The following is a 228,586-nucleotide window of genomic DNA, read 5'->3' as shown; positions in this document are numbered from 1 at the left end:
GCGGGCCTTGGTGCGCGAGGCCATGGCGCGTACGAGGGGGTCGTCGGCGTTGAGCACCGCGACGCCGTCCTCGGGCAGGGACTCGACCAGTTCGCCCTTGGCCTCGGCGATGCGCTCCCGGCCGCCGAACTCGCCGATGTGGGCGCTGCCGACGTTGAGGACGAGTCCGATCCTGGGCGGCACCAGGCCGGTGAGGTAGCGGATGTCGCCGACGTAGCGGGCGCCCATTTCGAGGACGAGGTGTTCGGTGGTGTCGTCGGCGCGCAGGGCGGTCAGCGGCAGGCCGATCTCGTTGTTGAGATTGCCCGCCGGGTAGACCGTGGGTCCCTTGCGCTGGAGGAGCTGGGCGATCAGGTCCTTGGTGCTGGTCTTTCCGGCGGAGCCGGTGAGCGCGACGGTGGTGGCGCCGAGGCGTTCGACCACCTCGCGGGCGAGGGCCCCGAGGGCGGCGGTGACGTCGTCGACGACGATCGCGGGCACGCCGACGGGCCGGGTGGCCAGCACGGCTACGGCGCCGTCCGCGACGGCGCGTACGGCGAAGTCGTGTCCGTCGGCGTGTTCGCCGGCGAAGGCGGTGAACAGCGCGCCGGGGCGGACCTCGCGGGAGTCGGTGACGACGGGTCCGGTGACGCGCAGTTCCGGATCCGGTATGTCGTGGGACTGCCCGCCGACGATTTCGGCGATCTCGGCGAGGGAGAGGGCGATCACTGGGTCATCCCTGGGTTTTCGGGTGAAGGGAGGCGCGGATGGCTTCGCGCAGCACCTGGCGGTCGTCGAACGGGCGGACGACTCCGGCGATGTCCTGGCCCTGCTCGTGGCCCTTTCCGGCGATGAGCACGGTGTCGCCGGGCCGGGCGCGGGCGACGGCGGTGGCGACGGCGGCGGCCCGGTCGGCCTCGACCAGGACGTCGCCGCGCTCGTGGATCGGCACCTCGGCGGCGCCGGCGAGCATGGCGGCGAGGATGGCGAGCGGGTCCTCGGAGCGGGGGTTGTCGGAGGTCAGTACGGCGGTGTCGGCGAGCCGGGCGGCGGCGGCGCCCATCGGGCCGCGCTTGGTGGTGTCGCGGTCGCCGCCGCAGCCGAGGACGATGTGGACGCTGCCCTCGGTGACCTTGCGCAGGGAGCGCAGCACCGATTCGACGGCGTCGGTCTTGTGGGCGTAGTCGACCACGGCGAGATAGGGCTGGCCCTCGTCGATCCGCTCCAGCCGGCCCGGGACGCCGGGGACGGCGGCGATGCCGTCGGCGGCGGTCTTCGGGTCGATTCCGGCGACGGCCAGGGCGACGACGGCGGCCAGGGTGTTGGCGACGTTGAAGGGCCCGGGGAGCGGGGCCCGGGCGGGGATCCGCTCGCCGCCGGGGCCGACGACGGTGAAGACGGATCCCTGGGAGCCGACCTCGACGTCCTCGGCGCGCCAGTCGGCGTCCGGGTGGCCCTCGGTGGAGAAGGTGGTGATGGGCACGGACGCCTCGCGGGCGAGCCTGCGGCCGTACTCGTCGTCGAAATTGACCACCCCGCGCCGGCTGCGGGCCGGGGTGAAGAGCTGGGCCTTGGCCTGGAAGTAGTCCTCCATGCCGGAGTGGAACTCCATGTGCTCCGGGCTGAGGTTGTTGAAGACGGCGACGTCGAAGACGCAGCCGTCGACCCGGCCGAGCACGAGGGCGTGGCTGGAGACCTCCATGCCGACGGCCTCGACGCCGCGTTCGCCCATCACGGCGAAGAGGGCCTGAAGGTCGGTGGCCTCGGGGGTGGTGCGCTCGGACTTGATGCGCTCGTCGCCGATCCGCGTCTCGACCGTGCCGATCAGGCCGGTGGTGCGGCCGGCCGCCCGCAGGCCGCCCTCCATGAGGTAGACCGTGGTGGTCTTGCCGGAGGTGCCGGTGATGCCGATCTGGAGCAGCCGCTCGCCGGGGTGTCCGTAGATCTCGGCGGCGAGTTCGCCCATGCGGCCTCTCGGGTCCTCGGTGACCAGGACGGGCAGTCCGGTCGCGGCGGCGCGCTCGGCGCCCGCGGGGTCGGTGAGGACGGCGGCGGCCCCGAGGTCCGCGGCCTGGGCCACGAAGTCGGCGCCGTGGAGCCGGGCGCCGGGGAGGGCCGCGTACACATCGCCGGGGCGCACGGCGCGGGAGTCATGGGTGATGCCCGTGACCGCCGTGTCCGCCGCCGCGGGGTTCTTCACCCCCAGCCGGGCGGCCAGATCCCCCAGGGGGGTCGGGTGGGGCCTCTCCGGACGGGGCGCTCCGGGCTGCCGCGCGGGGGCGTCCTGCTGGGCGGTTCGGTACTGATCAGCGTGTGGCACGGCGGTGAGCGTACCGGGCCCACCCGGCCCGGAGCCAAAAGAGGGGGTGGCGTCCGGGGCGGGTTCCGACGGCTGAGCGGGAGGTCGGCGGGAGGGTGAGGCCCGGGTGGGGCCGTGGTTCCCGGAATCGGGGGTGATCGTTGTCACTGGTGGTTCCTCGGGTCGTTCTCAGACGGGCGGTGCTCCGGCCGGGGTCGCGCGCCCGCCGGTCCCCGCCGGGCGGGCCGTCCGGCGGGGAGGGGGCTCGCGGGAGGTCATGAGCCGGGCTTGAAGGTGACGGGGAGCCTGGCCGGGTCGTTGCCGGTCGGCGGGACCTGGAGGGCCTTCAGGGCGAACTGCATGACCTGCTGGTAGACGGGGCCGCAGATCTGGCCGCCGAAATAGCTGCCTTTGGTCGGGTTCTGGATCGCGCAGTAGACGGCGATCCGGGGCTCGTCGGAGGGGGCGAATCCGGCGAAGGAGGCGGTGTAGCCGCGGTAGCGGCCGAGTTCCGGGTCGACCCGGTTGGCCGTGCCGGTCTTGCCCGCGACCCGGTAGCCGGGGATCCGCGCCTTGGTGCCGGTGCCCTCCTCGCTGCCGACGACCGACTCCAGCATGGTGGAGAGGGTCTTGGCGGTCTCCTCGCTGACCACCCGGGTCTTCTTGGGCTCGGGGGCGGCGGCGAACTTCCCGTCGGGCCCCTTGGTGCCCCGGACCAGGGTCGGCTCGATGCGTACGCCGCCGTTGGCGATGGTCTGGTAGACGGAGGCGGCCTGCATGGCGTTGATGGACAGGCCCTGGCCGAAGGGGATCGTGTACTGCTGCGAGGTGGACCATTTGGCGGGCGGGGCGAGGATCCCGGGCGTCTCCCCGGGATAGCCGAGCCCGCTGGGGCTGCCGATGCCGAACTTCCGCAGATAGGAGTGGAGCACCTTGTTCGCCTCCGGCTGGGTCCTGCCCAGCTGTCCGGTGGCGAGGATGGTGCCGATGTTGCTGGACTTGGCGAGGACGCCGTTGAGCGTCAGGTACCAGGTCGGGTGGTCGATGTCGTCCTTGAAGAGCCGGTCGCCGCGGTGCAGCCGGTTGGGGACGACGACATGGGTGCCCGGGTTGGCGGCCTTCTCCTCCAGCACGGCGGCCATCGACATCACCTTGGCGGTGGAGCCCGGCTCGAACGCGTCCTGGAGGGCCGCGTTGCCCATGGCGGTCGCGTCGGCGCGGGAGATGTCGTTGGGGTCGAAGCCGGGGGCGTTGGCCATGGCGAGCACCTCGCCGGTGCGGGTGTCCTGGACTATCACGTAGCCGCGGTCGGCCTTGGACTTGCCGACCTGCTCGCTGATGGCGCGCTGGGCGGCCCACTGGATGTCGCGGTCGATGGTCAGCTCGACGTCGGAGCCGGGCACGGCCGGGGTCTCCCGGGTGCCGTCGGCGGTGGGGACGCGGCGGCCGCCGGACTGGGCGTAGGTGATCTCGCCGTCCTTGCCCGCGAGCGTCTTGTCGAGCATGGACTCGACACCGCCGCCGCCCCGGCCCTCGGCGTTGACGTAGCCCAGTATCCCGGCCGCGAGATCCGCGTTCGGGTAGACGCGCTTGCTGCTGGACTCCTGGAGGACGCCGGCGAGGACGTTGGCGCCGGGGCCGCCCTTGGCCCGGTCGGTCCTGGCCTTCTCGGCGAAGACGCCCTTGAGGTCCTTGATCTGCTTCCAGACCTGCGGGGTCTGGCGGCGGGCGAGGACGGTGTAGCGGGAGTTCGGGGTCCTCAGCTGCTCGGCGATGCCGTCGGCGTCCTTGCCGAGGATCGGCGCGAGGAGGGCGGCCGCCTGTTCGGGCGCGTTCGGGGACTTGCTCTCGTCCGGGGTGAACAGCTTGGGGTCGGCGGTGATGTCGTACGCGTCGACGCTGGTGGCCAGCGCGGTCCCGGCGCGGTCGGTGATCTCGCCCCGCTCGGCGGCCAGCACCACGCTCATGTAGCGGTGCTTCTGCGCCTTGGCGGCGTAGGCGTCGGCGTCGACGGCCTGCACCTGGAGCAGGCGTACGACGAAGGCCAGCATCACCAGGGTCAGGCCGAGGCTGACCAGGCGCAGCCGGGGGCGGGGGCTGCCGAGCCGCAGCGGCTGGGGTTTGGCGCCCCGGGCCGCGGGGCGGGCCGGGGGGCGGCGGGCGGGGCCCGGTACCCGGCCCCGGGGCGGGGCGGACCGTCCCGAGGGCCGCGCGGATCGTTCCTTGGGTGGCACAGGGTCACCTGCCGGTGGGCGTCGGGGACTGGTCGGGCGCGGGGACGGATCCGGGCACGCCGGTTCCCGGTACGCCGGAGCCGGTGGTCGTGGAGCCGGTGGTCGTGGAGCCGGTCGTACCGGTGCCGGTGGTGGTCGAGGAGGCGGCGGCGCCGGGGGCGGCCGTGCCGGTGCCGGTGGTCGCGGAACCCAGCGTTCCGGCGTCGGCCGCGCCGGTCGTCGCCGCTGTTCCCGCTGCTCCCGCTGCTCCTGTCGCTGCGGCGTTCGGCGTCGGGAGGCCGGCGGAGGCGGCGGACTGGGGGGCCACGGCCGCCGAGGGCGTCGCGGAGGCCTCGCCGGGCTCTCCGCGTACGGTGCCGTCCGGTTCGATGAAGACGGGGCTGCCGCCCGGGACCATCCCCAGCTCACGGGCGCGCCGCTCCAGCGCGTCGGGGGCCAGCCGGCTGTCGACGTCCCGCTGGAGCGCCTGCTGCTCGTCCGTCAGCTCGGTGGTCTCGCGCTTCAGCTCGCTCAGCTCGAAGGAGCCCTCGTTGAGCGAGGAGTTCAGCAGCAGCAGGGTGATCAGCCCGCCGCCGAGCAGGACCACGACCAGCAGGACGAAGGGGGTGCGGGCGGCCGAGCTCGGGCCCGCCGGCATCAGCCGGGCGAGTCGGGCGGCACGTCCCTTGAGCTGCTTGGCCGCGGGTGTCACCGCACGTCCTCCCGGATGCGCTGTGCTCCCCTCAGGCGGGCTGGGGCGGCACGGCGGTTCTGGGCGACCTCTTCCTCGGTCGGGAGTTCGGCGCCCCTGGTCAGCAGTTTCAGCCGCGGCTGGTACTCCTCCGGAACGACCGGGAGCCCGGGCGGGGCGGTGACGGCCGCGCCCGCCGCGAAGACCTGCTTGACCAGCCGGTCCTCCAGCGACTGATACGACAGCACGGCGATCCGGCCGTCGAGCGCGAGCGCGCCCACCGCCGCCGGGATCGCCTTCTCCAGCACGCTCAGCTCGCCGTTGACCTCGATGCGCAGCGCCTGGAAGGTGCGCTTGGCGGGGTTGCCGCCGGTGCGCTTGGCGGCCTGGGGCAGCGCGTCGCGGATCAGCTCGACCAGCCGGGCGCTGTTGGTGAAGGGCTCCTTCTCCCGTTCGCGCACCACGGCGGAGACGATCCGCTTGGCCTGCTTCTCCTCGCCGTACATCCGCAGGATCCGCACCAGCTCGCCCGGCGGGTAGGTGTTGAGCACCTCCGCCGCGCCGATGCCCGAGCTCTGGTCCATCCGCATGTCGAGGGGGGCGTCCTGGGCGTACGCGAATCCGCGGTCGGCCTCGTCCAGCTGCATCGAGGAGACGCCGAGGTCGAACAGAACGCCCTGGACGCGCGGAACGCCGAGCCGGGCGAGGACCTCGGGCAGTTCGTCGTAGACCGCGTGGACCAGGGTGGCCCGGTCGCCGAAGGGGGCGAGCCGTTCGGCGGAGAGCCGCAGGGCCTCCTTGTCGCGGTCCAGGGCGATCAGCCGGGCGTCGGGGAACCGCGTGAGCAGGGCCTCGCTGTGTCCGCCGAGTCCGAGGGTGCAGTCGACGACGACCGATCCGGGGGATTCCAGCGCAGGGGCCAAGAGGTCCAGGCACCGCTGGAGCATCACCGGGACGTGTCGGGTATTGCTCAAAGGGCCCTCTCAGGTCCGGCGCGCGGGCCCGGCCGACGGAAGCGGGACCGTGCCGTGCGTACGCCGCACACGCGGTGCGTACCGCCGCACACGCGGGGAAATCTTGGAAACGTGCAGGATGATTCAGCGAACTGCGCGTCACTTTAGTCCACCGGCCTTTCCGGTCAATCAACCGGCCGACGGCGTGGCGGGGCGGCCGGGAGAGCGCGCACTTCACTCGAACGGACGTCATGGCAACACCCTTGTGGGTTACCTCACAACAAGCCGAGTTGATGTTCTTTGTGCCCTCTCACAGCAGGCCCGCCGGGGCCGGGCGCATTAACGTCGTCACCATGACGACTTCCGCGCAACACTCCGCCGACGCTGCGCGTACGGACGGAACGGTCACCGATCGTCTCGTTGAGGCGAATCAGCGTTACGCCGAGGGGTTCAAGGACCCGGGCATGGACGCCCGCCCCGTGCTGCGGGTGGCCGTGGTCGCCTGCATGGACGCGCGCCTCGACCTCCACGACGCGCTCGGCCTGGAACTGGGCGACTGCCACACCATCCGCAACGCCGGAGGCGTGGTCACGGACGATGTGATCCGCTCGCTCACCATCAGCCAGCGGGCGCTCGGCACCCGCAGCGTGATCCTCATCCACCACACCGGCTGCGGCCTGGAGTCGCTGACCGAGGACTTCCGCCATGAGCTGGAGGACGAGGTGGGACAGCGTCCGCCGTGGGCGGTGGAGGCGTTCCGCGACGTCGACCAGGACGTACGGCAGTCCATGCAGCGGGTGCGCACCTCGCCGTTCCTGCTCAGCACCGACGATGTGCGCGGCTTCGTCTTCGATGTGAAGCGGGGAGCGCTGCGGGAGATCGACCCCGCGGGGCCCGTCGCCTGATCACGGCGACCGTCGCCCGGGTCGGGGCGTCTTGAGGGTCTGTACGTCTTGGGCCCGGACGTCCTGAGGGTCCGGGCGTCTTGGGCCCGGACGTCCTGAGGGCCCTGACGTCTTGGGCCCGGACCACGCCCGCCCAGCGCCCGACCAGCGAGATCCGATGGGGCGAATCTCCTGGTGTTCGATCGGAGTGACTGATCGAACACCGGGAGAAAGCACCACCAGCCCGGCATATCCCACCCACTTATCCACAGGCGAGTGACACGGCACGGTAACGCCAACAAGAATGCGAGGACACGGCGCCGTTCCGGAACTTCCCGGGGTCGGTGTGCGTGATTCGGGGTGGGCCGAGCCGTTCGGAGACTCGGCCCGTGGGAACGGGCCGAGGAGGGCCGGGTGACGACCTATGACGATCGAGCGAGCCTCACAGATCTGACCACCACTGCGGATCGTGTTCGCAGATCGGTGGAGAGCGTGATCGAGGGCAAGCCGGAGGTCGTACGGCTTTCGCTGACCGTGCTCCTCGCCGAGGGACATCTGCTCATCGAGGATGTCCCCGGCGTGGGAAAGACCATGCTGGCCAAGGCGCTGGCGCGATCCATCGACTGCTCGGTGCGGCGCATCCAGTTCACACCGGATCTGCTGCCGTCCGACATCACCGGTGTGTCGATCTTCGATCAGCAGCGGCGCGAGTTCGAGTTCAAACCGGGCGCGATCTTCGCCCAGATCGTGATCGGCGACGAGATCAACCGCGCCTCGCCCAAGACCCAGTCGGCGCTGCTGGAGTCGATGGAGGAGCGCCAGGTCACCATCGACGGCCACACCTATGAGCTGCCCAGCCCCTTCATGGTGGTGGCGACGCAGAACCCGGTGGAGATGGAGGGCACCTATCCGCTGCCGGAGGCGCAGCGCGACCGCTTCATGGCCCGGGTCTCCATCGGCTATCCGAGCGCTGAGGCCGAGCTGCAGATGCTCGATGTGCACGGCGGGGTCTCCCCGCTCGACGACCTCGAACCGGTGGCGCACGCCGATGACATGGTCAAGCTGATCGACGCGGTGCGCGATGTCCATGTCGCCGAGCCCGTGCGGCGGTACGCGGTGCAGCTGGTGGCCGCGACCCGTACCCACCCCGATCTGAGGCTGGGCGCGTCTCCCCGGGCCACGCTGCATCTGCTGCGCGCCGCGAAGGCGACCGCCGCGCTGGCCGGGCGGGACTACGCGCTGCCGGACGATGTGCAGTCGCTGGTCGTGCAGGTGCTGGCGCACCGGCTGCTGCCCACGGCGCAGGCCCAGCTGAACCGGCGCACGGCCGAGCAGGTGGTGACGGAGATCCTGCGGAGCACCCCGGTGCCGACGGCCGAGGGATCCCAGTCGCCCTACGGGGCGGGGGCCCCGCCCCAGCCGCCCTACAGCCCGCAGCCCGGCGCACGGCGGCTGTGATGTCCGCCGGCGATCCGGCCGCGGGGGACGGCCGGGAGGGCGGGGACCGGGGCGGGGACCGGGGCGCGGATCGGGGCGCCGACCGGGGCGGGCTGCGGGCGGCCCTCGGCGGGCTGACCACTCGGGGCCGCTCCTTCCTCGCCGCCGGGGTGGCTGCCGCGGTGTGCGCCTATGTGCTGGGGCAGAGCGATCTGCTGAGGGTGGGGCTGCTGCTCTCGATGCTCCCCCTGATCAGCGTCGCCCTGCTGTACCGCACCCGTTACCGGGTCGCGGGCAGCAGACGGCTCGCCCCCGTGCGGGTCCCGGCCGGGTCCGAGGCGCGGGTGCACCTGCGGATGGACAATGTCTCGCGGCTGCCCACCGGTCTGCTGATGCTCCAGGACCATGTCCCCTATGTGCTGGGGCCCCGGCCCCGGTTCGTGCTCGACCGGATGGAGCCGGGCGGGCGGCGCGAGGTCTCCTACCGGGTCCGCTCCGATCTGCGCGGAAGCTATCCGCTCGGGCCGCTCCAGCTGCGGCTGACCGATCCGTTCGGCATGTGCGAGCTGACCCGCTCGTTCAGCGCGTTCGACACCCTCACCGTGATACCGCGGACCGAGTCGCTGCCGCCCGTCCGGCTGACCGGCGACGCCTCGGGGTACGGGGAGGGCCGCCGCCGCTCGCTGGCGCTGGCCGGGGACGACGACGTGATCCCGCGCGCCTATCGCTACGGCGACGATCTGCGCCGGGTGCACTGGCGCTCCACCGCGCGCTACGGCGAGCTGATGGTGCGGCGCGAGGAGCAGCCGCAGCGGGCCCGGTGCACCGTGCTCCTCGACACCCGGGCCATCGCCTATCACGGCGTGGGCCCCGACTCGGCCTTCGAGTGGGCGGTCTCCGGGGCCGCTTCCTCGCTGATCCACATACTGGAGCGGGGCTTCGCGGTCCGGCTCCTCACCGACACCGGCGACTGTGTGCCCGGCGCGGGCGGCGACGGATTCGCCGCGACGCCCCAGGACTCCGCGGACTCCGCCGGGCTGATGATGGACACCCTCGCGGTGGTCGACCACTCCGAGGGCGACGGGCTCGCGCGCGCCCACGATCTGCTGCGCGGCGGGGACGAGGGGCTGCTGATCGCCTTCTTCGGCGATCTGGACGAGAAGCAGGCGGAGCTGGTCGCGCGGATGCGGCGGCGCAGCGGCGCGGCGGTCGCCTTCGTGATGGACAGTGAGGCCTGGGCGAGCGGCGGGGCGTCGGCCGGGCCGGTCGAGGAGCGGCTGAGACTGCTGCGCGAGGCGGGCTGGACGGCGCTGGCCGTACCGCCGGGGGCGTCGCTGTCCGCGCTGTGGCGGCTGGCCGACACGGCGCGCGGCGAGCCCTCGGGCGACGGCCCCGGCGGCTACGGGGGATGGTCATGAACGGTGGGGATGGGTCATGAGCGGTCGTGGGCGGCTTGCCCTGTGCGCGTACGCGGCCACGATGATGGCGGCCTGCGCGATGCTGCCGCTGCTCAGCGGTGTCGGGTGGCTGGTGCAGGCGGCGTTCCTGCTGGCGGTCCAGAGCGGCGCGGGCGCGCTGGCGCGGCGGGTCCCGCTGGCCGGGGCGCTGACGGTGCTGGTGCAGGCCGTGGTCGGCCTGGCCCTGCTGACCTGGGTCTTCGCCCGGGATTACGCGGTGCTGGGGCTGATTCCGGGACCGGAGACCTTCCAGCGGTTCGCCGAGCTGTTCGCCGCGGGCGGCGAGGACATCGGGCGGTACGCCATACCGGCCCCGGCGTCGGACGGGATCTCGCTGATGGTGATCAGCGGGGTGCTGGTGATCGGGCTCTCGGTGGACGCGATCGCGGTGACCTTCCGCAGCGCGGCCCCGGCCGGTCTGCCGCTGCTCGCGCTGTACTCGGTGGCCGCCGGGCTGGCGGGCGGAGAGGCGAACTGGCTCTGGTTCCTCCTCGCCGCCTGCGGTTTTCTGCTGCTTCTGCTGGCGGAGGGCCGGGACCGGGTCTCCCGCTGGGGCAGGGTCTTCGGCTCTCCCTCCGCCCAGGCGCGCGGCGCGAAGGCGCTGGAGCCGGGCGGCGGTCTTCCGCTCGCCCCGCTCCGTCTGGGGCGGCGCATCGGCGTTCTGGCGCTGGGGGTGGCGCTCGCGGTGCCCGCCGCGCTGCCGGCGCTGGACGGCGGTCTGCTGGAGGAGGTGGGCGCGGGCGGAGGCTCCGGCGCGGGCGGCGGGGGCACGATCTCCGCGGTGAATCCGCTGGTCTCCCTCCAGGACAGCCTGAAGCAGCCCGACAATCGGGAAGTCCTGCGCTATCGCACCGACGCGAAGGAGACCGACGATCTCTATCTGCGGATCGTCGCGCTGGACGAGTTCGACGGGACGACCTGGAAGTCGTCCGGCCGCGAGATCACGGAGGTGCCGGACCGGCTCCCCCAGCCGCCGGGGCTGAGCCCCTCGGTGGCCACCACGACGGTCCGGACGAACATCACGGCCGCCGACTACTACCGGCAGAGCTGGCTGCCGCTGCCGTATCCGGCGACGCAGGTGCGGATCGGCGGGCGCTGGCAGTTCGAGCCGGCCGGGCGGACCCTGGTCGGCGATCGGGGCGAGGACACCCGGGGCGCTCAGTACACCGTCTCCTCGCTGGCGGTGAATCCGACGCCGAAGCAGCTGGCGGAGGCGCCGCCCGCCGCCGCGGAGGTGATGCGCGAGTACACCCGGGTGCCGGACCGCCTCCCCGACGTGGTGCGTCGGACGGCCGAGGAGGTCACCAGGGGCGCGAAGAACGACCATGAGCGCGCGGTGATGCTCCAGAGGTGGTTCACCGAGGACGGGAACTTCGTCTACGACACCGATGTGGACTCCGGTACGGGGATCAACGCGATCACCCGGTTCCTCCGGCAGAAGCAGGGCTTCTGCATCCACTTCTCGTTCTCGATGGCGGCGATGGCCCGGACGCTGGGGATACCGGCGCGGGTGGCGATCGGCTTCACACCGGGCACCGAGCGATCCGACGGCAGTATGTCGGTGAGCACGAAGGACGCGCACGCCTGGCCGGAGCTGTACTTCGAGGGCGTGGGGTGGACCCGTTTCGAGCCGACCCCGAGCCGGGGCACCGCTCCGGACCACACGCTGGAGGACATCGCGCCCGGCGGGCCGAGCAGCCCGGCGGAGCCCACCCCGGCGGACTCGGACGAGCCCTCGGCGGCACCCAGGCCGTCGGATACGTGCCCGGCGGAGCTGCGGCGGCTGGGTGAGTGCGGTGCGGCGGCCCCCGAGGAGGTCATCACGACCACCGGCTCGGGCGGCTCGGCGGGGACGGTGACGCTGATCGCGCTGGCAGGGGCGGCCGCGGTGCTGGTGCCGCTGCTGCCGCTGCTCTGGCGGCGGCGGGCCACCGCCCGCAGGCTGGGCTCCCGGGGCCGTGGCCCGGAGGATGTTCGGGCACGGGTGCCCGCTATCTGGCGGGAGGTGCAGGACACGGCCTGGGACCACGGCATCCCGCCGGACGCCTCGCTGACGCCGCGCGGCACCGCCGACCGGATCGTCCGGCTGGGCGACCTGGAGGGGGCGGCGGCGGACTCGGTGCACCGGCTCGCCGGAGCGGTGGAGCAGGTGCTCTACGCGCCGCGGGTCGACCCGGTCGCGGGCCTCGCCGACGACGCCCGGCGGGTCCGGAGCGGTCTGCGGGCCGGCGCGAGCCGCGGCGCCCGGCTGCGGGCGCTGCTGCTGCCGCGTTCGGCCGTCCGGGTGGTCTGGGCGGGATCGGCCCGTTGGGCGTCCCTCACGGAACGCTGGAGCCGCGTCGGCCGGGACCGATGGGACGCGCTGCTGCGCCGCCCGTCCCGCCGGCAGGGCTGACCGGGACCGGCCCCCGACAGCGCGGGCGGCACGGGCAGTGACAGGGGGACAGTGGGGCCGGTGCTTGAGGCGTCGGCCCCGCTGCCGGGTCCGGGGACTGCCGGGTCCGGGGCTGCTGCCGGGGGCGGGGCTGCCGTGTACGGGCCGCGGGGGCGGGGCTGGGGGGCGGCGCGCGGCGCGGGTCCGGTGACGGCCGGACCGGGGCCGCGCGGGCGGCGGGCGGGCACTCCGGTCGGGAGCGTCGCGCCGGTGATGGTGCGGCGGCGGCAAAGGGCCGGGGCAGCCGGAGGGGACTCGCTGAGCCATTCCGGGGCGGCCCCGGGGCCGCCGCGCGGGAAAGCGCGGCCGGAGGACATGAACGCGGCCCGGACCGTCGGGGTGACCCGGGGTGCCGGGCCGGTGAGACCGCGGTGTTTCAGTGGCCCTGTTCGTCGCGGCGGCGCTGCCACCGCTGCTCGATCCGGGTCATCATCGACCTGCGCTGACGGGACTGACGGGGCTGTTGACGAGCGGCGCCCGCCGTGTCCCCCAGGGTCTGCTGCTCACCCGGCTTGGGCGCCTTGCGCCATCCGGTGACCGCGAGGACCGCACAGCCCAGCATGACGAGAAACCCCACCACGCTGATCCAGATCATCTGCGCGACCATTCCGGCCATGAGGAGCGCGATACCCACCAGGAAGCCTGCAACCGCCTGGTAGACCCGTCGCCGGGTGTACGTACGCAGCCCGCTTCCCTCAAGCGCTGTCGCGAATTTGGGATCTTCGGCGTACAGCGCTCGCTCCATCTGCTCGAGCATTCGCTGCTCGTGCTCCGAGAGCGGCACGGAGTCCTCCTAGTCGTCGGCCGCGGGGGCGACCGTATGCGGCCCTTTCAGGATAGGCAGGGAATCGCCCCCGTGAAACCCGCCCTCTACGCCACTTCGACAGTTCGGGCCGCCACGGCGGCTTTGGCTGCTGAGGCGTAGATTCCCCAACCTCCGATCCGTCATGCCGGATGGTGTCCCTCGATCATACGGGGCGATGGACACGATCGGGGGGTCTGTGGCGTACTCCATCTGCGGCTGCGCCGCTGATCAGCCCCGCTTCTCGCCCAGTACGTGCAGCTGGGTGGCGACCGAGTGGAAGGCGGGCAGCTCGGCCGCGGCGGCCTCCAGCTTGAGCAGCGCGTCCAGCGCGCCCGGCTCGGTGTCCACCAGAGCGCCGGGGACCAGATCGGCGAAGACCCGCACGCCGTGCACGGCGCCGACCTCGGCCCCGGCCTGTCCGACGAGTTCCGCGAGCTGGTCGGCGGTGAAGCGCCGCGGCATCGGGTCCGCGTCGCCCCAGCGTCCGGCGGGGTCCGTCAGCGCCTGCCGGGCCTCGGCGAAGTGCCCGGCGAGCGCGCGGGCGAGGACGGCGCCGCCGAGCCCGGCGGCGAGCAGGCTCAGGGCGCCGTGCGGCCGGAGCGCGGCCACGGCATTGCGCACGCCTTCGGCGGGGTCGTCGACGAACTCCAGGACGCCGTGGCAGAGCACCACGTCGTGGCCGCCGCGCTCGACGACGTCGAAGAGGCCGTGGACATCGCCCTGGACTCCCCGGACACGGTCGGCGACCGACTCCTCGGCGGCCCTGCGCTCCAGCGCGAAGAGCGCGTTGGGGCTGGGGTCGACGACGGTGACGCGGTGACCGAGCTGGGCCACGGGCACCGCGAAGGACCCGCTGCCGCCGCCGGTGTCGAGGACGTCCAGGGTCTCCCTCCCGGTGGCCGCGACCCTGCGGTCGAGGGCGTCCTTCAGGACCTCCCAGACCACGGAGGTGCGCAGGGAGGCGCGGGGCGGGCGCGGCGGGTTTGCCCCGCGGGGGGACGGGTCCGGCACGGCAGTTGACTCCTCGGGCGGTGGCGCCCCGGGCCGCGCGGACGCGGACGGGGCGGGCGGCGAGCGACGGCCGGGGGCGGTGGGCCGCCGGTCGAAGGGCTCTCGCGGTGGACGGTGGGCTCTCGTCGGAAGCCTCTCGCGAGGGAGGCTCTCCTGGTGGCGGAGGACATCGCCCAGCTTATTGCCTCTGTCGCGGGAGCCGCCGCCGCGTCCCACTCCGCGGCGGCGACGGCCCCCGGCCGCTCCCCCGCGGCGCGGACGCGCCCCGCGTTCATCCGCTCTCCCCGCCGTCCGGCGCCGGGGACCGGGGCCGGGGCGGCTCGGGGCGGAGCACCAGCATCCGCTCCACCAGCCGGAGGAACATCGCCGCGTCCCGCAGCAGATCGTCGGCGTCGCGGCTGCTGGCCGCGTCGCGTATACCGGCCTCGGCGCGGGCCCTGCGCGGGGCGCCGGAGGCGAAATGGGCGCTCCACTCCGCCAGTTCGGGAGCGGATTCGGGCAGCAGCTCCCAGGCGCTGCGGATGCCCGCCCGGCGGCCGCGCCGCACCGGGGCCGCGCCGCGGGCGGCCGGCTGCGGGCCGTCGGGATACCCCCGGGCGGCGAGGACGGCGGCGGCGGTGCGCAGGGCGGCCAGATGCGCGAGGGCGTACCGCTCGTTGGGGGTGGCGAGGGCGGCGGCCTCTTCGAGGCAGGCGCGGGCACGGGCGAGCAGATCGAGGGCGGCCGGCGGTGCGGTGGCACGCCGCTGGACGGGGTGCACATCGCTCGCGGGCCCGGTCGGCGAGGGGGCAGGGCCGGTGGCACGGCGCCGGTGCGCGGCTGCCGTGTGGTGGCTGGCCATGACGAGCCTCCTGTCGTCGTGTGACGGCGCTGTGGCCGTATGTGTCCATCGTGAAGCCCGCCACTGACAATCGGCCCTGACCTGCGCTTTTGCCTCAACTGTCGATCCGGCGATAACTTTTGCACTGACCGGTCAGTACAAAAAAGGGGGAGGGTACGTGGACAGCCCGCACGGGGCGGCCGTCTTCGCCGAGGGGTTCGGCCTCAAGGGACCGCGCGGCTGGGCGTTCCGCTCGGTCGGCGTCGACGCCGGACCCGGCTCGCTCATCGCGATCGAGGGCCCCTCCGGTTCCGGCCGGACCGCTCTGCTGCTCGCGCTCACCGGCCGGATGCGGCCCGCCGAGGGGCGGGCCGAGGTCGGCGGGCTGGCCCTGCCGCGCAAGATGGCCTCGGTCCGCCGGATCAGCGCGCTCGGCCCCGTGCCGTCCGTGAGCGAACTCGACCCGGCCCTGACCGTCGACGAGCATCTGCGCGAGCGCGCCCTGCTCCAGCGGCGGTTCGACGGCTCGCTGCGCGCCCTGCTGCGGCCGCGCGCCGAGCGCATAGCGGAGGGCCGGGCCAGGATCTCGGAGGCGCTGGCCGCCGCCGGGCTCGACCCGGACGCGCTCGCCGGGCGGGGACGTACGCCCGTACGCGATCTGGAGCGTCTGGAGGCGCTGCGGCTCTCCGTCGCGCTGGCGCTCATCGGCCGGCCCCGGCTGCTCGCCGTGGACGACGCCGATCTGAAGCTCTCCGACGCCGACCGGGTCCACGCCTGGCGGCTGCTGCGCTCGATCGCGGAGGCGGGCACGACCGTGCTGACGGTGTGCAGCCAGGCCCCCGAGGGGGCCGTGGTGGTCCGCGCGGGCTGCCCCGACGCCCTCGACACGGCCCCCGCGGACCCGGCACACGTTCCGGCGCACGACCCGCAGGACGACCCGGCGTACGACCCGCGGGACGACCCGGCGCAGGACCCGGCACAAGACGCGGCGTACGACCCGATCGACAGCCCGGCCCACGACCGGGCGGGCAGCCCGGCGTACGAAGCGACCGAAGGCCCGGCGTACCACCAGGCGCACGACCAGGCACACGACCCGGCGTACCGACCGACAGGCGGCCCGGCGCACAGCCCGGCCGGCGAGGACCAGCACACCCACGCCCGCGTGAACGGCGGCGTGCACCACGGGGAGGGGACGGCCGATGCGTTCGCCGAGACTGGCCGCGCTTGAGCTGAAGCGATTCGGCAGGGGCAGGCTGCCCCGGGCCGCTGTGGTCGCCGTCGTGCTGCTGCCGCTGCTGTACGGCGCGCTGTACCTGTGGTCCTTCTGGGATCCCTACGGGCAGCTCGACCGCATCCCGGTCGCCCTGGTCAACGACGACAAGGGATCCACCGCCGACGGCGAGAAGATCGAGGCCGGTGACGAGATCGCCGGGAACCTCCGCGACAGCGAGGTCTTCGACTGGCACGAGGTGAGCGAGAAGCAGGCCCGCGAGGGCGTCGAGGACGGCACCTACTACCTCTCGCTGAGCATGCCCGAGGACTTCAGCGAGCGCATCGCGTCCGGCTCCGGCGACACGCCGGAGACCGGGGCGCTCCAGGTCCGCACCAACGACGCCAACAACTACATCGTCGGACAGGTCTCCCGCACGGTCTTCGCCGAGGTGCGGACGGCCGCGTCGACCAAGGCGTCCCGTTCGTTCCTGGACCGCATCTTCATCTCCTTCTCGGACATCCACGGCGCGACCGAGGACGCGGCGAAGGGGGCCGACGATCTGACGGGCGGGATCGGGGAGGCGAAGGAGAACTCCAAGAAGCTCGCCGACGGCCTGAAGAACGCCAAGGACAACACCGGGAAGCTGGCGGGCGGGCTGATCGAGCTGAACAAGGGCGCGGGCGAGCTTTCCACCGGCGCCAAGCAGCTCGCGAACGGCACCCGGGCGCTGACCGAGCGGGTCGGCGGACTCGCGGACGGCATCCGTCCGTATGTCCGGAACGACGGAACCTCCATCGCCGACTCGGCCCGGCTGGTCGGCGGCGCGGCCCGGACGATCCGCGACGGACTCGACGAGCTGAAGGATTCCGCCCCCGCCGCCGCGACCCGCGCCCAGAAGGCGTCCGACGAGCTGGCGGCCGTCCACCGCGAGCAGTGCGTGGACGCGGCCGAGCCCGATCCCGCCGTCTGCCCGGCCCTGGAGCGCGCCACGGGCCCGGCCGCCGAGACCGCCGCGGCGGCGGCCGGCGTCAGCGCCCTGGTCAAGGAGAACCAGGGCGATCTGACGAAGCTCGACACCCGTGTCGCGGATCTGGAGAAGAAGGCCACGGCCCTCGCCGAGCGCGCGCCGGGCCTGGAGAAGGATCTGAACACCGCCCTGGAGAAGGTCGGCACGCTCAACACGGGCGCGCAGAGCGTCTCCCGGGGTCTGGCCGAGCTGCACACCGGTCTGACCGGCGCGCAGTCGGGCTCCAGCGAGATCGACAGCGGCGTCGGCAAGCTCAAGCAGGGCGCCGGGGCCCTGGACGGCGGTCTCTTCAAGCTCGCCGACGGCTCCGCCGATCTGGCCGGCGGACTGCACGACGGCGTGGCGAAGATCCCCGACTACGACGAGAAGGACCGCGACCGGCGTACGGAGGTGATGGCCGACCCCGTACAGCTGGCGAACCAGACCCTGAACCAGGCGCCCAACTACGGCACCGGATTCGCCCCGTACTTCATCCCGCTCTCCCTCTGGGTCGGCGCGATGGTCGCGTACATGATCATCCAGCCGATGAACCGGCGGGCGCTCGCGGCCGGCGGCTCCGCCTGGCGGATCGCGCTGGCGGGCTGGCTGCCGGTGGTGGCCATCGGGCTGGTGCAGGTCGGCGCGCTGATGGCGGTGCTGCACTGGTCGCTGGGGCTCCGGATGGCGCACGCGGCCGGGACGGTCGCCTTCCTCGCGCTCGTCGTCTGCTGCTTCTCCTCGATCGTGCAGTGGCTGAACGCCCGCTTCGGCGCGGCCGGGCGGATCCTCGTCCTCGCGGCGCTGATGCTCCAGCTGACCTCGGCGGGCGGCACCTATCCCGTCCAGACCAGCCCGGCGTTCTTCAACGCGATCCATCCGTTCCTGCCGATGAGTTACGTGGTGGAGGCGCTGCGCAGGCTGATCACGGGCGGCGGTCTGGAACCGGTGTGGCAGGCGAGCGCGGTGCTGCTCGCCTTCACGGCGGGCGCGCTGGCGCTCACCGCGCTCACCGCCCGGCGCAAGCAGGTGTGGACGCTCGACCGGCTCCATCCCGAGCTGAGCCTGTGAGGACGCCGTGCGACGGTGGGACCGAGCCCGTGAACCCTCCGGCACCTGTGAGAATCGGCGCCATGGACGCGACCGACAGCAGCAGCACCAGACGCCGGGCCACCCGGGCGAAGCTCTACGAGGCCGCGGTGACCCTCATCGCCGAGCAGGGTTTCTCCGCGACCACGGTGGACGAGATCGCCGAGCGCGCGGGAGTCGCCAAGGGCACGGTCTACTACAACTTCAAGAGCAAGACCGAACTGTTCGAGGAACTGCTGCGGTACGGCGTCGGTCTGCTGACCGCGTCCCTGCAGTCCGCCGCGGACGAGACCGCGGCGCGCGGCGGCACCAAGGTCGAGGCGCTGGACGAGATGATCCGGGCCGGGCTGTCCTTCATCGACCGCTATCCGGCCTTCACCCAGCTGTTCGTCGCCGAGCTGTGGCGGACCAACCGGGCCTGGCAGTCGACCCTGCTGGTGGTGCGTCAGCAGGCGGTCGCGGTGGTGGAGACGGTGCTGCGGGAGGCCGTCGAGAACGGCGAGCTGAGCGAGGAGATCGACATTCCGCTCACCGCGGCGGCGCTGGTCGGGATGGTGCTGGTGGCGGCCCTGGACTGGCAGTCCTTCCAGCGGGAGCGCTCGCTGGACGATGTGCACTCGGCGCTGTCGCGGCTGCTGCACGGACGGGTGAGCGGACGCTGACCCCGGGCTGAGGCCCATGCCCCGGGCCGTTCCCGCACGTCCGGCCGGACGTGCGGGGCCCGGGCGGCACAAAAAGACGCCGGTCCGGCGGGACTCCCCCGAGTCTCCCGCCGGACCGGCGTACCGTGTCCCCCCGTTTCCCCCGTTCTCCTCCCCCGTGCTTTCCCCCGCTTTCCCCCGTGGTCCCGCGTTTCCCCCGTGGTCCCCCGTGGTCCCGGAGACCTCCCGTGCGGGAGGCGCCCCGTCCTGCTTCCCCCTCGCCTTCGGGGGAGCCGCGCCGTTCCGCCGCCCCGTGTCGGCGGTGTCGGCGCCGCGTCCCCCTCGGCGAGCTCCACTCTTCCGTTCGGGCCGGTCCCCGCCCATCCGCGCGCGTACTCATCTCGGCCACTAGGTATCCGTACTCAGCCATGGGCGCTGCGGCCCATCCCCCGGGCCGCCGACTGGTTACGATCGCCCCCGTGTCCGTACTCCCCCTTGTCTTCACCAGCGGCTGGGCCAGCGGAATCAACGCCTACGCGGCGGTTCTGCTGCTGGGGCTCCTCGGGGCGGCCGGAGTCACCGACGAGGTGCCCGAGGCGCTCCAGCGCACGGACGTCCTGGTCGCCGCCGGGGTGCTCTTCCTCTGCGAGGCGGTGGCGGACAAGATCCCGTACGTGGACTCGGTGTGGGACTCGGTCCACACCGTGATCCGGCCGGTGGCGGGCGCGGTCGTGGCCGCGCTGCTGGCCGGTGAGAGCGGTTCGCTGCCGGAGATCACCGCCGGGGCGGTGGGCGGTACGACCGCCCTGATGAGCCATCTCGTCAAGGCCGGCACCAGGATGGCGGTCAACACCTCGCCGGAGCCGTTCAGCAACGCCGCCGTGAGCACGGCGGAGGACGTGGGCGCCACCGGGATCCTCGCCTTCGCCCTCTTCCATCCGCTCGCGGCGGCGATCATCGCCGCGACGCTGCTGGCGCTGGGAATCGTCGCCCTGTTCCTCCTGGCTTCCCGGATCCGGCGGTTCCGCCGACGGCGGGCGCAGCGCCGGGAGGAACGGCGGCTGGCGGAGACGGTCCGCCCCCCGTCCCGGCCGCCGACCCGGCCGCCGGAATGAGCCGGTTCGTCCACCCGGACCGGCGGCCGGACGAGGCCGGTCCGCCCGCCGGAGCAGCCCGTCAGACCGCCGGAGCAGCCGGTCACACCGCCGGAGCGAGCCCGTCCGTACGTCCGCGCGGGCGTCCCGGCCGACCCGTGGGCGACCGGCGGCGACCGGCCCGCGGCGGGAGTGTCAGAGGCGCTCGGTAGAGTCGGCGGCATGGCACGGATTGCGGTGATCGGCGCTGGGATGGGCGCGATGGCGGCGGCTGCCCGGCTGGCCGTGGCGGGCCACCGGGTGACGGTGTACGAGCGCTCGGCGACGTACGGCGGCGCGGTGGGCTCCTTCGAGCGGGACGGTTTCGTCTTCGACACCGGCCCCGGTCTGCTGCATCTGCCCGCGGTCTGGCGGGATCTGTTCCTGAAGACGGGCCGGGAGCCGCTGGAGCGGTGCGTCTCGCTGACGCAGGTCGACCCGTCGAGCAGACATCTCTTCGCCGACGGCTCCGAGGTCTCGCTGCCGAACGCCTCGCGGGCCGGGGTGGTCTCCGCGCTGGAGTCCGCGCTGGGCGGGGGCGCGGGCGAGCGGTGGGGCGGATTCCTGGACCGCGCCAGGGACGCCTGGGACCGCTCCCGGCGGCCGCTGCTGGAGGAGCCCCTCTGGTCCGACTGGCGGATCCTGGAGCGCGATCCCTATCCGGCGCTCCGGGTCCGCCGGCTGCTGCGCGCCCGGCAGGCGGCCACGGTCGCCGAGGTCGGCGCCTGGGAGCTGGCCGATCCCCGGCTCGCCGCGCTCTTCGAGGGCTGTGCGCTGGGGTATGGGTTGGATCCCCGGCACGCCCCGGCGAGCGCCTCGCTGCTGCCGTACATGGAGCAGACGTTCGGCAGCTGGTATGTGGCGGGCGGGCTGCGGGAGCTGGCGCGCGCGGTGTACGAGCGGTGCGCGGCCCGGCGGGTGGAGTTCGTCTTCGGGGCCGAGGTGACCTCGGTCGTGGAGCGGGACGGCCGGGCGGCGGGCATCGGGCTGGCGGACGGCTCGGTCGTGGAGGCCGACCATGTGGTGGCGGGCGCGGAGCCGCCCCCGGCGGGCCGGGAGCTGTGGGGGGACGGGGACGTCCGCCCGCCGGAGGAGTCGGGCGGCGGGCCGCCGCCCGGCCGGCTCTCGGTGCTGCTGGCCCTGCGGGGCGTCCGGCCCCCGGCGGCCGCGCACCGCAGTGTGGTGCACGCGCCGGACACGGGCGAGGAGGCCGGGATGGTGTTCGGCGGCCGGATCGCCGAGCGGCCCACCGTGACCGTGCTGCGGCCGGACGATCCGGCCGGCCGGCCGGACGACGGCCATGAGGCGGTCACCGTCTCGGCGACGGTCGCCGGGCCCGGCGGCGGTGTGGACTGGACGGACAAGGCGCTGCGGGAGCGGTCGGCGGAGACGCTGATCGACGCGGCGGCGCGGGCCATGGGCGAGAGCGCGGCGGGGATCCGTGAGCGGCTGCTGTGGCACGAGATCCTGACGCCCGCCGAGACCGGTGGGATACCCGCGCCCGCGCTGGCCGGGCCGGGCGGACGCCATCTGCGTCCGGCGAACACCACCCGGCTCCCCGGGCTGCTGCTCGCGGGCGGGCGGGCCCATCCGGGCGGCGGTCTGGCGCATGCCGGGATGTCCGGCGCGCTGGTGGCGGGGCTGATCGTGGAGGGAGCGGGCTTCCGGGGCTCGCGGTGACCGATGGGCCGGGCGGCGGGGCGGCCTCGGCCGGCCCCGCGCCAGGCGGGCTTCAGTAGCGGTACTGCTGCTCGTTGTACTCGGGGTCGTACCCCGGGGCGGCGGGCCGGTCCTGCGCCGGCGGCTCCTCGGTGTCCCGCTGCTGCGGCACCCAGACACCGCCCGGCGGGGTGTCCGTGTACGACTGCTGCGCGTAGTACGGGTCCGCGGGGTACTGCTGGGGATTGCCGAAGCTGTCGTAGCCCTCGAAGGCGTTGTACTGCTGGCCGCCGCCCACATAGGGATCGGAGTAGGCCGCGTACTGCTGCTGGTCGGCGGCGAACTCGTCCTGCCGGGGGGCGGGCGGCGGCTGGTCGCCGAAGTACGGGTCGTACGAGCCGTAGCCGTCGGGGCGGCCGCCCTGGTCCTGCGCGGGGGCTTCGGGGCCGGGGCCCGGTCCGGTGTAGACGCCGTAGCCGTTGGTGTCGTCGGGCATCGGCTGCGGTTCGTAGACCGGCTCGGGGCCGAAGCCGGCCGAGCCGAAGTCCGCGGGGCCGAAGTCGTCGGGCGCGGGCGCCGGGACGGAGGGGACGACGGCGGTCTCCTCCAGTCCGGAGACCTGGAGGGCGGGTTCGCGGTTGTCGTCGTGCTCGTCGGCCTTGCGGCGGCGGCTCGCGCCGGGGCGGCCGCCGATCGCCCAGCCGGTGGAGAAACCCCGGCGGAAGGAGAGCGTCACACAGGTCTGTCCGGTGGCGAAGGCGATCGCGCCGATCCCGATCACCACCACGGAGGGGATCAGCACGCCCAGGACCACGCCCAGGAAGCCGCCGAAGGCCAGGAGCCGCCATCGCAGCCGCGCCTTGTACTGCAACAGCACTTCGCCGAGCAGCCACAGCGCGACCACGCCGAAGGCGATGTAGAGGACCGTCCAGCCCATGTCCGCCCCTCTCCCTCGGCCCCCGCCCCGGAGCGGGGCGGGTCGGGCCGATCAGGGCTGCCGGTGCAGCCCGAGATTCTCGTATATCTCCAGTGTCGCCGTGGAGTTGTTGAGCGTGATGAAGTGCAGCCCGGGAACACCCTCGGAGAGCAGCTCCGCACAGAACTCGGTGGCGAACTCTATTCCCATGGAGCGTACAGCGGCGGGATCGTCCTTGACGCTGAGGATCCTGTCTTTCAACCCGTCGGGGATGGCGGCGTTGCTCAACTGGGCGAAGCGTTCCAGCTGTTTGACGCTGGTGATGGGCATGATCTCCGGGATGATCGGAGTCTCGCAGCCCGCGGCCTCGACCCGGTCGCGCAGCCGCAGATAGTCCTGGGGCCGGAAGAACATCTGGGTGATGGCGTAGTCCGCGCCGGCACGGCACTTGTCGATGAAGTACCGGATGTCCGTGTCCCAGTCCTGGGAGCGCGGATGCATCTCGGGGAAGGCCGCGACGCCGACGCAGAAGTCGCCGGACTCCTTGATGAGCCGGACCAGTTCGGCCGCGTACCGAACGCCCTGGGGGTGCTCGACCCAATCGCCCATCGGGTCGCCGGGCGGGTCGCCCCGGACGGCGAGGATGTTGCGGATGCCCACATCGGCGTACTGGCCGATCATATTGCGCAGTTCGGCGATGGAGTGGTTGACCGCGGTGAGGTGGGCGACGGGGGTGAGCGTGGTGTCGGCGGCGATCTGCTCGGTGGCCCTGACCGTGCCGGCGCGGGTGGAGCCGCCTGCGCCGTACGTCACGGAGACGAAGCTGGGGGCCACCGCCTCGACGCGCCGGAGGGCGTTCCAGAGGTTGCGCTCGCCCTTCTCGGTCTTGGGCGCCCAGAACTCGAAGGAGTAGGAGGTCTTGCCGGTCGCGAGCAGCTCACGCACGGTACGGGCGTGATCCGTCCTGGTCGAAGAAGTTCCGAGGGCCATACCCGCAGGTTATCGAGGGCCCGGGAAGGGCCCAACAGGAGTCCGCCAATCGGACACGGATCCCAGCGGAAACGGCTTGATCGTTACGCCCTGCTACAGCGGGTATCAGAGGGTATGCGGCGATGGGCGGCGCGCACTCGTCGGCCTGCGCGGGCCCGGACCCCGCCGACTGGCGGGCGGCCGGCCCGGGCCTGCCGGGTCGCCCCGGTCGCCCGGGGCCGACCCGGCACGGGCGGTCAGTTCAGGGGGCGGGCACGGATCCGGGCGGACAGCGCGGCGGTGGCCGCGGCCGGGTCGGCCGCCTCGGTGATGGCGCGGACGACGACGATCCGGCGGGCGCCCGCGTCGAGCACCTGGTCGAGATTGCCCTCGTCGATGCCGCCGATGGCGAACCAGGGACGGTCGGTCCGCAGCGCGGCGGTGCTGCGGACGAGGTCCAGTCCGGGGGCGTGCCGGCCGGGCTTGGTCGGGGTGGGCCAGCAGGGGCCGGTGCAGAAGTAGTCCACGCCGGGCTCGACGGCGGCCGCCGCGGCCTCGGCCCCGGAGTGGGTGGAGCGGCCGATCAGCGGCCCCTCGCCGAGGATCGCGCGGGCGGCCGGCACCGGGAGGTCGCCCTGCCCGAGATGGAGCACATCGGCCCCGGCGGCGTGGGCGACGTCCGCGCGGTCGTTCACCGCGAGGAGGACGCCGTGCCGCCGGCAGGCGTCGGCGACGATCCGCAGCCGCTCCAGCTCCTCGGCGGCCTCCATGCCCTTGTCGCGGAGCTGCACGATGTCGACTCCGGCGGGCAGGACGGCGTCGAGGAAGTCGGCGAGGTCGCCCTGCCGGCGGCGGGCGTCCGTGCAGAGATAGAGCCGGGCGTCGGCGAGCGACGGGCGCGGCGTGGGCATGGCGGAGTCCCCCCGGGGTGGTCGGCGGGATGCGGGCGGGAGCGCGCCGCGCGGGGCGGCGGCTCCCGCCCGCACACCGCTCGGGCGTGCGGCATCACGGCGGACGGCCGTGGTGTCGTCCGGGCGTCCTCGGTCGGACGCCCGGGCTGGGGCCCAGGCCCTCAGACGGCGAGGGCCTGGGCCCGGCGCTTCACTTCCGTGCCGCGGTTCTCGCCGAGCGCCTGCGCGGGGGTGCCCGGCAGGCTCGGGTCGGGAGTGAAGAGCCACTCCAGCATTTCCTCGTCGGCGAAGCCGTCGTCCTTCAGGAGCGTCAGGGTCCCCGCGAGGCCCTTGACCACCTTGTCGCCGTCGATGAAGGCGGCGGGCACCTGAAGCGCCCGGTTCTCCCCGCGGCGCACGGCGATCAGCTGGCCCTCCTTGACCAGCTGGCGCACGCGTGTCACCTCGACACCGAGGAGTTCCGCGATGTCGGGGAGGGTGAGCCAGGCAGGTACGAGAGCATCGATCTTTGCGTCAATCTCGGTCACGGGACAAGCCTGCCATCTGGGACTGACAGCCGGTAGCCGGGCCCCGCCGGGATCTGCGGACGCCACGCCGAAGCCCTGGCATCGTACCTGGTCAGAGGCGTTTCTCCGGCATTCGTCCGGTTCAGCCGGACGCGGCCTTCAGAGGTACGGCCGGGTCGGCGGCCCGCCCGGGGTCGAGCCGGGCGCCCGAGAGGATGAGCTTGCGCCCCTGGGCCAGGTCCCGGGGGCGGTCGACGGCGAGCACCGCCACGAGGGCCCCCTCGCGCAGCCACAGGACCGTCCAGGCCGGCTCCTCGGGCCGGCCCCGCCAGACGGTGGTGTCGGCGTCCGCGTGGTCGCCCGCGTACTGCACGAACCGGCCGAACTGCTCGGACCAGAAGTAGGGCACCGGGTCGTAGCGCGGCGGCTCGCCGCCGTCCCCGGCGAGCACCCCGGCCGCGACGGTGCGGGGGCCCTGGACGGCGTTGTCCCAGTGGTGGACGAGGAGCCGCCGGCCGTAGCGCGCGGACGGGAAGGAGGCGCAGTCGCCGACGGCGTACACATCGGGCAGCGAGGTGCGCAGTCGCTCGTCGGCGGTGATCGCGCCGTCCGGGCCGGTGGCGATTCCGGAGCCCGCGAGCCAGCCGGTGGCGGGCCGGGCGCCGATGCCGACGACCACGGCTCCCGCCGGGAGCCGGCGGACCGCGCCCGGGTCGCCGGCCGGGCCCGGGCCCGTCTCGACGAGGACCGCGCCGGGCTCGACGCCGGTGACCCGCGCACCGGTGATCAGCTCGATGCCCCGCTCGGCGTACCAGCCGGCCATGGGGGCGGTGACCTCGGCGGGGAGCGCGCCGGCGAGGGGCCGGTCGGCCGCCTCCACCACGGTGACCGCGCAGCCGGCCGCCCGCGCGGCGGTGGCGAACTCCGCGCCGATCCAGCCCGCGCCGACCACCACGATGTCGTGGCGCTCGGCGAGGACGGGCCGCAGCCGGGCGGCGTCGTCGAGAGTGCGCAGCAGATGGACGCCGGGGACGGCGTCGGCGCCGGGCAGCCGGAGGGGTTCCGCGCCGGTGGCGATGACGAGGACGTCGTACGGAACGGGTCCGGCCTCGGTGTCCAGTTCATGGTCCCCGGCGCGCAGGCCGGTCACCGCGCAGCCGAGCCGCAGACCGACGCCGAGGGTCTCGAAGTCCACGTCGAAGGCCGATCCCTCGGACGCGCCGAGGAGGACCGCCTTGGAGAGCGGCGGTCTGTCGTAGGGCTGGTGGGGCTCGGCCCCGATCAGGGTGACGGGGCCGGTGAAGCCCTGTTCCCGCAGGGCGACGGCGGTCTGCACCCCGGCCATGCCCGCGCCGACGACGACCACGCTCCGGCCCTGCTGCTGCTCACTCCGCTGCTCGTTCACGCGTCAACCCTACGCAACTGACATATCGTCAGACACCGGTCCGTCGCCCGCGCCCCGGGACGGCTCCTCCACCACGCTGACCCCGCTGCCCTCCCGGGACTCCCACTCCCAGGTCTCCTCCAGCCGCACCCGGCCGTCGGGGAGGTCGAGCACGGTCGAGACGCAGTGGCCGGAGGAGGTCGTTCCGTCGGTGGTGAGCTGTACGTAGCGGAAGTCGAGCCGGTCGCCCTCGCGGGTGCCCACCAGATGGCCTCGGACCACGTCACCGCCCTCGTACTCGGCCCAGATCCGGCCCTCGCTCTCGTGGTAGCGGAAGCGGGTGCCGGTGCCCACCTGGCCGGGCGCCTGGTCCGCGACCGGTGCGAGGAGAAGCCCGTCGAGCGACCTTGCCATTGCCGTGTCTCCCTCACGCCGAAGTCCGACCGGCTCCCGCCGCGTCTTTCTGCGGACCGAGCCCTGGGGTTAGGGTGGCCACCGTAAAGCACTCGCGGGAGCCCGGACGCACCGGGCTGAGAGGGAGGCTGGACGGCCTCCGACCGTACGAACCTGATCCGGGTCATGCCGGCGAAGGGAGGAGCTGACCGCCCATGTCGTCCGTCCCCGGCACACGGAGCGCGGAGAACCCACCGGCCCTCGACGCGGAGCGCCCACCGGCCCTCGGCGCACGGAGCCCCCGGCAGACCGGGCAGACCGGCGCGCGGAGCGCGGAGCACCCGCCGCAGGACGTCCTCGTCATCGGGGGCGGAATCATCGGACTGGTCACGGCCTGGCGGGCCGCGCAGCGCGGGCTGCGGGTCGCGGTCGTCGATCCGCAGCCGGGCGGCGGGGCCGCGCAGGTCGCCGCCGGGATGCTGGCCGCCGTCACCGAACTGCACTACGGCGAGGAGACGCTGCTCGCCCTCAATCTCGAATCCGCCCGCCGCTACCCCGCGTTCGCCGCCGAACTGGCGGAGGCGTCCGGCCAGGACATCGGCCACCGCGCCTGCGGGACCCTCGCCGTCGCCCTCGACGCCGACGACCGCGCCCATCTGCGGGAGCTGCACGCCCTGCATCTGCGGTCCGGGCTGGAGTCGCAGTGGCTCAGCGGCCGCGAGTGCCGCCGGCTGGAGCCGATGCTCGCGCCGGGCGTACGCGGCGGTCTGCGCGTGGACGGCGACCATCAGGTCGATCCCCGGCGGCTGGCGTCGGCCCTGGTCATCGCCTGCGAGCGGGCCGGGGTGCGCTTCCGTCGCGCCTGGGCCGAGCGGCTGTCGGTGGCCGGCGACCGGGCCGTCGGGGCCGTGCTGGACGACGGGACGGAGGCGGCCGCCGAGCAGGTGGTGCTCGCCGGGGGCAGTCTGAGCGGACGCCTCGGCGGTGTGCCGCCCCGGGTGCTGCCTCCGGTGCGCCCGGTGAAGGGCCAGGTGGTGCGGCTGACCGTGCCCGCCTCGCACGCCCCGTTCCTCTCCCGGACGGTGCGGGCCATGGTCCGCGGCAGCCATGTCTATCTCGTGCCCCGGCGCAGCGGCGAACTCGTGGTCGGCGCGACCAGCGAGGAGATGGGCTGGGACACCACCGTCACCGCCGGCGGGGTGTACGAGCTGCTGCGCGACGCCCATGAGCTGGTGCCGGGCATCACCGAGCTGCCGCTGACCGAGACGCGCGCCGGGCTGCGCCCCTGCTCCCCCGACAACGCGCCGCTGCTCGGCCCGACCGATCTGCCGGGGCTGCTGCTGGCCACCGGGCACCACCGCAACGGGGTGCTGCTGGCCCCGCTCACCGGCGATGTGATGGCGACGGCGCTGACCTGCGGCGTCCTTCCGGAGGAAGCCGGTCCTTTCACCCCCCGCCGCTTCTCTTCCCTCTCTCAGGAGCAGCCCGTATGAGCCCTGTGCCCGTAGCCGTCTCCGTCAACGGGGAACGGCGTGAACTCGGTCCGGGAACCACCCTGGACACCCTGGTCGCGGAGCTGACCGGCGCGCGGACCGGGGTCGCCGCGGCCGTCAACGAGACGGTCGTCCCGCGCAGCCGCTGGTCCCGCACCCCGCTCGGCGACGGCGACCGGGTGGAAGTCCTCACCGCGGTCCAGGGAGGCTGAGCGGAATGTCCGACGACCGGTTCGTCATCGCCGACACCGCCTTCGACTCCCGGCTGATCATGGGCACCGGCGGCGCGCCCAGCCTTCAGCTGCTGGAGCGGTCCCTGATCGCGAGCGGCACCGCGCTCACCACCGTCGCCATGCGCCGGGTCGACCCGACCGTTCGAGGCTCGGTGCTGTCGGTCCTGGAGCGGCTCGGGATCCGGGTGCTGCCCAACACCGCGGGGTGTTTCACCGCGGGCGAGGCCGTGCTGACCGCCCGGCTCGCGCGCGAGGCGCTGGGCACCGACTGGGTCAAGCTGGAGGTCGTCGCCGACGAGCGGACCCTGCTGCCGGATCCGATCGAGCTGCTGGACGCGGCGGAGACGCTGGTGGACGACGGTTTCACGGTGCTGCCGTACACCAACGACGATCCGGTGCTGGCCCGGAAGCTGGAGGATGTGGGCTGCGCCGCGATCATGCCGCTGGGTTCGCCGATCGGCTCGGGGCTCGGGATCCGCAATCCGCACAATTTCTCGCTGATCGTGGAGCGGGCCCGGGTGCCGGTGATCCTGGACGCGGGCGCGGGCACGGCGTCCGACGCCGCGTTCGCGATGGAGCTGGGGTGCGCGGCGGTGATGCTGGCCTCGGCCGTCACCCGGGCGCAGGAGCCGGTGCTGATGGCGGAGGCGATGCGGTACGCCGTCGAGGCGGGCCGGCTCGCGCACCGGGCGGGCCGTATCCCGCGCCGGCACTTCGCCGAGGCGTCGTCCCCGGTCACGGGCATGGCGGCGCTGGATCCGGAGCGCCCGGCCTTCTGAGGCGCGCCGGGGCCGGGCCGGGGCGTCCCGCGCACGGTGCGGGCCCGTGCCCCGCTGTCACAGCTCGGCTGCAGTACGGGCCGCTCCCGCCCGCCACGACGGGGGCGCGGGCGGCGGCTCGTAGAATCGTCGGGTGGACACGACCCTCCAGGACCCTCTCGTCGGGCAGGTGCTCGACGGCCGCTACCGCGTCGACGAGCGCATCGCCGTCGGCGGGATGGCCACGGTCTACCGGGCCGTCGACACCCGCCTCGACCGTGAGCTGGCGCTCAAGGTGATGCATCCGGCGCTCGCCGTCGACGTCTCCTTCGTGGAGCGCTTCATCCGCGAGGCGAAGTCCGTGGCCCGGCTCGCGCACCCCAATGTGGTGGGCCTCTTCGACCAGGGCGCGGACGGCGCGTATGTCTATCTGGCGATGGAGTACGTGGCCGGCTGCACCCTGCGGGACGTGCTGCGGGAGCGGGGCGCCCTCCGGCCCAGGGCCGCGCTCGACATCCTGGAGCCGGTGCTCGCGGCGCTGGGCGCGGCGCACCGGGCCGGTTTCGTCCACCGGGACATCAAGCCGGAGAACGTGCTGATAGGGGACGACGGCCGGGTCAAGGTCGCCGACTTCGGGCTCGTCCGGGCCGTCGGCTCGGTCACCAGCACCTCCGGGTCCGTGCTGGGCACGGTCTCCTATCTCGCCCCCGAGCAGATCGAGGACGGCGGATCCGACACCCGTACCGACGTGTACGCCTGCGGCGTCGTGCTGTACGAGATGCTCACCGGGGTCAAGCCGCACTCCGGGGACACCCCCGCCCAGGTGCTGCACCGGCATCTGAACGAGGACGTCCCGGCCCCCTCCGGGGCGGCGCCGGGCTTGGCCGTGGGGCTGGACGAGCTGGTGGCGGCGGCCACCGCCCGCAATCCGGAGATCCGTCCGCACGACGCGGTGGAGCTGCTGGCGCGGGCGCGCGAGGCGCGCGCCGAGCTGGCCGACGAACAGCTGGACCTGCTTCCGCCGCGCGCCCTGGACGGGGGCGATCCGGCGCCCGGCGAGGAGACCACGGGGATCGTCGCCCGCGCCCTTCCCCGGGAGGAGCCCGCGGGCGGCGGCCGTACGGCACGGCTGCCGCTGCCCCTGCCGCCGGCCGCCGCGCCGGACGCCGGGCCGGCCCCGCGCCGCGGGATCGCGCTCCCCCGGCGCGGGGTGCTCGCGATCGTGCTGGCCGTGCTGCTGGTGCTGGGCGCGGGCACCGGGGTCTGGTACATCAACGCGGGCCAGTTCACCCGGGTTCCGGCCGTGATCGGCAAGACCGAGGGCGACGCGCGCGAGCGGCTGGAGGGCGCGGGGCTCGACGTCCGCGAGGTGCGGCGGCAGTTCAGCGAGACCGTCCGGCGCGGCGAGGTGATCGCCAGCGATCCGGCGACCGGCGAGCGGATCCGGGGCAACGGCTCGGTGCGGCTGATCGTCTCGCGCGGACCGGAGATCATCCGGATCCCCTCGGTGAAGGGCGACTCCCACGCGACGGCGGAGCGCCGGCTGAAGGAAGCCGGTCTCGCGCCCGGGGCGGTCTCCCGGGAGTTCAGCGAGACGGTCCCGCGAGGCTCGGTCATCCGCACGGAGCCGGAGGCCGGGGCGCGGCGCGGACCCGACTCGGCGGTGGCCGTCGTGGTCAGCAAGGGCGCTCCGATCGAGGTCCCCGAGGTGATCGGCGACCGGGTGGCGGAGGCGACCGAGAAGCTGGAGGGCGCCGGGTTCGAGGTGGAGGTCGCCGAGGGCCGGGTGAACGCGCCGCAGGAGGCGGGGAGCGTGGCCCGGCAGTCGGCCGCCGGGGGCGCGCGCCTGGCGGGCGGCGACACGGTCACCCTGACGGTCTCCAAGGGCCCGCGCATGGTCGCCGTCCCCGAGGTGACCGGCGAGAGCGAGGACGACGCCAGGAGCGCGCTGGAGTCGGCGGGCTTCGAGGTCAGGGCCGAGAAGAGCTTCCCGTATCTCGGCGACACCGTGTCGGGCCAGTCGCCGAAGGGCGGCGGCCGGGCCCCCGAGGGCAGCACCGTCACCATCAGGATCAAGGGTCTGTGAGCCCCGCGAAGGGGCGCGCGGACCACCGTGAACATGATCGAAGGACTGCGACGACCGCTATGCGCAACCCCGTCGGCGGACATGTGCCCGTGGCGGGCGGCCTCGCCACGACCGGCCTCGGCTACGCCCATGAACTGAAGGCGGAGACCCTCCAGGTCTTCGTGGCCAATCCGCGCGGCTGGGCCACGCCCCCGGGGAATCCGGCGCAGGACGAGGCGTTCCGCTCCGGATGCGCCGAGGCGGGGCTGTCGGTCTATGTCCACGCCCCCTATCTGATCAATTTCGGCTCGCACACCGAGGCGACCGCCGAGCGGTCGGTGGAGTCCCTGCGGCACTCGCTGCGCCGGGGCCGGGAGATCGGGGCGCTGGGGGTGGTCGTCCACACCGGTTCCGCGACCGGGGGCCGTACCCGCGCGGTCGCGCTGGCCCAGGCGCGGGAGCTGATGCTGCCGCTGCTGGACGAGCTGACCCATGACGACGATCCGTTTCTGCTGCTGGAGTCGACGGCCGGGCAGGGCTTCTCGCTCTGCTCGCGGGCGGAGGACTTCGGGCCGTACTTCGAGGCGCTGGACGCCCATCCCCGGCTGGGCGTCTGTCTGGACACCTGCCACATCCACGCGGCCGGTCACGATCTGGCGGCCCCGGGCGGTGTGAAGGACACCCTGGATCTCCTGGTGGCGACGGTCGGCGCGGGGCGGCTGAAGCTGATCCACGCCAATGACTCCAAGGAGGCGGCGGGCGCGCACAAGGACCGTCACGCCAATATCGGCGCGGGGCACATCGGCGAGGAGCCCTTCGCGGAGCTGATGCGCCATCCGGCGACCGAGGGCGTGCCGCTGGTCATCGAGACGCCCGGGGGGCCGGAGGGCCATGCGGCGGACGTGGCGCGACTCAAGGTGCTGCGCGGGTGAGTCTCCGGCAGTGATACCTAGGGGGGTATAGGGTCGCCGCATCGGCAGGACCACATACCGGACTTTGGGGATCTTTGATGCGGCACGACACCCACGGCGGGCCCGAGGGACCCGACGGGCCCGAGGAACCCGACGGGCACGAGGGCCAGGAGGCCCATGGCGGGCACGGCCGGCCCGGCGGGCACACGGCGGCGCGGGAGGCCCATGGGCACGGGGGCGACCGGGGCGAGGGCGTCAGCTGGGGCACAGCCGCGCGGGCGACCCTGCACTGTCTGATCGGCTGTGCGATCGGCGAGGTGCTCGGCATGGCGATCGGCACCGCGCTGGGCTGGCACAACGTCCCCACGATGGCTCTGGCGATCTTCCTCGCCTTCATCTTCGGCTACTCGTTCACCATGACCACGGTCCTGCGGGCCGGGCTGAGCTTCAAGGCCGCCGTGAAGGTGGCGCTCGCCGCCGACACCATCTCCATCACGGTCATGGAGATCACCGACAACAGCGTTCTCGCGCTGTGGCCCGGCGCGCTGCACGCGGAGCTGTCGGACGCGCTCTTCTGGTACGCCCTCGCCATCGCCTTCGCGGTCGCCTTCGTGATCACCGCGCCGGTCAACAAATGGCTGATCGGCCGGGGCAAGGGCCACGCGGTGATGCACGGATTCCACTGACGCGCGAAACCCGCGCCGACGGGGGCCCGGACCCTACAGCTCGGGGCCGTCCCCCGGCTCCTCCTGGTACGAGTACCGCTGCTCCCGCCAGGGATCGCCGAGGTTGTGATACCCCCGCTCCTCCCAGAATCCCCGCCGGTCGGCGGTCATGTATTCCACGCCCCGGACCCATTTGGGCCCCTTCCAGGCATACAGATGGGGCACGATGAGCCGGAGCGGAAAACCGTGCTCGGCGGTGAGCGGTTCGCCGTCCTTGTGGGTGGCGAACATCGCGCGTTCGACGGTGAAGTCGGAGAGCCGCATATTCGCGCTGAAACCGTACTCGGCCCAGACCATGACATGGGTGACCTGCGGCGCGGGCGGCGCGAGCGCCACGATCGCGCCGGCGGGAACACCGCCCCATTCGGCTCCCAGCATGCTGAATTTCGTCACGCAGTGCAGATCGGCGACGACCGTGGAAAAGGGCAGCGCCGAGAATTCCTCGTGATTCCAGCAGTGCTTCTCGCCGTCGGCCGTCGCGCCGAAGACGCGGAATTCCCAGCGGTCCGGCTTGAACTTGGGCACGGGACCGTAGTGGGTGACCGGCCAGCCGCGTTGCAGTCGCTGCCCGGGGGGAAGCGCGGACTCCTCTGGTGCGCGGTATTCCCGGCTCTCCGGCTGACCCATGACTCAATGGTGACAGACCGGGAGGGGTGGTCATGACCAGGTCTGGCCCGATTCGGGCAACTCCTACTAAGGAGGCACTTACTGGACGGCTCCCGACGGCGGTGCGAGGATGCGGCCACCTGCCCCCGAGGCCTTACGCGTGGAAGGAGCACCCGCGATGCAGGGCGACCCCGAGGTCATCGAGTTCCTCAATGAGCAGCTGACCGGCGAGCTGACGGCGATCAACCAGTACTGGCTCCACTATCGCATCCAGGAGAACAAGGGCTGGACCAAGCTGGCCAAGTACACCCGTGCCGAGTCCATCGACGAGATGAAGCACGCGGACGTCCTGACGGAACGCATTCTGTTCCTCGACGGGCTGCCGAACTACCAGCGGCTCTTCCATGTGCGGGTGGGCCAGACGGTGACCGAGATGTTCCAGGCCGACCGGCAGGTCGAGGTGGAGGCCATCGACCGCCTGAAGCGCGGCATCGATGTCATGCGCGCCAAGGGGGATGTGACCTCGGCGAACATCTTCGAGTCGATCCTCGAGGACGAGGAGCACCACATCGACTACCTGGACACCCAGCTGGAGCTGATCCAGTCGCTGGGAGAGCCGCTCTACCTGGCGCAGCAGATCGAGCAGCCGGAGAGCTGAGGCGCGGTCCCCCGGGCCGGCCCGGGAGTCCCTGAGCGCCGGAGCGTCAGGCGGCCTCGTCCAGCCGTCCGGCATCGGCGACGCCGACCGCGTCCGCGATGTCCGTCCCGGCGACGGTGAGCGCCGGCTTGCCCCGGTCGAGCAGCTCACGGCGGGGGCAGTTGCCCCGGCCGAGCAGTGACTGGATCGTGCGTACACAGGAACCGCAGTCCGTGCCCGCCTTGGAGGCGGAGGCGATCTGGCGGGGCGTACAGGCCCCGGCCGCCGCGTGTTCCCTCACCTGCTTCTCGGTGATGCCGAAGCATGAGCAGACGTACACGCGGTTCACCTCCCGAGGGGACTGTTCGGTCTCAACCTCTCCCGATGATCTGGTGAGGCTAACCTAACCTTACCCGTCCGGAGGGCGGCGTAAAAGCACCGGAACGAGAGGTGGGGCACGGATCACATGGATCCGTGCCCCACCTCTTCCGCTCGGAAGATCATCCGGCCGGGCGGTGCGCCGGGCCGGCGGAGATCACTGGTCGCGGTACATCTCGGCGACCAGGAAGGCCAGGTCCAGGGACTGGCTGCGGTTGAGCCGCGGGTCACAGGCGGTCTCGTAGCGCTGGTGGAGATCGTCGACGAAGATCTCGTCGCCGCCGCCCACGCACTCGGTGACATCGTCGCCGGTCAGCTCCACGTGGATGCCGCCCGGGTGGGTGCCGAGGGCCTTGTGGACCTCGAAGAAGCCCTTGACCTCGTCGAGCACGTCGTCGAAGCGCCGGGTCTTGTGACCGGAGGCGGCCTCGAAGGTGTTGCCGTGCATCGGGTCGGTGACCCACGCCACGGTCGCGCCGGAGGCGGTGACCTTCTCGACCAGCTCCGGAAGCTTGTCCCGGACCTTGTCGGCGCCCATCCGGACGACGAAGGTCAGCCGGCCCGGCTCACGGTCCGGGTCCAGCCGGTCGATGTACGTCAGCGCCTCGTCCACCGTGGTGGTCGGGCCCAGCTTGATGCCGATCGGATTCCGGATCCGCGCCGCGAACTCGATGTGCGCCCCGTCCAGCTGGCGGGTGCGCTCGCCGATCCAGACCATGTGGCCCGAGACGTCGTACAGCTGCCCGGTCCGGGAGTCGACCCGGGTGAGGGCCGACTCGTAGTCCAGCAGCAGCGCCTCGTGCGAGGCGTAGAACTCGACCGTGCGGAACTCCGCCGGGTCGGTGCCGCAGGCCTCCATGAAGTTCAGCGCGTTGTCGATCTCGCGGGCGAGCTGCTCGTAGCGCTGGCCGGAGGGCGAAGACTTCACGAAGTCCTGGTTCCAGGCGTGCACCTGGCGCAGGTCGGCGTAGCCGCCGGTGGTGAAGGCGCGGACCAGGTTGAGCGTCGCCGCGGAGGCGTTGTACATCCGCTTCAGCCGCTCGGGGTCCGGGATCCGGGCCGCCTCGGTGAAGTCGAAGCCGTTGACGGAGTCGCCCCGGTACGTGGGGAGCGTCACGCCGTCGCGGGTCTCGGTCGGCTTGGAGCGCGGCTTCGAGTACTGGCCGGCGATCCGGCCGACCTTCACCACGGGCACGGAGGCCGCGTAGGTGAGCACCGCGCCCATCTGGAGGAGGGTCTTGAGCTTGGCCCTGATCTGGTCGGCGCCGACGGCGTCGAAGGACTCGGCGCAGTCGCCGCCCTGGAGCAGGAACGCCTCGCCCCTGGCGACGGCTCCCATCCGGGCGCGCAGCTGGTCGCACTCGCCCGCGAAGACGAGCGGGGGATAGCTCTCGAGCTCGGCGATCACATCGCGCAGAGCCTCGGCATCCGGGTACTCGGGCTGCTGCGCCGCGGGCAGGTCTCGCCAGGTGTTGCCACCCACAGGGGTGGTCTTAGCGTTCACGGTCACACCGCCAACAGTACGTGGTCGCACCGCCCGCACCGGAGTCCGCCCAGTAAATGAGACACACAGCCCATCATCCCGCGCGCTGTGCGACGGACGGGGTCCCGCGCGCCCGGTGGGGTATGGTTCGCCGCATGCACGCGCAGCAGAGCCCGACCGGGCTCAACCAAAACTGGTGGTGGACCGCTCATCCGGCGGCCCACTGATCGCGCGTACACGATCCGCATTCGCGAAGGCCGCCCGAGGGGCGGCCTTCGGTGTTTCCGCGGGAAACCGGCCGTTCCTCCCTCCACGCACCGTGGACCACCGGAAGGAACACCCGGATGTCTCTCACCCCCCTGTCCCGGGCCGGCGACGCCGTCGCCCGGCTGCTCGCGGACGACCGCCCCTTCGCCCTGCTGCACCGGCGCACCCCCGGGCACGACCAGGACACCGTCGAGCTGCTGACCGGCCCGGTCCAGGAGTACGCGACGCTCGCCGAGATCCCCGTCGGCGAGCGTCCCGCCCTCGCCCTGGTCCCGTTCCGGCAGATCAGGGAGCGCGGCTTCGACGTCCGCGACGACGGGACCCCGCTGAGCGTGCTGCTGGCGGCCGAGACCGCCGTCCTGCCGCTGTCCGAGACGCTGACGGCCCTGCCCGCGCACCGGGTCGAGGTCGCCGACGGCGCGTTCGACGTCGCCGACGGGGAGTACGAGGAGATCGTCCGGCGGGTGGTCCGGGACGAGATCGGCCGGGGCGAGGGCGCGAACTTCGTCATCCGGCGCACCTTCACCGGCCGGATCGACGGCTTCGGCCGGGCCGACGCCCTGGCGCTGTTCCGGCGGCTGCTCGCCGGGGAGAGCGGGGCGTACTGGACGTTCGTCGTCCACACCGGGGAGCGGACGCTGGTCGGCGCGAGCCCCGAGGTGCATGTGCGGATGAGCGGCGGGGGCGGGGCGTCCGGGGCCGGCGGGACGGTCGTGATGAACCCGATCAGCGGCACCTTCCGCCATCCCGACGGAGGCCCGACCGCCGAGGCGCTGCTCCGCTTCCTCGACGATCCCAAGGAGCGGGACGAGCTGTCCATGGTGGTGGACGAGGAGCTGAAGATGATGTGCACGGTCGGCGACATGGGCGGGGTGGTCGTCGGGCCCCGGCTCAAGGAGATGGCCCATCTCACCCACACCGAGTACGAGCTGCGGGGCCGCTCCTCGCTCGATGTGCGCGAGGTGCTCAGGGAGACCATGTTCGCGGCGACCGTCACCGGCTCGCCGGTGCGGAACGCCTGCCGGGTCATCGAGCGCCACGAGGTCGGCGGACGGGGCTACTACGCGGGCGCGCTCGCGCTGATCGGGCTGGACGCGAACGGCGGGCAGACCCTGGACTCGCCGATCCTGATCCGTACCGCCGACGTCGACGCCCGGGGGAATCTGCGGGTGCCGGTCGGGGCGACGCTGGTGCGCCACTCGGATCCGGCGGGCGAGGTCGCCGAGACGCACGCCAAGGCGGCCGGGGTGCTGGCCGCGCTGGGGGTGCGGCCCGGTCCGTCCCGCCGGCGGCCGAAGCCGCCCCGGCCGGCGGACGATCCCCGGGTGCGGGCGGCGCTGGACGGGCGACGGGCGGGGCTCGCGCCGTTCTGGCTGCGGATGCAGGAGCGCGCCGGCGGAGCGCGCGGACACGCGCTGGTGATCGACGCCGAGGACGCCTTCACCGCGATGCTGGCGCATCTGCTGCGGTCGACGGGGCTGGAGGTGACGGTGCGGCCGTACGACGAGCCGGGGCTGCGCCGGGCGGCGCTCGCGCACACCGGTCCGGTGGTGCTGGGGCCCGGTCCGGGCGACCCCGGTGCCGCGGACGATCCCAAGATGCGTTTTCTGCGCGAGCTGACCGCCGAGCTGCTGCGCGGCCACCGCCACGGTCTGCTGGGGGTGTGTCTGGGCCATGAGCTGATCGCCGCCGAGCTGGGGCTGCCGATCGTGCGCAAGGAGTCCCCGTACCAGGGGGCGCAGGAGCGCATCGCGTTCTTCGGGCGCGAGGAGACGGTGGGCTTCTACAACAGCTTCGCCGCGCGCTGCGGGGAGGCGGAGGCGGCGGCGCTGGCGGCCCGGGGGGTGGAGGCGGCGTGCGATCCGGCGACCGGGGAGGTGCACGCGCTGCGGGCGGCCGGTTTCGCCTCGGTGCAGTTCCATCCCGAGTCGGTGCTCACGCTGGACGGGCCCCGGGTGGTCTCCGAGCTGCTCGCCCGCTCGCCGCTGACCCGGTCATGAGGACGGTCCGGCCGCCGGCACCAGGAAGTTCCCGGTGCGGCGGCCGGCCGCGTAGTCCGTCACATTGCGGACGGTCGCCTCGACGATCTGGCCGACCGCGTCCTCGGTGTAGTACGCCTGGTGCGAGGTGACCAGCACATTGGGGAAGGTCATCAGCCGGGCCAGGGTGTCGTCCTGGATCGCCTCCAGGGACTTGTCGAGGAAGAAGAGCCCGGCCTCCGCCTCGTACACGTCGAGGCCCACTCCGGTGAACCGGCCCCGGCGCAGCTCGGCCACGAGCGCGTCGGTGTCGATGAGTCCGCCGCGGCTGGAGTTGATCAGGATGGCGTCGTCCTTCATCGCGCGGAGCGCGTCGGCGTCGATGAGGTGGTGGGTGGCGGGCAGCAGCGGGACATGGAGGCTGATCAGGTCGGCGGCGGCGAGCAGCTCGTCCTTGTCGGTGTAGGTCATGCCGAGGGCGGCGCAGGCGGGGTTCTCGGCGACGTCCCAGCCGAGCAGCCGCATGCCGAGGCCGTGGGCGATACGGGCGAAGGCCTCGCCGATCCTGCCGGTGCCGAGCACTCCGGCGGTGCGGCCGTGCAGGTCCCGGCCCATGAGTCCGTCGAGGCGGAAGTCGAAGTCGCGGGTGCGGGCGGAGGCCCGGACGACCCGGCGGTTCACGGCCATCGCCAGGGTCCAGGCGAACTCGGCGACCGAGTACGGCGAGTAGGACGAGACCCGGGCGACGGCGATGCCGAGCCGTTCGGCGACGTCGAGGTCGATGTTGTTGAAGCCGGTGGAGCGCTGGGCGATCAGCTGGGTGCCGCCGACGGCGAGGGTCTGGAGCACGGGTGCGCTCAGATTGGCGTTGACGCTGGTGGAGATGGCTTCGTGGCCGGCGGCGATGGGGGCGGTGTCCTGGTTGAGGAAGACGTCGACGCAGTGGACCTCGTGGAGTCCGGCGAACGCCTGCTCGATCAGCGGCCGCTCGTCGGCCTGCACCCCGAAGGCAAGGATCTCCACGACGGCGTCTCCCGTTCCGGCTCGCTCGTTCCCGCTGTTCTCCCGCCGGCTGCCCGATGTTTCCCGGCGGCTGCCCGCTGGTGCGGGCTCGGGCTCGCGGCGGGCCGCCGGCCGCTGTCGCGCGGGCTGTGCGGCATATCCGGACAGCCATGGAGCTGGATGTCCGGATATTCGCGAATATACGGCCACAGCTGCGGCGTACGGGCCGGGCCGCGCCGGTCGTGGGAGAGAGCGGGGAGGGAGCTGAGAGGGGGCGGGGAGGGGCGGGGCGGGGACAAGAAGAGGGAGAGCGGACGGGAGGGGGACGCTTCAGCCGAAGAAGATCTCGGCCTCGGCGTAGAGCGCGGGATCGACGGTCTTGAGCCGGGAGGTGGCGTCGGCGATCGGGACCCGCACGATGTCGGTGCCCTGGAGCGCGACCATCTTGCCGAAGTCCCCGTCCCGCACCGCGTCGATGGCGTGCAGTCCGAAGCGGGTGGCCAGCCAGCGGTCGAAGGCGCTCGGCGTGCCGCCGCGCTGGACATGGCCGAGGACGGTGGTGCGGGCCTCCTTGCCGGTGCGCTTCTCGATCTCCTTCGCCAGCCACTCACCGACGCCGGAGAGCCGGACGTGTCCGAAGGAGTCGAGCGTGCCGTCCTTGAGGACCGCGTCGCCGTCCTGGGGCATCGCGCCCTCGGCGACGACGACGATCGGGGCGTAGGTGGCCTTGAAGCGCGAGTTCACCCACGAGCAGACCTTGGCGATGTCGAAGCGCTGCTCGGGGATGAGGATGACATTGGCCCCGCCGGCCAGCCCGGAGTGCAGCGCGATCCACCCCGCGTGCCGCCCCATCACCTCCACCACCAGGACGCGCATGTGCGACTCGGCGGTGGTGTGCAGCCGGTCGATCGCCTCGGTGGCGATGGAGACGGCGGTGTCGAAGCCGAAGGTGTAGTCGGTGGCGGACAGATCGTTGTCGATGGTCTTGGGGACGCCGACGCAGCGGACGCCGTACTCGTCGTGGAGCCGGGCGGCGACGCCGAGGGTGTCCTCGCCGCCGATCGCGATCAGCGCGTCGACCTCGGCCTTGGCGAGGTTGTCCTTGATCCGGCGGATGCCGTTCTCCGCCTTGAGCGGGTTGGTGCGGGAGGAGCCGAGGATGGTGCCGCCTCGGGGCAGGATGCCGCGGACGGTCTGGATGCCGAGCGGGATCGTGTCGGCTTCGAGCGGCCCGCGCCACCCGTCGCGATAGCCGACGAACTCGTACGCGTACTCCTGGACGCCTTTGCGGACGGCTCCGCGGATGACGGCGTTGAGACCGGGGCAGTCGCCGCCCCCGGTCAGCACTCCGACGCGCATGAATACTCCCTTCGCCTGGTGGGCCCTATGACCGTCACGCTAATGGTGATCCAGGTCACTCCGGGATGGCGCGGGAGGTCAATTTCTGTCCCGGACGCGGTGTTTGCGGCCCGGGACCCGCCCCGGACCAGTCCGGGAGCCGCTGAGGGGGCCAAGGCGAATTCAGCCGAACGGAGGATGGCGCTCAGCACGCCGTACACCCGAACGAGTGGTCAGACGTCGACGTCGTCCAGTCCGCGCTCTATCGCGTAGCGCACCAGTTCCACACGGTTGTGCAACTGGAGTTTTCCGAGGGTGTTCTGTACGTGGTTCTGGACGGTGCGGTGGGAGATCACCAGCCGTTCCGCGATCTGCTTGTACGAGAGCCCCTTGGCGACCAGCCGCAGCACCTCGGTCTCCCGGTCGGTCAGCCGGGGGGCCTTGGGCTCGTCGGCCCCGGCGGCGGGGACGGGCTCCGAGGCGAGCCTGCGGTACTCGCCGAGGACCAGACCGGCCAGCCCCGGGGTGAAGACCGCGTCGCCGACGGCGGTCCGCCGCACGGCGTCGACCAGCTCCTCCGTACTCGCCGACTTCAGCAGATAGCCGGTCGCCCCCGACTTCACCGCCTCCAGCACGTCCGCGTGCTCGCCGCTGGCGGAGAGCACCAGGACGCGCAACGCGGGCAGCGCGCCGACCAGCTCCTTGCAGACCCGCACCCCGGGCAGCTCGGGCAGATTGAGATCGAGGACGAGCACCTCGGGCACGGCGGCCCTGGCCCGGCGCACCGCCTGCCGTCCGTCGCCCGCCGTCGCCACCACGTCGAAGCCGGCCGCGGCGAGATCGCGGGCGACCGCGTCCCGCCACATCGGATGGTCGTCCACGACCATCACTCTGACCGTCCGGCCGTCCGTCTGGTCCGTCATCTCTCGTCCGCCTTCCCCCGGGGAGACTGTGCAGCCTTCGCTTGGTTCTTGGGAGCCTTCGCGGGTCGCGGGACCCGCAGCTCGACCTCGGCGCCCTGGCCCGCCACCGAGATCAGTTCGGCCGAGCCGCCCAGCTCCCGCAGCCGTCCGCGGATCGAGAGGGCGACGCCGAGCCGCCCCTCCCCCTCCGCCTGGGCGAGCCGGCCCTCCGGAATGCCCGGACCGTCGTCACGGACCGTGACGATCACCTCGTCCGACCAGTCCTCGACCAGGATCCAGGCCCGTGCGCCGTCGCCCGCGTGCCGTTCGACGTTGTCCAGCGCGGCCCCGACGGCGGCTGCCAGCTCCCGCGCGGCGGCGGCCGGCAGCATCACGGGCGCGCCCGGCTCGGCGACGGTGACCGCCGGACCCGCGCAGTGCGCGAGGAGCGAGCGCAGATCGCAGTCGCCGGAGCCGCCGTCCGCGCCGGGCTCCTCGTTCACCAGGACCGTACGGGCCGTCCCGGCCGTGTCGTCGGCGGCGGTACGGGCGGCGGGCACCGGCCCCGAGGAGACCAGGGCGCGCAGCGCGATCTCCTGCTCCCCCGCCATCCGGCCCAGCTCGGCCGCCTCCCCGCCGATCGCCGTACCGCGCCGCTGCACCATCGCCAGCACCTGGAGCACGCTGTCGTGGATGTCCCGGGCGAGCCGCTCCCGCTCGCGGGTGGCGGCCTCGATCTCCAGGGCGCGGGCGAGGGTGCGCTCCGAGGCGCGGGCCACCTCGACCACGTATCCGATGGCGATGGAGGCGATCCAGACCAGCAGCACATTGTGGACGGTGTCCCGGCTGGGCTCGCCGCGCTGGACGATGTTGGCGACGGCGACGAAGGACGAGGCGAAGCCCGCCCACCGCCAGCCGCCCTTGAGCGCGAAGGCCAGCACCGAGCCGGCCGTCCAGATCGACGGCAGCGTCGGGCCGTCGGCCTGCTGGGCGTGGGCGTCGGCGAGCGGGGTGAGCAGGATGCCGGTGAGCGCGACGGCGAGGTCCGCGCCGAGGAAGCGCTTGGTGCAGCGGTCGGCGCCGAGCACCCGGGGCAGGGTGGCCAGCGTCCATCCGGCCATCACCGCCAGAAAGCCCGCCGCGATCCAGGGGCGCTCGAAGCGCTCCTGGTGGAAGGCGAAGAGCAGCACCGCGTAGCTCATGGTCAGTACGCGGTAGGCGGCGAGCGCGCGCCACAGCGGCAGCTCGACCGACATCCGTACGACCCGCTCGCGCTTGGCCGGTTTCCCCACGTGTCCGTCCCCCCAGACCGAACGCCGCCGTTACGCGGCCGGGCGGTCCGTCGCTCCCGCGCCGCCGCCGTCCCCCTCGCCGGGGGTGTGCCCCCGGCCTTCGCTCTCCGGCCCGGCTGTCGCCTCGGTTTCCTCCGGACCGTCCGCCGACTCGGCCTTCTCGCCCTTCTCGGCCTTCTCCGCCTTGGCCGCCGCCTTCGCCGCCTTCTCCGCGTCGGCGAGCTGACGCTTGGCGACGGTGGCGTAGATGTCGACGTACTCCTGGCCGGAGAGCTTCATGATCTCGTACATGACCTCGTCGGTCACCGAGCGCAGGATGTAACGGTCCTCCTCCATGCCGTGATAGCGGCTGAAGTCGAGGGGCTTGCCGATCCGGATGCCCGGGCGCATCAGCTTGGGGATCACCTTGCCGGGGGGCTGGATCTTCTCGGTGTCGATCATCGCGATCGGGATCACCGGAGCCCCCGTGGCCAGCGCGACCCGGCCGAGGCCGCCCGGCTTGCCCCGGTAGAGCCGGCCGTCCGGCGAACGGGTGCCCTCCGGGTAGATGCCGAAGAGTCCGCCGCCCCGCACGACCTCGATACCGGCCTTGATCGCCGCCTCGGCCGCGCCGCGCGCGCCCGAGCGGTCGACGGGGAGCTGCCCCACGCCCTTGAAGAAGGCGGCGGTGAGCCTGCCCTTGACCCCGGGGGAGGTGAAGTACTCCGCCTTGGCCACGAAGGTGACCTTGCGGTCCAGGACCGCGGGCAGGAAGAAGGAGTCCGAGAACGAGAGATGGTTGCTCGCGAGGATCGCCGGGCCATCGGCGGGAATGTTCTCCAGACCCTCCACCCAGGGCCTGAAGGCAAGCTTCAGCGAGCCTCCAAGAGAGAACTTCATTGCGCCGTAGATCAACTCGAATGCCTCCTATTGCTGTCGAACAGACCTTAACCCGAGGTGGGCGGGTATCCCCGCGCCGGAGGGGCTGCGGATCTGGTCGGTGTCAGCCCCGTCGCGTACGGTGAGATACACCCTGGAGCTTTCCGTCCCCCGCTTCACGCCACAGAACAGGAGACCCCGGTGCCGGTCCTTCCCGGAGCCGAGCCGTACCGCCATGAGGGCGGAGAGGTCGGCGTCCTTCTCTGTCACGGATTCACCGGCTCCCCGCAGTCCCTGCGCCCCTGGGCCGAATATCTGGCGGAGCGCGGGCTGACCGTCTCCCTGCCGCTGCTCCCCGGACACGGCACCCGCTGGCAGGACATGCAGCTCACCGGCTGGCAGGACTGGTACGCGGAGGTGGACCGGGAGCTGCGGGAGCTGCTGGCGCGCTGTTCGGCGGTCTTCGTCTTCGGGCTCTCCATGGGCGGGGCGCTCACGCTGCGGCTGGCCGCCAAGCACGGGGACGCGGTGCGCGGTGTGGTCGTGGTCAATCCGGCGAACAAGGTGCACGGCGCGGCCGCGGCCGCGCTCCCGGTGCTCCGGCACCTCGTCCGCTCGACGGCGGGGGTGGCGAACGACATCGCCAAGCCCGGCGCGAGGGAGGTCGGCTATGAGCGGGTGCCGGTGCGGGCCGCGCACTCGCTGCGGAATCTGCTGCGGCTGGTCGACGCCGAGCTGCCCCAGGTGACCCAGCCGATGCTGCTGCTGCACAGCCCGCAGGACCATGTGGTGCCGCCGGCCGACTCGGCCCGGGTCCTCGGCAGGGTCTCCTCGACGGATGTCAAGGAGGTTCTGCTGGAACAGAGCTACCACGTCGCGACGTTGGACCACGATGCGGAGCGGATTTTCGAGGAGAGTTACGCGTTCGTCGGCCGGTTCGCTCCAAGTGTCGGGACGAAGGGGAGCAGCGCCGGTGGCTGAGCAGCATGACGCGGACCGTGAGCCGCAGCCCATTGACGAGGAGGCGGCCTGGGCCGCCATCGTCGCGGGTTACGGCGAGGAGCCGGCGGACCCGCCGGGCGCCAAGCCGTTCAAGTCGGTGGAGGATCTCGCTCTTCTCGAGGGCGAGGTGAACAAGACGCCGAAGGACGGGCCCGAGCCGGAGGGGAAGTCCGGCCCCGAGGCGAAGCCGGAGCCCAAGCCCGAGCCGGAGTCCTCCGGTGAGGACCGGCCCGCGCTCGGCAGCTCGATCACCTTCGCGCCCGGGGTCGGGGGCGGCGGTCCCCGGGACTTCAAGCTCGCCGAGCCGAGCGACGACGATCTGGACGAGAGCGACGAGGGGCATTTCGTGCCGCCGGAGCCGCCGCCGCTGCCGGAGGCGGATGTGACGGCGAAGTTCGCCTGGCTGGGGGTGATCGGCGGGCCGGTGCTGATGCTGGTCGCCGTGTTGTTCCGCTGGGAGATGACCTGGTGGCTGACGTCGCTGTGCGTCGGCGGGTTCCTGGGCGGGTTCGTCACGCTGGTGGCCCGGATGTCGACCGGGGACGACGAGGAGCATGACGATCCGGGCCGGGGTGCGGTGGTCTGAGGCGGCGGCCGGGCTGAGGCTGCCGGGGGCGCGGGCCGTTCGGCCGGCGCCGCTCCGGGGCTGGGTCAGCGCGGCTCGGCCGGCACGGTCAGCGCGGCCAGGACCGGGAGATGGTCCGTGGCCGCGCCGAAGTCCGCCGGGGTGATGCCCGGGAGGTCCGTCGGGACGCCGCAGCCCAGCACCTCGACGCCCTTGCTCGCGAAGACCGCGTCGATCCGGCGGCTCGGGGCGGCGGGCGGGAAGGTGTGCTCCCCGCCCCAGGGGGCGACGGCCCAGCAGTCCTGGAGTTCGGCGGCGAGGCGGCGGAAGCCCCGGCCGGTGGGGGGTTCGTTGATGTCCCCGGCCGCGATGGCGTGCGGGACGTCCATGGCGGCGAGCCGGTCCAGCAGCAGGCCCGCCTGAGTGTCGCGCTCGTCCTCCCGCAGGCTCAAATGACAGCTGAGGACCCCGACGCGCGCGCCGCCGAAGCGGACGACGGCGGTGGCGAAGCCCCGGCGGGGCAGGCCCGGGGTGAGGGGCAGCAGGAAGTCCTCGGTGCGCTCGACGGTGGCGCGCAGTGAGCAGAGCAGCAGGGGACCGGCCGCGGTGGCTCCGCCGCCGAGGACGACGAGCCCGGTGTTGGCCGCGAGGCGGGCGGCGTGCTTGCGCCAGCGGAAGAAGCGGGGGGCTTCCTGGATGAGGAGGAGGTCGGGGGCGCAGGCGCGGATGATGCGGGTGAGGGTGGGTTCGTCGTCGCGGAGCGAGCGGATGTTGTAGGTGAGGACGCGGAGGGTGGGGGAACCGTCCGGGGCGGTGCGGGAGTTGGGCAGCGCGGTGACCATGCGTGCACCTTACGTCGGTGGGCCCGCGCGCCCCCGGGGCCCGGGGCCCGGAGCCCGGGGCTCGCCGTCCGCACCGGGCCGTTGTCGGGGGCGCCGCCCCCGAACCCCTGCGCCTCAAACGCCGGCGAGGCTGGATTTCACGCGACTGCGGGCCGTCGTCGGGGGCGCCGCCCCCGAGCCCCCGCGCCTCAAACGCCGGCGGGGCTGAGTGGGCAAGGTCAGCCGGCGGGAGTCGGCCTTGGGCAGCGGGCAAAGTGACGGCCCGTTGTCGGGGGCGCTGCCCCCGAGCCCCCGCACCTCAAACGCCGGCGAGGCTGAGTGGGCAAGGTCAGCCGGCGGGGCTGAGTGGGGCAGGGTCAGCCGGCGGGGCTGAGTGGGGCAGGGTCAGCCGGCAAGGCTGGGGTTGGCTGGGATGGGGGCAAGGGCCTGCCTGTTGGATCAGGCAGGATCAGGGAGCGGGGTCTGGTGACGTGCGTCGCAAGGCGGAGGAATGAGTCCATGCGGTGGGGGCGCCTCCCGCGTCGTCAGGCGCAGGGGGAGGGTGGCGCCAGGGCCCGCGAGGGCCCTAGCCCTGGCGGGCCAGGTCCGCGGCGCCGACGAGGCCGGCTTGGTTGCCGAGGCGGGCGGCGAGGACTTGGGCGTGGGGGCGCCATTGGGCGCCGATGAGCCAGCGGCGGAAGGATTTGCGGATGGGTTCGAGGACGAGTTCGCCCTCGTCGGAGACGCCGCCGCCGACGATGAAGGCGGACGGGTCGAAGAGGGAGGCGAGGTCCGCGAGCCCGGCGCCCGCCCAGCGGGCCAGTTCGCGGAAGGAGTCGATGGCGACCGGGTCGCCCTGGCGGGCCGCAGCGCTGATGTGCTTGCCCTGGATGCCGTCGACGGTGCCGTCGCCGAGGCCGAGAAGGACCTGCGCGTTCTCGGGGGTGGCGTGGGCGCGCTGCCGGGCGTAGCGGACGAGGGCGCGGCCCGAGGCGTACTGCTCCCAGCAGCCCTGGCTGCCGCAGCCGCAGAGGAGGCCGTCCGGGACCACCCGGATGTGTCCGAACTCGGCGGCGACGCCGAAGCGGCCCCGGCGCAGCTTGTTGCCGATGATGATGCCGCCGCCCAGGCCGGTGCCGAGGGTGATGCAGATGACGTCCTCGTGGCCCTGGCCCGCGCCGAAGCGGTACTCGCCCCACGCGGCCGCGTTCGCGTCGTTCTCGACGACGACGGGGAGGCCGACGCGCTGCTCGACCTTGTCCTTGAGGGGCTCGTGCCGCCAGTCGATGTTCGGTGCGAACAGCACGGTGGCGCGCTTGTCGTCCACATAGCCCGCCGCGCCGATGCCGACGGCCTCGATGTCGTGTCCCCGGCTCGCTCCGCCGACGGCCGCGCAGATCGCGTCGACGATGCCGTCCGGGGTGGACGGTGTGGGCACCGTGTGTGTCTCCAGGATGGCGCCCTCTTCGTCGACCACCCCCGCCGCGATCTTCGTTCCGCCGATGTCGACGCCGATGGTGAGTCCCATGAGTCCCTCAGTTCCCGGTCGAGCCCCGCTGCGGCCAACCGTACCCGAGTGCGACGACTCCCCTGGTCGGCGGAGGGTCAGTCGAGATCGATCTGTTCGCCGGGGCCGGGGTCCTGGTCGCGCGGGTCGCGGGAGTCCTTGGCCGCGCCGCCCTCGGGGCCTTCCGGGCCCTCGGGTCCGGCGGAGCCGTTCGTACGGCCCGCGCCCTGGGTCCAGCGGGTCTCGTGCCCCTCGACGGCGGAGCGGTAGGCGGCGAGCAGCTCGCCCCCGGCGGCGGCGAGGTGGTCGAAGACCTGGGGGTTGCGCTCGATGACCGGTTCGACGGCGGACTTGGCCTGGGTCACCAGCTGCTGTACGGCGGTCTGCGCCGCCATCCCGGGCAGCGAGGTCTGGAACTCGGAGACCTTGTCGGCGACCGTGCCCAGCAGCTTGCGCAGCTCGTCGGCGGCCGAGCCGGGCGGGCGGCCGTACTCGGCGCGGCGGCGCGCCTTCTCGGCGGCGAGGTCTTCGGCGCACGCCTCGGCCCAGGCGTCGGCGTCGACGTCGGGACGCTCGGTGGCATCGCTCATGGCGTACTCCTGCACAGAGGGTCGGCTGTGGTCTCTCGTACGCTCGACGGTACCCGAATGGGCGCGGACCGTTCAGCGCCCTCGGGGCCGCCGGTTCAGGGGGTGCGGGGCCACAGCCCCGGGTCGGGGGTGAAGCGGACTCTCAGCTCTCCGTCGGCGAGGGCCGCGCCGGAGACGGTGCAGCGGCGCAGCGCGGACGGAAGCGGAACGATCCTGCGGAACGGTCCGACGCGCAGCAGCAGTTCGTCGCCCCGGCGGACGAGGCCGAGGTCCTTCTTCTCCGCGCCGGGCAGCGGGAGCGTCCAGACGAGGGTGCCGTCCTCGGCGCGCCGGTCCTCGACCCGTCGCGGAGTGTCACCGGGCTGTTCCGCTCCGGGGTCCGGGACCTGGTCCGGGCGGTCCTGGTCCGGATGGTCCTGGTCGCGGGCGGCGAGGAGTGCCGCGAGGTCGTCCGGGCCCCTCGGGTCGCGGCCCAGGTGCGGGATCTCGCGCACCCGGCCGGGCCCGGTCCACTCCCCCTGCCACTCCTGGAGGGTCTTCTCCTGCTGGGCGGCGAGCGCGGCGAGCCAGGTGTCGGCGGAGTGCCGGGGCAGGACCCGGTTGGCGATCAGGGCGGTGACGCGCAGCCCGTGCAGGGCGAGCCCGGGGCGGGCGGCGGCCAGGGCGCGCGCGGCGGCCGGTCCCGGCTCGGCGACCAGGTGCAGGACGGTGTCGGGCGAGGCGATGAGGGTTTCCACGGCGGCCAGCTCGGCGTCCCAGCGGCTCGCCGTCTCGTACAGCATGCGCGCGGGCATCGGGACGCCGGCGAGCTGGGCGAGGACCGGGCGCAGCGCGCGGGCGGCCTGGCGTTCGGGCGGGAGGAGGCGGCGCAGATAGCGGCGCAGCTGTTCGGGGAGGGCGAGCAGGGCGATCGTCTCGCGGACCGGGGGCAGATCGAGGACGATCAGGTCCCAGTCGCCGTTCCCGGCGGCGGCGAGGGCGCGCAGCAGGGCGAACTGGTCGCTGCCGGGGAGTTCGGTCAGCTCTTCCTCGGTGAGCCTGGCGGTGCCGAGGAGATCGAGGCCGGCGGCGGCGCGTTCCTGGAGGGCGAGGAATTCGGCGCGGAAGCCCGCTCCGGCGTCGACGCGGTCGGCCCAGAGCCCTTCGGCGATCCGGTCGGGCCCGCCGGTGAGACCGTCTCCGCCGGTGACGGAGGCGTCCCGGCCGGTGACGGGGGCGTCCTCGCCGGTGACGGGGGCGCCGAGGATGTCGCCGGGGTCGGCGGCGGAGAGCAGCAGCACACGTCTGCCGGGTCCGGCCTCGGCGAGTGCGGTCGCCGCGGCGACGGTGGTGCGGCCCGCGCCTCCGAGGCCGGTGACGAGGACCTTGCGCATCAGGCGGCGGGTCCGCTCTCGACGCGCTTCTTCAGGCCGTCGAGGGCGCGGTCGATGATGACCTTCTCGGCCTTGCGCTTGATCATGCCGAGCATGGGGATCTTGACGTCGACGGTCAGCCGGTAGGTGACCTCGGTGCGGTCGCCGCCGCCGACGGGGGTGAGGGTGTAGGAGCCGTCGATGGCGCGGAGCATCTGGGACTTCACCAGGGTCCAGCTGACCTGGTCGGCGCCGTTCCAGGTGTACGCGAGGGTGTGGTCGTCCTTGATCGCTCCGGCGTCCAGCACGAGGCGGACCTGTTCGGCGCGGCCCTGGGCGTCGCGGGAGATCACCTCGGCCTGCTTCACCTCGCCGGTCCACTCGGGGTAGCGGTCGAAGTCGGAGATCACTCCCATGACGTCGGCCGGCGCCGCTTCGATGGTGATGCTCGAGCTGGTGTGTTCCGCCATCGCTGCGGCTCCTCAACAGTGCGGTACGGCCCTGGGGATGAAGGGTGTGATGTGCAGGCTATCGCGCCGCGTCCGGCCGTCCGTCCACCGCCCTGAGCCCCGCGTCCCGGCCGTGTCCGGCCCTCGGGAGCGGGTCCGCCGGGGGCCGGGGATCACCAGGCGAGGGTCCAGGGGCGGCCGGTGGAGGCGAAGTGGCCGACGTTCACGCACTCGGTCGCGCCGACCCGCTTCCGGGCGGCGAGGGGCTGGTGGACATGGCCGAAAAGGGCGTAGCGGGGCCTGGTGCGGCGGATGGCGTCGAGCAGGGCGGCGCTGCCGCGTTCGAAGCGGCGGGCGACGGTGTCGTAGGTCAGCTCGGGGACGTCGGGCGGTATGTGGGAGCAGAGGACGTCGACCTCGCCGAGGGCCTCGACCTTGGCGGCGTACTCCTCGTCGGAGATCTCGTACGGGGTGCGCATGGGGGTGCGCAGTCCGCCGCCGACGAAGCCGAAGACCAGGCCGCCGATCTCGGCCCGCTCGCCGTCGAGGACGGTGGTGCCGGGGCGGGCGTACTCGGGCCAGAGGCCGGGGATGTCGACATTGCCGTAGGTGGCGTACGTCGGGGTGGGGAAGGCGGCGAAGAGTTCGGCGTACTGCTTGCGTACGGCGGACTCGATGGCGGTGTCGCGGTCGACGCCGAGTTCGGTCCAGAGCCGGCGGGCCAGCTCGCGGGCCTCGTCGAAGCGGCGGGCGGTGCGCAGGGAGACGATCAGATCGGCGTTGGCGACGCCGAAGAGGTCGGGGAAGATGCCGCGCGAGTGGTCGGCGTAGTCCAGGAACAGCACCAGGTCGCCGAGGCAGATCAGGGCGTCGGCGCCTTCCCCGGCGATGGCCAGATCTCGGGCGTTGCCGTGTACGTCGCTGACCACATTCACTCGGGTGCCTCGCATGACGATCACCCTAGGACGGGCGGCGGGCCGCTGGACAGAGGGTGCGGGCCGGTCGTTCTTCCTGCGGAGCGGGGGTGTGGACTACCCTGCGCGAGTACCTGTCATACCCGTGTGACGCAGAGAACATCTGGCCGGAACCCCCTATCCGGAAGCGGTACTGGTGGGTAACGTCCGGGCAGTCCCGCCGTGCTCACCGCCCGGATGAGCATCTGCCCGATCTTGGACCGCAACCGGTGCTCCGCCCACGGAGTCGTGGCGCCGGCGCCCGACGAGGAGCAGCAGTCTTGCGCGAGTTCAGCCTTCCGGCCCTTTACGAGGTCCCTTCGGACGGCAATCTGACGGATCTGATCCGCCGCAACGCCGCCCAGCACCCCGATGTGGCCGTGGTGGGCAGAAAGGCGGGGGACGTCTGGGAGGACGTCACCTCGACCGAGTTCCTCGCCGAGGTGCGCGCGGCGGCCAAGGGTCTGATCGCGGCGGGGGTGTCGCCGGGCGACCGGGTGGCCCTGATGTCGCGCACCCGCTACGAGTGGGTGCTGCTGGACTTCGCGATCTGGAGCGCCGGCGCGGTGACCGTGCCGGTGTACGAGACCAGTTCCGCCGAGCAGATCGCCTGGATCCTCTCCGACTCGGGCGCGGTCGCGGCGATCGTGGAGAGCGAGGCGCACGCCGAGTCCGTGGCGTCCGTGCGGGAGGGGCTGCCCGCCCTGCGCGAGGTCTGGCGGATCGAGGCGGGCGCGGTGGACCATCTGGTCGCCACGGGCGCGGAGGTCTCGGACGCCACGGTCGACGAGCGGAGCGCGGTCGCCAAGGCGGACGATCCGGCGACGATCGTCTACACCTCGGGCACCACCGGCCGCCCCAAGGGCTGTGTGCTGACCCACCGGAGCTTCTTCGCGGAGTGCGGCAACGCGGTGGAGCGGCTCAAGCCCCTCTTCCGTACCGGCGAGTGCTCGGTGCTGCTCTTCCTGCCCGCCGCCCATGTCTTCGGCCGGCTGGTCGAGGTGGCCGCGATCATGGCGCCGATCAGGCTGGGCTGTGTCGCCGACATCCGCAATCTCACCGATGAGCTGGCCACTTTCCGGCCGACGCTGATCCTGGGCGTGCCGCGGGTCTTCGAGAAGGTCTACAACGGGGCGCGGTCCAAGGCGCAGGCGGACGGCAAGGGCAAGATCTTCGACAAGGCCGCCCAGACGGCGATCGACTACAGCCGGGCGCTGGACACGGCGCGGGGCCCGTCGCTGGGGCTGCGGATCAAGCACCGGATCTTCGACAAGCTGGTGTTCAGCAAGATGCGGGCGGTGCTCGGCGGCCGTATCGAGCACGCGATCTCGGGCGGCGCGCCGCTGGGCGAGCGGCTGGGGCACTTCTTCCGGGGCGTCGGCTTCACGGTGCTGGAGGGGTACGGCCTGACCGAGTCGTGCGCGGCGACCGCGTTCAATCCGCCGGACCGGCAGAAGATCGGCACGGTCGGGCAGCCGCTGCCGGGTTCCGTGGTGCGGATCGCGGACGACGGCGAGGTGCTGCTGCACGGGGAGCATCTCTTCACGGGGTACTGGAACAACCCGGAGGCGACCGCCGAGGCGCTGGCCGACGGCTGGTTCCACACCGGGGACATCGGCACCCTGGACGAGGACGGCTATCTCGCGATCACCGGCCGGAAGAAGGAGATCCTGGTGACCGCGGGCGGCAAGAACGTCGCTCCGGCGGTGATCGAGGACCGGATCCGGGCGCACGCGCTGGTCGCGGAGTGCATGGTCGTGGGCGACGGACGGCCGTTCGTGGGCGCGCTGATCACCCTGGACGAGGAGTTCCTCGGCCGGTGGGCGGCCGGGCACGGCAAGCCGGCCGACTCGACGGCGGCGACGCTGCGCGAGGACCCGGAGCTGCTGGCCGAGGTGCAGCGGGCGGTGGACGACGGGAACGCGGCGGTCTCCAAGGCGGAGTCGGTGCGCAAGTTCCGGCTGCTGGGCTCGCAGTTCACGGAGGAGGCGGGCCACATCACGCCGTCGATGAAGCTGAAGCGCAATGTGGTCGCCAAGGACTTCGCCGACGAGATCGAGGCGATCTACCGGACGGACTCCTCCGCGGGCCGCTGACCGGCGAGGACGCCTCCGAGCCGCCGCGTACACCCGGCGTGCGGTACGGGACCGTCCCGTACCGCACGGTCCGGTACGCGCCGGTCCCGTGATCCCGTACGGGCCCGTCCCGCGCCCTCGGCCGTCAGGCGGCGGCCAGGTCCTGCTGGATGATCCGCTCCATGTTGCGCTCGGCGAGCGCGGTGATGGTGACGAACGGATTGACGCCGATGGATCCGGGCACCAGCGAGCCGTCCACCACGTACAGACCGGGGTGTCCTTTCGCGCGCCCGTAGGCGTCGGTGGCCCGGCCGAGCACGCAGCCGCCCAGCGGGTGGTAGGTGAAGTCGTCGGCGAAGGCCCGGTTGCCGCCGAAGAGATCGTGGCGGTAGACGGTGGCGTTGGTCCGGTTGAGGCGGTCGAAGAGGGACTTGGCGGCGCTGACCGAGGGCTGGTTCTGCGACCGGGTCCAGTTGAGCCGGGCGGCGTCGGTCGCCGCGTCGTAGGTGAAGTGGCCGCGCTCCGGGTTCTTGGTGATCGCCAGATAGAGGCTGATCCAGTGTTCGAGGCCCATCGGCAGCGGGGCTATCTCGGCGAAGACGGGATGGGCCGGGTTGTTCCAGTCGTTGATGCCCATCACGGGCATGGTGGACTGCCGGGCGCCCACGGTGTCCCAGAGGTGGTTGGCGCGGGCCGTCATCACATTGCCGTTGTGGCCCCAGCCGCGTCCGACCTCGGCGTCGAGATCGGGCAGGGCGCCGGTCTCCCGGGCCCGGAGCAGGAGTTCGGTGGTGCCGAGGCTGCCCGCGCCGAGGAAGAGACTGGCGCAGGCGATCTCCTTGGTCTCGATCACCTTTCCGGTGACGTCGGAGCGGTCGACGGTGAGGACGTAGCCCTGCCCGTCGCGGTGCACGGCGCGGGCCCGGCTCATCGTCTCGATGGTGACGTTGCCGGTGGCGAGGGCGGCGGCGAGATAGGTCTTGTCGAGGCTGCGCTTGCCGTGGTTGTTGCCGTAGAGGACCTCGCCGGCCAGGGCCGACTTCGGGGCCTCGCCCGACGCCTCGCGCCGCATGTGGTCGAAGTCGTACACATTGGGCACGAAGACGGTGTCCAGGCCGGCCCGGTGGGCGTGGGCGCGCGAGACCCGGGAGTAGCGGTACCACTCGGTCGACTCGAACCAGGCCGGGTCGATGTCGTTGACGCCCAGCATCCGGCGGGCGCGCGGGAAGTAGGTGGCGTACATGCCCGCCGCGTCGACCTGCGGGAGGACCTCGGAGAAGTAGTCGCGGGGCGGGGTGACGGCCATCCCGCCGTTGACGAGGGAGCCGCCGCCGACGCCCCGGCCGACGTAGACGGACATGTCGCCGTGGTCGACCCGGTCCAGGACGCCGGGGTACGGGTCGATGTTCCGGTTGACCACGTCCAGCCAGAGGAAGGACGCGAGCGGGGCCTCGGTGCGGGTGCGGAACCACATCGAGCGCCGGTCGGGGGAGATGGTGGGACAGAAGATCTTTCCGTCGGGTCCCGGGGTGTCCCAGAGCCGGCCCATCTCCAGGACGACGGTGCGCACGCCGGCCTGTCCGAGGCGGAGCGCGGCGACGGCCGCGCCGTAGCCGGATCCGATGACGACGGCGGGGGCCCGGCCGGCGGCCGGCGGCTCCACGGCGGAGGCGGAGGAGAGGCCGATCCGGGTGAAGCCGAGGACGGCGGCGGTCTGGAGGGCGGCGGCGCCCAGGAGGTGACGGCGCGTCAGATGTGAGGTCATGGAAGGATCATGAGCGAGATGCCGGCATCTGCCCATAGCCGGAGCGGCGGACGCTGAATTTCCGTCAGAAAATGGCTTTACGCAGCTCAGCGATCTGTCATGTACAGATGATCTTGCCGCGCTCAGAGCAGCGCGCGCAGCTTCTCGGCCAGCAGGTCCCAGCGCCACCGCTCCTCGACCCAGCTCCGGCCGCGCTCGCCCATCCGGCGGCGCAGCTCCGGGTCCTCCAGGAGGGCCGTGATCCGCTCCGCCGACTCCCCCGCCGAGCCGCCGCGGACCACCCAGCCGGTCTCGCCGTCCAGCACCGCGTCCGGGGCGCCGCCGGAGTCGCCCGCGACGACCGGCAGACCCGTCGCGGAGGCCTCCAGATAGACGATGCCCAGCCCCTCGACGTCCAGCCCGCCCCGGCGGGTGCGGCAGGGCATCGCGAAGACGTCGCCCGCGCCGTAGTGCGCGGGCAGCTCCGCCCAGGGCACCGGGCCGGTGAAGCGCACGGAGGCGTCGACCCCGGTCTCCCGGGCGAGCCGGCGCAGATCGCTCTCGTACGGTCCGCCGCCCACGATCAGCAGCACCGCGTCCGGGACCTTCGCCAGGATCTCGGGCATCGCGAGGATCAGGGTGTCCTGGCCCTTGCGCGGCACCAGCCGGGAGACGCAGACGACCACGGGCCGGTCGCTCAGCCCGAGCCGCTCGCGCACCGCGTCGCCGCCCGAGCCGGGGTGGAAGGTCCCCTCGTCGACGCCCGGCGGCAGCCGCACCATGCGGGAGGCCGCCTCCGGGGTGAGCGCGGCGGCGATCCGGGAGCGGGTGTACTCCCCCAGATAGGTGATCGTGTCCGTGCCCTCGCCGATCCGGCGCAGCAGCTGCCGGGAGGCGGGCAGCTGCGCCCAGCCGGCCTCGTGGCCGTGCGAGGTGGCGACGAGCCGGCGCGCTCCGGCCCGGCGCAGGGCCGGGCCCATCAGCCCCAGCGGGGCGGCGGCGCCGAACCACACCGACTCACAGCCGTGCTCGCGCAGCAGGGCGGCCGCCGTGCGGGTGACGCGCGGGGTGGGGAGCAGCATCGTCGTACGGTCGCGGACGACGGTGAACGGCTGCTCGGCGTCGAACGCGGCGGTCGCGGCCTCGCCCTCGCGTCCGCGCTTCCAGGTGGAGGCGTAGACCACGAGCTGCTCCGGGTCGAGCCGGAGGGCCATATTGTGCAGAAACGCCTGGATTCCACCGGGGCGGGGCGGGAAGTCGTTGGTCACGATCAAGGTCTTGTGCATGGTCCGCCGACATTATCGAAGTCCGGGGAGCCCTCCGAACGGCCCTGTCTGATCGCGGCGGCCGCGAGGGGCGCTGCACGATGGACACCTCGCGATTCCGTACGGATACGAAGGGGACGGGCTGCTCATGGCGGACGCCTCCGGTCGTACGCGGCTCGCGGTGTGGGTCCTCACCAGGGCGGCGCTGCTGCTGTGCGTCTTCAAGGCGATCCCCTACCCGGGGCCCGATGTCACCGCCGACGTGTCGGTGATCTACCGCGGCTGGTACGAGACGCTGCGCACCGGGGTCTTTCCGCTGTCGGACGTCACCTGGCAGTACCCGCCCGGCGCGGCGCTCGCGATCCTGGCCCCGGCGGCGGTGCCGCTGCCCTTCCTCGGCTACGCGGGGTCGTTCTATCTGGTGGTGCTGGTCTGTGACGCGCTGGTGTACGGACTGCTGCGGTACGCGGGCGGGCGGCCCGGGCGGCGGCCGCGCGGGGTGTGGGTGTGGACGGCGGGGGTGCCGCTGCTCGGGCCCACGGTGTACGCGCGTTACGACCTGATGGTGACGGCGGTCGCGGTGGCGGCGCTGCTGGCCGGGGTGCGGCGGCCGCGGGCGCTGGGGGCGCTCGCCGGGTTCGGGGCGCTGCTGAAGGTCTGGCCGGTGCTGCTGCTGGCGGGGGTGGCGCGCGGCCGGGCGACCCGGCGCGCGGCAGGCGCGGCGGCGGCGACGGCGGGCGGGCTCACGCTGCTGTTCCTGCTCACCATGCCGGGGGCGCTGGCCTTCGCGGCCTTCCAGCGGGACCGGGGGACGGAGGTGGAGTCGCTGGGGGCGATGGTGTTCCACATCGGCCGGCATCTGGGGTGGGAGGGGCGGGCGACGCTGCACTACGGCTCGGTGGAGTTCCTCGGGCCGTATGTGCCGCTGGTGTCGGCGCTGGCGCTGGCGCTCTCGGCGGGGGCGCTCGGGTGGCTGCTGGTGTGGCGGTGGCGGGCGCGGGTGTTCGGGCCGGTGGTGCTGTGCGACGCGGCGTTCACGGGGGTGCTGCTGTTCACGGCGACGAGCCGGGTGATCAGTCCGCAGTACATGGTGTGGCTGGTGGGGGTGGGGGCGGTGTGCATGACGTTTCGGGGGAGCCGGATGACGCTGCCGGTGGGGATGGTGGTGGGGGCGACGGGGGTGACGGGGGTGGAGTTTCCGATCTGGTTCTCGCATGTGGTGGGGAGCGATGGGGTGGGGGTGGGGGTGCTGGGGCTTCGGAACGGGTTGCTGGTGGGGGCGGCGGTGGTCGCGTGCTCCCGGCTCTGGGCGAGCGCCCGCGGCCCGGCCGCGCAGGCTCCCCGGCCCGCCGGCGCGGTACCGCCAGGGGCCCTTGTCGGGGGCGCCGCCCCCGAACCCCCGCGCCTCAAACGCCGGCGAGGCTGAAATCTGTCGCGGCCGCACCCGCCCGGCCGGCGGGGCTGAAATCTGGCCCGGCCGCGCCCGCCCAGCCGACGAGGGTGAAATCTGATCCCGGCCAGCGGGGCTGAAATGTGCTCCGGGCCGGCGAGGGTGAAATCTGGTCCGGTGGGGCTGATTCCGGAAGTCAGTGGTCGAGGCGTTTGAGGAGGTGTTCGCGCCAGAGGGCGGTGAAGTCGTGGGGGGTGGTGGAGAGGATGTCGGCGAGGGCGGTTTCGAGGGCGGTGGTGGGTTCGGAGGTCTGGCTGACGGCGCGGTAGAAGTCGGTGAGGTGGTCCTCGCTCCAGCGGTCGGCGATGAGTTCGCAGGCGAGCCAGCCGCCCTCGTAGGCGCGGGAGAGGGTCTGGGGGGAGCCGCCGAAGGCGAAGTCGTCGTCGGCGGGGAGGGCGGGCGGGAGGTCGCCGCGGCGGACGGCGCGGCTGAGTTCGGGGGCGGTCTGGGGGGCGGTGCGCCCGGTGTCGCGGTAGGCGACCCAGTCGGCGAAGCCCTCGGAGAGCCACATGGGGGTGGCGGGCGAGGTGTGGGCGCGGGTGGCCACATGGGTGGTCTCGTGGGTGATCACGACGTCCTTGCCGAACTCGCCGAGGACCCCGTAGGCGGACGGGTTGACGATCACCCGGTCCGCGGGGGCGTCCCCGGCGGCGCCGGTCTCGCCGGTGGTGACGGCGGCGATGCCCCGGTATCCGGCCGCGGGCGCGCCCAGCAGGGCGCCCATGGACTCCAGCGAGTCGGGGGCGAGCACCACGACCCGCTCGGCCCAGCGGGAGGGCCAGGCGTCCGAGACGGCCGGGACGGAGCGGTCGGCGGTCCGGGCGAGCGCCTTGAGCCGGGCGGTGTCCTGGCCGACGCCGAGGATCAGGCTGCGTTCGCCGCGTACCGCCCGTACCTCGCCCTGGTGCCAGAGCTGCTCGGCCGCGCCCTCCGCCGCGCGGTCGGCGCTCACGTACCAGCGGCCGTCGCGGCGGGCCAGCTCCAGGGTGCGGGGGGCCGTGACGGGGCCGGAGTCGTAGCCGTCGACGCGGTAGCGCAGCTCCGCGTGGGCGACGGCGCGCTCGCCGTGCTCCTCCACCTCGCCGAGCCGGTACTCCCAGGACGCGAAGGGCATCTCGGCCAGATTGCGGAAGTACCGCAGCTCCTGGGCGCGCAGCCCGGCCGTCCCGGGGTCCAGCGCGGCCAGATAGGCGCTCTCGTCGCCGCCGAGCACCGCCCGGGCCCGGGCGTCCAGCGTGTGCCGGATGTCCGCCACATCGGCGCCGGAAGCCTTCGGGGTCGCGCAGCCCGCCAGGAGCGAGGGGGCCAGCACGGCCGCGACGAGCGCGAGCCCCGCGCCCGCCCGTGCCCTCGCGCGCCGTGCGCGCCTGTGATCCGCCACCTGTCGATCGTACGGAACGCGGACGCGGTCAGACGCGGGTCACCGAGGAGACGGGCATCATCCCGACGGGGTCGTAGCGGACCGAGGCGCCGGGGTAGGGCGCGTGGACGACCTGGCCGCCTCCCACGTACATGCCGATATGGCTGGCGTCGTCGCGGTAGACGACCAGATCGCCCGGCCGGGCCTCGGAGAGGGAGACCCGGCGGCCGGCGTCGCGCTGCGCCTGGGAGGTGCGCGGGAGGGCGACGCCCGCCTGGGCGTAGGACCACTGGACGAGGCCCGAACAGTCGAAGCCGGAGGGTCCGTTGGCGCCCCACACGTAGGGGCGGCCGATCGCGCCGCGGATCGCGCCCAGCGCGGCGGCGGCGCGGGAGGAGGCGGCCCCCGCGCCGGAGGTTCCGGGCGGCGCGGCGCGGCCGGAGCGCGAGGAGCGGTCGTACTTCCCGCGCTCCCTGGCCGAGAGCGAGTCGAGCAGCCGCCGCGCCGCGGCGAGCTTGCGTTCGACGGTCCGCTTGCTGCGGGCGACCGAGGCCCGGGTGCGTTCCAGTTCGGCGAGGGCCCCGGCGGCCGCGGTCCGCTCCTGGCCGAGTTCGCGCTGCACCCGGCGGAAGTCCCGCAGCACCGCGTTCTGGCGCGCGCCGAGCCGCTCCAGGGCCTCGGCGCGGAAGAGATAGGTGTCGGGGTCGGAGGAGAGCAGCAGATCGAGCACCGGGTCCACTCCGCCGGAGCGGTACTGCGCGCCCGCGACCGATCCGAGCGCCTGGCGCATCCGGTTGATCCGCTCCTGCCCGCGCGCCACCGCGTCCTGGGTGCGCGCCAGCCGTGCGCGCACCTTCCGCACCTGCTCGCCCGCGGCGTTGAAGCGCTCGGTGGCCCGCTCGGCCTCCTCGAACAGCCGGTCCACCGCGCCCCGCGCGCTCCGCGGGGAGTCGTGCGGATCCGCGTTCGCCGGTACGGCCCCGAACGCCGCCGCGGCCGTCGCGGCCGCGGCGGCGGAGGCGACGGTGACCTTGGCACTGTGAGTGAGACCGGGCTGTGAGGGCCGTCGATGGGACGTCACGGACCGCGCTCCCTTCCGCATGTGCGAGGAATGCGTACGGGCGCGGCACTTCCGTGCGCGGAGATGACGCCGCCGCCGTACGAGGGCTGTTGCGCGGCAGACAGTAGCCGGGCGAACACACGGCGGCCAAAGACCTCGCGGGGCGCGCACGGCCGCGCCCCGCCGGGAGACCACAGGTCACCGGCGGGGCGCGGCGTCAGCGAGCGGGCGGGGAATTCCCCCGATTGGGCGGCATGACCGGGCCGCGCGGGCGGCCCGGGCCGATCGGGTCAGCCGACGCGGACCCCGAACTGGTACGGCATGTTGTCGATCGACTCGTAGCGGACGACGGTGCCGGTGCGCGGGGCGTGCAGGACCTGGCCGTTGCCCGCGTAGAAGCCGACGTGGTGCAGGTCCGAGTAGAAGAAGACCAGATCGCCGACCTGGAGATCGCTCTGCGAGTTGATCCGGGCGCCGGCGCCGGTCTGCGCCTGGGAGGTGCGCGGGATGGAGATGTTGGCCTGGGCGAAGGCCCAGGAGGTGAGGCCCGAGCAGTCGAAGGAGTTGGGGCCGGAGGTGCCGTAGATGTAGGGCTTGCCGAGCACGCTCTGCGCGGCCGCGTACGCGGAGCTGGCGCGGCCCGAGCTGGGCTTGGACTCGCTCACGTCGGCGCGGTCGGTGTCGCGGCTGGCCCGGTCGTCGCCGCCGTTGGTGGAGGCGGCCTTCTCGGCGGTGTCGGCGGCGCGGTCGGCCGCCTTCTTGGCCTTCTCGGCCTCGCGGGCCTCCTCGGCCTTGAGGGCCGCGCGCTCCTGCGCGGTGAGGGAGTTGAGCAGCTTCTGCGCGTCGCCGAGCTTGGTCTGCACCTCGCGCTTCTTGGAGCCGAGCACCTCGCGGGTGTCGGCGAGGTCGCCCAGCTTCTCCTGGGCCTCCTTGCGCTGCTGAGCGAGGGCCCGCTGCTTGCCCTGGATCTCGTTGATCGCCTCGGTCTGCTTGGTGCCGATCTGGTCCAGCGCGGACGCCTTGTCGAGGTAGTCGTCCGGGTCCGAGGAGAGGAAGAGCTGGAGGGCCGGGTCCATGCCGCCGGAGCGGTACTGGGCGCTGGCCACCGAACCGAGGTCGTCGCGCAGGTCGTTCAGCTCGTCCTGGCCCCGGGCGACCTTGTCCTGGAGGTTGTCGACCTGCTTCTGGAGCTTGCCCTGCTGCTCCTTGGCGCCGTTGAGCTTCTCGGTGGCCTTCTCGGCCTCTTCGTAGAGCTTGTCGACCTTCGCCTTGACATCGGTCTTGCTCGGCTTGGGGTCGGCCTGAGCGGTCTGGGAGGTCAGGGCCACGGCGGCGGCCGCGGTCGCGGTGAGCACGGTCACTCGGGCGCGGCTCGGCTGCTTGGGACGACGGTGGGACGCCACGAAGGACGGCTCCTTCTTCCTCGAGCCGCCTACCGGGAGGGAGGGCGATTCCCCGGCTCCGCGCCCACAGCTTCCGGGGACATGGCTGAGACGCGCGGACTCGGCGGGCCTCCGCCGCCACCCCGGATGGGTGATCAACCGCGCGAAGGTTCGACGCCTGACCTTAGTGACCCACTTGTGATCACTTCAAATCCTGCCGGGAAAAAACTTGACCGGACACGCATTCTTTACGTACTTCACAGCCGTGATGATGACTATGTGACGCTACGTCCCGTTCTTTTATGTCCGAATCGGGTCATGAGGTGCGCAAGTTGACATTGAGCCCGTTCGGTTGCGGGAGTTGACGTAGCTCCCGCCGATCCCGCGGTGAAGAACGGGCGGGAGACAGCACGGGAGAACGGGCGGGACGCCGGGGCGGGCGTGGCCGGGCGGTCGCGGCGCGAGCGACGGAACGCCGGATGCGGCGGAAGCGCGACGGAAGGCGGCCGGACGGGCCCGTCAGACCCGGGAGAGCCGCTTCAGCAGCAGCGCCGAGGCCACCGGACGCGCGCCCGCCTTGGCCACCCCGTCGGCGACCTCCCGGTCGGTGGAGACCACCACCACCGGCCGCCCCGGCGGCTCCGCCCGCACCAGCTGACGGATCAGCTCGTCCGCCGTCACCCCCGGCTTGGAGAAGAGCACCCGCACCCCGCGCGGCGGCGCGAGCAGCACCGGGGCCGCCAGCTCCGCGCCGTCGAAGACACAGGTGATCTCCGCGCCGGTCTGGGCGGCGAGCACCGAGAGCCCGCCGAGCAGCCGCAGCCGCTGCTTCTCCAGCGGCATCGTGGGATAGCCGGTCTTGGTCACGTTGTAGCCGTCGACCACCAGATGGGCCTGGGGCAGCGCCAGCAGCTGGTCGAGCAGGGCCGGATCGGTCTCGGAGAGCGCGCGGGCGGCGATGTCCTTGGGGGACATCCGGCCCGGCTCGACGGCGTCGACGGTGTCGGCGGGATGCACCGAGACGGGCGGCAGGGCCAGTTCGCGGCGCAGCCCCTGGGCCGCGTCCAGCACGGTGTCCAGCAGCAGCCGCAGTCTCATGTCCTCGATCGACCGGCCCTCGCGGGCGGCGCGGCGGCCCGCCTCCACGGCGGCCTCCGCCTCGCCGAGACGGGCCTTGAGCCGCCGGCTCTCGCTCTCGGCCGCCGACACCTGGGCCGAGGTCTCCGCCCGTACGGTCTCCAGCTCGGCGGTGGCCCGGCGCAGCGCGGCCTCGCCGCGCTTGATGTCGCTCTGGAAGCTGCGCACCTTGCGGCGCAGCGATTCGGCCTCCTTGCGGGAGGTCTCCAGCTCGGTGCGGAGCCGCTCGGTCTCGCTCTTGGTCAGCCCGCGCGCCTCGGTCAGCTCCTCGCGGAGCCGGTCCAGCTCGCGCCGGCCGGCCTCGTCGGCGCGCTCGGCGTCCGCGCGCTGGGCCTCCTCGCCCGCGGCGGCGACGAGTTTCACCCATCCGGCGGGCCGCAGCACATAGGCGGCGGCGGCCACGTCGAGGGGATCGGCCGCGGCGGGCGGGGAGCCGGCCGCCAGCGCGGCGCACAGCTCGGTCTGGACCTGGGTGAGCCGCTCGGCGATGCGCTGCCGGAAGACGGGGTCGCTCTCCAGCGCCGCCGCCATCGCGTTGCCCGCGAACTTGGCCCGCCGGGAGGGGGTGAAGCGGGCGTACTGCCGCAACTGGGCCGGGAGTTCTCCGACGGTGAGCCCGCCGAAGGCGTCCGAGACCAGTGCCACCACCCGGCGCCGGACGCCTTCCGGCAACGGCCGGTCGAGCGCCTCGGCGGCGTCACCGGCCGCACCGGCCGGTTCGGCGCCGCTGTCAGGCTGCTCCACGATCCGTCACCCCACTACCCTTCGCGCGGGCCCCGTCAGGAGTCCGCGCCCGGCCTGTCCACCAACTCGATCTTGTCCACGGCGTTGCACCAGCGGCAGCGCACGGACTCGATGGTCTCACTGAGCACCTCGCGCTCCTCGACCTTGGGCTCTCCGGCCAGGTCCAGATGGACGTATTCGACGACCTTCGACGAGCGGGTGACATCGAAACGGGTGAGATTGCCGCAGAGTGTGCAGCGCCAGCGGGTGTCAGCTGTCGGCGAGGGAACCGTCGTCATTTCGCGTTCTCTTCCGTTGTACGGATTTCCGGTTGCCGCGGTGCGCCGTCGAACTGCGGGTGTACTCCCCGTAACTCTATGGCCTCGCGGCTCTCCGGGGACACGGCGAGGCACTCTGTACCGTTCCATTCCGCTACGCCATGATCTGTCCATGGTTGATTGGCGGAACGTGGCCCTGGGCGCGATCCGGGGTGCGGCGACGGGTCCCACCGTGACGTACGGCCTGATCTCCCTGTGCTGCGCGGTCTTCCTCGTGAGTCCGGTGTCGGGCCTCAACCCCTCGTACGGGACCGGCGACGCGCTGTTGTCGGCCCAGAGCGCGTACTTCGAACGGTGGGGAGTGATCCCCGCCGAACTGATGAGCGGCGACCCCGGCACCCTGCTGACGCCGTTCACCGCACTCTTCGTCAGCGGGAACTGGCTGCATCTGCTCGGCAACATGCTCTTTCTCTACGTCTTCGGCGCGATGGCCGAGGAGCGCCTCGGGCAGATCGAGTTCCTGCTCTTCTACACCGCCACGGGATACCTCGCCCTCTGCGCCTACGCGGCGGCCAACGCCGGATCGGACCAGACGCTGGTGGGCGCCTCGGGGGCGATCTCGGGCGTGCTCGGGGCCTTCCTCTTCCTCTTCCCCCGCGCCAGGGTCACCAGTCTCTTCCCCTTCCTGTTCTTCCTGCCGCTGCGCTTCCCCGCCTGGATCGTGCTGATCTTCTGGTTCGCGCTCCAGTGGCTGGCGGCCTCGGGCGCGGGCAGCGGCGGGCCCGGGGTGGCGTATCTGGCGCATCTGGTGGGCTTCGGGGCCGGTTTTCTCTACGCATGGGGACGTTTTGGACGTAGGGCTAGAGTGAACTCCTCAGCAGCGGCCACCGAGGGAGAAAGCAAGCCGTGATCACCGCGATCGTGCTCATCAAGACCAGCGTGGACCGCATCCCCGAGATCGCGGAGTCGATCGCGTCCCTGGACAGCGTCAGCGAGGTCTTCTCCGTCACCGGGACCTATGACCTGATCGCGATGGTCCGGGTGGCCCGGCACGACGATCTCGCCGAGGTGATCCCGGGCAGCATCAGCAAGATCGCCGGAGTGGAGGCGACCGACACGCATGTGGCGTTCCGCACCTACTCACAGCACGATCTCGAGGCCGCGTTCGCGATTGGACTGGATTCCTGACCCCGGAACCCTCAAGATGAGGACTTCTTCATCTTCGTCTCATCCAGCGTCTCCCGTGGTCTGGCCACTATCGAACACATGGTCTTCTCTCATCGCATAGCGGCACTCGCCGCGGTCGTCGCGATCCCCCTGGGGATCGCGGTGACCAGCTACGCCCTCACCGACAGCCCCGACGACCGCAAGGTTCCCCCCAAGGTGGAACTGCAGACGAGCACGCCCGCGGGCTCGTCCGGCTCGCCGGGCGCGCCCCAGTCCCCGGAGCCCGGCTCCCCGGAGTCCTCCGCCGGGCCCTCCTCCCCCCGCCCCGTCCCCAGCGACGAGACGGTCACCACCCAGCAGCCGAGCACCCCCTCGCAGCCGGTGGACGAGACCGTGTCCGGGCCTCCGGTACGCGAGAACCCCCCGGGCGGCGGCGACGACAATGACGACGACGGCAACGGACAGGGCGACGACGGCCCGGGCGGCGACGACTTCGGTGACGACGGCTGACCCCGTACGCCGCTGGGTCTCCGCACGGCTGCGCATCATGCTCTGGCTGCTGCTCGTCATGACAGTGGCCCTGGGAGCGGTGGCCACGGCGACCCGCTCCGTACTGCTACGCGATGTTGACCACAGGATCAACGGCCTCCTGGTCCAGGAGGCCGCCGAGTTCGCCAACTTCGTCGCCCAGGGAGTGGACCCCAGCGACGGCAAGAAGTTCACCGACCCCAACCCGCTGCTCCGCGTCTTCCTGGCCCGGCAGTACGCCGACCCGGACGAGGAGCTGCTCGGCCTGGTCGGCGTCCCCGGCATGGCCCCCGCCAGCAAGGCCCAGGAGCGGGAGGCCAGGGCCTACCACCCGCTCGCCGACGACACCGCCTCGCGGACCGCGGTCTTCAACTCGCCGCACGCCACCGGCACCCTGAACCGCCCGCAGGGCGAGGTCCGCTGGGCCAAGGTCGAGATCGACTCCGGTCCCTCCCACGAACCGGCCGCCTTCGTCGTCGCCATCCACCCCAAGGGCGAACAGGACAAGGCCAACGACATCTTCCTGATGCTGCTCGCCATCTCCGGGGTCGCCCTGCTGATGACGACCGGCGTCGGCTGGGCCGTCGCCGGGCGCATCCTCCAGCCCGTACGGCTGGTCCGCACCACCGCCGCCCAGCTCACCGAGCAGGATCTGACCCGGCGCATCCCCGTCCAGGGCCGCGACGACATAGCCGCGCTCGCCGAGACGTTCAACGCCATGCTGGACCGGCTGGAGCGCGCGTTCGCCGCCCAGCGGGAGTTCGTCGACGACGCCGGCCACGAGCTGCGCACCCCCATCACCATCGTCCGCGGCCATCTGGAGCTGATGGGCGACGATCCGGGAGAACGGGAGGAGACCGTACGGATCGTCATGGAGGAGCTGGACCGGATGAGCCGCATCGTCGAGGACCTGCTGCTGCTCGCCAAGGCCGAGCGCCCCGACTTCGTCACCCCCGAGCCCGTGCAGCTCGGCGAGCTGACCGCCGACGTCTACGTCAAGGCGCGGGCGCTCGGCGAACGCGAGTGGAAGCTCGCCGGGGTCGCCGACGCCGAGGTCCATGTGGACGCGCAGCGCATCACCCAGGCCATGGTCCAGCTCGCCCAGAACGCCGTCCAGCACACCGTCCCCGGCCAGCGCGTCTCCATCGGCTCCCGCAGCCACGAGGACGGCATCGAGCTGTTCGTCGCCGACACCGGGCCCGGAGTGCAGCCGCAGGACGCCGACGTCATCTTCGAACGGTTCCGGCGCGGGACCGCCCGGCGCGGCGCGCGGGCCACCGGCGCGGGCCTCGGACTCGCCATCGTGAAGGCCATAGCCGAAGGTCACGGCGGGCGGGTCGAGCTGCGCCCCACCGACGGCGGCGGCGCCACCTTCGTCCTCGTACTCCAGAAGGAAGCGACCCTGTGAACCGGATACTCATCGTCGAGGACGAGGAGCGCATCGCCTCCTTCGTGGAGAAGGGGCTGCGCGCCAACGGCTTCACCACCACCGTCGTCGGAGACGGCGAGGCCGCCTACGACTACGCCGTGACCGGCGGCTTCGACCTGATCGTGCTCGACATCGGACTGCCCGGCAAGGACGGCTTCACCGTGCTGCGCCAGCTGCGCGAGGCCCGGGTCTCGGTGCCGGTGATCGTGCTCACCGCACGGGACTCCGTACGGGACACCGTCGCCGGGCTGGAGGGCGGCGCGGACGACTGGATGACCAAGCCGTTCCGCTTCGAGGAGCTGCTCGCCCGGGTCCGGCTGCGGCTGCGCACCGCGGCGCGCGCCCCCGAGGTGACGGTGCTGCGCAACGGCGAGCTGACGCTGGACCTGCGCACCCGCCGGGCCCGCTCCGGCGAGCGGACCGTCGATCTGACCGCACGCGAGTTCGTCCTGCTGGAGCTGTTTCTGCGCCATCCGGGACAGGTCCTCTCCCGCGAACAGATCCTGTCGCACGTCTGGGGCTACGACTTCGACCCCGGCTCCAACATCGTCGACGTCTACGTCCGCGCCCTGCGGAAGAAGCTGGGGGCCGGACGGGTGGAGACCGTTCGGGGGATGGGGTATCGGCTGCCCGAGTGAGACCGCCGGCCCGGGTCCGAGGACTCCGGGACCGCCCTCGCTCGGCCGTGCCCGGGGCCCATGGCCCCGGGCCCTCTTTTCGCCCGCTCCACGGGCCGCGCCGCGTGAAGTTCCTTTCATGAAGTGCTCATGGAGCGCTCACCGCCCGGGTGAAACCTTTCTCATGTGACCTTGAACCTGCGACAAGCGGCGACCCTGTGCGTGGCCCTGAGCATCTGCGCGCTCCTCATCGTCCCGGGGAACTTCCCGGGACTGAGCGGGGACGCCCGGATCACCCTCGCCGTATTCGCCCTGGCGACCTGCGCCTGGATCGGTACGCCGATCGACGACACCTACATCGCCCTCGGCGCCGGGCTCGCTCTCACCGCGACCGGGGTGATCAGCAGCGACGAGCTGTTCGGCACCCTCGGCGACGACACCGTGTGGCTGCTGATCTGCGCCTTCGTACTGGCCGCCGCGGTGGCGCGGACCGGGCTCGCCGGACGGGCGGCCGCCTTCCTCGTCGGCGGGGCCCGCACGGTGCGGCAGCTGGTTCATCTCACGACCGCGGCGCTCGTGGTCACCGCCTTCGCGGTGCCCGCCACCTCCGGCCGGGCCGCCCTCGCCATGCCGGTCTTCCTCGCGCTGGCGAAGGCCCTGTCGGACCGCAAGCGGCTGGTGGTGATGCTGGCGCTGCTCTTCCCCACCGTCATCCTGCTCTCCGCGGTCGCCACCCTGATCGGCGCCGGAGCCCACCTCATCACCGTGTCGGTGCTCTGGGAGGCGGCCGGGGAGCGCATCGGGTTCACCGAGTGGCTGATGATCGGTCTGCCGCTGGCGGTGGTCTCCTCCCATCTGGCCGCGGAGGCCGTGCTCTTCACCACCACCCGCCGCGCGGACCGCCTGGGCCCCGTCCACATCACCGCCGAGGAGATCCAGGAGCACAGCGAGAAGCCCGTCACCGGGCCCTGGGAGCCCGCCGAGACCCGCTGCGCCCTGCTGCTGGCCACCGTGGTCGCCCTGTGGTGCAGCGAACCGCTGCACCGGGTGCCGCCCGCCGTGGTGGCGCTGATCGGCGCCATAGTCGCGGCGTCGCCGGCCCTGGGCACCGTACGGCTCAAGGACGCGCTCAAGACCGTGCCCTGGTCCCTGCTGCTGTTCATGGCGGCGACCATGGCGATGGGCGTCGCGCTCGCCGACTCGGGGGCCGCGAAGTGGCTGGTCGGCGGGGTGCCGCTGGATCTGCCGCCGTGGCTCTTCCTGACGGTGGTGGTGGCGATCTCCACCGTGGCGCATCTGGTGCTCCAGTCCCGGTCGGCGAGATCGTCCGTCCTGGTGCCGCTGGTGGTCGCCGCGGCCGTCGGCGCCGGGGTCAATCCGGTGGCCGCCGCCCTCGCCTCCACCGCCGCCGCGGGCTTCTGCCACACCCTGCCCGCCTCCGCGAAGCCGGTGACCCTCTTCGCCGACATCCCCGGCACCCCCACCTACACCCCGCGCGATCTGCTCAGGCTCTCCGCCGTGCTGGCTCCGATGACCGCGGCGCTGGTGCTGCTGTTCGCGGTCGCCGTCTGGCCGCTGCTCGGTGTGCCGCTCCGCTGACGCGGACAACCCTCCCCTCTGTCAGGAGTACAAACGATGCTGAACCGATTCGCCGTAGCCCCCAGCGGTTTCAAGGAGTCCCTGTCCGCCCAGTCCGCCGCCGAGGCGATCGCCGAGGGCGTGCGCAGGGTGGTGCCCCACGCCGAGATCGATCTGATCCCCCTGGTCGACGGCGGCGAGGGCACCGCCCAGGCGCTGGCCACCGCGTCCGGCGGACGGCTGGTCCGGCTGCGGGCCACCGGGCCGACGGGCGAGCGCATCGGCACCCACTTCGCGCTCCTCGGGGACCGGGAGGAGACCGCCGTGGTGGAGATGGCGGCGGTCGCCGGGCTCTCCCTCGTCCCGCGCGATCTGCGCGACCCGGGCGCGACCACGACCCATGGCGTCGGCGAGCTGATCTCCGCCGCGCTCGACACCGGCGTCCGGCGGATCCTGGTGGGCTGCGGCGACTCGGGGACCTCCGACGGCGGGGCCGGCGCGCTCCAGGCGCTGGGCGCGCGGCTGCTGGACGCGGACGGCCGGGAACTGCCGTACGGCGGCCGGGAGCTGGGCCGGCTGGCCCGGATCGACGCCTCGGGGCTCGATCCCCGGCTGGCCGGGACCGAGATCCGGGTGGCCTGCAACCCCTTCAACGTGCTGTGCGGCGAACGCGGGGTGGCCAGGGTCTTCGGTCCGCAGAAGGGCGCGACGCCCGCGCAGGTGGAGCAGCTCGCGGCGGGCCTGGAGCACTGGGCCGACGTCCTCACCCGGGATCTGGACGTCCGGACCGATCTGTACGGCGGGCCCGGTACGGGGGCCTCCGGCGGTCTGGGCGCGGGGCTCGCGGCGCTCGGCGCGCAGCTGCTCCCCCGCTTCGACGTGCTGCTGGACCATCTGGACCTGGACGCCCGGCTGGCCCGCGCCGATCTGGTGCTGACCGCCGAGGGCGCGCTCGACCACCAGACCCCGCGCGGCAAGGTGCCGGCGGAGGTGGCGCGGCGCGCCAAGCTGTACGGGCGTGAGGTGCTGGCGCTGGCCGGGACCATCGGGGAGGGCGCGCATCTGGTGCGCTCGACCGGGGTGGACGCGTACAGCTCGATCCTGCCCGCGCCGGTCACGCTCACGGAGGCGCTCGGCCGCGGCGGGGAGTTCCTCACCGACGCCACCGAGCGCGCCCTGCGGATGATCCTGATCGGGACGCGGCTACCGGTTCACGCGGAGGCGGTGTCGGGGACGCAGCGGCCGTCCTCGGTGCGGTAGTTCCAGCGCGCGCCCTGGGAGACCAGCTCCCGCACGGCGCGTACGAAGCGCTCGACGTGCTCGTCGGGGGTGCCGGCGCCGAAGCTGACGCGGATCGCGTTGAGGGACTTCTCCCCCGGCTCGCTCTCCGGGGCGCCGCACTCGCCCGGATCCTGCGGCTCGCTGCCGAGCAGGGTGCGGACCAGCGGGTGGGCGCAGAAGAGCCCGTCGCGGACGCCGATGCCGTACTCGGCGGAGAGGGCGGCGGCGAAGTGGGAGCTGTTCCAGCCCTCGACCACGAAGGAGATCACTCCCACCCGGGGGGCGTCGTCGCCGAACAGCGAGAGCACCTTGACCTGCGGGACCTCGGCGAGACCGGCGCGGACCTCGGCGACCAGCCGCTGTTCGCGGGCGACGAGCGTGTCGAAGCCGGCCTCGGTGAGGGCCTTGCAGGCCGAGGCGATGGCGTAGACGCCGATGACATTGGGCGAGCCGGCCTCGTGGCGGGCGGCGGTGGAGTGCCACTCCACCTCGACGCCGCCGTCGGCGCGGCGGGCGACCTTGCGGGAGGCCCCGCCGCCCGCGAGGTACGGCTCGGCGCTCCGCAGCCAGTCGGCGCGGCCGGCGAGCACGCCGGAGCCGAACGGGGCGTACAGCTTGTGCCCGGAGAACGCGACCCAGTCGACGTCCAGTTCGCGCACCGAGAGCGGGTGGTGGGGCGCGAGCTGGGCGGCGTCCAGGACGATCCGGGCGCCGTGGGCGTGGGCGGCGGCGGCGAGTTCCCTCACGGGCCACAGCTCGCCGGTCACATTGGACGCGCCCGTGACACAGACCAGGGCGGGGCCGTAGGGGTCGCGGTCCGCGAGGGCGCGCTCCAGCGTGGTGACGGCCTCGGCCGGGGTGCGCGGGGCGTTGAGGTAGGTGACCTGGGCGTCGCGCCACGGCAGGAGCGAGGCGTGGTGCTCGGTCTCGAAGACGAAGACCTGGCAGTCGGCGGGGAGCGCCGCGGCCAGCAGGTTCAGCGAGTCGGTGGTGGACCGGGTGAAGACGAGCTGGTCGTCCTCGCGGCAGTCGAGGAATTCGGCGACGGTCCGGCGGCTGTTCTCGAAGAGGTCCGTGGAGAGCTGGGAGAGATAGCCCGCGCCGCGGTGGACGCTGCCGTAGTACGGGGCGTACGCGGCGACGTCGTCCCAGACCCGCTGGAGGGCGGGGGCGCTCGCGGCGTAGTCCAGGGCCGCGTAGGTGACCTCGCCGCCGGTGACCAGCGGGACGGTGACCTCGCGGCCGAGGACGGGGAGGGGGGCGCTGAGGGCGGTGTCGACGGCGGTGCTGGGGCGTGCGGACATGGCGGAATCTCCCGGCGGGACAGGCTGAATGGCTTCATGGACCCGGACGCGGGCGTGCGTCACCGCAGGGCGGCGTGCCGGGGGGTGCCTCGGGCGCGGCGGTCGCCGCGCGTGGAGGGTGTGCTGAAGAAGGGGCGTTCAGCCCTATCGCATTCGCTTGCTCACGAGACTGCTCCCTTGAGGACCAGGACCCCAGGGCGTGCAGGGGTCCGCGCTTGCCGCAGACCTCGCTGCCTACGGCCTGGTCTTCACCCGGGGCACCCCGCCACGGACGGAGGGTTGCCGGACAGCGGGCCGGGGCCGTAGTCGCTGTCGCTCATGACCTGCAAGGACGGTATGCCAACGACACTTGGCCGCGCAACCCTGTCCCGCATCCCGGAATCCGGCGCCCGCCCCGCGCCGACGCCGCCGTGACGCCCCGGCGGGGTGTCACGGCGGGGTGTCACGGCGGCGCGGCGGGCTCGGTCAGGCGTTGGTCGCGGCGACCCAGCGGTCGAGGGCGGCGGCGGCGGCGCCGGAGTCGATGGAGTGGGCGGCCCGGGTGACGCCGGCGGCGAGCTGGTCCTCCAGGGGGGCGTCGGCGGGGTCGAGGGCGACCAGCGCCGCCGCCGAGTTCAGCAGGACCGCGTCCCGCACCGGCCCCTTCTCGCCGGCGAGGACCCGCCGCGCCACCTCCGCGTTGTAGGAGGCGTCCGCGCCCCGCAGCGCCTCCACCGGGACCAGCGGGATCCCGATGTCCCGCGGGTCGAAGGCCTGCTCCCGCACCGAGCCGTCCCGTACCGCCCACACCCGCGACGTCGCCGTCGTCGTCAGCTCGTCCAGCCCGTCGTCGCCGCGGAAGACCAGCGCCGAGGAGCCGCGCTCCGCGAGCACGCCCGCGAGGATGGGGGCCATTCTGGCGTCGGCGACCCCGGTGGCCTGGGCCTTCACCCGGGCCGGGTTGGTCAGCGGACCGAGGAAGTTGAAGGTCGTACGGATCCCCAGCTCCTTGCGGGCCGCCGCCACATGCCGCAGCGCCGGATGGAACTTCACCGCGAAGCAGAAGGTGATCCCCGCCTCCTCCGCGACCTCGGCCACCCGCTCCGGGGTCAGCTCCAGATTGACCCCGAGCTTCTCCAGCACGTCGGACGCGCCCGAGGCGCTCGACGCCGCCCGGTTGCCGTGCTTGACGACCTTCGCCCCGGCGCCCGCGACGACGATCGCGGACATCGTGGAGATGTTCACCGTCTTCGCGCCGTCGCCGCCCGTGCCCACGATGTCCACGCTCGGCCCCGGCACCTCGATGAGCCGCGCGTGCGCGTACATCGTCCGCACCAGTCCGGAGATCTCTTCCACCGTCTCGCCCTTGGCCCGCAGCGCCACCGCGAATCCGGCGATCTGCGCGTCGGTGGCCGCGCCGCTGAGGATCCGGTCCATCGCCCAGGCGGTGGCGTCCGCGCTCTGGTCGCGCTGGTCGAGGAGCGAGTTCAGCACGCCGGGCCAGGAGAGGTCCGCCACGCTGTCGCCGCCTACCGGGGTCACAACGTTCATGGTCCGCTCCAGGGTCCAGCTGGGAATAAGGGTTAAGACTCCACCCTATCCAGCCCCGGGGACGGCGAAGAGCCCCGTCCAGTGCCTGGACGGGGCTCTCGCTGTGGCGATCGCGACGATCGGTTCAGGTGATCAGTGGTGGCCGTGGCCGCTGGTGATCTCCTTGTACTCCTCGGCGGTGGGCTTGGCGATCTGGTTCCCCTCGCCGTAGAAGCCCTGGCTCAGCTTGGCCTGGGTCTTCTTGACGAGCGACACCTTCCGCTCGACGCCGTTCTCGTCCACGGTCGGGCCGATCTCGATCGGCCGGTACTGCTCGTGGGCCGTGAGGCGGTACAGCTCACCCTGGCTGAGCGGCTCGTGCACCTCGACGAACTCACCGTGCGGCAGGCGCTTGATGATGCCGGACTCGCGTCCGTGCAGCACCTTCTCCCGGTCGCGGCGCTGAAGGCCGAGGCAGATCCGCTTCGTGATGATGAAGGCGATGACCGGTCCGGCGAAGAAGAAGATCCGGACGAACCAGGTGATCGCGTTGATCGACAGATTGAAGTGGGTCGCGGCGATGTCGTTACCGCCGCCGAGCAGCATGATGAAGTACGCGAACAGCCACGCCACACCGAAGGCGGTACGGGTCGGGGCGTTGCGCGGACGGTCCAGGATGTGGTGCTCGCGCTTGTCCCCGGTGACCCAGGACTCGATGAACGGATAGACCGCGATCGCGCCCAGCACCAGCGGGAAGACCAGCAGCGGGATGAACACGCCCAGGGCGAGGGTGTGGCCCCAGGCGTTGATCTCCCAGCCTGGCATCACACGGATCAGACCCTCGGCGAAGCCCATGTACCAGTCGGGTTGCGCGCCGGTGGAGACCTGGTCGATCCGGTAGGGACCGAGTGCCCAGATCGGGTTCAGCGTGGCGACCGCGGCGACCACCGAGATGATGCCGAAGACCAGGAAGAAGAAGCCACCCGCCTTGGCCATGTAGACCGGCAGCAGCGGCATGCCGACGACGTTCTTCTCGGTCCGGCCGGGACCCGGGTACTGCGTGTGCTTGTGGTACACGACGAGGATCAGATGGCCCACCAGCAGTCCGAGCATGATGCCCGGCAACAGCAGGATGTGGATCGAGTAGAACCGGCCGACGAAATCGTGGCCCGGGAACTCTCCGCCGAACAGGAACATCGAGATGTACGTGCCGATGATGGGCACGGACAGGATCGCGCCCTGCACGAAGCGGACACCGGTGCCGGAGAGCAGATCGTCCGGGAGCGAGTAACCGGTGAAGCCGGTGAACATGCCCAGGACGAGCAGCAGGAAGCCGAACAGCCAGTTGACCTCGCGCGGCTTGCGGAACGCGCCCGTGAAGAAGACGCGCATCATGTGGACCATCATCGCGGCGACGAAGATCAGCGCGGCCCAGTGGTGGATCTGCCGGATGAGCAGACCGCCGCGGACGTCGAAGCTGATGTCCAGGGTCGAGGCGTACGCCTCCGACATGCGCACGCCCTGCATGGGGACGTAGCTGCCGTGGTAGACGATCTCGTTCATCGACGGGCTGAAGAACAGCGTCAGATACACACCCGTGAGGATGATGATCACGAAGCTGTAGAGGCAGATCTCGCCCAGCATGAAGGACCAGTGGTCCGGGAAGATCTTCCGCATGTTGGCCTTGGCCAGGCTGTAGATGCCCAGCCGGCCGTCCGCCCAGTCCGCGACCCGTTCACCCGCGGGTGCTTTGCGCTCGGGGCGCTTGGTGTCAGTGGCAGTAGTACTCATCCGCGCTCCCAGAAGGACGCACCGACAGGCTCGTCGAAGTCGCCGAGCGCTTCGAGGTTGCCCTCCGCGTTCACACCGATCCGCAGCTGCGGAAGGGGGTGACCGGCGGGGCCGAAGATGACCCGGGCTCCGTCGGAGAGGTCGAAGGTGGACTGATGACACGGGCAGAGCACGTGGTGTGTCTGCTGCTCGTACAGGCTGATCGGGCAGCCGACGTGGGTGCAGATCTTGGAGAAGGCCACGATTCCCTCGTGGGACCACTCCAGCTCGCGCTTGTCCTTGATGTCGTCCGGACGGATCCGGACGATCATCAGGGCGGCCTTGCCGATCTGGATCTGGAAGTCGTGGGCGTCGTCCTTCAGGCCCTCGGGCATGGCGAAGACGAGCGAGCCGACGGTGATGTCCTCGGGACGCAGCGGCTCATGCGTGTTCATGTTGATGAGCTGCTTGCCCTTGGCCCAGAGCGTCTCGCGGAGCTTGCGCTCCGGCAGCGGGCCCAGGTCGCGCAGCAGCACCACACCGGTGAGCGGCACCAGCGCCAGCGCGCCGAACATCGTGTTCCGGATCAGCTTCCGGCGGCCGAAGCCCGACTCCTCGTTGCCGGCCGCGAAGTCGGCCAGCACCTGGGCCTTCACCTCGGGCGACGCCTCGATGGGGTGCCGGTCGTCGGCGACCTCCACGTCGGACATCAGCGTGCGGGCCCAGTGGACCGCGCCCGCGCCGATGAAGAAGAGGGCCGCGCCGAGCGTCCAGCCCAGCGAGAAGTTCAGCGCGCTCACCCGGCCGAAGGGCCAGATGTAGACGAGCTTGTCGACCGGGAAGGCGACGAAGCTGGCGATGAACGCGACCGTGGAGAGCATGGAGAGCGTGAACAGGAGCGCGACGGTGCGCTCGGACCGCTTGGCGGCCCGCTCGTCGATGTCCTGGATGCGCGGCTTGTGAGCCGGCAGCCCCGGGTCGTGGAACGGGTCCTCGTCCACACGCTGGGCCACGGCGGTGCCGCCGTGCCCTGCCGCGCCGTGCGCGGCGCCCTGCTCGACCGGCAGGTTCTCTTCTGGAATGTCTTGGCTACTCATGACTTCTTGGCCTTAGCGGTGTGGGCCGCGACCCAGACGGCGGTTGCGATCAGCGCACCCAGACCGAAGATCCAGGCGAACAGACCCTCACTGACGGGACCGAGCCCGCCCAGCGTCAGACCGCCGGGGCTCGATGCCTTGTTCGGGTCGTTCATGGTCTCGACGTAGGCGATGATCTCCTTCTTCTCCTTCTCCGGCATCACGCCGTCGGGGAAGGAGGGCATGTTCTGCGGGCCGGTCTGCATGGCCTCGTAGAGATGCTTGTTGCTGACGCCCTCAAGGGTGGGGGCGTACTTGCCTTCGGTCAGCGCGCCGCCCTTGCCGGTGAAGTTGTGGCACTGGGCGCAGTTGGTGCGGAAGAGGTCGCCGCCCCGGGCGACATCGGCGCCCTTCGGGCTGTACTGATCCTCGGTCGGCGTGATCGGACCGGCGCCCAGCGAGGCGACGTACGCCGCGAGCTGGTCGATCTCGGCCTGGGAGTAGATGACCTTCTTCTTCGGCACCTGTGCGCCGCGCTGCTGCGCCGGCATACGTCCGGTGCCGACCTGGAAGTCGACGGAGGCAGAGCCGACACCGACGAGGGACGGGCCGTCAGTGGTGCCCTCGCCGCCGGTTCCGTGGCAGCTCGCGCAGCCCACGGTGTACAGCTTCTTGCCCTCCTCGATGGCGAGGGACTGGGAGGTTTCATCGGCCTGTGCCTTGTCCGCAGGCGCGAACGCGGCGTACAGCCCCCCGGTGGCCGCCAGCGCGAGGAGTAGGACGACGACCGCCGCCAGCGGATGGCGTCGTCGTGCGGAGAGCTTTTTCACGGATTACCCCGGTGTCAGGATTTTCTGCGTCGATGCTTCTGGACTGTGTCTGCTTCGGGCGCGAGCGCCCACGCCCGTTACTTGATCATGTAGATCGTGGCGAAGAGGCCGATCCAGACGACATCGACGAAGTGCCAGTAATAGGACACGACGATGGCGGAGGTTGCCTGCTCATGGGTGAATCTCCTGGCCGCGTAGGTCCGGCCCAGGACCAGCAGGAAGGCGATCAGGCCGCCTGTCACATGCAGTCCGTGGAAGCCGGTGGTCAGGTAGAACACCGAGCCGTACGGGTCCGACGAGAGTGAGATCCCGTGCTGGACCAGCTCGGTGTACTCGTACACCTGACCGCCGATGAAGATCGATCCCATGATGAACGTGATGATGAACCACGTGCGCAGCTTCTTCACATCGCCGCGCTCGGCGGCGAATACGCCGAGCTGGCAGGTGAGGGAGGAGAGCACCAGGATCGTGGTGTTCGTCGCCGAGAACGGGAAGTTCAGAAGGTCGGCCTTCGAGGACCAGAACTCGGCACCCGTAACCGAGCGCAGAGTGAAGTACATCGCAAAGAGGGCCGCGAAGAACATCAGCTCGGAACTCAACCAGATGATGGTTCCGACGCTGACGAGGTTCGGCCGATTGACCGACGGGTGCGCGTGCCCGGTTTCTACTGTCGTTGCTGTCGCCACGACCGACATTATGTCGGTCGCTTATCCCGCCCTCACTCCGGGGGGTGCCGTTCGGTGTGTCAGTGGCCGCTGTGCTGCCCGAACGGCCCATCGGCAGGGTGTCCGAACCGCTGTTTACGAACAGGGGGAGCGAGTAGCATCCGGCCCACCGGTACCTGATCCAGAGGGCCCCGACGACGCGGAGGAACAATGCAGCCGACCGCCACCGTGCTGGTCTACAGCGATGACGCCAACACCCGTGAGCAGGTGCGGCTGGCCACCGGTCGCAGGCCCGCGGCCGATGTCCCCCCGGTCGAGTTCATCGAGTGCGCGACCCTGCCGGCCGTGCTCAAGCAGCTGGACGAGGGCGGGGTCGACGTCTGTGTGCTGGACGGCGAGACCGTGCCCGCGGGCGGCATGGGCGTCTGCCGGCAGATCAAGGACGAGATTTTCAACTGCCCGCCCGTGTTGCTCCTGATCGGACGCCCCCAGGACGCCTGGCTGGCCACCTGGAGCCGCGCTGAGGCCGCTGTGACGCTTCCGGTGGACCCGGTGGAGTTCGCGGACGCGCTGGCCGCGCTGTTGCGCGAGAGGCTCGGCGTGGGGGCCTGACGGCCCGTTCCCCGGGGGCGGGCCGGCCCCGGGCCGCTTCCGGGCGGCCCGCGGCCGCCCCCGGGGCGGGAATCCGCCCGGTCCAGGGGCGGTTCTCCGCCTGATCCGGGCGCGGTCCGGGCGCGGGCGCGCCGGACCCGGCGGGCGGGAGCCTCTGATCCCGGTGTGGGCCGGGGCCCGGGCCGGGCGCTAGATCCGGGGCCTGAGCCGGGCCACGTCGGTGGTGCTGCTGCCGTCCCTGGTCGCGCCGACGAGGGCGCTGCCCTTGCGCCAGTCGGCCCAGGAGAGGTTCCAGTCGCCGTAGCCGTTGCCGAAGGTGTCCATGTCGTCCCCGATGCTGTTGACGACGTGGACGAGGTCGCCCTCGCGCACGGTCTCGTAGAACCAGGCGGCGTTGCCGGTGGACATGCCCGTACAGCCGTGGCTGACGTTGGCGTATCCGTGGGATCCGATGGACCAGGGCGCGGCGTGGACGTACTCGCCGCTCCAGGTGACCCGGGTGGCGTAGTAGACCGGCAGGTCGTACGCCTCGGAGCCGCCGATGCCGACGCTGGAGCCGCGCATCCGGACGAAGTACTCCTTGCCGAGGACCACCTTGACGCCGTTGCGGGTGGAGAATCCGGGCTTGCCGGTGGTGATCGGAATGGTGTTGATCACTTCTCCGTTGCGGAGCACGGTCATGTAGTGCGAGGAGGCGTCGGTGATGGCCTCGACCCGGTCGCCGATGGTGAGCTTGAGCGCTTCGGAGGCCCCGCCGTAGAGCTGGTGGGAGACCTTGACGCCCTGGAGGTTGCTGGAGGCGGTGACCTTGGCGCCGGCCGGCCAGTAGTCCTTGGGCCGGAAGTGGAGATTCTGGTCGTCCACCCAGTGCCAGGCGCCCTCGACCGACGGCTTTGAGTCGACTTTGAGGCCGCGTTCGATGACGGCCCGCGCCTCGCGGTCCTTGACGGGCAGGCTCAGCTCGGCGATGAGCGGCTGGCCGACGCCGTAGGTGCCCGCCTCCGGGCCGAAACCCACCGTCAGGCGGCGTTTGGCCGGGGAGGTCTCGAAACCGAGCGTACGGGTGCCGGGAGCGCCCTTCTTGTCCTCGGTGGCGACCCGGGCGGTGTACTTCGCGCCGGCCGACAGGGCTCCCGTGGACCGCCAGCGGCTGCCGTCGGCGGCCAGCTCGCCCGCCAGGTGGTGACCGGAGTCGTCGACGACCGTCACATCGGTGATCCGGCCCTCCGTGCCCTTCACGGTGACCTCGAAGGGCTTGTCCGGGCTGGCCTTCGCGGCCCCGGCGGGGGTGTTGAAGGCGATCTGCCGGGCCGCGTCGAAGGGCTTGGCGGAGAGCGGGTGGCTCTTCGTCTCGCCGCACGCGGTCGCGGCCGCCCCCAGGGCCAGGACCAGCAGGGTGCAGCGGAGAACGGAGCTGAGGCGCGGCGTCTGGTTCATAGCCTCACGGTATGAATGCCGCATCGCGACGGCGCGTTGAACGCGTACAAACGGGCGGGCCCGGCTCCCCCGCACGAGTGAGGGGGAGCCGGGCCCGGACCGTCTGTCCGTCCGCGCGAGGTGGTCGCGCGGGCGGTACGGCGATCGCCGGAATCAGCGGGTCACTGGTTCTGGCTCTCACCGCGGTAGTACTCGAACACCCATCCGAAGATGCCGATGAGGATGAGCGGCGCCGAGAAGTACATCAGCCACCAGCCCACGGCCACGGCGAGGAAGGCGAACGCCGAACCGATGGCCAGCGAGAGCGGCTGCCAGCTGTGCGGGGAGAAGAACCCCACCTCGCCGGCCTCGTCCGCGACATCGGCCTCCTGGTCGTCCTGCGCCATGTCGTCCACGCGCCGGGCCGTGAAGGCCAGGTAGTAGCCGACCATGAGGCTCAGGGCGAACGCCATGAAGAGCGCCGTGGTGCCGGCCGGCTCCTTCGACCACACGCCGTACAGGATGGCGACGGCGAGGATGAAGACGCTCAGCCACAGGAACATCTTTCCCTGGATCTTCACTTGGCCGCCTCCTTCCCGGCGGTGAGGGCCTTGTCGACCTCGCCGCGATTCTCGAGCTGGTCGACGATCGCGATCTCAGGGTGATGCAGATCGAAGGCCGGCGATTCGGAACGGATCCGCGGAAGGGTGAGGAAGTTGTGCCGCGGGGGCGGGCAGGACGTCGCCCATTCGAGCGAACGGCCATATCCCCACGGGTCGTCCACCTCCACCTTTTTCCCGTACTTCGCCGTCTTCCAGACGTTGTACATGAAGGGGAGGACCGAGGCGCCGAGCACAAACGAACTGATGGTCGAAATGGTGTTCAGCGCGGTGAACCCGTCGGCCGCCAGATAGTCCGCGTACCGCCGCGGCATTCCCTCCGCGCCCAGCCAGTGCTGGACCAGGAAGGTGCCGTGGAATCCGATGAACAGCGTCCAGAAGGTGATCTTGCCCAGACGCTCGTCCAGCATCTTGCCCGTGAACTTCGGCCACCAGAAATGGAAACCGGCGAACATCGCGAAGACCACGGTGCCGAAGACGACGTAGTGGAAGTGCGCGACGACGAAGTACGAGTCGGAGACGTGGAAGTCCAGCGGCGGCGAGGCCAGGATGACACCGGTCAGACCACCGAAGGTGAAGGTGATCAAGAAGCCGATCGTCCAGAGCATCGGCGTCTCGAAGGACAGCGAGCCCTTCCACATGGTGCCGATCCAGTTGAAGAACTTCACGCCGGTGGGCACCGCGATCAGGAAGGTCATGAACGAGAAGAACGGTAGGAGTACGCCGCCCGTCACATACATGTGGTGCGCCCACACCGTCACCGACAGACCGGCGATGGCGATGGTGGCGGCCACCAGGCCCGAGTAGCCGAACATCGGCTTGCGGCTGAAGACCGGGATGATCTCCGAGACGATGCCGAAGAACGGCAGCGCGATGATGTACACCTCTGGATGGCCGAAGAACCAGAAGAGGTGTTGCCACAGCAACGCGCCGCCATTGGCCGCGTCGAAGATGTGTGCGCCGAATTTCCGATCCGCCTCCAGCGCGAAGAGCGCGGCGGCGAGCACGGGGAAGGCGAGCAGGACCAGAACACCGGTCAGCAGCACGTTCCAGGTGAAGATCGGCATACGGAACATCGTCATGCCGGGAGCGCGCATGCAGATGATCGTGGTGATGAAGTTGACCGAGCCGAGGATGGTGCCGAAGCCCGAGAGGGCGAGGCCCATGATCCACATATCGGCGCCGACGCCCGGCGAGCGGACCGCGTCCGACAGCGGGGAGTAGGCGAACCAGCCGAAGTCGGCCGCACCCTGGGGGGTGAGGAAGCCGCCGACCGCGATGAGCGAGCCGAAGAGGTAGAGCCAGTAGGCGAACATGTTCAGCCGCGGGAACGCCACGTCGGGCGCGCCGATCTGCAGCGGCATGATCCAGTTCGCGAATCCGGCGAACAGCGGGGTGGCGAACATCAGCAGCATGATCGTGCCATGCATGGTGAACGCCTGGTTGAACTGCTCGTTCGACATGATCTGCGTGCCGGGACGAGCCAGCTCGGCGCGCATGACGAGCGCCATCAGTCCGCCGACGCAGAAGAAGACGAACGACGTGACCAGGTAGAGCGTACCGATGGTCTTGTGGTCGGTGGTGGTCAGCCACTTCACCACCACATTGCCCGGCTGCTTGCGCCGTACCGGCAGCTCGTTCTCGTATGAGTCGTCAGCTGCTGCGGCGGCACCCTGGGATTCGTTGAGGATGCTCACAGTTGCTTCTTCTCCGCGTCCTTGGCCGGGTCCGTCTGGGCGATGCCGGACGGGATGTAGCCGGTCTGCCCCTTCTCGGCCAGCTCCTTCAGATGCTGCTGGTAGCGCTCCGGGGAGACGACCTTGACGTTGAACAGCATGCGGGAGTGGTCGGCGCCGCAGAGCTCGGCGCACTTGCCCATGAAGGTGCCCTCCTTCGTGGGCGTCACCTCGAAGGCATTGGTGTGCCCGGGGAAGACGTCCTGCTTGAAGAGGAAGGGGACCACCCAGAAGGAGTGGATCACATCACGGGAGGTCAGGATGAAACGGACCTTCTCTCCCTTGGGGAGCCACAGGGTCGGGCCCGGGTTGCCGTTCTGAGGATTCCGGGTGCCGGGGATGCCGTAGTCGTACACACCGCCGGCGTTGGCCGGGAAGTCCTTCAGATACTTGTTCGGGACCGCGTTGAGGTTCTTGTCGGTCCGGGCGTCGCCCTTGGAGCCTTCGACGTCCTCGACGTAGTTGAAGCCCCAGCTCCACTGGTAGCCGACCACATTGATGTTGTGGACGGGTCCCTTGGAGAGGGAGAGCAGCTTGGACTCGTCACGCGCGGTGAAGTAGAAGAACACCGAGACGATGATGAGTGGGACCACGGTGTACAGCGTTTCGATCGGCACGTTGTACCGGGTCTGCGGTGGTACCTCCACCTTGCTGCGGCTGCGTCGATGGAAAATGACGCTCCACAGGATCAGACCCCACACCAGAACGCCCGTGACGAGCGCCGCAGCCCATGATCCCTGCCAGAGGGAGAGGATGATCGGCGCCTCTTCCGTGACCGGGGTGGGCATGCCGAGGCGTGGGAAGTCTTCCCATGTGTATTCGCAGCCGGTGGCGGTAACCAGGATCAGGCCCGCAGTCAGCGCCTGCGGCAGCTTCCGCCGCATCGGGCGCCGCGACGAGCGGTCGGAGCCGTTGGGACTCACGTAGCGCCTTCCCGAGAGTCTCGGCCCGCGCGACGGGTTGCGGCCGTCTCGCTGGTCGGTCGCCGGCCCTGACGCGGGCAGGGGTTTGGATGTTTATGCGGACCAAACCCTACTGGACGCTATTTGGGGTCGCGCGGGGAGGGTGCCCAACGCGCCGTCCGCCCCCCCGAAGGGGTGGAATCCCCCTGGATAACGTGCGCTTTTCCACGGGAATCGCTCGGGTATTCGCCAGGGTTTTCGGTGCGGGGCACCGGCATCTGACGCTCCCTCGGCGCGGGAGGGTTAGCGTGGCGCGGTGTCCTACTTCGATGCCGCGTCCTCCGCTCCCCTGCACCCGGTGGCCCGCCAGGCCCTCGTCGCCTCCCTCGACGAGGGGTGGGCGGACCCGGCCCGGCTCCATCGCGAGGGCCGGCGGGCGAGGCTGCTGCTGGACGCCGCGCGGGAGGCGGCGGCCGAGGCGGTGGGGTGCCGCCCCGACGAGCTGGTCTTCACCCCGTCGGGGACGCACGCGGTCCACCTCGGCGTGTCGGGGGCCCTGGCGGGCCGCCGGCGGGCCGGGCGGCGGGCGGTGGTGTCGGCGGTGGAGCACTCCGCGGTGCTCCACGCGGCGGGCGAGGACGCGGTCCTGGTCCCGGTGGACCGGCTCGGCCGGGTGGCGGTGTCCGACTGGGCCGGGGCGCTGGCGGGGCCGACCGCCCTGGCGTGCCTCCAGTCGGCCAATCACGAGGTCGGCACGGAGCAGCCGGTGGCCGAGGCGGCCGACGCCTGCCGGGCCGCCGGGGTGCCGCTGCTGGTGGACGCCGCCCAGTCGCTGGGGTGGGGGCCGGTCGGCGGCGACTGGTCGCTGCTGACCGCGAGCGCGCACAAGTGGGGCGGTCCGGCGGGGGTGGGGCTGCTCGTGGTGCGCAAGGGGGTGCGGTTCGCGCCGCAAGGACCGTCGGACGAGCGCGAGTCGGGTCGTACGCCGGGCTTCGAGAACATTCCGGCGATCGTGGCGGCGGCGGCCTCGCTGCGGGCGGTGCGGGCCGGGGCGGACGCCGAGGCGGTACGGCTGCGGGCCCTGGTGGACCGGATCCGCGCCCGGGTGCCGGAGCTGGTGCCGGATGTGGAGGTGGTGGGCGACCCGGTGGGAAGGCTCCCCCACCTCGTCACCTTCTCCTGTCTCTATGTCGACGGGGAGGCGCTGCTGCACGAGCTGGACCGGGAGGGGTTCTCGGTGTCGTCGGGCTCCTCGTGCACCTCCGGCACGCTGGAGCCGAGCCATGTGCTGCGGGCGATGGGGGTGCTGAGCGAGGGGAACGTGCGGGTGTCGCTGCCCCCGGGCGTCCCGGCGGAGGAGGTCGACCGGTTTCTGTCGGTGCTGCCCCGGGCGGTGGCCTCGGTGCGGGAGCGCCTCGGCGCGCCGGCGGCCGGGCAGGGCGGCGGGGGCCCGGAGTCCCTGGTCGTGGACGCGCTCGGGAAGCGGTGCCCGATTCCGGTGATCGAGCTGGCGAAGGTGATCGGCCGGGTGCCGGTGGGCGGGACGGTCACCGTGCTCTCGGACGACGCGGCGGCGCGGCTGGACATCCCGGCGTGGTGCGCGATGCGGGGGCAGGAGTACGTGGGCGAGGAGGAGCGGGAGCGGGGGGCGGCGTACGTGGTGCGCCGGGCGGGCTAGGACGCGGGACACGCGGGCGGCGCGGCGGGATCCGGAAGAGGGTCCTGGGGCACGCGGGCCCGGCGGAACCGGGGAGAACGGCCCCGGGGCACTCGGGCGCGGCGGGGTCCGGGAGAAGGGCTCCGGAGGTGCGCGCGCCCGGGGCGTCCCGGGCGCGCGGCGGCGTGCGTCAGCTCAGGTACTGCTCGATCTCGGCGCCGGCCTCGTGGCCGTAGGCCTTCTTGAAGCGGTCCATGAAGTGGGCCCGGCGCAGGGTGTACTCCTGGGTGCCGAGGGTCTCGATGACGAGGGTGGCGACCATGCAGCCGACCTGGGCGGCCCGCTCGTGGCCGACGCCCCAGGAGAGACCGGAGAGGAAGCCCGCGCGGAAGGCGTCGCCGACTCCGGTGGGGTCGACCTTGGCCTCCTCGTCCGGGCAGCCGACCTCGACGGGCTCGACGCCGACGGCCTCGATGCGGACGCCGCGCGAGCCGAGCGTGGTCACCCGGTGGCCGACCCGGGAGAGGATCTCCTCGTTGGTCCAGCCGGTCTTGGACTCGATGAGTCCCTTCTCGTACTCGTTGGAGAAGAGATAGGTCGCGCCGTCCAGCAGGGTGCGGATCTCGTCCCCGCTCATCCGGGCGATCTGCTGGGAGAAGTCCGCGGCGAACGGGATCTGCCGCGAGCGGCACTCCTCGGTGTGGCGCATCATCGCCTCGGGGTCGTCCGCGCCGATGAGCACCAGGTCCAGCGGTCCGACGCGCTCGGCGACGGACTGGAGTTCGATGAGCCGGGCCTCGCTCATCGCGCCCGTGTAGAAGGAGCCGATCTGATTGTGGTCGGCGTCCGTGGTGCAGACGAAGCGCGCGGTGTGGAGCACTTCGGAGATCCGTACGGATTCGGTGTCCACGCCGTGGCGGTCCAGCCAGGCGCGGTACTCGTCGAAGTCCGCGCCGGCGGCGCCGACCAGGATGGGTGCGGTGCCCAGCTGGCCCATGCCGAAGCAGATGTTCGCCGCGACACCGCCCCTGCGCACATCGAGGGTGTCGACAAGGAAGGACAGGGAGACCGTGTGTAGCTGGTCCGCGACGAGCTGATCGGCGAAACGACCGGGAAAGGTCATGAGGTGGTCGGTTGCGATGGAGCCGGTGACTGCGATTCGCACGGCGATGCGCTCCTGTGGCGGGGTGTGGATGACGCTTAACGCTACCCGGTCGGGGGCGGCCTGGCCGATGGTGCGAAACTACCCGATAGTAGGTCTTTTTTACCGTGCCTCCTGGTGCGTACGGTGCGGATATGACAGAGCCGTTCACATCCCGTATCGCACACCAGTCCGATATCACCCTCGCCGAGCTGCGCGGTGACTGCGTCCGGATGGCACCCCACTGGGTGGTTCCCGCGACGGCCGCGGCGGTGCCCGTGCCTCCGTCCCGTATCCGTGGTGTAGTCGTCTCGGCGGCCTCGGCGCGGCTGGTCGACGCCATGTCCGAGTACGGCGACTGACGGAGTTCCGCGCGCGAACCGTGCCGAAACGGCGTCCGGGGAACCGGGCGCGCCTTTGCTCCGTCCCATCAGGGCCCCGGGCCGCCGGGACGGTAGGAGAAGGAGCGATGCGGTGAGCAGTACGGAGAGCACGCACGACAGGCCACCTCGCCGGCGTACCCCGCTCATCGCCGCGGTGGCGGCGGTGGTTCTGATCGCGGGAGGCGGCAGCGCCTACTTCGCCACGGCGGGTTTCGGCGCGAACGGGGACGGCGGTGACCGGGCGGACGCCAAGAGCGGCGCGGCCGGGAAGACCCCGCCCCGGCTCGCGATCGACCCGGGACAGGGACAGCGAGAATCGGCCAGAATCGCGCCGGGTGAGCCGGATCCCTCCGGCAGGGTGCTCTACGAGGCCTCGGGCGAGCTGCCCGCGGGCCCGGAGCGGGCCCCGGTCTACCGGGCGACGGGCACGGTCTCGGCGGACGAGGCGGCCCGGCTCGCCGAGGCGCTGAAGCTGCCGGGCGCGCCGCGCTCGGCGGGCCAGGAGTGGACGATCGGGTCCGGCGGGGACGGTACGGAGCCCCTGCTGCGGATCACCGAGGCCGCGCCGGGCGCCTGGACGTACGTCCTCTCCCCCCGGGGCGACGACTGCCACCGAGGCAAGGACTGCCCGGAGGGCGACGGCGGCGCGAGCGACACCGGCGCCCCGCCGAGCGAGCGGGCCGCGAAGGAGGCCGCCGCCCCGGTGCTCAAGGCGCTCGGCCAGGCCGACGCCCGTCTCGACGCGCGGCAGACGATCGGTTCGGTACGGGTGGTCAACGCCGACCCGGTGGTCGGCGGGCTGCCGACGTACGGCTGGTCCACCGATCTGCAGATCGGCGCGGACGGGCGGGTGGTGCGCGCCGCCGGGAATCTGAAGCAGCCGGAGAAGGGCGACGAGTACCCGGTGCTCTCGGCGGCCGACACGCTCGACCGGCTGAACGCGGGCCCCGGCGGCGACGGCGACAGCACGGCCCACACCCCCGGCTGCGCGCCCCGGCTGCCCGGGGCCGGCGACTCCGGGGCCCAGGTCCCCTGCGGGCCCGAGGCGTGCGCCTCGGCGGCGCCGCTGAAGGGCGCGGAGCAGAGCACGGAGCGGACCGCGGAGCAGAGCAACGGGCAGAGCACGGGGCAGAACACCGGGCGGAACGCGAAGGCCGAGGCGAATCCGTGCCGTGGCGGGACCTCCCCGGTCCCGCCCTCCGCGCGGAAGAAGGTCGAGGTCACCGAGGCGTCCTTCGCGCTCTCCAGCCAGTTCTCGGACGGGCGGCAGACGCTGGTGCCGTCCTGGCTGTTCCGGGCCGAGCCGCGCGGCGGGATGCCGGCGTACACGGTGGTCGAGCCCGCGGTGGAGCCCTCGTACCTCCGGGAGCCGTCGGTGCCGCCGAAGGAGCCGACCGTCCCGCAGGACCCGCCGCCCTCGGAGACCCCGTCGTCCGGGGACAGCCGGATCCTGTCGTACAGCGCGGAGGGCCGGTCGCTGACGGTCGCCTTCTGGGGCGGGGTCTGCGGCGAGTACCGGGCGACCGCGTCGGAGAGCGGTGACCGGGTGACGGTGCGGATCGTCGAGCCGGAGCTGAAGCCCGGTGAGAACTGCATCGCGCTGGCGAAGGAGATCAAGAAGACGGTGACGCTGGCGAAGCCGCTGGGCAACCGCGAGGTCGTGGACGCGGACAGCGGGAAGCGGGTCGCCCCGGCGGGCGGCTGAGACGGGCGGCCCGGGCCCCGGGCGCGGCCCTCCCGACCGGGGGGCGGCCCGGCCCGACCGGTGAGCGGCGAAAGGCGGCGGCCCCTCCGAGGGAGGGACCGCCGCCTTTCGTCGCGGCCGGGGCGAGCCCGGCGACCGGCTAGCTGAAGGAGTCTCCACAGGCGCAGGATCCCGTGGCGTTGGGGTTGTCGATGGTGAAGCCCTGCTTCTCGATGGTGTCCACGAAGTCGATGGAGGCGCCGCCGAGGTAGGGCGCGCTCATCCGGTCGGTGACGACCTTGACGCCGTCGAAGTCCTTGAGGACGTCGCCGTCGAGCGAACGCTCGTCGAAGAACAGCTGATAGCGCAGGCCCGAGCAGCCACCGGGCTGAACGGCGACGCGCAGCGCCAGATCGTCCCGGCCTTCCTGGTCCAGCAGGGCCTTCACCTTGGCCGCGGCGGCGTCGGACAGGAGGATGCCGTCGCTCACGGTGGTGGTCTCGTCCGATACGGACATCTGCTTCATCACTCCCGGGATGGGGTCTCCCCAGCGGAGGCAGGGGAAGTACGGAGACTGCTTGCCGACGATTGCAACCGGCGCGATCGCGGATTCATTCCGGACCGTGGTGCGTTCTTTCCCTTTCATGCTCGCACACACCCCCGCCCGGGCACACGGTCCGGCGGCCCGGGGGTGCGTCACATCGACGCTATGGCCATCGTCAAAGTGACGTGAACCGGTTATGATAGATAACGTCAAATAGACGAAAAGGTCTGCGCAGAAAAAGAAAGGGTGTGTGTCGTGACCACCGCCCAGCCCCGTACGGAGCAGCAGGACGTGCTCGATGTACAGCCGACGCCGCTCGCCCTGCTGCTGCTCGGCCGCGAGGCCGACCCCAGGAGCGAGCGCGGGGTGGAGTGCCCGGGCGATCTGCCCTCCCCCTCCGACCCGGATCTGGTGGAGCGCGCCCGCGCGGCCAAGGAGAAGCTCGGGAGCAAGGTCTTCGTCCTGGGCCATCACTACCAGCGTGACGAGGTCATCCAGTTCGCCGATGTCACGGGCGACTCCTTCAAGCTGGCGAAGGACGCGGCGGCGCGGCCGGAGGCCGAGTACATCGTCTTCTGCGGCGTCCACTTCATGGCGGAGTCCGCGGACATCCTCACCTCGGACGCGCAGAAGGTCGTGCTGCCGGACCTGGCCGCCGGCTGTTCCATGGCGGACATGGCGACGGCCGAGCAGGTCGCGGAGTGCTGGGACGTGCTGACCGACGCGGGGGTGGCCGAGCAGGTCGTACCCGTGTCGTACATGAACTCCTCGGCGGACATCAAGGCGTTCACCGGCAAGCACGGCGGCACCATCTGCACCTCCTCCAACGCCAAGCGGGCCCTGGACTGGGCCTTCGAGCAGGGCGAGAAGGTGCTCTTCCTGCCCGATCAGCACCTCGGGCGGAACACCGCCGTCCGGGACATGGGCCTCTCGCTCGACGACTGCGTCCTCTACAACCCGCACAAGCCGAACGGCGGGCTGACCGTCGAGCAGCTGCGCGCGGCCAAGATGATCCTCTGGCGCGGGCACTGCTCGGTGCACGGCCGGTTCTCGCTGGAGTCGGTCGAGGACGTCCGCGCCCGGATACCGGGGGTACGGGTCCTGGTGCACCCGGAGTGCAAGCACGAGGTCGTGGCGGCGGCGGACGAGGTCGGCTCGACCGAGTACATCATCAAGGCGCTGGACGCGGCCCCGGCCGGCTCCAAGTGGGCGATCGGCACCGAGCTGAATCTGGTGCGGAGGCTGGCGAAGGCGCACCCCGACAAGGAGGTCGTCTTCCTCGACAAGACGGTCTGCTTCTGCTCGACCATGAACCGGATCGATCTGCCGCATCTGGTCTGGGCGCTGGAGTCGCTCGCGGAGGGCACGCTCGTCAACCGGATCCAGGTGGACCGGGAGACGGAGAGCTTCGCGAAGCTGGCGCTGGAGCGGATGCTGGCGCTGCCGTAGCGCCGCTTCCCCGGCGACCTCGGGCGCCCCGGCCGATTCCGGCCGGGGCGCCCTTGGCTTTCCCGGGGGCGGCGGTTAGCGTTCCGTGTCACGGGCTCTCGGCGCGGCGTCCCCGGGACGCGGGCGCGGAGCGCCGTCCGGGCGTTCTCGACCGGGGCCTCTCCCGTCCCGCTCCGCCCTCCGCCCCTCTTCCGGGCGCCTCTCCCCCACCGGCCTTCCGCTGTCGTCCTGTCGTCCCGTCCCTGGGTGGGGGTTCACTCCGTCATGCCGTCGTTGACCGGCGCGCTCGCGCTGTTGTGTGTGATCGGTCCGCTGTCGACCGACATGTATCTGCCGGCCCTGCCCCGGATGGCCCGGGAGCTGGGGACCGACGCGTCCGGGGCGCAGCTCACCCTGACCGCCTTCCTGGTGGGGATGACACTCGGGCATCTGGTGTTCGGCCCGCTCTCCGACCGGTACGGGCGGCGGCGGCCGCTGCTGGCCGGGGCCGTCGGATGCGCCGGGGCCACCGCGCTCTGCGCCGTCGCGCCGACCCTGGAGTGGCTGGTCGCCGGGCGGTTCGCCGCCGGGTTCGGCGGGGCCGCCGGGATCGTGGTGGGGCGGGCCGTGGTCTCCGACGTCGCCCAGGGGGCCTCGGCCGCCCGGCTGCTGGCCCTGCTGATGACGCTCGGGGCCGTCGCCCCGGTCGTCGCCCCGCTCGCGGGCGGCGCGGTCGCCGGGGCCCTCGGCTGGCGCGGGGTGTTCTGGGCGCTGACCGCCGTGGCCTCGGCGGTGGCGGTCGCGGTCGCCCTCGGCGTACCGGAGAGCCTGCCCCCGGAACGGCGGCGGGCCGGGGGGCTCCGGCGGCTCGCGGCCTCCGCGCGGGAGGTGGCGCGCGACCGGCCGTACGTCGGCTACACCCTGGCGTTCGCCTTCTCGTTCGGGGCGCTGTTCTGCTACGTCGCCGGCTCGCCCTTCCTGTTCCAGAACGAGCTGGGGCTCGGCGTCGGCGAGTCGGCCGCGGCCTTCGGCGGCGGGGGCGCGGCGACGGCGGCGGCGGGCGCGGTGGGCGCGCGGCTGGTGGTACGGGTGGGGGCGCGGGCGCTGCTGCTCACCGGGGTGTGGGCGCTGCTGGCGGCGAGCGTGTCGCTGCTGCTCGCGACGGTGGGCGGGGTGCTGTCGACGGCGCTGTGCCTGGCGCTGCTGGGGGTGGCGTGCGCGGGCGTCGGCCTCGCGTTCGCCAACGCGGCCGCGCTGGCGATCGGCCGGGTGCCGGGGGCGGCGGGGGTCGGGTCTGCGCTGCTGGGGACGGTGCAGAGCGCGGTGGGCGCGGGGGTGGCGCCGCTGGCGGGGGATGAGGCGGGGGTGACGTTCGGGGTGATGACGGTGTGCGCGGTGACGGGGCTCCTGGGGGTGGGGTTCGGTGACGGGCCCCCGGGGCCCGGGGCCGGGTTCCGCGCGGGAGCCCGGGGCCGGGGTGGTCCTCAGGCGCCGGACGGGCTGGGTTTGCTGCCCACGGCGGGGGAGATGACGAGCCGCGCGGGTTGGAGGGGCCCGCACAGGGCGAGGAGACGGTCCATGCCGGGCGGCCCGGGCACAGGTCCGTCCTCAATCGCCGGACGGGCTGGGTTTGCTCGGGTTTGCCGTCCCTCGGGCTGTTGAGATTCAGCCCCTCCGGCGATTGAGGAGCCGGGTACGGGGCGGAGCCCCGCAGTGGGCCGGACTCGAGTGTCCCGTGCGGGCAGCCGTGGGAATCTCAGCCCCTCCGGCGATTGAGGAGCCGGGTACGGGGCGGAGCCCCGGGGCGGGCCGGACTCGAGTGTCCCGTGCGGGCAGCCGTGGGAATCTCAGCCCCTCCGGCGATTGAGGAGCCGGGTACGGGGCGGAGCCCCGGGGTGGGCTGGACTTGAGTGTCTGGTGCGGGCGGCCCGGGGCGCGGGGCCGGTCCTCAAACGCCGGACGGGCTGGGGTGGTCCCCGGATGGGCTGGGGGTGGTGGGGGTGGTGCCTCCGGTGGGGCGGAGGGCGTGGCTTGGGGGAGGGGATATAGGGCGGACGCCCGGCGTGGCCCCTTGGGTGGGGGTGGGCCGGGCGTCCTGGGGCGGGTGGGGGAGGGTCAGGCGTTGGCGGGGGTGGGGTGGGGGGAGTCGGTCGAGGTGTCGGGGGCGGTCGGGTCGTCCGGCTTTCCGGCGCGCTTGGCGGCCTTCTTGCCGGCGCGGCGCTCCTTGCGCAGCTCGACCATCGCGTACAGCGTCGGCACCAGCAGCAGCGTCAGCAGCGTGGAGCTGATCAGACCGCCGATCACGACGATCGCCAGCGGCTTGGCGATGAAGCCGCCCTCGCCGGTGACGCCGAGCGCCATCGGGAGCAGGGCGAAGATCGTCGCCAGGGCCGTCATCAGGATCGGGCGCAGCCGGTGCCGCCCGCCCTCGACGACCGCCTCGACCACTCCGTACCCCTGGGCGCGGTACTGGTTGATCAGGTCGATCAGGACGATCGCGTTGGTGACCACGATGCCGATGAGCATCAGCATGCCGATCAGCGCCGGGACGCCCATCGGGGTGCCGGTCGCGATCAGCAGGCCGATCGCGCCGGTCGCCGCGAACGGGATGGAGACCAGCAGGATCAGGGGCTGGATCAGCGAGCGGAAGGTGGCGACCAGCAGCATGAAGACGATCGCGATCGCGGCGAGCATCGCCAGTCCGAGCGAGGCGAAGGCCTCGTCCTGGTCCTCGGAGACACCGCCGATGGAGGCGGTCGCGCCCTCCGGCAGATCGAGGGACTTCAGCTTCGACTGGAGCGCGGTGGAGACCGCGCCCGTGTTGTCGCCGGTCGGCTTGGCGGTGACGGTCGCGGCGCGGGCGCCGTCGATACGGGTCATCGAGACCGGGCCGGGCGCCAGCTCGACCGTGGCGATCTGGCCGAGCTTGACCGGGCCGAGGGGCAGCTCGCGCAGCTGGGCGAGGGTCTTGGCGGGCTTGGCCGAGGTGATGACGACATCGCGCTCGGTGTCGCCGAGGACGGCCTTGCCGGCCGGGGTCCCGCGGACCGCCTGGCCGACGGCCATGCCGAGGGCGCTCTCGGTGAAGCCCGCCTCGGCGGCCTTGGCGTTGCCCTTGACCGAGATCCTGGGGATGCTCTGCGCCAGGTCGCTCTGGACGTCGGTGACGTCGTCGAGTCCGGCGACCTCCTTGCGGACGGCCTCGGAGGCCTCCTTGAGGGTGCCCGGGTCGGCGGCCTTGACCACGACGCTCAGATCCTGGCTGCCGAAGCCGTCGCCGGCCGCGATCGTGGTGTCGCCGACGCCCTTCAGCTTCGCCAGCTCGGCCTCGATGCGATCGCGGGTCCGCTCGTAGTCGCCCGCGCCCTTGAGCGTCATCTGGTACGAGGCCTGATTGGCGCCGGTGCCGCCGCCGAAGGCGGCCATGAAGCCCGAGGAGCCGACGGTGACCTGGTAGTTCTCGATCTCGTCGACCCCGGCGAGGACCTTCTCGACCTTCGCGGCGGCCGCGTCGGCGGCGTCCAGGGAGGTGCCCGGGGGCAGCTCCTGCTTGATGGACATGACCTCCTGCTCGCCCTGGTCGAAGAAGTTCGTCTTGAGCAGTCCGGCCATGCCGAAGGTGCCGACGAGGATGACGGCGGCGAGGACGACGCTGGTGATCCGGCGGCGGGTCGCGAAGCGGAGCACGGGGATGTAGGCGCGCTGGAGCTTGCTGCGCTCCTCCTTCTCCTCCGCGATACGGCGGGCCTCGTCCGGGTCCATCCCGCGGACGGCCTTGGGGGCGCGCAGGAACCAGAAGGAGAGCACCGGCACCACGGTCAGCGAGACCAGCAGCGAGGCCAGCAGGGCGGCGGAGACGGTGAGCGAGAACGAGCCGAACAGCTCGCCGATCATGCCGCCGGAGAGGCCGATCGGCAGGAAGACGGCGACGGTGGTCAGGGTGGAGGCGGTGACCGCTCCGGCGACCTCCTTGACGGCGGTGACGATCGCGCCGTGGCGCTCCTCGCCGTAGCCGAGGTGGCGCTTGATGTTCTCCAGGACCACGATCGAGTCGTCGACGACCCGGCCGATGGCGATGGTGAGCGCGCCGAGGGTGAGCATGTTGAGCGAGAGGTCGCGCGTCCACAGCACGATCAGCGCGAGGACGACGGAGAGCGGGATGGAGACCGCGGTGACCAGGGTCGAGCGCAGGGAGGCGAGGAAGACCAGGATCACCAGTACGGCGAAGACCAGGCCGAGCGCGCCCTCGGTGGTGAGGCCGGAGATCGACTTGGAGACCGCGGGTCCCTGGTCGGAGACGACGGCGATCTCGGCGCCGTCGCCGAGGTCGTCGCTGAGGCCGGGGAGCTTGTCCCGGACGGCGTCGGAGATGGCGACGGCGCTGCCGTCGTTGTCCATGGTGGCGAGGACGGCGAGGCTCTCGTCGCCGTTGGTGCGGGTGAGGGAGACGGCGGTGGACGGCGTCTGCTTCACGGTGGCGACGGAGCCGAGGCGCACCGGCTTGCCCTTGGCGGGCGGCGCGGGGGCGATCCTCAGGTCCTCGATCTGCTTCAGATCGGTGAAGCCGCCGCCGACCTGGACGGTGCGGCTCTCGCCGTCCTCGGAGAAGGAGCCGGCGGGGACGGTCGCGCCGCCCGCGCGCAGCGCCTCGGCGAGGGCGGCGGTGTTCAGGCCCGCCCGGGCGAGGGCCGCGTCGTCGGGGGTGACGGAGACCTGGAGGTCCCGGACGCCGTCGATGGAGACCTGGCCGACGCCCTCGATGTCCTCCAGGGCGGGGACGACGGTGCGCTCCAGCTGGTCGGCGAGGGCCTGCTGGTCCTTCTGGGAGGTGATGGCGAGGACGACGGTGGGGATGTCGTCGGTGGATCCGGCGACGACCTGCGGGTCGACGTCGCCGGGGAGCTGGGCGCGGGCTCGGTTCACCGCCTGCTGGACGTCGGCGACGAGCTGCTTGGCCCCGTCCCCGTACTCGAAGCTGGCCATGATCACGGCGCTGCCCTCGCTGGCCGTGGAGGTGATGCCCTTGATGCCGTCGACGGCTTCGAGGGTGCTTTCGAGGGGTTCGACGACCTGCTTCTCGACCACATCGGGAGAGGCGCCCTCATAGGGGGCGATCACAGAGACCATCGGAAGCTCGATGGAGGGCAGGAGCTGCTGCTTCAGCTGGGGGATGGCGATCGCTCCGAAGGCGATCGCCACCAGCGAGATCAGTCCTATGAGGGCACGTTGCGACAGGCTGAATTTGGACAGCCAGGACATGGGGTCTCTCTTCTGTGGCGTGCGCGGCAGGCAGGGCGGGCGGGGTCGGAGGCCCGCGCTTATACGATCTGCCATGAGAAGGGCTCGCCCCTCGGCCCCAGGTCCCGTTTCTTTATCTCGGCCATACCGCAGCCGCAGTACACCGCGCCGGGGATTCACTCCACCCTTGGACGGACCAGGCCCGATTCATAGGCTATGACGACCAGTTGGGCCCGGTCCCGGGCGCTCAATTTGGCCATCGCCCGGTTCACATGGGTTTTGACGGTGAGCGGACTGACCTGGAGCCTCTCGGCGATCTCGTCGTTGGAGAGGCCGCCGGCGACGAGGACGAGCACCTCGCGTTCGCGGACGGTGAGGGCGCTCAGCCGCTGGGAGTACGCCTCGGCCCGCTCGGCCTCGTCGTGGCGGCCGCCCTGGGCGAGGAATCTGGCGATGAGGCCCTTGGTCGCGACCGGGGAGAGCAGGGCGTCGCCGGCGGCGGCTATGCGTATGGCGTTGAGCAGTTCCTCCGGTTCGGCGCCCTTGCCGAGGAAGCCGGAGGCCCCGGCGCGCAGGGACTGGACCACGTACTCGTCCACCTCGAAGGTGGTGAGCATGACCACGCGGACCCGGGAGAGTCCGGGGTCGGCGGTGATCATGCGGGTGGCGGCGAGTCCGTCGGTGCCGGGCATCCGGATGTCCATCAGGACGACGTCGGCCCGTTCGGTGCGGGCGAGTTCGACGGCCTGCGCGCCGTCGGCCGCCTCCGCGACGACCTCCATGTCGGGTTCCGAGTCGACCAGGATCCGGAACGCGCTGCGCAGCAGTGTCTGGTCGTCGGCGAGCAGCACCCTGATCGTCATGCGTCCTCCCCCGTCCGGGCCGTGAGGGGCAGTATCGCCTGCACCCGGAAGCCGCCGCCGTACCGGGGTCCCGCGCTGAGCCGGCCGCCGAGCGCGCCGACGCGTTCGCGCATGCCGAGGAGGCCGTGGCCGCCCTCGGCGTCCTCGTCGCCCAGGGGCGCGGGGCCGTCGGGCTCCTGGGGTCTGCCGTCGTCGAGGACGGTGACCTCCAGGGTGTGTCCGACCCGGATGACGCTCACCTCGGCGCGGGCGCCCTGGCCGGCGTGTTTGCGCACATTGGTCAGCGCCTCCTGGATGATCCGGTACGCGGCGAGGTCGACGGCGGCGGGCGGACGGATGCCGTCGTCGGCGCGGGCGACTTCGACGGGCAGTCCGGCCTGGCGGAAGGTGAGCACCAGTTCGTCGAGGACGCCGAGGCCGGGGGCCGGTTCGGTGGGGGCCTCCGGGTCGCCGGACTGGCGGAGCAGTCCGACGGTGGCGCGCAGTTCGTTGAGGGCGGAGCGGCTGGCCTCGCGGACGTGGGAGAGCGCTTCCTTGGCCTGGTCGGGGCGTTTGTCCATGACATGGGCGGCCACGCCCGCCTGCACATTGACCAGGGCTATGTGGTGGGCGACGACGTCGTGGAGGTCGCGGGCGATCCGGAGCCGTTCCTCGGCGACCCGGCGGCGGGCCTCCTCCTCGCGGGTGCGTTCGGCGCGTTCGGCGCGTTCGCGGATGGCGTCGACGAAGGCCCGGCGGCTGCGGACGGCGTCTCCGGCGGCTGCGGCCATGCCGGTCCAGGCGAAGATGCCGAGGTTCTCCTGGGTGTACCAGGGGCTGGGGCCGAAGAACATGGCGGTGCCGGTGAGCCCGGTCATGGTGAGCAGCCCGACCCGCCAGGTGGTGGGCCGGTCGGTGCGGGAGGCGACGGTGTAGAGCGCGATCACGGCGCCCATGGTGACCGGGGCCGACGGGTCGCCGAAGCTCAGTTCGACGACGGACAGCACGCTGGTGAAGACCAGGACGCCCATGGGATTGCGCCGGCGCGCCACCAGGGCGGCGGAGACGAGCACCATCAGGACCACACTGCGCAGGGCGGGGGTGCGGTTGCCGAACTCGGGTCCGTGCACTCCGCTGACGGCGAGGGAGCCGATGATCATGGCGACCAGGACGACGGCGGCGAGCGCGCCGTCGAGCGCCATCGGGTGGACGCGGAGCCATCGCTGGGTGCGGGCGAGCCCGGTGGCGAGTGAGGTCACGTCGGGCAACGTTACGGCGTGTCGGCGGCCGGGCCCCGGCCGGTACGCGCACCGCCCCGCCGCCGGGCCCTGGGGCCGGGAGACGGGGCGGTGCGGTGGAGTGCGGGGCTTCCCCGGGCGGGCCCGGGGGGGGTGTTCCGGGCGGGCCGCAGTACGTACCGGGCGGGCCCGGGGGGCGTACGGCCGGCTGTACGGGCCCGGGGGCGTACGGCCGTACGGGAGCCGTCAACCGGTCGGCGGGAGCCTCCGGCCGGGTACGGGAAACGTCAGCCGGGGATGCCGGGGATCAGCCCTTCGTCGCCGAGCAGCTCCCTGACGTCCTCCAGGGTCGCGTCCGGACCCGGGAGGATCAGCCCGGAGGGCTCCAGGGCGTCGTCCGGAAGCGGCTCGCCGAGGTCGTGGACCTTGTCCAGGAGCGCGGCGAGCGTCCGGCGGAATCCCGGACCGTCCCCGCGCTCCATCTCGGCGAGCAGCTCGTCGTCGAGCTTGTCGAGTTCGGCGAGATGGCTGTCCGCCAGTCTCACCTGACCCTCCCCCATGATCCGAACGATCATGACGAGTCCCTACTGCTTGTCGAAGTTGGGCCTGGTGCCGCTCTGCTGCCCGGGGGCGTCCTGCGGAGTGGCGCCGCCGCCCTCGATGGCCTGCTTCGAGGAGCCGGAGCCGCCCGCCAGCTCGGCCTTCATCCGCTGGAGCTCCAGCTCTACATCAGTACCACCGGAGATGCGGTCCAGCTCGGCGGCGATGTCGTCCTTGGCCATCCCGGACGGGTCGTCCAGGGCGCCGGAGGCCAGCAGCTCGTCGATCGCCCCGGCCCTGGCCTGCAGCTGGGCGGTCTTGTCCTCGGCCCGCTGGATCGCCAGGCCCACATCGCCCATCTCCTCGGAGATGCCGGAGAAGGCCTCGCCGATCCGGGTCTGCGCCTGGGCGGCGGTGTAGGTGGCCTTGATCGTCTCCTTCTTGGTGCGGAAGGCGTCGACCTTGGCCTGGAGCCGCTGGGCGGCCAGGGTGAGCTTCTCCTCCTCGCCCTGGAGGGTCTGGTGCTGGGTCTCCAGATCGCTGACCTGCTGCTGGAGGGCGGCGCGGCGGGAGAGCGCCTCACGCGCCAGGTCCTCCCGGCCGAGCGCCAGCGCCTTGCGGCCCTGGTCCTCCAGCTTGGAGGACTGGCCCTGCAGCTGGTTGAGCTGGAGCTCCAGGCGCTTGCGGGAGGTCGCCACGTCGGCGACCCCGCGGCGCACCTTCTGGAGCAGCTCCAATTGCTTCTGGTAGGAGTAATCAAGGGTCTCGCGCGGATCCTCGGCCCGGTCAAGGGCCTTGTTCGCCTTCGCGCGGAAGATCATCCCCATACGCTTCATGACACCGCTCATGGGCTTCGCGCGCCCCCTTCTGACGGACTACAGCTTCAGCACTCCAGAACCCACAGTACGGGCCCTGCATCCATTACCGCACTGTTCGGGCGCGGATGCGCTCATCCCCAAGGACGACTGCGCAGCGCCGTTGATCCGGCGCAAGGAGTAGACGACCGTCAGGGAATCCCTCAGGCGAGGCCGCGAAACCGCCGGCGCCGGGGCCCGCTCCCGGCCCTTCGCGCCGCCGGTTCCGGTCCTTCGCGCCGCTGATCCAGGGCCCTCGCGCCGCCGGTCCCCGCCCCACCGGCCCTCTCGCCCGCCCGTCCCGTGCACCGGTGAGGACGCGGGGCGTTGCCGGATCGTTCCCCTCCGGCGTTGGGTCCCCGCGTCCCACCCCGTACCCTTGGGCTTTGTGTTCCGTAGCCGTGCCAAGACAGAGAAGGTCCCCACCGACAAGGTGACGGCCGACCTCTCCCAGCAGCCCCGCGACCCCGAGGCCCCGAAGGGCCGCCCCACTCCCAAGCGGAGTGAGGCCCAGACCCAGCGCCGCCGTGCCGCCACGCAGCCGCTCGACCGCAAGGCGGCCATGCGCCGTCAGCGGGAGGCGCGGCGGGCGGACCTGGCGCGCCAGCGAGAGGCGCTCGCCAGCGGTGACGAGCGCTATCTGCCGGCCCGTGACCGGGGTCCGGTGCGGCGATTCGCCCGTGACTTCGTGGACTCCCGCTTCTGTGTGGCGGAGTTCTTCCTGCCGCTCGCGGTGCTGATCTTGATCATGAGCATGATCCAGGTGGGCCAGCTGCAGAACATCGCGCTGCTGGTCTGGCTCGGCGTCATCGTGATGATCGTCGTGGACTCGATCGGCCTGGGCATCCGGCTGAAGAAGCAGCTGAAGCTGCGCTTCCCGGACGAGCCCAAGCGCGGCGCGGTCGCCTACGCCCTGATGCGTACGCTCCAGATGCGCCGGCTCCGGCTGCCGAAGCCGCAGGTCAAGCGCGGAGAGCGACCCTGAGTACGGAGGCCCTGGGCGCCGCGGAAGCGCTGCCCGACGGCCCGGAGGACCCGGGCCCGGCCGAAGGACTGCGGGAGATCGTCCGGCAGGAGCTGCTGGCCCGTCGGCTCGACGAGCAGATAGCGGCCCGCTTCCCGGTGGGACAGCGGCTGCGGATCCTCGACGTCGGCATGGGCCGGGGCGTGCAGGCGCTGCGGCTGGCCCGGGCCGGGCACGAGGTCACCGGGCTGGAGGCGGACGCCGCGCTGCTGCACATCGCGCGCGAGACGCTGGCCACCGAGCCCGAGGGGATCCGTGAGCGGGTCCGGCTGGTCGAGGGCGACTGCCGGGAGACCGGGGTGCACTTCCTCCCCGGCGCGTTCGACGTGGTCCTCTGCCACCGGGTGCTCATGGAGTCGCAGGAGCCGGACGCGACGCTCGCCGGACTGGCCCGGATGCTGGCCCCGCGCGGCCTGCTCTCCCTGCTGGTGCGGAACGCGGACGCGCTGGCGCTGGGGCCCGGCCTCGCGGGCGACTGGGACGGCGCGCTCGACGCGCTCGACCCCGGCGCCGACCGGCGCGGCACGGGCGTACGCGCCGACCGGCTGGAGGCGCTCACCGCGACCCTGGCGGGCATCGCCGCCCCGCTGCACGCCTGGTACGGCATACAGGTCTTCACCGGCTGGGGCGCCGACGCCCCGCCGCCGGCCGCCGAGGCGCTGGAGCGGCTGCTGACGGCGGAGGACCGGGCCGGGCGCACCGATCCGTATCGCCGGGTGGCCGCGCTGCTGCATCTGTGCGGGGCCCGGGACTCCTGAGCCCCCGCGCCTCCCCCGGGGGGCCTTCGTACGCCTTCGAGAGGCCCCTGTCCGGCTCCCCGTCCTGCCGATGTCATCGCATGTGGCCACTGAGTCAGGCAGGGGCCGTTTCGCCGCGTCCTTACTCAAGTGACTACGGCAGAAACCACCGAAAAGAATGAACCGACCACGGCCAGACTCTCCGCCGGGGAGACCTGGCGCGCGCTCTACACGCACTTCCGCCCGCACCGCTGGCAGGTCGCGCTGGGCGCGGGCTTCGCCCTCGTCGGCGCCGTCACGGGACTGCTCCAGCCGCTGGCCGCGAAGGTGCTGGTCGAACGGCTCGGCGGCGACGAATCGATCACCGGGATCCTGATCGCGCTCACCGCGCTGGTGGTGCTCGGCACGGCGATCGACGCGACCGGCGGCTACATCCTGAGCCGTACCGCCGAATCCGTGGTGCTGGCCGCCCGCCGGACCCTGATCGGACGGCTGCTGCGGCTGCGGCTGCCGGAGATGGAACGGTCCCAGCCGGGCGATCTGATGTCCCGGATCTCCTCGGACACCACCCTGCTGCGCGCGGTCACCACCCAGTCGATCGTCGCGGCCGGCACCGGCGGCCTCACCGCCGTCGCCACCATCGTGCTGATGGGCATGATGGACATGGTGCTGCTCGGGGTCACCCTCGGGGTGATCGTGCTGATCGGCGGGTGCGTCTCCCTGGTCATGCCGAAGATCGCCGAGGCCACCGCCCGCTCGCAGGAGGCGGTGGGCGAGATCTCCACCCGGCTGGAGCGGGCCTTCGGGGCCTACCGCACGGTCAAGGCGTCCGGCGCGGAGCAGCGCGAGACGGCGGTCATCTCGGCGGCGGCCGAGGAGGCGTGGCGGCACGGCGTCCGGTCCGCGAAGTGGGAGTCCGTGGCCTGGTCGTCGGTGGGGCTCGCGGTACAGGTGTCCTTCCTGGCGGTCCTCGGCATCGGCGGGGCCCGGGTGGCCTCCGGCGCGATCTCCGTCTCCACGCTGGTGGCGTTCCTGCTCTTCCTCTTCTATCTGATCGACCCGGTGTCGAAGCTGGTGGAGGCGGCGACCCAGTACCAGGAGGGCTCGGCGGCCATCGCGCGGATCGTCGAGGCGGAGCGGCTGGCCGTGGAGGACACGGAGGAGCCGGCGGAAGGCGCCGAAGGCGCGAAGGGTACGAAGAGCGCGGCGGGCGGCGGCGTCCGCGAGGCCGGTTCCGGAGCCTCGGTCACCTTCGAGAATGTCTCGTTCAGCTATCGCGACGATCTTCCGCCGGTCCATCACGGGGTCTCCTTCGAGGTGCCGGGGGCCGGGATGACGGCGTTCGTGGGGCCGTCGGGAGCGGGGAAGACGACTGTCTTCGGCCTGATCGAGCGGTTCTACGAGGCGGACGGCGGGCGGATCCTGATCGACGGCCGGGATGTGCGCGACTGGCCGACCGCCCGGCTGCGGGGGGCCATCGGCTATGTCGAGCAGGACGCCCCGGTGCTGGCGGGGACGCTGCGGGAGAATCTGGTCTTCGCCGCGCCGGACGCCACGGACGAGCAGATCCGCGAGGTGCTCGTCCGGGCCCGGCTCGACGCGCTGGTCGACCGGCTGCCGGAGGGGCTGGACACGGTGGTGGGCCACCGGGGCTCCAAGCTGTCGGGCGGCGAGCGCCAGCGGGTGGCGATAGCCCGGGCGCTGCTGCGGCGGCCCCGGCTGCTGCTCCTGGACGAGGCGACCTCGCAGCTGGACGCGGTGAACGAGATGGCGCTGCGGGACGTGGTCGCGGAGGTGTCGCGCGAGGTGACGGTGCTGGTGGTGGCGCACCGGCTGTCGACGGTGACGCTGGCGGACCGGATCGTGGTGATGGACGCGGGCCGGGTGCGCGCGGTGGGCACGCACGCGGAGCTGGTGGCGGCCGATCCGCTGTACGGGGAGCTGGCGGCGACGCAGTTCCTGGCGACGGTGGAGCACGGCGCGGTGGAGCAGGGCGCGATCTGATCCGGGCGGTCTGATCCGGGCGGGCGGCGGAAGCAGGGCGCGGTCTGATCCGGGCGGGCGGCGGAAGCAGGGCGCGGTCTGATCCGGCCGGGCGGCGCGGTCACCGGTTCGGCGGCGTATGACATGCCGACAGATCGGGGCGAAAGAGATACTCCGGGCATGGACATATCTCCTGGGTCTCGCTCGCACGGCCCCGCCCGCCGCCCCCGGCGGCGCACGCCGCTGTCGCTGGCGGCCGGGGTCTGCGCGGCCGTCCTCCTCGGCGGCTGCTCGGGGACTCCGGCCGGCGAGCGGACCGAGTCGTCCTCGTGGCGGCAGCCGGAGAACTCGACGCGCGCCGCGCCGCCGCGCGCGGTGAACGAGCTGCAGACCGACTACGAGACCGTGATCAAGGACGTACTGCCGTCCGTCGTGCAGATCGAGGCCGGGAACAGTCTGGGCTCGGGCATCGTCTACGACAGCAGGGGCCATGTGATCACCAATGCCCATGTGGTGGGCGAGGGACGGTCGTTCCTGGTCACCGTGGCGACGGGCGAGGAGCCGCTGACCGCGAAACTGGTCTCCTCCTACCCGGAGCAGGATCTGGCCGTCATCAAGCTGGAGCGGGTCCCCGCCGGGCTGAAGGCGGCCCGGTTCGGCGACTCGTCGAAGGTCGCCGTGGGCCAGATCGTGCTGGCGATGGGATCGCCGCTCGGGCTGTCCAGCAGCGTCACCCAGGGGATCGTCTCCGGCATCGGCCGCACGGTGAGCGAGAGCGCCACGGACGGCGGGACCGGGGCGACGATCGGGAACATGGTGCAGACGTCGGCGGCGATCAACCCGGGCAACAGCGGGGGCGCGCTGGTCAATCTGGACAGCGAGGTGATCGGGATCCCGACGCTGGCGGCGACCGATCCGGACCTCGGCGAGGGGGCCGCTCCGGGCATCGGGTTCGCGATCCCGGTGTCGATGGTGACGACGGTGGCGGACCAGATCATCGAGACCGGGAAGGTCGAGCACTCGGGCCGGGCGGCGCTGGAGATCACGGCGCGGACCGTGCTGGACGACAGCTATCAGCCCGCCGGGGCGGCGGTGGTGGAGGTGGTGAGGGGCGGGGCGGCGGACAAGGCGGGCCTGCGGGCGGGGGACATCATCACCAAGGTGGGGTCGCAGGAGATCACGTCGATCACCTCGCTCGCGGAGGCGCTCGCGTCGGACGAGCCGGGCGAGAAGGTGGTGGTGGGGTATGTGCGGGACGGGGAGGAGAGAACGGCGGAGGTGACGCTCGGGGAGGTCTGACGCCCGCCCGGGGACCACGCCGGACAACGCCCGAAGACACCCGGCGCGCCCGCCACCCGGCGAAACCCGGCACCCGGCACCGGCCACCCGGCGAAACCCGGCACCCGGCACCGGCCACCCGGCGAAACCCGCCACCCGGCGCTCGCGTCCGGGGCCGACCGCGTCCGGGACCCACCGCGTCCCGGGCCGCCCGCGGGCCCCGCGCCCTCAGAAACCGCAGAAACCTCACAACCCGCGCCCCCGGTCCGGCCCCGCGGGCGCGGCGCCGGACCGGGGCGACGGCGCCGCTACTCGGCGGCCTGGAGGCTCATGGGGCCGTAGATCTTGGTGGCGTCCTCGGAGAGGGTCACCTGCTCGGCGCCGCCCTCCAGGAGATCCTTCCAGTGCTCGCCGATCCAGGACTCGGCGTCACCCTGGGTCGTGAACTCCTCCGGCTCCACCGCGGGCCGGACCTCCGTGCCGTCGGACTTCTCGAACCGCCACGTCCATGCCATGTCCGCCTCCTTGAGGTCTGAAGCGATCTCTGTCCTGCCCGCAGCGTAGCCGGGCGCGCACGGGTCGCGCGGACGCGGGAGGATCGTGGGTGTGGAACTGACACTGCTCGGCACCGGCGCCCCGTCCGGTCTCCCCCGGCCCGACTGCCCCTGCGCCGTCTGCGCCGCCGCCCGAGGGGCCCGCGCGCGGGCCGCCACCGCGCTGCTCGTGGACGGGGCGCTGCTGCTCGACCTCACGCCCGGGGCCGCCCTCGCCGCCGCGCGGGCCGGACATTCGCTCGTCGGCGTACGCCAGGTGCTGCTGACGCACCCGCACAACGGGCCCGCCGTGGACGTGCCCGCCGGGCTGCCGTCGGCCGGGCGCGTGCCCGACGGGCGCGTACTGACGCTGATCAGCGGACACCGGGTGCGGGCCGTGCCGATGGACCACCCCGGGACCGGGTACGAGGTCACCTCGCCCGAGGGCGACCGGCTGCTGTACCTCCCGCCGGGCGGCGCGCCCGCCGGTCTGGCGGAGGGACTGGCGGCGTACGAGATGGTCGTCGGCGACGTCGTCGGGCGGCCGGACGCGATCGCCCGGCTGCGCGCGGCGGGGGCGATCGGCGCGACCACCGATGTGATCGCGGTCCATCTGGACCACGATGTGACCGGCGGGCCCGAGCTGGACCGCAGGCTGGCCGCGGCGGGCGCGCGCGCCGTGCCGGACGGCACCACGCTGATCGTCGGCGAGTACCACGCCGTACCGGACGTGCCGCGCCGCACCCTGATCACCGGAGGGGCCCGCTCCGGGAAGTCGGTGGAGGCCGAACGCCGGCTGGAGACCTTCCCCGACGTGGTGTACGCGGCCACGGGCGGCCGCCGCGAGGGCGACGCCGAGTGGGCGGACCGGGTCGATCTGCACCGGGAGCGCCGCCCCGCCTCCTGGCGTACGGACGAGACCTGCGAACTGGCCCCGCTGCTCGCCGAGGACGGCCCCCCGCTGCTGATCGACTGTCTCTCGCTCTGGCTGACGGACGCGATGGACCGGGCGGAGGCGTGGGACGACGAGGTCTGGCGCTCCCGGGGCGAGCGCGCGCTGCGCGAGCGGGTCGCCGAGCTGATCGACGCCGTACGGCAGACCCCGCGCACGGTCGTCGCGGTGACCAACGAGGCCGGCTCGGGGGTGGTCCCCGCGACCGCCTCCGGCCGGCGCTTCCGCGACGAGCTGGGCCGGCTCAACGCGGCCTTCGCCGCCGAGTGCGAGCAGGTGCTGCTGGTGGTCGCCGGGCAGGCTCTGGTGCTCCGGAGCTGAGCCGGCCCGCACCCGGTACTGTTCGGCGAATGACCAGGCTGAATCTCGATGACTTCTCCGATCTGATCGAGCGTCCCGACAGCGGTGTCCGGCGTGACGCCGAGGAACGCAGGGAGCGGCTGATCGTCCCGCCCGGCGCGCTCGGCCGGCTCGACGAGCTGGGCGAGTGGCTGGCGGCCGCCCAGGGGGCCGTGCCGGTGAAGCCCGTCGGGCGGCCGCGCGCGGTGCTCTTCGCCGGTGATCACGGGGTGGCCTCGCTGGGCGTCTCGGGGCGGCCGGCCGGCACGGCGCACGAGCTGGTGCGCGCGGTGCTGGAGGGCGCGAGCCCGGTCGCGGTGCTCGCCCGCGCCTCGGGGGTGCCGGTGCGGATCGTGGACGCCGGGCTGGACTGCGATCCGGCCCTGCTGCCCGAGGACGTCGTCCGCCGCCGGGTGCGGCGCGGCAGCGGGCGGATCGACGTCGAGGACGCGCTCACCGCCGAGGAGACCGAGCGGGCGGTACGGCTGGGCATGGCCGTCGCCGACGAGGAGGCCGACTCCGGCACCGATCTGGTCGTCCTCGGCGATCTGAGCGTCGGCGGGACCACCGCGGCCTCGACGCTGATCGCCGCGCTCTGCGGCACCGACGCCTCGGTGGTCACCGGGCGCGGCGGCGCGGGCATCGACGATCTGGCGTGGATGCGCAAGTGCGCGGCGATCAGGGACGCGCTGCGCAGGGCCCGGCCGGTCCTCGGCGATCAGCTGGAACTCCTGGCGGCGGCCGGCGGCGCGGACCTGGCGGCCATGACCGGCTTCCTGCTCCAGAGCGCGGTGCGCCGGATGCCGGTGATCCTGGACGGGGTGGTCTCGGCGGCGTGCGCGCTGGTCGCGCAGCGGGCGGCGTTCCGGGCCCCGGACTGGTGGCTGGCGGGTCAGGTCAGCGGCGAACCGGCGCAGGCCAAGGCGCTGGACCGGATGGCGCTCAACCCGCTGCTCGATCACGGCGTCACTGTGGGGGAAGGAACCGGGGCATTGCTCGCCCTCCCCCTCGTCCGGGCGGCGGCCGCGTTCGCGGCGGAGCTGCCGGAGCGTACGGAGCCGGAGCCGGACGCCGATCCGGACGCCGATCCGGGCACGGACGCGGGTCCGGGCACGGACGCGGATCCGAGCACGGGCGCGAACACGGACGCGGGTCCTGGTACGAAGCCCGGGACGGGTCCGGAGCCGGAAGCGGCGTCCGTACCGGAGGGCGGGTCGGAGTCCGTACCGGAGTCGGCGGCTCCGGCGGGGAAGGACACGGACTGACGGACACGTCGGTACGGCCGCCGCCGATCGGGCGGGGCCGCACCGGCCTCCCCCGGCCAGCGATGCCCCATATCATCGCATTTCATGGGAGAGGTCCGTTTGTCCAGCACCCCGCATTCCCCGTCCGGCCCCGCCCCCGGCGGCGCGGCGGGCCGGAGCACGGTCCGCTCCCGGCGCGCCGCCTCCTTCGCCGTCCAGTACCTGCGGGCGGCGGCGTTCCTCAACGTCCTCAGCGCCGTCTGGGTCTCGCTCGGCCAGGACCTGCGACGCCACAACGTGGACCACCTCTTCACCCCGTACCTGCTCACCGCCGGATTCGCCTCCGGGCTCCTCGCCCTCTTCCTCGCCATCACCCTGCGCCGCCGCAAGCGGGCCTCCTGGATCCTCAATCTGGCCCTCGGCGGGCTCTTCCTGCTGCTCTTCGCCTTCGCGCTGGGCGCCGAACCGGGCTTTCGACAGCACCCCCAGAACTGGGTCTCGCTCACTCTGACCGCCGCCTTCGTCCTCGCCCTGCTGCTGGGACGGCGGGAGTTCTACGCGGTGGGCGACCGCTCCAACCCCAAGCTGGCGGCGGCCGTCGCCGCCGGCGGGCTGCTCGTCACCTCCCTGCTGGCGGCGCTGCTGGTGACGGCCACGAACACCGCCCCCGGCGGCTCCTCCTTCCTGGAGCGCTGGCGGTACGGCGTGATGCGGCTGGTCTCCCTCGCCGCCGACGACGCCCGCTTCCCCGGCATCGCGACCCCGGGCTGGGTCGACGTCCTCATCAACGCGGCCTCCACCGCGCTGCTGCTCGCCGTCCTCTACGCGGCCTTCCGCTCCCGGCGCACCGTCGACCCGCTCACCGAGGACGACGAGGAGCGGCTGCGCGCCCTGCTCGCCCGGCACGGCGAGCGCGACTCGCTGGGCTACTTCGCGCTGCGCCGCGAGAAGAGCGTGGTGTGGTCCCCCACCGGGAAGGCCGCCGTCGCCTACCGGGTGGTCGGCGGGGTGAGCCTCGCCTCCGGCGACCCGATCGGCGACCCGGAGGCCTGGCCCGGCGCGATCGAGCCCTGGCTCGCCGAGGCCCGTGAACACGGCTGGTGCCCGGCCGTGGTGGGCGCGAGCGAGGAGGCCGGGACGATCTACGCCCGGCACGGTCTGGACGCGCTGGAACTGGGCGACGAGGCGATCGTCGAGACCGCCGAGTTCACCCTCGACGGGCGGGCGATGCGGACCGTGCGCCAGGCGTACAACCGGGTCCGGCGGGCCGGGTACGAGGTGCGCGTCCGCCGCCACGAGGAGATCCCGCCCGAGGAGATGGAGACCCTGCTCGCCCGCGCCGACGACTGGCGCGACGGGGCGACCGAACGCGGTTTCTCGATGGCGCTGGGAAGGCTCGGCGACCCCGCGGACGGCCGCTGCGTGATGCTCGAATGCACCGACGGCGAAGGGGCGTTGCGGGCCGTGCTGAGCTTCGTGCCCTGGGGGCCGCACGGGCTCTCGCTCGATCTGATGCGCCGCGACCGGGACTCCGAGAACGGGCTCATGGAGTTCATGGTCATCGAACTCCTCCAGCGGGCGGAGGCGATCGGGATCACCCAGGTGTCGCTGAACTTCGCGATGTTCCGCTCGGTCTTCGAGCGCGGCTCACGGCTCGGCGCGGGGCCGGTGCTGCGGCTCTGGCGCTCGCTGCTCGGCTTCTTCTCCCGCTGGTGGCAGATCGAGTCGCTGTACCGCGCCAACGCGAAGTACCGGCCGATCTGGGAACCTCGCTTCCTGCTCTTCGAGAAGAGCGCCGATCTGCTGCGCATCGGGCTCGCGGCGGGCCGCGCCGAGGGCTTCCTGGAGGCCCCCGGGCTGCCGAAGTGGCTGCACCGCAGACATCTGGAGTCCCGGCGCCGGACGCCCTAGGAGCCGGGCCCTGGTCCCACGCCGGGGGGCCGGGACCCGGCGGGCGGGTCGGGCGTGCCGCCGATCAGGTCCTGGAACCGTCGCCGGGGGCCGTCCCAGCGGCGGTCGTGCCGGTAGGCGCGCAGCAGGGAACGGGCGCGGGCCCGCGGTCTGCGCCGGTAGCAGCGGCGGGCCCACGGGGAGACGGGCCGGGCCAGGCGCAGCGCGCCGTAGAGCGCGACGAAGGGGACGAGGACGCCGATGAGCGCCGTCTTCGGTCTGCCCTTGGCCAGGGTGACCAGGACGAGCAGGAAGTTCAGCAGCAGCGAGCCGACGAAGGTCACCCGGTCCTGGCGCTCCTGAGGGGTGAGCGAGTCGACGTCGAGCGGTGAGAATCCGGCGAGCACCAGCAGGGCGAGGGCGGTGGCGAGGACGACGACCTCCACACTCTGCCGGCCCTGCTCGGTCCAGTAGACGTCGTCGATGTGGACGATGAGCGCGAACTCGTCCAGGACCAGGCCCACCCCGATCCCGAAGAGGATCGCGCAGACCGCGGCGGCCGGGCCGTGCCTTCCGCTGCCGACCGCGCCGAATCCGCCGACGACGGTGAGCACCACCCCGGGGACCACATGGTGGATGTGGGTGCCTCCCGCGGCGATGTTCCGGAAGGGTCCGCGGCCCGCCCGGATCAGCCGGGTGATGGTGCGCGTGATCACGAAGGTGAGGACGAAGGAGGCGAGGGCGAGCAGGGTGGGGAGCTTCCCGGGCTCGGTGATGTTCTCGTAGAACCAGCGCCCCATAGTGAATTGCTCCCCTTCGAACGGTATGCGCAATTTACCGCTTGTGGGGTGAGACGGGCGGGCTAGGCTTCTGCGGTGGTGGGCCGGATGGGCGGTCGGCAGCGGGCGTGGCGAGTGGTGAGTTCGGAGTGAGTGAAGTGAGCGGTGTGGGCAGTGCGGCCGGGATACGTTTCGCCTTCGGCACCCTGACCGCGCTGCCGGTCCGCGTCACCCGCTGGGACCGGGACGCCGCGCGCGCCGGGATGCTCTGCGCACCGCTGGCGGGTCTGGTGGCGGGACTGGGCGCGGCGGCCGCGGGCGGACTGCTCCTGCTGCTGGGGTCCGGGCCCGCGCTCGCCGCCGTGGCGGCCGTCTCGGTCCCCGCCGTCCTCACCCGCGGACTCCATCTGGACGGGCTCGCCGACACCGCCGACGGCCTGGGCAGCGGAAAGCCCGCCGAGGACGCGCTGCGGATCATGAAGCGGTCGGACATCGGCCCGTTCGGGGTGATCACCCTGCTGCTGACCCTGCTCGCGCAGGCCGCCGTCCTCGCCGAGCTGTACGCGAGGGGCCCGGCGCACGGCGCGCTCGCCGCCGTGGTCTCGGCCGTCACCGCGCGGCTCGCCCTCACCCTCGCCTGCCGCCCCGGGGTGCCGGCCGCCCGCCCCGGGGGCCTGGGCGCGGCGGTCGCGGAGACCGTCCCCGTACGCCTCGCGTCGGCCGTCGCCGTCCTGGCCGTCGCGGGCTGCGCGGGCGCGGGCGCGCTGCTCGGCGGCGCGGGCGGGGCGGCGCACGGCGCGCTCGCGGTCCTCGCCGGGCTGGTGGCGGCCCAACTGCTGCTGCGGCACTGCGTCCGGCGGTTCGGCGGGATCACCGGCGATGTGTTCGGCGCGCTAGCGGAGACGGCGGCGACGGCCGCTCTGGTGGCGTCGGTCCTCGGCTGACCGGCCGTTCAGCCCGGCGGCCGGCGGCCGGAGCGGGCCCGCCGGGGCGCGATGACGCGGCTCCGCCGTGGGCGCGTTGGGTGACCGCGCGTACGCTTTTCCCCTGGCGGGGTGTCGACCTATCCCCTCATCGGCCCCCAAAGGCCCTGGAAACTCAACGGAAGCGAGATTTCACCACCGTGACTGCTCTCACTCTCAGCACTGCCGGCGCTGCGACGCTCCGCGCCGACGCCCTTGTCGTCGGGGTCGCGAAGGGCGCCAAGGGCCCGGTGGTCGCGCCGGGCGCGGAGGCCGTGGACAAGGCGTTCGACGGAAAGCTCGCCGCCGTACTGGAGACGCTCGGGGCCACCGGCTCCGAGGGCGAGGCGACCAAGCTTCCCTCCCCCTCCGGCGTCAAGGCCCCGGTCGTCATCGCGGTCGGCCTCGGGACCCTTCCGGGCGCGGACGAGACCTACGGCGCGGAGACCCTGCGCCGCGCCGCGGGCACCGCGGCCCGGGTGCTGATCGGCTCCAAGAAGGCCGCCTTCGCGCTCCCGATCGAGGCCGCGGAGGACGCCGGGGCCGTCGCCGAGGGCGCGCTGCTGGGGGCGTACGCCTTCACCGCGTACCAGGGCGGCGAGAAGAAGGCCGCCAAGGGCGGCGGACCGAAGCTGCCGCTCGCCGAGGTGGCCCTGCTCGGCGCCAAGCCGCGGGACAAGGCGTACAAGGCGGCCGCCGAGCGCGCCGTCGCCGTCTGCGAGGAGCTGAACCGCGCCCGCGACCTGGTCAACACCCCGCCGAACGACCTCACCCCGGACGCCTTCGCCACGCTGGCCGCCGCCGCGGGCAAGGAGCACGGCGTCAAGGTGCAGATCCTCGACGAGAAGGCGCTCCTCAAGGGCGGCTACGGCGGCATCCTCGGCGTCGGCCAGGGCTCGCAGAGCCCGCCGCGCCTGGTGAAGCTCACCTACACCCACCACAAGGACGCCAAGACGCTCGCCCTGGTGGGCAAGGGCATCACCTACGACTCGGGCGGCATCTCGCTGAAGCCGGCCGGGCACAACGAGACGATGAAGTGCGACATGGCCGGCGCCGCCGCCGTGTTCGCGGCCGTCGTCGCCGCCGCCCGGCTGGGCCTCGCGGTCAATGTCACCGGCTGGCTCGCGCTCGCCGAGAACATGCCCTCGGGCTCGGCCACCCGCCCCGGCGACGTGCTGCGGATGTACAGCGGCAAGACGGTCGAGGTGCTCAACACCGACGCCGAGGGCCGGCTGGTGCTGGCGGACGCGCTGTGGAAGGCGTCCGAGGAGAACCCGGACGCCATCGTGGACGTCGCGACGCTGACCGGCGCGATGATGGTCGCGCTGGGCAACCGCACCTTCGCGGTCATGGGCAACGACGACGCCTTCCGCACCGCGGTCCACGAGACCGCGGAGGAGGCGGGCGAGCAGTCCTGGCCGATGCCGCTCCCCGCCGAGCTGCGCAAGGGCATGGACTCCCCCACCGCCGACATGGCCAACATGGGCGAGCGGATGGGCGGCGGCCTGGTCGCCGGTCTCTTCCTCCAGGAGTTCGTGGGCGAGGGCATCGCCTGGGCGCACCTGGACATCGCGGGCCCGGCGTTCCACGAGAGCGCCCCGTTCGGCTACACGCCCAAGGGCGGCACCGGCTCGTCGGTGCGCACCCTGGTGCGGCTGGCGGAGCGGATCGCCGACGGCGAGCTGGGCTGACCCGAGCACGCGTGATCACCGCAGGTACGGCCCCGCTCCCCCGTGGACGGGGCCGTACCGCGTCACCCGGCGGGCCCGCTCCGTACCGGCGGAGCCGTACCGCGCCGCCCGGCCGGGTCGTACCAGCGGAGCCGTAGCGCGCCGCCCGGCCGGGTGGGTCGTACCGCCGGGGCCGTAGCGCGCCGCAAGGGCCGACCGGTCCACGCCTCCGGGCGCCGACCGGCCCGTACCCCCGGGTGATGCGTCGTTCGCTGTCGACGAAATGCCTCTTTCGGAGGAATCGGCGGGCCCTTCGGCGCGTTGTTACGGACCAGTAACCCCTGGGGTGATCGATCAGACGCCCCCAGAGACCGGCCCCGCGTCCCGTCTTTCCGCAACAAGTGCGAAGATGGGTCCTCGGCAGGACAGGGCCCGACCGAAGGGCCGACGAGACATCGGCCGCACACCAGCCGAAGGCCGGTTCCCCCGGGTGAGGGGAGCCCGGCGCCCGGCGCACATGCATGGAGGACGTGACGTGGCGAACGACGCCAGCACCGTTTTCGACCTAGTGATCCTCGGCGGCGGTAGCGGCGGTTACGCTGCGGCGCTGCGCGGAGCTCAGCTGGGCCTGGACGTCGCCCTGATCGAGAAGGACAAGGTCGGCGGTACCTGCCTGCACTACGGCTGCATCCCCACCAAGGCTCTGCTGCACGCCGGCGAGATCGCCGACCAGGCCCGCGAGTCGGAGCAGTTCGGTGTCAAGGCGACATTCGAGGGCATCGATGTCGCGGCCGTGCACAAGTACAAGGACGATGTGATCGCGGGCCTGTACAAGGGCCTGCAGGGGCTGATCGCCTCCCGCAAGATCACCGTGATCGAGGGCGAGGGCCGGCTGTCCTCGCCGACCTCGGTCGACGTCAACGGCCAGCGGGTCCAGGGCCGTCACATCCTGCTCGCGACCGGCTCCGTGCCGAAGTCGCTGCCGGGTCTGGAGATCGACGGCAACCGGATCATCTCCTCGGACCACGCGCTCCGGCTGGACCGCGTCCCGCAGTCCGCGATCGTGCTGGGCGGCGGTGTCATCGGCGTCGAGTTCGCTTCCGCGTGGAAGTCGTTCGGCGCCGAGGTGACCGTGATCGAGGGCCTGAAGCACCTGGTCCCGGTCGAGGACGAGAACAGCTCCAAGCTTCTGGAGCGCGCGTTCCGCAAGCGCGGCATCAAGTTCAACCTGGGCACCTTCTTCGAGAAGGCCGAGTACACGCAGGACGGCGTCCGCGTCACCCTGGCGGACGGCAAGACCTTCGAGGCCGAGGTGCTGCTGGTCGCGGTCGGCCGCGGCCCGGTCTCGGCCGGCCTCGGGTACGAGGAGCAGGGCGTCGCGATGGACCGCGGCTATGTCCTGGTGGACGAGTACATGCGGACGAACGTCCCCACCGTCTCCGCCGTCGGCGACCTGGTCCCGACCCTCCAGCTCGCGCACGTCGGCTTCGCGGAGGGCATCCTGGTGGCAGAGCGGCTCGCCGGTCTGACCACCGTCCCGGTCGACTACGACGGTGTGCCCCGGGTGACCTACTGCCACCCCGAGGTCGCGTCCGTCGGCATCACCGAGGCCAAGGCCAAGGAGATCTACGGTGCGGACAAGGTCGTCGCCCTGAAGTACAACCTCGGCGGCAACGGCAAGAGCAAGATCCTGAAGACCCAGGGCGAGATCAAGCTCGTCCAGGTCAAGGACGGTGCCGTGGTCGGCGTCCACATGGTCGGTGACCGGATGGGCGAGCAGATCGGCGAGGCTCAGCTCATTTACAACTGGGAGGCTCTGCCGGCCGAGGTCGCGCAGCTCATCCACGCGCACCCGACCCAGAACGAGGCGCTCGGCGAGGCCCACCTGGCCCTCGCGGGCAAGCCTCTGCACGCCCATGACTGAGCCCCTCGGGCGCGACGACCACTTCCGCACTTTCGTTAGGAGCAACTGAAACCATGTCGGTTTCCGTAACCCTTCCGGCGCTCGGTGAGAGCGTCACGGAGGGCACTGTCACCCGCTGGCTGAAGGCCGAGGGCGAGCGCGTCGAGGCCGACGAGCCGTTGCTCGAGGTCTCGACCGACAAGGTCGACACCGAGATCCCCGCGCCCGCGTCCGGTGTGCTGGCGTCCATCAAGGTCGCCGAGGACGAGACGGTGGAGGTCGGCGCCGAGCTGGCCATCATCGACGACGGGTCGGGGGCCTCCGAGGCCGCCCCGGCTCCGGCCGCCGAAGAGGCGCCGGCCCCCGCCGCCGAGCCCGCCGCCGCCCCTGCCCCGGCCCCCGCGGCCGAGGCCGAGGCCGCCCCGGAGCCCGCCGCCGAGGCGCCCACCGCCGCGGCCCCGGTCCAGTCGGACGCCCCGGCCGGCGGCGCGTCCGGTACGGACGTGGTCCTCCCGGCGCTCGGCGAGAGCGTCACCGAGGGCACCGTCACCCGCTGGCTCAAGGAGGTCGGCGACTCCGTCGAGGCCGACGAGCCGCTGCTGGAGGTCTCCACGGACAAGGTCGACACCGAGATCCCCGCGCCCACCGCCGGTGTGCTGCTGGAGATCGTGGTCGCCGAGGACGAGACCGCCGAGGTCGGCGCGAAGCTGGCCGTGATCGGCGCTCCGGGCTCGGCTCCGGCCGCCGCCCCCGCCGCTCCCGAGCCCGCCCCGGAGCCCGCCGCCGCTCCCGAGCCCGCCCCGGCCGCCGCCCCCGCGGCTCCGGCCCCGGCCGCTCAGGCGCCGGCCGCACCGGCACCGGCAGCTCCGGCTCCGGCTCCGACCCAGGTCGCTCCGGCCGCCCCCGCCGCCCCGGCTCCCGCGCCCGCCCCGGCGGCCGCCCCCGCCGCTCCGGCGCAGGCCGCGCCCGCCTCCGGCGACGCCTATGTGACCCCGCTGGTCCGTAAGCTCGCCGCCGAGAACAGCGTGGACCTGTCCACGGTCAAGGGCACCGGCGTCGGCGGACGCATCCGCAAGCAGGACGTCGTCGCCGCCGCGGAGGCCGCCAAGCCCGCCGCTCCGGCCGCGGCCCCGGCCGCCGCCCCCGCCGCTGCCGCCGCCCCGAAGGCCCCGGCCCTCGAGGTGTCCCCGCTGCGCGGTCAGACGGTCAAGATGACCCGGATGCGCAAGCTCATCGGCGACAACATGATGAAGGCGCTGCACAGCCAGGCGCAGCTGACCTCGGTCGTCGAGGTCGACATCACCAAGCTGATGAAGCTGCGCGCCCAGGCCAAGGACGGCTTCGCCGCCCGTGAGGGCGTCAAGCTCTCCCCGATGCCCTTCTTCGTGAAGGCGGCGGCGCAGGCGCTGAAGGCCCACCCGATCGTCAACGCCCGGATCAACGAGGACGAGGGCACCATCACGTACTTCGACTCGGAGAACATCGGCATCGCCGTGGACTCCGAGAAGGGTCTGATGACGCCGGTCATCAAGGGCGCGGGCGATCTGAACCTCGCCGGCATCGCCAAGAAGACCGCCGAGCTGGCCGGGGCCGTGCGCTCCAACAAGATCCGCCCCGACGACCTGGCGGGCGCGACCTTCACGGTCAGCAACACCGGTTCGCGCGGCGCGCTCTTCGACACGGTCATCGTGCCGCCGAACCAGGCCGCCATCCTGGGCATCGGCGCCACGGTCAAGCGTCCGGCGGTCATCGAGACCGCCGAGGGCACCGTCATCGGCGTCCGTGACATGACCTACCTGTCGCTCTCCTACGACCACCGGCTGGTGGACGGCGCCGACGCCGCCCGCTACCTGACGGCCGTCAAGGGCATCCTCGAAGCAGGCGAATTCGAGGTCGAGCTGGGCCTCTGAGGCCCAGTCGAAGCGATGTGAGCAGACGCCCCGCCCCGGAACACTCCGGGCGGGGCGTCTCGCGTTCTCCCGCCCTCCCCCGCGCGTCCCCCCACAGGGACGGCACCGCCGAACCCCGCGAAGGGGATAATCGGTGGGCTGTACCCGCCCTGAAGGAGCCCCCACATGACCCCGCCCGTCGTCCAATCGCTGCGGGAGCAGATCCGCGCGCACATCGTGGAGGGGATCGTCAGCGGACGCTGGAAGCCGGGCGAACGGATCGTGGAGCGGGGCATCGCCACCGAGCTGCAGGTCTCCCAGACGCCCGTCCGCGAGGCGCTGCGCGAGCTGGAGAGCCTGCGGCTGATCGAGTCCGCGCCGAACAAGGGCGTACGGGTGCGGAACCTCACCGCGGCCGATCTGGAGGAGAGCTATCCGGTGCGGGCCGGTCTGGAGCAGATCGCCGCCGAGCTGGCGGCGGACCGGCTGGCCGGGGACTGCTCGGCGCTGGAGCCGCATGTGGCGGCGCTGTACGCGGCGGACCGGGCGGCCGACTCGGCCGGGCAGGTGCGGCACACGGTGGGCTTCCACCGCGAGCTGGTGCGCGCCGCGGACAACGCGGTGCTGCTGCACACCTGGGAGGGGCTGGGCATCGAGGTCTTCACCGCCCTCTCGATCCGCTGGCTGGGCACCGTGCAGCAGTCGTACGCGGAGGAGCACCAGGCGCTCGTCGAGGCCTTCCAGCGCCGTGACCCGGCCATCGGACCGCTGGTCAAGGCGCATGTCCTGGGCTGCGCCCCCCGGCCGTGAACCATTCCGTCCCGGGCCGTCCGCCGGCCCTCCCCCGCGATCGCCGCACCGGTCCCGAAAGGTCCGGAATCACGGCACCGCGTGCCCCGTTTCACGGCACGGAATGCCAATTTCGCTCTCCGGAGAACTTTTACCTCCGAATACTTTGATCGATCATCGATCAGCGGCTTACAGTCAGCTTCGGGTTCACCCGCCCACCACCCTGTCCTGCCAGACACGGCCCCCCGTTCCCCACCCCCCAGTCCGGAAGGCGGCGACATGACCGACCCCGTAGCCAAGCTTCCGAGCGAGCTGGACCAGCTCCCGGACCGCGACTCCGAGGAGACCGCCGAGTGGGCGGCCTCCCTCGACGCCGTCGCCCAGCACGCCGGCCCCCACCGCGCCGCGTATCTGATGCGCCGTACCCTCCAGCACGCCGAAGCCGCCGGGGTCCCCGTGCCCCGGCTGCTGGAGACGGACTACGTCAACACCATCCCGACCGCCGCCGAGCCCGCGCCCGACGGCGACGAGGCGATGGAAGCGCGGATCACCGCGTGGAACCGCTGGAACGCCGCCGCCATGGTGACGCGCGGCTCCCGGCTCGGCGTCGGCGGCCACATCGCCACCTTCGCCTCCGCGGCCTGGCTGTACGAGACCGGCTTCAACCACTTCTTCAAGGGCAAGGAGGCGGACGGCAGCGGCGACCAGCTCTACATACAGGGCCATGCCTCCCCCGGCATCTACGCCCGCGCCTTCCTCGACGGCCGCCTCACCGAGGCCGACCTCGACAACTTCCGCCAGGAGGCGGGCGGCGCCGGTCTGCCCTCGTATCCGCACCCGCGGCGGCTGCCCTGGCTGTGGGAGTTCCCCACCGTCTCCATGGGCCTCGGCCCGCTCTCCGCGATCTACCAGGCGCGTTTCAACCGCTACCTGCACAACCGCGGCATCAAGGACACCTCTCAGTCGCACGTCTGGGCCTTCCTGGGCGACGGCGAGATGGACGAGCCCGAGTCGACGGCGGCCCTCGCGCTGGCGGCCCGTGAGCAGCTCGACAATCTGACTTTCGTGATCAACTGCAATCTGCAGCGCCTCGACGGCCCGGTCCGCGCCAACTTCCGCGTGGTCCAGGAGCTGGAGGCCCAGTTCCGCGGCGCCGGCTGGAACGTCGTCAAGACCCTGTGGGGCTCCGCCTGGGACGAGCTGTTCCAGCTCGACACCACGGGCGCGCTGGTCCGCAGGCTGCGCGCGGTGCCGGACGCCCAGTTCCAGACGTACGCCACCCGTGACGTCGCGTACATCCGCGAGCACTTCTTCGGAGCCGAGCCCGCCCTCGCCGAGCTGGCGAAGCTGCTGACCGACGCGAAGATCGCCGAGTGTTTCTACTCCTCCCGCGGCGGCCACGAGGCCCGCAAGGTGTACGCGGCCTACCGCGCGGCGCTGGCCCACGAGGGCGCGCCGACCGTGGTCCTGGCGCAGACGGTGAAGGGCTACACCCTCGGCAAGGGCTTCGAGTCGAAGAACGCCAACCACCAGATGAAGAAGCTGTCGATCGACGAGTTCAAGGGCATGCGCGACCTGCTCGGGCTCCCGATCGCCGACAGCGCCTTCGAGAGCGGCGTGGTGCCCTACGGCCACCCCGGCGCCGACTCCCCCGAGGTCCGCTACCTCCAGGAGCGCCGGGCCGCCCTCGGCGGCCCCGCCCCGGCCCGCCGGGTGATCGCCGCCGCGCTGCCCGCGCCGGAGGAGCGCGCCTTCAAGGCCCTGGAGAAGGGCTCGGGCAAGCAGGAGATGGCCACCACCATGGCCTTCGTCCGTCTGGTGAAGGATCTGATGCGGGACAAGGAGACCGGCAGGCGCTGGGTCCCGATCGTCCCCGACGAGGCCCGTACCTTCGGTATGGAGTCCCTCTTCCCGTCCGCGGGCATCTACTCCCCGATGGGCCAGACGTACGAGCCGGTCGACCGCGACCAGCTGATGTACTACAAGGAGGCCAAGGACGGCCAGATCCTCAACGAGGGGATCACCGAGGCCGGCTCCATGGCGGACTTCATCGCCGCGTCCACGTCGTACGCGACGCACGGCGAGACGATGATCCCGTTCTACATCTTCTACTCGATGTTCGGCTGGCAGCGCACCGGCGACCAGATGTGGCAGCTCGCCGACCAGCTCGGCAAGGGCTTCATCGTCGGCGCGACCGCGGGCCGGACCACGCTCACCGGCGAGGGCCTCCAGCACGCGGACGGCCACTCGCACCTGATCGCGGCCACGAACCCGGCGTCGCTCAACTACGACCCGGCCTTCGCGTACGAGATCGCGGTGATCGTCAAGGACGGTCTGCGCCGGATGTACGGTCCGGACGCCGAGGACGTCTTCTACTACCTCACCGTCTACAACGAGCCCAAGCCCCAGCCCGCGATGCCCGAGGGCGTCGAGGAGGGCATCGTCAAGGGCCTGTACCGCTTCAAGGAGGGCGTGCCCGCCTCCCCCGAGGCCCCGAGGCTCCAGCTGCTGGCGTCGGGCACGGCGATCCACTGGGCCCTGGAGGCGCAGGACCTCCTCGCCGCCGAGTGGGGCGTCACGGCCGACGTCTGGTCCGCGACCTCCTGGGGCGAGCTGCGCCGGGACGCGCTGGAGTCGGACAAGGCGCTGCTCCGCGGCGAGCAGAGCGTTCCGTACGTCCGCAAGGCGCTGGAGGGCGCCCCGGGCCCGGTCCTCGCCGTCAGCGACTGGATGCGCCAGGTCCCGGACCAGATCAGCCAGTGGGTCGAGCAGGACTGGTCCTCGCTCGGCACGGACGGCTTCGGTCTGTCCGACACCCGGGAGGCGGCCCGCCGTCACTTCGGCGTCGACGCCCAGTCGGTCACCGTCGCGGCGCTGGCCCAGCTGGCGCGCCGGGGCGAGATCCCGGCCTCGGCGGTCAAGGAGGCCCGGGAGCGCTACGGCCTCTGAGCCGTATCCGCACAGCCGTATCCGTACACCGGACGACCACCCCGGTCCCCCGTCCACGCGACGGCGGACCGGGGTGGTCCCGTCTCCGGCCCGCGGTTGACCTTGACACCGTGTGAGGCCCTGCACTGGGACGCATCATGTTCACCATCGGAGACTTCGCCAGGCACGGCCGGGTATCGCCCCGGATGCTGCGGCACTACGACGCGCTGGGGCTGCTGCGCCCCGAGCGCACCGACCCGTTCACCGGCTACCGCTACTACGCGGGGGCCCAGCTCGCCCGGCTCAACCGGATCATCGCCCTGAAGGATCTCGGCTTCACCCTGGAGCAGGTGCGGCGGATCCTCCAGGACCGGGTGAGCACGGAGGAGCTGCGCGGGATGCTGGTGCTGCGGCGGGCCGAGCTGGAGGAGGCGGTGGCCGCCTCGGCGGCCCGGCTCGGCCAGGTCGAGGCGAGGCTCCGTTCGATCGAGAGCGAGGGCCGGATGGCCTCCGACGACGTCACGTTGAAGAGCGTTCCCGCGGTGCGGGTGGCCGAGCTGTCCGCCGTCGCCGACAGCTATGAGCCGGGGGACGTCAGCAGGGTGATCGGGCCGCTGTACGACACCCTGTTCGAGCGGCTGGAGGCGGCGGGGGTACGTCCCTCCGGGCCCGGCATCGCGTACTACGAGGCCGCGCCCCGGGGCGAGGGCGCGATCCTGGTCCATGCCGCCGTGACGGTCGGGTCCGCGCTGCGGCCCGGCCCCGGGGCGGGCTTCGAGGTGGTCGATCTGCCGGCGGTCGAGCGGGCGGCCACGATCGTGCACCGGGGGCCGATGGACGAGGTGCTGCCGACGGCCCAGACCCTGGCCCGCTGGATCGACGCGGGCGGGCACAAGGCGGTGGGGTACGGGCGTGAGGTGACGCTCGAATGCCCCGAGGACCGGTCCCTGTGGGTGACCGAGCTTCAGGAGCCGCTGGTCTGAGACGGCGCCGTCCCGGGGGCCGGGGCCCGGGGGCCCGGGGCCGGGTCCCCGGGCCGGTCATCATGGAGGCATGCGCGCTGCCCGGCTGATCAAGATGGTGCTCCTGCTCCAGTCCAGACCCTCCATGACCGGTGCGGAGCTGGCCCGTGAGCTGGAGGTCTCGGAGCGGACCGTCACCCGGGACGCGCTCGCCCTCTCCGAGGCCGGGGTGCCGGTCTACGCCGACCGGGGCCGGGCCGGCGGCTATCGGCTGATCGGCGGCTACCGCACCCGCCTCACCGGACTCGGCCGCAGCGAGGCCGAGGCGCTCTTCCTCTCCGGTCTGCCGGGCGCGCTGCGGGACATGGGTCTGGAGGACGCGGCGTCCGCCGCCCGGCTGAAGGTGACGGCGGCGCTGCTGCCCTCGATGAGCGACGCCTCCCACACCGCCGCCCAGCGCTTCCATCTGGACGCCCCCGGCTGGTACAAGGAGCCGGGTACGCCGCAGCTGCTGGCCCCGATCGCCGAGGCGGTCTGGGGCGACCGCCGGATCCGGGTCGTGTACCGCGATCGCCGGGGCTCGGAGGCGGCACGGGAGCTGGAGCCGTACGGTCTGATCCTCAAGGCGGGCGTCTGGTATCTGTGCGCCCGGGTGGAGGACGTCTTCCGGGTGTACCGGCTGGACCGGTTCGCGTCGGCCGAGCCGGACGGGACGTTCTTCGACCGCGACGAGGAGTTCGACCTGCCGGGGTTCTGGGCGGAGCGGGCGGCCCAGTTCGCCCGCTCCCTCCTCCGGGCCGAGGTGGTCGTACGGGTGACTCCCCGGGGCGCGCTCGCCCTGCCGCGCGCCGTGGACGGCGCGGCGGCCCGCGCGGCCCTGGCGGCGGCCGGTCCCGCGGACCCGGCGGGCCGGGTCACCCTGACCCTGCCGGTGGAGTCCCACGACGTGGCGTTCGAGCAGCTGTACGCGCTGGGGCCCGAGGCGGAGGTGCTGGAGCCGCCGGAGCTGCGGGAGCGGATCGCGGCGGCGGCGGAGCGGACGGCGGGGCTCTACCGGCGCGAGGGGTGACTCCGGGCGTCAGCGGTACTCCTCCACCGCGGGCGTCCCGCCGGCCTTCTCCGCGAGCAGATATCCCCATACGTCCGGCCGGCTGCCGTCCGCGTCCGTGACCCCGTACTCCCGGGCGAGCTGTCCGCTGTCGAGGGACTGCCCGTTCCAGCGCGCCCGCTCCGGGTCGGCGGCGAGCGCGGCGACGCCCCGCGCGAGATAGAGCGGCGTCTCGGACAGGGCCCAGTGGCGCTGTCTCTCGATGCCGTCGCGCCAGTCGTCCTCGGTGAGGCCGAAGTGGTCGAGCATCTCCTCGGAGCGGATGAACCCCGGGGAGACCGCCACGGCCGTGCCGCCGACCGCCTTCAGCTCCTCGCCGAAGAGATACGCCATCCGGATCGGGCCGTTCTTGGCGAGGTCGTAGTAGAAGTTCTCCCGGAAGTCCTTGTTCGTCCTCGCGGTCCCGTCGGTGACCTCGACGACGAGCCCGCCGGGCCGCCGTACCAGCAGGGGCAGGGCGACGGAGGCGGTGATGACATGGGTGCGGACGCCGAGGTCGAGCATCCGCAGTCCGCGCTCCAGATCGACGTCCCACATCCGGGTGTCGAAGTCGAGCAGCGCGTTCCCGCCCCAGACGTCGTTGACGAGGATGTCGAGCCGGCCGTGGTCGCGCTCGATCCGGGCGACCAGGTCGCGCACCTGGTCGGCCTGGAGATGGTCGGTGGGCACGGCGATCCCCCGGCCGCCCGCCGCGTCGACCAGTTCGGCCGTCTCCTCGATGGTCTCGGTCGGCCGGCCCATCTCGCTGACCCGTTCGCGGGTGGTGCGGCCGGTGGCGTAGACGGTCGCGCCCGCGGCTCCGAGCTGTACGGCGATGGCGCGCCCCGCGCCCCGGGTGGCCCCCGCGACGAGGGCCACCCGTCCTGCCAGTGGTGTGTTCGCTGTGGTCATGGGAACGACCGTCGCACGGATACCGGACATCCTCCGTCTGCCATTCGCGGGCGGCGCCGGGATGCCGGCATCCCGGTTTATCGACATATCGGTGTGAGCCTGTCTCCGCGGGGCGCCTGATGCGGTGTCCGCGTTCTGTGCCCGCGTTCTGCGTTCTGCGTTCTGTGTTCTGCGTTCCGTGTCCGCCTTCCGTGTCCGCCTTCTGTGTCCGCCTTCTGTGTCCGCCGGCGTGTCGGGGCCCGGTATTTCGGCGGCTCCGCGTGCGCGGGCACCCTCCAGCCACGATGCTGGACCCGTGATGGACGAGACGGAGTTCTGGCAGATCGTGGACAGCACCCGCGAGGCCGCCGAGGGCGACCCCGAGGAACACGCCGATCTGCTGGTCGAACGACTGATGCGGCTCGACCCGGACTCCGTGCTGGACTTCGCCCGCCACTTCGAGGCCCGCTACAACCGCGCGTACGCCTGGGACCTGTGGGGCGCGGCGGCGGTTCTGCTCGACGGGGCGAGCGACGACGTCTTCGACTACTTCCGCTGCTGGCTGATCGGCCAGGGCCGGGAGGTCTTCGAGGGCGCGCTGCACGACCCTGACGCGCTCGCCGAGCTGCTCGACGACTTCGACGAGGAGGTCGACGGGGACGGGGAGGAGCTGGGATACGCGGCGGACGAGGCGTACGAGCAGCTCACCGGGGTGGTCGCGCCGGATCTGGGCATCCCGCCGCAGGCCGCGGAGCCGCTGGGCGCCCCCTTCGACCTCGATGACGAGGCGGTGCTGGCGGAGCGCTTCCCCCGGCTGTGGGAGCGCTTCGGACCGGGCTGAGCCCTGCTCCGGGGTCGGGGCCGGGGTCGGGACCGGGGACGGCGGTCACGACCTAGGACAGCGCGCGGCCCATCATCACATCGTCGACATATCGTCCGGCGAGCCAGAACTCGCCCGGCAGCACCCCCTCGACCGCGAAGCCCTCGGACGCGTACAGGGCGCGCGCGGGCGCGTTGTGCCCGAGCACCCGCAGGGTGATCCGTACCGCGCCCTGGCGGCGCGCCTCGGCGCAGGCGGCCCGCAGCAGCGCCCGGCCGGTCCCGCGCCCGCGCGCTTCGGCGGCGACGGCGAGCCCCTGGATCTGGCGTACGTGCTGATTGCAGGCGAGCCGGCTCGGCGGGGTGATCCGGATGTAGCCGAGGACCGTGCCGTCGGCGTCCTCGGCGACGAGATGGTCCTCGGGCGCGTGCCGGTCGAAGAACGGCTCGGCGGCGGCCGGACGCGGGGTCACGGCGTGCAGTGTGGACCAGGTGTCGTGGTCGATCCGGGCGAGCGCGGCGGCGTCGGCGGCCCGGCCGTGGCGTATGTGTGACGCGTCCATGGGGCAACTGTGTCATGGGGTGCTCGGGGGGCAGGATGATTTCATGCGGATCGCGATCGCCGGCTCCTCCGGACTCATCGGTACGTCATTGGTGCGCTCACTGCGCTCGGACGGGCACGAGGTGGTGCGTCTGGTGCGCCGGTCGGCCCGCTCGGCGGACGAGGTGGAGTGGGATCCCCTCCGCCAGCGGGTGGACGCCGCGGGCCTGGCGGGCTGCGCGGCCGTGGTGAATCTCGCCGGGGCGGGCGTCGGGGACCATCGCTGGACCGAGGCGTATCGCCGGGAGATCCGGGACAGCCGGGTCCTCGGCACGGCCACGCTGGCGGAGGCGGTCACCACGCTGGACACCCCGCCGGAGGTGCTGCTGTGCGGCAGCGCGGTGGGCTATTACGGCGACACCGGGGACCGGGCGGTGGACGAGAGCGCGCCGCCCGGGGACGGGTTCCTGCCGGAGGTCTGCGTGGAGTGGGAGGAGGCGGCGGCCCCCGCCGAGGAGGCGGGCGTCCGGACCGTCTTCGCCCGCACGGGGCTGGTCGTGTCGCGGCGGGGCGGCGCGTGGGACCGGATGTTCCCGCTGTTCAAGGCCGGGCTCGGCGGCAGGCTCGGGGACGGCCGGCAGTACTGGAGCTTCATCTCGCTGCACGACGAGGTCGCGGCGCTGCGGCACATCCTCGACACCCCGGAGCTGGTCGGCCCGGTGAACTGCACGGCCCCCGCCCCCGCCACCAATCGCGAGATCACCTCGGCGATGGGCCGCGTGCTGCGCCGTCCGACGGTCCTCGCCGTCCCCGCGCCGGCCCTGCGACTGGTCCTCGGCGACATGGCCTCCGACGTCCTCGGCAGCCAGCGCGCGATCCCCGCGAAGCTGCTGGAGTCCGGCTTCTCCTTCGCCTTCCCCTCCATCGAGCAGTCGATCACCGCCGCTCTCGGGGAGCGCTGAGCCGGGCGGGGGCCCGGGGGCTCGGCCGGGCGGCCGCACGAGGCCGTGGGACGCCGCAGGACGCCGTGGGACGCCCGGGGAGGCCGCGGGCCGGGGCATGGGCGGGTGCGGGACGGGGAGATCGCGGGCCGGGGCCCGGGCCGGGCGTCGGGCCGTGGCACGGGGCGTGACGCGCCCCCCGCGCTACGGTGCCCCGCGCCGTGCGCGCCTCCAACGGCCCCGCTCCTCCCTACCCTCGGTTCCGAACTCAGGCTCTCGGGCGCCCGCTGGGACCACCCCCACCCCGCCCGCGCCGCGCCGACCTCCGGGAGGGCACGTGCTCATCAGCACCGCTCACAAAGCGGATCATGCGGACGTCATCATCGTCGGAGCCGGCGTCTCCGGCCTCGCCGCGGCCCACCGGCTGACCAGGGCGGGCCTCAGCGTCAGTGTTCTGGAGGCCGCTCCCCGCCCGGGCGGCAGAATGACGACCGAGGAGGCCGACGGCTTCCGGCTCGACCGGGGCGGGCAGTTGCTCAGCACCTCGTACAGCGAACTGCGCCGGGTGGCGGCGCTCGTGAACGTCGCGCTGCGGCCGTTCTCACCGGGTGTGCTGATCCACAGCGGCGGGCGGCTCCAGCGCGCCGGGGAGACCGTCCGGCGAGCCGGCGACCCGGGAAGCACAAGGGGCGCACTGACCGTCGCACGCGCCCTGGCAAGCGCCCCCCGCCCGCTGGACGAGGCCCGGCTCGGCGCGTCCCTGGCCCGCCTCGCGGGCACCTCCGTGGAGCGTCTGACGGCCCGGCCGGAGCGGACCGCGGCCGAGGCGCTGTCGATACGCGGGCTGCCGTCCCGCACGGTCCAGGGCGTGCTGCGCCCGCTGCTCTCCGCGCTGCTGAGCGATCCGGAGCTGCTGACGTCCAGCCGCTGCGCCGATCTGGCGCTGCGCGGCTTCGCCCGGGGCCGGCTGTGCGTCCCGGCGGGCGGCGCGGCCTCCCTGCCCGACCGGCTCGCGGCGGCGCTCCCGGCGGGGACCGTGCTGACAGGGGTACGGGTCCGCGACACCTCGATCAACCGGGTCCGCACCGAGGAGTACGGCGAGCTGTCCTGCCGGGCCCTCGTGCTCGCGACCGGGGCGCGGGAGGCGGCGGAGCTGCTGCCGGGGCTGCGGGTGCCGCGCTTCCACCCCGTCACCACGCTGCACCACCGCGCCCCCCGGACTCCGCCCACGGGCGCGGCCCTCGTGCTCGACGGCGACGGCGCCGGCCCGGTCTCGCACACCGCCGTCATGAGCGAGGTCGACCCGTCACGGGCCCCCCGGGGCGCCGCGCTCATCACCTCCACGGTGCTGGGCCCCCCGTCCCGGGAGCTGGAGCGGGAGGCGCGGGCGCAGCTGGGGCGGATGTACGGGGTGCCCACGGACGACTGGGAGCCGCTGGCGGTCCACCACGACCCCTGCGCGGTCCCCGCGATGGAGCCCCCGTACGACCTCCACCGCCCCGTGCGGGTCCTCTCCGGCCTCTACGTCTGCGGCGACCACCGAGGCACCAGCACCGTCCAAGGCGCCCTCCTCTCGGCCCGCCGCGCCGCCACCGCCATCCTCCAGGACTTCGCCCTCCGCCCCCACACCCTCCACCCCCTCCCCCGAGCCGCCTGACCCGCAGCCCCATCCCGTCGGCGATTGAGGCGAGCCCCGGACCCGAGCGCGAACCAATCCCCGCCGGCGGAGGCGAACCCGGACCCCAGCGCCATCCAAGCCCCGCCGGCGATTGAGGCGCGGGGTTCGGGGCGGAGCCCCGGTGGCGCGCTGCGTGTCTCGGTGCGGGCGGCCCGTGGTGCGGGTCCGTCCTCAATCGCCGGACGGGCTGGATTTTGCTCGCGTCGCCGTGAAGCGCGGGACAGGCTGGTTTCTTGCTCGTGTCATCATGAAGCGCGGGGCGGACTGGCTTTGCCCGCGCTGTCCTGAAACGCCGGGCGGGCCGAGATGTGCGCCAGCGCCGCCTTCAGGTTCCCCCGCGTCACCGACGCGGCAAGTCGGTCAATCTCAAGCCCCACCGGCGGAGGCGAGCCCCAGACCCGAGCGCGAACCAATCCCCGCCGGCGACTGAGGCGAACCCCGACCGCAGCGCGATTCAAGCCCCGCCGGCGATTGAGGCGCGGGGCCCGGGGCAGCGCCCCGGCAACACACCCGCAGCCGACCCGCGCCCGCACCCACCCCGCCCCACAGGTCCGTCCTCAAACGCCGGACGGGCTGAAATCACCCACTCAGCCCGCCGCCGCGCAAAGCGAAACCCCGGGGCCCGAGCCACAAACAAGCCCCGCCGGCGATTGAGGCGAACCCGGACCCGAGCGCGAACCAAGCCCCGTCGGCGATTGAGGCGCGGGGCCCGGGGCAGCGCCCCGGGGACGGCTACCCCAGGGCGGAGACCCTGTCCCGATACCCCCTCACCGCCGCCGCGTCCCGATAGGGCTCCAGCCTCCGCTCGAAGTCCCGCACATACTCCAGCGCCCTCGCCGACCTCATCTCCGCCGCCTGCAGCGCCGACTCCGCCCCCAGCGCGCACGCCTGGTCCAGCTCCCCCAGCCCGAGCCGGGCGGAGGCCAGCACCACCCGGCAGAAGAGCCGGCTGCGGGCCAGCGCGGAGGGCCGCAGCTGGAGGGAGCGTTCGGCGTGCTGCACGGCCTGGCGGTACTGCTGGAGGTCGCGGTAGCAGTGCCCGAACTCGTCGGACATCTGCGCCTCGTCGAAGAACCGCGCCCAGTGCGGCACCTCGTCCCCGGGCCTGGCCGCCCCCAGCGCACGCTCCGCGCGCACCAGGGAGGCCGTGCACGCCCGTGTGTCGCCGAGCACCCCGTGCCCGCGCGCCTCCACGGAGTGCAGCAGCGCCTGGACGACGGGCGGGGTCGCGGGGCCCACCCCCTGCTGGGCGACCCGGGTGAGCTGGACGGCCTCCCGTCCGTGGCCGAGGTAGACGGCCTGGCGGGCCATGGTGACGAGGACGTACGAACCGTACGCCCGGTCCCCGGCGGCCTGCGCGAGCCGCAGCGCCTGGACGAAGTAGCGCTGGGCGAGCCCGTGGGCGGCGATGTCGTACGAGGTCCAGCCGACGAGCCGGGTCAGATCGGCGACCGCGGCGAAGAGCCTGCGCCCGGTGGCCTCCCCGTAGGTGCCCCGCAGCATGGGTTCGGCCTCGTGCTCCAGATAGCGGACCAGGGCCTGGCGGGCGTGGCCGCCGCCGTAGGCGTGGTCGAGGGTGCGGAAGAGTTCGCCCACGGAGCGGAGCGCGGCGATGTCGCCGCCGGAGACCCGCTGTCCGGGCCCCCGGTCGGTCCCGCGCTCGGCGGCCCGCTGCCGGGGCACGCTCGCCGCGCCCTGGGCGGGAACCCGTCCCGGGGGCTGTTCGGCGGCCCGGCCGACCCGTTCGTCGGCCCGGCCGATCAGCCAGTCCCGGCTGGGCACCACCAGCCCGGCCGGGGTGAACGCGATCTTGCGCAGCTCCGCGTGGCTGCCGGAGTCCTTGCGCCAGAGGCCGCTGACGATGTCGACGGCCTCCTCGGGCGTGGCGGCGAACTCCAGGCCCGCGTAGACGGGCGCGCAGGCGTCCAGACCGAGGTCCTGGGCGGAGAGCCGCCGCCCCAGCCGCCGGGTGAAGACCTCGGCGATCAGCGCGGGCGTGGTCCCGCGCGGCTGCTGGCCGCGGAGCCAGCGGGTCACGGACGTCTTGTCGTAGCGCAGGTCGAGACCGTGTTCCAGTCCGAGCTGATCGACTCGGCGGGCGAGGCCCGCGTTGGAGAATCCGGCTTCCTGGATGAGTGCGGCGAGCTGCCGATTGGGGATGCGCTGCGAGGGTCGTTCCGTCATCAGCTGTGCGGTCTCCTGCCTTCCGGGCCAGTCGCAGCCCTCATGGAACGGCGTGAATTTAGCGGCCTTTGCCCTGCGTACGGCCGGGTCGGCCGTACATTCATCCGATCGTGTGAGCATCCGGGCCGGTACTGACGGCGGCGGGCCCGTCGCCCCCGGCCCCTCCCGGGCCGCTCCCCGGCGCCCTCCCCCGCCCCCTCCCTCCGCCGTCGCGCCCGCGCGCACCGCCGTACAGTGGCTGGGCGCGACAGTGCACGGTGAAGGTTCTTAGGGAGGCAGTGCCGTGAGTGAGCTGCGGTTCGTCCGGCTGGGCTTCGGTGCGGAAGCGGTCGAGTACCAGGAGGCGTGGGAGAAGCAGCGCGAGGTCCACGCGGCCCGGTTCGCGGACGAGATCCCGGACACCTGCCTGCTGCTGGAGCACCCCCCGGTCTACACGGCCGGACGGCGTACGCAGGAGAGCGAGCGCCCCCTCGACGGCACCCCCGTGATCGACGTGGACCGCGGCGGCAAGATCACCTGGCACGGTCCGGGGCAGCTGGTGGGCTATCCGATCCTGAAGCTGCCGCGACCGGTGGACGTCGTGGCGCACGTCCGCAGGCTGGAGGACGCCCTGATCCGCGCCTGCGCGGAGTTCGGGCTGGAGACCAGCCGGATCGAGGGCCGCAGCGGGGTGTGGGTGCTGGGCGACCCGGTCGAGGAGCGCCGGTCCGCCGGCGGGCTCTCGCTGGACTTCGACCCCCGGCTCCAGGACGAGGAGTTCGACCCGCGGCTGAACGGGCCGGAGTACGCCCCCTCCAACGCGGGCCAGCGCCGGGAGGACCGCAAGCTCGCCGCGATCGGCATCCGGATCGCCAAGGGCGTCTCGATGCACGGTTTCTCCCTCAATGTGAACCCGGACAACACCTGGTTCGACCGGATCGTGCCGTGCGGGATCCGGGACGCGGGCGTGGCCTCGCTGGCGAACGAGCTGGGCCGTGAGATCACCGTCACAGAGGTGCTGCCGGTGGTGGAGCGACAGCTGCGGGCGGTGCTGGAGGGCGCCGATCCCCGCCCGCGGAGCGTTGAGGCCGCCGTGTAGCCGGTGTGCGGAGGGCCGGGCGGGGAATGCGCCCCGGCGAGGTGAGGTTGGCCGGACGTAGGGCCGAACAATTGACGGGCGTACCCTGGTGTGCGCCGCAGAATCGAATGCCGCGATAGCAGAAAGGGGCGCCGACGTGTCCGCTGTCGCACCCGACGGACGCAAGATGCTGCGCCTGGAGGTCCGGAACGCCCAGACCCCCATCGAGCGCAAGCCCGAGTGGATCAAGACCCGGGCGAAGATGGGCCCCGAGTACACCAAGATGCAGGCGCTCGTGAAGAGCGAGGGACTGCACACGGTGTGCCAGGAGGCGGGCTGTCCGAACATCTACGAATGCTGGGAGGACCGCGAGGCGACCTTCCTCATCGGCGGTGACCAGTGCACCAGGCGCTGTGACTTCTGTCTGATCGACACGGGCAAACCGCAGGCGCTGGACCTGGACGAGCCCCGCCGGGTCGGCGAGTCGGTCGTCACCATGGATCTGAACTACGCCACCATCACCGGCGTCGCCCGCGACGACCTGGAGGACGGCGGAGCGTGGCTGTACGCGGAGACCGTGCGGCAGATCCACGGGATGACGGCGGAGCGCGAGGGCGGCCACACCAAGGTCGAGCTGCTGATACCGGACTTCAACGCGATGCCCGCGGCGCTGGCCGAGGTCTTCTCGTCCCGGCCCGAGGTGCTCGCGCACAATGTCGAGACCGTGCCCCGGATCTTCAAGCGGATCCGCCCCGGCTTCCGCTACGACCGCTCCCTGGAGGTGATCACCCGCGCCCGCGAGGCGGGGCTGGTCACCAAGTCCAATCTGATCCTGGGGATGGGCGAGGAGCGCGCGGAGATCACCGACGCGCTGAAGCAGCTGCACGACGCGGGTTGCGAGCTGATCACGATCACCCAGTACCTGCGCCCGTCGGCCCGGCATCTGCCGGTGGACCGCTGGGTGAAGCCGCAGGAGTTCGTGGAGCTGAAGGACGAGGCCGACCAGATCGGCTTCTCGGGCGTGATGTCGGGCCCGCTGGTCCGTTCCTCGTACCGTGCCGGGCGTCTCTTCGGTCAGGCGATGGAGCGGCGCGGCCAGACGGCCGCCGCTGTGTGAATTGAGGCACAAGCGGCTACCGGCAGGTAGCCGCGGGCCGGGCCGCGGCCCGTACTCCCCCCGCAGGTCGGGGCGGCGTACGGGCCGCGTCAGGTTTTCCGGGCCCCGTGTCAGGGTTTCATCGGCGTTTGACCGGCCGGTCACCCCCTGGTAACACCATCGGGTAACCCTGATGTCAGGGTTTCAGGTACCAAAGGGGGGCATCAGCCATGCGGACCGCGCCAACCGCCGTCCCGTCCGTCACCGGGGCTCTGCGCGTCATGGAGTCACTGCTCCTCGGCGGCGGGCAGCGCACCGCCCGGCGCAACGCGTGGACGGCGGTCCTGGAGGACCGCCGCCGGGCCAGGGACCGGGTCGAGACACAGCATGTACTGGAGGCCGTGGCCGACCGCACGCCACAGGCCACGTAAACTTCCCGTCATGGCGAGGAAGGCAAAATCTGACAGCGCTGACGCCGCTGCGAACCCGGGGCGACTGAAGCAGATCGCTCTGACCTACAAGATGACCCGAAAGGCCGACCCGAAGGTCGGTCTGATCATCGCGGCTGTGGGAATCGTCACCTTCGGTGTCTTCCTCGCGATCGGCTTCTGGGTCGGCCACCCCATCTATCTGGGCATTCTGGGCTTCCTCCTGGCGTTCCTCGGGATGGCGATCATCTTCGGCCGCCGCGCCGAACGGGCGGCTTTCGGCCAGATGGAGGGCCAGCCCGGCGCGGCCGCCGCCGTGCTGCAGAACGTGGGGCGCGGCTGGTCCACGACCCCGGCGGTGGCGATGAACCGCAACCAGGACGTGGTGCACCGGGCCGTCGGCAGGGCGGGCATCGTCCTCGTGGCCGAGGGCAATCCGAACCGGCTGAAGACGCTGCTCGCCGCCGAGAAGAAGAAGATGGCGCGCATCGTGATCGATGTGCCGGTGCACGACATCATCGTGGGCACCGACGAGGGCCAGGTGCCGCTGAAGAAGGTCCGTACGACCATGCTGAAGCTGCCCCGGGTGCTGAACGGCGCCCAGGTCGCGGCGGCGAACGACCGACTGCGCGCGCTCGGCGATCTGATGAGCAACATGCCGATGCCGAAGGGGCCCATGCCCAAGGGCATGCGGATGCCGCGCGGCGGCCCGAAGATGCGCTGACGCCCGCCCGGCGTACGACGGAGGGGCTCCCGGATTCCGGGAGCCCCTCCGTCGTACCCGCGCCGCCTCCGGGCCCGTCAGGCGGGAATCCGGCTGAACGTCCTCTTCGTCTTCACCCCGGGCGTCGGCCGCTGCGACTGTCCGCGGCCGCTCGGCCGGGTGGTGCGCGGCGAGGCCGGCCGGAAGGAGATCGCCGAGTCGGCGGGGCGCTCCTGCAATCACTGTGTCGACAGTCCGGTGCGCCGCGCGGGCGGACTCGCCCGAACAGCGCCCTCGGCCCCGCGCCGGGGCCCGGCCGTAACGGCCCCAGGCCCGACGTACCGAGGCTGCTAGAGACGCACCTGTACGGCGCGGGAGAGGCGGTCGTGCAGTCCGCGGCCGTCGCGGTCCCAGATGAGCGCCGGGATCGCCAGGCAGAGGAGCGCGCTGCGGACCACGACCCGCACCAGGCCCAGCCGGCCGCCGTCGACCGAGACGACGCTCAGGCCGAGAAGCCGCTTGCCGGGGGTGAAGCCGACAGTGCCGACGGTGAGCACGTTCATGACGAGGAGGACGCCGACCGCCCAGTTCCCCGCGGCCTGGCGGTCACCGTCGGCGAAGAGCCCGTATGCGATCAGGAAGCAGAGCCCCCAGTCGATGAAGACGGCGCCGAAGCGCCGTCCGAGGGGGGCCATGGAGCCCGGGCCCTCCTCCGGCAGGCCGAGCCGCTTGCCCCGGTGCCCGAAGTCGGCGCCCATATCCTCGGCCGCCGCGCGGGGACCCGAGAGCCACGATCCGATTGCTTGCCTGTTGTCCACCCGTCCACGGTACTGCGCCCGGTTTCCCCTCCTTCCGCCCGGTCCCGGTTCCGGGGCCCCGGAACCGGGGCTCCGGGGCCCGCCGGCCGCCCCCCGGTTAACTTGGGCGAAACAAATGGGTCATGCTGGAGAAATCCCGTCTGCCTAAGGTCGGGTCCTGCGCGTGCCACCGCACTGGCCGCACGACCGAGCTGCAACCCCGCCCCGCCCGGGACGGGAGTAGGAGGAGTTGGATGTTCCAGAACGCCGACGACGTGAAGAAGTACATCGCCGACGAGGACGTCAAGTTCATCGACGTCCGATTCTGCGACCTGCCCGGGGTGATGCAGCACTTCACGATCCCGGCCGCGGCGTTCGACCCGACGGAGGAGCTGGCCTTCGACGGATCCTCCATCCGCGGCTTCCAGGCGATCCACGAGTCCGACATGGCGCTCCGCGCCGACCTGTCGACGGCGCGTGTCGATCCCTTCCGCCGGGACAAGACGGTCAACATCAACTTCTTCATCCACGACCCGATCACGGGCGAGCAGTACAGCCGTGACCCGCGCAACATCGCCAAGAAGGCCGAGACGTACCTCGCCTCCACCGGCATCGCGGACACCGCGTACTTCGGCCCCGAGGCCGAGTTCTACGTCTTCGACTCGGTGCGCTTCAACACCTCCGCGAACGAGGGCTTCTACCACATCGACTCCGAGGCCGGCGCCTGGAACACCGGTGCGGTCGAGGACAACCGCGGCTACAAGGTCCGCTACAAGGGCGGCTACTTCCCCGCCCCGCCGGTGGACCACTTCGCCGACCTGCGCGCGGAGATCTCCCTGGAGCTGGACCGCCAGGGCCTCCAGGTCGAGCGCCAGCACCACGAGGTGGGCACGGCCGGCCAGGCGGAGATCAACTACAAGTTCAACACCCTCCTCGCCGCCGCCGACGACCTGATGCTCTTCAAGTACATCGTGAAGAACGTCGCCTGGCGCAACGGCAAGACGGCCACCTTCATGCCGAAGCCGATCTTCGGCGACAACGGCTCGGGCATGCACGTCCACCAGTCGCTGTGGCAGGGCGGCGTGCCGCTCTTCTACGACGAGCAGGGTTACGCGGGCCTCTCGGACACGGCGCGCTACTACATCGGCGGCATCCTCAAGCACGCCCCCTCGCTGCTGGCCTTCACCAACCCGACGGTGAACTCCTACCACCGCCTGGTGCCCGGCTTCGAGGCCCCGGTCAACATGGTGTACTCCCAGCGCAACCGCTCCGCCGCGATGCGGATCCCGATCACGGGCTCCAACCCGAAGGCCAAGCGCGTCGAGTTCCGCGCCCCGGACCCGTCCTCCAACCCGTACCTGGCCTTCTCCGCGCTGCTCCTCGCGGGCCTCGACGGCGTCAAGAACAAGATCGAGCCTGCCGAGCCGATCGACAAGGACCTCTACGAGCTGGCTCCCGAGGAGCACGCGAACGTCCCCCAGGTCCCGACCTCCCTCCCGGCGGTGCTCGACGCCCTGGAGGCGGACAACGAGTACCTCCAGGCCGGCGGCGTCTTCACCTCCGACCTGATCGAGACCTGGATCGACTACAAGCGCACCAACGAGATCGCGCCGATCCAGCTGCGTCCGCACCCGCACGAGTTCGAGCTGTACTTCGACATCTAAGAGGCAGGGTCGGTGCGACCCGGGCCAGGGTTTGGGAACAGGCCTTGTGCACCGGAGACGCACCGCCCGGCACGCACTCTGGCTGAGCGCCACAAGAGCCGACGAGGGCCGCTACCCCATGGTGGGGCAGCGGCCCTCGTCGGCTCTTCCCGGCTCTGCGCGACGGCGGTCTTCCCGGTCTCACGGCGGGAGCGCACGGCGCGATCTTGGTCGTCGATACTGGCGTGGCGTGATCGATGTGACGATTCGACTCCAGCGGGTGGGCACGTTGTGGAGACATTCGTTCTTCGCGTCGTGTGGCCGTCGGCCGGTGGCGGGTGGATCGGACCGTGCGCCGGGCGGATGGCCGTACAGCTGGCCTGATCAGTAAAAGGGGAGTGAGATGGCATCTTCAGTGCCGGAGCTTTACGGGCGGATCGCGGAGCGTTTTGGGGAGTTGATCCTTCATTGCCCGCCGGGCAGATGGGAGGATCCGTCCCCGTGTCCGGGATGGACGGCTCGGGACGTTGTGGCCCACGTGGTCGCGAATCACAGGCGGGCCGTCGCCGGGCTGGACGGATCGTCCTATTCCGCGCCCGGTCGGGGCGAGGACCTGGCTCGGGCCTGGGACGCGGCTTCCGGGGAGATCAAGGCCGCGCTGGGTGACCCGGTGAAGGCCCGCGCCCTTCTGGGAGAGGAATTCGGTTCCCTTCCGTTCGAGGAGTTCGTGAGGCGGATGGCGTGCGCCGATACCTTGATCCACGGATGGGACCTGGCGCGGGCGACCGGTCAGGACGAGGTATTGGATTCCGAGGCGGTGGCTGTGGCGACTGAGATTCTGCTGCCGGAAGACGGGGACATCCGGATGCCGAGGGCGTTCGGCGCCAAGGTTTCTTCGGCCGCCGATGCGGACGCCCAGACCAGGCTGCTCAATTTCCTGGGCCGCGAGGTGTAGCGGGGGGCTGTTCTCCTGCTTCTCATGCGCGGACGACGGCCGCTTCCGCCTCCTGGGGCCCGCCCACGCGTCAGGCCGTCGAGCCCCGCGAGGGGACCGCGGCCGGGCGCCCGGCCCGTGCCGGCAGGTACGGGCCGGGGCCGCGTCGTGTGAGGGGGCGCCTCGTCCGGGAGGGGCCCGCGCGGGCCGTCAGGCGCGGAGGCGGGTGTTGAGGCGGGCGGCCTGGCGGGTCAGGTGGTCGCGTTCGGGGAGGTTGGGGGCTCTGCGGGCCGCCTCGGCGTAGAGGCGGGCGGCGGTCGCCGGGTCGCCGTCGCGTTCGTGGAGGTAGGCGGCGACCGCGGTGTGGCGGGGCAGGTCGGAGGCGTCCAGGGCCGCGAGCGCCGCGAGGCCGGCGCGCGGTCCGTCCGCCTCGCCGACGGCCACGGCGCGGTTGAGGCGGACGAGCGGGCTGTCGGTCAGCCGGGCCAGCTCGTCGTACCACTCGACGATCTGCACCCAGTCGGTCTCCTCGGCGGCGGGCGCGTCCGCGTGCAGTGCCGCGATGGCGGCCTGGGCCTGGTACTCGCCCAGCCGGTCACGGGCGAGGGCCCGCTGGAGGATCTCGACGCCCTCGGCGATCAGCGCGGTGTCCCACCGGGCGCGGTCCTGCTCGGCGAGCGGCACCAGGCCGCCGTCGGGCGCGGTCCGGGCCGCGCGCCGGGCGTGGTGGAGCAGCATGAGGGCGAGCAGCCCGGCCGCCTCGGGGTGGTCGACGCGGGCCGCGAGCTGCCGGGTGAGCCGGATGGCCTCGGCGGCGAGGTCGATGTCGCCGGAGTAGCCCTCGTTGAAGACCAGGTAGAGGACGCGCAGCACGGTGGCGACATCGCCGGGCCGGTTGAAGCGCACACCGGCGACGGTGCGTTTGGCGCGGCTGATGCGCTGCGCCATGGTCGCCTCGGGCACCAGATAGGCCTGGGCGATCTGGCGGGTGGTCAGTCCGCCGACGGCGCGCAGGGTGAGCGCGACGGCGGACGACGGGGTCAGCGACGGGTGGGCGCACAGGAAGTAGAGCTGGAGCGTGTCGTCCACGGCGGGCGCGGGCCCCGGCGGCGGTTCCTCGTCGGCGAGGTCCTCGCGCCGCCGGCGGGCGGTGTCCGCCCGGGTCGCGTCGAGGAATTTGCGCCAGGCCACGGTGATCAGCCAGCCCTTCGGGTCCCGTACCGGCTGCCCCCGGTCCGGGGAGTCGGCGGCGGGCCAGACGCGGACCGCCTCGGCCAGTGCCTCCTGGACGGCGTCCTCGGCCGCCGCGAAGTCGGCTCCGCGGCGGACGAGGATCCCGAGCACGCCGGGGGTGAGGCTCCGGAGCAGGGCCTCGTTCACCGGGGAGGTCACTCCGAGACGGTGGAGTGCGCGGTCAGGAAGGGGCGCAGTTCGAGCCATTCGTGGATGGGCTTCCCGCCCGCTCCGGGGGCGGCGGACAGCTCTCCGGCCAGCTCGACGGCGCGCTCGTAGCTGTCGACGTCGATCACCATCCAGCCGGCGATGAGGTCCTTGGTCTCGGCGAACGGTCCGTCGGTGACGGGCGGGCGGCCCTCGCCGTCGTACCGGACGAAGACGCCCTCGGGGGCGAGCGCCTGGCCGTCGACGAACTCGCCGGTCCCTTCGAGCCGGGCCGCGAAGTCGTTCATGTACTGAATGTGCGCCGAGATCTCCTGCGGCGTCCATTGGTCCATGGGCACGTCGTTCACCGATGCCGGGGCGCCGCGGTAGTGCTTGAGCAGCAGGTACTTGGCCATGGTGGTTCTCCTCGGTGCGGGGGCGACCCATTGTGGCCGCGTTCACTGCGGGGACGGAGCCGGCCACGGGTTCTCGACATCACCGTCCGAACTTTTTGACCCTCGTGGACGAGCCGGGCCCGGCGGCGGGCCGAGGGCGCGGGCTGACGGGCTCACGAGCGGGTGGTCGCGGGCTCACAAGCGGGTGGTCGTGTGCGCACGGGCGGGTGGTCGTGTTCGCCCGAGTGCCGCGAGGATGCCGGGCGCGGGGCCCGCAGCCCCTAGGGTGTTCGGCATGTCTGAGCCTGAGCTGATCCGTATCGTCTCCCGCTCCTCCCCCATGGCGCTGGCCCAAGTCGAGCGTGTACGGGCCGAGTTGGCCCGGCACCGGCCGGGGCTGCGGACGGAGGTGGTGCCGGTGACCACGTCCGGGGACCGGTGGATGGGGGATCTCGCCCGGCTGGGCGGGAAGGGGGCGTTCACCAAGGAGGTGGACGCCGCGCTGATCGCCGGGGAGGCCGATCTGGCGGTGCACTGCGTCAAGGACGTGCCCGCCGACCGGCCGCTGCCCGCCGGGACGGTGTTCGCCGCGTTCCTGAAGCGGGACGACATCCGGGACGCGCTGGTGCACCCCGGGGGGCTGACCCTGGACGAGCTGCCGGCCGGGACCCGGATCGGGACGTCGTCGGTGCGCCGGGTGGCGCAGCTCGCGGCCTCGCATCCGGGGCTGGAGTGTGTGCCGATGCGCGGCAACGCCAATCGGCGGCTGGAGAAGCTGGCGGCCGGGGAGGCGGACGCGCTGCTGCTGGCCGTCTCGGGGCTGGAGCGCATCGGGCGTACGGATGTGATCAGCGAGGTCCTCTCGCCCGAGGTGATGTGTCCGCCGATCGGGGCCGGGATCCTCGCGCTCCAGTGCCGTGAGGGCGACACCGCGACCGTCGACGTGGTGAGCGGTCTCGGCGATCCGGCGGCGCACCGGGAGGCGACGGCGGAGCGGATGTTCCTCCATGTCCTCCAGGGGCACTGCAATTCGCCGATCGCCGGGTACGCGCGGGACGGGGGGAGCGGGGATCTGTCGCTGCGGGCGAAGGTCTTCACCCCGGACGGCAAGCGGGTGCTGAACGCCCATGAGTGGGCGGGTCCGCTGGATCCGGCGACGCTCGGCACCTCGGTGGCGGTGGCGTTGCTGCGGCAGGGGGCCCGGGAGCTGATCGACGGGATCGCCCACTGACCGGGGTACGCCTCGGTGCCCACCGACCGGCGCGCCGTTTGTACCCCCAGGCCGGCGCGCCCCTTGTGCCCTCAGGCCCGCGCACCCTTTTGTATTAGTGTGAAATTGTTTGCAGCTAGTACAGCGACCGGCTAGCGTCTGGGGCATGCCCGCGAAGCCACCCGCTCCCACCGTCCTCACCGGTGACCATGTCCGCCTCGAACCGCTCACGAGGGCGCATCTGCCCGATCTCTTCGCCGCAGGCGGCGGGGACGACGAGGTCTGGCGCTGGCAGGGCGGGCCGACCCCGCGCACCGAGGAGGAGTTGGGCGAGAAGCTCGACGCGATGCTCCTGGAGGCCGAGCGCGGGCGGTACGTCCCCTTCGCGGTCGTGCGCCGGCCGAGCGGACGCGCCGTCGGCTGGACGGCCTATCTCGACGTGGACACGGCGAACGAGCGGCTGGAGATCGGCTGGACCTGGTACGGCCGCGCGCACTGGCGCAGCGCGGTGAACACCGAGACCAAGCTGCTCCTGCTGACGCACGCGTTCGAGGAGCTGGGCATGGGCCGGGTGCAGTTGAAGACCGATCATCTCAACGAGCGCTCCCAGACCGCCATCGCCCGGCTGGGCGCGCGCCGCGAGGGCGTGCTGCGACGGCACCGGATGCGGCCTGACGGGAACTGGCGGGACTCGGTCTACTTCTCGATCCTCGCCGACGAGTGGCCGGCCGTGAAGGAGGGTCTCCGTGCGCGAGGCTGAGCAGCGGGCTCCGGAGCCGGGCCCGATCACCGTCCAGCGGCTGACCTATTACCCGGTGAAGGGCTGCGCCGGGACGGACGTCCGATCGGCCGGGGCCGGGGAGACCGGGCTGCTGCACGACCGGGTCTTCATGGTCGTGGACGCCGGGGACGGCTCCTTCCGCAGCCAGCGGACCCTGCCCGCGATGGCCGCCGTCCGGCCCTCGGTCGTCGACGGCGGAGCACGGCTGCGGCTGGCGGCGGACGGTGTGGAGAGCATCGTCGTGGACGTGGATCCGGACGCCGCGCGGCGGGCGGTGAGCATGTTCGGCCGGCCGCTCGGCGAGAGCGCGGATCAGGGCGACGCGGCGGCGGAGTGGTTCTCCGAGGTGCTGGGCGCGCGCTCGCGGCTGGTGCGGGTGGTCCCGGGCTTCGACCGGGACGGCTGGGGCGAGACGCCGGGCAAGGTCGCGTTCGCCGACGCGCACGCCCTGCTGATCGCCTCCCAGCGCTCCCTGGACGATCTGAACGAGCGGATCGAGGCGCGCGGCGGCCGGCCGGTGCCGATGGACCGCTTCCGGCCGAACATCGTGCTCGACGGCTGCGCGGAACCGCACGACGAGGACCGGATGCGCCGGCTGGAGATCGGCACGGCGCGGTTCGCCTACGCGGTACGGGCGACGCGGTGCGCGGTGCCGATGGTCGACCAGCGCACCGGCGCGCGGTCCGGCCCGGAGCCGATCCGCACGCTCGCGACCTACCGGCGGGAGCCGGAGTACGAGAACAAGGTCAGCTTCGGGATGAAGGCCGCGGTCGTGCGGCACGGCGTGCTCTCCGTGGGCGACGCCGTGCGGGCGCGCTGGGCGTCCGAACAGATCGCCTGACCGGATCGTCGGAGCAGCTGATCGGGCCCGAGCGGATCGACGTGCACGGATCGGGCCGAGCGGACCGCCCGGGCTGATCGGCCCGGGCTGATCGGACCTGATCGGCTCGGGCCCGAGCGGACCGCCCGGGCCACGACGGCCGTACGCCGTGCCGCGCCGCCCCGCCGCCCGTGCGGGCCGGCGGAGCGGCGCGCCGTACGACGGCGGCGGTCAGCGGCCGTAGCGGATCAGCGCGCGCACCATCCGGCAGGTGGTGTCCGACGGCGGGTGCACTCCGATCCGGTCCGCCATCCTCCGTATCCGCCGGTTGTCCGCGGTGTTCGGGTGGTGGACGCCGGCGTCGAGCAGGGCGATGGCCAGGCGCATCGCCTTCAGCCGGCGATTGTGCGTCACATACCACTCGCGCGGCTGTCCGGCCGGGAGCGGCTTCTTCGCCGGCGGCGCGCATCCGGGCGCGCACGCGGTCGTGCTCCCGGGGCCGGTCCGGGCACCGGCCCGGGACGTCGCCCCGCCGCCGCGGGCCGTCCGTGTCTTCCGCGCGGTCCGCCCGGAGGACGTCGCTGTCGTCGCGGTCGCGGTCGCTTTCGTGCCTGTGCCTGTGCTGGTGCTCGTGGTCGGTTCAGTCGGCTTCGTCATGACTCTGGCTACGGCCATCGGCAACCTCCTGGCGCGGTGGCGGGACCCTCCCGAACTACTCCCCATTCTACGTTCCGGCACTGACAATCGGCCCTGGCCAGACGGTGTTTGCGGGCCCCGGGAGCAGACCGCGGGACGGTACCGTGTCGACATGGAGATCTGGATCAACCCGGCCTGTTCGAAATGCCGCGGCGCGCTCTCGCTGCTCGACGCGGAGGGCGCCGAGTACACCGTGCGGCGCTATCTGGAGGAGCCGCCCGGCGAGGACGAGATCCGGGACGTGCTCGCCCGGCTCGGGCTCGAACCGTGGGAGATCACCCGGGCCCAGGAGGCCGAGGCGAAGGAGCTGGGTCTGCTGGAGTGGGCGCGGGAGCCCGGTTCGCGGGAGCGGTGGATCGGGGCGCTGGCGCGTCATCCGAAGCTGATCCAGCGGCCGATCATCACGGCGGACGACGGTACGGCCGTGGTGGCGCGTACGGAGGAGGCGGTACGGGACGCTCTGGGCCGCGGCTGAGCGGGTACGGGGCCGGGGCGAGGGCGGCGGGGTCGAGGGCGGGCCGAGCCGACGGCCCCGCTCCCGTAGCACCCCCGCGCCTCCCCCGTACCGCCTCGGCCCGGAAGCCCGAAAGCCCCCGCAGCCCGGCACGCCCGGCCCGCGTGGTCCGCGTGGTCCGCCTCACCAGCGACTCGTCCTCAACCAGGACCCGCCCTCAGCCGCGACCCGCCCTCAGCTGCGACTCGGCCTCGATCAGCAGCTCGGTGAGACGGAGGCCGAAGCGGGCGTCGCAGGGATGCGGCCGCCCGCTGGTGATCGAGGAGCGGAGTTCGTCGACGGCGGCCCGGTAGGCGGTGATCGGATCGTTCCAGCGGGGCAGCACGGTCCTGCCGTGCTCGCCGACCAGTTCGATCCCGGCGCCCGCCGCTCCGGACGGGGCCGCGAGGCCGAGCGTCGAGGTGCTGGACGCGCCGGAGGCGTGGCGGAGGACGAGATGGACGGTGTCGGCGGGGCCGGGCAGCGCCGTCACATCGGTGACGTCGCCGAGGACGGGGATCAGCACCGAGAGCGCGTGCGGACCGACGTCCCAGAGCCCGCCCTTGGCCCGCCGCCACGGCGACTCGGGGTACTCGCCGTCGGCGCCGGGGGCGTAGCGGGCGCCCAGCCAGCGGGCGTGGGCCGTGAACCAGCCGCCCGCCGCCGCCTGGTCGATGATCCAGTACTCGGTGTCCGGGTCGAACCGCAGCGTGCAGAAGAGCACCGACGCCACCCCGGCGCGCTCGACGGCCTCGGCGGTCTCCCGGGCCGCCGCCACGGTCGTCGCGACCGGCTTGTCCAGGATGAGATGGCGGCCGGCCCCGGCGGCGCGCACCGCGAGCGGGGCCTGGACGTCCGGCGGCAGGGCGAACGAGACGGCCTCACAGTCCGCCAGAAGCTCGTCGACGCCGTCGTCGCCGGAGTACGCGGCCGTCCCGTGGGCCCGGGCCAGCGCCTCGGCGGCCTCGGGCCGTCTCGCCCACACCCCGACGAAGTCCACTCCGCCATGGGCGGCGAGCGCGGGGGCATGGGTCTGCTTCGCCCAATGACCGGCGCCGAAAAGTCCACAACGCAACATCTTCACGGTCCTGTGCATGACGCTCAGTGTGCCCGCCGCCACCCGCCCGCCGGGCGAAAACCGGAGGAGCGTCCCACGCACGGGGTGTTACGTTCTCCGGGCCGGCCGCGGGACTCCGGCGCGACTTCCGAGACTTGCTCTGTAAAGCTGTGTTTTCGCCGTTCGCGCCCCCATTCCCCGGCCGGCTTCATGCTGCCCGCCGGGCAGGGAGCGGAGGGGAACGGGCATGGGGGAGAGCGCGGACCGGGTGGCCGCCGAGGACGTACTCCTGTTCGTGAACGCGGCGGTGACCGCGACCGGGCAGCGGGAGTTCCGCTCGACCGCCGACGAGCAGCGGCTGTCGCTGGCCTTCCTCCACGAGTACGTCCGGGTCAACTACCGCACGGTGTACGCGGCGGCCCTCGCCCTCGACGTCAACGACCACAACGCCGCCCTGATCGTGGAGCGATTGCTGTGCACCGCCGGGGAGGCGGACGCCGCGCAGAAGCGCCGGGAGGGCGAGCTGATCGCCGCCCGGCTGGCCGTGCTGCCGCCGCAGCGGGTGTACCGGCTGTTCCGGGCGCTGCGCGCGGCCAGGGTCAACAACCGCCGTACGCGGGCGATCCAGCGCGACTGGCTGGCGGCGCGCCCCGATCTCGGCCATGACGCGGTGAAGTACCGCGCCGGGCTGAAGACCGCCGCCCGGCACGCCCATCTGACGCCCGGGCCGCCCGGCACGGCCGAGGAGCTGGGCGATTTCCTCTTCCGGCCGGGGAAGCGCGTCCGCTACTCCCATCCCCTGCTGGACGCCCACCGCCGCGCCCACTACGAGCAGGGCGCGGTCTACGAGCTGCCGTTCACCGTCGCGGAGGGCTTCGCCGCCCGGCACGGGGTGCCGCGCGCGCTGTTCCTGGAGCGGATCGCGCCCCGGATGACCCGGCTGGAGCGGCTGCGCTCCCGGCCGTCGGCCGCCGGGACCGAGCTGAGGACGATGCCGCTGACCCGGCTCGCGCTCTATGTCCTCTCCCTGCCCCTGGCGGAGCGTTCGGAGCGGCGGGCGGAGCTGACGTCCGCGCTGCGGGCCTCGGCGCTGCGCGCGGCGGGCCCGTACGCCGGGAGGTGGGGGCGGGTGTCGGCGGTGCTGGACGACAGCTACTCGTCGTACGGATCGGGGGTGAAGCGCAGGCGTCCGCTGGCGGTCGCGCTGGCCGCGCACCATCTGCTGGCGGCGCTGGCCGGTTCGTACCGGGCGCACTGGACCTCGGGCGGCCGGGATCCGCTGCTGGTGCGGCCCTGGGGCGCGAGTCCGGTCGGCGCGCGGATACTCGACGCGCTGGAGGACGCGCCCGAGCGGCTGGTGATCGTCTCGGACGGCTGGGACAACGCGCCGCCGGGGCTGGCCGGCGAGGTGCTGCGGATCTGGCGCGCCCGGCTCGACCCGGAGCGGCGGACGAGCGTCGTCCATCTGAATCCGGTGTACGACGCGGACGCCTTCGATGTGCGCCGGCTCTCGCCCGTCGTGCCGACGGCCGGGATCCGGGACGCGGAGGATCTGGCGGCCCTGGTGGAGATCGCGCAGTTCGCGGAGGGCCGTACCGGGCTCGCCGAGCTTCAGTCGTATCTGGACCGCCGCGTCGAGCGGTTCACCGAGAGCCACCGGGAGGGACCGCGGTGACCAGGCTCGATCTGACCGGACTGACGGTGATGCCCGCCCAGGTGTGGGGCGGGATACGGCTGGTGCCGCTGGTGCGCGAGTCGCCGGTGGAGGGGCTGCAGCTGCGCCGGGAGGTGTACGGCCGGGAGTACGGGGTGGTGGCGACCGGGCCGGGCGCCGAGTACGTCTCCTACATTCCGCACGGCTTCGTCGCGGACTGGTCGGGGGACGGCGGCGCGGGCGGCGGCGAGTCCGCCGCGTACGGCACCCGGCTGGGCGACGCTCCCCCGCCCTGTGTGCCGCTGCGCGCCCATCACCGGCTCGCCAAGCGCCACCGCGTCCGGGGGAAGGCCGAGAAGCGGCTGCGCTTCCTGCCGCTCCATCTGGCGCTGGAAGGGTATCTGTCGCTGCACTTCGGCGGCCCGTCCATCGCCTGGGACGAGTGGTCCCAGCAGGCGGTACGGCAGGGGCTGTCGCCGCGCGCCGAGGCGGCCTACGGCGGCCGGCGGGTGCCAGGGCTCGACGAGGCGCTGCGGATCTTCGAGATCCATCCGGGTCAGTGCGGGGTGCTGGTGTACGCGGCGGACTCGCTCGCGGCGGCCTTCGCGGTGCCGCACCCCGAGGACTACCGGGCGCTGCACGCCACGCTGATCGAGGATCTCTACGGCGAACTGGTCCATCAGTACGCGTTCTTCGGCGGGCCGGTGCCGGAGTTCACGGCCCGTCTCGGCGAGGGCGCCGGGGTGCGGACGATCGCGGATCTGCGGGCGGCGGCGCGGGCGCAGGAGCGGGAGTGGGCCGAGAGCCACGACACGCTGATGGCGGCCCGGCTGCTGGATCCGCCGTATCTCTTCGACCGGGTGCACACCATGGACGCGTTCACGCTGTGGCGGTTTCTGCCGTCCTTCCGGCGCGGGGAGAAGGAGCAGCACATCGGCGAGGTGATCACCGATCGGCGGGGGCGGGCGGCGTATCTGAAGACGTTCCGGCTGTCGGACGCGCAGATCCGGCGGGGGTATCTGCTGAGCGTGCTGCACGCGCACGACTGGGAGCTGGACCGGGCGGCCGCGACGCTCGGCGACAGCCGCGCGGATCTGGTGCGCCGGATCCGGGACGCGGGGTTCGACACGCTGGTGAAGCAGGGGGCGGAGCGGGGGCCGGGCGCGGGCCGGGCCGGCTCGGGCCGGGCGGGTGCGGGAGGCGGGCGCTGAGCGGGCGGGCGCGGGTCTCGGGCAGCCTGTGCGGGTCTCGGGCAGCCTGTACGGATCTCTGGCGGCCGGTGCGGGTCTCGGGCGGCCGGTGCGAGGTGACTCACACGCGCCTCGGGCACCTCGTAACACGGGGTTCACAATAGGGCAACGGAGGGGAAATGGTGCATTGCGAGGCTGCATCGCATACCGCTGCACCCGCAAAGGACGGACCCCGTGACCTTCAAGGCTGAGTACATCTGGATCGACGGCACCATGCCGACCGCCAAGCTCCGCTCCAAGACGAAGATCCTCGCCGACGGCGCCGAGCTGCCGCTCTGGGGCTTCGACGGGTCCAGCACCAACCAGGCCAAGGGCGGCGCTTCCGACTGTGTGCTGCGGCCGGTCTTCTCCTGCCCGGACCCGATCCGCGGCGGCGCCGATCTGCTGGTGCTGTGCGAGGTCCTCGACACGGACCTGGCCCCGCACGAGTCCAACACCCGGGCGGAGCTGACCGAGGTCGCCGCGCGGTTCGCGGCGCAGGAGCCCGTCTTCGGCATCGAGCAGGAGTACACCTTCTTCGAGGGCGACCGCCCGCTCGGCTTCCCGGTCGGCGGCTTCCCCGCGCCGCAGGGCGGCTACTACTGCGGCGTCGGCGTCGACGAGATCCACGGCCGGGACGTGGTGGAGGCGCACCTGGACAACTGCCTCAAGGCAGGGCTGGGGATCTCCGGCATCAACGCCGAGGTCATGCCCGGACAGTGGGAGTTCCAGGTCGGCCCGCTCCCGGCGGTCGAGGTCGCGGACCAGCTGTGGATCGCGCGCTGGCTGCTCTACCGCACCGCCGAGGACTTCGGGGTGGCGGCGACGCTGGACCCCAAGCCGGTCAAGGGCGACTGGAACGGCGCGGGCGCGCACACCAACTTCTCCACCCGGGTCATGCGCGAGGGGCCGGAGGGATACGCGGCGATCGTCGCCGCCTGCGAGTCGCTCGGCGAGGGCTCCAAGCCGCTGGACCACGTCAAGAACTACGGGGCGGGCATCGACGACCGGCTGACCGGTCTGCACGAGACCGCGCCGTGGAACGAGTACAGCTACGGAGTCTCCGACCGGGGCGCGTCGGTGCGCATCCCGTGGCAGGTCGAGAAGGACGGCAAGGGCTATCTGGAGGACCGCCGTCCGAACGCGAACGTCGACCCGTATGTGGTGACCCGGCTGATGGTGGACACCTGCTGCACCGCGCTGGAGAAGACCGGCCAGGTCTGATCCCCCTCCGCCTCTTCCTCCTTCCTCCTCCTTCCTCCTCCTTGTGTGCTCGGCCGGGATCCCGGCGGGGGCGTACGCCGGTCCGGTGTACGCCCCCGTCGCCGTTCCGGGGCGTTGTCAGTGGCGGGTGTCATGGTGGTCCCATGCTGGAGATCACGGTGATGACCGAGGGCCGGGAGAGACATGTCAGGCCCCGGCAGGGGCTGTTGGACGATCTGGTGCGCCGGATCGGGGGCGATGGGGACCGCTATCTGGTGGCGCAGCGGATACCGGATCTGCCGGAGGTCTTCCTCCAGGTCCGGCGCAGCGAGGGCGGTCCGTACACGCTGGAGTACCGCGAGGGGCCGCGACCCGCGCCGCTGCTGGGGACGAGGGTGACGGACGCGGACGGTGTGATCGCGGCGGCGGCCGGCTGGGCCCGCCGTGAGGAGGGGTGGAACGCGGGCCCGTGGTGGACGCCCGTGAATCTGGGGCCCGCGCCGGAGCCCGCGCCCGAGCCGGCCGGGCAGGAGGGCGCGGAGCTGACGGCGCTGATCCGCGAGAAGCTCGTCGCGGGCTTCGCCACCCGGGAGGAGCTGGTCGCGGCCGCCCTGGAGTTCCGCGCGGCGTCGGCGGACGGGGAGCCGGGGGCGGCGGACGGGGAGGGCGAGGGCGCGCGGGCCGAGCGGATATGGGGGCTGGTGGACCGGCTGTGGCTGGAGCGGGTGGCCGAGCAGTCGGCGTGGGAGGGCGAGACGGACCCCGAGCGGATCACCCGCGCCTTCGCGGCGCTGGAGTCGGCCGGGATCACCGCCCGGGAGCACTTCGCCTGCTGTCGCGGCTGCGGACTGGCGGAGATACCGGACGCCGGGGCGCCCGGCGCGCGGGGGTTCGTCTTCTTCCACGAGCAGTGCGCGGAGTCGGCGGCCGACGGCGGGCTGAGCCTGCTGTACGGAGGGTTCGACGGCTCCGCCGGGACCTCGGCGGCGGTCGGACGGGAGGTGGCCGAGGCGCTCACGGCGGTGGGACTGTCCACGGAGTGGGACGGCGATCCGGGGACGCGGATCCTGGTTCCGCTGGACTGGCGGAAGCGACTGGTGGGCTGAGCGGGGCAGTTTCCCAAGGGCCCCGGATTCCGGGCCTGTTCGGAGGTGGCGCGGGGCGCGGGTGTGACGAGATCGGCGTCTCGGTACGTGAGAGAGACCCTCGTTCGCACCGTGTTCATCTGCTTCAATGAGGCCATGGCCAGCATGGAGAGTCCCGCGACAGGTCGCCACGACCTTGAGCCGTTCTGGCCGTCCCGGCAGCACCACGACTTCGATCGGGAGTGTTGCCGCGCGGTGAACGCGCAGGCCCTCTAAAGCCGCTCATCCGGCCTTCGGCCAGCGCGCACGACGTACGTCCGTCCTATCGACTCGACGACTCCTCCGCGCGAAAGAGAGCTGACCTCTCATGGCGAACCCCCGCCCCCTCTCCGCCCTTTCCTCCGCCCCCCTCGGCGGCGCCGCGGCCGCGGCGCACGCCGCGACCGCCGCCGCGCACGCGGGCGCGCTCAACCCCGCCCGCCACCGGCTGCGGGCCATAGACCGCGACGAGGTGGTGCCGCAGGGCAGCCTGGTCGACGTGGCGGAGTTCCTGCCGCCGGGGGCCACCTGGCTGCCCGTGCCCCAGCACAGCGTGCCCGGGCTGCCCGGCCGGCCGCCGATGGTCGGCTATCTCGTCCTCGTACCCGCCGATCAGCACCCCGCCCCGGCCGCGCTCGTGCCGCAGCCCGCGCCCGTCACCGCGGACGAGGCCACCGGGCCGGTGCGGATCGACATGGTGGAGCGGGTCGCGGTGGTCGACGGCAGCCCGCTCGATCTGACCTATCTCGAATTCGAGCTGCTGGCCCATCTGGTGGCGCATCCGCACCGGGTGCACACCCGGGACCAGCTGGTGACGACGGTGTGGGGGTACGGACACGTGGGCGACGGGCGCACCGTCGACGTCCATGTGGCGCGGCTGCGCCGCAAGCTGGGCGCCGAGCACCGCCACACGATCCAGACCGTGCGGCGGGTCGGCTACAAGTACACGCCGTGAGCGACGGCCCGGTCCCGCGTCGGCGGGACCGGGCCGCACCTCACGCCTGGCCCCGGTCGGGGGCCTGGCCGCGGGCCCGGAGCCGGGCGAGCGCGCCGAGGGCCAGGTCGAAGGCCAGGAACACCAGCAGGCTGACGCCCAGCAGCGGGATGAACCAGCCGATGAACACGGTGGCCGCGGTGAGCGGGAGCAGGGCGGTCGCCGGGATTCTGCGCCAGGCCCCGCGCGGGATCGGACGGCCGCCGGAGAAGGTCCGCGCCTTGGTGGGCCTGCGCAGCCACCACATCCGGTAGCCCCACACGATCAGCAGGATGAGGGAGAGCGCGAGGGCGGCCAGCGCGAGCTGGTTGGCCAGGCCGAGGAAGACGCCCATGTGCGCGTCGATGCCGTAGCGGGTCAGTTTGGCGAGGAGCGGATAGTCGTCGAACTGGAGGCGGTCGATGACGACACCGCTCGCCGGGTCGACGGCGACCGAGTCGAGATGCACCGGGTAGGTGGTGTCCGTCTCCTTGATCACATAGCCGGTGCCCTCGGTGGGCAGGGTGATCGCCAGCCGGTCGCCGCGGACGCCGGCCGTACGGGCCGACTTCAGCGCATGGTCGATGCCGACGTCCGCGCCCCGGTGCGCCGCCCCGCCCCCGCCGCCGTGGCCCTCGTGGCCCTCATGACCGCCGCCTCCGCCGGAGCCGCCCTCGATGGCCGCGGCGACGACGGGGGTGGCCCCGCCGAGCTGGTCCTGCACCGCGCCGATGTTCTCCCCCGCGTACCGGGACCAGGTCAGTCCGGTCGCGGAGAGCAGCACCAGCCCGGTCACGGCCCACAGGCCGACCGAACCGTGCCAGGACAGGGTCTTGCGGCGGCCCGTCGCACCGCGCTCGGGGAGCAGCAGGTCGCGCTTGGCACGGCGTCTGCGGCCGAGCCACAGCAGCAGGCCGCCGAGCGCGACGACCCAGAGCCAGCTGGCGGCCAGCTCGCTGTAGTAGCGGCCGAATTCGCCCAGCCGCAGATCGCGGTGCAGCTCGTCCAGCCAGGTGCGCAGCGGGAGCGCGCCGGAGCTGCCGTACGAGGGCAGCTCGCCGCGTATCTCCGCGGTGTATGGGTCGACGAAGACGGCGAGGGACTTGCCCTCGTCGACGCCGGGCGCGCTCATCAGCACCCGGGTGCTCGCGTCGTCCTCGGCGCCCGGCCAGACGGCGGTCACGGTGCCGTCGGGGCGGGCGTCCTGGGCGGCTTTCACCTGGTCGGAGAGGGGGAGGGCTTGGTCGCCGACCGGGACTCGCAGCTCTTGCCGGTAGACGATCCTCTCGGCCTGGAAGGACAGGGCGTACAGCAGGCCGCTGAGGGCGGCGATCAGCAGGAGGGGGCCGACCAGCAGGCCGGCGTAGAAGTGGATACGGAGCGCGAGCGGGCGCAGGGCGGTCCAGACGGAGGCGGGGGCGCCGCCGGCGGCGGCGGTGTCCTGCTCGGTCTCGGTACGGCCCTCGGCGGGCGCGTCAATGGCCATGATGATCCCGGGGAGTTGGTGTGCGACATGGGGAAGCGGCCCCAGGTCAGACAGCTGCTCCGGGGGCCGTGGCGCGGGGTGCGAGGGCCCCGGGCGGGCCACGGCGGACCACGGTGTGGCCGAGGAGGAGGGTGCGGCGGCGGGCGTGGGCGGGCCGTTCGCGTACCGGTACGACCGGGGCGGACGGCGGCGCGACGACGGCGAGGAGCAGCCGCAGCGGGGTGAAGGCGAGGGCGACGACGGCGTCGGCGAGCCGAAGGAAGGCGGTCTCGCCCCGGGCCAGCCACAGGGCGCAGAAGGCGGCGGCGACGAGGTGGGCGGCGACCATCGCGACCGGGGACTGGCCGAGGAGGGCCGGGTCGGCGGCGAGCGGTGCGCCGTGGTGGCCGGCGGGGGCGGGCGGGCCGTGGAGCTGGGCGCGGGCGAAGTAGAGGTGCAGGGCGCCCTGCGCGGCGAGAAGTCCGAGCCCGATGGCGGGGGCGCCTCGGCGGCGGGCTCCGGCGAGCCAGGCGGCGGCGGTGGTGAGGGGGAGGGCGAGGAGGAGGGTGGGGAGGGGGATGTCGTGGCCGGAGGTGAAGGAGTGGCCCATCGCGGCCAGGGAGATGCAGATCGCCGCGAAGAGGGCGGCGCGCAGGGCGCGCAGGGGCGACCGGGCATCTGTCATGGTGGGGACATGGTGCCATCCCCGGGCCCGGCTGCGGGAGGGGGTCCCGCCCCTCAATCCCCCGCCGCTCCGCGCGCCGCCCCGCCCCCGGGGCCTCAGCCAGCCCCCGGCCTCACCCAGCCCGTCCGGCGATTGGGGACGGACCCGCGCACGGTCAGCCCCGGGCCGGCACCGGGGCTCCGCCCCGAACCCCGCTCCTCAAACGCCGGAGAGGCTGAATTGCATGCACCGACCCGGACACGGGCCCAACAACCACCCGAACCACGCACACCCAGCCCGTCCGGCGATTGAGGACCGACCCGCACACCGTCAGCCCCGGGCCGGCACCGGGGCTCCGCCCCGAACCCCGCTCCTCAAACGCCGGAGAGACTGAATTGCAGGCACCGACCCGGACACGGGCCCAACAACCACCCGAACCACGCACACCCAGCCCGTCCGGCGATTGAGGACGGACCCGCACACCGTCAGCCCCAGGCCGACACCGGGGCTCCGCCCCGAACCCCGCTCCTCAAACGCCGGAGAGACTGAAATACCCGAAGCGGCGGAAATACCGGGAGGGTTGGCGTACCCGGAGGGCCGGCGTACAGGCGATGGGTTGGCCGACAGCAAAAAAGGTGGTGGGGGTGGGGAGGGTGGGGCAGAGTCGGCGGTATGAGACTTCTGGTGTTGGGTGGTACGGAGTTCGCGGGGCGGGCCGTGGCCGAGGCGGGATTGGCGCGGGGGTGGGAGGTGACGCTGTTCAACCGGGGGCGGCGGGAGGGGCCGAGGGGGACGCGGGCGCTGGTGGGGGATCGGACGCGGGGGGAGGGGCTGGAGGCGCTGCGGGGCGGCGAGTGGGATGTGGTGGTGGACACGTGGGCGTCGGCTCCGCGGGGGGTGCGGGACGCGGCGCGGCTGCTGGCGGACCGGGCCGGGCGGTATGTGTATGTGTCGAGCTGTTCGGTCTACGCGTGGCCCGCCGCGGTCGGGTTCGACGAGACGGCCCCGCTGGTGGACGGTTCGCCGGACGCGGAGGACGTGCCGTACGCGGAGTCGAAGCGCGGCGGTGAGCTGGCGGCGGTGGCGGCGTTCGGCGAGGAGCGGTCGCTGCTGGTGCGGGCGGGGCTGCTGCTGGGGCCGTGGGAGAACATCGACCGGTTGCCGTGGTGGCTGCGGCGGATCGCGCGCGGCGGTCCGGTGCTCGCGCCGGGCCCCCGGGACAATCCGCTCCAGTACATCGACATCCGCGATCTCGCCGAGTGGACCCTCTCCGCCGCCGAGGCCGGGCTCGCCGGGCCGTACAACATGGCGAGCGAGCAGGGCCATACGACGATGGAGGCGCTGCTGACGGCCTGTGTCCGGGCCACGGGATCGGACGCGGAGCTGCGCTGGACGGAGCCGCGGGTGATTCTCGAGGCGGGCATAGAGCCCTGGTCGCAGCTCCCGGTGTGGGTGCCCGCCGCGGAGGCGGCCGATCTGCACAATTCGGTCTACCGGCTGAGCGTCGCCAAGGCGCTGGCGGCCGGGCTGCGGTGCCGGCCCGTCGAGGAGACGGTCGCCGACACCTGGGCGTGGCTGCGGAGCGCCGATGTCTCGGGGCTGCCCCGGCATGTGCGGGCGACGGCGGGACTCGCCCCGGAGCTGGAGGCGAAGGTGCTGGGCACGGGGACGAGGACCGGGCGCTGAATCCGGGCGGGCCCGCGCCGGACGGGCGCGGGCCCGTCGGGCGCGGGCCCGTCCGGCGCGGGGTCCCGCTCAGCCCCGCGCCTTCGCGGGAGCGACGGGGCCGGGCTCCGGGACCCCGTCCGCCGGAGCGCTCGGGCCCGGCTCCGGCTCCCCGTGGGCGAGGGTCGGCAGCCGGCGAAGGGCCCTGGGCGTACGCCAGTTCCGCTCGCCCAGCAGCGCCATCACCGACGGCAGCAGCACCATCCGCACCACCGTCGCGTCCAGCAGCACCGCCACCGCCAGCCCGACGCCCATCTGCTTCATGTCCTGCATGGAGAGCGCGCCGAACACCGCGAAGACCGCGACCATGATCGCCGCCGCGCCGGTCACCGCGCCGGCCGTGCGGCGCACTCCCTCGCCGATGGCGCTCCGGGTGTCCGCGCCCCGGTCGTACGCCTCGCGGATCCGGGAGACCACGAAGACGTGGTAGTCGGTCGAGAGCCCGAACAGCACCACGAGGACGAAGAGCGGGATCCAGCTCTGGACCGCGCCGACGGCCTCCGTGCCCAGCGGCGAGGCCCCCCAGCCGTGCTGGAAGACGGCGACGATCACTCCGTAGGCGGCGGCGACGGAGAGCAGATTGAGCGCGATGGACGTCAGGGCGATCACATAGGACCGGAAGCAGAACAGCATCAGCAGGAAGGTCACCGCCGTGATGAAGGCGAGGACCGGGACGATGCCCCGTTTCAGCTGCGCGTTGAAGTCGACGGACTCGGCGAGCGCCCCGGAGACGTACACCTCGGCCCCGGTGCCGTCGAAGGCGGCGGGCAGGGTCTTCTCGCGCAGGGCGGCCAGCGCGTCCTTGGAGCGTTCGCCGGAGCCGTCGCCGGCGAGCGGGACCTCGATCTCGGCGATGTCCGCCGCGCGGTGGACGGTGACCCGGTCGAAGGCGGCGAGCGCCTTCCGCAGCGGCGCGGAGCCGATGTCGTCGGCCCTGACGACCACATGGGCCGGTTCGGGGCCGCCGGGGAACGCCTCGGTGATCTTCTCGTGCGCGACCGAGAGCGCGGTGTCGGAGCCGAACTGCTTCTCCCAGCCGAGCTGTTCGGTCCGCATCCCGAGGGCGGGCGCGGCGAGCGCGAGCAGGGCGGCGGCCCCGGCCGCGGCGGACAGCGCGGGCCGGGCCAGTACGGGCCGGAGCACCGCCCCCGCGAACGCCCCGCTCTCCCGCCCGCCGCGCCGACGGCCGCCGCGGCTCCGGCCGGGGAACGGCAGCCGGCCGGCGTCGATCCGGTCGCCGAGCCAGGCCAGCAGCGCGGGCAGCACGGTCACCGAGCCGAGCATCGCGATCAGGACGACCAGCACGGTGGCGAGCGCGAAGCCCTCGAAGAGCGTCAGCCCGGAGAGGAACATCCCCGCCATGGCGGCGCTCACGGTGGCCCCGGAGACGAGGACGGCCCGTCCGCTGGTCGCGGCGGCGATCCGCAGCGCCGTCCCGGCGTCGCGACCGGCGGCCCGTTCGTCGCGCTCCCGGCGCAGATAGAAGAGGCAGTAGTCGACGCCGACGGCCAGCCCCATCAGGAACATCACCGAGTACGTCGTCTGGAAGAGCGGCAGCTGATGGCTGGCGAGCGACAGCAGCCCGAAGGCCGCGAGACAGGCGGTGAGCGCGAGGGCCACCGGCAGCAGGGCGGCGACGATCGCGCCGAAGGCGACCAGGAGAATGCCCAGCGCCAGCGGTACGGCGATCAGTTCGGCCTTCACGAAGTCGTCGGCGAGCAGCTCGCCGAGCCACTTCTCGGAGACCGCGTCCCCGAACTGGTGGGTCTCGACCCCGTCGTACCGCTCGTCCACCGCCTTCACGGCGTCCAGCACCGGCCCCACCCGGTCGGCGGCGTCCGCCGGATCGCCCTTCATCTCCAGGCTGATCAGCGCCTCCCGGCCGCCCGGGGCGGCGACCGGCGGCGGGGCCTTCCGCACCGCGCCGGTCGCCTCGACCGCCCGGGTCAGCTCACGGGCCGCCGTCCGCCAGCCGCCGGGCCGTTCGCTGACGAGGAGGACGAGTTCGCCCGCCGGGCGGTCGAGCCCGGCGTCGTCCAGGATTCTCTGGGCCCTGGCCGAATCGCCCGTGCCCTGCTCGGCGTCGGTCATCTCCACCGTGCCCGCCGCGCCGCCCAGGCCGGCGGCCAGCGCGACGAACAGCAGCCAGCCGATGACCGCCGTTCTCCGGTGGTGTGCGCTCCACACACCGATTCTCGCCGCGAGGTTGTTCCTCATGGTCGTCTCGCCCCCAGGTTCGTGCCACGTGGTTCGCCGGATGGTGCGATGACGACGCTAGGAAGCGGCGGGGCCCGGTCCCAGCCGCCGGGCCCCCCGCGCCGGGAGCCCCGGGACCCGTACGCGGGGTGGTGCTGGATACACCCCCGAATCGGTGGCCCGGCCCAGTGCCCCTAAGGGCCGGCCGGGACAGACTGATGGCCGATACGCACGCACCGAGGGGGACGTATGAACGCGGCACCGGTACGGAAGGCGGTGGCAGCCGCCGGCAGAGGGCTGGTCCTGGCGCTGCTGGCGCTGATCGGGTCGATCACGCTCTTCGTCCTGGCGGTGGTCTCCATCGCGCTGATACCGATCGGGGCGGGCGTCCTCACCACCCCCGCCGTGCTGGATCTGGTCCGGGCGCACGCCGGGCGGCGCCGGCTGCTGGCGGCCCAGTGGTCGAACCGCCGGATCCCCGCCGGGCACCGGCCCCTCCCCCGCGACGCGCGCACCGGCGTCACCGGGCGGGTCGAGCGCTGCTCCCTGATGCTGAGGGACCCGGCGACCTGGCGCGATCTGCGGTGGCTGCCGGCGGACATGACCGCGGGGGCGGTCGTCGCGCTCCTCGCCCCCGGGCTGATCGCGCACGGCCTCTTCGGCCTGCTGCTCGCCGCCGGGCTGTGGATCCCGATCGTCGCCGCCGAGAACGGCCCCTACTGGTACGCCTTCGTCCCCGTCGAGGGCTGGGGTACGGGAGCGCTCGCCGCTCTGCTGGGGCTCGCGCTGCTCGCGCTCGCGCTCCGGGTCAACCCCGCGCTGGTCGACGCGCACTTCCGGCTGACGGGCGCGGCGCTCCGGCCCGATCGCGCGGACGAGCTGGAGCGGCGCATCGGCCGGCTCACCGAGACCCGGCACGACGCGCTGGACACCTCGGCCGCCGAGCTGCGCCGGATCGAGCGGGATCTCCACGACGGGGCACAGGCCCGGCTGGTGGCGGTGGGCATGAACCTGGGGGCCGTGGAGGCGCTGATCGAGAAGGACCCAGCGCGGGCCAGGGAGATGATCGCCATGGCCCGGGAGTCGTCCGCCGAGGCGCTGACCGAACTGCGCGACCTGGTCCGGGGCATCCATCCGCCGGTGCTGGCCGAACGCGGGCTCGGGGACGCGGTCAGGGCGCTGGCGCTGCGGCTGCCGGTGCGCACCGAGGTGGAGGTGGAGCTGCCCGGCCGCGCGGACGCGCCGGTGGAGTCGGCCGCGTACTTCGCGGTCAGCGAGACGCTCGCGAACGCCGTGAAGCACGCGGGCGCGGACCGGATCTGGGTGGACATCTCGTACCGGGACGGCTCGCTGCGGATCGCGGTCGCCGACGACGGCCGGGGCGGCGCGGCCGTCGGACGGCCGGACGGCTCCCCCGGGCGAACGGGCGCCGGGGCGGGAGCGAGGGGCTCCGGAACCGGGCTGCCGGGCATCGAGCGCCGGCTCGGTACATTCGACGGCGTCCTGGCCGTCAGCTCGCCCGCGGGCGGCCCCACCATGGTCACCATGGAGATCCCGTGCGCGTTGTTCTAGCCGAAGACCTGTTCCTGCTGCGCGACGGTCTGGTGCGGATGCTGGAGGCGTACGACTTCGAGATCCTCGCCGCCGTGGAGAGCGGGCCCGAACTCACCCGGGCCCTCGCCGAGCTGGAGCCGGACGTCGCCGTCGTGGACGTCCGGCTCCCGCCGTCCCACACGGACGAGGGCCTCCAGTGCGCCCTGGCGGCCCGCCGGGCGAGGCCGGGGCTGCCGGTGCTGGTCCTCTCCCAGCATGTGGAGCAGCTGTACGCGCGTGAGCTGCTCGCGGACGGCGCGGGCGGGGTCGGCTATCTGCTCAAGGACCGGGTCTTCGACGCGGACCAGTTCATCGACGCCGTACGGCAGGTGGCCCGCGGCGGCACGGCGATGGATCCGCAGGTGATCTCGCAGCTGCTCTCCCGGCGCGCGCGGGACGAGCCGATGGGCGGGCTGACCCCGCGTGAGCTGGAGGTCATCGAGCTGATGGCGCAGGGCCGCTCCAACGCGGCGATAGCCGAGCGGATGACGGTGACCGAGCGGGCGGTGGCCAAGCACACCTCCAACATCTTCGCCAAGCTGGGGCTGCCGGTGTCGGACGACGACAATCGCCGGGTGCTGGCGGTGCTGGCCTTTCTGGACCGGGGCTGAGCGGACGGCCGGTCGCGACGGCGGCCGGGGTCGCCACGCCGATCGCCGTCGCCGCCGGAGGAACACGCGGCGACGAGCGCCGGCGTGACAACTCCCGTGCCCGCGCGGGCCGTACGCCGCGCGCCCGTGCGCGCGCCGGTCCGCATCCGGCCATCGTGCCCCCGCACCCCCGTTCCCGGAGGGCGAACGCCCGGTAGCCTGCGCCACGCACGCACCGGGTGTGACGTGGGTAACACGGAGGCGCTGATGTTCGAGCTGTCGAGACGCAGGGTTCTGGGCACCGCGGGGGCGATCGGCGTGGGCGCGGCCCTCGCCCCGCCGGCCCCGGCCGCCGCGGCCGGCCCGCCGCACGGACCCCGTACGGAACCGGCGGCCGGGGCCGCCGCCCTGGACGTGACCCCGGCCCGGGCCGCCCTGCGGCGGCTGCTGCCGCGTCACGAGGGGCAGATCGAGCTGCGGGAGCTGACCGGGCCCGAGCGCTTCTCGGTCACCGGGTCCACCGGCCGGATCGAGGTCGCGGGCACCTCCCCGGCCGTCCAGCTGACCGGTCTGCACTGGTATCTCAAGTACACCTGTCGGTCCCACATCTCCTGGTCGGGCTCCCGGCTGGACCTCCCGGCGAGGCTGCCCGCCCCGCTCCGGGCGCTGGAGCGGTCGGCGACCGTGCCGCACCGGTTCGCGTACAACGACACCCACGACGGCTACACCGCCCCGTACGCCGACTGGCCGCGCTGGGAGCGGCTGCTCGACGTGCTCGCGCTGCACGGCTGCAACGAGGTGCTGGTGACGCCCGGGCAGGAGGCGGTCTACCACCGGCTGCTGATGGACTTCGGCTACACGGACGAGGAGTCCCGCACCTGGCTGCCCGCGCCCTCGCACCAGCCGTGGTGGCTGCTCCAGAACATGAGCGAGTACGGCGGACCGCTCTCCCCCGCGCTGCTGGCGGCCCGCACCGAGCTGGGGCGGCGGATCGCCGAGCGGCTGCGGGAGCTGGGGATGCGCCCGGTGCTGCCGGGCTATTTCGGCACCGTCCCGGACGGCTTCGCGGACCGCAACCCGGGGGCGCGGACCGTACCGCAGGGCTCCTGGAACGGGCTGCCCCGGCCCGACTGGCTCGATCCGCGCACCCCCGTCTTCGCCGAGGTCGCGGCGGCCTTCTACCGGCGCCAGCGGGAACTCTTCGGCGCGGCGGACCTCTTCAAGATGGACCTCCTCCACGAGGGCGGCAGCGCCGGGGACGTCCCGGTGCCCGCCGCGGCGCGGGCGGTCGAGACCGCGCTGCGCACCGCCGTGCCCGACGCGATCTGGGTGATCCTGGGCTGGCAGTCCAATCCGCGCCCGGCGCTGCTGGACGCCGTCGACACCGACCGGATGCTGATCGTGGACGGGCTCTCCGACCTGGACACGGTCACCGACCGGGAGAAGGAGTGGGGCGGGACGCCGTACGCCTTCGGCACCATCCCCAACTTCGGCGGGCGCACCACGATCGGCGCGAACACCGACCGCTGGACGGAGCGGTTCACCGTCTGGCGCGACAAGCCGGGCAGCGCGCTGGCGGGCACCGCGTACATGCCGGAGGCGGCCGAGCGGGACCCGGCGGCGCTGGAGCTGTTCAGCGAACTGGCCTGGCGCGAGGAGCGGATCGACCGGGACGCCTGGTTCGCCGAGTACGCGACGGTGCGCTACGGGGGCGAGGACCCGGCGGCCCGGGAGGCCTTCGCCGCGCTGGCCGCGACCGCGTACAAGCTGACCAGCACGGACGGCAGGCCGCACGACTCGCTCTTTCTGCGCAGGCCGAATCTGACGTCCGGGATCGGGACGGCGTTCGACCCGGCGGGGTTCGACCGGGCGTTCGCGGCGCTGCTGAGGGTGCGGTCGTCGCTGCGCGACTCGGACGCGTACCGGCACGATCTGACCGATCTGACCCGGCAGGCGCTGGCGAATCGTTCGCGCACGCTCCAGCTGGCGCTGCGGGCCGCGTACACGGCGAAGGACGTGGAGACCTTCCGGGGCGTGGCCGCGCTCTGGCTGAGGCTCATGCGGCTGGCCGACACGGCCGCCGGGTGCCACCGGGCGTTTCTGCTGGGGCCGTGGCTCCAGGACGCCAAACGGCTGGCGACCAGCCCCGCAGAGGCCGTGGAGCTGGAGCGCACCGCGCGGGTGCTGGTGACGACCTGGGGCGATCGCACGGTGGCCGGGCACTTGAGCAACTACGCCAACCGGGACTGGCACGGTCTGATCAACGATGTCCATGTGCCGCAGTGGGAGGCGTTCCTCACCGAGGTCGCGGCCGCGCTCGCCGAGGACCGCGCGCCGAAGTCCTTCGACTGGTACCCGGACGAGGAGGCGTGGACGCTGGACCGGCGGGCGTATCCGCTGCGGCCGACGGGCGACGCGCACCGGGTGGCGAGCCGGGTGTTCCGGGAGCTGGCGACCGCGCCGTACCAGGGGCACACGACGGTCACGGTGGATCCGCCGGCCTTCCGGCCGGGCAGTTCGGGGACGGTGACGGCGACCTTCCGCAATCTGAGCGGGCTGCGGGCGACGGGCCGGATCGATCTCGGTCTCACCGGCGGCGAACTGGCCCCCGTCCCCGAGGGTCCGACCTCGCTGCCGGGGGTGCCCGCGGGCGGCTCGGGCTCGGTGGCCTGGCGGGTGACCGCGCCGTCCGATCCGCTGGCTGAGCCGCTGCGGGCGCTGCCGTACGAGCTGCGGGTGCGGTACGGGCCGCTGGACGAGGACCGGGTCGCGGTGGTCCAGCGCGGCGCGCTGCACGTGGCCGCGCCGCCGGCCGCCGGATGGCTGACCTTCACCAGCAACGCGGCGGTCTTCGGGCAGCTCGGGGAGTTGTTCGCGATCAACGGCGGGGGCAGCGACCTGTGGCGCGGGACGGCGCACTTCGGCACGGTGTACCGCCGGGGCGCGCTGACTCCGGGCACGAGCGTGCTCCTCCGCGTCGACGCCCAGGAGAACACGGCGTCCTGGGCCCGGGCGGGGATCGCCGTCCGCGACGATCTGTCGGCGCAAGGCGGCGCGGGGTTCGTGAATCTGGCGGTGACCCCGGGGCAGGGGGTGGCCCTCTCGTACGACTCGAACGGCGACGGGACGCTGGACGTGTACCGGCGGGTGACGGGGGTGCGGGCCCCGGTGCTGCTGCGGCTGACCCGGGAGGCGGGGACGTCGTTCACCGGGGCGTTCTCGGTGGACGGGGGCGCGAACTGGCGGCCGGTGGGGACGGTGGGGGTGCCGGGGGCGGGGGCGGTGCAGGATGCGGGGTTGTTCATGACGGCGACGAATGGGGGGAGTGGGGTGAGGGGGACGGTGCGGTTCAGCGCCTGGGAGCTGCGCCCCCCGCGCCGAGAGGACAACCCCAGCCCGTCCGGCGCTTGACGCGCCCCAGTCCCTCCAGACACCCCAGCCCGTCCGGCGATTGAGGACGGACCCGCACCCCAGGAGCGGCAAACCAGGCGGGGCCAGGACCCCGGGGAACCCACCCGAGCGCACCACCGGGGCTCCGCCCCGCCCCCCGCGCCTCAAACGCCGGCGAGGCTGAAATACAGAGCCCCCGCCCGCACCCCGCCCCGAGAGGACAAACCCAGCCCGTCCGGCGATTGAGGACGAACCCGCGCCCTATGAAGGGGCTTGTTGGTGTCTGCGGGGCTAGATCACGTCGTCTGGGCTCGGGCCCGCGCCGTGCAGTACCGAGCTCGGGGCAGGCGTAGCGGGTCCACGGGGAACCGCTCGCGCGCTCGACGGAGCCGACCATGACTGGGGCGAGGGTGTCCCGTCGCAGTACACGCATACGGCGCTGAACGCCTTCCGGGGCTCACGGCGCGGCATCCGACCCATCTCGTCGCCGGTCATGCGCCTGCCCCCTCACGGACCTGATGTACGCCCGACGTGGCGGCGTGTGGATAGTCGTAGCCGCGTTCCGCCCATGCGGTCGCGAAGAACCGTTCCCGGCATTCCGGTGTGAGCGTTGCCGTCTCTGCGGCGCGGAAGATCTCCCGCGCCTCTACGGCGCTCGGTCCCGTCCATGGGCGGGACCAGGGGTTGGCGGCGGTGGGGGTGGCGTGCCCCGCACGCGACGCGCCCCGTACATGCGGGTGCGGGATGCGCTGATCGCAGCGATTGAGGCGGGGACGTACGGGCCGGGTGATCGCATCCCTTCGGAAATCGAGCTTTGCGCGACTCACAAAGTGGCACCGATGACGGCTCGCCGAGTGCGACTACCAGGGCGACGCGTAGCGGCCACGGAGCCCCGCCCGTCATGGTCGGCGACATTGACGGACGGGGCCGGCCCGAGGGTTCGCGCGTCGCGCGCCGCGCTGTCCCTCTCATCCCCTACTCACCGCCCGTGTGCGGGGCGACCGAGGGGGCGGTACACCCCGTTCCGACCGTTCCCCCGGTTGGGGCCGAGAGGGGACGGAACGGGGCCCTGAGCCTGCCCGACAGGTCTAGGCTCCGGTCTGTGGACGCACCTTTCGTCAGCGCGGACGATCTTGACCACCGGGCGTGCGGCATCTGCCCCGGGAAGAGACTGCCCCGGTCGGAATTCATGGTCTATGACCGGCCGACCAGAGCGGCCCCGTTCGATCCGAAAGACGGGTACCGGTACGCGCTGGACGGAACCCCGGTGTGCGTGCACCCGGACAAGATCGGGCTTGAGCCTGATCGGTTCGCCCCGCCCCCGCTCCCGGTGGACCCGGTGCCGTCCGTGCCGACCACGAGGCCTAGCTGGTGGGCACGCCTAGCGGGATGGCGACCTTCTTCCCGCGCTCGCTGACACCGATTCCGGCGTAGACCTGATCGAGCACACTCCGACGCCGTTCGGTCTCGGCGGCCCCGATCCAGTACCGGGGGTGCACGGGGCCGAACGTCGAGCGGTACACCTGATGGGTGTAGTCGCCGTGGTCCCACGCGGCATTGCCGTGTTCCATGTCCGTCATGTGCACGAACTGGATTCCGTGACGCTGCATCATGCGCGTCAGGAGCGAGAATTGCGCCATCATGGCGTGTGTCATGGTGTCCACCGGCACGGCGAGGGGCAGTTCCGATGCCCGCTCGTCGCCCCCGGTGAGGTCCCACACCGCCGACTTGATGGCCATGGCTCGGACTGCCTCAACGAACAGTCCCGGCGCGTCGGCTACGGCGTCGTAGTCGACGATGATCGGGTACCCGTAGAAGTCGTCCCAATCTGACGAATACTGGCTCACGGCCCGTTCGAGACGCCCGATCTCCGGGTCGCCCATCAGGGCCGTGTGGATCTCGCGTGCGCGCACCGCCACCGTTTCAGGGGCGGGACGGTCAAGGGTTGCGGTCACTTGCCACTCTCCTCGTGGTTTGGTGCCTTGCGGGGCCCGTCCGGCTGACGCGCTGCCCATGACGTCAGCCGGACGGGGGTTTGTGTGGGGCCCTACGCCGAGAGGCGTTCCGGCGGGGCCTTTCGGCGGAAGGTCGAGACGTCGCCCTGGCCGTCGCCGTCTTCGGGCACAGCCGGCCCCGTCGGCTCGGGTGTCCCGGTTTCCGTCACACCGGCGTGCGCTTTCTGGGCTTCCTGCCGTCGGAGGTACGCGGCCCGGACTTGAGCACGGGTCCGCAGCGGTACGCGCTGCTCCACGAATCTGCGCCGGAGCCATGCCGCGGACACTCCGTACTGCTCCGCGAGAGACGTCAGCGCCTCATCTCCGTGGAAGTACCGGTCTATGACCTCGGGCATGTCTTCCTGGGCACGCTGCCGTGCTTCCACATGGGTGTAGTGGCTGGGGTGGGTGGCCTCTGTCACCGCTGCCGGTCCGGGGCTCCCGGGCCGTTCTGCCGCATCTGCACGCGCTCCTGGGCGTGCTGCCGCCGCTCGTCGTTGCTCGCCTCGCGCCTCATGGCTCGGCGTTCCGCAGCGGACTGGTTGTCCTCGGGGATGGTCGACTCTCCGCGTGCGACTCGGGTCGCCTCGGCGCGTACAGCGGTGACAGTGGGGGACTTGCGCTTGAGCATGTGGCGCTCTCTCTCGATGTGTCCGGGCCCGGTCGGGTCCCGGGGTGCCCCTGCCGTCAGTCCGGGGCGGTCCGTGCTCGGTGGCTGCCCCGGGAGTCCGGTGCGGGGTCCTCGCCGAGGACGGAAGCTGTGGGGCCCGTCCGGCTGCCGACCGTCCCCGCCGTGGGGTGGCAGCCGAACGGGGCGGTGCCCGCCCCTGCCGGGGGAGGCTGATCTCCAAGTCACCGGCAGGAGCGGAGTCAGTAGGGGCGGGGTGGCCCCGGTCGCCGAACGGGGAACCAAGACGACCGGGGCCCGGGGCAGCGACGATCAGCGCTGCCCCCCGTCCTCGGACCCGAGTGCCCCCACCCGGGTCCGAGGGCCGCTCCGCGCGATTCTTCGCAGCACCGGGGGATGCCGCCGTGGGCGAAGCGGGGCTGGTGAGCTACGTCCGCATTCCCTTGCGCCGTAGCCGTTGGAACCGTGCCAGCGCCGCGAGCTGCCGACGCTCGGCACTGGTCGCCGGACGGAGACGCCAGAAGCGGCGCTCCCATGTGTTCCCCGCAGGGCGTATGACCGTGACCATGTCGCCGTGTATCGCATGGGCCACCGCCGGTCGGTCGGAGTCGCGGTCATAGACCGCCGCGCCCACCTCGACGTCTGCCACGGTGGCGAACGGGGCCGGGGCAGCCACCTGGGGTACACGTGCCTGCCTCATCAAACCCCCCACCTGCTGCGCGCGTTGACTTCGGCGAGGGCCGGCCCGAGCTGGTCGGCGGCCGTGGCGGGGCGGACCAGCTCTCGCGGAACGTCCCACTCGCACCCGCCGTGGACCGGCCGGAGCACGTAGCGCGTGCCGTACTCCTCCATGACCTCGCCCACGCGGCGGGTCCTGGTGTCGTACGCGAGGGCCCCGATGTGAAGCTCGCGGGTCATGTCGCCTCCATGAGGCGGTGCGGGTGCTGCCGGATCATGTCGTCACAGTGGAGTGCCTGCCCAATGCTGCCGCTCTCGCGCGAGTGTCTGCCGAGCCGTGCGTGAGCGAGACAGATACGGCACCCGTGAACGGGCAAGGGCTCGGATGCCCTGGGCGCCCGGGGCGTATTGCCGGCCGGGGCAACTGGTCCCGGTAGTCCCGGAGTCCGGTCAGCAGCGTGTGGACCAGGGTGCGTGTGACCGGGGGCCAGCCGTCGGCCGGAGATACATTGGCCCACACCAGCCGGTCAGCCGTCGAACGATCGTCGGCCCGTAAGCCCACGACCAGGCCGGCGAGAGCGGGCCACTGAAGCGCCCGCCTGACGCTGCGGGACTGATAGTCGTTGGTCATCGTCGGTGGCCGTGCCCCTCACATTGCCCGCCGTGGTGCTCCTGTCGCTCTAGGCAACCCCTCCGTGACGCACAGCGGTACCGTTGAGGCAGCACCAGAACTTGAAAGGCTTGAACGGCGGTCCAGCCCAAGGAGACCTATGGACACGAGGAAACCGAACACCCAGTTGGATCGACTGCACAAAGAAGCGGGTTGGACCCAGGGGCAGTTCGCGCGGGAGGTCAATCGGCTTGGGACCGAGCGAGGGACGCCGACCACGTTCGGAGAGTCCACCGTCCACTACTGGCGGAAAGGCGTAACCCCCAAAGAAGAGGTGCGCCCGCTGATCATGGAGGCTCTTTCCCGTAGGTTAGGGCGACCGATTACTCATACTGAAGCAGGATTCCCCCCATCCGGCGGCGAGCCTGCCATTCACGCCAGTCTCACAGAAGGAATTATCGATCTCGGCAGCCAGGACATGTCACCATCTCGGCGCGCAATTGTTAACGCTGGACTATTCTCGGTCGCGTTGACCGTTCCGAATTGGCCAGACATTATTGGGCGCATGGAAAGGATCCAGAAGGATTCGACACCCCGCATAGGGATGTCAGAGGTTCACATGGTCGTCAGCATGACCGAGCGAATTTCAGAACTTGACGACCAGTTCGGGGGACGGCATGCCCGCCCAATGGCGGCAGCATTTCTGGTAAACACTGTCGCCCCGTACCTGCGGGCAGATGGTTCAGGATCCGTTCGCAAGGCAATGATGTCGGCCGCCTCCGATTTGTGCTACCTCACCGGGTACATGGCGGTGGATGAAGGCGCTCACGGTCTGGCCCAGCAGTACTACCTGAAGGCCTTGCAGCTAGCCGGAGCATCAGAGGATCATTCGACCTACTGCACCACCCTGCGGGGGATGAGTGTTCAAGCTGTTGATCTAGGGCATGGAAGAACTGCGATGCGCCTCGCAGATGCCGCCTCGGCAGCTTCACCGCAAGCCGGACCGCGAATGCGCGCCTTTCTGGCCGGTCAACAGGCTCATGCGGCTGCACAAATTGGAGATCGAGGCAATTCATTCAAATATCTCCGCGAAGCTGAAATCGCCATGGAGCGAGCCGAATCGCGATCGAAGCCGTTTGGATCCTACGACCCCTCCTCGCTTAATTATCATGTGAGCCAGGTTCGATATGAACTTGGAGACATTGCAGGTTCAATTTCGGCAATGCAAGAATCCGATCAGTTGAGGTACTCCACATACAGGCGTGCCCGCGTTCGGCATCGAGCAACCTTGGCAGAGCGTCAACTTGAGATCGGGCATTTGGAAGTAGCCTGCAAAACATGGAATTTGGCGCTTGACGATTACCCTCTGGTGCAATCAGGGCGCGCCGATCAGAAAATCATGAGCATGTTTAGAGTAATCCGCCCCCACCTGAATAACCAGACTGCACGTGCCCTCTATGAGCGCGCCCGAACGGTGACACCTGCGGCACTTCATTCCTGAAAGCAAGAAAACCCCCGCACCCACCACCCCATGGGGTAGCGAGCACGGGGGCTTTGCGCTCCTGTATCAGCCGGACCCGCTCAACCCGCTCGTTTTCCGCGCCCTTGCGGGAGAACCTGTCGAGCGCGTACACCCCAGTGCTGGTACTTCGCCGTTCAGTACGGCAGTCATGGCAGCGTCGTACCGGGGCCGCTGGATGTCGGAGCAGGCCGACAGGTTCTCCCGCCACACCTTCCGGACGCAGTAGCCGTGCTCGTCGGCCCGCGCCCGGCCTTGGTCCTCCTGAGCACGGATCGAGAGCGCGCGTTCGCCCTCCCGGACCACCTTCGACTTCCTGAGCAGTAGATCCACCTGAGGCCGACCATGACACGGGCACAGGCCGTTGCCATGCTGGGACCCCTTTGAACAGCGGAAACGGTCCGCTGCCGAGTAGGTCTCAGGGTGTTGGACCCACTCCGCCCCCGCGCCGAGAGGACAAACCCAGCCCGTCCGGCGATTGAGGACGAACCCGCGCCCCGGGAGCGGCAAACCAGGCGGGGCCGGGCCCCGGGAAACCCACCCGAGCGCACCACCGGGGCTCCGCCCCGCCCCCCGCGCCTCAAACGCCGACGAGGCTGAAGAGGCGAAAATTCCTCCGCACCCCTGTCGCCCCCCACTACCCGTCAGTACATTGACGCCATGTCCAACAACCGCCCCGCCCCCGTCCCCCCGGAGCGGATCGAGCTGCAGGCCCGTCGGGTGTCGTTCGATTGGGAGGGGACGCCGCTCCACTGGGTGCCCGGTGATCCCTTCGTCGGTCACACGATCAATGTGCTGCATCTGTTGCTGCCGGCGGGCGAGCGGTGGTTCGTGCATGTGTACAAGCAGGTGCTGCCGCACATCAGAGATGACCGGCTCCGTGAGGATGTGATCGGCTTCATCGGGCAGGAGGCCGTCCACTCCCAGGCGCACGACGACGTGCTCCCCCGTCTGCGGCGGCTCGGCCTCGACCCCACCCCGTACACCGCGCAGGTCGACTGGCTCTTCGAGAAGCTGCTCGGGGACCGGACCCTGCCGCCCGGGCGGGCGAGCCGGTGGTGGCTGTGGGAGCGGGTGGCGCTGATCGCGGCGATCGAGCACTACACGGCGTTCCTGGGCGACTGGGTGCTCAACGCGGAGGAGCTGGACCGGCGCGGGGCGGACCCGGTCATGCTCGATCTGCTGCGCTGGCACGGGGCGGAGGAGGTCGAGCACCGTTCGGTGGCCTTCGAGCTGTTCGAGCATGTCGACGGGAGCTACCGGCGGCGGGTGCGGACCTGGGCGACGGCCTTCTCCGCGCTGGTCTTCCTCTGGCAGCGCGGGGCGCGCTTCTTCATGGAGAACGATCCGACGCCGCACCACGGCCGGGCGAGCCTGCGGCGGTTCCACCGCGCGGGCCGGCAGGGGCTGCTGCCCGCGACCTCCGACGTGCTGCGCTCCGTACCGCGCTATCTGAGCCGGGCGTACCACCCCTCCCAGGAGGGCGACACCGCCCAGGCCCTCGCCTATCTCGCCGCCTCGCCGGGCGCGAACGCGGCCGCCCCGCAGGCACCCCGCACCCCGCCGGCCGGCGACGGAGGCCGCTGATGCCGCCGCGCCCCCTCGCCCTCGCCGTCGCCGCCGGGGCGGCCCTGCTCACCCGGCGGGCCCTGCGCCGCCGCGTCGCGCGCTCGCCGCTCTGGCCGCTGCCCGCGCTGCCGGAGCCGGTGTCGGGCCGCGACCGGCCGTCCGGCGCGACGGCCGTCCGGCGGGTGACCGTCGCCGCCCGCGACCGCCCCGCCGACGGCGTCGTCCGGCTCCGGCTGGCGGGACGGGGGCTGCCGGCGTGGCGGCCGGGGGCCCATCTCGATCTGGTGCTCCCCTCCGGCCTGGTGCGGCAGTACTCCCTCTGCGGCGACCCGGCCGACTCCACCGCGTACACCGTCGCCGCCCGGCTGATCGAGGACGGCCGGGGCGGCTCCCGCGAGGTCCACGAGCGGCTGACGCCCGGCGCACAGGTGCTGATCCGCGGGCCGCGCAACCGGTTCCCGCTGGTCGCCTCCCCCGCGTATCTCTTCGTCGCGGGCGGCATCGGGATCACCCCGCTGCTGCCGATGCTGTACGCGGCCGAGGCGGCGGGCGCGCGGTGGCGGCTGCTGTACCGGGGGCGGTCGCGCGCCTCGATGCCGTTCCTCGACGAGATCCTCGCGCTCGGCGGGGAGCGGGTCACCGTCTCCGCGAGGGACGAGTGCGGTCCGCCGGAGCTGTCGTTCCTGTCCGCGCTCCCGGCGGACACGGCCGTGTACTGCTGCGGGCCCGGCCCGCTGACGGACGCGGTCGCCGCGCTGCTCCCGAAGGACCGCCCGCCCCACGCCGAGCGGTTCGCCGCCGACGAGCGCTCCGGGGGCGGCGCGTTCGAGGTGGAGCTGCGCCGCTCGGGGCGTACGGTGCCGGTCGCGGCCGGTCAGTCGGTGCTCGCGGCCGTCCGGGCCGAGCTGCCGGATCTGGCGTACTCCTGCCGGCAGGGCTTCTGCGGCACCTGCCGGCAGCGGGTCCTCGCGGGCGAGGTGGACCACCGGGACGAACTGCTGGGCGACGCCGAGCGGGAGGGCTCGATGCTGATCTGCGTCTCGCGCTGCCGGGGCGCGCGGCTGGTACTCGACCTGTAGAACTGGTGCGCGGACAGCAGTCGGTAGGGTGTTCTCATGACGACCGGGGTACGCCGCAGGATGGGCGTCGAGGAGCGCAGGCAGCAGCTGATCGGTGTGGCGCTGGAGCTGTTCAGCGCCCGCTCCCCCGACGAGGTGTCGATCGACGAGATAGCGGCCGCGGCCGGCATCTCCCGGCCCCTGGTCTACCACTACTTCCCCGGCAAGCAGAGTCTGTACGAGGCGGCGCTGCGGCGGGCCGCCGACGAGCTGGCCACCCGTTTCGTGGAGCCGCACGAGGGTCCGCTCGGCACCCGGCTGCTGCGGGTCATGAAGCGGTTCTTCGACTTCGTGGACGATCACGGCCCCGGGTTCTCCGCGCTGATGCGCGGCGGTCCGGCCGTCGGGTCGACCACCACCAACGCGATGATCGACGAGGTCCGGCAGGCCGCCTACGACCAGATCATGTCCCATCTGGACATCGAGACCCCGCCGGTCCGGCTGACCCTGGTGGTGCGCTCCTGGGTGTCGCTGGCCGAGTCGACGGCGCTGCTGTGGCTGGACGGCCGGGAGATCCCCCGCGCCGAGCTGGAGCTTCAGCTGGTGCACGACTTCGCGGCGCTGTGCGCGGTGAGCGCGGCGTACGACGACGACATGGCGGCCGTGGTGGTGCGGATCCTGGAACGGGAGCCGCTGGAGGGCCCGTTCGGCGAGCTGGTGGGACGGCTGATGGCGATCGCGCCCACGGTGATGGAGCAGGTCGTGGCGGACCGTACCGCCTGAAGCAGGACGCACGGCACGCACGGCACGCACGGCACGGCCCCGGGACCGGAGTCCCGGGGCCGTGCCGTGCGTGCTCCCGGTCAGCCGCGCTCGAAGACGGCGACCGTCCGCGCGGGCACCGAGAAGGCTCCGGTGTCCCGGTCGTACGAGGAGGTCCTGACGACGGCGTCGGAGCCGGCCGCCTGGACGGGGTGGAGGCGGTAGCCCTCGCCGGCGGCGCCGGCGGGCCGCTGGGTGCGGCGCTCGGGTGTGGCGTTGAGGACGACGACCAGGTCGCCGGCGCGCATGGTGATCACTCCCGGGGTCTCGTCGGGGCCCGAGAGCGGGAAGGAGACCGCCGACCGCACCTGCTCGGCCGTGGCGAGGCTCAGGTCCTTCTCGGTGGTGCGGATCCTCAGCAGATCGCGGTAGGCGGCCGACGCCCCGTCGGTCTGGGGGCAGCCCGCCCGCAGCGAGGGGGCCGTGAGCAGCGGCTTCGCGTACGGCCACTTGTCCTGGTTGTCGGCGGCGGGCGGCAGGCCGCGCCCGAAGCCGTTGCCGTCGCGGCAGTCCCAGCGGATCGCGTTGAACCAGTCGCCGCTGTCGTAGGAGTTGCGGTCGAGCGATTTGGAGCGCAGCAGGTCGGTGCCGGCCTGGGAGAGCGCCGGGCCCTGGGAGAGCACGGCCGTGGCCATGGCCAGGACCTGCATTCTGGCCCGGTCGCCGGGCGAGGTGTCCTTGGGCAGCTTGAAGGCGAGCGCGTCGTACAGCGTCTCGTTGTCGTGGGCGTCGGCGTAGGCGAGCGCGTCGCCGGGGTCCTCGGCGTATCCGGCCGGAGCGCCGTTGTAGTCGACCTCGGAGCCCTTGACGGCGCGGCCCCGGCTGTCGGTGAAGGTGTAGTCGGCGAGATGCCCGGTGAGGCCGACCTTGATGAGGTCCTGGTAGTGCAGCAGCCGGGCGCGCTGCTCCTCGCGGGTTCCGTTGTCGGCCGCCGGGTTGGGGTCGGTGTAGAGGCCGGAGGCGAAGCCCTGGACGCCGGGGTCGGCGTCGAAGGGGCCGCCGCCGCGCACCGCGTCGCGGGCCCGGTCGGAGAAGGTGGCGATGCCGGTGCCCGCCATGTGCTTCTGGGTGGCCTGGACGAAGCGCGCGTCGTTCGCGATCTCGCCGAAGTTCCATCCCTCGCCGTAGAGGACGATCGACTTCCCGTCGACGCCGTCGCGGGCCGTGGTCAGCTTGTCCAGGGCCTCGCGGACCGCGAGCATGTTCGCCTTGGGGTGGTGTCCCATCAGGTCGAAGCGGAAGCCGTCGACCTTGTACTCCCTGGCCCAGGTGACGACGGAGTCCACCACGAGCTTGCCCATCATCGCGTTCTCGGGCGCGGTGTCGGCGCAGCAGGTGGAGGTGGCGATGCCGCCGTCGGCGAGCAGCCGCTGGTAGTAGCCGGGCACGATGCGGTCGAGGACGGATTTGTCGTCCTGCCCGCCGGCGACGGTGTGGTTGTAGACCACGTCCATGACGGTGCGCAGTCCGCTGCCGTTGAGCGCGGCGACCATCTCGCGGAATTCGACCGTGCGCCGGGTTCCCTCGGGGTCGGAGGCGTAGGAGCCCTCGGGCACGGTGTAGTGCAGCGGGTCGTAGCCCCAGTTGTACGCGTCCTTCGCGGCGGTCTTCGCGACGCACGCCTGTTGTTCGGCGGAGTCGGGGGCGTACACGGAGAGGTCGCACGCGGGCTTTTTCCGGTCGGACTCGCGCTCGGGGATCGTGCCGATGTCGAAGGCCGGGAGGAGGTGGAGATAGGAGGTCCCGCTGTCGGCGAGCTTCCTCAGGTGTCTGCTTCCGGCCGAGTTCCGGTCGGTGAAGGCGCGGTACTGGCCGGGGTGTTTCGCCGTGCGGTCCGCGATGGAGAAGTCGCGGATGTGGAGTTCCTGGATCTGGGCGTCGCGCAGGGGGACGGCGGCGGGCTTTCTCAGGGTGCGCCAGCCCTTGGGCGCGAGCGCGGGGTCGGCGAGGTCGACGACGAGGCTGCGGGCGGAGTCGGTGGTCAGCGCGGTGGAGTACGGGTCGGTGACCCTGTTGACGACGGTCTTGCCGACGCTGGGGGCCCAGACGGTGACCCGGTAGCGGTACTGCTTGCCGCGCCAGCTCTCCGGTCCGGCGGCCGACCAGACGCCGGTGGCGTCGTCGCGGCGCATGGGCACGGTCCTGCCGTCGAGTTCGAGGGCGACGGTGCGGGCGGTGGGGGCCCAGACGGAGAGGGTGACCCCGTTCTTCCCGAAGACCGGTCCGAGGGCGGCGCGGGCGGCCTTCGCGGCGTAGAGATCGTCGAGGACTTTGGCGGTCTGCACCCCGGTGGCGGCGAGGAGCGCGCCCGAGGCGGCCCGCTGGGTGGCGATGAGCTGGCCGCGCAGGGATTCCCGTACCCGCCGGCGGTCGCGCGGGTCGATCGTGAACGCGGGGTGGTCCTTGAGGTGCGGGTGTTTCGCGCGCTGGGCCGGGGTCAGCTCGGTCCTGCCGAGCCGCAGCCAGCGGCCCTCGTCGCTGAGCGCGCCGCCGGTGACGGTGATCGGGCGGTCCGCCGCGTACACCAGCTGTTCGCTGGTGGCCTCGGTGGTCCTCGTCCTCCAGACGACGGTGTCGCGGTCGATCCACTGGGCCTCGGACTTGCCGAGGTCGAGCGAGGGGACTGCGCCGGCCTGCGGGAGGAGGCGGGCGGGCTCTCCGGCGATCAGCCAGACCTCGTTGGTGTGGGTGGCGAGGTCGAGGGACTGGTCGCCGGGGAGGTCCTTCTCGTCGCCCTTGTGGAGGATGTAGCCGAGTGAGGTCGCGCCGGGGGCGAGCGGGACTTCGAAGGTGGCTCCGTAGGCGTCCCGGCGGACCGGTTCGAGCGGCTTGGACCAGTCGGTGGGGTCGGCCGCGCCGGTCCAGGTGTGCAGGCCCCAGCCGTCGTAGTCCCCGTCGGGCCGGTGGTAGTGCAGGACCGCCTTCTTCTTGTCCTGCGGCGGGTACGCGCCGGCGGGGGCGCTCTCGCGCTGGCCGTCGTCGCCCTGGGCGATCCAGACCTGGCCGGTGCGGGAGAGGTCGACGGTGCGCCGGGGCCCGTCGGGGACGCCGTTCCTCTCGACGGTGTACGGGAGGGTGGCCGCGCCCTCGGGGAGTCTGACCCAGGCGAACGCGCCGTAGGCGTCCCGGCCGGTGAAGGCGGCGCTCGTGCCCCCGGCGTGGAGCCGCAGGCCGTCGTAGTCGCCGTCGGGGCGCTGGTAGTGGACGACGGCCCAGTCGCGGTCGACGGCGACGGGCTTGGCGGGCGGCGGGCTCGCTCCGGCGCTGGTGGAGCCGAGGGCGCTGTCGGTGCGGCCCGCGGCGTCGACGACGACCGCCTTGTAGCGGAGCGGGGCGCCTTCCTCGACGGAGGCGTCCAGGTGCTGGGTGACGCGGTAGGGGGCGTGGTCGGCGGAGCCGAGGGTGCGCCAGGGGCCGTCGCCGACCTGGGCGGCGAAGACGACCCGGCCGCCGTCGGCGTCGGCGTTGATCTCGACGGTGCCGGTCGCTCCGGCGGGCGGGGTCCGGAGGCTGATCACCGGCTCGGCGGCGGGGAGCGGCCGGGGCCGGTCCGCCTTGAGGACGACGGAGGTCAGGGCGGGGACGGTGAGGGTGAGCCGGCCCGCGGAGTCGGTGCGTACGGCGCCCTCGCCGCCGTGCAGGGTGCGGAAGACGGTGTCCGGGGAGCCGGTGGTCAGCGGGACGGTCTCGGGCCCGGCGCCGCTGTTGACGGCGACGAGGTATTCGCGGCCCTCGGCGGCGCCGGTGCGGGAGTGGGCGTAGATCTGGCCGTCGGCGTGGCGTCGTTGCTGGATCCCGTCGCGCAGCGCGGGGTGGTCGCGGGTGAGTCTCGACAGTGCGGCGATGGAGCGGTAGAGCGGGTGCCGGGTGTCGTAGGCGTCGGCGGCGTGGGTGCGGTCGGTGCCGAGCTGGTCGTCGTCGAGGTAGTCGGGGGTGGCGGAGGCGAAGAGGGTCTGGCGGGCGTCCTTGTCGCCGCCGGCGCCGGTGAAGCCCTGTTCGTCGCCGTAGTAGACGACCGGATTGCCCCGGCTGAGGAACATGATCTCGTTGGCGAGCCGGGCGCGGCGGACGAGTTCGGCGTCGTCGGCCCGGGGGTTGTCCTGTTTGAGGAAGGCGCCGATCCGGCCCATGTCGTGGTTGCCGAGGAAGGTCACCTGCTCGTAGGCGTTGGCCCGGTCTGCGGTGTAGCGGTAGTCCTGGGCGAAGACGTCGGCGAGCCGGCCGGCGGGGGCTCCCTGGGAGGCGACGGCGCGGATCGCGTCCTGGAGGGGGAAGTCGAGTGTGGAGTCGAGCCGGCCGCGGGTGACATAGGGCGCGGTGACGGCCGGGTCGGCCGAGTAGACCTCGCCGAACATGAAGAAGTCGTCCCGGCCGCGCTCGGCGGCGTAGGCGTCGAGCGCGGTGGCCCACTGGGTCCAGAATTCCATGTCGACGTGTTTCACGGTGTCGATGCGGAAGCCGTCGATGTCGAAGTCGCGGACCCACTTCTGGTAGATCCGCTCCATGCCCCGGCGGACCTCGGGCCGTTCGGTCCACAGGTCGTCCAGGCCGGCGAAGTCGCCGTACTCGGTGCTCTCGCCGGCGAAGGTGGAGTCGCCCCGATTGTGGTACATCGTGGGCTCGTTGAGCCAGTGGGGGACCTTGTCGCGGTCGCGGGGCCGGGGGGTGTACGGGAAGGAGTCCTCGTTCACCCGGCCGATCCGCTCGCGGTCGTCGAAGGGGCGGCCGGTGCGGTCGAGATAGGGGTACGCGCCCTTGGGCTTGTAGCCGTACGTCTTCTCGGCGTGGTCGACGGTGTCGGCGGTGTGGTTGGTGATGACGTCGAAGAAGACCTTCATGCCCTTGGCGTGGGCCTTGTCGATGAGGGTCTCCAAGTCCTCGTTGGTCCCGAAGTGCGGGTCGACCTGGGTGAAGTCGGTGATCCAGTAGCCGTGGTACCCGGCGGAGGCGTTCTTCCCCTCGCCCTGCACCGGCCGGTTCTTGAAGAGGGGCGCGAGCCAGATGGCGGTGGTGCCCAGGCCCTTGATGTAGTCCAGCTTGCCGGTGAGGCCCTTGAGGTCGCCGCCCTGGTAGAAGCCCTTGTCGGTCGGGTCGTGTCCATGGCTGAGCCGGGAGCCGGTGAGTCCGCCCCGGTCGTTGGCGCGGTCGCCGTTGGCGAACCGGTCGGGCAGCACGAAGTAGAACTGCTCCCGGGTGAGGTCGTGGCGGGCGGGCTCGGCCGCGAGCTTCGCGTCGGACGGCGGCGCCGACGGCTGTTTCGCGGGCGCGGCGACGCCCGGCGCTCCGGGCAGCAGGGTGGCGCAGAGGGCGGCGGTCAGGGCGACCGCCGCCGTTCTGGGGCGTATCAAGGTGTCTCCAGGGGTGCTGGGTACGGAGAGGGGCCGGCGGGCCCGGCCGGTGCGCGGCGGCGGAGCGGCCGCCGGTGAGCGGCCGCGGGTGTGCCGGCCCTGTCTCCTCCCGCACAGCGCCGTGCACACATGGGGACGTGCGGGTGTTGGCGCGGAGGCCCGGTGACGCCGGTGAAAACCTTCCGCAAGATTGCTGCTGGATCTTGCCGGTTCTTGCAGCAACTCTCCTGGCCCGCTTGGCAGCAGACGGTAGGAGCCGTACTGACCGGAGGTCAACCCCCTGGGAGGATCTGGGACATCTGGAGGACACGGGGAGGTCACAACCTGGAAATCTGGCGGTTTTCTTTCTGCAAGGTCTTTCGCAAACTCTTGCAAGACTGTTAGCTTCACGCCGCAGCAGCCCAGCCCGAGGACAGGCGGGGCCTGACCTCAATGGGGAGATCATGATGCGCAGAGGCATAACGGCCGCCGCGATCGCGGGCGTACTGGCCCTGACCGCCACCGCCTGCGGCGGCGACACCGGGGGCGGCGGCGACAGCAGCGGCAAGAAGGCAGCCGAGGACCCGCAGAGCGTGTCCGGCTCCATCACCTGGTGGGACACGTCCAACGAGGCCGAGGGTCCGACGTACGACAAGCTCATCGCCGCGTTCCAGGACGAGTACCCGAAGATCAAGGTGAACCGGACCTCGGTCTCCTTCGACCAGGCGGAGCAGAAGTTCAAGACCGCCGCCCAGTCCGGCAAGGGCGCGCCGGACGTCATCCGCACCGATGTGGGCTGGTCCGCCGGCTTCGCCAATCTCGGCTACCTCCAGCCGCTGGACGGCACCCCCGCGCTCGACGGCGTCGACGACTTCCTGCCCGGCCCGCTCTCCACCGCGAAGTGGAAGGACGAGACGGTCGGCGTCCCGCAGGTGACCGACACCCTGGGGCTGCTCTACAACAAGAAGATCTTCAAGGAGGCCGGCATCGCGAAGCCCCCGGCCACCTGGGACGAGTTCGTCGCCACCGCGAAGACCGTCAAGAAGAAGACCGGCGTCGCCGGCACCCAGCTCAACCCCGAGGGCTACTTCTCGCTGCCGTTCCTCTACGGCGAGGGCGGCGACATGCTCGACGTCGACGGCAAGAAGATCACCGTCAACTCGCCCGAGGGCGTCAAGGGCATGGAGACCGCGCTCGAACTGGTCCGGTCCGACGTCGCCCTCAAGCCCGCCACCACCGACGGCTATGTCGCGGCCCAGACGTCCTTCAAGGACGGCGAGGTCGCCATGATCGTCAACGGTCCCTGGTCGGTCTCCGACGCCTACGCGGGCACGGCCTTCAAGGACAAGGACAACCTGGGCATCGCCGATGTCCCGGCCGGCTCGACCGGAAAGGCCGGCGCCCCCATCGGCGGCCACAACTACTCGGTCTACCGCGGCTCGAAGAACAAGGACGCCTCCTACCTCTTCGTGAAGTTCATGTCCTCGGCCAAGAGCCAGGAGCTGACCGCCAAGGAGATCAACACCCTCCCGACGCGCAAGTCCGCCTACACCGCCGAGGTCACCGCCGACCCGGCGAAGAAGGCCTTCCAGCAGTCGCTGTCGATCGCGCGGACCCGCCCGGTGATTCCCGGCGTCGGAGACCTCTTCGTCGCCTTCGACCAGCACTACGTGAAGATCCTGCGCGGCGACGTCTCCCCGAAGGACGGGCTCGACGCCCTGGCGAAGGAGTGGAACGACAAGCTCCTGAAGGACTACGCCACCGGCTGACGCCCGGCCCCCCTCGCGGCCCCGCCCGTCCCCCCGGCGGGCGGGGCGCGGCGGCCGCCCGCCCCCGTCCTTCCACCGCCCCCGCGCACCTCGGCCATCGGAGAGAGATGAGCACCCTCATAGTCAGGACCAGACGGTCCTTCGCCACCCACTGGTACGCGTGGGCCATGGTCCTGCCCGTGGTGGTCGTCCTCGCCGTCCTCGTCGGCTATCCGCTGGGCCGGGGCGTCTATCTCTCCTTCACCGACGCCAACGAGGCCAACATCGGCCGGACGATCGGGGACTTCTCCGTCCCCGCGACCTACCGCTTCGTCGGCCTCGACAACTACTGGAACATCCTCTCCGGCCAGGAGGGCTCGTTCTATCCGCGGCTGATGTGGACCGTGGTGTGGACGGCGAGCTGCGTCTTCCTGCACTACACCATCGGCCTCGGGCTGGCGCTGCTGCTCAACCGGCGGATGCGCGGCCGCTCCCTCTACCGGGTGCTGCTGATCCTGCCCTGGGCGGTCCCGGCGTTCGTCGCCGCGTTCGCCTGGAAGCTGATGTACAACACCCACAACGGCGTCTTCAACGAACTGCTCGGCAAGATCGGCATGGGGCCCGTCGACTGGCTCGGCGACCCCTTCGTCCAGAAGCTGTCGGTCATCGCCGTGAACACCTGGCTCGGCGTCCCGTTCATGATGGTCGCCATCCTCGGCGGCCTCCAGTCCATCCCCCGCGAGCTGCACGAGGCCGCCGAGATGGACGGGGCCACGCCCCGGCAGCGGTTCTGGAATGTGACGATGCCCGGCCTGCGGCCGATCAGCTCCACCATCGTGCTGCTGGGCACCATCTGGACCTTCAACATGTTCCCGATCATCTATCTGGTGATCGGACAGGCCGGCGGCACCGAGAGCGAGATCCTCGTGACGTACGCCTACCGCCTCGCCTTCCAGGGCGTACGGGACTACGCGGGCTCCGCCTCGTACGGAATCGTGATCCTCTCGCTGCTCCTGGTCTTCTCCGTCTTCTACCGAGGCATGCTCAAGCGCCAGGAGGCCGCCAAGTGACCACCGTGGACAAGGCGGCCGCCGGCGGCCGGCCCGCGAGCAGAGCGCGCGGCAGGGACGAGCGGTCCCGGGGAGCGTCCGTCGCGCTGCACACCACGCTCGTCGTCGCCACCGTCATCGCGCTCTTCCCCATCGTCTTCATCCTCCTCGTCTCGCTCCGGGGCGAGAACGGCTGGACGCACCCGATGGAGATGGAGGGCTTCACGCTCTCCAACTACCGCCATGTGCTGGGCGACACCGAATTCCTGACCTGGATGCTCAACTCGGTCCTCATCGCCGCCGGCACCATGGCGGTCGGCGTGCTCATCTCGGCCAGCGCCGGATACGCGATCTCCCGGATGCGCTTCCCCGGCCACCGGTCGCTGATGTGGACCTTCCTGGTCTGCCAGATGTTCCCGGTGGCCGTGCTGATCGTGCCGCTCTACAACATCCTGGGCACGCTGGGCCTGCTCGACAGCTACGGCGGGCTGATCATCACGTACTGCTCGGTCTCCGTGCCGTTCTGCGCCTGGATGCTGAAGGGGTACTTCGACACCATCCCCGTCGAGATCGACGAGTCGGGACGGGTCGACGGACTCACCCCCTTCGGCACCTTCTGGCGGCTGATCGTGCCGCTGGCCCGGCCGGGACTGGCGGTGACCGCGTTCTACACCTTCCTCACCGCCTGGGGCGAGGTGGCCTTCGCGACCCAGTTCATGAGCAGCGAGACCAAGTACACCCTCGCGGTCGGACTCCAGACCTTCGTCGGCCCGCACCGCGCGGAATGGGGACTGCTGACCGCGTCCTCGGTGCTGATCATGATCCCGGCCGGGCTGCTCTTCTTCTTCGCGCAGAAACACCTCGTCGCCGGGCTCACGGCCGGCGGCACCAAGGGCTGACGCTCCGGGCGCGCCCCGCGCGCCCACGTATCCGGAGGCCGCCGAACCGCGTTGACCAAGCGCCCGCCGGGACACCCCGTACGGCCGAGAAGCCCTCCACACCCGCACGACCCCGTACTTGACGACCTACAAGGGAACGTACATGACCCAGGAGCTCGCTCCCACCGTCCACGACCAGTCCGCCGCGCCCTCGGCGGGCTGGTGGCGGGACGCCGTCATCTACCAGGTGTACGTGCGCTCCTTCGCCGACAGCGACGGCGACGGCGTCGGCGATCTGCGCGGCGCCCGCGAGCGGCTGCCCCACCTCGCCGGCCTGGGCGTGGACGCCGTCTGGCTCACCCCCTTCTACGCCTCCCCGCAGGCCGACGGCGGCTACGACGTGGCCGACTACCGCTCCGTGGACCCGCTCTTCGGCAGTCTCGCCGACGCCGCCGACCTGATCCGCGAGGCGCACCGGCTGGGGCTGCGCGTCATCGTCGACATCGTGCCCAACCACACCTCCGACCAGCACGCCTGGTTCAAGGCCGCGCTCGCCGGGGGCCCCGAGCGGGAGCTGTACCACTTCCGCCCGGGCCGGGGCGAGCACGGCGAACTGCCGCCGAACGACTGGGAGTCCGTCTTCGGCGGACCTGCGTGGAGCCGCACCGGGTCCGGGGACTGGTATCTGCACCTGTTCGCGCCCGAGCAGCCGGACCTGAACTGGGACCGGCCGGCGGTGCGCGAGGAGTTCGAGTCGATCCTGCGGTTCTGGCTCGACATGGGCGTCGACGGCTTCCGCGTCGACGTCGCCCACGGCATGGTCAAGGCCGAGGGCCTGCCCGACATCGGCCTGAGCGAGCAGGCCAAGCTGATCGGCGCGCAGGTGCTGCCCTTCTTCGACCAGGACGGGGTCCACGAGATCCACCGCTCCTGGCGGACCCTCCTCGACGGGTACGGGGGCGAGCGCATCGGCGTCGCCGAGGCCTGGGCCCCCACCTCCGAGCGGCTCGCCCTCTACGTCCGCCCCGACGAACTGCACCAGGCGTTCAACTTCCAGTTCCTGACCTGCGACTGGGACGCGGCCGCGATGCGCCGCGTCATCGACGAGTCCCTGGCGGCCACCGCGTCGGTGGGCGCGCCCACCACCTGGGTGCTCTCCAACCACGACGTCGTCCGCCACACCACCCGGTACGGCGGCGGGGAGCGCGGGCTGCGCCGGGCCCGCGCGGCGGCGATGCTGACCCTGGCCCTGCCGGGCTCCGCCTATGTCTACCAGGGCGAGGAGCTGGGCCTTCCCGAGGTCGAGGAGCTGCCCGACGCCGTCCGCCAGGACCCGGCGTTCTTCCGCGGCGACGGCCAGGACGGCCTGCGCGACGGCTGCCGGGTGCCGCTGCCGTGGTCGGGGACGGCCGCTCCGTACGGCTTCGGCCCCGGCGGCAGCTGGCTGCCGCAGCCCGACTCCTGGCGGGGGCTCTCCGCCGAGGCACAGAGCGGCGACCCGCGCTCCACGCTGGAGCTGTACCGCTCGGCGATCGCCCTCCGCAAGGAGCTGCCGGGCCTCGGCGACGGCGGCATGGAGTGGATCGAGGCCCCCGCCGGGGTGCTCGCCCTCGGCCGGCCGGGACTGGTCTGCACCCTGAACACCCTGGCGACCGAGGCCGTGCTGCCCGTCCCGGGCCGTCCGCTGCTCTCCTCGGCGGCGCTGGAGTTCAGCGGCGGAGACGTCCGGCTGCCGGGCGAGACCTGTGTCTGGTGGGCAGTCTGAGATGCGCCCGGTACAGTCCACCCCTGTGACCGCACCCGCACGACTGGCAGACATAGCGGCCCAGGCGGGGGTCAGCGAAGCGACGGTGAGCCGCGTCCTCAACGGGAAGCCCGGAGTCGCCGCGACCACCCGTGAGGCCGTCCTCGCCGCACTCGACGTCCTCGGCTACGAGCGTCCGGTACGGCTGCGCCGGCGCAGCGCGGGCCTGGTCGGACTGATCACACCGGAGCTGGAGAACCCGATCTTCCCCGCCCTGGCGCAGGTCATCGGACAGGCGCTGACCCGCCAGGGCTACACCCCCGTGCTCGCCACCCAGACCCCGGGCGGGTCCACGGAGGACGAGCTGACCGAGATGCTGGTGGACCGGGGGGTGTCGGGGATCATCTTCGTCTCCGGGCTGCACGCGGACACCACGGCCGACATGCGGCGCTACGACCAGCTGCGCGCCCAGGGCGTGCCCTATGTGCTGGTCGACGGCTTCTCGCCGAAGGTGAGCGCGCCCTTCATCTCGCCGGACGACCGGGCGGCGATGAAGCTGGCGGTGACGCATCTGGTCTCGCTCGGCCACACCCGGATCGGTCTGGCGCTCGGCCCGCGCCGCTTCGTGCCCGTGCTGCGCAAGATCGAGGGCTTCGTCCAGGTGGTCGGGGACCAGCTGGGTCTGGCGCCCGCCGTGATCGAGGCGGAGCTGATCCAGCACTCGCTGTACACCCTGGAGGGCGGCCAGGCCGCGGCTTCCGCGCTGATGGACCGGGGCTGCACGGCGGTGGTGTGCGCCAGCGACATGATGGCGCTGGGGGCGGTCCGGGCGGCGCGGCAGCGCGGTCTGGAGGTCCCGGACGACATCTCGGTGGTGGGGTTCGACGACTCCCCGCTGATCGCCTTCACCGATCCCCCGCTGACCACGGTCCGCAAGCCGGTCCCGGCGATGGGCCAGGCCGCGGTGCGGACCCTGCTGGAGGAGATCCAGGGCGATCCGGCCCCTACGGGTTCGAACGGGTCGGCGGCCCCGACGTACGGCGAGTTCGTGTTCATGCCCGAGCTGGTGGTGCGCGGCTCGACGGCCTCGGGCCCCGGCGCGGGCCCGCGTTCCTGAGCGGGCTCCCCGGCCGGTCTCCCTCCTGTCCAGGAGGGGGACGGGTCCTCCGTAAGATGGAGCGGGTGCGACGTGAACCAGACCGAGGGATGATCAGTGGGTGGGCGCGCATCTGGCAGACTCTCGTCCCATGGGTGAAACGACCGTGAAGACTATGGAAGGCCGAACGGCCGCCAACCCGTCACCCATGGTGGACGAGGACGCCGGAGCCGCGCACGCGGCGCGCCGGGAGTCCGGCGGGGCGTCCGGGGGATCCACCCGATTCGCCCGGTTCAAGGAGCTGCGCTCCCCGCGCCGTCCGCGGATCTGGTTCGAGATCCTGCTGATCGCGGTCAGCTACTGGACGTACTCGCTGATCCGCAACGCGGTGCCCGAGCAGAAGGCCCAGGCGCTGCGGAACGCGGACTGGATCTGGGACGTCGAGAAGTCGATGGGCCTCGCGTTCGAGCAGTCGGTCAATCACGCGGTCAATTCGGTGACATGGCTGGTCGTCTCGATGAACTACTACTACGCGACGCTGCACTTCATCGTGACCATCGGTGTGCTGGTCTGGCTCTACCGATGGCACCCGGGCCGCTACGCGGCGGGCCGTCTGGTGCTCTTCGCCACTACAGGCGTGGCCCTGGTCGGTTACTATCTGTATCCGCTCGCGCCGCCTCGGCTGATGAACGGGCAGAATTTCATCGACACGGTCCTGGTCCACGAGACCTGGGGCTCGATGGCCTCGGGCGATCTGAAGAACATGTCGAACCAGTACGCCGCCATGCCCTCGATGCACATCGGCTGGTCCCTCTGGTGCGGACTGATCATCTTCGCGGTGGCCTCCACCCCGTGGGCCAAGGTGCTGGGGCTGCTCTACCCGGCGGCGACGCTGGTGGTCATCGTGGCCACCGCCAATCACTTCTGGCTCGACGCGGTCGGCGGGATCATCTGCCTCGGCTTCGGCTTCGCGGTCTCCTACGCCTGGTACGCGGCCCTGCCCCATCAGCTGCCGAGGATCCCCGAGCGGGAGACCCGGCGGCGGGGACTGCGGCCGGCCGAGGCGTAGGGGCTTCCCTCCGGATCTCGCCGGGCGTCCGCCCCCGCCGACGGCGGAGGCGGGGGCGGACGGGGCTCCCCGGAATCGGCGGCGCGGGACGCGCTCCCGGGCCGGAGGAGCGGGACGCTCCCCTCGGGTCAGAGGAGCGGGACGGCGGTCCGGGGCGCCGGGGCGGGGTCCTGGCAGAATTCGGCGTCGACGACGCCTCCCATGCCCTCGCTGCTGACGTTGTAGGCGACCGTGTGCCGGCCGTCGCCGGTGGTGACGGCCTCGGTGACGGCGCCCGGGGTGCCCCCGCTGTGGCTCCACAGGGTGGCGTCACAGCTGTTGCGGACGGTGTAGATGCCCAGGCCGTAGCCGGAGTAGAGCTGGTCGTCCGGGGTGGGGATCGTCGTCTTCATCGCGTTGAGCTGCTTCTTCGGGAAGAGCTTGCCGCGCATCAGGGAGCTGAGGAAGCGGTTCAGATCCTTGGTGGTGGAGATCATGTCCCCGGCGGCCCAGCCCCAGGACATGTTGTGCGCGGTGACGTCGTACAGCTCGGTCGCGGACTGGTCGCCCAGGCCCGAGTAGTTCCGCGCGCTGGGCCTCGGCAGCCGCGGATCGTTCTCGGGGAGGCTGGTGGAGCGCAGTCCGAGCGGTTGGAGGATCCGCTCGCGGACCTCGCTCTCATAGGTCTTCCCGCTGATCTTCTCGATGATCAGCCCGGCCAGGATGTAGCCGGTGTTGGAGTACGAGTGGCGGGTCCCGGGCGCGAAGTCGGGCCGGTGCGCCAGGCCGACCTTCACCAGGTCCAGCGGCGCGTGGGTGTCGTAGCGGTGGGTGAGGAAGCCCGGCGCGGTCAGGTTCTTCCGGGCGAACTCCGGGTCGCTGGTGTAGTTGAAGAGCCCGCTGGAGTGGTTGAGCAGCTGGCGTACGGTGATCCGGCGGCCGTCGTTGCCGTTGCCCCGGACGACGCCGGGCAGCCACTTCTCCACCGAGTCGTCGAGGCTGAGTCTGCCCTCGGCCTCCATCTGGAGAAGCACCGTCGACACGAACGTCTTGGTGACGCTGCCGATCCGGAACCGGTCGTTCGCCCCGCGCGGGGCGCCGGTGTTCAGATCGCGGACCCCGGCGGTGCCCTGCCAGAACCCGTCCTTGTCCCGCACCCCGGCGGTGACACCGGGCATTCCCGCCTTCACCAGGGCGTCCAGCGCCCGCTGGGTCGCCTCGCGCTCCTCGCCGGCCGTGCCGCCGGACTCGGTCCGGGCCTGTGCCGGGACGGTGAACGCGGTGACGGCCACCGCCGCCGCGACCAGCCCCACCACACCCGTGCGACCTATTCGCCCTGCTCGACCTGCTCGACCTGCTGACATCCCGTCCTCCTCGAATCGTCCGCCGCGCGCACCGCGGTCGCCGCGCGCGCTCCCGGCGCGCCCCCGCCCGCTGTGCCGCGGGGGTGCGCCGGAGTCACCCGTGATGACCCTGTGCAGCCCTGCGGTGGTTGAGAGACGTACGACCCTTGGCCTGAAGTGACCGGGTCGCCGGCGCGGCCGCGAGCGCCCCCGGGGTCGATTCCGGGGGCGGTGGCCGGCCGGGCCGGTCAGCGGCCGAGGAGGGTGAGCACCTCGGGCCAGGTCTCGGCGCGGGCGCGGGCGTCGGCCGGGCGGGCGCCGCCCAGGGAGTAGAAGTCCTGGAGGTCGTCGGCCCAGGTGAAGGTGGACCGGGGCATGTGCGGATAGGAGCCGACGGCGTGGCCCGCTTCGTCGTGGATGAGGGCGCGGTGGGGCTCTCGGGTGTCCCGGCGGGCGGCGATGGACTTCGAGAACTCACGGGTGTCCCAGAGGGTGTCGTCGCCCCCGGCTATCGCGAGGACCGTGCCGCGCACCCGGTCGTAGGGGATGAGGGACTTCGTGACGAGGGGCTTGCCGCCCCGGGTCCAGGCGGGCTTCCCGTACTCGGGGAAGCCGCCCTCGATCCGGTCGCTCGGGGCGTACAGCACCACGTCGCGGACCAGGTCCGGGTAGTGCTGGGCCAGCAGTTGGGCCGGTTCGGTGCCCCGGGAGGTCCCGATGGCCACCACCCCGCCGGGCTTCGCCCAGGGCTGCTCCGCCGCCAGCCGGGCGGCGGCGGCGAAGTACTCCAGCGGGATGTTCGCCAGCCGCTCCGGGAGCCCGTCGCAGCCGAAGTAGCAGAGGGAGAGCGTGGGGTGGCCCCGGGAGGCGAGGAGGGCGGCGTCGGCCCGGGTGCTGAAGCCGCCGCCCTCGGAGCCGCCGAAGATCAGGACCGGCGCTCGCTCCGGAGCGCCCTCGGGCGGCTCGTAGATCCGTCCGGAGACCTTGTCCCGGCCGGCGAAGAGAGCGCGCGAGCGGACGCCGTCGGCCATCCGGACCCGGGTGACCTCGCGCTCGGCGACGGTCCCCCGGTCCGAGGCGACCGTGAGGCGCACGGTGTACGAGCGCTGCTTGTCCGGGTGGCTCAGCTCGAACGACCTCTTGGCCGCGTCGGCGCCGGGCGGCGGCGCCATGGACCAGAAGAGCCCCATCCCGTCGACGGTCCGATAGGTGCCCGAGGCCGGCTGGGCCTCGGTGAGGTCGACGACGCCCTTCGGGTCCGCCGTGAACGCGGCCTTCCCTCTCCATGTGCCGTTGACGTCGTCGGACTCGGAGCCGACCGTGACCTTCTCACCCGCGCGCAGCCCGGTGACGCGGATCCGGATCGACTCGTCCACGAGCGCGGTCGGTCGGTCGACCTCGATGACCGCGCTGCCGCCGCCGTCGCCCTCGGCCCCGCTGCCGCTCCCGTTGCCATTGCCATTGCCGTTCCCGGACGAACAGCCCGTCGCCAGCAGAGCGATCGCCAGCAGTCCCACCAGCCCCTTGGGCCCCCTGTTTCCCATGGTGGGATTCTGCGGCAGAGGGGCCGGGGGAGAAAGAGCCGATCACGTAATCGCCCTGATCAGGCCCGGTGCACCACCCTGCCCGCCGTCACCGTGAGCACCACCGGGGCCTCGGCCAGTTCGTCGGGCGCGGCCGTCACCGGGTCGATCGCGAGGGCCGTCAGATCGGCGCGGAAGCCGGGGGCGATCCGGCCCGCGACGTCCCGCTCCCCCGCCGCCAGGGCCGCGTGGGAGGTGACGCCCTCCAGGGCGGCCAGGCCGGTCAGCCCCGATCCGGCGGCCGCGCCGCGCGGGACGCGGGCCCGGGCGAGCACCCGGCGGGCGTCGAAGGGGGCGATCGGCCAGTCGGAGCCCAGCGCCAGCACCGCGCCCGCGTCCCGGAGGTCGCGCAGCCGCCAGGCGCGCGAGGCCCGTTCGGCGCCGAGCCGCTTCGACCACTCGTCGCCGTGGTCGGCGCGGGTGAAGTCGGCGTGCGGGGGCTGCATGGAGGCGGCGACGCCGAGCCGGGCGAAGCGCGGCAGCTGGCTGTCGGGGACGGTCTCGATGTGCTCGATCCGGTGCCGGGGGCCGCCGGGCCCGAGGCTCTCCACGGTGTCCAGGACATGGCGTACCGCCGCGTCGCCGATGGCGTGGGTCGCGGTCGCCACCCCGGCGGCGTGGAGCGTCCGCACCGCCTCGCTGTACGCCTTCGGGTCCGGCCAGAAGGCGTCGGCGCCCTCGCCGTGGCAGTCGGGGCGCTCCAGCCAGGCCGTACCGCCCTCGACGGTGCCGTCCATGAAGAACTTCACCCCGCCGACGCGCCAGGCGCGTCCGCGCTCGCGCTGGAGGGCGACGAGGGCGTCGAGTTCGTCCGCCCCGGCCCCCGGCATGCACCAGGGCGCGAGGCGCAGCCGCACGGGGAGGTCGCGCTCGGCCTCGACGGCGGCGAGCAGGCGCGTGGCGTCGTCGCCGAGGTCCATGACGTGCGCCGAGGCGATTCCGGTGGCGGCCATCGCGGTGAGCAGTTCAGCCAGCCGGGCGGCGCGGGCCGCGTACGGGGCGCGCGGCAGCACGGCGGAGACCGGCTCCATCGCGGCGTGCTCGATGAGATGGCCGGTGGGGCGTCCGGCCGCGTCGCAGACGATCCTGGCGCGCTGGTCGAAGGAGCGGGGTCCTTCGATGCCCGCGCGGCGCAGCGCGGCACGGCTGACGAGCGCCGAGTGGCCGTCGTAGAGCCGGAGATACGCGGGCGCGCCGCCGACGGCCTCCTCGATGAGGGAGTGGTGGGGCGGGCGGCCCTCGAAGGCGTTGTGGTCGAGTCCGTGGGCCAGGATCCAGCCGTCGGCGCGGTCGGCGGCGCGGAGCGCGGCGCGGAGTCCCGCCAGGTCGGTGACGGCGGAGAGATCGGTCCCGGCGGTGAGTTCCAGGCCCCAGACGGGGTGGGTGTGGGCGTCGGTCCAGCCGGGGGTGAGCGCGGCCCCCGCCAGGTCGACCGTCTCGGTGCCGGGCCCGCGCCACTCCCGGACGTCCGCCGCGTCCCCGACGGCGGCGACCAGCCCGTCCTTGACGGCGACGGCCGTGGCCAGGGGCCGGTCCGGGTCGAGGGTGCGGACCTGGGCGCCGGTCAGTACGAGGTCGGCTGCGGGCACGGGAGGCTCCTGTCGTGAGGATCGGCCCTCGCGGGCCGGGGAATCGGGCCGGGGAATCGGGCCGGGGGCCCGTCGGGGACGGGGACGGGGAGGGGGTACGGGTCGCGTACGGGCGCGGGATGCGGGGCGGGCCGGGGACGCGGTCGGCGGGGATGTCGGCGGAGGCGGGCGGAGGCGGGCGGACACGGGCGGGGAGCACCGGGCAGGGACGGGCCGTGGTCCGGGCCGGGCGGGCCGGGAAGGGGGCCGCGTACGGGATACGGGGTCCGGGCGCGGGAGGCGGGGCGCGTCGGGGGGCGTGGCCGGAGTCGGTCGACGGAGCCGGATCCGGGCGGGCCGTGGTCCGGGCCGGGCGGGGTGCGAGGCGTGGGAGGCGGGCGGGCGCGGGGGATTCGGGTGGGGCCCGGGGGGCCGGGAGGTCGCGGTCATGGGCGGGAACACCCCCTCGCGGTCGCGGACGGCATGGCGGCGCCGCCCGGCGGCGGCGGCGCTAAACCTAAAGGCTTTCGGTTTTGGCAATGTAACCTCCGGCAGACGCGACAGGGAAGACGTGACGGGAAGAGAACGCACCATGGGACGGCCGCGCACACCACTCATCGACCGGCAGCGCATCACCTCGGCGGCCCTGCGGATCGTGGACGAGGAGGGCGAGTTCAGCGTTCCGGGGATCGCCCGGAGCCTCGGCGTCCGGACCGCGTCGCTGTATCACCACGTGAACGGCCGGGACGGCGTCGTGGAGCTGATGCGCGAGCGGATCTGCGAGGCGATCGACGCCTCGGCGCTCGGCGCCCGGCCCTGGGACGAGGCGATGGCCGCCTGGGCCCGGTCCTATCGGGCGGCCTTCGCCGCGCACCCCAGGGCGATCCCGCTGCTGACGGCCTCGCCGGTGCGCGCGCCGCGTGTGCTGGAGCAGTACGAGGCGGCCGTGGGGGTGCTGCTCGGCGCGGGGTTCGCCGAGCGGGACGTGCTGGTGGTGATCACCGCGCTGGAGAATCTGGTCCTGGGCTCGGCGCTGGATCTGGCCGCCCCGGAGTCGATGTGGGAGCCCGCGGACGGCGGCTCGGCGACCCCGGGGCTGGCGCGGGCGCTGGCGGCGGCCCCGCGCGAGCGCGCGGACGCGGCCTTCGAGCTGGCGCTGGGTGCGTGTCTGGACCGTTTCCGGACACTGATCGGATAGGCGCGCCGCGCCTGCACCGCCGGGCGGGGTCGGGACGCGCGCCGGGCTCAGTCGCGCCGGGCCCGGGCGGCGAGCAGCGCGGGCAGCGCGCACGGCACGAGCAGCAGCAGGAAGGCGGCGGCGTATCCGGAGGAGTCGGCCGCGCCGCTGCCGACGAAGGCGTTGAACAGGGCCGAGGAGAGTCCGAGGACGGCGATCTGGCCCAGGTTCTGGCTGGTCTGCATCGCGCTGCTGGCGTGCCCCAGCCGCTCGGCCGGGCTGTGCGCGAGCGAGAGCACGGTGAGCGCCGGGGCGAGCAGCCCCATGCCGAGCGCCGCGACGACCATGGACGAGCCGGCGACGGGCGCGGGCATCGAGGGGAGCGTGCCGACGGCGGCGGTCACGACCGCCGCGGCCATCAGCAGCGAACCGGCCACGACCAGCCGGTGGCGGGGGCAGCGCTCCATCCGGCCCTGCGCCCAGGAGGCGGCGGCCCAGGCGACGGCGGCCCCGGTGAAGGCCAGTCCGATCGCCGGGGGCGACACATCGCGGCCGGTGACGAGCATCAGCGGGACCAGGGCCTCCAGGCTGAAGAACACCCCGGACGCCAGGCCCCGCAGCAGCACGGTGACCGGCAGACCTCGGGCCGCCCGCCAGGTGCCCGGCGGGAGCAGCCGGGGCACGAACACGACCAGCACGGCGAACCCGCCCACGGCGAAGAGCAGATGGCGGCCGTCCCAGCCCGAGACGCCGTACTGCGCCAGCGCCGCGCCGAGGCTCACCGCCGCCGCGATCAGCAGCGGCGGGCGCGGCTGCCGGTCGGCGGGCGGCGCGGGAGGGGCGGACCGGTCGCCGCCGCGCAGCCGGGCCGCGACGACGAGCGCGGGCACGGCGGTGAGCGCGGCCAGGCCGAAGAACATCTCGCGCCAGGACCACCAGGAGACGACCAGCCCGGCCAGCGGCGGGCCGATCAGTGAGGGAACGATCCAGCAGGTGCTCATCAGGGCGAGCGCGCGGGGGCGCAGCCGGTCGGGGTAGACCTGTCCGATGGCGGTGTTGACCGCCACCGCGACCATTCCGGCGGCCAGTCCGTCCAGGAACCGCCCGGCGGCCAGCTGCCAGACGGAGGTGGCGGCCCCCGAGACCAGCAGGGTGACCACGGCCAGCGCCATGCCCGCCGCCAGCGGTCGGCGCGCGCCGCCGCGGTCCGCCCAGTGCCCGCCCAGCACCCCGCCGAGCAGGCTCGCGGCCACGAAGGCCCCCGCGACCAGCGGGAAGAGCGCCACCCCGTCCAGGTCGCGGGCGGCCGTCGGCAGGGTGGGGATCACGGCGAGCGCGGCGAGTCCGGTCAGGAACATCACGGCGGCGAAGCTGGAGGTGGCGGCGGCGTACGTCCCGGAGAACAGACCGTCGCCGCCGCCGTCCGACGTCTTCGCCGCCCGCTCGTCGGCGACCGCCGGCGTCGGCGCGGCGGGCTCCGTAGGGCCGGGGCCGGGCGGGACGGGCGGTCCTGTCGGATCATCGGTCACGAGCGCACAAGCTATGCGCGCCGCGCGCCCGGGTGCCACCGGATTTCCCGCGCCCCGGGTTTCCCGCGCCCCGGACGGACCGCCGCCCGCCGGGCCAGGGGCCGCCGCCGCGCACGGTCGCCGCGCACGGTCGTCGGGCACGGCGTCGGACGTACGGCGGCGGCCTCCCGCGGGAACGGCGGGCGTCGCCCCGGACCCGTACCCGGAGGAGCGAAGGGGACCCGAGGACCGGAGGACCGGGACGTACGGGACCCGAGGACCGGGACGTACGAGGCCGGGGCCGCCCTCAGGCGTCGTAGAAGAGGGCCTCCATCACGGCGCGGGCGCGGCGGGTGGTGCGGCGGTAGTCGTCGAGCATGTCGCCGAGATGGCCGGGCCCGTAGCCGAGATAGCGGCCGAGGGCGGCGAGTTCACGGCCGTCGGAGGGGAAGGTGTCGCCGGCCCGGCCGCGTACCAGCATCACGCCGTTGCGGACCCGGGAGGCGAGCACCCAGGCCTCGTCGAGGATCTGGGCGTCCTCGGTGGCGATCAGCCCGGCCCGGTGGGCGGCGGCGAGGGCGCGGCGGGTCCGGGTGGTGCGCAGACCGGGCTCGGCCCAGGCGTGGCGCATCTGGATCAGCTGGACCGTCCACTCGACGTCGCTGAGCCCGCCCCGGCCCAGCTTGGTGTGGAGGGTCGGATCCGCGCCGCGCGGCAGCCGCTCGGACTCCATCCTGGCCTTGAGCCGGCGGATCTCGCGCACCGCGTCCTCGCCGAGGCCCTCCGCCGGATAGCGCAGCGGGTCGATCAGTTCGATGAAGGCGGCCCCCAGCTCCCGGTCGCCCGCCATCGGTTCGGCCCGCAGCAGCGCCTGGCTCTCCCACCCCAGCGACCAGCGCCGGTAGTAGGCCCCGTACGAGGCGAGCGTCCGGACCAGGGGGCCGCTCTTGCCCTCGGGCCGCAGATCCGCGTCGATGAGCAGCGGCGGGTCGGCGGTGGGCAGCTGGAGCAGCCGCCGCATCTCGGTGACGACGGCGTTCGCCGCCCGCCCGGCCTCCTGCTCGTCCACGCCCTCGCGCGGCTGGTGCACGAAGAGGACGTCCGCGTCGGATCCGTACGCCAGCTCGTGCCCGCCGAAGCGGCCCATGCCGATGACGGCGAACCGGGTCGGCAGCTCGTCGCCCCACTGTTCGCGTACGGCGGCCCGCAGCGCGCCCGCGATCGTCGCCGCGTTGAGATCGGTGACCGCGTTGCCGACCCGGTCCGCCAGGGCCCCGATATCGGCCTCGGCCGGGCTCTCCTCGGTGCCGTACGAGCCGATGAGATCGGCCGCCGCGGTCCGGAACAGCTCCCTCCGGCGTACGCCCCGGGCCACCGCGACCGCGGTCTCGGCGCTGCTCTGCCGGCCGACCGCGGCCAGCACCTCCGGCTCCAGGTGTTCGCGGGTGCGCGGTTTCAGCCCGCCGGGGTCGCCGAGGATGGCGACGGCCTCCGGGGCCCGCAGCAGCAGATCGGGGGCGAGCCGGCCCGCCGACAGCACCCGGGCGAGATTTTCGGCGGCCGCGCCCTCGTCGCGGAGCAGCCGCAGATACCAGGGCGTCTTGCCGAGCGCGTCCGACACCTTGCGGAAGCCGAGGAGTCCGGCGTCCGGGTCGGCGGAGTCGGCGAACCAGCCCAGCAGCACCGGCAGCAGCGTCCGCTGGATGGCGGCCTTGCGGCTGACGCCGGAGGCCAGCGCCTCCAGATGGCGCAGGGCGGCGGCCGGGTCGGCGTAGCCGAGCGCTTCGAGCCGCGCGCGGGCGGCGTGGGTGGAGAGCCGGGTCTCGCCGGGCGTGAGCTGGGCGACGGCGTCCAGCAGCGGCCGGTAGAAGAGCTTCTCGTGCAGCCGGCGGACGACGGAGGCGTGCCGCCGCCATTCGCGGTTCAGCTCGAAGACGGGGTCCATGCGCAGTCCGAGGGAGCGCCCGAGCCGCCGCAGATCGGCCGGGTCCTCGGGGACGAGATGGGTGCGGCGCAGCCGGTAGAGCTGGATGCGGTGCTCCATGGCGCGCAGAAAGCGGTACGCGTCGTCCAGCTGGCCCGCGTCGGCCCGGCCGACATAGCCGCCGGCGGCGAGCGCCTGGAGCGCGTTGAGCGTGCTGCCGCTGCGCAGGGCGGGATCGCTGCGGCCGTGGACGAGCTGGAGGAGCTGGACGGCGAATTCGACGTCCCGCAGCCCGCCGGGGCCCAGTTTCAGTTCCCGCTCGATCTCGGAGGGCGGGATGTTGTCGATGACGCGGCGGCGCATCTTCTGTACGTCGGGGACGAAGTTCTCGCGCTCGGCGGCCTGCCACACCAGCGGGGAGACGGCGTCGACGTACTCCTGGCCGAGGGCCGGGTCCCCGGCGACGGGCCGCGCCTTCAGCAGGGCCTGGAACTCCCAGGTCTTGGCCCAGCGCTGGTAGTAGGCGAGATGGCTGGAGAGGGTGCGCACCAGCGGGCCGTTGCGCCCCTCGGGCCGCAGATTGGCGTCCACCGGCCAGATGGTGCCCTCGACGGTGGTTTCGGAGCAGATCCGCATCAGATGGGAGGCGAGCCGGGTCGCGGCCTGGATCGCCGGGTTCTCCTCGGCCCCGCCGGCCGGTTCGGCGACGAAGACGACGTCCACGTCGGAGACGTAGTTCAGTTCGTGGCCGCCGCACTTGCCCAGCGCGATGACGGCGAGGCGGCACAGCGCCGCGTCCTCGGGCGCGGCGGTGCGGGCGATGGCGAGGGCGGCGCGCAGCGTCGCGGTGGCGAGGTCGGCGAGTTCGGCGGCGGCCTCGGCGACGTCGGTGGTGCCGCAGACGTCGCGGGCCGCGATGGCGAGCAGACAGCGCCGGTAGGCGATCCGCAGCGACACGGGGTCGTCGGCGTCGGCGAGGCAGTGCTCGAACTCCTCGACGCCGGGGTGGAGATCCGACGCCTCCCAGGTGACGAGGGTCCGCCAGTCGCCGGGGTGCCGGGCGAGGTGGTCGCCGAGGGCCTCGGAGGCCCCGAGGACGCCGAGGAGCCGGTCGCGGAGGGGTTTGGCGGTGATGAGGGTGTCGAGGAGGGCGCGCCGTTCCTCCTCTGACTGCGCCTCCACGAGCCGGGTCAGGCCGCCGAGCGCGAGATCGGGATCGGCGGCCGCGCCGAGCGCGTCGAGGAGGACGGGGTCGTCGTGGACGGACGCCATCGCGGGGAGGTCGAGGAGGCCCTGTGCGGCCCCCGGGTCGGTGAAGCCGTACCGGACCAGCCGGGTGAAGGTACTGCTTCTGCGCCCCGGTGCCGCCGTCATTGCCGCCGTCTCCTCGTCGTGCTGTGTGGTGCTGTGTCCTGCGTCCTGCTGAGTCCTGCTGTGCCGGCCGTGTGGTGCTGTGCCGTGCTGTGTCCTGCTGTGCCGTACCGCGCCGGCCGTGCTGTGCCGCGTCGTGCCGATCCGCGTCGTGCCGATCCGCTCGGCGCGCCGCCCGGGTCCCTGTTCCGCCCTGCGATCAAGGCCGGTGGAATCGAGACTAGTCGCAGGGAGGAACCGCCGATGGAAATGATCGTCCGCCGACCGATGAGTACCGGCCGTCCCGGCGGTCAGCAGCACGACGACGTTTTCTGCCCGGAAAGGCACCGCCTATGTCCGACATCACACCGACCACCACCCTGGACTCCCGCTACAGCGAAGTGCGGGCCACCGCCACGGACTGGTCGGAGGCCGTACGGCGGCTGACCGCCGCCGAGATCTTCTGGCTCTCGACGGTACGCCCCGACGGCCGCCCGCACGTCACCCCGCTGATCGCCGTCTGGCTGGACGGGGCGCTGCACTTCTGCACCGGGACCGAGGAGCGCAAGGCCGTCAATCTGCGGGCCAATCCCCAGGTGGTGCTCACCACCGGGACCGACAGTCTGAGCGAGGGCCACGATCTGGTGGTGGAGGGCGAGGCGGTCCGGCTGACGGACGAGGAGCGGCTGCGGGCGCTGGCCGCCGCGTACCTCGCCAAGTACGGCGAGGACTGGATCTTCACCGTCGAGGACGGCGTGTTCGTCGGCGACGGCGGGCCCGCCGAGGTGTTCCGGGTGGAGCCGGTCACGGTCTTCGGATTCGCCAAGAATCCGTACGGTCAGACGCGCTGGCGATTCACCCGTGAGTAGTGCTCACCGAAGGGGTTTCCCATGGAAATGACACTTGAGGTCGTCACCGTGCCGGTGGCCGATCCGGACCGGTCGAAGACGTTCTACGCCGAGGGCTGCGGATTCCGGCTCGATCTGGACCAGGAGGTCGCGCCGGGCGTCCGGGTCATTCAGCTGACCCCGCCCGGCTCGCGCTGTTCGATAGCCCTGCTCAGCGGGTTTCCCGAGCGTCCGGGGCAGTCGCCGACGGCTCCGGGCTCGCTGCGCGGCCTTCAGCTGTGCGTCACGGACCTCGCGGCGGCGCGCGCCGCGCTGGTCGGGCGCTCGGTGGAGGTGAGCGAGATCCAGCACGTCGGTCCGACGGGCTGGGAGGAGGGTCCGGGCGGCGAGTGGAACTCCTTCCTGTTCTTCGAGGACCCCGACGGCAACGGCTGGTCGGTGCAGGAGGCTCCGTCGCCGCTGTCCGAGCGCTGACGGCGTCCGGCCGGTGCGGACGGGGGAGGCGGGCCGTACCGCCCCGCCTCCCCCGTCCGCCGGGTCCGGTGACGGTCCGCCGGGTCCGGTCACGTCGTGCCGTCGCGTACGGTCGCACCGCCGGGTCCGGCCGCGTCGCGCCGTCGCGCGTACGGTCACACCGTCAGGTCCGCGTAGAGCGCGCCGTGGTCGGAGGCCTGGTTGGCCTTGGAGGTGACGGTGTCGAAGGACGGGAAGGTGTTGGGCGCCCAGACGCCGCGCCGCTCCACGTCCACCGTCTCGACCCGCTTCCACAGCTCGGGCGAGAGCAGCAGATAGTCGATCTTCTGCTTCACCGACTGGCCCGTGCCGTAGGTGCCGGGAGCGCCGGTGTAGCCGCGGTGGCTCATGACGTCCTTCATCCGGGCGCGGAGCAGCAGGCCGATCGGCTCGCTGTCCGGGGTGTCGTTGAGGTCTCCGGCGACCACGACGCGCGAGGAGCGCTTCAGGGCGGCGGTGTAGATCTGCCGCACCCGCTGGGCCTGGAGCCTGCGCTTCTCGGCGCTCTCGGCGGGCTTTCCGTACCCCTTGCTCTTGAAGTGGTTGCCCAGCAGCCACAGCGGCTCGCCGTCCGGGAGCTGGATCTCGAACTCCGCGCAGTCCCGGCTGAAGAGCGGACGGGCGGGGTCGACGTCGAAGATGTGCGACCGCAGGGCGGTGACGGGGAGCCGGCTGAAGAGCCCGACGTCGATGCCCCGGCTGTCGTTCCCGTCGATGAGCAGATTGAACGGATAGCGGCCCGCGCCCTGCGCGGCCAGCACCTGGGCGTTGAAGCGGTGCAGGGTGAGCCGGTCCTCCACCTCGACGGTGAGCAGGATGTCGGCGTCGATCTCGGCGATCACCCGGGCGGTGTTGTGGACGGCCTCCTGGTCGACGTCGTCGCGGACGAGTTCGGCCCAGCCCACCCAGCCGGTCCGGCCCTCGGCGACGATCTCGACGGCGCCGCCCTTCCTGACCTTGTAGAGCTTCGCGCCGCCCTTGGTCTCGTTGACCAGGATCGGTCGCGTCTTCGACTGCGCGCTCGGGACGTCGTACTTCTCCAGCAGCGCGGCGATGCGCTTCTTGTCGGCGGCCGTGTAGACGGCGTGGTCGAGGAGGGCGACGAGGGCCGCGAAGTCCTCCAGCGTCCTGCGGCGTTCGGCCGCGCCGGGCAGGGCGAACACCCGAGGTCTCCGGAAGAGGTTCTCGGCGTTGAACGTGGCGATCCGGACGGTCATGGCGCGCCTCCTCACGCGGCGCGGTTCTGCGCGGCCGACGGAGGGGAGGCGCCGCCGAGTCACGACCCGCCGACACCTCAATTCTCCGGTCGCCGACAAAGTCTGTCCAACGAGGGCCGGGGGCGCGCCCCCGGCCCCCGGGCGGGTCCGTGCCGGGGTGAGCCGGGTCGTACCGGATACGGGTCGGGTCGGACCTGGTCGGATCAGCTCGGGTCAGCTCTGGTCGAGTCGGGTCGGGTCGGACCTGGTCGGATCAGCTCTGGTCGAGTCGGGTCGGGGCGGGTCAGGTCTGGGGCGGCGGCTGGTCCTTGCGGCCCGTGCCGTACTGGTCCTTGAGCTTCTGCTGCCCCGTGTCGACATGGCCGCTGTACTTGCCCTGGGTCTTGGAGTCGAAGGCGTCGCCCGCCTTGTCCACACCCTTGTCGGCCTGGGCCTCATGGCCCTTCAGCATCCGCTTCAACTTGTCCATCACGGACATGGGGTCATCCCTTCAGCGCGGTTCCCCCCGCCTCTCCAGGGTCACCGCACACCCCGCGCTCCGCATCCCGGGAGCGAACCGGGCCGGGGGCGGCCGGGGTCCGTACGACGGAGTCCGTACGACGGACCGCCGGGGGCGGGGGCTGCCCCCGGCGGCGGGCCGCTGCTTGGATACACCCCGTGATATCTGTGAATCCCACGCTGCTGGAGCGGCTGGAGCGGTACTACGACGCGGTCCCCCGCTCCTCCGCGCGGGCCGAGGACTTCGGCCCGCTGACCCTTTTCCACCGCGAGGGCCCCGACTGGCCCTTCTACGCCCGCCCGGCGCTCGGCGGCCCGGGGCAGGTGACCGCCGCCGATGTGGACCGGGTCCGGGCCCGGCAGCGGGAGCTGGGCGTACCGGAGAGTTTCGAGTGGATGGCCGAGACCGCCCCCGCGCTGCGGGCCGCCGCCGAGGAGTCGGGGCTCACGGTCCATGAGCACCCCGTGATGGTGCTGGACCCCCGGGCCTCGGAGCCCGGCCGCGCCACGGCCCCGGAGCCGGACTCGGCCCCGGGCTCGGCCCCGGCGCACGTCGGCGGAGCGGTGGTACGGATGCTCGGGCCGGACGATCCGCTGCTCGGCAGCGCGCTGGCCGTACCGCATCTGGCGTTCGCCGCACCCGGCGGCCCGGCGGGCGCGGACGGCGCGCCCGGGGTCGCCGAGCTGGACCGGCTGGTACGGGAACGGGCCGGCGACGGGAGCGTGGAGCGGACGGCGGAGCGCGTACGGCGGGGGCTGACCCGGATCGCGGCGGCGGTGGAGGACGGCCGGGCGCTCTGCGCCGGGCAGCATCAGCCGGTGGGGACGGTGAGCGAGATCGTCGGCGTGGGCACCCTGCCGGCCGCGCGGCGGCGGGGCCTCGGGCTCGCGGTCACGGCGGCGCTGGCGGCGGACGCGCGGGCGGGCGGGGCGGAGACGGTGTTCCTCGCGGCCGGGGACGAGGACGTGGCGCGGCTCTACGCCCGGCTGGGGTTCCGGCGGACGGCCACGGCGCTGATCGCCGAACCGGACTCCTGACGGCGGGCGCGGCAGCGCGGGAGCCCGGCCTCAGGGCCCGGGCTTCAGGGCTTCAGGGCTTCAGGGCTTCAGGGCTTCAGGGCTTCAGGGCTTCAGGGCCACCAGACCGTAGATGTTGATGTCGGCGTCCGTCGCGTCCGCGATGGAGAGGTACTTGGTCCGGTCGATGTCCTCCAGGCCCTGGACATAGGCCGGTTCCGCCTGGGCCCGCGCGGTGTCGTCGGCGTGGTCCGGACGCCAGCGGTGCACCGGCACCACGCCGGGCTCGACGATGTCGAGGCCGTGGGCCCCCGCGAAGCCCGTGATCTCGTCGCGGGTGCGGAGCACGAAGGAGAACCCGCGCCGGCGGAAGGTCTCGGCCACCCTGCGGATCGGGGCCGGGTTGAGGTCCTCGGTGAGATGGCTCAGGACCAGGGCGCTGCCGGAGGGAAGCGCTCCGACGAGCCGGGCGACCGCGGCGGACGCCTCGTCGTCCTCCACGAAGTGCAGTACGGCGGCGAGCACCAGCGCGACGGGCCGGCCGAAGTCCAGGGTCCTGGCCGCCCCGCTCAGAATCGCCCCGGGGTCGCGCAGATCGGCGTGGAGGTAGTCGGTCCGGCCCTGGGGCCCGGTGGTGAGCAGGGCGCGGGCGTGGGCGAGGACCACCGGGTCGTTGTCGGCGTAGACCACCCGGGAGTCGGGGGCGATGCGCTGGGCGATCTGGTGGACGTTCTCCCGGGTGGGCAGCCCGGTGCCGATGTCGAGGAACTGGCGTAATCCGGCCTTGGCGGTCAGCTCGGTGACCGCGCGCCGCATGAAGTCCCGGTTGTGCCGGACGTCCAGATAGCCGCGCGGATTGGCGGCGAGCGCCGCCTTGGCCGCCTCGCGGTCGACCGGGTAGTTGTCCTTGCCGCCGAGGAAGACGTCGTAGACCCGGGCGGGGTGCGCCTTGGAGGTGTCGACGGTGCGGCTCGGCTCGGCGGAGGAGTGGACACGGGAATCGCCGCTCATGGAGACCGTCCCAGGGGTGATCGTCGAGAATTCACGATCACTCTAGCCCCGGGCGGGCCCGTGCACAGAAGGGCTGATGTCGTCAACTCCCTTGGTGATAAGGCGAGTTGACCTCCCCGTCGGCATCCGGACCCGGGGGCGGCGGCGCCGCTGTGACCCGGGCCCGGCCCCGGGTCACAGCACCGGCAGATTCTTGCGGAGTTCGAAGGCGGTGACCTCGGAGCGGTACTCCTCCCACTCCTGCTTCTTGTTCCTCAGGAAGAAGTCGAAGACGTGCTCGCCGAGGGTCTCGGCCACCAGCTCGCTGCGCTCCATGAGCGCGATCGCCTCGCCCAGGTTCTGCGGCAGCGGCTCGATGCCCATGGCCCGGCGCTCGGCGTCGGAGAGCGCCCAGACGTCGTCGTCCGCGCCGGCGGGCAGCTCGTACCCCTCCTCGATGCCCTTGAGCCCGGCCGCGAGCAGTACCGCGTACGTCAGATACGGATTGGCTCCGGAGTCGATGGAGCGGACCTCGACCCGGGAGGAGCCGGTCTTGCCCGGCTTGTACATGGGCACGCGGATGAGGGCCGAGCGGTTGTTGTGGCCCCAGCAGATGTACGAGGGGGCCTCGCCGCCCGCGCCCGCGCTGCGGGCCGAGCCGCCCCAGATGCGCTTGTAGGAGTTGACCCACTGATTGGTGACGGCCGAGATCTCCGCCGCGTGCCTGAGGAGGCCCGCAATGAAGGAGCGGCCGACCTTGGAGAGCTGGTACTCGGCCCCCGACTCGTAGAACGCGTTGCGGTCGCCCTCGAAGAGGGAGAGATGGGTGTGCATTCCGGAGCCCGGGTACTCGCTGAACGGCTTCGGCATGAAGGTGGCCTGGACGCCCTGCTCCAGCGCGACCTGCTTCATGACCAGGCGGAAGGTCATGATGTTGTCGGCGGTGGAGAGCGCGTCCGCGTACCGCAGATCGATCTCCTGCTGGCCCGGCGCGCCCTCGTGGTGGCTGAACTCCACCGAGATGCCCATCGATTCGAGCATGGTGATCGCCTGCCGGCGGAAGTCCATGCCGACGTTCTGCGGGGTGTGGTCGAAGTATCCGGAATTGTCGGCGGGGACCGGGCGGCTGCCGTCGAGCGGCTTGTCCTTCAGCAGGAAGAACTCGATCTCGGGGTGGGTGTAGAAGGTGAAGCCCAGGTCGGAGGTCTTGGCCAGCATCCGCTTGAGGACATAGCGCGGGTCCGCGAAGGAGGGCGATCCGTCCGGCATCAGGATGTCGCAGAACATGCGCGCGGTGCCGGGGGCCTCGGCGCGCCAGGGAAGGATCTGGAAAGTGCCCGGGTCCGGCTTGGCGATCATGTCGGACTCGTAGACGCGGGCGAAGCCCTCGATGGCCGAGCCGTCGAAGCCGATGCCCTCGTCGAAGGCCTGCTCCAGCTCGGCGGGGGCCACCGCGACCGACTTCAGGAAGCCGAGCACATCGGTGAACCACAGGCGCACGAACCGGATGTCGCGCTCCTCAAGCGTGCGGAGCACAAATTCCTGCTGCTTATCCATTTCCACCCAATCCTTGCTGGTCAAGCCGCCTGCTTCCCTGAGCATCCCATCCATGGGTTTCAGGCACATTGCGAACCCGGGCTGAGCCCATTGTGGGTCAGGGCTCCCGGGGAGACGACCCCGGAGGTCCCGGCTCCCCGGGAGGCCGCTCCGGGGCGGCGAAAAGGCGTCCCCGGGCCCGGTCCCGGGCCCTCGTCCGCCCCCGTATGAGGTGCGCGGCGGCTCCGCTCGCTACGATCTGCGCACATGGGGGGTTCGCCGCTCGGGCCGAGAGCCCGCACCGGGCGTCCCACGGCGCTGCTGAGCGCCGTGGCGACGTTCCTCGGCGCACTCTTCATCTGCCTCGGCCCGCCCGCCGAGCACCACGGCCGGCTGGTCACGCTGGCCCCCTCGGCGCAGCTGGTGCCCTCGTACTCCTGCCCGTTCGACGACGGCTCCTGCGGGCTGCTCCCGAAGACCGTCGCCGCCGTGCTCACCACCCCGCCGCCGGACGCCCCCGACACCGTCGAGGAGCGTCTGCCGCGCCCCGACCCGGCGGCCGGTCCCGGGGTGGCTCTCCGCACCCCGGCGCAGCCCCGCGCCCCCGATCTGCATGTCCTTCAGGTGCTGCGGACTTAAGGACGCTCCGCCCCACCCCGTTTGATCCCCCACTCTTCGACGAAGGACGACACCTCATGGCTTCCCGTAAGAACACCGACGACCGCCGCGCCCGAATAGAGGCCCTGCGCCGCGCCGAGCAGGCCCGCGAGCGCCGCAACCGGATCATCACCATCGCCGTCAGCGGCGTGGTGGTGGCGGGGCTCGTCGGCTTCGGCGTCTATGTGATCGACAAGCAGTCCGACAAGGAGGACAAGCGGGTCGCGCTGGCGAAGGAGCCGATCACCGCCGAGAAGTCCTGGGACCCGAAGAAGCTGGGCCGCAATCACGTCGACAAGGCGGTGAGCTATCCGCAGAAGCCGCCGGTCGGCGGCGACCACCACCAGGCGTGGATGAACTGCGACCGCAATGTCTACAAGCAGGCCATCCCGAACGAGAACGCCGTGCACTCGCTGGAGCACGGCGCGGTGTGGGTGTCGTACAACGACAAGGCCCCCGAGGCCGAGGTGAAGAAGCTTGAGGAGCGGGTCAAGGACACCTCGTACACGATGATCAGCCCGGTGAAGGACCAGGCTGATCCGATCATGCTCACCGCGTGGGGCAAGCAGGTCAGCGTGGACGACGCGAGCGACAAGCGGGTCACCCAGTTCTTCGAGAAGTACATCCAGGGTCCGCAGACCCCGGAGCCGGGCGCGGCCTGCACCAACGGCGTCAGCGGCACGTGATGGGGATGACGCGTACGCACTGGGCGTCCGCCACGGCGGTGGCGCTCGCGCTGCTCTTCGCGGGCGGGGCGACGCTGGCTTCGGCGGGCGACGGGGACGGCGGCGCGGGGCGGGCGGACGCCCCGACGGCGGAGTCGGCGGACGCCGGGTTCGCCCGGGACATGTCCGTCCACCATCAGCAGGCGGTGGAGATGTCGTTCGTCGTCCGTGACCGCACGGACGACGAGGAGGTGCGCCGGCTGGCGTACGACATCGCCAACACCCAGGCCAATCAGCGCGGCATGATGCTGGGCTGGCTGGATCTGTGGGGGCTGCCGAAGGTCGCCCCGGACGCCGAGCCGATGGCGTGGATGGCCGGGGACGGGAAGGATCCGCACGCCGGGCACTCCATGGCGAAGGCCGGGGAGGGCTCGCTGATGCCCGGCATGGCGACCGCCGATCAGCTGGCCCGGCTGGGCCGGCTGAGCGGGGAGAAGGCGGAGATCGAGTATCTCCAGCTGATGATCGTCCACCACAACGGCGGGGTCGACATGGCCGAGGGCTGTGTACGGCTCTGCACGGTCGGGCCGGAGCGGGAGCTCGCCCGGGGGATGGTGGACGCGCAGCGCTCCGAGGTCGAGCTGATGGTGGATCTCCTGCGCAAGCGCGGCGCCCAGGTCCGCACCTGACCCGCACCTGATCCGCCCGCGCCCGCCGCCCGGTCCGGGGCTACGGCCCCGGGGGCCGGGCGGCGGGCGGCTCGGGCGCGGGCCGTGCCCGGGGGGCCGGGCCTACGCCCCCCCCCGGGGGGCAGCGATCGGCTCGGGCGCGGGTCCCCAGGGGCCGAGGCCCGCGTACGGCCCGAGCGGGGGCCCGGGGCGCGGGGGGCCCGGGGCGCGGGGGACGCGGGCCGACGGGACGGGGGACGCGAGCCCGCGGGCTGTGCGCCGAGGCCCCGGCCGACGGGCATCCGCGGGCCGGGAGAAGGCGGCAGGTCAGGGGTGGGACCAGTGGAGGGCGGGTGGGCGGAGGGCGGCGCAGAGGGGCATGCCGTCGGGGTCGGTGAGGCCGAGGGTGGTCGTGACGGGGCCGCCGGAGGCGACGGCCGCGGCGGGCAGATCCGCGAGGAAGAGCTTGGCGCGCCGGAACATGGCGAACTCGCCGCCGGGCGGCAGCTCGCCCCAGGTGAGGTAGACGAAGCGCGTACCGCGCCGCCCCTGGACGTACGGCCCTCGGAAGTCGGTCGTGCCGTCGGCGGCGGCGAAGGTCTCGACCGGGATCTCGAAGAGCGCCTCGGCCGCGTCCGCCCGGACCAGCTGATCGGGCTCGCGGCCCCGCTGGACGCCCACGTGGATGTCCGTGAACTCGCCGCAGTCGGTCCCCGGCAGCTCCCGCCCGGTGATCCTCAGTACCAGTTCCGCCATACCGCCACCGCCCCTTTTCACCCGTTTGGCCTACACGGCTCGCTACTCCGTTCGGGCCGTCCGACGATGGGTTGGCCCGCGCACAAGCCGCTCTGAGGAGGCGCGCACGCCATGACCACCGCCAAGGACATCATGCACCCCGGGGCCCAGTGGATCCCCGCGCACGAGACGCTCGACCGGGCCGCGCAGCTGATGCGCGATCTGAATGTGGGCGCGCTGCCCATCGCCGACGCACAGGAACGCCTCAGCGGCATTCTCACCGACCGGGACATCGTCGTCGGCTGTGTGGCCATGGGCCACGACCCGGCCAAGGTGACGGCGGGCGAGATGGCGCAGGGCACCCCGCGCTGGATCGCGTCGGACTCCGGCGTCGAGGACGTCCTCCAGGAGATGGAGGCGCACCAGATCCGGCGGCTGCCCGTGATCGAGAACAAGCGGCTGGTCGGCATGATCAGCGAGGCGGACCTCGCCCAGCATCTGTCGGAGGAGCAGCTCGCCGGCTGGGCCGAGCGGGTCTACGCGAGAGGCTGAGCGAGTCCGTGCGCGAGACCGAACCGGTCTACGCGAGAGGCTGAGCGAGTCCGTGCGCGAGACCGAACCGGTCTACGCGAGAGGCTGAGCGAGTCCGTGCGCGAGACCGAGCCGGTCTACGCGAGGGGCTGAGCCGCCGGGCGCCGCGCGCCCCGGTCCTCGTCGCCCCTCGGCCGCGGAGCCTCGTCGCCGAGCACCGCGCGGGCGACCGCGTCCGGTGCGTCCAGCATCAGCAGATGCCCGGCCGGTGTGATCTCGCGGAAGCGCGCGCCGAGCGCCAGGGAGAGTTCCCGCTGCCGGGCCGTCCAGCGCCGTCCGCCGTCCGTCCCGGCGAGGACGGTCACCGGCGCTCCGGCGGGCAGCGGCCGGCGTTCGCGCAGTCCGAGGAGTTCGGCGGCCACCGCCTGGTAATGGGCGTTCTCCAGGAGGGCGCCCCTGACCACGCGCGAGGTGCTGTAGCAGCGGTGGACGAGCCCGGCGGGGGCCGGGTCGCCGCCGCCGGTCCGGCCGATCCGGATCGCGGCGCGCCGGGCGGCGGGCCCGAGCGCCGCGGGGACGCCCAGGGCGCCGAGCGCTCCGGCGGCGGCCCGGGCGGCCGCCGTGCGCAGCGCGGGGGCGGCGGGGACCCGGGCCTCCTCCTCGACGCTGGAGTCGACCAGGACGAGGGAGGCGGTACGGGCCGGGTGGAGCCGGGCGAAGGCCTCGGCGTGGAAGCCGGCGATCGAGTGCCCGACGACGGCGGCGGGTTCGTCCAGTCCGAGCGCGTCGAGCACCGCGGCGACGCGGTGGGCCTCGCCGGCGGCGGACGGCGGGACGAGCGCCGGGGCGCTGAGCCCGTGCCCGGGGCGGTCGAAGCGGACCACGGTGCGGTGCGGGGCGAGCAGGGGGACGACCGGGTCCCAGTCGAACCAGCTCAGCCCGAGCCCCGCGCTGAGCACACAGGGCGGTCCGCCGCCCTCGACGACCACATGGTGGGGCACTCCCCCGATCCGTACGAACATCACCGTGCCGCCTCACCCTTGCGCTCCCGCGCCAGGGACAGCGCGAGCAGTCCCAGCCAGACTGCCACGAACAGCACCTGGAGCCGCTGACCGGCTCCCAGTCCGTAGGTTCCGCTTCCGGCCTCGAAGGCGGCGACGGAGGCGAGGGTCCAGCCGGTGGCGGCGAGTTCGAGGGCGGCGAGGGCCGGGCCGAAGCGGGCGATCAGGGGCCATCGGCCGTGGCGGCGGGCCGCGACGGTGAGCGCGACGATGCCGATGATCGCGCCGGTCATGGCGAGGGAGGAGCTGACGGCGTGCGCCGTGTGGGTGGCGGGGACCAGCCCGGCGCCCTCCCGGGCGGCGCAGGCGGGATCGGCGGTGGGGGCGCAGCTGAGCGGCAGCCGGGAGTCGACGGCGGTCGCCGCGCCGAAGAGGGCGACCCCGCCCCAGCCGACGAGGTCCCAGGGCGCGCGCGGGGTGCGGGCGAGCGCCGCCTTCAGCGCCCAGAGCGCTCCGGCGAGGACGAGCAGTCCGGCGGTGAGGTCTGCGGAGCGGAAGAACACGCCGTAGGGCTGGTCTTCGGCGGCGAGCTCGCTGACATAGGTCTGGAGGGGGTCGAGGCCGGTGGGGAGGGCGACTTCGAGCAGCCAGGCGGTGTACACGAGCGCGCCGAGGGCTATCAGGACGGCGATCATACGACCCATAATCGCCGACTCGGCGCGAAACCCCTGGGGGCGGGGCCCGGGCCGGCACGGGCCTCCGGCGGGAGAACGGGCCCGCGGAGCGGCCCGCCCGCCGCTGCGGGGCGGAGCCGGGAGCCCGGCCGCGCGGGCCTCGGCGCAGGCCGGGCCCGGTCGCGGGTCCCGGCCGGGGATCCGGTGCGGCCGACCGCCGGTCCGGTCGTCCAGACCGGCGGTCGACCAGCGGTCCGGGGCGACCGGGATCACACACTCCTACCGGGTAGGGGTAAGATGCCCCACCATGGCGAAGGTCGAGGCGGTGCGGGGGCGGTGGTCGCCGCTGCTGCTGCTCGCCCTGCTGTTCGGCCTCGCCGGCATGCACACGCTGGGCCACCCGGCGGCGCACGGGTCCCCCGCCGCGTCCGAACCGCGGATCGCCGCCGTCGCCCTGGAGCACCGCGTACCGCACGCGCCGGGCCCGGCCGCCCCGGAGCACTCCACCGGGCACACACCGGGCCCAGCGATCGCTCCGGGCGCGCTGGAAGCACCGGGAGCACCAGCCAGGCCAGCCGCACAGGGCACACCAGCCTCACCAGACGCACTGGTCACACCCAACACACTCAACCCACCCGACGCACCAGAAGCCGCGATCCCGCCCGCCGCCGACCCGGCCGACCCTGCAGGCAGCCACGCCCACGGATCGACCGACTCCACCGGCTCCACCGGACCGAGCGGATCCACCGCCCCCGGCGGCCACGGCCTGGACCCGTCCACGGTCTGTCTGGCCGTGCTCGGCGTATGGGGCGCGGCCCTGCTCGGCGCCGTCCGGGCCTGGTGGCGCCGCCGGGCCGGGCACGGCCCCGCCCGCGCGCACGGCCTGCGGCCCGGCCCGGGCCCCCGCCCCCGTCCGCCGCCCCCTCGCACCCGCCTCACCCGTCTGTCGGTCCTGCGGATCTAGGGCCTCTCCTTCCGATCCCGCCGGGCTCGCACGCCTTGGTCCGGCCTGATCCAAGAGAAGGACCCCGGGCCCTCCCGTCGCCCTCGCGGCGGCCCCCGGCCCGTCCGTATGCCCTTCACCGACAGACCACGAGGTGCACTCAGTCATGCGTACGCACATCACACGCCGCTCCGTCGTCGGAGCCTCCCTCGCCGTCGCCGGGACCGGCGTCCTGGCCGCCTGCTCCTCCTCCGGGAGCGGCGGCGGCCACGCCGGTCACGGCGGAGCGGGGGCCAAGAGCGCGGCCCCGGCCGGATTCGTCGCCCCCGACGGCGACGAGGTCGCCGCCGCCGAGGCCGCGCGCGGCGGCGGCCCCGAGCGGAAGGTGCGGCTCACCGCCACCGCCGCGCGGCTCGACCTCGGGGGCGAGACCGTCCGCACCTGGGCCTACGGGGACCGGCTGCCGGGCCGCGAGGTCCGGGCCGCCGCCGGGGAGACCCTCGCGCTGACCCTCGCCAACCACCTCCCCGAGACGACCTCCATGCACTGGCACGGGCTCGCCCTCCGCAATGACATGGACGGGGTCCCCGGGCTCACCCAGCGGCCCGTCAAGGCGGGCGCCGAGTTCACCTACCGGTTCGCGCTCGCGCACCCGGGCACGTACTGGTTCCACCCCCACTCCGGCGTCCAGCAGGACCGGGGTCTCTACGCGCCGCTGATCGTCGAGGACCCGAAGGAGCCGCTGGAGTACGACAAGGAGTGGGTCGTCGTCCTCGACGACTGGGTCGACGGGGTGGACGGGTCCACCCCGGACGCGGTCCTCGCGGAGCTGCGCAAGGGCATGTCCGGGGGCGGGCACGGCGGCGGGCACGAGGGGCACGGCGGGATCTCGCCCGTGAGCGTGACCGCCGAGGACCCCAAGGGCCCGTCCCGGATGATGATGGGCGCGAAGAGCGATCTGCTCGGCGGGGACGCCGGGGACGTCGCCTATCCGCACTACCTGGTCAACGGGCGACTCCCCGCCGCGCCCACCTCCTTCCGCGCCCGGCCCGGCGACCGCATCCGGCTGCGGATCATCAACGCGGGCGGCGACACCGCCTTCCGGGTCGCGCTCGGCGGCCATGAGATGACCGTGACCCACACCGACGGCTTCCCGGTCCGGCACGCCAGGACCGACGCCCTGCTGCTGGGCATGGGCGAGCGCTATGACGTACTGGTCACGGCGGGCGACGGGGTCTTCCCGCTCACCGCCGTCGCCGAGGGCAAGAAGGCCGCCGCGCTGGCCCTGCTGCGCACCGGCGGCGGCGCGGCCCCGGCCGCCTCCGTACGGCCGAAGGAGCTGTCCGGGCGGCTGCTGACCGCCGACCGGCTGCGCGCCGACGCCTCGGTCGCGCTCCCCCGCCGCAAGCCCGACCGCACCGTCCGGATCGAGCTGACCGGCGGGATGGCGAAGTACGACTGGGGCTTCGACGGGAAGCCGTACAGCCCCGACCGGAGGTACGAGGTCCGCTCCGGCGAGCGGGTGCGGCTGATCTTCCGCAACCCCACCGGGATGTGGCATCCGCTCCATCTGCACGGGCACACCTTCGCCCTGGCGAACACCCCGGACGGGCCGCGCAAGGACACCGCGATCATCCTGCCCAACGCCACCCTGAGCGTGGACTTCGACGCGGACAACCCGGGTCTGTGGATGATCCACTGCCATAACGTCTACCACGCGGAGGCGGGCATGATGACGGTGCTCGGCTACCGCAAGTAACCGGATCCCGGGCGGCCGGGGACCGTGCCCCGGCCGCCCGTGGGCGGTGCCACACCGCTCCGCCAGGACATCGCGTCAGAAAGACGATTACACTGGGGGGCGTGCCTCAACTACGCCTCGCCCTGAATCAGATCGACTCGACCGTCGGCGACCTCACCGGCAACACCGAGTCGATCGTGCACTGGACCCGGCACTCCGCCGAGCAGGGGGCTCATCTGGTCGCCTTCCCGGAGATGGTGCTGACCGGCTATCCCGTGGAGGATCTGGCCCTGCGCTCCTCCTTCGTGGAGGCGTCCCGGTCCGCCCTGCGCTCGCTGGCCGTCCGCCTGGCCGACGAGGGCTTCGGCGAGCTGCCCGTCGTCGTCGGCTATCTCGACCGCTCCGAGAGCGCGCAGCCGAAGTACGGCCAGCCCGCCGGCACCCCGCGCAACGCGGCCGCCGTGCTGCACCGGGGCGAGGTGGCGCTGCGCTTCGCCAAGCACCACCTTCCCAACTACGGCGTCTTCGACGAGTTCCGCTACTTCGTGCCCGGCGACACCCTGCCCGTGATCCGCGTCGGCGGGGTCGATGTGGCCCTCGCCATCTGCGAGGACCTCTGGCAGGACGGCGGCCGGGTGCCCGCCGCCCGGTCCGCCGGGGCCGGGCTGCTGCTCTCGGTCAACGCCTCCCCCTATGAGCGGAACAAGAACGACACCCGGCTGGAGCTGGTGCGCAAGCGCGCCCAGGAGGCCGGGTGCACCACCGCGTATCTGGCGATGATCGGCGGCCAGGACGAGCTGGTCTTCGACGGCGACTCCATCGTGGTCGACGCGGCGGGCGAGATCATCGCCCGCGCCCCCCAGTTCTCCGAGGGCTGTGTCGTCCTCGATCTGGAGCTGCCCGCCGCCGGGGAGATCCCCTCCGGCGTGGTGGACGACGGACTGCGGATCGAGCACGCGACGATCTCCGCCGAGCCCTTCCCGGCGTACGAGCCCGAGGTGACCGGCGGCTACGCCGAGCGGCTCGACGACGACGAGGAGGTGTACTCGGCGCTGGTGGTGGGTCTGCGGGCGTACGCCGCCAAGAACGGCTTCCGGTCCGTCCTCATCGGGCTCTCCGGCGGCATAGACTCCGCGCTCGTCGCCGCGATCGCCTGCGACGCGGTCGGCGCGAAGAACGTCTACGGCGTCTCCATGCCGTCCAAGTACTCCTCGGACCACTCCAAGGACGACGCAGCCGAGCTGGCCCGCCGTACCGGACTCAACTTCCGCACGGTGCCGATCGCGCCCATGTTCGACGCCTACATGGGCTCGCTGGGGCTGACCGGCCTCGCCGAGGAGAATCTCCAGTCGCGGCTGCGCGGCACCCTGCTGATGGCCCTCTCCAACCAGGAGGGCCACATCGTGCTCGCGCCGGGCAACAAGTCCGAGCTGGCGGTGGGGTACTCGACGCTCTACGGCGACTCGGTCGGCGCGTACGGGCCCATCAAGGACGTGTACAAGACGACCGTCTTCCGGCTGGCGAAGTGGCGCAACCGGGCCGCCGAGGAGCGCGGCCAGACCCCGCCGATCCCCGAGGCGTCGATCACCAAGCCCCCGAGCGCGGAGCTGCGCCCCGGCCAGGTCGACACCGACTCGCTGCCGGACTACGAGGTCCTGGACGACATCCTCGCCCTCTATGTGGACGGCGACCGGGGCAAGGACGAGATCGTGGCGGCGGGGTACGACGAGGAGCTGGTCGCCCGGACGCTGCGGATGGTGGACACCGCCGAGTACAAGCGCCGGCAGTACCCGCCGGGCACCAAGATCTCGGCGAAGGGCTTCGGCAAGGACCGCCGGCTGCCGATCACCAACCGCTGGCGCGAATCGACGGGCTGACCTCCGCGACCGCGCCGGACCGGGGCGCGGGGAGACCATGACGAGGGCCCGGAGCGGCGATTCGCTCCGGGCCCTCGTCGTGTCCTGTGTCCCGTGTCCTGTGTCCTGTGTTTCGTGTTTCGTGTTTCGGACCCCGGGCCCGTACCCCGCGATCCGGACCCCGGTTCGGGGATCCCGTCGTTCAGAGTTCCACGCGGGCCGCGATCGGCAGATGGTCGCTGTCGGTGCGGGGCAGGGTCCAGGAGGAGACCGGCTCGACGCCCTTGACCATGATCTGGTCGATCCGGGCCAGGGGGAAGGAGGCGGGCCAGCTGAAGCCGAAGCCGTCGCCCGCCGCGCCCTGGGTCGAACGCATCTGGGAGGTCACCGCGTTGAGCGCGCGGTCGTTCATGGTGCCGTTGAGATCGCCGAGCAGGACCACCTTGCCGGTCCGCTCGTCCGCGATCGCCTCGCCGAGGGCGTCGGCGCTGTCGTCGCGCTGGCCGGCGGTGAACCCGGCGCGCATCTTCACCCGTACCGACGGCATATGGGCCACATAGACGGCCACCTCGCCCTTGGCCGTGGTCACCGTGGTGCGCATCGCGCGGGTCCAGCCCATCCCGATGTCGACGGGCTTGGTGTCGGCCAGGGGGTACTTGCTCCACAACCCGACCGTGCCCTGCACCGAGTGGTACTTGTACGTCGCGGCCAGCGCCTTCTCGTAGACCGGGACCTGACCCTGGGCCAGCTCCTGGAGGGCCAGCACGTCCGCGCCCGAGGCGGCGACCTTCTCGGCGGTGCCCGCCGGGTCCGGGTTCTCGGCGTTGACGTTGTGCGTGGCGACCGTCAGATCGCCGCCCGAGGTGGACTTGTCGGTGAGCAGCCCGCCGAAGAGGTTGACCCAGACGACCGCGGGCACCAGGACGGCGATCAGCGCGGTCGCGGAGCGCCGCCAGAGCGCGGCGACGAGCAGCACCGGGACGAAGAGCACCCCCAGCCACGGCAGGAAGGTCTCCCCCAGACTGCCCAAGTTGCCGATCCGGTTGGGGATCTGGGCGTGGAAAATCATCAACAGGGCGACCAGCACGGCGAGAACCGCGAGGACGACGCCGCGCCGCCAGATGTCCCGGTCGCCGCGCCACCGTTCGAGCAGACGGCGGGAGCGGGAATCGGTGACGAGGTCCTCCGGGCCGCCGCTCCCGGTCTCCGTCTTGTACGCCTGCACCATGGAGCTGTCCTTACTGACTTGCCGCCGTCACACGAGCCTCGCCGATGACACTAGGCGATGACGGTACTTGTCACGCCGCCCCGGGGGCGGCCGTTCTGTGCCGATGACGACCGGGCGGCACCCACGGTTCCTGATATCGGGGCAGGTCGGGAAGGTGTGACGGAACACGCATCGCCCGGCGGCCGACCCGCGCACCGGATCTCGCCCCGGCGCGGCGGGCCGGGCGCGCCCCGGGCCGGTCCGGACCGGCCGCCCCGGACCGGCCGCCGCGCGGTCCCGGCCGGCCGGTGGCACGGAGTGCCGCCCACAGCGTGCCGTGTCCACGCGGCGACGCTCGGTGAGGAGGGCGGCCCCCTTCCGTGCAGGCGGCACGAAGTGCCACCATGGGGAGTGATCCGGGGACGCCGTCAGGGCGCCTCGAGATGACATGAGGAGCCGTTGACCATGACGCTTCAGGCTGCCCGAAAGCCCGCCGACAGCAGCAAGGCGCTGTACGGCGGCAAGGGCACTCGCCGTATCACCGTCCACGACATCGCCGCCGCGAAAGAGCGCGGCGAGAAGTGGCCGATGCTCACCGCATACGACGCGATGACCGCGTCCGTCTTCGACGAGGCCGGCATCCCGGTCATGCTCGTCGGGGACTCCATGGGCAACACCCACCTCGGCTACGAGACCACCGTGCCGGTCACCATGGACGAGATGACCCTGCTGTCCGCCGCCGTCGTACGCGGCTCCCGCCGGGCGCTGATCGTCGGCGATCTGCCCTTCGGCTCGTACCAGGAGGGCCCCGTACAGGCCCTGCGCAACGCCACCCGGCTGGTCAAGGAGGCGGGCGTCGGCGCGGTCAAGCTGGAGGGCGGCGAGCGCTCGCTGCCGCAGACCGAGCTGATCATCCAGTCCGGGATCCCGGTCATGTCCCATCTGGGCCTGACCCCGCAGTCCGTGAACACCATGGGCTACCGGGTCCAGGGCCGTGGCGACGAGGCCGCCCACCAGCTACTGAACGACGCAAAGGCGGCCCAGGACGCGGGCGCCTTCGCCGTCGTCCTGGAGCTGGTGCCCGCCGAGCTGGCCGCCGAGGTCACCCGCTCCCTGCACATCCCGACCATCGGCATCGGCGCGGGCCCCGACACGGACGCCCAGGTCCTCGTCTGGACCGACATGGCCGGACTCACCGGCGGCAAGGTGCCGCGCTTCACCAAGCAGTACGCCGACCTCCGCCGCACCCTGGGCGACGCGGCGAAGGCCTTCGCCGACGATGTCGCGGGCGGGGCGTTCCCGCTGGAGGAGCACACCTTCCACTGAGGCTCGCAACAGTCCGATCGGCGGCCCGCCGGGGTTCTCCCCCGGCGGGCCGTCCGCTTTCCCGGCCCGCGCCGCCGATGCGGGCGGGGCCGTGCGGGCCGTGCGGGCCGTGCTGACAGCGGTACGGCCCGGCTGTCAGCCGTCTGTCAGCGGCCTGTCGGCGGTCTGTCGGACGCGGGGCCCATCGTGGGGGCCATGAAGCGAATCGACAGGAACCCGGGCGACGGCGGGAGGGCCGCCGTGGAGGTGCGGGGGCTGGTCAAGCACTACGGCGAGACCAAGGCGCTGGACGGGGTCGACCTCACGGTCCGCGAAGGCACCGTCCTCGGGGTCCTCGGACCCAACGGCGCCGGCAAGACCACCCTCGTACGCTGCCTCTCCACGCTCGTCGTCCCCGACGCGGGCGCCGCCACCGTCGCCGGATACGACGTGGTCCGCCAGGCGCGGCAGCTGCGCCGTGTCATCGGGCTCACCGGACAGTACGCCTCGGTCGACGAGAAGCTCTCCGGCTGGGAGAACCTCTACATGATCGGGCGGCTGCTCGATCTGTCCCGCGCCGCGGCCCGCCGCAGGGCCGACGAGATGCTGGAGCGCTTCTCACTCACCGAGGCGGCCAAGCGGGTCGCGGCCCAGTACTCCGGCGGGATGCGGCGGCGGCTCGACCTCGCCGCCTCGATGATCGGACAGCCCTCCGTGCTCTATCTGGACGAGCCGACGACCGGACTCGACCCCAGGACCCGCAACGAGGTCTGGGACGAGGTGAAGCGGATGGTCGGGGAGGGCATGACCGTCCTGCTCACCACCCAGTACATGGAGGAGGCCGAGCAGCTCGCCGACGAGCTGACCGTCATCGACCGGGGCAAGGTCATCGCCTCCGGCGGCGTGGACGAGCTGAAGGCCAGGGTCGGCGGCCGCACCCTGCGGATCCGGCCCAGCGACCCCGGCGACCTGCCCGCGATGGCGCGGGCGCTGCGCGAGTCCGGCCTCGGCGGGATCCCCGGAGCGAGCGTCGGCCCCGACGGGGGCGGGCTGTCCGTGCCCATCCTCGCGGACGCGCAGCTGACCGCGGTGGTGGGCCTGATGGCCTCGCACGGTTTCGGCATCGCCCACATCGACACCCACATGCCCAGCCTGGACGAGGTGTTCCTGGCGATCACCGGCGAGCCGACCGCGGACGCCGGGGCACACCCCGAGGAGGCCGCCGTATGACCACGACCACCAGCCCGGGAGCCCACACCGCCGGCGCCGCTGACACCGCTGGGGCCACCGACGCCACGGGCGAGGGCAGCGCCCCGCCCGCCCCGGCGGATCCGTCCGACGAGGGCCGGATCGGCCTCCGGTCCCATCTGCGGCACATCGGCGCGCTGGTGCGCCGCAACGCCCTCCAGATCAAGCAGGACCCGGATTCGATGGCCGACGCCCTGCTGATGCCGATCATCTTCACCCTGCTGTTCGTCTATGTCTTCGGCGGGGCGATCTCGGGTCAGGGGAACCGGGAGGAGTACGTCAACTACCTCGTGCCCGGTCTGATGGCGATGATGGGCCTGAGCATCGCCATGGCGGTGGGCACCGGCGTCAACACCGATGTGAGCAAGGGGGTGATGGACCGCTTCCGGTCCATGCCGATCGCCCGCTCGTCGGTGCTGATCGCGAAGATCGTCGTCGAGATCGGCCGGATGACGATCGCCATGACGATCCTGCTCTGCATGGGCTTTCTGCTCGGCATGGAGCTGGGGACCTCCGTGTGGAGGCTGTTCGCCGCGATGGGGCTCTCCCTGCTCTTCGGCGCGTCCCTGATGTGGATCTTCATCCTGCTCGGTCTCACGGTGAAGACGGCCCAGGCCGTCCAGGGGTTGGCCATGCTCATCCTGATACCGCTCCAGTTCGGCTCGTCCATCTTCGCCTCGCCGTCCACGATGCCCGGCTGGCTGAGGACCTTCACCGACTACAACCCGCTCTCCAATCTGGCCGACGCGGCGCGGGCCCTGATCAACGGCGGCGAGTTCGCCTCCTCGGTCTGGTGGACGCTCGGCTGGGCGGCGGCCATCACGGCGGTCACCGCGCCGCTCGCGATCGCCAAGTTCCGCAAGCACACCTGAGCCGCACCGGGTGCGGGCCCGGGCTCAGACGAGGGCGGCGGCCTCCTCCAGGGTGAGGGCGCCGCCCTCGGCGTACGCGCTCGCGTACGCGTCGTCGCCGAGGGCCGCCCGCACCGACGCCTCCGCCTCCGCGCGGCACTTCCGCTCGTGCGCGGAGGCGAAGTGCGCCTCGGGCCGCTGGACGTCGGAGGCCCCGAGCAGCCGGGCCGCGTCCGCCGCCCGCTCGGGGCGGGCCTGGGCCAGCGCGTCGGCCGCCGTCACCAGATGCACCACCGCCAGCTGGGGGGCGACCACCCGGCACAGCGGGTCCAGGGCCTGTTCGAGCGCGTACCGCGCCTGGTCCAGCGCCTGCCCCGGAAGGCCGTCGGCGAGATCGAGCCAGGCGAGATAGCCCACGACCATGCCTTCGAAGATCGCCATGGTGTTGGAGTGGAACTGGTCGATCAGCGCCCGGACGTGCTCGCGCGCCTCCGGGCGGCGGCCGGTGCGGCCCAGCCACAGCGAGAGATAGATCCGGGCGACGGCCGTGCACTCGTTGGACACGCCGTCGTTCTCGGCGAGCACCTCGCGGATCACCCGCTCGCCGCACTCCTCCTCGCCCAGTTCCAGCAGGATCCCGCCGAGCCGGGCCCGGAAGACGGCCACATGCGTGCGGGCGCCGACCCGCTCGGCGTATCCGAGGGCGGTGGCGAAGTCCTCGGCGGCGAGCGCGTACTCGCCCCGGCGCTCCCGGGACTCGCCGCGGGCGGAGAGCGCCTCGGCCGCGCCCCAGGAGTCGCCGATGCGGATGAACATCTCCAGCGCCTCGTCGGCGTCGCGGGTGGCCTGCGGAGCCCAGAGACCCCGGTTGGCGAGGACCCCGGCGCGGGACTGGAGCGCGCTGGCCAGCTCCCAGTCGTACCCGAGGGCGCGGCAGGCGCGGACGGTCTCGTCCAGCATGTCCTTGAGCCGGTCGGCCTCGCCGGTCATCAGGACGGCGAAGAACCAGAGCGCGCCCGGGGAGCGGCAGGTCTGGGGCAGTCCCGGGCGGTAGGCCCGGACGACTCCGCGCATGCGCTCCAGGCTCTCGGCGCTGCTCCAGGCCTGGTTGTCGTGCTGGAAGAAGGTCATGTGGATCAGCGCGTTGCCCCGGCGGGCCTCCTGGAGCAGTTCGGGACCCATGGGCGGCGGGGCGTCCGTGAACCGTTCGAAGACCGGGGGCGCGGGGGCGACCGGGGGCGCGAACGGGTCGGGGCCGAGCGCGGCGGCGGCGCCGGACCAGTGGCGGGCCTCCGCGCGCAGGTCCCTGATCTGCCAGTACCAGGCGAGGTACAGCACGAGACAGAGCGCCTCCTGCTCGTCCCGGGCGGCGATCGCGCGGCGCAGGGCGGTGCGCAGATTCTCGTACTCGCGCTGGATCAGCGCGATGGCCGCGACCTGGTCGGGGCCGCGCAGCATGGGGTCGGCGGCGCGGGCGAGTTCGCGGTGGTGGACGAGGTGGCGGCGCTCGGCCCCGGCCCGTTCGCCGGCCTCGCCGAGGCGTTCGGCGGCGTACTCGGCGACGGTTTCGAGCAGCCGGTAGCGCATGCCGTCCGGGCCGCCGGGCTCGGCGACGACGAGGGATTTGTCGATGAGGGAGCCGAGGAGCGAGGCGATGTCGTGCACGTCGACACCGCCGCCGGAGCGGGAGTCGGAGCGGGAGTCGGTCTCCGTGCCCGCGCCCGCGTCGGCGCAGACCGCCTCCGCCGCCGCGAGTTCGCAGCCGCCGGAGAAGACGGAGAGCCGGCGCAGCACGGCCCGCTCGGAGGCGTCGAGGAGGTCCCAGGACCAGTCGACCACGGCGCGCAGGGTCTGCTGGCGGGGCAGCACGGTGCGGCTGCCCGCGGTGAGCAGACGGAAGCGGTCGTCGAGGCGGTCGGCTATCTGGCGCGGGGTGAGCATGCGCAGCCGGGCGGCGGCGAGTTCGATGGCGAGCGGGAGGCCGTCGAGCCGCCGGCAGATCTCGGCGCAGGCCTCCGGATCGTCCTCGGCGCTGAATCCCGGCCGGGCGGCGGCCCCGCGCTCGGCGAACAGCCGCAGCGCGCTGGGGTCGGGGAGCGGGCCGACGGGCCGCAGCAGCTCGCCGGGGACGGCGAGCTGCTCCCGGCTGGTGGCGAGGACGCGCAGCCCGGGGCAGTGGGTGAGCAGGGTCTCGGCGAGGGCGGCGGCCGCGCCGACGACATGTTCGCAGTTGTCGAGGACGAGGAGCATCCGGCGGCGGGAGCAGTGCTCGACGAGGCGTACGAGGGGGTCGTCGCCGTGCCGGTCGGCGGCCCTCAGCTCCTCGGCCCCGGAGCCGCGCAGCACGGTCTGGCGGACTCCGAGGACGGAGAGGACGGCCTCGGCGACGTCGTCCGGATCGTCGACGGAGGCCAGTTCGGCGAACCAGACGCCGTCCGGGGCGTCGGGCGCGGTCCGCTCGGCGGCCTCCTGGGAGAGCCGGGTCTTGCCCGCCCCGCCGGGGCCGAGGAGGGTGACGAGCCGGGCCGCGGCGAGGTCGTCCCGCAGGGCGGCGAGGTCGTGCTCCCGTCCGACGAAGGAGGTGAGCCGCGCCCGGAGGTTCCCGCGCCGGACGGGCCCGGCCTCGGGTGCGGGCACCGGCCCGGCCTCGGGTGCGGGCGCGGGCGCGGTTTCAGGGGCGGGCACGGTTTCAGGAGCGGCGGTGGCGGTGGCGGCACCGCCGGTGGAGAGGAGTTCGCGGTGGAGGTCGCGCAGGGCCGGCCCGGGGTCGGCTCCGAGGCGGTCGGCGAGACGGCGGCGGAAGGCGTCGTACTCGGCGAGGGCCTGCGCGGGCCGGCCGGCCGCCGCGAGGGCGCGCAGCCGCAGGACCCGGAGGGGCTCGTCCAGCGGGTGGGCGGCGCACAGCTCCGCCAGCTCCGGCAGGGTCTCCTGGGCGCGGCCGAGGGCCAGGAGGGCGTCGAGCCGGGTGCGGCGGGCGTCCAGCCGCCGGGCCTCCCAGCGGGCGGCCTCGGCGTCCCGGTCGGGCAGATCGGCGAGGACGGGGCCGCGCCACAGCTCCAGCGCCTCGTCCAGCAGGGCCTCCGCCGCGCGGGCGTCGCCCCGCGCCACGGCCTTCGCGCCCTGGGCCGTCAGCCGGTCGAACCGGTGGAGGTCCACGTCGTCCGTCCCGGCGCACAGCAGATAGCCGCCGCCCTCGGCGGAGCCGACCGCGTCCCGTCCGAGCGTCCGGCGCAGCCGGCCGACCAGCGCCTGGACCGCGCCCGGCGCGTCCGCGGGCGGGTCCCCGGCCCAGACCTCGTCCACGATGCGGCCGACCGGGACGGTGCGTCCGGGGCGCATCGCCAGCACGGTCAGCAGGGCGCGCAGCCGCGCGCCGCCGAGGGCGACGGGGGTGCCGTCGCCGCGGTGGGCCTGGGTGGTGCCGATCAGCGAGATGCGCACCCGTTCATTGTCCCTGGTGCGCGTCGGCGGGTCCCCGGCGGACGGCGCGGGGAACCGTGGGGGCCCGCCCGCGCGTTGCCCCGCCGCGTGTACGGTTCGGTCCGCAGGTCCCCCGCACCCCAGGAGTCGCGCCATGTCCACCACTGCCTCCCGCCGGGGCGACCGGCGCGTCAGCCCCGTGTTCCTCGGCATCGCCGCGGTGACGGCGGTGACCGGCTGGGCGGTCTGGACGGACTTCGCCGCCTCGGCGGGGCTCGCCGTCTTCCTCTTCGTGACCTCGGCGTGGATCGTCTCGCTCTGTCTGCACGAGTACGCGCACGCGAGCACCGCCCATCACAGCGGTGATCTGTCGGTGGGCACCAAGGGGTATCTGACGCTCAACCCGCTGGTGTACACGCACGCGATGCTGAGCATCGTGCTGCCGGTGCTCTTCGTGATCCTGGGCGGCATCGGTCTGCCGGGCGGCGCGGTCTTCATCGAGCGCGGCAGCATCCGGGGCCGCTGGAAGCACAGTCTGATCTCGGCGGCGGGCCCGCTGACCAATGTGCTGTTCGCCGTGGTGTGCACCGCGCCGTTCTGGCTGGACGCGCTGGACGGGGTGCCGACGGTCTTCCGGTACGCGCTGGGGTTCCTGGCGCTGCTCCAGGTCAGCGCCGCGATCCTGAACTTCCTGCCGGTGCCGGGGCTGGACGGTTACGGCGTGATCGAGCCCTGGCTCTCGTACCGCGTCCGCCGTCAGGTGGAGCCGCTCGCGCCGTTCGGGCTGTTCCTGGTGTTCGCGCTGCTGTTCATCCCCGAGGTGAACCGGATGTTCTTCGGCGGGGTGGACGCGGTGCTGGGGGTGCTGGGCGTGAGCGAGCTGGAGAGCGGCTGCGGCTTCGACTACTACCGGTTCTGGCAGGGCGAGAACGAGTTCTGCGCGTCCTTCGCGGACCGCTAGGGCCTGCCCGCCCCTTCCTTCGGGGCCGGGCGTCAGCCCGTCGCGGCGGCGCGCTCCAGCTTGGCCTTGCGGAAGTAGTACCAGGCCATGTTGGAGGAGAGCCCGGCGACCAGCACCCACAGGACGCCGATCCACATGCCCTGGGTGAAGGAGAGCACGGCCGCGGTGACGGCGAGCGCGCAGACGACGAGTGCGAAGAGAGCGAGGCGGGGCATGGGGTGAGGCTCCTGTCGGGGGTGTTTTCCGTCCCGTCCAGTGTCCCCCATGCCCCGCTCGCGTCGTCACCGCGCCCGGGGCGAGCCGCCGCGACCGCCGGGGGCGGCCCGCGGCGCCGGGCCGGGCGTCCCCCGAGGACACGGCGGGACGCCGGCCGGACGCCGCCCGGACGACCGCCTCCGGGACCGGCCGGACGTCGGTCGGGCGACCGCCTCCGGGGCCGGTCAGACGTCGGTCACGCGCAGGCCCGCGTGGGCCTTGTAGCGGCGGTTGACCGAGATCAGATTGGCGACCAGCGACTCGACCTGGTGGGCGTTGCGCAGCCGGCCCGCGAAGACTCCGCGCATGCCGGGGATGCGGCCCGCCAGCGCCTGCACGATGTCGGTGTCGGCGCGGGACTCGCCCAGCACCATCACATCGGTGTCGATCCGCTCGACCGAGGCGTCCTGGAGCAGGACGGCGGAGAGGTGGTGGAAGGCGGCGGCGACCCGGGAGTCCGGGAGCAGGGCGGCGGCCTGCTCGGCGGCGCTGCCCTCCTCGGGCTTCAGCGCGTACGCGCCCTTCTTGTCGAAGCCGAGCGGGTTGACGCAGTCGACGACGAGCTTGCCGGTCAGCTCCTCGCGCAGGGCTTCGAGGGTCTTGGCGTGTCCGTCCCAGGGCACGGCGACGATCACCACATCGCTGCGCCGGGCGCATTCGGCGTTCTCCGCGCCCTCGACGCCCAGGCCGAGTTCGGCGGCGGCGCTCCGCGCGCGGTCGGCGGCCCGGGAGCCGATGATCACTTTCTGGCCGGCCAGGGCCAGCCGGTAGGCGAGGCCCCGCCCCTGGTCACCGGTGCCGCCGAGGACTCCGACGACGAGTCCGGACACGTCGGGGAGGTCCCGGGGATCCTTGGGCGCTGTGTTCTCAGTGGAAGTCATGGGCCGACCCTACTCGCAGGTACGACGGCGGGCCGGTCGACCCGAACGGGTGAGGGAGGACCGACCGGCACGCCTTCGTACGGCGGGTGTTGCAGGATGCGGGGCCATGGACACCGTACGGGTGGCGCTGTTGCGCGAGGTTCTGTCGGGCACCGAGTGGCCGGGGGCGACCCGGCGGTTCGCGGGGGTGCTGCGATCGTCGGTGGTGCGGCGGGGCGGGGGGCTGCTGCTGGTGGGCACGGAGGAGTACGAGCCGTGGCATCTGGCGGCGCATCTGGTGGACGAGGCGGCCTGGTCGGGGCTGCCGGAGCTGGCCCCGACGCTGGTCCGGCACCGGGCGCGGCCCGGCGATCCGGCGCATCTGGGGGTGGGGCTCGGCCGGCTGGAGCGGGTGCGGCGCGGGGAGACGCTGCTCGTGGTGGCCCCGGAGCGGCCCGAGGACGCGCTGCTGGAGCGGGTGCACGACGCCCGCCGGGCGGGCGTCACGGTGCTGGCGCTGGAGGGCGGGGACCGGGAGGTGCGTTCCCTGGCGCACGAGGCGCTGACGGTGGCGGCCGGCGGGGACTCGGTGGACTTCGATCTGGTGCAGCATCTCGTGAGCGCGGCGGCGGGCGAGAACAGCGTCCCCGACGCCCGGGGCCCCCACCGCTTCCGCGACCGCCTCTCGCGCCTGGTCGACCAGCTGACCGCCCCGCCCCCGGCCCGCTGGTAGGTCCCCCTCCGGGGGAGCGAGGGGGGTACGCGGCCCGGGCCCCGGGCCCGGGCCGATCGGACCTCCGGGGTCTCCCGGGCCGGGGATTACGCAGGTCACACGGAATTCGGTTGCCCGGGCGGGACGGGGAGACGGACGATGGCACGTTGTGACGTCGAAGCTCTCCGCGATACTCCCCGATCTCTCGCCCTGGCGATCCTCCGCCGACTTCCGGCTGCTGTGGGTGCAGGGGCTGATCGCCCACTTCGGCAGCGCCATGGCGATGATCGCGCTGCCGCTCCAGATCAAGGATCTGACGGGATCGCCGCTCGCGGTGGGCGCGATGGGCGCGGTGGAGCTGGTGCCGCTGATCGTCTTCGGGCTGTACGGCGGGGCCCTCGCGGACGCCGTCGACCGGCGCAAGCTGATCATCGCCACGGAGGCGGGCCTCGGGCTCCTCGCGGTGATCCTGATGGTGAACGCGCTGCTGCCGGAGCCGCTGCTGTGGCCGCTGTACGTGGTGGCGGCGGGCGTCTCGGCGATGGCCGGGCTCCAGCGGCCCGCGCTGGACGCGATGCTGGCCCGGATCGTGCCGCACGACCAGCTGACGGCGGCCGCCGCGCTGAACAATCTGCGCTGGCAGCTCGGCGGGATCGCCGGCCCGTCGGCGGCCGGTCTGGTGGTGGCGTACTCGGGCCACGCGACGGCGTACGGGATCACCCTGCTCGGGTTCGCCGTCTCGGTGCTGATGTGTCTGCGGCTCGCCCCCGCGCCGCCCGCGCACGACGCGGAGAAGCCCTCGCTGCGCGGCATCGTGGAGGGCGCGCGCTACGCCTGGTCGCGCCCGGTGCTGATGGGGACCTACGCCATCGACCTGGTCGCGATGATCTTCGCCTTCCCGATCGCGATCTTCCCGTTCCTCGCGGACGATCTGAACGCGCCGTGGTCGCTCGGCCTGATGTTCGCCGCGATCTCCGTGGGCTCGGTGCTGCTGAGCGCGATGAGCGGCTGGACCACCCGGGTGCGGCGGCACGGGCTGCTGGTGATCTACGGCGCGGGCGCGTGGGGGCTGGGCATCGCGGCGGCGGGCTGGTTCGACAGCGTGTGGCTGGTGCTGGTGGCGCTGGCGGTCGCGGGCGCGGGCGACACCCTGAGCGGGCTGGGCCGGATGACGATCTGGAATCAGACGATCCCGGACGAGCTGCGGGGGCGGCTGGCGGGCATCGAGGTGCTCTCGTACAGCGTCGGCCCCCAGCTGGGCCAGGTCCGTTCGGGCGCGATGGCCGGCTGGACGGGCACCAGGGCGGCGATCTGGAGCGGCGGGGTGGTCTGCATCGCGGGCGTGGTGCTGATGGCGGCGGCGCTGCCCAAGCTGGTGCGGTACGACTCCGACACCGACGAGGACGCCCAGCTCCGCCGCGCCCAGCGGGAGGCCGCGCTCGGCGAATGAGCGACGGCCGTCGGCCCGTACCGTCGGGTGGGCGGCGACCCGACCCGTACCGAAGATGGGCGGCGCCCCGGCCCCGTACCGGTGGATGAACGGCGACCCGACCGCGTACCGGCGAGTGGGCGGCGGCCCGGCCCGTACCGGCGAGCGGGCGGGTACGGGGCCGGGCCGGCCGTGGCGGCTCAGTCCCGGCCGCTCCCGGCGTCGCCCCGGGGGGCGTCGTGCCACTTCGGGTCGGTCTCCCACTCCAGATTGCGCTCGCGGGCCGTCTCCATCGCCTGCTCCGCCTCCTTGCGCGTGGTGTAAGGGCCGAAACGGTCCTTCGCGGGACAGTCCGGGCCCTCCTCCACCTTCTGGTGCTTGAGGCAGTAGTACCACTCGCCCGGTTTGCCCGCCGTGCGCTTCTTGAACAGGGCCATCGTCGGCTCCCTTCCCGTCACCGGGCCGTCCGGCCCTTCGTAGGCCATGCTGCCCCACACCCCCTGGTTAGACTCGCTGGCATGTCTGGCCAGTCACTGCTCGTGCCCGGGGAGATCTCCCCCGCCCGCTCCGTCCCCGCCGCCATCAGGCGTCCCGAATACGTCGGAAAGCCCTCCCCGACCCCGTACACCGGGCCGGAGGTGCAGGACGCCGAGACCGTGGAACGGATGCGGATCGCGGGCCGCATCGCCGCGCGGGCGATGGAGGAGGCCGCCAAGCACATCGCCCCCGGGGTGACCACGGACGAGCTGGACCGGGTCGCCCACGCCTACATGTGCGACCACGGCGCCTACCCCTCCACCCTCGGCTACCGGGGCTTCCCGAAGTCGCTGTGCTCCTCGGTCAACGAGGTCATCTGCCACGGGATCCCCGACTCCACCGTGCTGCGCGACGGCGACATCGTGAACCTCGACGTCACCGCGTACATCGGCGGGGTGCACGGCGACAACAACGCCACCTATCTCTGCGGCGACGTCGACGAGGAGTCGCGACTGCTGGTGGAGCGGACCCGGGAGTCGCTCAACCGGGCGATCAAGGCCGTCCGCCCGGGCCGGCAGATCAATGTCATCGGCCGGGTCATCGAGTCGTACGCCAAGCGCTTCGGCTACGGCGTGGTCCGCGACTTCACCGGGCACGGCATCAATTCCTCGTTCCACTCCGGGCTGATCGTCCCGCACTACGACTCCCCGCACGCCACCACCGTGATCCAGCCCGGCATGACCTTCACCATCGAGCCGATGCTGACCCTCGGCACCCATGAGTACGACATGTGGGAGGACGGGTGGACCGTGGTGACCAAGGACCGTAAGCGCACTGCCCAGTTCGAGCACACGCTGGTGGTGACGGAGACCGGTACGGAGATCCTCACCCTGCCCTGACCGGGGCGGGCGGCGTACTTTTTACCGACAGGGCGTCGGGAACCCATTGACTTAGGTAAGCCTAAGTAGGATGATCGGAGGCGGCAGCGGTCATGCCCGCGTGCCGCCCGTTCGTCCGTCCCCTTGTCCTGGAGGTCACTGCCTTGGACGCCACCGCCACCGACACGCCCACCGGCACTCCCTTCTCGACGGTCATCCGCGTCGCGTCGCACGAGCAGCACACCGAGGCCGAGGGCTCCCCCTTCATGGGGCACCTGCTGGGCGGCCGGCTCGGGGTCGACGCCTACGCGCGCTACACCGAGCAGCTGTGGTTCGTGTACCGGGCGCTGGAGGAGGCGGCCGAATCGCTCAAGGACGACCCGGTCGCCGGGCCCTTCATCCAGCCCGAGCTGTTCCGCACGGCCGAGCTGGAGCGCGATCTCGCGCATCTGCGGGGCCCCGACTGGCGCGAGCACGCCACCGCGCTGCCCGCGACCGAGGCGTACGCGGCGCGGGTCACGGAGTGCGCGCGCACCTGGCCCGCCGGGTATGTGGCCCACCACTACACGCGCTATCTGGGCGATCTCTCCGGCGGTCAGATCATCCGTGACCGGGCGGAGAAGACCTGGGGCTTCGACCGCAAGGGCGACGGCGTCCGGTTCTATGTGTTCGAGCGGATCTCCAACCCGGCCGCGTTCAAGCGGGGGTACCGGGAGCTGCTGGACGCGGTGGACACGGACGATCTGGAGAAGCAGCGCATCGTCGACGAGTGCAAGCGGGCGTTCGACTTCAACGGTTCCGTCTTCCGGGCGCTGGACACCGAGTTCCCGCTCAGCGCCTGAGCGGACGTACGACCTTCTCCGGAGCGCCGGGTCCCGTCGGGGCCCGGCGCTCCGGCGCGTTCGCCTCGGGCTCCGGGGCCCGGGGCCCGGTGCTCGTGAGCCCGGGGGCCGGTGCTCTCGGGCTCCCGGGCTCCCGGGCCCGGTTCAGCTCATGAGCCGCAGGGCCTCGGTGACGCTGAGCCGGCGGGCCGGGACCGGGGCCGGGCCCGCGATGCCGCGTACGCGGGTGGGGGCCGCGGCCGAGATCCGCACCCGTCCGCCGATCTCCACCGTGCCGTCGGGGCCGGGGGCCGTGAGGATCTGCGACCCGCGGCCCTGGGTGATGTTCAGGGCCCGGCCGAGCCGCTCGGTGAGCAGCAGCGCCGCCGCGCCGGTGGCCTCGTCCTCCGCGATCGGGCCGCCGCGCCGGGGAAAGCCGCGCGCGCGGACCCGTCCGGCCGCCTCGTCCTCCCACGCCCAGGCGTAGAGCCAGCCCTCCCCCGGCGGCGGCGCGGGCAGCGCGTCCACCTCCTCCGGGGTCGCGTACCGCTGGAGCAGCCTCGGCGGGGCCCATTCGGCGCGGGCGGTGATCCAGGTGAACTCGCCGTCGTCGCGGGCCCATACGGTCCCCGCCGGCACGTTCAGCTCCTCCAGGTCGAGCAGCCAGGCGGCGCCGACGAGCGGATGCCCGGCGAAGGGGAGCCGCAGCCCCGGGGTGTGGATGTCCACGACCCCGCGCTCGGGGTCGTCCACGAACACGGTCTCGCTGTAGCCGAGTTCGGCGGCGAGCGCCTGCCGGGAGGCGTCGTCGGGGTAGCCGCGCGCGTCGCGGACGACCCCGAGGGGGTTGCCGTGCCGTCCGTCGGCGTCGCAGAAGACGTTGAGCACATCGAGCACATGGCGCGGATCGCGTACGTTCACGGGGGCATTGAAGCACCAGGAGGGGCGGCGCGTCGGCGGCGCTCGTCACAGCGGCGGGGCCGCACCGGCGCGCTCGGCGTCGGTACGGCCCCGCGGCGGGGGTGTGGAAGCCGGTCAGGAACCGGCCTTCGCCTCCCGGCGGCGGATCGCGAAGACCACGCCCGCGCCGGCCGCCACCACGCCCGCGGAGGCCGCGATCAGCGTGGTCGCGGGGAGGTCGGCGCCGGTGGACGCCAGGGCTCCGCCGGTCGAACCGCCGGTGGAGCCACCGGTCGTGCCGCCCGTCGTACCGCCGGTGGAGCCGCCCGTGGAGCCCGTGCCGCCGCCGACCGAACCGCCGGTCGTGGAGCCGCCGACGGAGCCGCCGGTGGCAGAGCCGCCCGTGGAACCGCCGGTCGAGCCGCCCGTCGTGCCGCCGGTGGTGGAGGTGTCCGGGGAGCCGCCGGTCGAGCCGCCCGGGGAGGGCTCGGGGAGTTCGGCCTCCTTGTCGAGCGAGACGGCGAGGTTGACCGCGTCGAGCGGCTCGCCCGGCTCGTAGTTGCCGTCGAATGCCTTGTCGGCGCCGGCCTGGGTGAGCTTGCCCGGGACGCGGTTGAGCTGGACGACGTCCTTCTCGGCCTTGAGCGCGCCGGACGGGACGGTCAGCTCGCCGATCACGAGGTTCTCGTAGGTGAAGACCTTGCCCGTGTCCTGGTTCCTGGCCTTGACGTCGGTGATGATCTGGCCCTTGGCGCCGTTCACCTTGACCTCGAAGCCGCTGAGCGTCATGTCGAGGATCCAGAAGCCTCCCTTCTTGTCGAAGTGGCCCCGGTAGTGGACGCTGCCGTCGAAGGCGACGGAGAGCGACTTCTTCTCCGCGTCGTAGGCGCCCCTGCCCTTCGGGAAGCGGTAGCCGTCGCCGGACTTCACGGCCCCGCCGACGAGGTCCGTCTTGCCGTGGGCGATCGGGCCCGCGATGTAGTCGCGGAAGCGCTCCATGACGCCCCAGTCGAGGTAACCGTCGACGATCGCGCCGTTCTGGGCGGTCTGCGACCCGGACTCGGAGGAGCCCGATCCGTTCGGCAGCTCGCCCTCGGGCACGAAGCCCGGGTTCTTCGACGGGAGGACGGACGGGCCCTTGGAGCCCTCGGGGTCCGGCTTCGCGGACGTGCCGGGGTCCGGCTTCGCCGAGTTCTCCGGCTCCGGCTCCGGCTCGGGATCGGGATCGGGCTTCACGGTGGTGGACGGCGAGGGGTTGGGCGAGGGCCTGCCGCTCACCGCCTTCACCGAGAGCGAGACGGCGTCCAGCACCTCGCCCTCCGGGTAGCGGAACGCCGACGCGCCCTCGGCGGTCAGCTTGGCCGGGATGTCCTTGAAGACCATCTCGCCGCCCGCGCCCGAGCCCATGGTCGCCTTCCCCATGTCCAGCTCGGCGATCGGGATGTCCTCGCGGACCTCTCCGTCGACGGTGACATCGCCCTGGACGGTGCCGCCGACGCGGTCGCTCGTCATCCGGACGTCGGAGAGCTTCAGCGTGAAGCGCTTCGCGCTGAAGAGCACACTGCCCTTGAAGGCCGTCCTGTTGACATGACCGGCCATCTCATAGGAGCCCGTGCCGTCCGTGAACGTGAAGGGCCCGTTCTCCGCCGCCTGCTTCGCGCCGTCCGCGACCGTGATGTTCCCGGCCCCCACATGCTCGCGGAAGGACTCCTTTAAGCCCCAGTCCAGCGTGCCGGCCTCCAGCTTGATCGCTGAGGAGCCGGACGGCGCCGCCGCCGACGTGCCCCCGGAGGGCTGGGCGGTGTCGGCCGCCACCGCCGGGAGGGCGAGGGCGGAGGCGCCGAGTGCCGCGGCGGTGGCCGCCGCGGCGGCCAGGATGATGGGTCGGCGGTTGGCCGGCATGGCGGGGTGCTCCTTGGTGGGGATCAGTTCTGGGCGGTACGGCGGCGGCGGACGACGATCAGGGCGATGCCCGCGGCGGCGAGCAGTCCCAGGCCGACGGCGACGTACACCCAGGTGGGGGAGGAGGACTCGGAGGAGTCGGCGGCGGGGGCCGCGTCGGTGACGGACTTCTCGGCGGGCTCGGACTCGCCCGCGGACGGAGTGGGGTTCACATCGCTGCCGAGGTCCGGGAGTGCGGGGAGGGCGGCCTTCTCGTCCACGGCGACGGCGAGGGAGACCGGGTCCATGGCGGTGCCCGCCTTGTACATCGAGCCGAACGCCTTCGCGCCGCCCTCGGTGAGGGTGGCCGGGGCCTCGGTGAGGGAGACGAGCCCGTCCTCGGGGACGAAGTCCTTCGCCGTGAAGGTGACCAGCGGAACGGACTTCTGGGTCCTGCCGCCGCTGACGACGTCGGCGCTCAGGGTGCCCTTGCCGCCCTTCACCTCGGTGGTGACCCCGGCGAGGGTGAGATCGAGGTGCTCGCCGGTGAAGCGGACGGATCCGGCGAAGGACGCCTTCAGGCTCTGCCTCCCGGCGTCGTAGACGCCCTTGCCCCGCGGGAAGCGGAAGAGCGCCCCGCCGTCCTGCGCGCCGTCGGACAGGGTCCACTCGCCCTGGGCGATGGAGCCGGTGACGTACTCGCGGAAGGTGCGGCGCACCCCCCAGTCGACGGCCGCGTCGCGGACCTCGGCGGCCTTCTTCTCCGCCTTCTTCCCGTCCTTGTCCTCGCCCTTCTTCCCGTCCTTCTCCTCGGCGGGCTTCTCGCCGGCCGGGGTCCCGGACGGTCCGCTCCCGGGCTTCCGCTCCTGCTCCTGCTTCGGCGCTCCGGCCGCGACGTCGACGCTCAGGCTGATCGGGTCGAGGGGGGTGCCCGCGGTGTAGAAGCCGGCGAAGGCGGTCGCGCCCTGCGCGGTGAGCGTGGCGGGGACGTTGTTGAGCGCGACGGGGCTGCCGCCGCCCTTCATATTGATTCCGGAGAGATCGAGCGAGGCGAAGGCGACCTGGGCGGAGGTCGTGACCTTGCCGGTGCCCCGGGCCTTGCTCACCATGTCCGCGTGGAGCGTGCCCCGGCCGCCGGAGATCCTGACGGCGGGGTTGCTCAGCGCGAGGTCCAGCTCGTTGGAGCCGTCGGGCTTGGTGTGGCCGGTGAAGTGGACGCCGCCGGTGAAGCGGGCCTCGAACGCGCCGCTGTCCGGGTCGTAGCTCCCCTTGGCCGAGTGGAACCGGAAGAGGCTGTCGCCGACGGTGGCCGCGCCCCCGGTGAGCCGGTAGTTGCCGTTGGCGATGGGCCCGGTGACGTACTTCTGGAAGGACGACTTGAGCCCCCAGTCGAGCCTGCCGCCCTGGACCGAGCGGTCCGCCGCGTGGGCGGCGCCGACCGGGAGCAGCGCTCCGAGCAGGGCCGCGAGAAGCGCGACGGCGAGCACACGGGCCCGTCGATACGGCAGCATGAGTTCCCTCCGAGGGGTACAGCGTCTGGCAGAGCGAGGTAAGGCTAACCTAAGCTATGTCCAGCCTGTACCGGTAGCCCCATGCATTCCGGTTTTGGCCACCGGGTCCGGTTTGGCTCAGCCGTCGGACCCGGGGAACGACCCGGGGGAACGCCCCCCGAACCATGCCGGTGACGGCATGCGATGGAATGACAGGACGGTGCCCTCGGTGCTTTCGCAGCCCTCCGCGCGCTCGGTGCGCAGATTTCGCCTGGTGGGCGCGGCTCTGACCGCGTTCACCGTCGCCCTGGTGGCGACGGGCTGTGGAGGGGATTCCGGTTCCCCGTCCGGGAAGGACGCTCCGGCGAAGGCCGAGACCGCCGCCGCGGCCGACCGGGTCGAGCCGCTGGCCTCGACCCCGCGCCCCGAACTGCCCGTCACCGTACCCTCGGCGGACGGCCGGAAGGTGACCGTCGACTCCGCCGACCGGATCGTCCCGCTGACGGGGTCGCTGAGCGAGATCGTCTACACCCTGGGGCTGGGCGGCGAGGTGGTGGCCCGCGATGTCACCGCCACCTTCGAACAGGCCGAGAAGCTGCCGGTGGTGACGCGCGGCCACGATGTCTCCGCCGAGAGCGTGCTCTCCCTGAAGCCGACGGTGGTGCTGGCCGAGACGGTGTCGGGGCCTGCTGAATCCATTCAGCAGATTCGTGACGCGGGCATCCCGCTGGTGGTCGTGAAGACCGCGAAGGGCCTGGACGACGTCGGCGCCCGGATCGACGCGGTCGCCGAGGCGCTGGGCGTGCCCGCGTCGGGCTCCGAGCTGAAGAAGCGTACGCAGGACCGGATCGCGGCCGTCCAGAAGGACGTCCCCCGGCCGGCCGACGGCGAGAAGCCGCGGGTGGCCTTCCTCTATCTGCGGGGCACCGCGTCGGTGTATCTGCTCGGCGGCGCGGACTCCGGGGCGAGTTCGCTGCTGGAGGCGGCGGGCGCGGTGGACGCGGGCAAGGAGTCCGGTCTGAAGAAGGACTTCACCGCCATCACCAGCGAGGCGCTCGCCAAGGCCGCGCCGGACGCGATTCTGGTGATGAGCAAGGGACTCGACTCCGTCGGCGGCGTCGACGGTCTCGTCAAGATCCCGGGCGTCGCCCAGACCCCGGCGGGCATGGACCGCCGCGTGGTGTCCGTGCCGGACGGGGTGCTGCTGAACTACGGCCCCCGCACGGACGAGGTCCTCACCTCGCTGGTGGACCAGCTCTACGCGAACGGCAAGTGACGATGGCGACCGAAGCGGAATCCCGCGTCCCCGAACCGCCCGGGGACTCCCCCTCCGAGCCGCAGGCCCCGACCGGCGCTGTTCATCCGACGAAACCCTCGGAGACGGCGGGGGCCGTAGCCACGGCCGGGACCGAGACCGGAGCCCGAACCGGAGCCGTGCCCACGGGCGGGGGCGCCCCCGCCGGGAAGACCCAGGACGCCGTCCCGCTCCCCCGGGCGCGGCGGTCCACCGCGTATCTGCTGACCGCCGGACTGCTCGGCGCGCTCTTCCTGGTGGCGCTGGTCTCCGCCGGGTACGGCGCGTACGACATCCCGCTCGGGGACGTCATCGCCTCCGCCCGGCACCGGACGGGGCTCGGCGGACAGCCGCTGGACCGGGTCGGCGAGAGCGTGCTGTGGAATGTCCGGCTGCCGCGCGTCGTGCTCGCGCTGCTGGTCGGGGCGTCGCTCGGCTGCGCCGGAGCCCTGATGCAGGGCGTCTTCGGCAATCCGCTCGCCGAGCCCGGCATCATCGGGATCTCCTCGGGCGCGGCCGTGGGGGCCGTCGCCTCCATCGCGCTGGGGCTGACCTTCTTCGGCAACTGGACCATCACGGTCTTCGCGTTCGCCGCCGGACTGGTGACCGTCCTCCTCGTCTACGCGCTCTCCCGCTCCGGCGGACGGACCGAGGTCGTCACCCTCATCCTCACCGGCATCGCCGTCAACGCCTTCGCGGGCGCGCTGATCGGCCTCTTCATCTTCTTCGCCGACAACGCGCAGATCACCCAGATCACCTTCTGGCAGCTCGGCTCGCTCTCCCAGGCGACCTGGCCCAAGGTGCTCGCCGTGCTCCCCTGCACCGTTCTCGGCCTGCTCATCGCGCCGTTCTACGCGCGCAAGCTGGATCTGCTCGCGCTCGGCGAGCGGCCCGCCCGCCATCTGGGCGTCGATGTGGAACGGCTCCGCATCATCCTCATCCTGGTCGTCGCGCTGCTCAC

192 protein-coding genes, 1 pseudogene and 2 riboswitches (2 of these 195 running past the window's edge) are annotated in these 228,586 nt (G+C 72.7%); of the genes and pseudogenes, 104 read left to right on the top strand and 89 right to left on the bottom strand.

Annotated features, from left to right (window positions below):
• The 5 genes from murF to rsmH form a co-directional block, all read right to left on the bottom strand.
• Positions 1–708, bottom strand: the 5' portion of a protein-coding gene (murF, locus tag ACF089_RS14910) for a UDP-N-acetylmuramoyl-tripeptide--D-alanyl-D-alanine ligase (protein WP_392026132.1). Its footprint begins 723 nt before the window's first position; the window shows 708 of its 1,431 coding nt (coding positions 1–708); the start codon lies at positions 706–708; its stop codon lies off the left edge, out of view.
• 4 nt (positions 709–712) lie between these two features.
• Positions 713–2,446, bottom strand: a complete 1,734-nt coding sequence (locus ACF089_RS14905) for a UDP-N-acetylmuramoyl-L-alanyl-D-glutamate--2,6-diaminopimelate ligase (protein WP_392026130.1) — start codon at positions 2,444–2,446, stop codon at positions 713–715.
• 107 nt (positions 2,447–2,553) lie between these two features.
• The gene (locus ACF089_RS14900) at positions 2,554–4,512 is read right to left on the bottom strand and encodes a peptidoglycan D,D-transpeptidase FtsI family protein (protein ID WP_392026129.1); all 1,959 of its coding nucleotides are present in this window, start codon (positions 4,510–4,512) and stop codon (positions 2,554–2,556) included.
• A 4-nt stretch (positions 4,513–4,516) separates the two neighbouring features.
• Entirely contained in the window at positions 4,517–5,149 is a 633-nt protein-coding gene (locus ACF089_RS14895; RefSeq protein WP_392026457.1) for a septum formation initiator family protein, read from the bottom strand.
• A gap of 50 nt (positions 5,150–5,199) precedes the next feature.
• Positions 5,200–6,156 carry a 16S rRNA (cytosine(1402)-N(4))-methyltransferase RsmH gene (rsmH, locus tag ACF089_RS14890; protein ID WP_392026127.1) on the bottom strand — a complete coding sequence of 319 codons (957 nt, stop codon included), beginning with the start codon at positions 6,154–6,156 and terminating at the stop codon, positions 5,200–5,202.
• Positions 6,157–6,488: 332 nt separating this feature from the next.
• Between rsmH and ACF089_RS14885 the strand changes: the two genes are divergently transcribed.
• The 4 genes from ACF089_RS14885 to ACF089_RS14870 all read left to right on the top strand — a co-directional run bounded on the left by ACF089_RS14885 (position 6,489) and on the right by ACF089_RS14870 (position 12,308).
• Entirely contained in the window at positions 6,489–7,040 is a 552-nt protein-coding gene (locus tag ACF089_RS14885; protein ID WP_392026126.1) for a beta-class carbonic anhydrase, read from the top strand.
• Between the two features lie 393 nt (positions 7,041–7,433).
• A complete protein-coding gene (locus ACF089_RS14880) occupies positions 7,434–8,477 on the top strand; it encodes an AAA family ATPase (RefSeq protein WP_392026124.1) in 1,044 nt (347 codons plus the stop codon).
• A complete protein-coding gene (locus ACF089_RS14875; protein WP_392026122.1) occupies positions 8,477–9,874 on the top strand; it encodes a DUF58 domain-containing protein in 1,398 nt (465 codons plus the stop codon). Before ACF089_RS14880 ends, ACF089_RS14875 begins: the two co-directional genes overlap by 1 nt.
• A 16-nt stretch (positions 9,875–9,890) precedes the next feature.
• The gene (locus ACF089_RS14870) at positions 9,891–12,308 is read left to right on the top strand and encodes a DUF3488 and DUF4129 domain-containing transglutaminase family protein (RefSeq protein ID WP_392026120.1); all 2,418 of its coding nucleotides are present in this window, start codon (positions 9,891–9,893) and stop codon (positions 12,306–12,308) included.
• 415 nt (positions 12,309–12,723) lie between these two features.
• Here ACF089_RS14870 and ACF089_RS14865 read toward each other — a convergent pair whose 3' ends face one another.
• From ACF089_RS14865 to ACF089_RS14855, 3 genes are all read right to left on the bottom strand, one after another.
• The gene (locus ACF089_RS14865; protein ID WP_392026118.1) at positions 12,724–13,131 is read right to left on the bottom strand and encodes a DUF3040 domain-containing protein; all 408 of its coding nucleotides are present in this window, start codon (positions 13,129–13,131) and stop codon (positions 12,724–12,726) included.
• 249 nt (positions 13,132–13,380) lie between these two features.
• On the bottom strand, positions 13,381–14,163 hold the full coding sequence (locus tag ACF089_RS14860) for a methyltransferase (protein WP_392026116.1): 783 nt from the start codon (positions 14,161–14,163) through the stop codon (positions 13,381–13,383).
• 271 nt (positions 14,164–14,434) lie between these two features.
• The gene (locus ACF089_RS14855) at positions 14,435–15,004 is read right to left on the bottom strand and encodes an SAV_6107 family HEPN domain-containing protein (RefSeq protein ID WP_392026115.1); all 570 of its coding nucleotides are present in this window, start codon (positions 15,002–15,004) and stop codon (positions 14,435–14,437) included.
• Between the two features lie 157 nt (positions 15,005–15,161).
• Between ACF089_RS14855 and ACF089_RS14850 the strand changes: the two genes are divergently transcribed.
• The 5 genes from ACF089_RS14850 to ACF089_RS14830 all read left to right on the top strand — a co-directional run bounded on the left by ACF089_RS14850 (position 15,162) and on the right by ACF089_RS14830 (position 21,742).
• Positions 15,162–16,211 carry an ATP-binding cassette domain-containing protein gene (locus ACF089_RS14850; protein ID WP_392026114.1) on the top strand — a complete coding sequence of 350 codons (1,050 nt, stop codon included), beginning with the start codon at positions 15,162–15,164 and terminating at the stop codon, positions 16,209–16,211.
• Positions 16,183–18,270 (top strand): YhgE/Pip family protein, encoded by a 2,088-nt coding sequence (locus tag ACF089_RS14845; RefSeq protein WP_392026112.1) that lies wholly within the window; start codon positions 16,183–16,185, stop codon positions 18,268–18,270. The genes ACF089_RS14850 and ACF089_RS14845 overlap by 29 nt, the downstream gene beginning before the upstream one ends.
• Positions 18,271–18,332: 62 nt before the next feature.
• A complete protein-coding gene (locus tag ACF089_RS14840; protein WP_392026110.1) occupies positions 18,333–18,950 on the top strand; it encodes a TetR/AcrR family transcriptional regulator in 618 nt (205 codons plus the stop codon).
• Between the two features lie 458 nt (positions 18,951–19,408).
• Positions 19,409–20,044: a DUF4126 domain-containing protein gene (locus tag ACF089_RS14835; RefSeq protein WP_392026108.1), complete on the top strand. Its 636-nt coding sequence runs from the start codon at positions 19,409–19,411 to the stop codon at positions 20,042–20,044.
• Between the two features lie 201 nt (positions 20,045–20,245).
• Positions 20,246–21,742, top strand: coding sequence for a phytoene desaturase family protein (locus tag ACF089_RS14830; RefSeq protein ID WP_392026107.1), 1,497 nt, complete (start codon positions 20,246–20,248; stop codon positions 21,740–21,742).
• 52 nt (positions 21,743–21,794) lie between these two features.
• Here ACF089_RS14830 and ACF089_RS14825 read toward each other — a convergent pair whose 3' ends face one another.
• From ACF089_RS14825 to ACF089_RS14800, 6 genes are all read right to left on the bottom strand, one after another.
• Positions 21,795–22,658: a hypothetical protein gene (locus ACF089_RS14825; RefSeq protein ID WP_392026106.1), complete on the bottom strand. Its 864-nt coding sequence runs from the start codon at positions 22,656–22,658 to the stop codon at positions 21,795–21,797.
• 51 nt (positions 22,659–22,709) lie between these two features.
• Entirely contained in the window at positions 22,710–23,627 is a 918-nt protein-coding gene (gene metF, locus ACF089_RS14820; protein WP_392026104.1) for a methylenetetrahydrofolate reductase [NAD(P)H], read from the bottom strand.
• A gap of 236 nt (positions 23,628–23,863) precedes the next feature.
• Positions 23,864–24,517 carry a thiamine phosphate synthase gene (gene thiE / locus ACF089_RS14815; protein ID WP_392026102.1) on the bottom strand — a complete coding sequence of 218 codons (654 nt, stop codon included), beginning with the start codon at positions 24,515–24,517 and terminating at the stop codon, positions 23,864–23,866.
• Between the two features lie 161 nt (positions 24,518–24,678).
• Positions 24,679–25,044 carry an Rv2175c family DNA-binding protein gene (locus ACF089_RS14810; RefSeq protein ID WP_392026100.1) on the bottom strand — a complete coding sequence of 122 codons (366 nt, stop codon included), beginning with the start codon at positions 25,042–25,044 and terminating at the stop codon, positions 24,679–24,681.
• Between the two features lie 121 nt (positions 25,045–25,165).
• Entirely contained in the window at positions 25,166–26,368 is a 1,203-nt protein-coding gene (locus tag ACF089_RS14805; protein ID WP_392026455.1) for an NAD(P)/FAD-dependent oxidoreductase, read from the bottom strand.
• A 69-nt stretch (positions 26,369–26,437) separates the two neighbouring features.
• Positions 26,438–26,821, bottom strand: coding sequence for a hypothetical protein (locus ACF089_RS14800; protein WP_392026098.1), 384 nt, complete (start codon positions 26,819–26,821; stop codon positions 26,438–26,440).
• Between the two features lie 84 nt (positions 26,822–26,905).
• Positions 26,906–27,019: riboswitch (TPP riboswitch) on the top strand.
• On the opposite strand from ACF089_RS14800, the gene thiO reads away from it, so the two are divergent.
• From thiO to ACF089_RS14770, 6 genes are all read left to right on the top strand, one after another.
• Positions 27,016–28,293 carry a glycine oxidase ThiO gene (gene thiO / locus ACF089_RS14795; protein ID WP_392026096.1) on the top strand — a complete coding sequence of 426 codons (1,278 nt, stop codon included), beginning with the start codon at positions 27,016–27,018 and terminating at the stop codon, positions 28,291–28,293. It overlaps the preceding riboswitch by 4 nt.
• Entirely contained in the window at positions 28,290–28,505 is a 216-nt protein-coding gene (gene thiS / locus ACF089_RS14790) for a sulfur carrier protein ThiS (RefSeq protein ID WP_392026094.1), read from the top strand. The genes thiO and thiS overlap by 4 nt, the downstream gene beginning before the upstream one ends.
• Positions 28,506–28,510: 5 nt before the next feature.
• Entirely contained in the window at positions 28,511–29,305 is a 795-nt protein-coding gene (locus ACF089_RS14785) for a thiazole synthase (protein WP_392026092.1), read from the top strand.
• 133 nt (positions 29,306–29,438) lie between these two features.
• The gene (gene pknB / locus ACF089_RS14780; protein ID WP_392026091.1) at positions 29,439–31,370 is read left to right on the top strand and encodes a Stk1 family PASTA domain-containing Ser/Thr kinase; all 1,932 of its coding nucleotides are present in this window, start codon (positions 29,439–29,441) and stop codon (positions 31,368–31,370) included.
• Between the two features lie 59 nt (positions 31,371–31,429).
• The gene (locus tag ACF089_RS14775) at positions 31,430–32,281 is read left to right on the top strand and encodes a deoxyribonuclease IV (protein ID WP_392026089.1); all 852 of its coding nucleotides are present in this window, start codon (positions 31,430–31,432) and stop codon (positions 32,279–32,281) included.
• A 77-nt stretch (positions 32,282–32,358) separates the two neighbouring features.
• Positions 32,359–32,946 carry a DUF4396 domain-containing protein gene (locus tag ACF089_RS14770; protein WP_392026087.1) on the top strand — a complete coding sequence of 196 codons (588 nt, stop codon included), beginning with the start codon at positions 32,359–32,361 and terminating at the stop codon, positions 32,944–32,946.
• Positions 32,947–32,979: 33 nt separating this feature from the next.
• Here ACF089_RS14770 and ACF089_RS14765 read toward each other — a convergent pair whose 3' ends face one another.
• Positions 32,980–33,612, bottom strand: a complete 633-nt coding sequence (locus ACF089_RS14765; protein WP_392026086.1) for a sulfite oxidase-like oxidoreductase — start codon at positions 33,610–33,612, stop codon at positions 32,980–32,982.
• A 157-nt stretch (positions 33,613–33,769) separates the two neighbouring features.
• Between ACF089_RS14765 and bfr the strand changes: the two genes are divergently transcribed.
• Entirely contained in the window at positions 33,770–34,249 is a 480-nt protein-coding gene (gene bfr, locus ACF089_RS14760; RefSeq protein WP_392026084.1) for a bacterioferritin, read from the top strand.
• A gap of 46 nt (positions 34,250–34,295) precedes the next feature.
• Here bfr and ACF089_RS14755 read toward each other — a convergent pair whose 3' ends face one another.
• Both ACF089_RS14755 and ACF089_RS14750 read right to left on the bottom strand, forming a co-directional pair.
• Positions 34,296–34,577, bottom strand: a complete 282-nt coding sequence (locus ACF089_RS14755; RefSeq protein ID WP_392026082.1) for a bacterioferritin-associated ferredoxin — start codon at positions 34,575–34,577, stop codon at positions 34,296–34,298.
• A gap of 186 nt (positions 34,578–34,763) precedes the next feature.
• The gene (locus ACF089_RS14750) at positions 34,764–36,116 is read right to left on the bottom strand and encodes a class II 3-deoxy-7-phosphoheptulonate synthase (RefSeq protein ID WP_392026080.1); all 1,353 of its coding nucleotides are present in this window, start codon (positions 36,114–36,116) and stop codon (positions 34,764–34,766) included.
• Positions 36,117–36,166: 50 nt separating this feature from the next.
• Between ACF089_RS14750 and ACF089_RS14745 the strand changes: the two genes are divergently transcribed.
• Together ACF089_RS14745 and ACF089_RS14740 are read left to right on the top strand one after the other, a co-directional pair.
• Positions 36,167–36,316, top strand: coding sequence for a trp operon leader peptide (locus ACF089_RS14745; RefSeq protein WP_392026079.1), 150 nt, complete (start codon positions 36,167–36,169; stop codon positions 36,314–36,316).
• A gap of 117 nt (positions 36,317–36,433) precedes the next feature.
• Positions 36,434–38,356: an anthranilate synthase family protein gene (locus ACF089_RS14740; RefSeq protein WP_392026078.1), complete on the top strand. Its 1,923-nt coding sequence runs from the start codon at positions 36,434–36,436 to the stop codon at positions 38,354–38,356.
• Here the strand turns inward: ACF089_RS14740 and ACF089_RS14735 are convergent.
• From ACF089_RS14735 to ACF089_RS14715, 5 genes are all read right to left on the bottom strand, one after another.
• Complete coding sequence (locus ACF089_RS14735) at positions 38,351–39,358, bottom strand: 2-hydroxyacid dehydrogenase (RefSeq protein WP_392026077.1); 1,008 nt, start codon at positions 39,356–39,358, stop codon at positions 38,351–38,353. The genes ACF089_RS14740 and ACF089_RS14735 overlap by 6 nt on opposite strands.
• Before the next feature lie 309 nt (positions 39,359–39,667).
• Positions 39,668–40,696: a 6-phosphofructokinase gene (locus tag ACF089_RS14730; RefSeq protein ID WP_392026076.1), complete on the bottom strand. Its 1,029-nt coding sequence runs from the start codon at positions 40,694–40,696 to the stop codon at positions 39,668–39,670.
• 212 nt (positions 40,697–40,908) lie between these two features.
• Positions 40,909–41,598, bottom strand: a complete 690-nt coding sequence (locus ACF089_RS14725; RefSeq protein ID WP_392026075.1) for a response regulator — start codon at positions 41,596–41,598, stop codon at positions 40,909–40,911.
• Positions 41,595–42,833, bottom strand: coding sequence for a MacS family sensor histidine kinase (gene macS, locus ACF089_RS14720; RefSeq protein ID WP_392026453.1), 1,239 nt, complete (start codon positions 42,831–42,833; stop codon positions 41,595–41,597). The genes ACF089_RS14725 and macS overlap by 4 nt, the downstream gene beginning before the upstream one ends.
• 66 nt (positions 42,834–42,899) lie before the next feature.
• The gene (locus ACF089_RS14715; protein WP_392026073.1) at positions 42,900–43,748 is read right to left on the bottom strand and encodes a lysophospholipid acyltransferase family protein; all 849 of its coding nucleotides are present in this window, start codon (positions 43,746–43,748) and stop codon (positions 42,900–42,902) included.
• Between the two features lie 180 nt (positions 43,749–43,928).
• On the opposite strand from ACF089_RS14715, the gene ACF089_RS14710 reads away from it, so the two are divergent.
• Both ACF089_RS14710 and ACF089_RS14705 read left to right on the top strand, forming a co-directional pair.
• Positions 43,929–44,708, top strand: coding sequence for an alpha/beta hydrolase (locus ACF089_RS14710; protein WP_392026071.1), 780 nt, complete (start codon positions 43,929–43,931; stop codon positions 44,706–44,708).
• Positions 44,701–45,315 carry a hypothetical protein gene (locus tag ACF089_RS14705; protein ID WP_392026069.1) on the top strand — a complete coding sequence of 205 codons (615 nt, stop codon included), beginning with the start codon at positions 44,701–44,703 and terminating at the stop codon, positions 45,313–45,315. The genes ACF089_RS14710 and ACF089_RS14705 overlap by 8 nt, the downstream gene beginning before the upstream one ends.
• 65 nt (positions 45,316–45,380) lie before the next feature.
• Here ACF089_RS14705 and ACF089_RS14700 read toward each other — a convergent pair whose 3' ends face one another.
• From ACF089_RS14700 to ACF089_RS14675, 6 genes are all read right to left on the bottom strand, one after another.
• Complete coding sequence (locus tag ACF089_RS14700) at positions 45,381–46,136, bottom strand: endonuclease/exonuclease/phosphatase family protein (protein ID WP_392026067.1); 756 nt, start codon at positions 46,134–46,136, stop codon at positions 45,381–45,383.
• Positions 46,137–46,701: 565 nt separating this feature from the next.
• The gene (locus tag ACF089_RS14695) at positions 46,702–47,643 is read right to left on the bottom strand and encodes an ROK family glucokinase (RefSeq protein ID WP_392026065.1); all 942 of its coding nucleotides are present in this window, start codon (positions 47,641–47,643) and stop codon (positions 46,702–46,704) included.
• A gap of 77 nt (positions 47,644–47,720) precedes the next feature.
• On the bottom strand, positions 47,721–48,212 hold the full coding sequence (locus ACF089_RS14690; protein ID WP_392026064.1) for a DUF5304 domain-containing protein: 492 nt from the start codon (positions 48,210–48,212) through the stop codon (positions 47,721–47,723).
• 95 nt (positions 48,213–48,307) lie between these two features.
• Entirely contained in the window at positions 48,308–49,585 is a 1,278-nt protein-coding gene (locus ACF089_RS14685; RefSeq protein ID WP_392026062.1) for an ArsA family ATPase, read from the bottom strand.
• Complete coding sequence (locus tag ACF089_RS14680; protein ID WP_392026060.1) at positions 49,585–50,034, bottom strand: SRPBCC family protein; 450 nt, start codon at positions 50,032–50,034, stop codon at positions 49,585–49,587. The genes ACF089_RS14685 and ACF089_RS14680 overlap by 1 nt, the downstream gene beginning before the upstream one ends.
• 152 nt (positions 50,035–50,186) lie before the next feature.
• Entirely contained in the window at positions 50,187–50,963 is a 777-nt protein-coding gene (locus ACF089_RS14675) for a metallophosphoesterase (RefSeq protein WP_392026059.1), read from the bottom strand.
• Between the two features lie 284 nt (positions 50,964–51,247).
• Between ACF089_RS14675 and ACF089_RS14670 the strand changes: the two genes are divergently transcribed.
• Entirely contained in the window at positions 51,248–53,062 is a 1,815-nt protein-coding gene (locus tag ACF089_RS14670; RefSeq protein ID WP_392026057.1) for an AMP-dependent synthetase/ligase, read from the top strand.
• Positions 53,063–53,186: 124 nt separating this feature from the next.
• Here the strand turns inward: ACF089_RS14670 and ACF089_RS14665 are convergent, their stop codons facing one another.
• The gene (locus ACF089_RS14665) at positions 53,187–54,806 is read right to left on the bottom strand and encodes a GMC oxidoreductase (protein ID WP_392026055.1); all 1,620 of its coding nucleotides are present in this window, start codon (positions 54,804–54,806) and stop codon (positions 53,187–53,189) included.
• A 122-nt stretch (positions 54,807–54,928) separates the two neighbouring features.
• Complete coding sequence (locus ACF089_RS14660) at positions 54,929–56,071, bottom strand: glycosyltransferase family 4 protein (RefSeq protein ID WP_392026054.1); 1,143 nt, start codon at positions 56,069–56,071, stop codon at positions 54,929–54,931.
• 127 nt (positions 56,072–56,198) lie between these two features.
• Here ACF089_RS14660 and ACF089_RS14655 point away from each other — a divergent pair, with 127 nt between their 5' ends.
• Positions 56,199–57,476, top strand: a complete 1,278-nt coding sequence (locus ACF089_RS14655; protein ID WP_392026053.1) for a glycosyltransferase 87 family protein — start codon at positions 56,199–56,201, stop codon at positions 57,474–57,476.
• 160 nt (positions 57,477–57,636) lie between these two features.
• On the opposite strand, the gene ACF089_RS14650 is transcribed toward ACF089_RS14655, so the two are convergent.
• From ACF089_RS14650 to ACF089_RS14630, 5 genes are all read right to left on the bottom strand, one after another.
• Entirely contained in the window at positions 57,637–58,881 is a 1,245-nt protein-coding gene (locus ACF089_RS14650) for a hypothetical protein (protein ID WP_392026052.1), read from the bottom strand.
• Positions 58,882–58,909: 28 nt separating this feature from the next.
• On the bottom strand, positions 58,910–59,941 hold the full coding sequence (locus tag ACF089_RS14645; RefSeq protein ID WP_392026051.1) for an NlpC/P60 family protein: 1,032 nt from the start codon (positions 59,939–59,941) through the stop codon (positions 58,910–58,912).
• Between the two features lie 269 nt (positions 59,942–60,210).
• On the bottom strand, positions 60,211–61,323 hold the full coding sequence (locus ACF089_RS14640; RefSeq protein WP_392026050.1) for an NlpC/P60 family protein: 1,113 nt from the start codon (positions 61,321–61,323) through the stop codon (positions 60,211–60,213).
• 498 nt (positions 61,324–61,821) lie between these two features.
• Entirely contained in the window at positions 61,822–63,183 is a 1,362-nt protein-coding gene (locus ACF089_RS14635) for an NYN domain-containing protein (RefSeq protein ID WP_392026048.1), read from the bottom strand.
• 35 nt (positions 63,184–63,218) lie between these two features.
• A complete protein-coding gene (locus tag ACF089_RS14630; protein ID WP_190121757.1) occupies positions 63,219–63,461 on the bottom strand; it encodes a hypothetical protein in 243 nt (80 codons plus the stop codon).
• A 151-nt stretch (positions 63,462–63,612) separates the two neighbouring features.
• Here ACF089_RS14630 and ACF089_RS14625 point away from each other — a divergent pair, with 151 nt between their 5' ends.
• From ACF089_RS14625 to ACF089_RS14595, 7 genes are all read left to right on the top strand, one after another.
• Positions 63,613–64,350, top strand: coding sequence for a rhomboid family intramembrane serine protease (locus tag ACF089_RS14625; RefSeq protein WP_392026046.1), 738 nt, complete (start codon positions 63,613–63,615; stop codon positions 64,348–64,350).
• Positions 64,347–64,628, top strand: coding sequence for an Lrp/AsnC family transcriptional regulator (locus ACF089_RS14620; RefSeq protein ID WP_392026044.1), 282 nt, complete (start codon positions 64,347–64,349; stop codon positions 64,626–64,628). The genes ACF089_RS14625 and ACF089_RS14620 overlap by 4 nt, the downstream gene beginning before the upstream one ends.
• Before the next feature lie 78 nt (positions 64,629–64,706).
• A complete protein-coding gene (locus ACF089_RS14615) occupies positions 64,707–65,117 on the top strand; it encodes a hypothetical protein (RefSeq protein ID WP_392026042.1) in 411 nt (136 codons plus the stop codon).
• Positions 65,104–66,543 (top strand): ATP-binding protein, encoded by a 1,440-nt coding sequence (locus ACF089_RS14610; RefSeq protein WP_392026041.1) that lies wholly within the window; start codon positions 65,104–65,106, stop codon positions 66,541–66,543. The genes ACF089_RS14615 and ACF089_RS14610 overlap by 14 nt, the downstream gene beginning before the upstream one ends.
• Positions 66,540–67,202 carry a response regulator transcription factor gene (locus ACF089_RS14605; RefSeq protein WP_392026039.1) on the top strand — a complete coding sequence of 221 codons (663 nt, stop codon included), beginning with the start codon at positions 66,540–66,542 and terminating at the stop codon, positions 67,200–67,202. Before ACF089_RS14610 ends, ACF089_RS14605 begins: the two co-directional genes overlap by 4 nt.
• A gap of 165 nt (positions 67,203–67,367) precedes the next feature.
• Positions 67,368–68,780, top strand: a complete 1,413-nt coding sequence (locus ACF089_RS14600; RefSeq protein ID WP_392026038.1) for an SLC13 family permease — start codon at positions 67,368–67,370, stop codon at positions 68,778–68,780.
• A 36-nt stretch (positions 68,781–68,816) separates the two neighbouring features.
• Entirely contained in the window at positions 68,817–70,019 is a 1,203-nt protein-coding gene (locus ACF089_RS14595) for a glycerate kinase (RefSeq protein WP_392026037.1), read from the top strand.
• Here the strand turns inward: ACF089_RS14595 and ACF089_RS14590 are convergent.
• The 6 genes from ACF089_RS14590 to ACF089_RS14565 form a co-directional block, all read right to left on the bottom strand.
• Positions 69,971–71,344, bottom strand: coding sequence for an aminotransferase class V-fold PLP-dependent enzyme (locus ACF089_RS14590; RefSeq protein ID WP_392026035.1), 1,374 nt, complete (start codon positions 71,342–71,344; stop codon positions 69,971–69,973). The two genes, ACF089_RS14595 and ACF089_RS14590, sit on opposite strands and share 49 nt — an antisense overlap.
• Before the next feature lie 206 nt (positions 71,345–71,550).
• Positions 71,551–71,668: riboswitch (SAM riboswitch) on the bottom strand.
• Between the two features lie 141 nt (positions 71,669–71,809).
• Entirely contained in the window at positions 71,810–72,874 is a 1,065-nt protein-coding gene (gene trpD / locus ACF089_RS14585; protein ID WP_392026033.1) for an anthranilate phosphoribosyltransferase, read from the bottom strand.
• A gap of 132 nt (positions 72,875–73,006) precedes the next feature.
• Positions 73,007–74,644 (bottom strand): cytochrome bc complex cytochrome b subunit, encoded by a 1,638-nt coding sequence (locus ACF089_RS14580; protein WP_392026031.1) that lies wholly within the window; start codon positions 74,642–74,644, stop codon positions 73,007–73,009.
• A complete protein-coding gene (locus ACF089_RS14575; protein WP_392026029.1) occupies positions 74,641–75,720 on the bottom strand; it encodes a Rieske 2Fe-2S domain-containing protein in 1,080 nt (359 codons plus the stop codon). Before ACF089_RS14575 ends, ACF089_RS14580 begins: the two co-directional genes overlap by 4 nt.
• Positions 75,717–76,529 carry a c-type cytochrome gene (locus ACF089_RS14570; RefSeq protein ID WP_392026027.1) on the bottom strand — a complete coding sequence of 271 codons (813 nt, stop codon included), beginning with the start codon at positions 76,527–76,529 and terminating at the stop codon, positions 75,717–75,719. Before ACF089_RS14570 ends, ACF089_RS14575 begins: the two co-directional genes overlap by 4 nt.
• Positions 76,530–76,606: 77 nt before the next feature.
• Positions 76,607–77,224 carry a heme-copper oxidase subunit III gene (locus ACF089_RS14565; RefSeq protein ID WP_392026025.1) on the bottom strand — a complete coding sequence of 206 codons (618 nt, stop codon included), beginning with the start codon at positions 77,222–77,224 and terminating at the stop codon, positions 76,607–76,609.
• Positions 77,225–77,404: 180 nt separating this feature from the next.
• Here ACF089_RS14565 and ACF089_RS14560 point away from each other — a divergent pair, with 180 nt between their 5' ends.
• The gene (locus tag ACF089_RS14560) at positions 77,405–77,806 is read left to right on the top strand and encodes a hypothetical protein (protein ID WP_392026023.1); all 402 of its coding nucleotides are present in this window, start codon (positions 77,405–77,407) and stop codon (positions 77,804–77,806) included.
• 189 nt (positions 77,807–77,995) lie between these two features.
• Here the strand turns inward: ACF089_RS14560 and ACF089_RS14555 are convergent, their stop codons facing one another.
• From ACF089_RS14555 to ACF089_RS14540, 4 genes are all read right to left on the bottom strand, one after another.
• Entirely contained in the window at positions 77,996–79,243 is a 1,248-nt protein-coding gene (locus tag ACF089_RS14555) for an Ig-like domain-containing protein (protein WP_392026021.1), read from the bottom strand.
• A gap of 161 nt (positions 79,244–79,404) precedes the next feature.
• Positions 79,405–79,803, bottom strand: coding sequence for a cytochrome c oxidase subunit 4 (locus ACF089_RS14550; RefSeq protein WP_392026020.1), 399 nt, complete (start codon positions 79,801–79,803; stop codon positions 79,405–79,407).
• The gene (gene ctaD / locus ACF089_RS14545) at positions 79,800–81,539 is read right to left on the bottom strand and encodes a cytochrome c oxidase subunit I (RefSeq protein ID WP_392026018.1); all 1,740 of its coding nucleotides are present in this window, start codon (positions 81,537–81,539) and stop codon (positions 79,800–79,802) included. The genes ACF089_RS14550 and ctaD overlap by 4 nt, the downstream gene beginning before the upstream one ends.
• A complete protein-coding gene (locus tag ACF089_RS14540; RefSeq protein WP_392026017.1) occupies positions 81,536–82,501 on the bottom strand; it encodes a cytochrome c oxidase subunit II in 966 nt (321 codons plus the stop codon). The genes ctaD and ACF089_RS14540 overlap by 4 nt, the downstream gene beginning before the upstream one ends.
• A 295-nt stretch (positions 82,502–82,796) precedes the next feature.
• On the opposite strand from ACF089_RS14540, the gene ACF089_RS14535 reads away from it, so the two are divergent.
• The gene (locus ACF089_RS14535) at positions 82,797–84,158 is read left to right on the top strand and encodes a cysteine desulfurase/sulfurtransferase TusA family protein (protein WP_392026015.1); all 1,362 of its coding nucleotides are present in this window, start codon (positions 82,797–82,799) and stop codon (positions 84,156–84,158) included.
• Between the two features lie 169 nt (positions 84,159–84,327).
• Here ACF089_RS14535 and ACF089_RS14530 read toward each other — a convergent pair whose 3' ends face one another.
• Positions 84,328–85,302: a carbohydrate kinase family protein gene (locus tag ACF089_RS14530; RefSeq protein WP_392026013.1), complete on the bottom strand. Its 975-nt coding sequence runs from the start codon at positions 85,300–85,302 to the stop codon at positions 84,328–84,330.
• Between the two features lie 131 nt (positions 85,303–85,433).
• Between ACF089_RS14530 and ACF089_RS14525 the strand changes: the two genes are divergently transcribed.
• Positions 85,434–85,640, top strand: a complete 207-nt coding sequence (locus ACF089_RS14525; protein ID WP_392026011.1) for a hypothetical protein — start codon at positions 85,434–85,436, stop codon at positions 85,638–85,640.
• Between the two features lie 112 nt (positions 85,641–85,752).
• Entirely contained in the window at positions 85,753–87,366 is a 1,614-nt protein-coding gene (locus ACF089_RS14520; protein WP_392026009.1) for a hypothetical protein, read from the top strand.
• A 139-nt stretch (positions 87,367–87,505) separates the two neighbouring features.
• On the opposite strand, the gene ACF089_RS14515 is transcribed toward ACF089_RS14520, so the two are convergent.
• Entirely contained in the window at positions 87,506–87,862 is a 357-nt protein-coding gene (locus tag ACF089_RS14515) for a HesB/IscA family protein (protein ID WP_392026451.1), read from the bottom strand.
• Positions 87,863–88,135: 273 nt separating this feature from the next.
• Between ACF089_RS14515 and nadA the strand changes: the two genes are divergently transcribed.
• Positions 88,136–89,338: a quinolinate synthase NadA gene (gene nadA, locus ACF089_RS14510; RefSeq protein WP_392026007.1), complete on the top strand. Its 1,203-nt coding sequence runs from the start codon at positions 88,136–88,138 to the stop codon at positions 89,336–89,338.
• Between the two features lie 264 nt (positions 89,339–89,602).
• Positions 89,603–90,979 carry a Bcr/CflA family efflux MFS transporter gene (locus tag ACF089_RS14505; protein WP_392026005.1) on the top strand — a complete coding sequence of 459 codons (1,377 nt, stop codon included), beginning with the start codon at positions 89,603–89,605 and terminating at the stop codon, positions 90,977–90,979.
• A gap of 453 nt (positions 90,980–91,432) precedes the next feature.
• On the opposite strand, the gene ACF089_RS14500 is transcribed toward ACF089_RS14505, so the two are convergent.
• The 5 genes from ACF089_RS14500 to ACF089_RS14480 form a co-directional block, all read right to left on the bottom strand.
• Entirely contained in the window at positions 91,433–94,576 is a 3,144-nt protein-coding gene (locus tag ACF089_RS14500; protein WP_392026004.1) for an efflux RND transporter permease subunit, read from the bottom strand.
• A 155-nt stretch (positions 94,577–94,731) separates the two neighbouring features.
• Positions 94,732–95,418: a response regulator gene (locus ACF089_RS14495; RefSeq protein WP_392026002.1), complete on the bottom strand. Its 687-nt coding sequence runs from the start codon at positions 95,416–95,418 to the stop codon at positions 94,732–94,734.
• Complete coding sequence (locus ACF089_RS14490) at positions 95,415–96,656, bottom strand: sensor histidine kinase (protein ID WP_392026001.1); 1,242 nt, start codon at positions 96,654–96,656, stop codon at positions 95,415–95,417. Before ACF089_RS14490 ends, ACF089_RS14495 begins: the two co-directional genes overlap by 4 nt.
• Before the next feature lie 266 nt (positions 96,657–96,922).
• Positions 96,923–97,210, bottom strand: a complete 288-nt coding sequence (locus tag ACF089_RS14485) for a hypothetical protein (protein ID WP_392025999.1) — start codon at positions 97,208–97,210, stop codon at positions 96,923–96,925.
• Between the two features lie 9 nt (positions 97,211–97,219).
• Positions 97,220–98,023, bottom strand: coding sequence for a PspA/IM30 family protein (locus ACF089_RS14480; RefSeq protein WP_392025998.1), 804 nt, complete (start codon positions 98,021–98,023; stop codon positions 97,220–97,222).
• 394 nt (positions 98,024–98,417) lie between these two features.
• Here ACF089_RS14480 and ACF089_RS14475 point away from each other — a divergent pair, with 394 nt between their 5' ends.
• The 4 genes from ACF089_RS14475 to ACF089_RS14460 all read left to right on the top strand — a co-directional run bounded on the left by ACF089_RS14475 (position 98,418) and on the right by ACF089_RS14460 (position 103,072).
• Positions 98,418–99,014, top strand: a complete 597-nt coding sequence (locus tag ACF089_RS14475; RefSeq protein WP_392025996.1) for a DUF3043 domain-containing protein — start codon at positions 98,418–98,420, stop codon at positions 99,012–99,014.
• Positions 99,015–99,082: 68 nt separating this feature from the next.
• A complete protein-coding gene (locus ACF089_RS14470) occupies positions 99,083–99,811 on the top strand; it encodes a class I SAM-dependent methyltransferase (protein ID WP_392026449.1) in 729 nt (242 codons plus the stop codon).
• A gap of 129 nt (positions 99,812–99,940) precedes the next feature.
• Entirely contained in the window at positions 99,941–101,794 is a 1,854-nt protein-coding gene (locus ACF089_RS14465; protein ID WP_392025994.1) for an ABC transporter ATP-binding protein, read from the top strand.
• 159 nt (positions 101,795–101,953) lie between these two features.
• A complete protein-coding gene (locus tag ACF089_RS14460) occupies positions 101,954–103,072 on the top strand; it encodes a S1C family serine protease (RefSeq protein ID WP_392025992.1) in 1,119 nt (372 codons plus the stop codon).
• Positions 103,073–103,359: 287 nt separating this feature from the next.
• Here the strand turns inward: ACF089_RS14460 and ACF089_RS14455 are convergent, their stop codons facing one another.
• Positions 103,360–103,566: a hypothetical protein gene (locus ACF089_RS14455; RefSeq protein WP_392025990.1), complete on the bottom strand. Its 207-nt coding sequence runs from the start codon at positions 103,564–103,566 to the stop codon at positions 103,360–103,362.
• A gap of 91 nt (positions 103,567–103,657) precedes the next feature.
• Here ACF089_RS14455 and ACF089_RS14450 point away from each other — a divergent pair, with 91 nt between their 5' ends.
• The 3 genes from ACF089_RS14450 to ACF089_RS14440 all read left to right on the top strand — a co-directional run bounded on the left by ACF089_RS14450 (position 103,658) and on the right by ACF089_RS14440 (position 108,030).
• Complete coding sequence (locus tag ACF089_RS14450; RefSeq protein ID WP_392025989.1) at positions 103,658–104,857, top strand: bifunctional adenosylcobinamide kinase/adenosylcobinamide-phosphate guanylyltransferase; 1,200 nt, start codon at positions 103,658–103,660, stop codon at positions 104,855–104,857.
• A 29-nt stretch (positions 104,858–104,886) separates the two neighbouring features.
• A complete protein-coding gene (cobT, locus tag ACF089_RS14445) occupies positions 104,887–106,140 on the top strand; it encodes a nicotinate-nucleotide--dimethylbenzimidazole phosphoribosyltransferase (RefSeq protein ID WP_392025988.1) in 1,254 nt (417 codons plus the stop codon).
• An 84-nt stretch (positions 106,141–106,224) separates the two neighbouring features.
• Positions 106,225–108,030 carry a phosphatidylglycerol lysyltransferase domain-containing protein gene (locus ACF089_RS14440; protein ID WP_392025986.1) on the top strand — a complete coding sequence of 602 codons (1,806 nt, stop codon included), beginning with the start codon at positions 106,225–106,227 and terminating at the stop codon, positions 108,028–108,030.
• On the opposite strand, the gene ACF089_RS14435 is transcribed toward ACF089_RS14440, so the two are convergent.
• A complete protein-coding gene (locus ACF089_RS14435; protein ID WP_392025984.1) occupies positions 108,027–108,809 on the bottom strand; it encodes a hypothetical protein in 783 nt (260 codons plus the stop codon). The genes ACF089_RS14440 and ACF089_RS14435 overlap by 4 nt on opposite strands.
• A gap of 128 nt (positions 108,810–108,937) precedes the next feature.
• On the opposite strand from ACF089_RS14435, the gene ACF089_RS14430 reads away from it, so the two are divergent.
• The 8 genes from ACF089_RS14430 (at position 108,938) to ACF089_RS14395 (ending at position 120,960) form a co-directional block, all read left to right on the top strand.
• Positions 108,938–109,732, top strand: coding sequence for an adenosylcobinamide-GDP ribazoletransferase (locus tag ACF089_RS14430; protein WP_392025983.1), 795 nt, complete (start codon positions 108,938–108,940; stop codon positions 109,730–109,732).
• A 179-nt stretch (positions 109,733–109,911) separates the two neighbouring features.
• Positions 109,912–111,441, top strand: coding sequence for a leucyl aminopeptidase (locus tag ACF089_RS14425; RefSeq protein WP_392025981.1), 1,530 nt, complete (start codon positions 109,912–109,914; stop codon positions 111,439–111,441).
• 514 nt (positions 111,442–111,955) lie between these two features.
• The gene (lpdA, locus tag ACF089_RS14420; RefSeq protein WP_392025979.1) at positions 111,956–113,344 is read left to right on the top strand and encodes a dihydrolipoyl dehydrogenase; all 1,389 of its coding nucleotides are present in this window, start codon (positions 111,956–111,958) and stop codon (positions 113,342–113,344) included.
• 53 nt (positions 113,345–113,397) lie between these two features.
• On the top strand, positions 113,398–115,233 hold the full coding sequence (sucB, locus tag ACF089_RS14415; protein ID WP_392025977.1) for a 2-oxoglutarate dehydrogenase, E2 component, dihydrolipoamide succinyltransferase: 1,836 nt from the start codon (positions 113,398–113,400) through the stop codon (positions 115,231–115,233).
• Between the two features lie 165 nt (positions 115,234–115,398).
• Positions 115,399–116,022 carry a GntR family transcriptional regulator gene (locus ACF089_RS14410; RefSeq protein ID WP_392025975.1) on the top strand — a complete coding sequence of 208 codons (624 nt, stop codon included), beginning with the start codon at positions 115,399–115,401 and terminating at the stop codon, positions 116,020–116,022.
• A 258-nt stretch (positions 116,023–116,280) separates the two neighbouring features.
• The gene (aceE, locus tag ACF089_RS14405) at positions 116,281–118,950 is read left to right on the top strand and encodes a pyruvate dehydrogenase (acetyl-transferring), homodimeric type (protein WP_392025973.1); all 2,670 of its coding nucleotides are present in this window, start codon (positions 116,281–116,283) and stop codon (positions 118,948–118,950) included.
• Between the two features lie 137 nt (positions 118,951–119,087).
• Positions 119,088–119,912, top strand: a complete 825-nt coding sequence (locus ACF089_RS14400; protein WP_392025972.1) for a MerR family transcriptional regulator — start codon at positions 119,088–119,090, stop codon at positions 119,910–119,912.
• A 70-nt stretch (positions 119,913–119,982) separates the two neighbouring features.
• Positions 119,983–120,960 carry a helix-turn-helix transcriptional regulator gene (locus tag ACF089_RS14395; protein WP_392025970.1) on the top strand — a complete coding sequence of 326 codons (978 nt, stop codon included), beginning with the start codon at positions 119,983–119,985 and terminating at the stop codon, positions 120,958–120,960.
• Between the two features lie 9 nt (positions 120,961–120,969).
• Here ACF089_RS14395 and ACF089_RS14390 read toward each other — a convergent pair whose 3' ends face one another.
• Positions 120,970–121,890, bottom strand: coding sequence for an SDR family oxidoreductase (locus ACF089_RS14390; protein WP_392025968.1), 921 nt, complete (start codon positions 121,888–121,890; stop codon positions 120,970–120,972).
• 298 nt (positions 121,891–122,188) lie between these two features.
• Here ACF089_RS14390 and ACF089_RS14385 point away from each other — a divergent pair, with 298 nt between their 5' ends.
• A complete protein-coding gene (locus tag ACF089_RS14385) occupies positions 122,189–122,710 on the top strand; it encodes a DUF4240 domain-containing protein (RefSeq protein ID WP_392026447.1) in 522 nt (173 codons plus the stop codon).
• 52 nt (positions 122,711–122,762) lie between these two features.
• Here ACF089_RS14385 and ACF089_RS14380 read toward each other — a convergent pair whose 3' ends face one another.
• Positions 122,763–123,251 (bottom strand): GNAT family N-acetyltransferase, encoded by a 489-nt coding sequence (locus ACF089_RS14380; protein ID WP_392025967.1) that lies wholly within the window; start codon positions 123,249–123,251, stop codon positions 122,763–122,765.
• A 43-nt stretch (positions 123,252–123,294) separates the two neighbouring features.
• Between ACF089_RS14380 and ACF089_RS14375 the strand changes: the two genes are divergently transcribed.
• Positions 123,295–124,191, top strand: a complete 897-nt coding sequence (locus ACF089_RS14375) for a TIGR01777 family oxidoreductase (RefSeq protein WP_392025965.1) — start codon at positions 123,295–123,297, stop codon at positions 124,189–124,191.
• A 316-nt stretch (positions 124,192–124,507) separates the two neighbouring features.
• The gene (locus ACF089_RS14370; protein ID WP_392025964.1) at positions 124,508–125,827 is read left to right on the top strand and encodes an NAD(P)/FAD-dependent oxidoreductase; all 1,320 of its coding nucleotides are present in this window, start codon (positions 124,508–124,510) and stop codon (positions 125,825–125,827) included.
• A gap of 753 nt (positions 125,828–126,580) precedes the next feature.
• Here the strand turns inward: ACF089_RS14370 and ACF089_RS14365 are convergent.
• Positions 126,581–128,032, bottom strand: coding sequence for a regulator (locus ACF089_RS14365; protein ID WP_392025962.1), 1,452 nt, complete (start codon positions 128,030–128,032; stop codon positions 126,581–126,583).
• Positions 128,033–128,315: 283 nt separating this feature from the next.
• Here ACF089_RS14365 and lipB point away from each other — a divergent pair, with 283 nt between their 5' ends.
• The 4 genes from lipB (at position 128,316) to ACF089_RS14345 (ending at position 131,337) form a co-directional block, all read left to right on the top strand.
• Positions 128,316–129,110 carry a lipoyl(octanoyl) transferase LipB gene (gene lipB / locus ACF089_RS14360; RefSeq protein ID WP_392025960.1) on the top strand — a complete coding sequence of 265 codons (795 nt, stop codon included), beginning with the start codon at positions 128,316–128,318 and terminating at the stop codon, positions 129,108–129,110.
• Between the two features lie 136 nt (positions 129,111–129,246).
• Positions 129,247–130,206: a lipoyl synthase gene (lipA, locus tag ACF089_RS14355; protein ID WP_392025959.1), complete on the top strand. Its 960-nt coding sequence runs from the start codon at positions 129,247–129,249 to the stop codon at positions 130,204–130,206.
• 209 nt (positions 130,207–130,415) lie between these two features.
• On the top strand, positions 130,416–130,616 hold the full coding sequence (locus tag ACF089_RS14350) for a hypothetical protein (RefSeq protein WP_392025958.1): 201 nt from the start codon (positions 130,416–130,418) through the stop codon (positions 130,614–130,616).
• A gap of 10 nt (positions 130,617–130,626) precedes the next feature.
• Complete coding sequence (locus tag ACF089_RS14345; protein WP_392025956.1) at positions 130,627–131,337, top strand: DUF4191 domain-containing protein; 711 nt, start codon at positions 130,627–130,629, stop codon at positions 131,335–131,337.
• 329 nt (positions 131,338–131,666) lie between these two features.
• On the opposite strand, the gene ACF089_RS14340 is transcribed toward ACF089_RS14345, so the two are convergent.
• The gene (locus ACF089_RS14340) at positions 131,667–132,134 is read right to left on the bottom strand and encodes an RDD family protein (protein ID WP_392025954.1); all 468 of its coding nucleotides are present in this window, start codon (positions 132,132–132,134) and stop codon (positions 131,667–131,669) included.
• 233 nt (positions 132,135–132,367) lie between these two features.
• Here ACF089_RS14340 and glnA point away from each other — a divergent pair, with 233 nt between their 5' ends.
• Together glnA and ACF089_RS14330 are read left to right on the top strand one after the other, a co-directional pair.
• The gene (glnA, locus tag ACF089_RS14335; RefSeq protein ID WP_392025952.1) at positions 132,368–133,777 is read left to right on the top strand and encodes a type I glutamate--ammonia ligase; all 1,410 of its coding nucleotides are present in this window, start codon (positions 132,368–132,370) and stop codon (positions 133,775–133,777) included.
• A gap of 382 nt (positions 133,778–134,159) precedes the next feature.
• On the top strand, positions 134,160–134,711 hold the full coding sequence (locus ACF089_RS14330; RefSeq protein ID WP_392025950.1) for a TIGR03086 family metal-binding protein: 552 nt from the start codon (positions 134,160–134,162) through the stop codon (positions 134,709–134,711).
• 189 nt (positions 134,712–134,900) lie between these two features.
• On the opposite strand, the gene ACF089_RS14325 is transcribed toward ACF089_RS14330, so the two are convergent.
• Together ACF089_RS14325 and ACF089_RS14320 are read right to left on the bottom strand one after the other, a co-directional pair.
• A complete protein-coding gene (locus tag ACF089_RS14325) occupies positions 134,901–136,070 on the bottom strand; it encodes an RNA polymerase sigma factor (protein WP_392026446.1) in 1,170 nt (389 codons plus the stop codon).
• 8 nt (positions 136,071–136,078) lie between these two features.
• On the bottom strand, positions 136,079–136,486 hold the full coding sequence (locus ACF089_RS14320) for a YciI family protein (protein WP_392025948.1): 408 nt from the start codon (positions 136,484–136,486) through the stop codon (positions 136,079–136,081).
• Between the two features lie 274 nt (positions 136,487–136,760).
• Between ACF089_RS14320 and hemC the strand changes: the two genes are divergently transcribed.
• The 3 genes from hemC (at position 136,761) to ACF089_RS14305 (ending at position 139,297) form a co-directional block, all read left to right on the top strand.
• On the top strand, positions 136,761–137,696 hold the full coding sequence (gene hemC / locus ACF089_RS14315) for a hydroxymethylbilane synthase (RefSeq protein ID WP_392025947.1): 936 nt from the start codon (positions 136,761–136,763) through the stop codon (positions 137,694–137,696).
• A 145-nt stretch (positions 137,697–137,841) separates the two neighbouring features.
• On the top strand, positions 137,842–138,435 hold the full coding sequence (locus tag ACF089_RS14310; protein WP_392025945.1) for a GNAT family N-acetyltransferase: 594 nt from the start codon (positions 137,842–137,844) through the stop codon (positions 138,433–138,435).
• Complete coding sequence (locus tag ACF089_RS14305) at positions 138,422–139,297, top strand: MOSC domain-containing protein (protein WP_392025943.1); 876 nt, start codon at positions 138,422–138,424, stop codon at positions 139,295–139,297. The genes ACF089_RS14310 and ACF089_RS14305 overlap by 14 nt, the downstream gene beginning before the upstream one ends.
• A 210-nt stretch (positions 139,298–139,507) precedes the next feature.
• Here ACF089_RS14305 and ACF089_RS14300 read toward each other — a convergent pair.
• Positions 139,508–139,738: pseudogene (locus ACF089_RS14300) on the bottom strand (hypothetical protein); the annotation flags it as partial.
• A 346-nt stretch (positions 139,739–140,084) separates the two neighbouring features.
• Between ACF089_RS14300 and ACF089_RS14295 the strand changes: the two are divergent.
• Entirely contained in the window at positions 140,085–140,447 is a 363-nt protein-coding gene (locus ACF089_RS14295) for an arsenate reductase family protein (RefSeq protein WP_392025941.1), read from the top strand.
• Positions 140,448–140,643: 196 nt separating this feature from the next.
• Here the strand turns inward: ACF089_RS14295 and ACF089_RS14290 are convergent, their stop codons facing one another.
• On the bottom strand, positions 140,644–141,561 hold the full coding sequence (locus ACF089_RS14290) for a Gfo/Idh/MocA family protein (RefSeq protein WP_392025939.1): 918 nt from the start codon (positions 141,559–141,561) through the stop codon (positions 140,644–140,646).
• A gap of 208 nt (positions 141,562–141,769) precedes the next feature.
• Between ACF089_RS14290 and ACF089_RS14285 the strand changes: the two genes are divergently transcribed.
• The 5 genes from ACF089_RS14285 to ACF089_RS14265 all read left to right on the top strand — a co-directional run bounded on the left by ACF089_RS14285 (position 141,770) and on the right by ACF089_RS14265 (position 147,687).
• Positions 141,770–143,197: a hypothetical protein gene (locus tag ACF089_RS14285; protein ID WP_392025937.1), complete on the top strand. Its 1,428-nt coding sequence runs from the start codon at positions 141,770–141,772 to the stop codon at positions 143,195–143,197.
• Complete coding sequence (locus tag ACF089_RS14280) at positions 143,194–144,387, top strand: hypothetical protein (protein WP_392025935.1); 1,194 nt, start codon at positions 143,194–143,196, stop codon at positions 144,385–144,387. Before ACF089_RS14285 ends, ACF089_RS14280 begins: the two co-directional genes overlap by 4 nt.
• A gap of 213 nt (positions 144,388–144,600) precedes the next feature.
• On the top strand, positions 144,601–145,629 hold the full coding sequence (gene glnII, locus ACF089_RS14275; protein WP_392025933.1) for a glutamine synthetase: 1,029 nt from the start codon (positions 144,601–144,603) through the stop codon (positions 145,627–145,629).
• 143 nt (positions 145,630–145,772) lie between these two features.
• Positions 145,773–146,714 (top strand): DUF6891 domain-containing protein, encoded by a 942-nt coding sequence (locus ACF089_RS14270; RefSeq protein WP_392025931.1) that lies wholly within the window; start codon positions 145,773–145,775, stop codon positions 146,712–146,714.
• A 346-nt stretch (positions 146,715–147,060) separates the two neighbouring features.
• On the top strand, positions 147,061–147,687 hold the full coding sequence (locus ACF089_RS14265; RefSeq protein WP_392025930.1) for a winged helix-turn-helix domain-containing protein: 627 nt from the start codon (positions 147,061–147,063) through the stop codon (positions 147,685–147,687).
• Positions 147,688–147,727: 40 nt separating this feature from the next.
• On the opposite strand, the gene ACF089_RS14260 is transcribed toward ACF089_RS14265, so the two are convergent.
• The gene (locus tag ACF089_RS14260; RefSeq protein WP_392025928.1) at positions 147,728–149,191 is read right to left on the bottom strand and encodes a PepSY-associated TM helix domain-containing protein; all 1,464 of its coding nucleotides are present in this window, start codon (positions 149,189–149,191) and stop codon (positions 147,728–147,730) included.
• Positions 149,192–149,237: 46 nt separating this feature from the next.
• Complete coding sequence (locus ACF089_RS14255; protein ID WP_392025926.1) at positions 149,238–149,855, bottom strand: hypothetical protein; 618 nt, start codon at positions 149,853–149,855, stop codon at positions 149,238–149,240.
• Between the two features lie 651 nt (positions 149,856–150,506).
• Here ACF089_RS14255 and ACF089_RS14250 point away from each other — a divergent pair.
• Positions 150,507–151,520 carry an NAD-dependent epimerase/dehydratase family protein gene (locus ACF089_RS14250; RefSeq protein ID WP_392025924.1) on the top strand — a complete coding sequence of 338 codons (1,014 nt, stop codon included), beginning with the start codon at positions 150,507–150,509 and terminating at the stop codon, positions 151,518–151,520.
• Between the two features lie 69 nt (positions 151,521–151,589).
• Here ACF089_RS14250 and ACF089_RS14245 read toward each other — a convergent pair whose 3' ends face one another.
• Entirely contained in the window at positions 151,590–153,776 is a 2,187-nt protein-coding gene (locus tag ACF089_RS14245) for an MMPL family transporter (RefSeq protein WP_392025923.1), read from the bottom strand.
• 228 nt (positions 153,777–154,004) lie between these two features.
• On the opposite strand from ACF089_RS14245, the gene ACF089_RS14240 reads away from it, so the two are divergent.
• The 4 genes from ACF089_RS14240 (at position 154,005) to ACF089_RS14225 (ending at position 160,401) form a co-directional block, all read left to right on the top strand.
• Positions 154,005–155,327 (top strand): histidine kinase, encoded by a 1,323-nt coding sequence (locus tag ACF089_RS14240; RefSeq protein WP_392025922.1) that lies wholly within the window; start codon positions 154,005–154,007, stop codon positions 155,325–155,327.
• Entirely contained in the window at positions 155,312–155,959 is a 648-nt protein-coding gene (locus tag ACF089_RS14235; RefSeq protein WP_392025920.1) for a LuxR C-terminal-related transcriptional regulator, read from the top strand. The genes ACF089_RS14240 and ACF089_RS14235 overlap by 16 nt, the downstream gene beginning before the upstream one ends.
• Before the next feature lie 246 nt (positions 155,960–156,205).
• On the top strand, positions 156,206–159,349 hold the full coding sequence (locus ACF089_RS14230) for an alpha-N-acetylglucosaminidase TIM-barrel domain-containing protein (protein WP_392026444.1): 3,144 nt from the start codon (positions 156,206–156,208) through the stop codon (positions 159,347–159,349).
• A gap of 497 nt (positions 159,350–159,846) precedes the next feature.
• Positions 159,847–160,401, top strand: coding sequence for a GntR family transcriptional regulator (locus ACF089_RS14225; RefSeq protein WP_392025919.1), 555 nt, complete (start codon positions 159,847–159,849; stop codon positions 160,399–160,401).
• 291 nt (positions 160,402–160,692) lie between these two features.
• On the opposite strand, the gene ACF089_RS14220 is transcribed toward ACF089_RS14225, so the two are convergent.
• From ACF089_RS14220 to ACF089_RS14210, 3 genes are all read right to left on the bottom strand, one after another.
• The gene (locus ACF089_RS14220) at positions 160,693–161,283 is read right to left on the bottom strand and encodes a hypothetical protein (protein ID WP_392025917.1); all 591 of its coding nucleotides are present in this window, start codon (positions 161,281–161,283) and stop codon (positions 160,693–160,695) included.
• Between the two features lie 457 nt (positions 161,284–161,740).
• Positions 161,741–161,953 (bottom strand): hypothetical protein, encoded by a 213-nt coding sequence (locus tag ACF089_RS14215; protein ID WP_392025916.1) that lies wholly within the window; start codon positions 161,951–161,953, stop codon positions 161,741–161,743.
• A gap of 696 nt (positions 161,954–162,649) precedes the next feature.
• On the bottom strand, positions 162,650–162,868 hold the full coding sequence (locus ACF089_RS14210) for a hypothetical protein (RefSeq protein ID WP_392025914.1): 219 nt from the start codon (positions 162,866–162,868) through the stop codon (positions 162,650–162,652).
• Between the two features lie 530 nt (positions 162,869–163,398).
• Here ACF089_RS14210 and ACF089_RS14205 point away from each other — a divergent pair.
• The 4 genes from ACF089_RS14205 (at position 163,399) to ACF089_RS14190 (ending at position 168,167) form a co-directional block, all read left to right on the top strand.
• On the top strand, positions 163,399–164,739 hold the full coding sequence (locus ACF089_RS14205) for a tetratricopeptide repeat protein (protein WP_392025913.1): 1,341 nt from the start codon (positions 163,399–163,401) through the stop codon (positions 164,737–164,739).
• Positions 164,740–165,417: 678 nt separating this feature from the next.
• Positions 165,418–166,344: a metal-dependent hydrolase gene (locus tag ACF089_RS14200; RefSeq protein WP_392025911.1), complete on the top strand. Its 927-nt coding sequence runs from the start codon at positions 165,418–165,420 to the stop codon at positions 166,342–166,344.
• Positions 166,344–167,405, top strand: a complete 1,062-nt coding sequence (locus ACF089_RS14195; RefSeq protein WP_392025910.1) for a PDR/VanB family oxidoreductase — start codon at positions 166,344–166,346, stop codon at positions 167,403–167,405. The genes ACF089_RS14200 and ACF089_RS14195 overlap by 1 nt, the downstream gene beginning before the upstream one ends.
• A 36-nt stretch (positions 167,406–167,441) precedes the next feature.
• Positions 167,442–168,167: a TetR/AcrR family transcriptional regulator gene (locus tag ACF089_RS14190; RefSeq protein ID WP_392025908.1), complete on the top strand. Its 726-nt coding sequence runs from the start codon at positions 167,442–167,444 to the stop codon at positions 168,165–168,167.
• A gap of 80 nt (positions 168,168–168,247) precedes the next feature.
• Here ACF089_RS14190 and pulA read toward each other — a convergent pair whose 3' ends face one another.
• The gene (pulA, locus tag ACF089_RS14185) at positions 168,248–173,524 is read right to left on the bottom strand and encodes a pullulanase-type alpha-1,6-glucosidase (RefSeq protein WP_392026442.1); all 5,277 of its coding nucleotides are present in this window, start codon (positions 173,522–173,524) and stop codon (positions 168,248–168,250) included.
• A 476-nt stretch (positions 173,525–174,000) separates the two neighbouring features.
• On the opposite strand from pulA, the gene ACF089_RS14180 reads away from it, so the two are divergent.
• The 6 genes from ACF089_RS14180 (at position 174,001) to ACF089_RS14155 (ending at position 181,117) form a co-directional block, all read left to right on the top strand.
• Complete coding sequence (locus tag ACF089_RS14180; protein ID WP_392025906.1) at positions 174,001–175,302, top strand: extracellular solute-binding protein; 1,302 nt, start codon at positions 174,001–174,003, stop codon at positions 175,300–175,302.
• Positions 175,303–175,409: 107 nt separating this feature from the next.
• Positions 175,410–176,351, top strand: a complete 942-nt coding sequence (locus tag ACF089_RS14175) for a carbohydrate ABC transporter permease (RefSeq protein WP_392025904.1) — start codon at positions 175,410–175,412, stop codon at positions 176,349–176,351.
• A complete protein-coding gene (locus tag ACF089_RS14170) occupies positions 176,348–177,229 on the top strand; it encodes a sugar ABC transporter permease (RefSeq protein ID WP_392025903.1) in 882 nt (293 codons plus the stop codon). Before ACF089_RS14175 ends, ACF089_RS14170 begins: the two co-directional genes overlap by 4 nt.
• Before the next feature lie 142 nt (positions 177,230–177,371).
• A complete protein-coding gene (locus ACF089_RS14165; protein ID WP_392025902.1) occupies positions 177,372–178,973 on the top strand; it encodes a glycoside hydrolase family 13 protein in 1,602 nt (533 codons plus the stop codon).
• A gap of 1 nt (position 178,974) precedes the next feature.
• Complete coding sequence (locus ACF089_RS14160) at positions 178,975–180,069, top strand: LacI family DNA-binding transcriptional regulator (protein ID WP_392025900.1); 1,095 nt, start codon at positions 178,975–178,977, stop codon at positions 180,067–180,069.
• A 130-nt stretch (positions 180,070–180,199) separates the two neighbouring features.
• On the top strand, positions 180,200–181,117 hold the full coding sequence (locus ACF089_RS14155; protein WP_392025899.1) for a phosphatase PAP2 family protein: 918 nt from the start codon (positions 180,200–180,202) through the stop codon (positions 181,115–181,117).
• A 128-nt stretch (positions 181,118–181,245) separates the two neighbouring features.
• Here ACF089_RS14155 and ACF089_RS14150 read toward each other — a convergent pair whose 3' ends face one another.
• The 3 genes from ACF089_RS14150 to ACF089_RS14140 form a co-directional block, all read right to left on the bottom strand.
• On the bottom strand, positions 181,246–182,460 hold the full coding sequence (locus ACF089_RS14150) for a serine hydrolase domain-containing protein (protein ID WP_392025897.1): 1,215 nt from the start codon (positions 182,458–182,460) through the stop codon (positions 181,246–181,248).
• 227 nt (positions 182,461–182,687) lie between these two features.
• Complete coding sequence (locus ACF089_RS14145; protein ID WP_392025895.1) at positions 182,688–183,983, bottom strand: acyl-CoA thioesterase/bile acid-CoA:amino acid N-acyltransferase family protein; 1,296 nt, start codon at positions 183,981–183,983, stop codon at positions 182,688–182,690.
• 59 nt (positions 183,984–184,042) lie between these two features.
• Positions 184,043–185,611, bottom strand: coding sequence for an amidohydrolase (locus ACF089_RS14140; RefSeq protein ID WP_392025893.1), 1,569 nt, complete (start codon positions 185,609–185,611; stop codon positions 184,043–184,045).
• Between the two features lie 571 nt (positions 185,612–186,182).
• On the opposite strand from ACF089_RS14140, the gene ACF089_RS14135 reads away from it, so the two are divergent.
• The gene (locus tag ACF089_RS14135) at positions 186,183–186,788 is read left to right on the top strand and encodes a TetR/AcrR family transcriptional regulator (protein WP_392026440.1); all 606 of its coding nucleotides are present in this window, start codon (positions 186,183–186,185) and stop codon (positions 186,786–186,788) included.
• 47 nt (positions 186,789–186,835) lie between these two features.
• Here ACF089_RS14135 and ACF089_RS14130 read toward each other — a convergent pair whose 3' ends face one another.
• Together ACF089_RS14130 and ACF089_RS14125 are read right to left on the bottom strand one after the other, a co-directional pair.
• Positions 186,836–188,173 carry an MFS transporter gene (locus tag ACF089_RS14130; protein ID WP_392026438.1) on the bottom strand — a complete coding sequence of 446 codons (1,338 nt, stop codon included), beginning with the start codon at positions 188,171–188,173 and terminating at the stop codon, positions 186,836–186,838.
• A gap of 409 nt (positions 188,174–188,582) precedes the next feature.
• Positions 188,583–191,573, bottom strand: coding sequence for a bifunctional [glutamine synthetase] adenylyltransferase/[glutamine synthetase]-adenylyl-L-tyrosine phosphorylase (locus ACF089_RS14125; protein WP_392025892.1), 2,991 nt, complete (start codon positions 191,571–191,573; stop codon positions 188,583–188,585).
• Positions 191,574–191,902: 329 nt separating this feature from the next.
• On the opposite strand from ACF089_RS14125, the gene ACF089_RS14120 reads away from it, so the two are divergent.
• The gene (locus tag ACF089_RS14120) at positions 191,903–192,418 is read left to right on the top strand and encodes a pyridoxamine 5'-phosphate oxidase family protein (protein ID WP_392025890.1); all 516 of its coding nucleotides are present in this window, start codon (positions 191,903–191,905) and stop codon (positions 192,416–192,418) included.
• A 21-nt stretch (positions 192,419–192,439) separates the two neighbouring features.
• Positions 192,440–192,871 (top strand): VOC family protein, encoded by a 432-nt coding sequence (locus ACF089_RS14115; protein ID WP_392025889.1) that lies wholly within the window; start codon positions 192,440–192,442, stop codon positions 192,869–192,871.
• 155 nt (positions 192,872–193,026) lie between these two features.
• Here the strand turns inward: ACF089_RS14115 and ACF089_RS14110 are convergent, their stop codons facing one another.
• Positions 193,027–194,127 carry an endonuclease/exonuclease/phosphatase family protein gene (locus ACF089_RS14110; RefSeq protein WP_392025888.1) on the bottom strand — a complete coding sequence of 367 codons (1,101 nt, stop codon included), beginning with the start codon at positions 194,125–194,127 and terminating at the stop codon, positions 193,027–193,029.
• A 283-nt stretch (positions 194,128–194,410) separates the two neighbouring features.
• Entirely contained in the window at positions 194,411–194,605 is a 195-nt protein-coding gene (locus tag ACF089_RS14105) for an antitoxin (RefSeq protein WP_392025887.1), read from the bottom strand.
• Positions 194,606–194,784: 179 nt separating this feature from the next.
• On the opposite strand from ACF089_RS14105, the gene ACF089_RS14100 reads away from it, so the two are divergent.
• Positions 194,785–195,663 (top strand): GNAT family N-acetyltransferase, encoded by an 879-nt coding sequence (locus ACF089_RS14100; protein ID WP_392025885.1) that lies wholly within the window; start codon positions 194,785–194,787, stop codon positions 195,661–195,663.
• Positions 195,664–195,747: 84 nt separating this feature from the next.
• Here the strand turns inward: ACF089_RS14100 and ACF089_RS14095 are convergent, their stop codons facing one another.
• Together ACF089_RS14095 and ACF089_RS14090 are read right to left on the bottom strand one after the other, a co-directional pair.
• A complete protein-coding gene (locus ACF089_RS14095) occupies positions 195,748–196,653 on the bottom strand; it encodes an SAM-dependent methyltransferase (RefSeq protein WP_392025884.1) in 906 nt (301 codons plus the stop codon).
• Positions 196,654–196,827: 174 nt separating this feature from the next.
• A complete protein-coding gene (locus ACF089_RS14090; RefSeq protein ID WP_392025883.1) occupies positions 196,828–198,189 on the bottom strand; it encodes a glutamine synthetase family protein in 1,362 nt (453 codons plus the stop codon).
• Between the two features lie 246 nt (positions 198,190–198,435).
• Here ACF089_RS14090 and ACF089_RS14085 point away from each other — a divergent pair, with 246 nt between their 5' ends.
• From ACF089_RS14085 to ACF089_RS14075, 3 genes are read left to right on the top strand one after another with little or no spacing between them, the layout of a single operon-like run.
• Entirely contained in the window at positions 198,436–198,807 is a 372-nt protein-coding gene (locus ACF089_RS14085) for a hypothetical protein (RefSeq protein ID WP_392025882.1), read from the top strand.
• Between the two features lie 56 nt (positions 198,808–198,863).
• Positions 198,864–199,511 carry a DUF3105 domain-containing protein gene (locus ACF089_RS14080; protein ID WP_392025881.1) on the top strand — a complete coding sequence of 216 codons (648 nt, stop codon included), beginning with the start codon at positions 198,864–198,866 and terminating at the stop codon, positions 199,509–199,511.
• A 5-nt stretch (positions 199,512–199,516) separates the two neighbouring features.
• Positions 199,517–200,179, top strand: a complete 663-nt coding sequence (locus tag ACF089_RS14075) for a DUF305 domain-containing protein (protein ID WP_392025879.1) — start codon at positions 199,517–199,519, stop codon at positions 200,177–200,179.
• 306 nt (positions 200,180–200,485) lie between these two features.
• Here ACF089_RS14075 and ACF089_RS14070 read toward each other — a convergent pair whose 3' ends face one another.
• The gene (locus ACF089_RS14070; RefSeq protein ID WP_392025877.1) at positions 200,486–200,914 is read right to left on the bottom strand and encodes a DUF5990 family protein; all 429 of its coding nucleotides are present in this window, start codon (positions 200,912–200,914) and stop codon (positions 200,486–200,488) included.
• 111 nt (positions 200,915–201,025) lie between these two features.
• Here ACF089_RS14070 and ACF089_RS14065 point away from each other — a divergent pair, with 111 nt between their 5' ends.
• Positions 201,026–201,445: a CBS domain-containing protein gene (locus ACF089_RS14065; RefSeq protein WP_392025875.1), complete on the top strand. Its 420-nt coding sequence runs from the start codon at positions 201,026–201,028 to the stop codon at positions 201,443–201,445.
• Between the two features lie 116 nt (positions 201,446–201,561).
• Here ACF089_RS14065 and ACF089_RS14060 read toward each other — a convergent pair whose 3' ends face one another.
• Together ACF089_RS14060 and ACF089_RS14055 are read right to left on the bottom strand one after the other, a co-directional pair.
• The gene (locus ACF089_RS14060) at positions 201,562–202,446 is read right to left on the bottom strand and encodes an alpha/beta fold hydrolase (RefSeq protein ID WP_392025873.1); all 885 of its coding nucleotides are present in this window, start codon (positions 202,444–202,446) and stop codon (positions 201,562–201,564) included.
• On the bottom strand, positions 202,446–203,120 hold the full coding sequence (locus ACF089_RS14055; protein WP_392025871.1) for a DUF998 domain-containing protein: 675 nt from the start codon (positions 203,118–203,120) through the stop codon (positions 202,446–202,448). The genes ACF089_RS14060 and ACF089_RS14055 overlap by 1 nt, the downstream gene beginning before the upstream one ends.
• A 286-nt stretch (positions 203,121–203,406) precedes the next feature.
• Here ACF089_RS14055 and ACF089_RS14050 point away from each other — a divergent pair, with 286 nt between their 5' ends.
• The 3 genes from ACF089_RS14050 to ACF089_RS14040 all read left to right on the top strand — a co-directional run bounded on the left by ACF089_RS14050 (position 203,407) and on the right by ACF089_RS14040 (position 207,657).
• Positions 203,407–204,063, top strand: coding sequence for a hypothetical protein (locus ACF089_RS14050; protein WP_392025869.1), 657 nt, complete (start codon positions 203,407–203,409; stop codon positions 204,061–204,063).
• Between the two features lie 145 nt (positions 204,064–204,208).
• On the top strand, positions 204,209–205,801 hold the full coding sequence (locus tag ACF089_RS14045; RefSeq protein ID WP_392025867.1) for a multicopper oxidase family protein: 1,593 nt from the start codon (positions 204,209–204,211) through the stop codon (positions 205,799–205,801).
• A 101-nt stretch (positions 205,802–205,902) separates the two neighbouring features.
• A complete protein-coding gene (locus tag ACF089_RS14040) occupies positions 205,903–207,657 on the top strand; it encodes an NAD+ synthase (protein ID WP_392025865.1) in 1,755 nt (584 codons plus the stop codon).
• A gap of 181 nt (positions 207,658–207,838) precedes the next feature.
• On the opposite strand, the gene ACF089_RS14035 is transcribed toward ACF089_RS14040, so the two are convergent.
• Complete coding sequence (locus tag ACF089_RS14035) at positions 207,839–208,864, bottom strand: endonuclease/exonuclease/phosphatase family protein (RefSeq protein ID WP_392025863.1); 1,026 nt, start codon at positions 208,862–208,864, stop codon at positions 207,839–207,841.
• A 444-nt stretch (positions 208,865–209,308) separates the two neighbouring features.
• On the opposite strand from ACF089_RS14035, the gene panB reads away from it, so the two are divergent.
• The 3 genes from panB (at position 209,309) to ACF089_RS14020 (ending at position 212,268) form a co-directional block, all read left to right on the top strand.
• Positions 209,309–210,169 (top strand): 3-methyl-2-oxobutanoate hydroxymethyltransferase, encoded by an 861-nt coding sequence (gene panB / locus ACF089_RS14030; RefSeq protein WP_392025861.1) that lies wholly within the window; start codon positions 209,309–209,311, stop codon positions 210,167–210,169.
• A gap of 195 nt (positions 210,170–210,364) precedes the next feature.
• Complete coding sequence (locus tag ACF089_RS14025) at positions 210,365–211,378, top strand: ATP-binding cassette domain-containing protein (protein WP_392025859.1); 1,014 nt, start codon at positions 210,365–210,367, stop codon at positions 211,376–211,378.
• Positions 211,375–212,268, top strand: coding sequence for an ABC transporter permease (locus ACF089_RS14020; RefSeq protein WP_392025857.1), 894 nt, complete (start codon positions 211,375–211,377; stop codon positions 212,266–212,268). Before ACF089_RS14025 ends, ACF089_RS14020 begins: the two co-directional genes overlap by 4 nt.
• A 24-nt stretch (positions 212,269–212,292) precedes the next feature.
• Here the strand turns inward: ACF089_RS14020 and ACF089_RS14015 are convergent, their stop codons facing one another.
• Positions 212,293–215,688, bottom strand: coding sequence for a BTAD domain-containing putative transcriptional regulator (locus ACF089_RS14015; RefSeq protein WP_392025856.1), 3,396 nt, complete (start codon positions 215,686–215,688; stop codon positions 212,293–212,295).
• Between the two features lie 133 nt (positions 215,689–215,821).
• Here ACF089_RS14015 and ACF089_RS14010 point away from each other — a divergent pair, with 133 nt between their 5' ends.
• Positions 215,822–216,628 carry a site-2 protease family protein gene (locus ACF089_RS14010; RefSeq protein WP_392025854.1) on the top strand — a complete coding sequence of 269 codons (807 nt, stop codon included), beginning with the start codon at positions 215,822–215,824 and terminating at the stop codon, positions 216,626–216,628.
• A gap of 32 nt (positions 216,629–216,660) precedes the next feature.
• Here ACF089_RS14010 and ACF089_RS14005 read toward each other — a convergent pair whose 3' ends face one another.
• Together ACF089_RS14005 and npdG are read right to left on the bottom strand one after the other, a co-directional pair.
• A complete protein-coding gene (locus ACF089_RS14005) occupies positions 216,661–216,843 on the bottom strand; it encodes a hypothetical protein (RefSeq protein WP_392025853.1) in 183 nt (60 codons plus the stop codon).
• A gap of 225 nt (positions 216,844–217,068) precedes the next feature.
• A complete protein-coding gene (npdG, locus tag ACF089_RS14000) occupies positions 217,069–217,764 on the bottom strand; it encodes an NADPH-dependent F420 reductase (protein WP_392025851.1) in 696 nt (231 codons plus the stop codon).
• A 106-nt stretch (positions 217,765–217,870) separates the two neighbouring features.
• Between npdG and ACF089_RS13995 the strand changes: the two genes are divergently transcribed.
• Complete coding sequence (locus tag ACF089_RS13995; RefSeq protein WP_392025849.1) at positions 217,871–218,476, top strand: hypothetical protein; 606 nt, start codon at positions 217,871–217,873, stop codon at positions 218,474–218,476.
• 148 nt (positions 218,477–218,624) lie between these two features.
• Positions 218,625–219,905 (top strand): MFS transporter, encoded by a 1,281-nt coding sequence (locus tag ACF089_RS13990; protein ID WP_392025847.1) that lies wholly within the window; start codon positions 218,625–218,627, stop codon positions 219,903–219,905.
• Positions 219,906–220,084: 179 nt separating this feature from the next.
• On the opposite strand, the gene ACF089_RS13985 is transcribed toward ACF089_RS13990, so the two are convergent.
• On the bottom strand, positions 220,085–220,321 hold the full coding sequence (locus tag ACF089_RS13985) for a hypothetical protein (protein ID WP_392025846.1): 237 nt from the start codon (positions 220,319–220,321) through the stop codon (positions 220,085–220,087).
• Positions 220,322–220,402: 81 nt separating this feature from the next.
• Here ACF089_RS13985 and map point away from each other — a divergent pair, with 81 nt between their 5' ends.
• Together map and ACF089_RS13975 are read left to right on the top strand one after the other, a co-directional pair.
• Complete coding sequence (gene map / locus ACF089_RS13980) at positions 220,403–221,260, top strand: type I methionyl aminopeptidase (RefSeq protein WP_392025845.1); 858 nt, start codon at positions 220,403–220,405, stop codon at positions 221,258–221,260.
• A gap of 143 nt (positions 221,261–221,403) precedes the next feature.
• Complete coding sequence (locus tag ACF089_RS13975; RefSeq protein ID WP_392025844.1) at positions 221,404–222,081, top strand: heme oxygenase (biliverdin-producing); 678 nt, start codon at positions 221,404–221,406, stop codon at positions 222,079–222,081.
• Between the two features lie 144 nt (positions 222,082–222,225).
• Here the strand turns inward: ACF089_RS13975 and ACF089_RS13970 are convergent, their stop codons facing one another.
• From ACF089_RS13970 to ACF089_RS13960, 3 genes are all read right to left on the bottom strand, one after another.
• On the bottom strand, positions 222,226–222,981 hold the full coding sequence (locus ACF089_RS13970) for a PhzF family phenazine biosynthesis protein (RefSeq protein WP_392025843.1): 756 nt from the start codon (positions 222,979–222,981) through the stop codon (positions 222,226–222,228).
• Positions 222,982–223,095: 114 nt separating this feature from the next.
• Complete coding sequence (locus ACF089_RS13965) at positions 223,096–224,862, bottom strand: HtaA domain-containing protein (protein WP_392025842.1); 1,767 nt, start codon at positions 224,860–224,862, stop codon at positions 223,096–223,098.
• Between the two features lie 23 nt (positions 224,863–224,885).
• Entirely contained in the window at positions 224,886–226,352 is a 1,467-nt protein-coding gene (locus tag ACF089_RS13960) for an HtaA domain-containing protein (protein ID WP_392025841.1), read from the bottom strand.
• 178 nt (positions 226,353–226,530) lie between these two features.
• Between ACF089_RS13960 and ACF089_RS13955 the strand changes: the two genes are divergently transcribed.
• Both ACF089_RS13955 and ACF089_RS13950 read left to right on the top strand, forming a co-directional pair.
• Positions 226,531–227,607 carry a hemin ABC transporter substrate-binding protein gene (locus tag ACF089_RS13955; protein ID WP_392025839.1) on the top strand — a complete coding sequence of 359 codons (1,077 nt, stop codon included), beginning with the start codon at positions 226,531–226,533 and terminating at the stop codon, positions 227,605–227,607.
• Positions 227,608–227,609: 2 nt separating this feature from the next.
• Positions 227,610–228,586, top strand: the 5' portion of a protein-coding gene (locus tag ACF089_RS13950; RefSeq protein ID WP_392025838.1) for a FecCD family ABC transporter permease. The gene runs 271 nt beyond the window's last position; the window shows 977 of its 1,248 coding nt (coding positions 1–977); the start codon lies at positions 227,610–227,612; its stop codon lies beyond the right edge, outside the window.

The organism is Streptomyces sp. NPDC014894 (assembly GCF_043080985.1).
Taxonomy (GTDB): Bacteria; Actinomycetota; Actinomycetes; order Streptomycetales; family Streptomycetaceae; genus Streptomyces.
Note: the sequence above shows the minus strand (reverse complement) of the source record. Positions and strands in the feature narration are given on the sequence as shown.

Excerpts from the sequence above, each read along its gene's own strand:
- ACF089_RS14895 (WP_392026457.1), bottom strand. The coding sequence starts at position 5,149 with ATGCCGGCGGGCCCGAGCTCGGCCGCCCGCACCCCCTTCGTCCTGCTG.
- ACF089_RS14885 (WP_392026126.1), top strand. The coding sequence starts at position 6,489 with ATGACGACTTCCGCGCAACACTCCGCCGACGCTGCGCGTACGGACGGA.
- ACF089_RS14875 (WP_392026122.1), top strand. The coding sequence starts at position 8,477 with ATGTCCGCCGGCGATCCGGCCGCGGGGGACGGCCGGGAGGGCGGGGAC.
- ACF089_RS14870 (WP_392026120.1), top strand. The coding sequence starts at position 9,891 with ATGAGCGGTCGTGGGCGGCTTGCCCTGTGCGCGTACGCGGCCACGATG.
- ACF089_RS14855 (WP_392026115.1), bottom strand. The coding sequence starts at position 15,004 with ATGGCCAGCCACCACACGGCAGCCGCGCACCGGCGCCGTGCCACCGGC.
- ACF089_RS14845 (WP_392026112.1), top strand. The coding sequence starts at position 16,183 with ATGCGTTCGCCGAGACTGGCCGCGCTTGAGCTGAAGCGATTCGGCAGG.
- ACF089_RS14840 (WP_392026110.1), top strand. The coding sequence starts at position 18,333 with ATGGACGCGACCGACAGCAGCAGCACCAGACGCCGGGCCACCCGGGCG.
- ACF089_RS14830 (WP_392026107.1), top strand. The coding sequence starts at position 20,246 with ATGGCACGGATTGCGGTGATCGGCGCTGGGATGGGCGCGATGGCGGCG.
- ACF089_RS14825 (WP_392026106.1), bottom strand. The coding sequence starts at position 22,658 with ATGGGCTGGACGGTCCTCTACATCGCCTTCGGCGTGGTCGCGCTGTGG.
- metF (WP_392026104.1), bottom strand. The coding sequence starts at position 23,627 with ATGGCCCTCGGAACTTCTTCGACCAGGACGGATCACGCCCGTACCGTG.
- thiE (WP_392026102.1), bottom strand. The coding sequence starts at position 24,517 with ATGCCCACGCCGCGCCCGTCGCTCGCCGACGCCCGGCTCTATCTCTGC.
- ACF089_RS14805 (WP_392026455.1), bottom strand. The coding sequence starts at position 26,368 with ATGGCCGGGGTGCAGACCGCCGTCGCCCTGCGGGAACAGGGCTTCACC.
- ACF089_RS14800 (WP_392026098.1), bottom strand. The coding sequence starts at position 26,821 with ATGGCAAGGTCGCTCGACGGGCTTCTCCTCGCACCGGTCGCGGACCAG.
- thiO (WP_392026096.1), top strand. The coding sequence starts at position 27,016 with ATGTCGTCCGTCCCCGGCACACGGAGCGCGGAGAACCCACCGGCCCTC.
- thiS (WP_392026094.1), top strand. The coding sequence starts at position 28,290 with ATGAGCCCTGTGCCCGTAGCCGTCTCCGTCAACGGGGAACGGCGTGAA.
- ACF089_RS14785 (WP_392026092.1), top strand. The coding sequence starts at position 28,511 with ATGTCCGACGACCGGTTCGTCATCGCCGACACCGCCTTCGACTCCCGG.
- ACF089_RS14775 (WP_392026089.1), top strand. The coding sequence starts at position 31,430 with ATGCGCAACCCCGTCGGCGGACATGTGCCCGTGGCGGGCGGCCTCGCC.
- ACF089_RS14770 (WP_392026087.1), top strand. The coding sequence starts at position 32,359 with ATGCGGCACGACACCCACGGCGGGCCCGAGGGACCCGACGGGCCCGAG.
- ACF089_RS14765 (WP_392026086.1), bottom strand. The coding sequence starts at position 33,612 with ATGGGTCAGCCGGAGAGCCGGGAATACCGCGCACCAGAGGAGTCCGCG.
- bfr (WP_392026084.1), top strand. The coding sequence starts at position 33,770 with ATGCAGGGCGACCCCGAGGTCATCGAGTTCCTCAATGAGCAGCTGACC.
- ACF089_RS14745 (WP_392026079.1), top strand. The coding sequence starts at position 36,167 with ATGAGACACACAGCCCATCATCCCGCGCGCTGTGCGACGGACGGGGTC.
- ACF089_RS14740 (WP_392026078.1), top strand. The coding sequence starts at position 36,434 with ATGTCTCTCACCCCCCTGTCCCGGGCCGGCGACGCCGTCGCCCGGCTG.
- ACF089_RS14730 (WP_392026076.1), bottom strand. The coding sequence starts at position 40,696 with ATGCGCGTCGGAGTGCTGACCGGGGGCGGCGACTGCCCCGGTCTCAAC.
- ACF089_RS14725 (WP_392026075.1), bottom strand. The coding sequence starts at position 41,598 with ATGACGGACCAGACGGACGGCCGGACGGTCAGAGTGATGGTCGTGGAC.
- macS (WP_392026453.1), bottom strand. The coding sequence starts at position 42,833 with ATGTCGGTCGAGCTGCCGCTGTGGCGCGCGCTCGCCGCCTACCGCGTA.
- ACF089_RS14715 (WP_392026073.1), bottom strand. The coding sequence starts at position 43,748 with ATGAAGTTCTCTCTTGGAGGCTCGCTGAAGCTTGCCTTCAGGCCCTGG.
- ACF089_RS14700 (WP_392026067.1), bottom strand. The coding sequence starts at position 46,136 with ATGGTCACCGCGCTGCCCAACTCCCGCACCGCCCCGGACGGTTCCCCC.
- ACF089_RS14695 (WP_392026065.1), bottom strand. The coding sequence starts at position 47,643 with ATGGGACTCACCATCGGCGTCGACATCGGCGGAACGAAGATCGCGGCG.
- ACF089_RS14690 (WP_392026064.1), bottom strand. The coding sequence starts at position 48,212 with ATGAGCGATGCCACCGAGCGTCCCGACGTCGACGCCGACGCCTGGGCC.
- ACF089_RS14685 (WP_392026062.1), bottom strand. The coding sequence starts at position 49,585 with ATGCGCAAGGTCCTCGTCACCGGCCTCGGAGGCGCGGGCCGCACCACC.
- ACF089_RS14680 (WP_392026060.1), bottom strand. The coding sequence starts at position 50,034 with ATGGCGGAACACACCAGCTCGAGCATCACCATCGAAGCGGCGCCGGCC.
- ACF089_RS14675 (WP_392026059.1), bottom strand. The coding sequence starts at position 50,963 with ATGCGAGGCACCCGAGTGAATGTGGTCAGCGACGTACACGGCAACGCC.
- ACF089_RS14665 (WP_392026055.1), bottom strand. The coding sequence starts at position 54,806 with ATGACCTCACATCTGACGCGCCGTCACCTCCTGGGCGCCGCCGCCCTC.
- ACF089_RS14660 (WP_392026054.1), bottom strand. The coding sequence starts at position 56,071 with ATGCACAAGACCTTGATCGTGACCAACGACTTCCCGCCCCGCCCCGGT.
- ACF089_RS14655 (WP_392026053.1), top strand. The coding sequence starts at position 56,199 with ATGGCGGACGCCTCCGGTCGTACGCGGCTCGCGGTGTGGGTCCTCACC.
- ACF089_RS14630 (WP_190121757.1), bottom strand. The coding sequence starts at position 63,461 with ATGACGACGGTTCCCTCGCCGACAGCTGACACCCGCTGGCGCTGCACA.
- ACF089_RS14625 (WP_392026046.1), top strand. The coding sequence starts at position 63,613 with ATGGTTGATTGGCGGAACGTGGCCCTGGGCGCGATCCGGGGTGCGGCG.
- ACF089_RS14615 (WP_392026042.1), top strand. The coding sequence starts at position 64,707 with ATGGTCTTCTCTCATCGCATAGCGGCACTCGCCGCGGTCGTCGCGATC.
- ACF089_RS14595 (WP_392026037.1), top strand. The coding sequence starts at position 68,817 with ATGCTGAACCGATTCGCCGTAGCCCCCAGCGGTTTCAAGGAGTCCCTG.
- ACF089_RS14590 (WP_392026035.1), bottom strand. The coding sequence starts at position 71,344 with ATGTCCGCACGCCCCAGCACCGCCGTCGACACCGCCCTCAGCGCCCCC.
- trpD (WP_392026033.1), bottom strand. The coding sequence starts at position 72,874 with ATGAACGTTGTGACCCCGGTAGGCGGCGACAGCGTGGCGGACCTCTCC.
- ACF089_RS14580 (WP_392026031.1), bottom strand. The coding sequence starts at position 74,644 with ATGAGTACTACTGCCACTGACACCAAGCGCCCCGAGCGCAAAGCACCC.
- ACF089_RS14575 (WP_392026029.1), bottom strand. The coding sequence starts at position 75,720 with ATGAGTAGCCAAGACATTCCAGAAGAGAACCTGCCGGTCGAGCAGGGC.
- ACF089_RS14565 (WP_392026025.1), bottom strand. The coding sequence starts at position 77,224 with ATGTCGGTCGTGGCGACAGCAACGACAGTAGAAACCGGGCACGCGCAC.
- ACF089_RS14560 (WP_392026023.1), top strand. The coding sequence starts at position 77,405 with ATGCAGCCGACCGCCACCGTGCTGGTCTACAGCGATGACGCCAACACC.
- ACF089_RS14555 (WP_392026021.1), bottom strand. The coding sequence starts at position 79,243 with ATGAACCAGACGCCGCGCCTCAGCTCCGTTCTCCGCTGCACCCTGCTG.
- ACF089_RS14525 (WP_392026011.1), top strand. The coding sequence starts at position 85,434 with ATGACAGAGCCGTTCACATCCCGTATCGCACACCAGTCCGATATCACC.
- ACF089_RS14515 (WP_392026451.1), bottom strand. The coding sequence starts at position 87,862 with ATGTCCGTATCGGACGAGACCACCACCGTGAGCGACGGCATCCTCCTG.
- ACF089_RS14505 (WP_392026005.1), top strand. The coding sequence starts at position 89,603 with ATGCCGTCGTTGACCGGCGCGCTCGCGCTGTTGTGTGTGATCGGTCCG.
- ACF089_RS14500 (WP_392026004.1), bottom strand. The coding sequence starts at position 94,576 with ATGTCCTGGCTGTCCAAATTCAGCCTGTCGCAACGTGCCCTCATAGGA.
- ACF089_RS14495 (WP_392026002.1), bottom strand. The coding sequence starts at position 95,418 with ATGACGATCAGGGTGCTGCTCGCCGACGACCAGACACTGCTGCGCAGC.
- ACF089_RS14485 (WP_392025999.1), bottom strand. The coding sequence starts at position 97,210 with ATGATCGTTCGGATCATGGGGGAGGGTCAGGTGAGACTGGCGGACAGC.
- ACF089_RS14480 (WP_392025998.1), bottom strand. The coding sequence starts at position 98,023 with ATGAGCGGTGTCATGAAGCGTATGGGGATGATCTTCCGCGCGAAGGCG.
- ACF089_RS14460 (WP_392025992.1), top strand. The coding sequence starts at position 101,954 with ATGGACATATCTCCTGGGTCTCGCTCGCACGGCCCCGCCCGCCGCCCC.
- ACF089_RS14455 (WP_392025990.1), bottom strand. The coding sequence starts at position 103,566 with ATGGCATGGACGTGGCGGTTCGAGAAGTCCGACGGCACGGAGGTCCGG.
- cobT (WP_392025988.1), top strand. The coding sequence starts at position 104,887 with ATGACCAGGCTGAATCTCGATGACTTCTCCGATCTGATCGAGCGTCCC.
- ACF089_RS14440 (WP_392025986.1), top strand. The coding sequence starts at position 106,225 with ATGGGAGAGGTCCGTTTGTCCAGCACCCCGCATTCCCCGTCCGGCCCC.
- ACF089_RS14435 (WP_392025984.1), bottom strand. The coding sequence starts at position 108,809 with ATGGGGCGCTGGTTCTACGAGAACATCACCGAGCCCGGGAAGCTCCCC.
- sucB (WP_392025977.1), top strand. The coding sequence starts at position 113,398 with ATGTCGGTTTCCGTAACCCTTCCGGCGCTCGGTGAGAGCGTCACGGAG.
- ACF089_RS14410 (WP_392025975.1), top strand. The coding sequence starts at position 115,399 with ATGACCCCGCCCGTCGTCCAATCGCTGCGGGAGCAGATCCGCGCGCAC.
- aceE (WP_392025973.1), top strand. The coding sequence starts at position 116,281 with ATGACCGACCCCGTAGCCAAGCTTCCGAGCGAGCTGGACCAGCTCCCG.
- ACF089_RS14400 (WP_392025972.1), top strand. The coding sequence starts at position 119,088 with ATGTTCACCATCGGAGACTTCGCCAGGCACGGCCGGGTATCGCCCCGG.
- ACF089_RS14395 (WP_392025970.1), top strand. The coding sequence starts at position 119,983 with ATGCGCGCTGCCCGGCTGATCAAGATGGTGCTCCTGCTCCAGTCCAGA.
- ACF089_RS14390 (WP_392025968.1), bottom strand. The coding sequence starts at position 121,890 with ATGACCACAGCGAACACACCACTGGCAGGACGGGTGGCCCTCGTCGCG.
- ACF089_RS14385 (WP_392026447.1), top strand. The coding sequence starts at position 122,189 with ATGGACGAGACGGAGTTCTGGCAGATCGTGGACAGCACCCGCGAGGCC.
- ACF089_RS14380 (WP_392025967.1), bottom strand. The coding sequence starts at position 123,251 with ATGGACGCGTCACACATACGCCACGGCCGGGCCGCCGACGCCGCCGCG.
- ACF089_RS14375 (WP_392025965.1), top strand. The coding sequence starts at position 123,295 with ATGCGGATCGCGATCGCCGGCTCCTCCGGACTCATCGGTACGTCATTG.
- ACF089_RS14365 (WP_392025962.1), bottom strand. The coding sequence starts at position 128,032 with ATGACGGAACGACCCTCGCAGCGCATCCCCAATCGGCAGCTCGCCGCA.
- ACF089_RS14350 (WP_392025958.1), top strand. The coding sequence starts at position 130,416 with ATGCGGACCGCGCCAACCGCCGTCCCGTCCGTCACCGGGGCTCTGCGC.
- ACF089_RS14345 (WP_392025956.1), top strand. The coding sequence starts at position 130,627 with ATGGCGAGGAAGGCAAAATCTGACAGCGCTGACGCCGCTGCGAACCCG.
- glnA (WP_392025952.1), top strand. The coding sequence starts at position 132,368 with ATGTTCCAGAACGCCGACGACGTGAAGAAGTACATCGCCGACGAGGAC.
- ACF089_RS14330 (WP_392025950.1), top strand. The coding sequence starts at position 134,160 with ATGGCATCTTCAGTGCCGGAGCTTTACGGGCGGATCGCGGAGCGTTTT.
- ACF089_RS14320 (WP_392025948.1), bottom strand. The coding sequence starts at position 136,486 with ATGGCCAAGTACCTGCTGCTCAAGCACTACCGCGGCGCCCCGGCATCG.
- hemC (WP_392025947.1), top strand. The coding sequence starts at position 136,761 with ATGTCTGAGCCTGAGCTGATCCGTATCGTCTCCCGCTCCTCCCCCATG.
- ACF089_RS14310 (WP_392025945.1), top strand. The coding sequence starts at position 137,842 with ATGCCCGCGAAGCCACCCGCTCCCACCGTCCTCACCGGTGACCATGTC.
- ACF089_RS14295 (WP_392025941.1), top strand. The coding sequence starts at position 140,085 with ATGGAGATCTGGATCAACCCGGCCTGTTCGAAATGCCGCGGCGCGCTC.
- ACF089_RS14290 (WP_392025939.1), bottom strand. The coding sequence starts at position 141,561 with ATGCACAGGACCGTGAAGATGTTGCGTTGTGGACTTTTCGGCGCCGGT.
- ACF089_RS14285 (WP_392025937.1), top strand. The coding sequence starts at position 141,770 with ATGGGGGAGAGCGCGGACCGGGTGGCCGCCGAGGACGTACTCCTGTTC.
- ACF089_RS14270 (WP_392025931.1), top strand. The coding sequence starts at position 145,773 with ATGCTGGAGATCACGGTGATGACCGAGGGCCGGGAGAGACATGTCAGG.
- ACF089_RS14265 (WP_392025930.1), top strand. The coding sequence starts at position 147,061 with ATGGCGAACCCCCGCCCCCTCTCCGCCCTTTCCTCCGCCCCCCTCGGC.
- ACF089_RS14260 (WP_392025928.1), bottom strand. The coding sequence starts at position 149,191 with ATGGCCATTGACGCGCCCGCCGAGGGCCGTACCGAGACCGAGCAGGAC.
- ACF089_RS14255 (WP_392025926.1), bottom strand. The coding sequence starts at position 149,855 with ATGACAGATGCCCGGTCGCCCCTGCGCGCCCTGCGCGCCGCCCTCTTC.
- ACF089_RS14250 (WP_392025924.1), top strand. The coding sequence starts at position 150,507 with ATGAGACTTCTGGTGTTGGGTGGTACGGAGTTCGCGGGGCGGGCCGTG.
- ACF089_RS14245 (WP_392025923.1), bottom strand. The coding sequence starts at position 153,776 with ATGAGGAACAACCTCGCGGCGAGAATCGGTGTGTGGAGCGCACACCAC.
- ACF089_RS14240 (WP_392025922.1), top strand. The coding sequence starts at position 154,005 with ATGAACGCGGCACCGGTACGGAAGGCGGTGGCAGCCGCCGGCAGAGGG.
- ACF089_RS14230 (WP_392026444.1), top strand. The coding sequence starts at position 156,206 with ATGTTCGAGCTGTCGAGACGCAGGGTTCTGGGCACCGCGGGGGCGATC.
- ACF089_RS14225 (WP_392025919.1), top strand. The coding sequence starts at position 159,847 with ATGTACGCCCGACGTGGCGGCGTGTGGATAGTCGTAGCCGCGTTCCGC.
- ACF089_RS14215 (WP_392025916.1), bottom strand. The coding sequence starts at position 161,953 with ATGCTCAAGCGCAAGTCCCCCACTGTCACCGCTGTACGCGCCGAGGCG.
- ACF089_RS14210 (WP_392025914.1), bottom strand. The coding sequence starts at position 162,868 with ATGACCCGCGAGCTTCACATCGGGGCCCTCGCGTACGACACCAGGACC.
- ACF089_RS14205 (WP_392025913.1), top strand. The coding sequence starts at position 163,399 with ATGGACACGAGGAAACCGAACACCCAGTTGGATCGACTGCACAAAGAA.
- ACF089_RS14200 (WP_392025911.1), top strand. The coding sequence starts at position 165,418 with ATGTCCAACAACCGCCCCGCCCCCGTCCCCCCGGAGCGGATCGAGCTG.
- ACF089_RS14195 (WP_392025910.1), top strand. The coding sequence starts at position 166,344 with ATGCCGCCGCGCCCCCTCGCCCTCGCCGTCGCCGCCGGGGCGGCCCTG.
- ACF089_RS14190 (WP_392025908.1), top strand. The coding sequence starts at position 167,442 with ATGACGACCGGGGTACGCCGCAGGATGGGCGTCGAGGAGCGCAGGCAG.
- ACF089_RS14180 (WP_392025906.1), top strand. The coding sequence starts at position 174,001 with ATGCGCAGAGGCATAACGGCCGCCGCGATCGCGGGCGTACTGGCCCTG.
- ACF089_RS14175 (WP_392025904.1), top strand. The coding sequence starts at position 175,410 with ATGAGCACCCTCATAGTCAGGACCAGACGGTCCTTCGCCACCCACTGG.
- ACF089_RS14165 (WP_392025902.1), top strand. The coding sequence starts at position 177,372 with ATGACCCAGGAGCTCGCTCCCACCGTCCACGACCAGTCCGCCGCGCCC.
- ACF089_RS14160 (WP_392025900.1), top strand. The coding sequence starts at position 178,975 with ATGCGCCCGGTACAGTCCACCCCTGTGACCGCACCCGCACGACTGGCA.
- ACF089_RS14155 (WP_392025899.1), top strand. The coding sequence starts at position 180,200 with ATGGGTGAAACGACCGTGAAGACTATGGAAGGCCGAACGGCCGCCAAC.
- ACF089_RS14150 (WP_392025897.1), bottom strand. The coding sequence starts at position 182,460 with ATGTCAGCAGGTCGAGCAGGTCGAGCAGGGCGAATAGGTCGCACGGGT.
- ACF089_RS14145 (WP_392025895.1), bottom strand. The coding sequence starts at position 183,983 with ATGGGAAACAGGGGGCCCAAGGGGCTGGTGGGACTGCTGGCGATCGCT.
- ACF089_RS14135 (WP_392026440.1), top strand. The coding sequence starts at position 186,183 with ATGGGACGGCCGCGCACACCACTCATCGACCGGCAGCGCATCACCTCG.
- ACF089_RS14125 (WP_392025892.1), bottom strand. The coding sequence starts at position 191,573 with ATGACGGCGGCACCGGGGCGCAGAAGCAGTACCTTCACCCGGCTGGTC.
- ACF089_RS14120 (WP_392025890.1), top strand. The coding sequence starts at position 191,903 with ATGTCCGACATCACACCGACCACCACCCTGGACTCCCGCTACAGCGAA.
- ACF089_RS14115 (WP_392025889.1), top strand. The coding sequence starts at position 192,440 with ATGGAAATGACACTTGAGGTCGTCACCGTGCCGGTGGCCGATCCGGAC.
- ACF089_RS14110 (WP_392025888.1), bottom strand. The coding sequence starts at position 194,127 with ATGACCGTCCGGATCGCCACGTTCAACGCCGAGAACCTCTTCCGGAGA.
- ACF089_RS14105 (WP_392025887.1), bottom strand. The coding sequence starts at position 194,605 with ATGTCCGTGATGGACAAGTTGAAGCGGATGCTGAAGGGCCATGAGGCC.
- ACF089_RS14095 (WP_392025884.1), bottom strand. The coding sequence starts at position 196,653 with ATGAGCGGCGATTCCCGTGTCCACTCCTCCGCCGAGCCGAGCCGCACC.
- ACF089_RS14090 (WP_392025883.1), bottom strand. The coding sequence starts at position 198,189 with ATGGATAAGCAGCAGGAATTTGTGCTCCGCACGCTTGAGGAGCGCGAC.
- ACF089_RS14085 (WP_392025882.1), top strand. The coding sequence starts at position 198,436 with ATGGGGGGTTCGCCGCTCGGGCCGAGAGCCCGCACCGGGCGTCCCACG.
- ACF089_RS14080 (WP_392025881.1), top strand. The coding sequence starts at position 198,864 with ATGGCTTCCCGTAAGAACACCGACGACCGCCGCGCCCGAATAGAGGCC.
- ACF089_RS14075 (WP_392025879.1), top strand. The coding sequence starts at position 199,517 with ATGACGCGTACGCACTGGGCGTCCGCCACGGCGGTGGCGCTCGCGCTG.
- ACF089_RS14070 (WP_392025877.1), bottom strand. The coding sequence starts at position 200,914 with ATGGCGGAACTGGTACTGAGGATCACCGGGCGGGAGCTGCCGGGGACC.
- ACF089_RS14065 (WP_392025875.1), top strand. The coding sequence starts at position 201,026 with ATGACCACCGCCAAGGACATCATGCACCCCGGGGCCCAGTGGATCCCC.
- ACF089_RS14060 (WP_392025873.1), bottom strand. The coding sequence starts at position 202,446 with ATGTTCGTACGGATCGGGGGAGTGCCCCACCATGTGGTCGTCGAGGGC.
- ACF089_RS14055 (WP_392025871.1), bottom strand. The coding sequence starts at position 203,120 with ATGATCGCCGTCCTGATAGCCCTCGGCGCGCTCGTGTACACCGCCTGG.
- ACF089_RS14050 (WP_392025869.1), top strand. The coding sequence starts at position 203,407 with ATGGCGAAGGTCGAGGCGGTGCGGGGGCGGTGGTCGCCGCTGCTGCTG.
- ACF089_RS14045 (WP_392025867.1), top strand. The coding sequence starts at position 204,209 with ATGCGTACGCACATCACACGCCGCTCCGTCGTCGGAGCCTCCCTCGCC.
- ACF089_RS14035 (WP_392025863.1), bottom strand. The coding sequence starts at position 208,864 with ATGGTGCAGGCGTACAAGACGGAGACCGGGAGCGGCGGCCCGGAGGAC.
- panB (WP_392025861.1), top strand. The coding sequence starts at position 209,309 with ATGACGCTTCAGGCTGCCCGAAAGCCCGCCGACAGCAGCAAGGCGCTG.
- ACF089_RS14025 (WP_392025859.1), top strand. The coding sequence starts at position 210,365 with ATGAAGCGAATCGACAGGAACCCGGGCGACGGCGGGAGGGCCGCCGTG.
- ACF089_RS14020 (WP_392025857.1), top strand. The coding sequence starts at position 211,375 with ATGACCACGACCACCAGCCCGGGAGCCCACACCGCCGGCGCCGCTGAC.
- ACF089_RS14010 (WP_392025854.1), top strand. The coding sequence starts at position 215,822 with ATGTCCACCACTGCCTCCCGCCGGGGCGACCGGCGCGTCAGCCCCGTG.
- ACF089_RS14005 (WP_392025853.1), bottom strand. The coding sequence starts at position 216,843 with ATGCCCCGCCTCGCTCTCTTCGCACTCGTCGTCTGCGCGCTCGCCGTC.
- npdG (WP_392025851.1), bottom strand. The coding sequence starts at position 217,764 with ATGACTTCCACTGAGAACACAGCGCCCAAGGATCCCCGGGACCTCCCC.
- ACF089_RS13995 (WP_392025849.1), top strand. The coding sequence starts at position 217,871 with ATGGACACCGTACGGGTGGCGCTGTTGCGCGAGGTTCTGTCGGGCACC.
- ACF089_RS13985 (WP_392025846.1), bottom strand. The coding sequence starts at position 220,321 with ATGGCCCTGTTCAAGAAGCGCACGGCGGGCAAACCGGGCGAGTGGTAC.
- map (WP_392025845.1), top strand. The coding sequence starts at position 220,403 with ATGTCTGGCCAGTCACTGCTCGTGCCCGGGGAGATCTCCCCCGCCCGC.
- ACF089_RS13965 (WP_392025842.1), bottom strand. The coding sequence starts at position 224,862 with ATGCCGGCCAACCGCCGACCCATCATCCTGGCCGCCGCGGCGGCCACC.
- ACF089_RS13960 (WP_392025841.1), bottom strand. The coding sequence starts at position 226,352 with ATGCTGCCGTATCGACGGGCCCGTGTGCTCGCCGTCGCGCTTCTCGCG.
- ACF089_RS13955 (WP_392025839.1), top strand. The coding sequence starts at position 226,531 with ATGCGATGGAATGACAGGACGGTGCCCTCGGTGCTTTCGCAGCCCTCC.